Origin of the sequence: Rouxiella badensis (assembly GCF_026967515.2) — a bacterium.
Classification (GTDB): domain Bacteria; phylum Pseudomonadota; class Gammaproteobacteria; order Enterobacterales; family Enterobacteriaceae; genus Rouxiella; species Rouxiella badensis.
The window spans coordinates 2,061,462-2,292,147 of record NZ_CP114062.1; the positions used below are offsets into that span (position 1 = coordinate 2,061,462).

At 52.7% G+C, this 230,686-nt stretch carries 204 protein-coding genes, 1 tRNA gene, 2 pseudogenes and 1 other annotated feature (1 of these 208 running past the window's edge); of the genes and pseudogenes, 80 read left to right on the top strand and 127 right to left on the bottom strand.

Annotated features, from left to right (window positions below):
• From O1V65_RS09530 to O1V65_RS09555, 6 genes are all read right to left on the bottom strand, one after another.
• Nucleotides 1-727, bottom strand: partial view of a Dyp-type peroxidase gene (locus O1V65_RS09530; RefSeq protein WP_241528252.1) — the 5' portion only. 248 nt of this gene lie to the left of the window's left edge; the window shows 727 of its 975 coding nt (coding positions 1-727); its start codon is at nucleotides 725-727; its stop codon lies beyond the left edge, outside the window.
• Nucleotides 728-767: 40 nt separating this feature from the next.
• The gene (locus tag O1V65_RS09535) at nucleotides 768-1,742 is read right to left on the bottom strand and encodes a Csu type fimbrial protein (protein WP_026110562.1); all 975 of its coding nucleotides are present in this window, start codon (nucleotides 1,740-1,742) and stop codon (nucleotides 768-770) included.
• A gap of 27 nt (nucleotides 1,743-1,769) precedes the next feature.
• Nucleotides 1,770-4,142, bottom strand: coding sequence for a fimbria/pilus outer membrane usher protein (locus O1V65_RS09540; protein ID WP_269130456.1), 2,373 nt, complete (start codon nucleotides 4,140-4,142; stop codon nucleotides 1,770-1,772).
• Complete coding sequence (locus O1V65_RS09545) at nucleotides 4,114-4,836, bottom strand: fimbrial biogenesis chaperone (protein WP_017492170.1); 723 nt, start codon at nucleotides 4,834-4,836, stop codon at nucleotides 4,114-4,116. Before O1V65_RS09545 ends, O1V65_RS09540 begins: the two co-directional genes overlap by 29 nt.
• 28 nt (nucleotides 4,837-4,864) lie before the next feature.
• Nucleotides 4,865-5,395 (bottom strand): Csu type fimbrial protein, encoded by a 531-nt coding sequence (locus O1V65_RS09550; protein ID WP_017492171.1) that lies wholly within the window; start codon nucleotides 5,393-5,395, stop codon nucleotides 4,865-4,867.
• Nucleotides 5,396-5,801: 406 nt separating this feature from the next.
• The gene (locus O1V65_RS09555) at nucleotides 5,802-6,656 is read right to left on the bottom strand and encodes a LysR family transcriptional regulator (protein WP_269130457.1); all 855 of its coding nucleotides are present in this window, start codon (nucleotides 6,654-6,656) and stop codon (nucleotides 5,802-5,804) included.
• Nucleotides 6,657-6,769: 113 nt separating this feature from the next.
• Between O1V65_RS09555 and O1V65_RS09560 the strand changes: the two genes are divergently transcribed.
• Nucleotides 6,770-7,768, top strand: coding sequence for a nitrilase family protein (locus O1V65_RS09560; protein ID WP_084912942.1), 999 nt, complete (start codon nucleotides 6,770-6,772; stop codon nucleotides 7,766-7,768).
• Between the two features lie 8 nt (nucleotides 7,769-7,776).
• On the opposite strand, the gene O1V65_RS09565 is transcribed toward O1V65_RS09560, so the two are convergent.
• Entirely contained in the window at nucleotides 7,777-8,715 is a 939-nt protein-coding gene (locus O1V65_RS09565) for a 2-hydroxyacid dehydrogenase (protein WP_017492174.1), read from the bottom strand.
• 309 nt (nucleotides 8,716-9,024) lie between these two features.
• Between O1V65_RS09565 and O1V65_RS09570 the strand changes: the two genes are divergently transcribed.
• Entirely contained in the window at nucleotides 9,025-9,372 is a 348-nt protein-coding gene (locus O1V65_RS09570; protein ID WP_192503589.1) for a YebG family protein, read from the top strand.
• 262 nt (nucleotides 9,373-9,634) lie between these two features.
• On the top strand, nucleotides 9,635-11,254 hold the full coding sequence (locus tag O1V65_RS09575; RefSeq protein ID WP_192503588.1) for an ABC transporter substrate-binding protein: 1,620 nt from the start codon (nucleotides 9,635-9,637) through the stop codon (nucleotides 11,252-11,254).
• Nucleotides 11,255-11,339: 85 nt separating this feature from the next.
• On the opposite strand, the gene O1V65_RS09580 is transcribed toward O1V65_RS09575, so the two are convergent.
• Entirely contained in the window at nucleotides 11,340-12,533 is a 1,194-nt protein-coding gene (locus tag O1V65_RS09580; RefSeq protein ID WP_026110563.1) for an aminotransferase class I/II-fold pyridoxal phosphate-dependent enzyme, read from the bottom strand.
• A gap of 618 nt (nucleotides 12,534-13,151) precedes the next feature.
• Nucleotides 13,152-13,616 (bottom strand): annotated as a pseudogene (locus tag O1V65_RS23150) (iron-containing alcohol dehydrogenase); the annotation flags it as partial.
• A gap of 419 nt (nucleotides 13,617-14,035) precedes the next feature.
• Between O1V65_RS23150 and O1V65_RS09590 the strand changes: the two are divergent.
• On the top strand, nucleotides 14,036-15,118 hold the full coding sequence (locus O1V65_RS09590) for an Ldh family oxidoreductase (protein ID WP_017492178.1): 1,083 nt from the start codon (nucleotides 14,036-14,038) through the stop codon (nucleotides 15,116-15,118).
• A 10-nt stretch (nucleotides 15,119-15,128) separates the two neighbouring features.
• Here O1V65_RS09590 and O1V65_RS09595 read toward each other — a convergent pair whose 3' ends face one another.
• From O1V65_RS09595 to O1V65_RS09630, 8 genes are all read right to left on the bottom strand, one after another.
• Nucleotides 15,129-16,337 carry an MFS transporter gene (locus O1V65_RS09595; RefSeq protein ID WP_017492179.1) on the bottom strand — a complete coding sequence of 403 codons (1,209 nt, stop codon included), beginning with the start codon at nucleotides 16,335-16,337 and terminating at the stop codon, nucleotides 15,129-15,131.
• Nucleotides 16,330-17,535 carry a pyridoxal-phosphate-dependent aminotransferase family protein gene (locus O1V65_RS09600; RefSeq protein ID WP_192503587.1) on the bottom strand — a complete coding sequence of 402 codons (1,206 nt, stop codon included), beginning with the start codon at nucleotides 17,533-17,535 and terminating at the stop codon, nucleotides 16,330-16,332. The genes O1V65_RS09595 and O1V65_RS09600 overlap by 8 nt, the downstream gene beginning before the upstream one ends.
• Nucleotides 17,532-19,391 carry a phenylacetate--CoA ligase family protein gene (locus tag O1V65_RS09605; protein WP_269130458.1) on the bottom strand — a complete coding sequence of 620 codons (1,860 nt, stop codon included), beginning with the start codon at nucleotides 19,389-19,391 and terminating at the stop codon, nucleotides 17,532-17,534. Before O1V65_RS09605 ends, O1V65_RS09600 begins: the two co-directional genes overlap by 4 nt.
• A 48-nt stretch (nucleotides 19,392-19,439) precedes the next feature.
• Nucleotides 19,440-20,603 (bottom strand): ATP-grasp domain-containing protein, encoded by a 1,164-nt coding sequence (locus tag O1V65_RS09610; protein WP_269130459.1) that lies wholly within the window; start codon nucleotides 20,601-20,603, stop codon nucleotides 19,440-19,442.
• The gene (locus O1V65_RS09615; protein WP_017494387.1) at nucleotides 20,600-21,565 is read right to left on the bottom strand and encodes a 3-oxoacyl-ACP synthase III family protein; all 966 of its coding nucleotides are present in this window, start codon (nucleotides 21,563-21,565) and stop codon (nucleotides 20,600-20,602) included. The genes O1V65_RS09610 and O1V65_RS09615 overlap by 4 nt, the downstream gene beginning before the upstream one ends.
• Entirely contained in the window at nucleotides 21,565-22,398 is an 834-nt protein-coding gene (locus tag O1V65_RS09620; RefSeq protein ID WP_017494386.1) for a TauD/TfdA dioxygenase family protein, read from the bottom strand. The genes O1V65_RS09615 and O1V65_RS09620 overlap by 1 nt, the downstream gene beginning before the upstream one ends.
• Before the next feature lie 10 nt (nucleotides 22,399-22,408).
• Nucleotides 22,409-23,614, bottom strand: coding sequence for a 5-aminolevulinate synthase (gene hemA, locus O1V65_RS09625; RefSeq protein ID WP_165429603.1), 1,206 nt, complete (start codon nucleotides 23,612-23,614; stop codon nucleotides 22,409-22,411).
• Between the two features lie 210 nt (nucleotides 23,615-23,824).
• On the bottom strand, nucleotides 23,825-24,835 hold the full coding sequence (locus O1V65_RS09630) for an MDR family NADP-dependent oxidoreductase (protein WP_139802798.1): 1,011 nt from the start codon (nucleotides 24,833-24,835) through the stop codon (nucleotides 23,825-23,827).
• A gap of 313 nt (nucleotides 24,836-25,148) precedes the next feature.
• Between O1V65_RS09630 and lldR the strand changes: the two genes are divergently transcribed.
• The 3 genes from lldR to O1V65_RS09645 all read left to right on the top strand — a co-directional run bounded on the left by lldR (nucleotide 25,149) and on the right by O1V65_RS09645 (nucleotide 28,352).
• The gene (gene lldR, locus O1V65_RS09635) at nucleotides 25,149-25,910 is read left to right on the top strand and encodes a transcriptional regulator LldR (RefSeq protein WP_269130460.1); all 762 of its coding nucleotides are present in this window, start codon (nucleotides 25,149-25,151) and stop codon (nucleotides 25,908-25,910) included.
• Between the two features lie 23 nt (nucleotides 25,911-25,933).
• Entirely contained in the window at nucleotides 25,934-27,082 is a 1,149-nt protein-coding gene (gene lldD / locus O1V65_RS09640; RefSeq protein WP_017492861.1) for an FMN-dependent L-lactate dehydrogenase LldD, read from the top strand.
• Between the two features lie 238 nt (nucleotides 27,083-27,320).
• Entirely contained in the window at nucleotides 27,321-28,352 is a 1,032-nt protein-coding gene (locus tag O1V65_RS09645; RefSeq protein WP_017492860.1) for an isocitrate/isopropylmalate dehydrogenase family protein, read from the top strand.
• Nucleotides 28,353-28,503: 151 nt separating this feature from the next.
• Here O1V65_RS09645 and O1V65_RS09650 read toward each other — a convergent pair whose 3' ends face one another.
• Nucleotides 28,504-29,550 (bottom strand): NAD(P)-dependent alcohol dehydrogenase, encoded by a 1,047-nt coding sequence (locus O1V65_RS09650; RefSeq protein WP_017492859.1) that lies wholly within the window; start codon nucleotides 29,548-29,550, stop codon nucleotides 28,504-28,506.
• Between the two features lie 24 nt (nucleotides 29,551-29,574).
• Nucleotides 29,575-30,579, bottom strand: coding sequence for an aldo/keto reductase (locus tag O1V65_RS09655; protein ID WP_165429604.1), 1,005 nt, complete (start codon nucleotides 30,577-30,579; stop codon nucleotides 29,575-29,577).
• Between the two features lie 683 nt (nucleotides 30,580-31,262).
• Between O1V65_RS09655 and efeU the strand changes: the two genes are divergently transcribed.
• The 4 genes from efeU to O1V65_RS09675 all read left to right on the top strand — a co-directional run bounded on the left by efeU (nucleotide 31,263) and on the right by O1V65_RS09675 (nucleotide 36,364).
• Nucleotides 31,263-32,858 carry an iron uptake transporter permease EfeU gene (gene efeU / locus O1V65_RS09660; protein WP_165429605.1) on the top strand — a complete coding sequence of 532 codons (1,596 nt, stop codon included), beginning with the start codon at nucleotides 31,263-31,265 and terminating at the stop codon, nucleotides 32,856-32,858.
• A 60-nt stretch (nucleotides 32,859-32,918) separates the two neighbouring features.
• Nucleotides 32,919-34,145, top strand: a complete 1,227-nt coding sequence (efeO, locus tag O1V65_RS09665; RefSeq protein ID WP_084912400.1) for an iron uptake system protein EfeO — start codon at nucleotides 32,919-32,921, stop codon at nucleotides 34,143-34,145.
• Between the two features lie 3 nt (nucleotides 34,146-34,148).
• Nucleotides 34,149-35,417 carry an iron uptake transporter deferrochelatase/peroxidase subunit gene (efeB, locus tag O1V65_RS09670; protein WP_026110667.1) on the top strand — a complete coding sequence of 423 codons (1,269 nt, stop codon included), beginning with the start codon at nucleotides 34,149-34,151 and terminating at the stop codon, nucleotides 35,415-35,417.
• A 113-nt stretch (nucleotides 35,418-35,530) separates the two neighbouring features.
• On the top strand, nucleotides 35,531-36,364 hold the full coding sequence (locus O1V65_RS09675) for a helix-turn-helix domain-containing protein (protein WP_084912399.1): 834 nt from the start codon (nucleotides 35,531-35,533) through the stop codon (nucleotides 36,362-36,364).
• Between the two features lie 68 nt (nucleotides 36,365-36,432).
• Here the strand turns inward: O1V65_RS09675 and O1V65_RS09680 are convergent, their stop codons facing one another.
• Genes O1V65_RS09680 through O1V65_RS09690 form a run of 3 tightly spaced genes read right to left on the bottom strand, consistent with a single transcriptional unit; the run spans nucleotide 36,433 to nucleotide 39,387 of the window.
• Nucleotides 36,433-37,725 carry an NAD(P)/FAD-dependent oxidoreductase gene (locus tag O1V65_RS09680; protein WP_165429606.1) on the bottom strand — a complete coding sequence of 431 codons (1,293 nt, stop codon included), beginning with the start codon at nucleotides 37,723-37,725 and terminating at the stop codon, nucleotides 36,433-36,435.
• Nucleotides 37,726-37,779: 54 nt separating this feature from the next.
• Nucleotides 37,780-38,202, bottom strand: a complete 423-nt coding sequence (locus O1V65_RS09685) for a Rid family hydrolase (protein WP_269130461.1) — start codon at nucleotides 38,200-38,202, stop codon at nucleotides 37,780-37,782.
• Between the two features lie 45 nt (nucleotides 38,203-38,247).
• Entirely contained in the window at nucleotides 38,248-39,387 is a 1,140-nt protein-coding gene (locus O1V65_RS09690; protein WP_017492851.1) for an ornithine cyclodeaminase family protein, read from the bottom strand.
• A 289-nt stretch (nucleotides 39,388-39,676) separates the two neighbouring features.
• On the opposite strand from O1V65_RS09690, the gene O1V65_RS09695 reads away from it, so the two are divergent.
• Nucleotides 39,677-41,062, top strand: coding sequence for an APC family permease (locus tag O1V65_RS09695; protein ID WP_165429607.1), 1,386 nt, complete (start codon nucleotides 39,677-39,679; stop codon nucleotides 41,060-41,062).
• Nucleotide 41,063: 1 nt separating this feature from the next.
• Here the strand turns inward: O1V65_RS09695 and O1V65_RS09700 are convergent, their stop codons facing one another.
• On the bottom strand, nucleotides 41,064-42,518 hold the full coding sequence (locus O1V65_RS09700; protein WP_017492849.1) for an MFS transporter: 1,455 nt from the start codon (nucleotides 42,516-42,518) through the stop codon (nucleotides 41,064-41,066).
• 138 nt (nucleotides 42,519-42,656) lie between these two features.
• Between O1V65_RS09700 and O1V65_RS09705 the strand changes: the two genes are divergently transcribed.
• Entirely contained in the window at nucleotides 42,657-43,598 is a 942-nt protein-coding gene (locus O1V65_RS09705; protein ID WP_165429608.1) for a LysR family transcriptional regulator, read from the top strand.
• Nucleotides 43,599-43,656: 58 nt separating this feature from the next.
• Here O1V65_RS09705 and mqo read toward each other — a convergent pair whose 3' ends face one another.
• Nucleotides 43,657-45,309 (bottom strand): malate dehydrogenase (quinone), encoded by a 1,653-nt coding sequence (gene mqo, locus O1V65_RS09710; RefSeq protein ID WP_084912394.1) that lies wholly within the window; start codon nucleotides 45,307-45,309, stop codon nucleotides 43,657-43,659.
• 216 nt (nucleotides 45,310-45,525) lie between these two features.
• Between mqo and O1V65_RS09715 the strand changes: the two genes are divergently transcribed.
• Nucleotides 45,526-47,157: a sensor histidine kinase gene (locus O1V65_RS09715; RefSeq protein WP_017492847.1), complete on the top strand. Its 1,632-nt coding sequence runs from the start codon at nucleotides 45,526-45,528 to the stop codon at nucleotides 47,155-47,157.
• Nucleotides 47,154-47,870: a two-component system response regulator DcuR gene (gene dcuR / locus O1V65_RS09720; protein ID WP_017492846.1), complete on the top strand. Its 717-nt coding sequence runs from the start codon at nucleotides 47,154-47,156 to the stop codon at nucleotides 47,868-47,870. Before O1V65_RS09715 ends, dcuR begins: the two co-directional genes overlap by 4 nt.
• Here the strand turns inward: dcuR and O1V65_RS09725 are convergent.
• Complete coding sequence (locus O1V65_RS09725) at nucleotides 47,864-48,799, bottom strand: DMT family transporter (RefSeq protein WP_084912392.1); 936 nt, start codon at nucleotides 48,797-48,799, stop codon at nucleotides 47,864-47,866. The genes dcuR and O1V65_RS09725 overlap by 7 nt on opposite strands.
• A 149-nt stretch (nucleotides 48,800-48,948) precedes the next feature.
• Here O1V65_RS09725 and O1V65_RS09730 point away from each other — a divergent pair, with 149 nt between their 5' ends.
• Nucleotides 48,949-49,437, top strand: a complete 489-nt coding sequence (locus tag O1V65_RS09730) for an Lrp/AsnC family transcriptional regulator (RefSeq protein WP_017490380.1) — start codon at nucleotides 48,949-48,951, stop codon at nucleotides 49,435-49,437.
• 26 nt (nucleotides 49,438-49,463) lie between these two features.
• Here O1V65_RS09730 and O1V65_RS09735 read toward each other — a convergent pair whose 3' ends face one another.
• Both O1V65_RS09735 and O1V65_RS09740 read right to left on the bottom strand, forming a co-directional pair.
• The gene (locus O1V65_RS09735) at nucleotides 49,464-50,936 is read right to left on the bottom strand and encodes an amidase (protein ID WP_017490379.1); all 1,473 of its coding nucleotides are present in this window, start codon (nucleotides 50,934-50,936) and stop codon (nucleotides 49,464-49,466) included.
• Between the two features lie 54 nt (nucleotides 50,937-50,990).
• A complete protein-coding gene (locus O1V65_RS09740; protein ID WP_165429610.1) occupies nucleotides 50,991-52,307 on the bottom strand; it encodes an MFS transporter in 1,317 nt (438 codons plus the stop codon).
• A 447-nt stretch (nucleotides 52,308-52,754) separates the two neighbouring features.
• Here O1V65_RS09740 and O1V65_RS09745 point away from each other — a divergent pair, with 447 nt between their 5' ends.
• Nucleotides 52,755-53,654, top strand: coding sequence for a LysR family transcriptional regulator (locus O1V65_RS09745; RefSeq protein ID WP_017490377.1), 900 nt, complete (start codon nucleotides 52,755-52,757; stop codon nucleotides 53,652-53,654).
• A gap of 25 nt (nucleotides 53,655-53,679) precedes the next feature.
• Here O1V65_RS09745 and O1V65_RS09750 read toward each other — a convergent pair whose 3' ends face one another.
• On the bottom strand, nucleotides 53,680-53,874 hold the full coding sequence (locus O1V65_RS09750) for a hypothetical protein (RefSeq protein ID WP_017490376.1): 195 nt from the start codon (nucleotides 53,872-53,874) through the stop codon (nucleotides 53,680-53,682).
• Between the two features lie 136 nt (nucleotides 53,875-54,010).
• On the opposite strand from O1V65_RS09750, the gene O1V65_RS09755 reads away from it, so the two are divergent.
• Nucleotides 54,011-54,757: a DeoR/GlpR family DNA-binding transcription regulator gene (locus tag O1V65_RS09755; RefSeq protein ID WP_017490375.1), complete on the top strand. Its 747-nt coding sequence runs from the start codon at nucleotides 54,011-54,013 to the stop codon at nucleotides 54,755-54,757.
• 75 nt (nucleotides 54,758-54,832) lie between these two features.
• On the opposite strand, the gene O1V65_RS09760 is transcribed toward O1V65_RS09755, so the two are convergent.
• From O1V65_RS09760 to O1V65_RS09770, 3 genes are all read right to left on the bottom strand, one after another.
• Entirely contained in the window at nucleotides 54,833-56,098 is a 1,266-nt protein-coding gene (locus tag O1V65_RS09760; protein WP_017490374.1) for a DUF1479 domain-containing protein, read from the bottom strand.
• Between the two features lie 198 nt (nucleotides 56,099-56,296).
• Nucleotides 56,297-56,947, bottom strand: a complete 651-nt coding sequence (locus O1V65_RS09765) for a LysE family translocator (RefSeq protein WP_017490373.1) — start codon at nucleotides 56,945-56,947, stop codon at nucleotides 56,297-56,299.
• The gene (locus O1V65_RS09770; RefSeq protein ID WP_017490372.1) at nucleotides 56,944-57,729 is read right to left on the bottom strand and encodes a YqcI/YcgG family protein; all 786 of its coding nucleotides are present in this window, start codon (nucleotides 57,727-57,729) and stop codon (nucleotides 56,944-56,946) included. The genes O1V65_RS09765 and O1V65_RS09770 overlap by 4 nt, the downstream gene beginning before the upstream one ends.
• 116 nt (nucleotides 57,730-57,845) lie before the next feature.
• On the opposite strand from O1V65_RS09770, the gene O1V65_RS09775 reads away from it, so the two are divergent.
• On the top strand, nucleotides 57,846-58,754 hold the full coding sequence (locus tag O1V65_RS09775; RefSeq protein ID WP_017490371.1) for a LysR family transcriptional regulator: 909 nt from the start codon (nucleotides 57,846-57,848) through the stop codon (nucleotides 58,752-58,754).
• Nucleotides 58,755-58,844: 90 nt separating this feature from the next.
• On the opposite strand, the gene O1V65_RS09780 is transcribed toward O1V65_RS09775, so the two are convergent.
• The gene (locus tag O1V65_RS09780; RefSeq protein WP_017490370.1) at nucleotides 58,845-60,119 is read right to left on the bottom strand and encodes an MFS transporter; all 1,275 of its coding nucleotides are present in this window, start codon (nucleotides 60,117-60,119) and stop codon (nucleotides 58,845-58,847) included.
• 152 nt (nucleotides 60,120-60,271) lie between these two features.
• Nucleotides 60,272-61,165, bottom strand: a complete 894-nt coding sequence (locus O1V65_RS09785) for a LysR family transcriptional regulator (RefSeq protein WP_017490369.1) — start codon at nucleotides 61,163-61,165, stop codon at nucleotides 60,272-60,274.
• A 149-nt stretch (nucleotides 61,166-61,314) separates the two neighbouring features.
• Between O1V65_RS09785 and O1V65_RS09790 the strand changes: the two genes are divergently transcribed.
• Entirely contained in the window at nucleotides 61,315-61,764 is a 450-nt protein-coding gene (locus O1V65_RS09790; RefSeq protein ID WP_017490368.1) for a DUF4385 domain-containing protein, read from the top strand.
• Nucleotides 61,765-61,814: 50 nt separating this feature from the next.
• On the opposite strand, the gene O1V65_RS09795 is transcribed toward O1V65_RS09790, so the two are convergent.
• The 7 genes from O1V65_RS09795 to O1V65_RS09825 all read right to left on the bottom strand — a co-directional run bounded on the left by O1V65_RS09795 (nucleotide 61,815) and on the right by O1V65_RS09825 (nucleotide 67,863).
• Nucleotides 61,815-62,936 (bottom strand): nickel/cobalt efflux protein RcnA, encoded by a 1,122-nt coding sequence (locus O1V65_RS09795; protein ID WP_084912386.1) that lies wholly within the window; start codon nucleotides 62,934-62,936, stop codon nucleotides 61,815-61,817.
• A gap of 8 nt (nucleotides 62,937-62,944) precedes the next feature.
• On the bottom strand, nucleotides 62,945-63,211 hold the full coding sequence (locus tag O1V65_RS09800; protein ID WP_017490366.1) for a metal-sensing transcriptional repressor: 267 nt from the start codon (nucleotides 63,209-63,211) through the stop codon (nucleotides 62,945-62,947).
• 156 nt (nucleotides 63,212-63,367) lie between these two features.
• Complete coding sequence (locus tag O1V65_RS09805; RefSeq protein WP_017490365.1) at nucleotides 63,368-63,826, bottom strand: YbaK/EbsC family protein; 459 nt, start codon at nucleotides 63,824-63,826, stop codon at nucleotides 63,368-63,370.
• 83 nt (nucleotides 63,827-63,909) lie between these two features.
• Nucleotides 63,910-64,299: a VOC family protein gene (locus O1V65_RS09810; RefSeq protein ID WP_017490364.1), complete on the bottom strand. Its 390-nt coding sequence runs from the start codon at nucleotides 64,297-64,299 to the stop codon at nucleotides 63,910-63,912.
• A gap of 82 nt (nucleotides 64,300-64,381) precedes the next feature.
• Complete coding sequence (rfaD, locus tag O1V65_RS09815) at nucleotides 64,382-65,359, bottom strand: ADP-glyceromanno-heptose 6-epimerase (protein WP_084912384.1); 978 nt, start codon at nucleotides 65,357-65,359, stop codon at nucleotides 64,382-64,384.
• Nucleotides 65,360-65,681: 322 nt separating this feature from the next.
• Nucleotides 65,682-67,109 (bottom strand): coniferyl aldehyde dehydrogenase, encoded by a 1,428-nt coding sequence (locus tag O1V65_RS09820; RefSeq protein WP_084912383.1) that lies wholly within the window; start codon nucleotides 67,107-67,109, stop codon nucleotides 65,682-65,684.
• Between the two features lie 73 nt (nucleotides 67,110-67,182).
• Complete coding sequence (locus O1V65_RS09825) at nucleotides 67,183-67,863, bottom strand: type 1 glutamine amidotransferase domain-containing protein (protein ID WP_084912382.1); 681 nt, start codon at nucleotides 67,861-67,863, stop codon at nucleotides 67,183-67,185.
• Between the two features lie 254 nt (nucleotides 67,864-68,117).
• Here O1V65_RS09825 and O1V65_RS09830 point away from each other — a divergent pair, with 254 nt between their 5' ends.
• From O1V65_RS09830 to O1V65_RS09855, 6 genes are all read left to right on the top strand, one after another.
• Nucleotides 68,118-68,723 carry a TetR/AcrR family transcriptional regulator gene (locus tag O1V65_RS09830; RefSeq protein ID WP_026110323.1) on the top strand — a complete coding sequence of 202 codons (606 nt, stop codon included), beginning with the start codon at nucleotides 68,118-68,120 and terminating at the stop codon, nucleotides 68,721-68,723.
• 182 nt (nucleotides 68,724-68,905) lie between these two features.
• Nucleotides 68,906-70,687 carry a glycerol-3-phosphate dehydrogenase/oxidase gene (locus O1V65_RS09835; protein ID WP_084912381.1) on the top strand — a complete coding sequence of 594 codons (1,782 nt, stop codon included), beginning with the start codon at nucleotides 68,906-68,908 and terminating at the stop codon, nucleotides 70,685-70,687.
• The gene (locus O1V65_RS09840; RefSeq protein ID WP_192503570.1) at nucleotides 70,671-71,510 is read left to right on the top strand and encodes a class I fructose-bisphosphate aldolase; all 840 of its coding nucleotides are present in this window, start codon (nucleotides 70,671-70,673) and stop codon (nucleotides 71,508-71,510) included. The genes O1V65_RS09835 and O1V65_RS09840 overlap by 17 nt, the downstream gene beginning before the upstream one ends.
• A gap of 63 nt (nucleotides 71,511-71,573) precedes the next feature.
• Nucleotides 71,574-73,073, top strand: coding sequence for an FGGY-family carbohydrate kinase (locus tag O1V65_RS09845; protein WP_269130462.1), 1,500 nt, complete (start codon nucleotides 71,574-71,576; stop codon nucleotides 73,071-73,073).
• Nucleotides 73,074-73,302: 229 nt separating this feature from the next.
• On the top strand, nucleotides 73,303-73,779 hold the full coding sequence (locus O1V65_RS09850; RefSeq protein ID WP_017490357.1) for a cucumopine synthase-related protein: 477 nt from the start codon (nucleotides 73,303-73,305) through the stop codon (nucleotides 73,777-73,779).
• Nucleotides 73,780-73,809: 30 nt separating this feature from the next.
• Complete coding sequence (locus O1V65_RS09855; protein WP_017490356.1) at nucleotides 73,810-74,235, top strand: hypothetical protein; 426 nt, start codon at nucleotides 73,810-73,812, stop codon at nucleotides 74,233-74,235.
• Between the two features lie 32 nt (nucleotides 74,236-74,267).
• Here the strand turns inward: O1V65_RS09855 and O1V65_RS09860 are convergent, their stop codons facing one another.
• On the bottom strand, nucleotides 74,268-75,260 hold the full coding sequence (locus O1V65_RS09860; protein WP_227955633.1) for an alpha/beta fold hydrolase: 993 nt from the start codon (nucleotides 75,258-75,260) through the stop codon (nucleotides 74,268-74,270).
• A gap of 164 nt (nucleotides 75,261-75,424) precedes the next feature.
• Here O1V65_RS09860 and O1V65_RS09865 point away from each other — a divergent pair, with 164 nt between their 5' ends.
• Entirely contained in the window at nucleotides 75,425-76,066 is a 642-nt protein-coding gene (locus O1V65_RS09865) for a TetR/AcrR family transcriptional regulator (RefSeq protein WP_017490354.1), read from the top strand.
• Nucleotides 76,067-76,117: 51 nt separating this feature from the next.
• Here the strand turns inward: O1V65_RS09865 and glnT are convergent, their stop codons facing one another.
• The 9 genes from glnT to O1V65_RS09910 form a co-directional block, all read right to left on the bottom strand.
• Nucleotides 76,118-77,488 carry a type III glutamate--ammonia ligase gene (glnT, locus tag O1V65_RS09870; protein WP_165429619.1) on the bottom strand — a complete coding sequence of 457 codons (1,371 nt, stop codon included), beginning with the start codon at nucleotides 77,486-77,488 and terminating at the stop codon, nucleotides 76,118-76,120.
• 38 nt (nucleotides 77,489-77,526) lie between these two features.
• Nucleotides 77,527-78,513 (bottom strand): aldo/keto reductase, encoded by a 987-nt coding sequence (locus O1V65_RS09875; RefSeq protein WP_269130463.1) that lies wholly within the window; start codon nucleotides 78,511-78,513, stop codon nucleotides 77,527-77,529.
• Nucleotides 78,514-78,561: 48 nt separating this feature from the next.
• A complete protein-coding gene (locus O1V65_RS09880) occupies nucleotides 78,562-79,728 on the bottom strand; it encodes an aromatic ring-hydroxylating oxygenase subunit alpha (RefSeq protein WP_269130464.1) in 1,167 nt (388 codons plus the stop codon).
• 79 nt (nucleotides 79,729-79,807) lie between these two features.
• On the bottom strand, nucleotides 79,808-80,857 hold the full coding sequence (locus O1V65_RS09885; RefSeq protein ID WP_269130465.1) for an LLM class flavin-dependent oxidoreductase: 1,050 nt from the start codon (nucleotides 80,855-80,857) through the stop codon (nucleotides 79,808-79,810).
• 26 nt (nucleotides 80,858-80,883) lie between these two features.
• Entirely contained in the window at nucleotides 80,884-81,804 is a 921-nt protein-coding gene (locus O1V65_RS09890; protein WP_225741464.1) for an amino acid ABC transporter permease, read from the bottom strand.
• Between the two features lie 53 nt (nucleotides 81,805-81,857).
• Nucleotides 81,858-82,631, bottom strand: coding sequence for an amino acid ABC transporter ATP-binding protein (locus tag O1V65_RS09895; protein ID WP_017490349.1), 774 nt, complete (start codon nucleotides 82,629-82,631; stop codon nucleotides 81,858-81,860).
• Between the two features lie 15 nt (nucleotides 82,632-82,646).
• The gene (locus O1V65_RS09900) at nucleotides 82,647-83,411 is read right to left on the bottom strand and encodes an SDR family NAD(P)-dependent oxidoreductase (RefSeq protein ID WP_017490348.1); all 765 of its coding nucleotides are present in this window, start codon (nucleotides 83,409-83,411) and stop codon (nucleotides 82,647-82,649) included.
• Entirely contained in the window at nucleotides 83,408-85,081 is a 1,674-nt protein-coding gene (locus tag O1V65_RS09905) for an FAD-dependent oxidoreductase (protein WP_165429622.1), read from the bottom strand. The genes O1V65_RS09900 and O1V65_RS09905 overlap by 4 nt, the downstream gene beginning before the upstream one ends.
• A 15-nt stretch (nucleotides 85,082-85,096) precedes the next feature.
• Nucleotides 85,097-85,999, bottom strand: coding sequence for an ABC transporter substrate-binding protein (locus O1V65_RS09910; RefSeq protein ID WP_017490346.1), 903 nt, complete (start codon nucleotides 85,997-85,999; stop codon nucleotides 85,097-85,099).
• A 338-nt stretch (nucleotides 86,000-86,337) separates the two neighbouring features.
• Here O1V65_RS09910 and O1V65_RS09915 point away from each other — a divergent pair, with 338 nt between their 5' ends.
• From O1V65_RS09915 to O1V65_RS09935, 5 genes are all read left to right on the top strand, one after another.
• On the top strand, nucleotides 86,338-87,939 hold the full coding sequence (locus O1V65_RS09915; RefSeq protein ID WP_017490345.1) for a gamma-glutamyltransferase family protein: 1,602 nt from the start codon (nucleotides 86,338-86,340) through the stop codon (nucleotides 87,937-87,939).
• 129 nt (nucleotides 87,940-88,068) lie between these two features.
• A complete protein-coding gene (locus O1V65_RS09920; protein ID WP_165429623.1) occupies nucleotides 88,069-88,974 on the top strand; it encodes a dihydrodipicolinate synthase family protein in 906 nt (301 codons plus the stop codon).
• A 136-nt stretch (nucleotides 88,975-89,110) separates the two neighbouring features.
• On the top strand, nucleotides 89,111-89,866 hold the full coding sequence (gene fhuF, locus O1V65_RS09925) for a siderophore-iron reductase FhuF (RefSeq protein ID WP_017490343.1): 756 nt from the start codon (nucleotides 89,111-89,113) through the stop codon (nucleotides 89,864-89,866).
• Between the two features lie 127 nt (nucleotides 89,867-89,993).
• On the top strand, nucleotides 89,994-90,368 hold the full coding sequence (locus O1V65_RS09930) for a hypothetical protein (protein WP_017490342.1): 375 nt from the start codon (nucleotides 89,994-89,996) through the stop codon (nucleotides 90,366-90,368).
• Nucleotides 90,369-90,552: 184 nt separating this feature from the next.
• On the top strand, nucleotides 90,553-91,830 hold the full coding sequence (locus tag O1V65_RS09935; protein ID WP_017490341.1) for an MFS transporter: 1,278 nt from the start codon (nucleotides 90,553-90,555) through the stop codon (nucleotides 91,828-91,830).
• Between the two features lie 485 nt (nucleotides 91,831-92,315).
• On the opposite strand, the gene O1V65_RS09940 is transcribed toward O1V65_RS09935, so the two are convergent.
• Both O1V65_RS09940 and O1V65_RS09945 read right to left on the bottom strand, forming a co-directional pair.
• Nucleotides 92,316-93,404 carry an iron-containing alcohol dehydrogenase family protein gene (locus O1V65_RS09940; RefSeq protein WP_026110320.1) on the bottom strand — a complete coding sequence of 363 codons (1,089 nt, stop codon included), beginning with the start codon at nucleotides 93,402-93,404 and terminating at the stop codon, nucleotides 92,316-92,318.
• Between the two features lie 72 nt (nucleotides 93,405-93,476).
• The gene (locus O1V65_RS09945) at nucleotides 93,477-94,871 is read right to left on the bottom strand and encodes a NarK family nitrate/nitrite MFS transporter (RefSeq protein WP_192503565.1); all 1,395 of its coding nucleotides are present in this window, start codon (nucleotides 94,869-94,871) and stop codon (nucleotides 93,477-93,479) included.
• Between the two features lie 181 nt (nucleotides 94,872-95,052).
• Here O1V65_RS09945 and narX point away from each other — a divergent pair, with 181 nt between their 5' ends.
• Nucleotides 95,053-96,852, top strand: a complete 1,800-nt coding sequence (gene narX, locus O1V65_RS09950) for a nitrate/nitrite two-component system sensor histidine kinase NarX (protein ID WP_084912369.1) — start codon at nucleotides 95,053-95,055, stop codon at nucleotides 96,850-96,852.
• Entirely contained in the window at nucleotides 96,849-97,499 is a 651-nt protein-coding gene (narL, locus tag O1V65_RS09955) for a two-component system response regulator NarL (RefSeq protein ID WP_017490337.1), read from the top strand. Before narX ends, narL begins: the two co-directional genes overlap by 4 nt.
• Nucleotides 97,500-97,501: 2 nt before the next feature.
• Here the strand turns inward: narL and O1V65_RS09960 are convergent, their stop codons facing one another.
• Together O1V65_RS09960 and O1V65_RS09965 are read right to left on the bottom strand one after the other, a co-directional pair.
• Complete coding sequence (locus tag O1V65_RS09960; RefSeq protein ID WP_017490336.1) at nucleotides 97,502-99,025, bottom strand: YchO/YchP family invasin; 1,524 nt, start codon at nucleotides 99,023-99,025, stop codon at nucleotides 97,502-97,504.
• A 164-nt stretch (nucleotides 99,026-99,189) separates the two neighbouring features.
• Nucleotides 99,190-100,083, bottom strand: coding sequence for a LysR family transcriptional regulator (locus O1V65_RS09965; protein WP_165429626.1), 894 nt, complete (start codon nucleotides 100,081-100,083; stop codon nucleotides 99,190-99,192).
• 783 nt (nucleotides 100,084-100,866) lie between these two features.
• On the opposite strand from O1V65_RS09965, the gene O1V65_RS09970 reads away from it, so the two are divergent.
• Complete coding sequence (locus tag O1V65_RS09970; RefSeq protein ID WP_269130466.1) at nucleotides 100,867-101,949, top strand: type I restriction endonuclease; 1,083 nt, start codon at nucleotides 100,867-100,869, stop codon at nucleotides 101,947-101,949.
• A 52-nt stretch (nucleotides 101,950-102,001) separates the two neighbouring features.
• Here O1V65_RS09970 and O1V65_RS09975 read toward each other — a convergent pair whose 3' ends face one another.
• The 19 genes from O1V65_RS09975 to O1V65_RS10065 all read right to left on the bottom strand — a co-directional run bounded on the left by O1V65_RS09975 (nucleotide 102,002) and on the right by O1V65_RS10065 (nucleotide 128,642).
• Nucleotides 102,002-102,823: a M55 family metallopeptidase gene (locus O1V65_RS09975; protein ID WP_269130467.1), complete on the bottom strand. Its 822-nt coding sequence runs from the start codon at nucleotides 102,821-102,823 to the stop codon at nucleotides 102,002-102,004.
• 11 nt (nucleotides 102,824-102,834) lie between these two features.
• Nucleotides 102,835-103,896 (bottom strand): DmpA family aminopeptidase, encoded by a 1,062-nt coding sequence (locus O1V65_RS09980; RefSeq protein ID WP_017490333.1) that lies wholly within the window; start codon nucleotides 103,894-103,896, stop codon nucleotides 102,835-102,837.
• A 61-nt stretch (nucleotides 103,897-103,957) separates the two neighbouring features.
• Nucleotides 103,958-104,872: an ABC transporter permease subunit gene (locus O1V65_RS09985; RefSeq protein ID WP_017490332.1), complete on the bottom strand. Its 915-nt coding sequence runs from the start codon at nucleotides 104,870-104,872 to the stop codon at nucleotides 103,958-103,960.
• An 8-nt stretch (nucleotides 104,873-104,880) separates the two neighbouring features.
• On the bottom strand, nucleotides 104,881-105,801 hold the full coding sequence (locus O1V65_RS09990; RefSeq protein ID WP_017490331.1) for an ABC transporter permease: 921 nt from the start codon (nucleotides 105,799-105,801) through the stop codon (nucleotides 104,881-104,883).
• Between the two features lie 91 nt (nucleotides 105,802-105,892).
• On the bottom strand, nucleotides 105,893-107,437 hold the full coding sequence (locus O1V65_RS09995) for a glutathione ABC transporter substrate-binding protein (RefSeq protein WP_165429629.1): 1,545 nt from the start codon (nucleotides 107,435-107,437) through the stop codon (nucleotides 105,893-105,895).
• 111 nt (nucleotides 107,438-107,548) lie between these two features.
• A complete protein-coding gene (locus O1V65_RS10000; RefSeq protein WP_227989512.1) occupies nucleotides 107,549-109,465 on the bottom strand; it encodes an ABC transporter ATP-binding protein in 1,917 nt (638 codons plus the stop codon).
• 34 nt (nucleotides 109,466-109,499) lie between these two features.
• Nucleotides 109,500-110,465, bottom strand: coding sequence for an N-acetyl-D-Glu racemase DgcA (gene dgcA, locus O1V65_RS10005; RefSeq protein WP_269130468.1), 966 nt, complete (start codon nucleotides 110,463-110,465; stop codon nucleotides 109,500-109,502).
• Nucleotides 110,462-111,475: an N-acetyltransferase DgcN gene (dgcN, locus tag O1V65_RS10010; protein WP_269130469.1), complete on the bottom strand. Its 1,014-nt coding sequence runs from the start codon at nucleotides 111,473-111,475 to the stop codon at nucleotides 110,462-110,464. The genes dgcA and dgcN overlap by 4 nt, the downstream gene beginning before the upstream one ends.
• Before the next feature lie 265 nt (nucleotides 111,476-111,740).
• Entirely contained in the window at nucleotides 111,741-112,844 is a 1,104-nt protein-coding gene (locus O1V65_RS10015) for a porin OmpC (protein WP_017490326.1), read from the bottom strand.
• 740 nt (nucleotides 112,845-113,584) lie between these two features.
• The gene (gene narI, locus O1V65_RS10020) at nucleotides 113,585-114,262 is read right to left on the bottom strand and encodes a respiratory nitrate reductase subunit gamma (RefSeq protein ID WP_165429630.1); all 678 of its coding nucleotides are present in this window, start codon (nucleotides 114,260-114,262) and stop codon (nucleotides 113,585-113,587) included.
• Entirely contained in the window at nucleotides 114,259-114,993 is a 735-nt protein-coding gene (gene narJ / locus O1V65_RS10025; RefSeq protein WP_017490324.1) for a nitrate reductase molybdenum cofactor assembly chaperone, read from the bottom strand. Before narJ ends, narI begins: the two co-directional genes overlap by 4 nt.
• Complete coding sequence (gene narH / locus O1V65_RS10030) at nucleotides 114,990-116,531, bottom strand: nitrate reductase subunit beta (protein WP_084912365.1); 1,542 nt, start codon at nucleotides 116,529-116,531, stop codon at nucleotides 114,990-114,992. Before narH ends, narJ begins: the two co-directional genes overlap by 4 nt.
• On the bottom strand, nucleotides 116,528-120,277 hold the full coding sequence (locus O1V65_RS10035; RefSeq protein ID WP_084912364.1) for a nitrate reductase subunit alpha: 3,750 nt from the start codon (nucleotides 120,275-120,277) through the stop codon (nucleotides 116,528-116,530). The genes narH and O1V65_RS10035 overlap by 4 nt, the downstream gene beginning before the upstream one ends.
• Before the next feature lie 285 nt (nucleotides 120,278-120,562).
• Nucleotides 120,563-122,236, bottom strand: coding sequence for a chloride channel protein (locus O1V65_RS10040; RefSeq protein WP_227953359.1), 1,674 nt, complete (start codon nucleotides 122,234-122,236; stop codon nucleotides 120,563-120,565).
• A 234-nt stretch (nucleotides 122,237-122,470) separates the two neighbouring features.
• Nucleotides 122,471-123,451, bottom strand: coding sequence for a succinylglutamate desuccinylase (gene astE, locus O1V65_RS10045; protein WP_017490320.1), 981 nt, complete (start codon nucleotides 123,449-123,451; stop codon nucleotides 122,471-122,473).
• Nucleotides 123,452-123,476: 25 nt separating this feature from the next.
• The gene (gene astB, locus O1V65_RS10050) at nucleotides 123,477-124,823 is read right to left on the bottom strand and encodes an N-succinylarginine dihydrolase (RefSeq protein WP_017490319.1); all 1,347 of its coding nucleotides are present in this window, start codon (nucleotides 124,821-124,823) and stop codon (nucleotides 123,477-123,479) included.
• Between the two features lie 24 nt (nucleotides 124,824-124,847).
• Nucleotides 124,848-126,329 (bottom strand): succinylglutamate-semialdehyde dehydrogenase, encoded by a 1,482-nt coding sequence (gene astD, locus O1V65_RS10055; RefSeq protein ID WP_017490318.1) that lies wholly within the window; start codon nucleotides 126,327-126,329, stop codon nucleotides 124,848-124,850.
• Nucleotides 126,326-127,399, bottom strand: a complete 1,074-nt coding sequence (astA, locus tag O1V65_RS10060; RefSeq protein ID WP_026110317.1) for an arginine N-succinyltransferase — start codon at nucleotides 127,397-127,399, stop codon at nucleotides 126,326-126,328. The genes astD and astA overlap by 4 nt, the downstream gene beginning before the upstream one ends.
• Before the next feature lie 34 nt (nucleotides 127,400-127,433).
• Complete coding sequence (locus O1V65_RS10065) at nucleotides 127,434-128,642, bottom strand: aspartate aminotransferase family protein (RefSeq protein WP_017490316.1); 1,209 nt, start codon at nucleotides 128,640-128,642, stop codon at nucleotides 127,434-127,436.
• A gap of 836 nt (nucleotides 128,643-129,478) precedes the next feature.
• Between O1V65_RS10065 and O1V65_RS23155 the strand changes: the two genes are divergently transcribed.
• Nucleotides 129,479-130,018 (top strand): winged helix-turn-helix domain-containing protein, encoded by a 540-nt coding sequence (locus O1V65_RS23155; protein ID WP_084912363.1) that lies wholly within the window; start codon nucleotides 129,479-129,481, stop codon nucleotides 130,016-130,018.
• 26 nt (nucleotides 130,019-130,044) lie between these two features.
• Here the strand turns inward: O1V65_RS23155 and O1V65_RS10075 are convergent, their stop codons facing one another.
• The 16 genes from O1V65_RS10075 to O1V65_RS10150 form a co-directional block, all read right to left on the bottom strand.
• Nucleotides 130,045-131,061 carry an IpaD/SipD/SspD family type III secretion system needle tip protein gene (locus tag O1V65_RS10075; RefSeq protein WP_017494067.1) on the bottom strand — a complete coding sequence of 339 codons (1,017 nt, stop codon included), beginning with the start codon at nucleotides 131,059-131,061 and terminating at the stop codon, nucleotides 130,045-130,047.
• A gap of 28 nt (nucleotides 131,062-131,089) precedes the next feature.
• Entirely contained in the window at nucleotides 131,090-132,103 is a 1,014-nt protein-coding gene (locus O1V65_RS10080) for a hypothetical protein (protein ID WP_157388802.1), read from the bottom strand.
• Between the two features lie 18 nt (nucleotides 132,104-132,121).
• Complete coding sequence (gene sctE, locus O1V65_RS10085; protein ID WP_017494065.1) at nucleotides 132,122-133,897, bottom strand: type III secretion system translocon subunit SseC family protein; 1,776 nt, start codon at nucleotides 133,895-133,897, stop codon at nucleotides 132,122-132,124.
• A complete protein-coding gene (gene sicA / locus O1V65_RS10090; RefSeq protein WP_376783504.1) occupies nucleotides 133,890-134,375 on the bottom strand; it encodes a type III secretion system translocator chaperone SicA in 486 nt (161 codons plus the stop codon). The genes sctE and sicA overlap by 8 nt, the downstream gene beginning before the upstream one ends.
• Nucleotides 134,376-134,493: 118 nt before the next feature.
• Nucleotides 134,494-135,603: an EscU/YscU/HrcU family type III secretion system export apparatus switch protein gene (locus O1V65_RS10095; RefSeq protein WP_017494063.1), complete on the bottom strand. Its 1,110-nt coding sequence runs from the start codon at nucleotides 135,601-135,603 to the stop codon at nucleotides 134,494-134,496.
• A 7-nt stretch (nucleotides 135,604-135,610) separates the two neighbouring features.
• Complete coding sequence (gene sctT / locus O1V65_RS10100; RefSeq protein ID WP_038328422.1) at nucleotides 135,611-136,372, bottom strand: type III secretion system export apparatus subunit SctT; 762 nt, start codon at nucleotides 136,370-136,372, stop codon at nucleotides 135,611-135,613.
• A 13-nt stretch (nucleotides 136,373-136,385) separates the two neighbouring features.
• A complete protein-coding gene (locus O1V65_RS10105) occupies nucleotides 136,386-136,643 on the bottom strand; it encodes an EscS/YscS/HrcS family type III secretion system export apparatus protein (RefSeq protein ID WP_017494061.1) in 258 nt (85 codons plus the stop codon).
• A 9-nt stretch (nucleotides 136,644-136,652) separates the two neighbouring features.
• Nucleotides 136,653-137,318 carry an EscR/YscR/HrcR family type III secretion system export apparatus protein gene (locus O1V65_RS10110; RefSeq protein WP_084912360.1) on the bottom strand — a complete coding sequence of 222 codons (666 nt, stop codon included), beginning with the start codon at nucleotides 137,316-137,318 and terminating at the stop codon, nucleotides 136,653-136,655.
• Nucleotides 137,308-138,243 (bottom strand): FliM/FliN family flagellar motor switch protein, encoded by a 936-nt coding sequence (locus tag O1V65_RS10115; RefSeq protein WP_084912359.1) that lies wholly within the window; start codon nucleotides 138,241-138,243, stop codon nucleotides 137,308-137,310. Before O1V65_RS10115 ends, O1V65_RS10110 begins: the two co-directional genes overlap by 11 nt.
• Nucleotides 138,240-139,103 carry a SpaN/EivJ family type III secretion system needle length determinant gene (locus O1V65_RS10120; protein WP_269130470.1) on the bottom strand — a complete coding sequence of 288 codons (864 nt, stop codon included), beginning with the start codon at nucleotides 139,101-139,103 and terminating at the stop codon, nucleotides 138,240-138,242. The genes O1V65_RS10115 and O1V65_RS10120 overlap by 4 nt, the downstream gene beginning before the upstream one ends.
• A complete protein-coding gene (locus O1V65_RS10125) occupies nucleotides 139,091-139,537 on the bottom strand; it encodes a hypothetical protein (RefSeq protein WP_017493207.1) in 447 nt (148 codons plus the stop codon). Before O1V65_RS10125 ends, O1V65_RS10120 begins: the two co-directional genes overlap by 13 nt.
• Nucleotides 139,527-140,819 (bottom strand): type III secretion system ATPase SctN, encoded by a 1,293-nt coding sequence (sctN, locus tag O1V65_RS10130; protein WP_376783459.1) that lies wholly within the window; start codon nucleotides 140,817-140,819, stop codon nucleotides 139,527-139,529. The genes O1V65_RS10125 and sctN overlap by 11 nt, the downstream gene beginning before the upstream one ends.
• Before the next feature lie 12 nt (nucleotides 140,820-140,831).
• Nucleotides 140,832-142,883: an EscV/YscV/HrcV family type III secretion system export apparatus protein gene (locus O1V65_RS10135; protein ID WP_269130471.1), complete on the bottom strand. Its 2,052-nt coding sequence runs from the start codon at nucleotides 142,881-142,883 to the stop codon at nucleotides 140,832-140,834.
• Between the two features lie 17 nt (nucleotides 142,884-142,900).
• Nucleotides 142,901-144,046: a type III secretion system gatekeeper subunit SctW gene (gene sctW, locus O1V65_RS10140; protein WP_017493210.1), complete on the bottom strand. Its 1,146-nt coding sequence runs from the start codon at nucleotides 144,044-144,046 to the stop codon at nucleotides 142,901-142,903.
• Nucleotides 144,043-145,701 carry a type III secretion system outer membrane ring subunit SctC gene (sctC, locus tag O1V65_RS10145; RefSeq protein ID WP_269130472.1) on the bottom strand — a complete coding sequence of 553 codons (1,659 nt, stop codon included), beginning with the start codon at nucleotides 145,699-145,701 and terminating at the stop codon, nucleotides 144,043-144,045. Before sctC ends, sctW begins: the two co-directional genes overlap by 4 nt.
• Before the next feature lie 35 nt (nucleotides 145,702-145,736).
• Complete coding sequence (locus tag O1V65_RS10150; protein ID WP_269130473.1) at nucleotides 145,737-146,504, bottom strand: helix-turn-helix domain-containing protein; 768 nt, start codon at nucleotides 146,502-146,504, stop codon at nucleotides 145,737-145,739.
• Between the two features lie 138 nt (nucleotides 146,505-146,642).
• Here O1V65_RS10150 and O1V65_RS10155 point away from each other — a divergent pair, with 138 nt between their 5' ends.
• The 8 genes from O1V65_RS10155 to O1V65_RS10190 are packed head-to-tail and all read left to right on the top strand — an operon-like array spanning nucleotide 146,643 to nucleotide 150,926.
• Complete coding sequence (locus O1V65_RS10155; protein ID WP_084912354.1) at nucleotides 146,643-147,614, top strand: PrgH/EprH family type III secretion apparatus protein; 972 nt, start codon at nucleotides 146,643-146,645, stop codon at nucleotides 147,612-147,614.
• A gap of 14 nt (nucleotides 147,615-147,628) precedes the next feature.
• Nucleotides 147,629-147,907 carry a type III secretion system needle filament subunit SctF gene (gene sctF / locus O1V65_RS10160; RefSeq protein WP_017493215.1) on the top strand — a complete coding sequence of 93 codons (279 nt, stop codon included), beginning with the start codon at nucleotides 147,629-147,631 and terminating at the stop codon, nucleotides 147,905-147,907.
• Nucleotides 147,908-147,941: 34 nt separating this feature from the next.
• Complete coding sequence (gene sctI, locus O1V65_RS10165; RefSeq protein ID WP_269130474.1) at nucleotides 147,942-148,241, top strand: type III secretion system inner rod subunit SctI; 300 nt, start codon at nucleotides 147,942-147,944, stop codon at nucleotides 148,239-148,241.
• Complete coding sequence (gene sctJ, locus O1V65_RS10170; RefSeq protein WP_026110715.1) at nucleotides 148,238-148,960, top strand: type III secretion system inner membrane ring lipoprotein SctJ; 723 nt, start codon at nucleotides 148,238-148,240, stop codon at nucleotides 148,958-148,960. The genes sctI and sctJ overlap by 4 nt, the downstream gene beginning before the upstream one ends.
• Nucleotides 148,953-149,513 carry a hypothetical protein gene (locus tag O1V65_RS10175; protein WP_017493218.1) on the top strand — a complete coding sequence of 187 codons (561 nt, stop codon included), beginning with the start codon at nucleotides 148,953-148,955 and terminating at the stop codon, nucleotides 149,511-149,513. Before sctJ ends, O1V65_RS10175 begins: the two co-directional genes overlap by 8 nt.
• Nucleotides 149,488-150,162 (top strand): hypothetical protein, encoded by a 675-nt coding sequence (locus O1V65_RS10180; RefSeq protein ID WP_269130475.1) that lies wholly within the window; start codon nucleotides 149,488-149,490, stop codon nucleotides 150,160-150,162. The genes O1V65_RS10175 and O1V65_RS10180 overlap by 26 nt, the downstream gene beginning before the upstream one ends.
• 6 nt (nucleotides 150,163-150,168) lie before the next feature.
• Entirely contained in the window at nucleotides 150,169-150,408 is a 240-nt protein-coding gene (locus O1V65_RS10185) for a hypothetical protein (RefSeq protein WP_139802797.1), read from the top strand.
• Nucleotides 150,402-150,926, top strand: a complete 525-nt coding sequence (locus tag O1V65_RS10190) for a hypothetical protein (RefSeq protein WP_017493221.1) — start codon at nucleotides 150,402-150,404, stop codon at nucleotides 150,924-150,926. Before O1V65_RS10185 ends, O1V65_RS10190 begins: the two co-directional genes overlap by 7 nt.
• Here the strand turns inward: O1V65_RS10190 and O1V65_RS10195 are convergent, their stop codons facing one another.
• Together O1V65_RS10195 and O1V65_RS10200 are read right to left on the bottom strand one after the other, a co-directional pair.
• A complete protein-coding gene (locus O1V65_RS10195) occupies nucleotides 150,927-152,345 on the bottom strand; it encodes a hypothetical protein (protein ID WP_269130476.1) in 1,419 nt (472 codons plus the stop codon).
• Nucleotides 152,346-152,466: 121 nt separating this feature from the next.
• Entirely contained in the window at nucleotides 152,467-153,897 is a 1,431-nt protein-coding gene (locus tag O1V65_RS10200) for an aminotransferase-like domain-containing protein (protein ID WP_017493224.1), read from the bottom strand.
• A gap of 243 nt (nucleotides 153,898-154,140) precedes the next feature.
• Between O1V65_RS10200 and spy the strand changes: the two genes are divergently transcribed.
• From spy to O1V65_RS10220, 4 genes are all read left to right on the top strand, one after another.
• Nucleotides 154,141-154,641, top strand: coding sequence for an ATP-independent periplasmic protein-refolding chaperone Spy (gene spy / locus O1V65_RS10205; RefSeq protein WP_084913306.1), 501 nt, complete (start codon nucleotides 154,141-154,143; stop codon nucleotides 154,639-154,641).
• Nucleotides 154,642-154,958: 317 nt separating this feature from the next.
• Entirely contained in the window at nucleotides 154,959-157,025 is a 2,067-nt protein-coding gene (locus O1V65_RS10210) for a carbon starvation CstA family protein (RefSeq protein WP_269130477.1), read from the top strand.
• A complete protein-coding gene (locus O1V65_RS10215; RefSeq protein WP_084913304.1) occupies nucleotides 157,018-157,323 on the top strand; it encodes a YbdD/YjiX family protein in 306 nt (101 codons plus the stop codon). Before O1V65_RS10210 ends, O1V65_RS10215 begins: the two co-directional genes overlap by 8 nt.
• A 117-nt stretch (nucleotides 157,324-157,440) precedes the next feature.
• Entirely contained in the window at nucleotides 157,441-157,995 is a 555-nt protein-coding gene (locus O1V65_RS10220) for a GNAT family N-acetyltransferase (RefSeq protein WP_269130478.1), read from the top strand.
• Nucleotides 157,996-158,122: 127 nt separating this feature from the next.
• Here O1V65_RS10220 and kdgT read toward each other — a convergent pair whose 3' ends face one another.
• Together kdgT and araD are read right to left on the bottom strand one after the other, a co-directional pair.
• Nucleotides 158,123-159,118, bottom strand: a complete 996-nt coding sequence (kdgT, locus tag O1V65_RS10225; protein ID WP_269130479.1) for a 2-keto-3-deoxygluconate transporter — start codon at nucleotides 159,116-159,118, stop codon at nucleotides 158,123-158,125.
• A gap of 253 nt (nucleotides 159,119-159,371) precedes the next feature.
• On the bottom strand, nucleotides 159,372-160,067 hold the full coding sequence (gene araD / locus O1V65_RS10230) for an L-ribulose-5-phosphate 4-epimerase (protein ID WP_017493230.1): 696 nt from the start codon (nucleotides 160,065-160,067) through the stop codon (nucleotides 159,372-159,374).
• Nucleotides 160,068-160,362: 295 nt separating this feature from the next.
• Here araD and osmB point away from each other — a divergent pair, with 295 nt between their 5' ends.
• Nucleotides 160,363-160,578, top strand: a complete 216-nt coding sequence (osmB, locus tag O1V65_RS10235; RefSeq protein ID WP_081601468.1) for an osmotically-inducible lipoprotein OsmB — start codon at nucleotides 160,363-160,365, stop codon at nucleotides 160,576-160,578.
• A 238-nt stretch (nucleotides 160,579-160,816) separates the two neighbouring features.
• On the opposite strand, the gene yciH is transcribed toward osmB, so the two are convergent.
• Together yciH and pyrF are read right to left on the bottom strand one after the other, a co-directional pair.
• Nucleotides 160,817-161,146 carry a stress response translation initiation inhibitor YciH gene (gene yciH / locus O1V65_RS10240; protein ID WP_017493832.1) on the bottom strand — a complete coding sequence of 110 codons (330 nt, stop codon included), beginning with the start codon at nucleotides 161,144-161,146 and terminating at the stop codon, nucleotides 160,817-160,819.
• A gap of 13 nt (nucleotides 161,147-161,159) precedes the next feature.
• Complete coding sequence (gene pyrF, locus O1V65_RS10245; RefSeq protein ID WP_017493831.1) at nucleotides 161,160-161,888, bottom strand: orotidine-5'-phosphate decarboxylase; 729 nt, start codon at nucleotides 161,886-161,888, stop codon at nucleotides 161,160-161,162.
• 212 nt (nucleotides 161,889-162,100) lie between these two features.
• Here pyrF and O1V65_RS10250 point away from each other — a divergent pair, with 212 nt between their 5' ends.
• Complete coding sequence (locus tag O1V65_RS10250; RefSeq protein ID WP_017493830.1) at nucleotides 162,101-162,397, top strand: hypothetical protein; 297 nt, start codon at nucleotides 162,101-162,103, stop codon at nucleotides 162,395-162,397.
• Nucleotides 162,398-162,409: 12 nt separating this feature from the next.
• On the opposite strand, the gene lapB is transcribed toward O1V65_RS10250, so the two are convergent.
• The 3 genes from lapB to pgpB form a co-directional block, all read right to left on the bottom strand.
• Nucleotides 162,410-163,579 carry a lipopolysaccharide assembly protein LapB gene (gene lapB, locus O1V65_RS10255; protein WP_017493829.1) on the bottom strand — a complete coding sequence of 390 codons (1,170 nt, stop codon included), beginning with the start codon at nucleotides 163,577-163,579 and terminating at the stop codon, nucleotides 162,410-162,412.
• Nucleotides 163,580-163,585: 6 nt separating this feature from the next.
• Nucleotides 163,586-163,894 (bottom strand): LapA family protein, encoded by a 309-nt coding sequence (locus tag O1V65_RS10260; protein ID WP_017493828.1) that lies wholly within the window; start codon nucleotides 163,892-163,894, stop codon nucleotides 163,586-163,588.
• A 258-nt stretch (nucleotides 163,895-164,152) separates the two neighbouring features.
• Nucleotides 164,153-164,914: a phosphatidylglycerophosphatase B gene (pgpB, locus tag O1V65_RS10265; RefSeq protein WP_084913299.1), complete on the bottom strand. Its 762-nt coding sequence runs from the start codon at nucleotides 164,912-164,914 to the stop codon at nucleotides 164,153-164,155.
• 208 nt (nucleotides 164,915-165,122) lie between these two features.
• On the opposite strand from pgpB, the gene ribA reads away from it, so the two are divergent.
• Nucleotides 165,123-165,713 (top strand): GTP cyclohydrolase II, encoded by a 591-nt coding sequence (gene ribA, locus O1V65_RS10270; RefSeq protein ID WP_017493826.1) that lies wholly within the window; start codon nucleotides 165,123-165,125, stop codon nucleotides 165,711-165,713.
• A gap of 66 nt (nucleotides 165,714-165,779) precedes the next feature.
• On the opposite strand, the gene acnA is transcribed toward ribA, so the two are convergent.
• From acnA to topA, 3 genes are all read right to left on the bottom strand, one after another.
• On the bottom strand, nucleotides 165,780-168,455 hold the full coding sequence (gene acnA / locus O1V65_RS10275) for an aconitate hydratase AcnA (protein ID WP_017493825.1): 2,676 nt from the start codon (nucleotides 168,453-168,455) through the stop codon (nucleotides 165,780-165,782).
• A gap of 413 nt (nucleotides 168,456-168,868) precedes the next feature.
• A complete protein-coding gene (cysB, locus tag O1V65_RS10280; protein ID WP_017493824.1) occupies nucleotides 168,869-169,843 on the bottom strand; it encodes an HTH-type transcriptional regulator CysB in 975 nt (324 codons plus the stop codon).
• A gap of 357 nt (nucleotides 169,844-170,200) precedes the next feature.
• The gene (gene topA / locus O1V65_RS10285) at nucleotides 170,201-172,798 is read right to left on the bottom strand and encodes a type I DNA topoisomerase (RefSeq protein WP_269130480.1); all 2,598 of its coding nucleotides are present in this window, start codon (nucleotides 172,796-172,798) and stop codon (nucleotides 170,201-170,203) included.
• 437 nt (nucleotides 172,799-173,235) lie between these two features.
• Between topA and O1V65_RS10290 the strand changes: the two genes are divergently transcribed.
• Nucleotides 173,236-173,487, top strand: coding sequence for a YciN family protein (locus tag O1V65_RS10290; protein WP_084912638.1), 252 nt, complete (start codon nucleotides 173,236-173,238; stop codon nucleotides 173,485-173,487).
• Between the two features lie 114 nt (nucleotides 173,488-173,601).
• On the opposite strand, the gene sohB is transcribed toward O1V65_RS10290, so the two are convergent.
• Nucleotides 173,602-174,645 (bottom strand): protease SohB, encoded by a 1,044-nt coding sequence (gene sohB, locus O1V65_RS10295; RefSeq protein ID WP_269130481.1) that lies wholly within the window; start codon nucleotides 174,643-174,645, stop codon nucleotides 173,602-173,604.
• A gap of 366 nt (nucleotides 174,646-175,011) precedes the next feature.
• Here sohB and O1V65_RS10300 point away from each other — a divergent pair, with 366 nt between their 5' ends.
• Both O1V65_RS10300 and cobO read left to right on the top strand, forming a co-directional pair.
• On the top strand, nucleotides 175,012-175,773 hold the full coding sequence (locus tag O1V65_RS10300; protein ID WP_017494287.1) for a YciK family oxidoreductase: 762 nt from the start codon (nucleotides 175,012-175,014) through the stop codon (nucleotides 175,771-175,773).
• Between the two features lie 14 nt (nucleotides 175,774-175,787).
• Nucleotides 175,788-176,378, top strand: coding sequence for a cob(I)yrinic acid a,c-diamide adenosyltransferase (gene cobO, locus O1V65_RS10305; protein ID WP_017494286.1), 591 nt, complete (start codon nucleotides 175,788-175,790; stop codon nucleotides 176,376-176,378).
• Between the two features lie 69 nt (nucleotides 176,379-176,447).
• Here the strand turns inward: cobO and rluB are convergent, their stop codons facing one another.
• The 3 genes from rluB to rnm form a co-directional block, all read right to left on the bottom strand.
• Nucleotides 176,448-177,323, bottom strand: coding sequence for a 23S rRNA pseudouridine(2605) synthase RluB (gene rluB / locus O1V65_RS10310; RefSeq protein WP_026110845.1), 876 nt, complete (start codon nucleotides 177,321-177,323; stop codon nucleotides 176,448-176,450).
• Nucleotides 177,324-177,878: 555 nt separating this feature from the next.
• A complete protein-coding gene (locus O1V65_RS10315; RefSeq protein ID WP_017494284.1) occupies nucleotides 177,879-178,499 on the bottom strand; it encodes an L-threonylcarbamoyladenylate synthase in 621 nt (206 codons plus the stop codon).
• Nucleotides 178,500-178,598: 99 nt separating this feature from the next.
• A complete protein-coding gene (gene rnm / locus O1V65_RS10320) occupies nucleotides 178,599-179,474 on the bottom strand; it encodes an RNase RNM (RefSeq protein WP_084912640.1) in 876 nt (291 codons plus the stop codon).
• Between the two features lie 290 nt (nucleotides 179,475-179,764).
• Nucleotides 179,765-179,866 (top strand) — a sequence feature (Trp leader region).
• 21 nt (nucleotides 179,867-179,887) lie between these two features.
• Here rnm and O1V65_RS10325 point away from each other — a divergent pair.
• The 6 genes and pseudogenes from O1V65_RS10325 (at nucleotide 179,888) to O1V65_RS10350 (ending at nucleotide 186,996) form a co-directional block, all read left to right on the top strand.
• Nucleotides 179,888-181,450 (top strand): anthranilate synthase component 1, encoded by a 1,563-nt coding sequence (locus tag O1V65_RS10325; RefSeq protein ID WP_017493446.1) that lies wholly within the window; start codon nucleotides 179,888-179,890, stop codon nucleotides 181,448-181,450.
• A 1-nt stretch (nucleotide 181,451) separates the two neighbouring features.
• A pseudogene (gene trpD / locus O1V65_RS10330) lies at nucleotides 181,452-183,056 on the top strand (bifunctional anthranilate synthase glutamate amidotransferase component TrpG/anthranilate phosphoribosyltransferase TrpD).
• Nucleotides 183,057-183,059: 3 nt separating this feature from the next.
• Complete coding sequence (gene trpCF, locus O1V65_RS10335) at nucleotides 183,060-184,424, top strand: bifunctional indole-3-glycerol-phosphate synthase TrpC/phosphoribosylanthranilate isomerase TrpF (RefSeq protein ID WP_269130482.1); 1,365 nt, start codon at nucleotides 183,060-183,062, stop codon at nucleotides 184,422-184,424.
• Nucleotides 184,425-184,448: 24 nt separating this feature from the next.
• The gene (gene trpB / locus O1V65_RS10340; protein WP_269130483.1) at nucleotides 184,449-185,639 is read left to right on the top strand and encodes a tryptophan synthase subunit beta; all 1,191 of its coding nucleotides are present in this window, start codon (nucleotides 184,449-184,451) and stop codon (nucleotides 185,637-185,639) included.
• Nucleotides 185,639-186,445, top strand: coding sequence for a tryptophan synthase subunit alpha (gene trpA, locus O1V65_RS10345; RefSeq protein WP_017493451.1), 807 nt, complete (start codon nucleotides 185,639-185,641; stop codon nucleotides 186,443-186,445). The genes trpB and trpA overlap by 1 nt, the downstream gene beginning before the upstream one ends.
• A gap of 236 nt (nucleotides 186,446-186,681) precedes the next feature.
• Nucleotides 186,682-186,996, top strand: coding sequence for a BON domain-containing protein (locus O1V65_RS10350; protein WP_017493452.1), 315 nt, complete (start codon nucleotides 186,682-186,684; stop codon nucleotides 186,994-186,996).
• Between the two features lie 82 nt (nucleotides 186,997-187,078).
• Here O1V65_RS10350 and ompW read toward each other — a convergent pair whose 3' ends face one another.
• Nucleotides 187,079-187,714 (bottom strand): outer membrane protein OmpW, encoded by a 636-nt coding sequence (gene ompW, locus O1V65_RS10355; protein WP_017493453.1) that lies wholly within the window; start codon nucleotides 187,712-187,714, stop codon nucleotides 187,079-187,081.
• Between the two features lie 282 nt (nucleotides 187,715-187,996).
• On the opposite strand from ompW, the gene O1V65_RS10360 reads away from it, so the two are divergent.
• Nucleotides 187,997-188,365, top strand: a complete 369-nt coding sequence (locus O1V65_RS10360) for a YkgJ family cysteine cluster protein (RefSeq protein ID WP_017493454.1) — start codon at nucleotides 187,997-187,999, stop codon at nucleotides 188,363-188,365.
• A gap of 73 nt (nucleotides 188,366-188,438) precedes the next feature.
• Here the strand turns inward: O1V65_RS10360 and O1V65_RS10365 are convergent, their stop codons facing one another.
• Nucleotides 188,439-189,473 carry a glycosyltransferase family 9 protein gene (locus O1V65_RS10365; protein ID WP_084912643.1) on the bottom strand — a complete coding sequence of 345 codons (1,035 nt, stop codon included), beginning with the start codon at nucleotides 189,471-189,473 and terminating at the stop codon, nucleotides 188,439-188,441.
• Between the two features lie 316 nt (nucleotides 189,474-189,789).
• Here O1V65_RS10365 and O1V65_RS10370 point away from each other — a divergent pair, with 316 nt between their 5' ends.
• The 3 genes from O1V65_RS10370 (at nucleotide 189,790) to yciA (ending at nucleotide 191,866) form a co-directional block, all read left to right on the top strand.
• Nucleotides 189,790-190,542, top strand: coding sequence for a YciC family protein (locus O1V65_RS10370; RefSeq protein WP_084912644.1), 753 nt, complete (start codon nucleotides 189,790-189,792; stop codon nucleotides 190,540-190,542).
• Between the two features lie 256 nt (nucleotides 190,543-190,798).
• Nucleotides 190,799-191,347, top strand: a complete 549-nt coding sequence (locus tag O1V65_RS10375) for a septation protein A (protein ID WP_017493458.1) — start codon at nucleotides 190,799-190,801, stop codon at nucleotides 191,345-191,347.
• Nucleotides 191,348-191,425: 78 nt separating this feature from the next.
• Nucleotides 191,426-191,866 (top strand): acyl-CoA thioester hydrolase YciA, encoded by a 441-nt coding sequence (gene yciA, locus O1V65_RS10380; RefSeq protein WP_017493459.1) that lies wholly within the window; start codon nucleotides 191,426-191,428, stop codon nucleotides 191,864-191,866.
• A 68-nt stretch (nucleotides 191,867-191,934) separates the two neighbouring features.
• Here the strand turns inward: yciA and O1V65_RS10385 are convergent, their stop codons facing one another.
• Together O1V65_RS10385 and O1V65_RS10390 are read right to left on the bottom strand one after the other, a co-directional pair.
• The gene (locus tag O1V65_RS10385) at nucleotides 191,935-192,963 is read right to left on the bottom strand and encodes a YrzE family protein (RefSeq protein WP_017493460.1); all 1,029 of its coding nucleotides are present in this window, start codon (nucleotides 192,961-192,963) and stop codon (nucleotides 191,935-191,937) included.
• Nucleotides 192,964-193,277: 314 nt separating this feature from the next.
• Entirely contained in the window at nucleotides 193,278-194,042 is a 765-nt protein-coding gene (locus tag O1V65_RS10390; protein ID WP_017493461.1) for an energy transducer TonB, read from the bottom strand.
• A 242-nt stretch (nucleotides 194,043-194,284) separates the two neighbouring features.
• On the opposite strand from O1V65_RS10390, the gene O1V65_RS10395 reads away from it, so the two are divergent.
• Nucleotides 194,285-194,581: a YciI family protein gene (locus O1V65_RS10395; protein WP_017493462.1), complete on the top strand. Its 297-nt coding sequence runs from the start codon at nucleotides 194,285-194,287 to the stop codon at nucleotides 194,579-194,581.
• A 122-nt stretch (nucleotides 194,582-194,703) separates the two neighbouring features.
• The gene (locus O1V65_RS10400; RefSeq protein ID WP_017493463.1) at nucleotides 194,704-194,874 is read left to right on the top strand and encodes a YnfU family zinc-binding protein; all 171 of its coding nucleotides are present in this window, start codon (nucleotides 194,704-194,706) and stop codon (nucleotides 194,872-194,874) included.
• Between the two features lie 86 nt (nucleotides 194,875-194,960).
• Here the strand turns inward: O1V65_RS10400 and O1V65_RS10405 are convergent, their stop codons facing one another.
• The gene (locus tag O1V65_RS10405; RefSeq protein ID WP_086005828.1) at nucleotides 194,961-195,137 is read right to left on the bottom strand and encodes a YciY family protein; all 177 of its coding nucleotides are present in this window, start codon (nucleotides 195,135-195,137) and stop codon (nucleotides 194,961-194,963) included.
• A gap of 244 nt (nucleotides 195,138-195,381) precedes the next feature.
• On the opposite strand from O1V65_RS10405, the gene cls reads away from it, so the two are divergent.
• Together cls and O1V65_RS10415 are read left to right on the top strand one after the other, a co-directional pair.
• Nucleotides 195,382-196,842, top strand: coding sequence for a cardiolipin synthase (gene cls, locus O1V65_RS10410; protein WP_084912645.1), 1,461 nt, complete (start codon nucleotides 195,382-195,384; stop codon nucleotides 196,840-196,842).
• 113 nt (nucleotides 196,843-196,955) lie between these two features.
• The gene (locus O1V65_RS10415; RefSeq protein ID WP_017494372.1) at nucleotides 196,956-197,279 is read left to right on the top strand and encodes an HI1450 family dsDNA-mimic protein; all 324 of its coding nucleotides are present in this window, start codon (nucleotides 196,956-196,958) and stop codon (nucleotides 197,277-197,279) included.
• 71 nt (nucleotides 197,280-197,350) lie between these two features.
• Here O1V65_RS10415 and oppF read toward each other — a convergent pair whose 3' ends face one another.
• The 5 genes from oppF to oppA all read right to left on the bottom strand — a co-directional run bounded on the left by oppF (nucleotide 197,351) and on the right by oppA (nucleotide 203,004).
• Nucleotides 197,351-198,388 (bottom strand): murein tripeptide/oligopeptide ABC transporter ATP binding protein OppF, encoded by a 1,038-nt coding sequence (gene oppF / locus O1V65_RS10420; RefSeq protein WP_017494371.1) that lies wholly within the window; start codon nucleotides 198,386-198,388, stop codon nucleotides 197,351-197,353.
• On the bottom strand, nucleotides 198,385-199,407 hold the full coding sequence (gene oppD / locus O1V65_RS10425) for an ABC transporter ATP-binding protein (RefSeq protein WP_017494370.1): 1,023 nt from the start codon (nucleotides 199,405-199,407) through the stop codon (nucleotides 198,385-198,387). The genes oppF and oppD overlap by 4 nt, the downstream gene beginning before the upstream one ends.
• 11 nt (nucleotides 199,408-199,418) lie before the next feature.
• Nucleotides 199,419-200,327, bottom strand: coding sequence for an oligopeptide ABC transporter permease OppC (gene oppC / locus O1V65_RS10430; protein WP_026110860.1), 909 nt, complete (start codon nucleotides 200,325-200,327; stop codon nucleotides 199,419-199,421).
• 18 nt (nucleotides 200,328-200,345) lie between these two features.
• A complete protein-coding gene (gene oppB / locus O1V65_RS10435; RefSeq protein ID WP_084912646.1) occupies nucleotides 200,346-201,266 on the bottom strand; it encodes an oligopeptide ABC transporter permease OppB in 921 nt (306 codons plus the stop codon).
• A gap of 91 nt (nucleotides 201,267-201,357) precedes the next feature.
• Nucleotides 201,358-203,004: an oligopeptide ABC transporter substrate-binding protein OppA gene (gene oppA, locus O1V65_RS10440; RefSeq protein WP_017494432.1), complete on the bottom strand. Its 1,647-nt coding sequence runs from the start codon at nucleotides 203,002-203,004 to the stop codon at nucleotides 201,358-201,360.
• A gap of 1,325 nt (nucleotides 203,005-204,329) precedes the next feature.
• Between oppA and O1V65_RS10445 the strand changes: the two genes are divergently transcribed.
• Entirely contained in the window at nucleotides 204,330-207,041 is a 2,712-nt protein-coding gene (locus O1V65_RS10445) for an ATP-dependent Clp protease ATP-binding subunit (RefSeq protein ID WP_084912648.1), read from the top strand.
• Between the two features lie 89 nt (nucleotides 207,042-207,130).
• Here O1V65_RS10445 and O1V65_RS10450 read toward each other — a convergent pair whose 3' ends face one another.
• Nucleotides 207,131-207,775 (bottom strand): YchE family NAAT transporter, encoded by a 645-nt coding sequence (locus O1V65_RS10450; RefSeq protein WP_017493057.1) that lies wholly within the window; start codon nucleotides 207,773-207,775, stop codon nucleotides 207,131-207,133.
• 544 nt (nucleotides 207,776-208,319) lie between these two features.
• On the opposite strand from O1V65_RS10450, the gene adhE reads away from it, so the two are divergent.
• Entirely contained in the window at nucleotides 208,320-211,019 is a 2,700-nt protein-coding gene (gene adhE / locus O1V65_RS10455) for a bifunctional acetaldehyde-CoA/alcohol dehydrogenase (RefSeq protein ID WP_017493055.1), read from the top strand.
• A 179-nt stretch (nucleotides 211,020-211,198) separates the two neighbouring features.
• Here adhE and O1V65_RS10460 read toward each other — a convergent pair whose 3' ends face one another.
• A complete protein-coding gene (locus tag O1V65_RS10460; RefSeq protein ID WP_017493054.1) occupies nucleotides 211,199-211,777 on the bottom strand; it encodes a thymidine kinase in 579 nt (192 codons plus the stop codon).
• A 639-nt stretch (nucleotides 211,778-212,416) separates the two neighbouring features.
• On the opposite strand from O1V65_RS10460, the gene hns reads away from it, so the two are divergent.
• A complete protein-coding gene (gene hns, locus O1V65_RS10465) occupies nucleotides 212,417-212,824 on the top strand; it encodes a histone-like nucleoid-structuring protein H-NS (protein ID WP_017493053.1) in 408 nt (135 codons plus the stop codon).
• Between the two features lie 188 nt (nucleotides 212,825-213,012).
• On the opposite strand, the gene O1V65_RS10470 is transcribed toward hns, so the two are convergent.
• From O1V65_RS10470 to rssA, 4 genes are all read right to left on the bottom strand, one after another.
• Nucleotides 213,013-214,020, bottom strand: a complete 1,008-nt coding sequence (locus O1V65_RS10470; protein WP_017493052.1) for an NAD-dependent epimerase — start codon at nucleotides 214,018-214,020, stop codon at nucleotides 213,013-213,015.
• Nucleotides 214,021-214,029: 9 nt separating this feature from the next.
• A complete protein-coding gene (locus tag O1V65_RS10475; protein WP_165429650.1) occupies nucleotides 214,030-215,373 on the bottom strand; it encodes a UDP-glucose dehydrogenase family protein in 1,344 nt (447 codons plus the stop codon).
• Between the two features lie 256 nt (nucleotides 215,374-215,629).
• Nucleotides 215,630-216,643 carry a two-component system response regulator RssB gene (gene rssB / locus O1V65_RS10480; protein ID WP_017493050.1) on the bottom strand — a complete coding sequence of 338 codons (1,014 nt, stop codon included), beginning with the start codon at nucleotides 216,641-216,643 and terminating at the stop codon, nucleotides 215,630-215,632.
• A 97-nt stretch (nucleotides 216,644-216,740) separates the two neighbouring features.
• Nucleotides 216,741-217,652: a patatin-like phospholipase RssA gene (rssA, locus tag O1V65_RS10485; RefSeq protein WP_017493049.1), complete on the bottom strand. Its 912-nt coding sequence runs from the start codon at nucleotides 217,650-217,652 to the stop codon at nucleotides 216,741-216,743.
• Nucleotides 217,653-217,788: 136 nt separating this feature from the next.
• On the opposite strand from rssA, the gene O1V65_RS10490 reads away from it, so the two are divergent.
• The 3 genes from O1V65_RS10490 to O1V65_RS10500 all read left to right on the top strand — a co-directional run bounded on the left by O1V65_RS10490 (nucleotide 217,789) and on the right by O1V65_RS10500 (nucleotide 219,464).
• Nucleotides 217,789-218,253, top strand: coding sequence for a YchJ family protein (locus O1V65_RS10490; RefSeq protein WP_017493048.1), 465 nt, complete (start codon nucleotides 217,789-217,791; stop codon nucleotides 218,251-218,253).
• An 82-nt stretch (nucleotides 218,254-218,335) separates the two neighbouring features.
• Nucleotides 218,336-219,184, top strand: a complete 849-nt coding sequence (gene purU / locus O1V65_RS10495; RefSeq protein ID WP_017493047.1) for a formyltetrahydrofolate deformylase — start codon at nucleotides 218,336-218,338, stop codon at nucleotides 219,182-219,184.
• A gap of 195 nt (nucleotides 219,185-219,379) precedes the next feature.
• Nucleotides 219,380-219,464: transfer RNA gene (locus tag O1V65_RS10500), tRNA-Tyr, on the top strand.
• Nucleotides 219,465-219,610: 146 nt separating this feature from the next.
• On the opposite strand, the gene O1V65_RS10505 is transcribed toward O1V65_RS10500, so the two are convergent.
• The 6 genes from O1V65_RS10505 to pspA all read right to left on the bottom strand — a co-directional run bounded on the left by O1V65_RS10505 (nucleotide 219,611) and on the right by pspA (nucleotide 223,690).
• Nucleotides 219,611-220,669, bottom strand: a complete 1,059-nt coding sequence (locus O1V65_RS10505) for a YcjF family protein (protein ID WP_269130484.1) — start codon at nucleotides 220,667-220,669, stop codon at nucleotides 219,611-219,613.
• The gene (locus O1V65_RS10510; RefSeq protein WP_165429651.1) at nucleotides 220,666-222,063 is read right to left on the bottom strand and encodes a YcjX family GTP-binding protein; all 1,398 of its coding nucleotides are present in this window, start codon (nucleotides 222,061-222,063) and stop codon (nucleotides 220,666-220,668) included. The genes O1V65_RS10505 and O1V65_RS10510 overlap by 4 nt, the downstream gene beginning before the upstream one ends.
• Nucleotides 222,044-222,289, bottom strand: coding sequence for a phage shock protein PspD (locus O1V65_RS10515; protein WP_017493044.1), 246 nt, complete (start codon nucleotides 222,287-222,289; stop codon nucleotides 222,044-222,046). The genes O1V65_RS10510 and O1V65_RS10515 overlap by 20 nt, the downstream gene beginning before the upstream one ends.
• A gap of 50 nt (nucleotides 222,290-222,339) precedes the next feature.
• Nucleotides 222,340-222,699 (bottom strand): envelope stress response membrane protein PspC, encoded by a 360-nt coding sequence (gene pspC / locus O1V65_RS10520; RefSeq protein ID WP_017493043.1) that lies wholly within the window; start codon nucleotides 222,697-222,699, stop codon nucleotides 222,340-222,342.
• On the bottom strand, nucleotides 222,699-222,926 hold the full coding sequence (gene pspB, locus O1V65_RS10525; protein WP_017493042.1) for an envelope stress response membrane protein PspB: 228 nt from the start codon (nucleotides 222,924-222,926) through the stop codon (nucleotides 222,699-222,701). Before pspB ends, pspC begins: the two co-directional genes overlap by 1 nt.
• Nucleotides 222,927-223,018: 92 nt before the next feature.
• Nucleotides 223,019-223,690, bottom strand: a complete 672-nt coding sequence (gene pspA, locus O1V65_RS10530; protein WP_017493041.1) for a phage shock protein PspA — start codon at nucleotides 223,688-223,690, stop codon at nucleotides 223,019-223,021.
• 227 nt (nucleotides 223,691-223,917) lie between these two features.
• Here pspA and pspF point away from each other — a divergent pair, with 227 nt between their 5' ends.
• From pspF to sapF, 6 genes are all read left to right on the top strand, one after another.
• A complete protein-coding gene (gene pspF, locus O1V65_RS10535; protein WP_017493040.1) occupies nucleotides 223,918-224,928 on the top strand; it encodes a phage shock protein operon transcriptional activator in 1,011 nt (336 codons plus the stop codon).
• Between the two features lie 295 nt (nucleotides 224,929-225,223).
• Nucleotides 225,224-226,960, top strand: a complete 1,737-nt coding sequence (gene sapA / locus O1V65_RS10540; protein ID WP_273637181.1) for an ABC transporter substrate-binding protein SapA — start codon at nucleotides 225,224-225,226, stop codon at nucleotides 226,958-226,960.
• On the top strand, nucleotides 226,957-227,922 hold the full coding sequence (sapB, locus tag O1V65_RS10545) for a putrescine export ABC transporter permease SapB (protein WP_192503541.1): 966 nt from the start codon (nucleotides 226,957-226,959) through the stop codon (nucleotides 227,920-227,922). The genes sapA and sapB overlap by 4 nt, the downstream gene beginning before the upstream one ends.
• On the top strand, nucleotides 227,909-228,799 hold the full coding sequence (gene sapC, locus O1V65_RS10550; protein WP_017492955.1) for a putrescine export ABC transporter permease SapC: 891 nt from the start codon (nucleotides 227,909-227,911) through the stop codon (nucleotides 228,797-228,799). The genes sapB and sapC overlap by 14 nt, the downstream gene beginning before the upstream one ends.
• Nucleotides 228,799-229,791: a putrescine export ABC transporter ATP-binding protein SapD gene (gene sapD / locus O1V65_RS10555; protein WP_017492954.1), complete on the top strand. Its 993-nt coding sequence runs from the start codon at nucleotides 228,799-228,801 to the stop codon at nucleotides 229,789-229,791. Before sapC ends, sapD begins: the two co-directional genes overlap by 1 nt.
• Nucleotides 229,791-230,603, top strand: a complete 813-nt coding sequence (gene sapF / locus O1V65_RS10560) for a putrescine export ABC transporter ATP-binding protein SapF (protein WP_017492953.1) — start codon at nucleotides 229,791-229,793, stop codon at nucleotides 230,601-230,603. Before sapD ends, sapF begins: the two co-directional genes overlap by 1 nt.
• Nucleotides 230,604-230,686: the final 83 nt, after the last annotated feature.

Here is a 230,686-nt window from a genome sequence, read left to right on the forward strand (position 1 = left end):
CAATGGTGCACAGCGTCTTATGCGACTTTTGCCCTTCGGTTGCGTCCGGTAATTCGACATTGTCAAACTTGGTACGGCCGATGATGGCCTCCTGCGTTTCGACCTTCTGCGCGCGCCATGCCGCCATGTTATGCAGGTATTTCTGAATCACCACGTAGCTGCCACCTGCATAATCAGGATCCTCATCACCGACGATCGTCGCCTCGGGTAAAGCAAGGCCGACCGGATTGGCGGTTCCGTCTACAAATCCCAGCAGGTCTCGGCCGTTGAAATAGCGGAATCCGGCGACATCATCGAGGGCGGTCACGCTGTCGCCAAAGGCTTCCAGCAGCAGTTTTTCAAACTCGATAATAAGGTCAGCCGAGCCCGCGCGGATATGGTACAGCAGGTCGCCTTCGGTACTCACCGCGGTATGTTTAGCGCCCTTGATTTCCTTGAACGGCGCAAGCTCTTTAGGCATCGGTTTACCGCTCAGCGCGCTCCAGATGCGAGAGGAAATCCCGACATTGCAGGTAAATTGCACCTCGATAGTTCGCACCTGCACATCTTTAATCAGATCGTCGGTACTGCCGATGACCGAGCGAACGGTCGCGAGCGAATGACTGTCGTCCTTAACGGCGAGAATCAAAAAGGCAGCGGCAGAGGTCATCGGTGAATTAATATATTGAGGCTCGGTCTCAAGGGCGCGCCGCCCCATAGACTGCGGGGAAGAAGATGACTGGCTCACAAATACCTCCTGCAAGGCGTTGTTTTTATCATTATGACGTCTAATAGGTCACATTAACCGTCACCGTATCCGCATAGTTACCGGGCGTATAGTTGGCGCTGGGAACGGTGGCATAGACAGTATAGCTGGTTGCTGAACCGTTTCCTGTGCCCGCGACCTGGTTGGTTGAGGCGCTTCCCCACACCGTACCATTAGGCCCCGCCGTTGAACTGAGTTGATAAGGGACCTGGTCGCCGTTGCTCGGGCTGGTGACCATCACCCCACTCCCCGTGGTGCTGCTGTTTGATGGCACCAGTCCTACGGTATACGCCGTGCCGTTGCTACAGGCGACGCTTAACGTGTTGCTTGAGGTGGTATTGGTTGCCGTACTATTGACCGACCCCATACTGATGTTGCCATTAGGGGTAACCGTACACTGCTTGGCAACCGTCGCCAGGACGTTGAAGGCAAAGGTAGTTGCCACCGTCGTTCCACAACTTCCCGGTGGCACCAGAAGCCCGGTATTGCTGGTGACAATCGCAGTAGCGGAGGAATAGATATCCTGAAAACTGCCGGGGATGGCGGAAATTTGCGGCAGAGGCAACACCGCAGCCACGGTCAGACTGCCGGTTGAGGGAACGCCGACGACCAGCGAAGAGAGGTTGACCATCGCAGGCGTGGTGCCCGCCACAAATTGGCTCCCCCACACCGTGCCGCTCGACGTCCCCTGATAGAGCTGGTAACTCAGGGTATTGGAGGACGTGAGGGTATTCGCCATGGTGCGCGTCGTGACCTGCCCGCTGTTGGACGAGGCACCAATGTTAAAGCACAGAGTGACGGCGGTCAGCAGGCCGTCCAGAACCCCTCGAGTACAGCTGTAGCCAAAAGTCATGCTGGTGCTGCTACTGGAGGTCGAGAGCGGATTAACCGTGCCAAAATTGATGGACTGTACGTTGGTTACCGAACAGGCAAGCGCATAACTCATTGTTGGGCAAAGCCCCAATCCTGCCAGCAGCAACAGATTTCTACACCGCATCCTAATCACTCCTTGACCTCGCTGGCTTTACTTACAGGCCAGCGGGCCAATCTGTGGAATACCCTCGGTTTTCGCCGGATAATCGAATTGAACGGAACAGGTACCGGAATTGGTGGTCACCTGCAGCGTATTATGTTGTTTCAGCGTATCAAAATAGGCCATACCGTCGAAGCCCACCGGCACGGTCTGACTTTGGTCACCGTTGAGTCGAACCTGACTGCCTTCAGGGATAACCTTGCCGCGCGCGTCGGTCAGCACCACCTGGGCGGCACGAACCGACTCAATGGTAAAGTTCACCAGCGTTCCCGAACGGTCACCCGGCGTCGCGTTGGCCTCAATGCGAGTGATACGTGTGTTGGCCGGTAGACTCATCGGGTCGATACTCAACAGGTTCTTTTGATAGCTGTTCAGCGGCGTCACCAGCAGCAGTCCGCTGTTATTGGTGGTGCCAACCGGATTGTTTTGCAGTTTCACCGGGACATCAGGCACGCCGTCGGTGGAGACCACCGCAAACCCATTGGTGATTTCCCGTGCAGCAAACAGTCCGCCGCCCATCATCACCAAGGAACCACTGGCCCCAGCATAACCATAATGGTTATCCGGCATGTTGTTGAATCCGGTGTAGACATTACCGTAACGCCCCAGATAACCCACCTCACCCTGCCCGCTCTGCTGAGAATCCTGCTGGTCGGCGGCCACGTTCCAGCCCCAGCCTCCCTCAGACGGCTGCGACTGACTGGCGTTAACCTGATAGCCGGTCTGATTGTTGGTACGCTGCACGGTGGTGCTGGCGGTGATGCGATTATCCAGCGTTACGGAGACCATCAGATAGACGCTGCGGTCGCTCTTGTCATCCATATTTTGGCTATAACCGGCGCTGAGATAGACATTTTCTGCCACCGATTTGAACCAGTTGGCATTGGCGTAGCGAATGGCGCTTTCCTGCGGATAGCGAAACTGCAGGTAGCTTAGGCTGACGTTACCCAGGTAACCCGTGTCGTAACCCACCACGACGTTGCTGTTAAGTGCGGGAGGCGCAGTGCCATAATGCGTCGCCACGTCGTGATAATTGCCGGTGGTCGCCGTTGTACTGGCCCCAAAGCTGAAACAGGTTCCCGCCCAGCGGTAGCCCACGCTGTAAAGGGAACCGCTCTGCCCCCGATCGGTGCTGAAGGCCAGCGAGGTGGAAATTGTGCCGCTCTGCGAACCGGGGATCCAGTCGCTGCTCACGCCGCCGTTGGCCAGCCCGTCTGTCGCCTCGGAGTGTATTCCGGTGGTCAGGGTGTTGCTCACGCCGTAGCGCCAGGTGCCGCTCGCCGCCGGCGTGCTGCCATAGTCGTTGGACGCATAACCGTAGTTTTTACGCACCACGCCCACTTCCGCCGACCAGTCCTTGAGTCCTTCACGCAGCAGCTGCTGGTCGTTATAGAAAGAAAAATTCTGTGTCGTCGTTCTGCCCAGCGCGTCCGTCATCACCACCTGTGCGTTACCGGCGCCGCTGATATTCGGCATCGTATTGATGGCAAAATTACCCGACGGCACCTGTCCGTTATAGTACTTCATGCCATTAACAAACAGTTCGACGCTGGAGGGCAAGGTCGCCGAACCGAGGAACGTCGGCAGCGGTGCGGTGCGCAGATAGGGTTGCAGGCTGTAGTCGGTGCCAATCTGAATACCAGCAATGCGCGTGGGGCGAGACCAGGAGAGCGAACTGGTTAGGGTATCCCCGACGGTGACAGCCAGTAGTTTGTCGGGGAATGACGATCGCCAGCTGGTATCCAGTCGGCTAAACTCGTTGCCCTGAGAACCGCTGTTAGTCTGCTCGGAATAGCGGGTAAGCTGAGTCGAACTGAATACGCCCTCGGAGTTAAAGGCACGAAATTCAGTAAAACTGTTGGCCGTGGTGCCGTTTTGCTGCGCGGCATAAAGATCGTAGTTGAGCAGCATGCCGCGCGATTTGGCTGCCGCAGGACTTTGCATATTAAGCCCGTTGAGCTCGGTGGTCGCGGAATCCAGCTGGCTCAACGGCACGGTCATATTCAGCGTCTGTTGCTGAACGTCGTAATCTATCTTGAGTTGGTCAATATTATTTAGGCTAACGGCGTCGGTTGCCTCTTTAGGCAGCCGAAATCCCAGCTGCCGCAGGGTATTTGCGCTGGCGTATAATTTCCCATTGGCATCGCCAAAATGGGCTAACCCCAAATGATTGCCATTTAGGGTTACATCAAGATACAGGTCAATACCAGGAATACGCGCTGTGTCATTAATAATACCGTCAGGCTGACCGCCGGGAGTATTGACCTCCGCGATGGCCCCTGACGAGATTAATATTCCATGCAGTAAAAAAACCTTCACCAGATGGCGCGGGTTATTACAAATCCTGTAGCGTTTTTTCGCCATTTATTGACACTTCAATTTTGCTACCGCGATTAAGATACTCGTTAGAGACGGGTAGTATCCAGCGCATGGTCATTCCAGGAAGAACGTAACCTAATAATCCAGGGGTGATGACTTTGCGCGCACCATTAGGGCTTATATAGGTAATCGCGGATAGCTGAGCATGGCTATTTCCCTGATTATTAACTTCCAAAAAATCACTATTGCCGATATGTCTCAGCGTCCATTGCAATTTTACCGAAGTAGGAGGATTGCTTGCCGGTTGAATAAAAACGGGTAACGAATAATGCAGTACAAATTCCAATTTATTTTTTTGCAGCGTGGCAGGAGGAAGTTCATCAATAGCCAGCCGATAGGCGTCTTCGACATTATTTGGCGGTGCGCCCACGCGAATAATACGGATCAACTGTCGAGCGCCGGGTGCCAGTGTCAGCATAGGCGGACTCACTACCAGTCCCTGAGAAGAGGACAAGGTATCGGCAAAATTACTTTGGCTCCAGTGATAGACACGTACCTGCGCGTTAACAATATTATCTCCCTGATTGCTTAACCACAGGCCGCCGGCATTCTGGTTGCCTGTCAGTGTTAAACTTACCGGGGAAACCTGCAGGCCGCTGGCCGCAGCCTCGGTTCCCCAAACCGCCGTCCCTAGCAGGCATGCAAAAACAAACTGCCGCACAAGCAATTTCAACGTCATCTCCTTTCCTGGATTGAACCTTTTTGAATCAGTAATTCACGTTGACAGTGACGGTATCGGCGTAGCTGTCAGGGGCAAAGTTAGTGCTGGTTGCTGTCGCGTAGACGGTATAAGTTTGTGCAGCCCCGGTCCCTGTTCCGGCCACGCCATTACCGACATTCGTCGAGGTCGCTGTGTTACCCCAGACGGCACCCGTTGCGGAGGTCTGGTTCAACTGATAGGGCACTTTGTCGGTGTTGGTTGTTGAGTTAGCAACCGAGGACATAGAGCCAGAGCCGGTGGTTGTTCCGCCATTGGTACTGGAAGGTGCCAGACCGATGTAATAAGGCGTGGTTCTTGAGCAGTCCACAGAGATAGTGCTGTTGCCTGCGGCAGCCGTTGCCCCCGCATTGACTGAGCCAAGGTTAATGTTTGAGGATGCCCCTGCCGTTACGGAACAGGATTTGAGGATGGTAATCAGTACCTGAAATGTCCCGGTTGCGGTCGCTGCGTTTGCAGAGGGGATCATGGCCAGAGCCAAACAGGACAAAAGAATGCGTGGTGCCATTTTTAATTTCATATCTAACCCTCATGATGGAAAGCAATTTTTTTATGATATGGAGCGAATGAACACATTAGTAAAGATAATGTAAAATTATGTGTAATGCTAGATTGAATTTGCCTTAAGAGAAGGGGGAGATTGAAGTGACTCTCTGCTATTGGGATCGCAAGCACACTTTGAAAAAACAGGGCTGTTGCTACAATCTCCTCCCCTGTTCCAAAAATGGGACGCCACGCCTACTCTCACAAGGGTTAGCGATTAAAACTGTCGTATACCTTATCAATTAAGTCAGGCTTTATATTTTTTTGAGTCATCGCTTAAATAAGCGCAAATTAGCAGGACAAGCTCGCGCCGCACCGCCGACGCATTTAATTCTCCCCTTCTCGAGGCGTCGTGTATCACTTCCTCTAGGGCATTGTCGGGTTTACTGCAAAAATATTGTCGCAATAAAATTGTCGCGAATACGGTCCTCCGCCTGTCCGTCCCAGGCGATACCCACCTGCCAAGCGGTGGTTTCACCGCTAATCGGCACCATCGTAAATCCCGTCGGCGCAATATGGGCAACGCTTTGCGGCAGCAGCGCAACGCCAATGCCTGCAACCACCAGCGCGACGATAGTCTGGATGTCCTCTACCTGTTGGCTTGAAGACGGATGAAGCCGATTGGCCTGCAAAAACAGGTCAGTTTGCAGGTTCAGTCCACGGCCTCGTTCGGTGTAAAGCCTGAGTAACGGCAGTTTTGCCAGCCACTGTTCCACGTTTAATGCGCTTTCTTCCGGCACGGCGAGCACCAGCCTATCCTCGAACAGCGCGCGATACTCCAGCGGTGCTTTCGGCGGAACGCGAACAAAACCAACCTGCAGCACGCCGCTTTGCAGCATTTCTTCCTGCTGCGAAGACGGCAGATCCTCCAGCGAAACGTTTACCCCAGGGTAATGACGCCGAAAATGCGCAATGCACTGCGGCGCAAAGGTAAAGCTCGAGAGCCCAAACCCTACTGCCATCATGCCCTCTTCACCCTTCGCGACACCCTCGGCACGCTGCAAAAATAACCCCGCCTGTTTGAGCACCTTCTCAGCCTCGGGCAGCAGCCGTTTCCCGCCCGCAGTCAGTGAGGTGCCCTGCCTTCCGCGTGAGAAAAGAGCCACATTAATCGTCGACTCGAGCAGATTGATCTGTTTGGTCAACGCCGGTTGCGAGACCGCCAGCGTCTGCGCTGCGTCGGCGTAATTCCCCTTCTCTGCCAGAGTCACAAAGGCTTTGAGCAACCGCAGATTCATTTTTGCATTCCAATAAGTTATCAGGAGACGAAAAGCTTTCATTATAAAGTTATCAGCCGCCCTGCTCTACTACCGGTGTAAATAATCCCTCTCACTGCCTTTGGAGAACAGAAATGCGCGAATCAAAGTCTTTAAAAGCTGCCGTGGTACAGTTTCAGCATCAGGCGGGCAATAAAAAATACAACTTATTGATGATGGAGAAATTTATCGAACAGGCGGCGGTTCAGGGCGTGAAAATCCTGACCTTCCCCGAAATGTGCATCACGGGATACTGGCACGTGCCCAAACTGACGTCGGCGCAGGTCCACGCGCTGGCTGAACCTCTCGACACCGGCACCTCGGTGGCATTAATTCGCTCTCTGGCAATCAGGCATCAAATGCTGATTGGTGCCGGGCTGATTGAGCGCGCGGATGACGGGCGCCTTTATAATACCTACGTCGCCTGCCTGCCGGACGGTACTTTGCACGCCCACCGCAAGCTGCATGCTTTTGAGCACCCGGCCATCAGCAGCGGCGACAGCTTCACGGTTTTTGATACCCCATGGGGCGTGAAGGTGGGAATACTGATCTGCTGGGATAATAACCTGGTCGAAAACGTGCGCGCGACGGCGCTGTTGGGAGCAGATATCCTGTTAGCGCCTCATCAGACCGGTGGAACTCACTCGCGCAGCCCTCACGGTATGAAGCCTATTGCGGTCGCGCTGTGGGAGCAGCGAGAAAGCCGAAAAGAGGAGATTACCGCCGCCTTTAGAGGCGCGAACGGTCGGGAATGGCTGCTGCGCTGGTTACCGGCCCGTGCCCACGACAACGGACTGTTTATTTTATTCAGCAACGGCGTGGGGGCTGACGATGACGAAGTGCGTACCGGCAATGCGATGATTTTAGATCCTTACGGCCGCATTATTGACGAAACCTGCGCGGCAGCCGACGCGATGGTCTGCGCCAGCCTCGACCTGTCGTTAATGGCCATGAGCACCGGACGCCGCTGGATCCACGGCCGTCGTCCAGAGCTTTACCACATTTTGACCGAGCGACAAGGCTATGAGCGCGATGCCATTACCGCCCGGTTCTCCGAGGAAGTGCCGGAGCGGGGAGACAAGCCTGGCGAATAATCGCCTTTTTAGACCGGTGAAAGCACGCCGCTGCCGGTGAAATGCCCCTCAAGATTGGCGAGGAACAGACTCAGCTGCGCCTGCGTCGCCTCAGGTGACCAACCGGCGAGGTGCGGCGTAATCAACAGATTGTCGAGGTCCAGTAATGCCTCGGGGCGCTGGGGTTCGGTCTCATAGACGTCGATTCCCGCCCCCGCAATCACCCCGTCGCGCAGGGCCGCGGCGAGGAGAGACGTCTCGACCAAACTGCCGCGCCCGATATTAATCAGATAACCCTCTGGCCCGAGTTTTTCCAGCACCGCAGCATCAATGCTGTGTTTGGTTTCGGCACCGCCCGGGGCAGCGCAAACCAGAATGTCGCACCATGCAGCGAGGTCGAGCAGGTTATCAAAATAGCGATAGGCCGAGTCTGCCTTGGCGCGCCGATTGTGATAGCCAATCGCCATATCAAACCCCTGCGCGCGTCTGGCGATTTTCTCGCCGATGGTGCCCAATCCGTAAATTCCCATGCGTTTACCCGACACGTTGGTCGGCTGAGGAATGGAGGTCCGCCAGACGCCGTCACGGCAGAGTTTGTCGAGTCTGCGGAAATTACGCACGGTGGCAATGACCAGCCCCATCGCGTGGTCGGCCGCACAGTTATCATTCGTGCCACGCCCGTTGACGACCACGATGCCGCGCGCTCGGGCGGCCTCAATATCAATGCCTTCGTACCCCGCGCCCATGCAGCAAATAATCTCCAGCTTCGGCATGGCCTCCATCTCTTCACGCGTCAGGCCAAGCAGCCCAATGGTAAGCACGGCCCTAAATTCAGCGCCCTTCTCCCGAATAGCGGTAGCGCGCGATTCGTCGGTCTGCGCAAAGGTGGCGTCGCAGGCCTGCGCCACCCTCGCCTGATGTTCTTCAGTAAGGGTATTTAAAACCAGCAACGCAATCTGTGGGGTCATTAAATCCATTCCTTCGAGTCGCGCGGGCAAGGGCGCGAGATAGAGTGATTGTTATCGCAATAAACAATAATGTCTTTGTAATCAGAATGGAAACATCTGCCCTAAAAAGGCATAAAAAAGCCGGGCATCCGTTGAATGGCCGGTGAATCAGGCCAACATAATGCCAGAATGACGTTATTCCTTCTAACAACAACTCCCCGGCGAACCGTCGGCGAATTCCTTGCTCGCCTCACAAAAATTGCCATCAGAGGCTGCACTTTTCACGCGCGTCTGATACACTGTACATAATTACAGTATAAGGAGTAAACCATGGCTGTTGAAACAAAATTTGTTGTCGTTAGAAAAGGTGAAGAAAAAATGACTTTTGCCAGTAAAAAAGAAGCCGATGCCTATGACAAAATGCTCGACATGGCCGAAGCGTTCTCAGACTGGTTATTGCAGAGTAACCTTGAGCTAGACGAAACGCAGGCAGAAAGCATGGGGTTGTTCTTTGCAGAGCAGAAAGAGGCGGTTCAGCATATTCTGCGCACCAGCAAGGTTCCTGATGCTGATGCCAACGCAGAATCAGACAAAGCAGAAATCCAGCCCGCTGCCGAGCAGCCTGATGCTGAAAATGCCGTTAGCGAGAAGAAAATCCGTGCGGTAAAAGCCGCCTGATTGCTATCATCGTTGAAAATGAACACCCCCTTCCCTGGCGCTAAAGTATTTCCGGCGTCAGGGAATAAAACCTCTATTCCTCACCCTCAATAACGTAAACCTAAGCTTTTTATTTTCATTCCTAAGCAATTATTGTGATTTTACTCATAAAACCCGCTCATCAATAATAATCCGTCTCTTTGAATAAGCCGTAATTACCATGATTAGCTCTTCTTATTTATCACCCTCGGGAATAATTGCCTGATCTTTTGATGAGAACTTTATGAAATATTCAATAAGTGCAATTTCTTTACTCGTTATTTCCGCCCTCCATCCTCTTTATGCCGCCGATAATTCCCCGCAAACACCGCAACAGGGCGGAGATTTTATCTGGGGCATTGAAACCAACCCCACGACGCTGAATCCACAGTTTAACGGGCAGACCAAAGTGGAATTAGTTCAGCGAGCGGCGTTTGAATCGCTGTTGGCGCGTAAAGCCGACGGCAGCTATATTCCATGGCTGGCAACCGGCTATGAAATCAGTAAAGACCATAAAACCTATACCTTCCATTTACGCCAGGACGTGAAATTTTCGAACGGCGAGAAATTTAATGCCTCAGCGGTTGCCGAGAACTTTAAAAATCTTCAGAACCTGACCTATTGCGCCGGCTCAACAATGTGCGTGATAGGCTCGCGCATTGCCAATATTGCAACGCCGGACGATTATACCGTGGTGGTCACCCTCAAGGCGGTCTATAGCCCGTTCCTGTCTTATATTAGCTGGTTGAAACTTATTTCTCCGTCCTCGTGGAAGGCGGCAGATTTGAAGTCGGGCGGTACCGATATCGCGGGAACCGGGCCTTTTATCCTCAAGCGCTGGGACAAGAATCAGCAGATTGTCTTCGTACGTAACCCGGACTATCACTGGTCCTCCGGCAATGCTGCGCATCAGGGACCGGCTTACCTCAACAGCATCACCTACCGCATTCTGCCAGAGTCGTCGGTGCGTACCGGTGCACTGCTCTCCGGTCAGGTGGATGCCATCGAGGGTATCTCCGGTAACGACGCCGGAGAGTTCATTGACAACCCAGACTATAGCTATCAAAGTGCGCCGAATACCGGCACGCCTTACTCGCTGTTTTTGAACGTCAAAGATGGCCCAACGCAGGAGCTGAACGTGCGTCAGGCGCTGCTGCAAGGGCTTGACGTTGCAGGTATTCTGACGTCTATTTATCGCGGCCACCGCATTCACAGCTGGGGGATTACTTCGCCCATCGACCCGCTTTATGACAAAAGCATTGAAGGCAAATACGGCAACAATCCGCAGTTGGCGAACAAACTGCTCGATGAAGCAGGCTGGACGACCAAGGGCTCAGACGGCATTCGTACCAAAAACGGCGCACGTCTGAGCATTCTGGTTGTCCAGTCTCAGGTGACGGTGCGTGACCAGCGCGACGTGCTGCTGGAGGCGCTACAGGCGCAGGCCCGCCAGCGTCTAGGGATTGAGCTAAAGATCCGCTACGTCGATCCCGGCACCTACTTCCAGTACATCAAAAACGGTAACTACGGCTCCATCGCCAATTCCCACGACGATACCGACGGTCTGGACATCGAAAACCATTACCTGCCGATCAACGCCGGAGGAGCGATTAACTACAGCCGCACCGACGATCCCAAAGTCTCGGCATGGCTCAATGAAGCGGCACAAACGCTAGACGAGGCTAAACGTAAAGCCATTTACAGTCAGTTGCAGAACTATGCCCTCCTGCAACAGGCGCTGGTGATTCCACTCTATGCTCCGGACGACGAGATTGCCGCCGCGTCCTATGTACACGGCATTGGGTTCCGTACCTTCAGACAGATCCCTGAAAACGCCTACGACGTCTGGGTGAGCAAGCATTAACAAAAATGAGTGAGGCATCGCTGCCTCACTCATTAATCGGGGTTAACAATACACGCCGCACAGGAAGTGCGGCGCTTTTACGCGTTTATTTCAGCCGCTCAATAGCTGCCGTGATGCGCCGCCCTGCCTCTTCCACGGTGGCATTGTCGGTAGCAATCGACAGGCGGAAATAAGGCGATAATCCGTACGTGCTGCCGCCGACGCCTGAGACACCGTTCTCAAGAATATACTCGACCACGTCCGCCTCGCTGGCTAAAACTTTGCCGTCTGGACGTTGGCGACCGAGCAGCCCTTCACACTGGCAGAATACAAAGAACGCCCCCTGCGGCGACAGCAGCTTCAGGCCCTCAATTTTCGACAACGCGTCAACCAGCACGTCGCGACGGTACTGGTAGGCGGCGACCTGAGGCTTAAGGAAGTCAAGGCCGCTGTCAAAGGCCGCCACCGCCGCGGCCTGACTCACCGAGCTGGCGCCCGACGTCGTTTGCAGTTGCACCAGCGCCAACGCCTGCGCCAGCGCTTTCGGACCCGCAGCGTAGCCGATGCGCCAGCCGGTCATGGCATAGGTTTTAGAGACACCGCCGACTAATAGCGCACGCTCGCGCAGGTCAGGGGCAACGTTAAGCAGGCCGAGATGCTCGCGCTCGTCAAACAGCACGTGCTCATAGAGTTCGTCGAGCAATACCCAGACCTGCGGATGGCGGCGAATAACCTCCGCTAGCGCCGTCAGTTCGGTCCGATCATAGACCGCCCCACTCGGATTACTCGGGTTATTAAAAACAAGCCAACGCGTTTGCGGCGTTATCGCCTGTTCAAGCTGTGCGGGCGTCAGCTTGTATTCCTGCTCAACCGGGCAGGATAGCAATACCGGTGTCCCGCCGTTGAAACGCACGCTATCCGGGAAGCTGGGCCAGAACGGTACGGGAATTAATACCTCATCTCCCTTATTCAGCGTAGCGGCGAAAGTGTTAAAGATAATCTGCTTGGCCCCGTTGGCGATAACAATCTGGTCGATGTCGTACGCCAGATGGTTTTCGCGTTGAAGTTTGCGCTGCACCGCCTGACGCAAAGGCTTGATGCCTGACACCGCCGTGTATTTGGTTTCACCACGCTCGATGGCGGCATAGGCCGCCTGCTTGACGTGATTCGGGGTGTCGAAATCGGGTTCGCCCGTGGTCATATCCAAAATATCGACCCCCGCCTCCTTCAGGCTATCGGTAAGCTGTTTGGCCTTGGCAATCCCCGAAACCGTCACCCGTTGGATGCGTTCGGACAGGATAAGCGCGCTGGGAGCCGTATTTTCGGTTGCCTGCAACGCCTTCAACAGCGTGGCGGGCGATAAGACAAACGGCAACCGTGCAGCAACTTGAGCCGGGAATTCGACCTGTTCGGCAATCACACGCAGAGTCTCGGCACGATTACCGTGCAGCTCGGGAAGTTGCAGCGGGGCATCGAATTGCTTTAAAAGCGCGACCAGTTTTGCGTCGGCTTTTTCACTGCCGCTTTCAAGATATGACTGAACCAGCAGACCAAAGCCCACCTTTTCGCCATGCAGCCAGTCGTGCACCTCGGGCTGATGGGTCAGACGGTTATGAATGGCGTGCGCCACGCCCGGCGACGAGAATTCATCCCGCATGCTGTTGGCCATGCCCGCGGCGGCGATGTTGGCATCGATAACTTTAATCAACGCCGGCGTCACGCGGTGGTGCAGGTTGTCTTCTACCGCCTGCCGACCAAACTCGTCAAACACCTCGGCCGCATAGCGCGCCGCCTGCACCTTGAAGTTGAGCGCCAGGCTTTCTGCGCTTTTCTGCTGATACGGGCGGAACTCGTACCATTTAGCCAATGAGTCAACGATACCGGCCTTGAGATAACGAACGTCACTTTTAGCGATCACTTCGGTATCGACAAAAACGCGCTCCGGCATTCGGTGCAACGGCAGGCCGCCCACCTGCCCACCGGCTTCGTTGTACAACACGGTCACGGGTGACCAGGCTGCGCAGGTCGCGGCAATCGTCGGGAACGTGATGATGGCAACGTTGTCGAGCCGATTGCCTACCGCCTTCGCGGTGTCCAGCACTCTGCCTCCGCCAATGCCTAATACAACTCCGGCCCCCTGCGCTTTTACTTTGCCAGCATGTTCGGCAATCGCCGCTTCGGTACATTCACCTTTAAGAAATTCAACCTGATAGGCAATATTGTGCGACTGAAGGCTGTTTTCAAGCTCAGGATTAACCGACTTCCATGCCGTCTGGCTGGTAATAATCGCAATGTTCTTAGCCAGTGAAGAAATATATTCACCAACGTGGGCGCGTAAACCGGGTTGATGGAGATAAGTAAGGGGGGATTTAATAGCAAACACGTTGATAACCTATTCGATTAATTCGATATCACCCGGTGGAGAATGATTCAAATGATTAATAATTCTGTACCATTAATGATACAGCGTCAGTTTCAATAGCCGTGAGCCAGGATAATGGAGCTAATTCTCATGCTACGATAAAAAAACAGATAAGCAATGATTTCGTGCCCTATCGCTTTTCTAAAATTCACAAATAGATAGCCATTTTTTTAGTTTGGGAAATACGTGCAGTACCTACTAATGTCTAGGGGGGGTAAAGCCCAGCCCCTTGGTTGTTCACCGGCCACAGAAAAAATAAATAAACAATAACAAAAAATACGGCCCTGTATATTTCACTTAATTAAACACTAAAGAAAAAATAGAAAATAATTTCTTTCATTTATTATCACAAAAATTATATTCACACTGGAGAAATAACAATGCGTCAATTACCCACTTTTCAAGCTGAGGTTCTTAGAAAGCAGACTGAAATTATTCTGACCGGCTGGGGAATGCCCGATGATATTGCCGCTCAGACGGCTGAGCTTATCATTGAAACCGACCTATTAGGCATCGACTCACACGGTATTTCGATGCTGCCGCACTATCATCGTCTTCTTCAGGCGGGCAAGTGGCGACCAGCCGCACGAGCCAAAATTATCAACGAAACGCCGGCAACGGCGGTCATTGACGGCGGCCACTCTCTGGGCCACGCCACGTCGCTGCTGGCGATAAAAACGGCAGTAGAGAAAGCAAAAACCCTCGGCCTCGCCTCCGTGGTGGTACGTCACTCCAACCATTTTGGCGCAGCCGGTCTTTACGCCCGCTACGCCGCCTCACAGGGTTTGATAGGCCTGGTCACCAGCACCACCCGCGGTGCGATTTTGGTGCCGACCGGCGCAGCCTCAGCGGTGCTGGGCACCAATCCGATTGCTTTTTCGGCCCCGGCCGGAAAAAACGCCGATTTCGTGCTGGACATGGCCACCACCACTGTCGCGGCCAACAAGGTCAAGGTTTATGATTTCTATAGCAAACCTTTGCCGTCAGGCTGGGTTATTGATGAAAACGGTCAGCCGGTCACCGACAGCGCGCTGGCGGTAAATAACATCTTTCAGACCCCCAAAGGCGGCTTGACGCCGGTCGGTGGTGCAGAGGAAACCGGGGGTCACAAGGGGTATGGTTTAGCGATGCTGGCGCAGATACTCGCGGGTCCATTGGCCGGTGCAGCGTTTGGTGCCACCAACGACAAAGAAGGCATGCCGAACGTTGGCCATTTCTTCCTGGTGCTAGACCCCAAAGCCTTCCGCACGGAGAACGGTTTTAAGCAGGACCTCGACGAGATTATCGATACCCTGCACGCCACCTCGCCAAGCGATGTGCAACGCCCGGTGTTAGTGGCGGGCGATCCGGAGAATCGGCAGCACCGTGAACGCAGCAAAAACGGCGTTCCTCTGCCCACGGCGCTGCTCGGTCAGCTACAGCAGATATGCCTGCATGACAACTTTGAATTTATTTTAGGCTAAAAGCCTGAGGCTATGACTCATCCACCACGGCAACGGCCCGCTTTTGCCGGATGCCTATCAGATAAAGGGCACAGCCAAGCACCGCAAACACCATCAGGAAATAGAATATTGCCGCAGGTCGGGCGAGATGGCTATCCAGTAAATATCCAAACAGGATAGCGTTCGCCCCACCGCCCAGCATCGAGATATTTTGGACGCCAAAGTAGGCCCCTTTCATATCTTCCCGCGCGATGGCGTCGATAAACAGAAACTCGGACGGTACGATAATCACCTCTCCGAGTGAAAATAGCACGGTGGCAATAATCCAGAAAATGGTCAGCTCCGAGACCTGATAGAACAACAATCCACTGACTAACAACCCGCTGCCAATCATCACGCTAAACACCATATTTTTATGGGTTATCCTTTTGCCTATCACGTATTGCAGCAGAATAACGGTTGCGGCGTTAATACTCACGATAAGCGTAATCAGCCTCAGCGCCTCCGACTCACTGACCACATAACCCAGATACTGCGAAAGGTAGGTGGCAAAACGTGCATAAACCAGCGCACTAAACAATCCACCGAGGGTAAAAAGTTGCAGACGATTGTCGCTGGCTAAGACCTTAAAGGTCTGCCTGAGACCGGTTTTTTGCCCGCTTTGTGGACGCGTTATCCGTAGATGGGCGCGATAACGGCGATAAACGGCCAGCAGAATCAGCAAAGAAACTACGCTGAGCGCCCCCGAAAGCCACATCGGAGCGCGTATAGCGAAGTGACTGAGGGTGATACCCAGTATCGGCGCGCTGCAAAAAGCGATATTAATCAGCGTATAACTTATCGAGTAGGCCGCCCCCCGCTGCCCCGACGGCAATAATCCCGTCAACAGCGACTTCACCGACAGATGCATGGTGGTAAACGCCACCTCGATGATCACCAGCAGCAAGAACACCTGCGCAAACTGACGAGACGCCGGAAGCACGCTATACACCAGCACAGAAACCACGATGGCCAGCAGCAGTGAACGCAGTGGGGTAAAGCGGTCAATCAGAATCCCGCAATAGACCCCTACCAGCGTGGCGGTCACCAGACTTCCGCCCAGCGCATAGCCGGTCAGTAATGGATTAAAACCCAGGGTATGTGAAAGATAAATGGGGAAAAATGTAAACGTCAGCGCCCTGCTAAAATGCAGAATAAAATCCAGAATAAACAACGGCCATAAAAAAGAATTCCTAATCATATTGCAACAACTCCCTGTGGCCATACTGCGCCGATACGGTCTTTAAGGCGCCGACCAGGTCGACGGGATGCCCTAATGCATCAAGTGATTCACCCAGCGCAGTGACCAAACGAAGTACGTTTGCCGCCCGACACTGCTCGCCCATTTGACCGATGCGTAACAGCGGTGAACCGAATGAGGCTGAAATCTCGACCTGATGCTGTGACAACAGGTGATCAATCAACGCCACAGAGGATAACCAGACCGGCAGCTGAAATCCAACGACGGCGTCCAGCCGCGTTGGCAGCGGTGCCGCCAGCGTTAAACCAAATTGCAGAAGAACCTTCTGTACGCCTTGCGAACTCTGGCGATGACGCTGAATGCGCAGCGGCAATGTTTCTTCGTTCAGCAGGCGCAGCGCCTCGTGCAGAGCGAAAATACCATTGACCGGTGCGGTGTAATGATAACGGTGGTGATGCCAAAACTCCTTCGCCAGCAGGGCGTCATAGCACCACTGCGTTGGCGTAAAGGTGCGTTGAACGACGCGCTCCCACGCCTCGTTCGAGAAGGCAATCAACGACACGCCGGGAATGGACGACAGGCCCTTTTGCCCACCGCAAAACACCACGTCCAACTGCCAGTTGTCCATCAATACCTCGGTGGTTCCCAGCGTACAAACCGTATCGACCACCACCAGCGCCCGCTGTTTTTTACACAGCGCGGCAATCTCTGGCAAATCAGGGTTCAGCGTGGTTGACGACGTTTCGCCGTGGACCAGCGTAACCACGTCAAAAACCTGTTGCTCCAGCAACGCACGAAGCCGGTCCAGCGGAAAGGCCTCCCTGCCGTCGAATTCGAACAGCACCACCTTGGCCTGATGACGTCGCGCCATTTCGCACATCCTTAAGCCAAAATGCCCTGAGCTGATGGCCAAAACGCGCGAGCGGCGATGAACCAGATTACCGATGGCCATCTCTGCCGCCGCCGAACCCGGCCCTGACAGACCAAAAACCCAGGGGGTGGTGGTCTGAAACGCATAGCGTGCCATCGCCTTCAGTTGTTCAACCACCTCATTCATTCTCTGGCCCAGGTGGCTGGCAATGTGGGTATTCGCCTGCTTCACCGACGGTGGCTGAGGCACAGGCCCGGCCCCCATCAACAGTGTTTCCTGAGGAAAAAAGCTATTTCCCAGCGCCGGGAATGTATTGGCAGGGATCATGCGACCTCCCCGGAAGGTGAAAAACGCAGGTCCTCAACCAGCCGAATTTTGCCACTGACCGGATGACGAGCCAGTTTTTGCACCTGAACGACCCTGACGCGGAAATCCAGCAGCTCGATGGCCACGCCGTCACCCGGTCGCAGCGACGGCAGCGCCGCCTGCAATTTTTGCTCCAGCGCCTGCGCATCCACCGGATGTGCAGCCTCAACGCTGACCTGCAGCGTTTCCTGATGCCCCCGATGGCTAATGGTCAGCTGAATTTGCCCTATTCCTTCCTCCGACAGCACATCGGCAACTTGTTGATAGTAAAGTGCCTTACGGCCATTGAGAACAATCAGACCGTCGCCGCGCCCGAGAAACTCGAGCACGCGCTCACCGTTCACTTGTCGGTGAATGCGCCCAACGTCACCGATTTTGTAGCGAATTAGAGGATATTCAAACTTCTGCCAATTGGTCAGCAGAATATGCCCGCGCGCTCCCTCCGCGACCGGCTGCCCGTGGTCATCGACGATTTCAACATAGTTATAATCATCGACCAGATAATGATCGACGCCCTGTAAAGCCCCTGACTGATAGCCAATCTGCGCCCCGTCATTGGCCGCCAGAATGCTGTGAAACGTCTTGATCCCCAGCGTCTCGGTCAGCCACTGTTTGCGGTGCTCAGGCCATAGCGCCCCACCGTAAATCACCTTTTCGATGCTGAACTGAGGATTGATCTCTTTTGCCTGCGTGAGCAAGGTGTCGAGCAGGCTGGGAATGCCGATAACCGTATTGATGCCAAAGGTTTTTTGCAGGTTAACCAACTCTTGCGGGGTAATGTTTTGGCCCACGGTATACGACTCGACCGGCATCAGCGCCAGCTCCTGCGACGAGGTCAACATTCCACCGTACATGTGCCCGCCGTAAAGCGTGTTCACCACCCTGTCGCCCGCCGCCAGCCCGACGTCATACAGCGTCTGTACCGCCTCATGAATCATGCTTTGCCAGTCATCGCGCGAGTAGGGAATATAACGGGTCTTGCCGCCGCTGGACCCCGACACCAGCACTTCGCCGGACGGAAGTGCGTCCGACGCCATCCCCCGGCCATAAGGCGGCGACTCTTTCTCCAGGGCTTCTTTGGTTAACACCGGCAGCTGGTGCAGTTGGTCGAGGGTTTGCGGCTGCGGCGTCTGCTGGTAATGCGGGAGACGTCGAGTTTTGTAAAGCAGGAAACGCAGACGACTGTCGAGTCGCTGGCGACGTTCATCAACACTCAGCTGGCTGCGAGCCTCACTCAGTGAGACCCCCGCGTGGTGCACTTTAACAATCAGCGCTGCGCTCCACGCGTCGAGTAAATCTATCGACAGCGCATAGGCCGTTCGGCCTGCTGGAGTGACCTGATAGCGGCCGCCGACGTTTTGCAACGCCGCCTGCGCCGGGATAACAATCACCGTCGCCGGGTCTTTCGCCACCGCCTCCAGCCGAATGTTAAAGGGGGTAAACACCTTCAGGCGCGATGCCCTTGCCGTTAGCTGCTGCCAAAAGTGGGTAAACGGGCTGACCACAGTGACCTGATTGCCGGTGAGCCAGGCCAGTAGCACGCCGCGCACCTCGCCTTCCAGGCTCGCGCTCCTTAAAGTCACCGCCCCCATCGGCAACAGCTCGGTAACTTCATTGTTGGCGGGATAGTAGATCCAAGGAAGCGCATGCAGATTGCCCAACCTTATCTGCACCGCCTGCTCTAACGCTGTCGCATCCAGCAGCGCGTTAATCTGCTGCGCCTGTTGCGGTGTGAGCGTCTCTGCCCATTGCGTATTGTGCTGCAAATCGTCAAAGAGTGCCGCCAGGGTAATAATTCGATCGCTGATAAATTGCATAGTGTCGCTCCACCAAAGTGATTGGATGAGTGAATGTTTAGGGCTAATTCAGTGCGCAGAAATTTCCGTTAAACATCGCTGGAGGAAGAGTTGCAGTCGCTGTGGAGAGTCCGCACGAGCAATCAGTGACAGCGGGAGGAGATCTTCGTTGTAGGTAAGCGTTCCCGTCTGCCCGCCTCCGCGCTGAAAGCTGACCAGATGCGGGCTGCACAAAAGGCTTTCCGGTATGCTGAGCGTTTTGGCGTCCTGCGCCTGGTGAGCGGGATACAGCACGAAGCCAAAATACTGCGTTGAGTCAGGCTGATGACGCGGCGCGGGAAGCGCGAGATAGTCGCTTATCTCCACCGAGGGAAGATGCACGCCGGTTCTGAATTGATGCGTCTCAACGATACGCGCCCCGCCCAGCCGGTTGGCGGCCTCAAGAAAGATACACGCCCTGCCGTCGTAAAATGCCTCGATGTGGAAACAGCCACGGCGGATCTCCAGTGCGCCAATCACCTGGTCGATAAACGTTCGGAAAATGTCGTTGAGCGCCACCTGAAACGAGCCGACCGGTACTCCGGCAAGGTACTTCAGCGGAGAGTTGATATAGCGGCTGGCCAACAGGTGCTTGACCTCTCCGGCAACCACAACGCCGTCAAAGTGATAAAGCGGTGCCTCGATAAACTCTTCAAGCTCATAGTTGGCCCAGCCGGTTGTTGACTCAAGGTGCGCAACGGCCTGCGAAAAGCTGTCATGGAGGACGATACCCTGGCTGGAGGCCCCGTCGCGCGGCTTGCTGATGGTTTTTCCCGCCCAGCCGCCGCCTGCGACCTGTTCGGGCGTTTCGATGAAGCGGGGATAACGCAGCGTTCCCTGCTCGGCTATCCGCTGTTTCATTTTGACCTTGTCGCGAACCCGCTCGATTTGCTGATAGGACGGCCCCGGGATCCCCAGTTCGGCGCGAATCTGGCACGCCTCGAGAATGCCGTATTCCGACAGGGCCAACAGCGACGCATAGCCGTCGCTTGGGCTGACCCGCGCCAAAACCGCCGACACCAGAGCGTTTTCTGAACCGGGCGGCAGCACGATTTTTTGCAGGTGCAACGCCTCAGGCAAATCATTCAGATGTTGCTGTAGGCCAATGTAGGTAACCTGATGCTGTTGGTGATCGATAACCAGGTCATAGCGCATCTTCTTAAACGGTGCCTGATGCAAAATCAGTATCTTCATCGCGTTACCTCGAACAGCGAAATTCCCCAACTGAAGCCCATGGCGCTGGTGGCCAGCGCGAGTCTGTCACCCTTGTTCAACTTCCCCGCCGCCAGCAACTGGCGGAGGGCTATCCAGTTATCACCGCCCCCCAGATGACCGTTGGTGTGATAGTTGAAGACACTGCGCTCGGCGGGCAGCCCCAGCCGCGTAAGCAGAGCTTGATGAACGTTAATATCTCCCTGATTAATGAGCAAAAAACGCAGGTCATCGAGACGAGTAGCCGCTTTTGACAGGCTGCTGTCCAGCAGCTTGCTGAGCATATCGACGTACACCTGCAGCAGGCCTTTACGCACACTATTTTTACGCGCCAGTACCCGCCCTTCGCGGTATTCCCCCTGATACATATCGCACCAGGAAGGGTCTGTTTGCATATCGCAGGCGGTCAGCGTCAGCAGCGGCTGGTCAACGCCTATCAGCAGGGCCGTCGCACTGTCGCCAAAATTGAACAAGGCGCGTGACGCCGCGTCTGAATGGTCAATCAGACCGCTTAGCCTGTCGCAGATAACCACCAGCGCGACCTTCCCAGGATTGGCGTTGACCCTGTCGCTGGCAATGGCGATTCCCGTCGCCCCCGCGTTGCAAAAGTTGACCACTTCAAAGCAGTGCGCCTGATGGGCACCTAACTGCTCGGCCACCTTGGCGGCGGGTGACCAGAAGGGTTTATCCCATACCCCGGAGCCACAGTAGATAATCCACCCCAGCCGCGAGGCGGGCACTGCGCCCTGCTCCAGAGCTCGACTTGCCGCCTCAGTGGCATACTCCCAGTCGGCCTTATCCGCAGCAAATACCGAGAGCGCGGGGGCGGGAAGGATCTCCTCCAACTCTTTGGCTTCTACGCCTGAGAGCCGTGCAATATCCTGCCGGGACAGGCTGCCCGGCGGGATCACAGTTTCAAACGCGGTGATGCCTGCACGCGTCATTATTTCACCGCCACTCGGTGAACCGTGCGTGACTGGTTGTCTTCGACGTCAGTCACCGCATGGTAGGCCGTCTCGGTCTTCCACAGAAGAAGGTCACCTTGGGTCCATTTATGGCGGTAGCCGTGCGCGGGATCCGTCACTAACTCTTCGACCAGATTGAGAAACTCGTGGTTTTCATTGGCATCGAACCCAATCACGTAGTCCAGATAGTCCTTGGCACCGTACAAATAAGGCAGCTTGGTGTAGGGGTCGATTTTTACCAGCGGATGAGTCACGGGAGGATGAAGCTCGTCGGCCTTTTTCATCAATTCGGTAATCGAATAGCCGGCATGTTCAGGGCGGATTTTAAAGCGTTTTCTGACCGTATGAACCGCGTCACGTCCGGCTATTTTATCCTTCCAGTGTGTGGAAAGCCGGTCGTAAACGTTGCCCGCACTCGAGAATAATGTGTCACCACTCCACTCGGGAATATTAATGCCGTGCAACAGCGTATAGGTGGTCGGATTATCGGTATACGACGAGTCCTGATGCCAGAAATTGCCGACTCGCGGCACGCCGTAAGGTTTACCGTTCACGATTTCATTTGAGGAAATCATAATTTCAGGATGCTCAGGATGACGATACTGGCTCATCACAAACGGGACCGGCTCGCCAATAACCTGCGCCAGCTCAACCTGTTCCGCCGGTGAAATATCCAGTCCTTTGAAAATAAGCAGCTCATTCTCATGCAATGCATGCAATACGCGGTCACGAACCTCAGGAACACGAATATCGCGAATGGAAACATCATGAATTTCGGCGCCAATATGATCGCTAACTTTTTCAATTCTCATTGTGTATTCCTCAGGCAAGGTCGAGTGTATTTTTCAGGGCAGCGGCGAAACGTTCGATCTGTTCAATGGAATGATCGGGCGTCACGGTGACGCGAAAACGCTCCTGTCCGCGCGGTACGGAGGGATAATTAATAGGCTGCACATAAATCTTGAACTGCTTAAGCAGTTGGTCGGAGACGGCTTTAATTCTGGCCAGACCGGGGATAATAATCGGCAAGATATGGCTCTCGGCATCGATAAAATCGATGTTTTGCCGACGTAACGCGCCTTTCAGATGACGCACGTTCTGGAAGAGCCTGTTGCGACGTTCTGGACTGGCGACAACTTGATTAATACTGGTCAACGTCGCGTGCAATAAGGCTGGCGGTAACGAGGTAGTGAAAATAAAGCCCGGTGCCAGACTGCGGATGCAGTCAACCGCATCACGATCGCCGACGATAAAGCCTCCCGAGGTGCCAATCGCCTTGCCAAATCCGCCCTGAATAAAGTCAACGTCGCGGACGTGCAATGCTTCGACCAGGCCTAATCCCCGTTCCCCTAATACGCCGAAGGAGTGGGTTTCATCAATAAAGGTCAAGGCGTTGTATTTCTTGGCTAGACGGACTATTTCTTCAACCGGTGCCAGATCGCCATCCATCGAATAAATAGACTCAAACACAATGATTTTAGGACGTTCAAAGGGTTCCAGAGAAAGCCCTATTTCCAGATGCTTCAAGTCGTTGTGTTTGAATATATACTTCTCGACCTTGCTCTTTTTAAGCCCCTCAATAATAGAGCGATGATTTAACTCGTCGGAATAAACTTTAATGTTATCAAACAGCCCAATCAATACGCTCAGACTTTCTGTATTCGCCAGGTAGCCATTATTAAATACCAGCGCACTTTCACGCTGATAAAGATCGGCTAATCTCTTTTCTAACGCCACGTGGGCGGTGGTATTTCCCGAGATGTTTCTTGAGCCACCGGAGCCCGCGCCAAATCGGCTAATTGACGCCTTAAAATCATCGATAACCTGCTGGTTTTGCCCCATCCCCAGATAGTCATTACTGCACCAGACCTCAATCTTTTCATTCTGGTAATCTGCAAGAGGGAAATGGCCTGCGCTACGCGAAAACTCGAGAAAATGACGATAGGCTTCCGTTGATTTCAAATGCTGTAACGTATGAAAAAAAGTATCATTATAAATATCTTTACTCTCTACCTCTATTATCGACATGACTCACCTCTGTTATAAGAAACACCCGTTAATAAAGAACGTCATTTACCCTCGAAGATAACCACTAAGCCAAATTTTCTTAAATAGTTTTAATTGATAAACATTGTTGATTATGACAATACATAATATTTGAAGAAGAAATTAATTAATTTTAGACAAGCGGAAATAGCGCAATATAAATTGCGCTATTTAATCTCCTTAATGATAAATTTATTCGATACTGACTATCGCCTTGCCGATATTCCCCCCTTTTAACATCGAAAGAAATGCCTCGACGATATGATCAAAGCCATAGGTCACCGTATCCTGCGGCACGACTCTGCCACTTTGAATATGAGGAATAATAAATTCCTCCAGCTCTTCCTGTAGATGCTTATAGTCACGCACCAGAAAACCCTGCAACGTTAAGCTTTTGCCAACGACATCGAACAGGTTATAGGGGGCGGACGGTGGCGTTAAGGCACTGTATTGCGCGACCGCACCTATCAGCGCTGCACGCCCGTAATCTTTGAAGGCGGCGATAGCGGCCTCAAGCTGCTCACCGCCCACATTGTCCAGATACACGTCGATACCTTCGGGGATGATGTCACGCAACTGTGCGCTTACCTTGCCGGACTGATAAACAAAGGCGTCGGTATATCCGAGCCTGTCGGTCAGAGTCCTGGATTTTTCTGCATTACGCGTGCTGCCAACGATGCGCTTAGCCCCCAGCAGCGCGGCAAACTGGGCGGCTGCCGACCCCACGCCGCCTGCCGCCGAAGAGATATACACTGACTCGCCGGGCTGCAAACGGGCAATTTTGGTCAAGGCTACCCAGGCGGTCAGTCCCGTTCCCCCCAATACGCTCAGCCACGCCCGCAAAGGCACACCCGCGACCGGCGCCAGAACCCGCACTTCGTCTGCCTCAACCTGGGCGAAGGTGCGCCATCCTTTGCGGTGAAAGACCCAGTCGCCCGGCTGCAATGCCGGCGTATTAGAGCGGATTACCCGTCCAATCGTTCGCCCCTCTAATGGTTCGTTCAGCTCCCAGTCGCCGTCCATGCATTCGCGCATGTAAGGGTCGACTGAGAAATGGACATTCTCGACCCATGCGGCCCGTTCTCCCAAGGGTTCCAGCGGCCGTTGAACAAATTGAAAATGCTCGGCAAGGGGCTCTCCGTGGGGCCTGGAAACCTGATGAACAAAGATATTGTGCTGTTTTTTTACGTTATCACGACTCACATTCACTACCCTGTAGAATTATTAACCTGAAGGCTAAATGTAGTATTGGATTGATGAGGCGTTAAATGCCGATTAAGCAATTATTCTTAAGTTATTAGCATAAGCCTGATGTTGTCAGGGTCTTTGGCCCAATAATGAACTTTGGTCCTACCAATCATCTCAAATAGTCGATCCTGCTCGCAGATGACGCATCCTGTTGCCCGCCCTTCTTGCCACACTTCAACAATTCATTAACTATTTGAACCACAGAGCGCCACATAGCGCATTTTGGTCGGACCAAAATAAATACCGGCCTGAGAAATGAGAGACTACGATGCCCGCATCCTCCCCCCGCGTCGCCGACAGTCTGGTCGGCCGCTTGAAAGCCTTTATTGACCAGCAGCAGCTCGAGGGCGGCATGCGTCTGCCCGCCGAGCGTCATCTGGCCGCCGAGCTTGGTGTGTCACGCTCATCGCTGCGCGAGGCTATCCAGAAACTGATAGCCGCAGGCCTGCTGGTCAGCCGTCGGGGAGGGGGCACCTATTTACGCGAGTGGCAGGAGCCCTGGGCCGGATCCCGTATCGTCGCCCCGCTGCGCGAGCTCGTGATACGGGATCCGGACTATCGCTACGATATTCTTGAGGCACGGCACTCCATCGAGGCCAGCACCGCCTGGTACGCCGCCCTGCGCGCTACGGAGGCCGACAAGGAACAGTTGCAGTACGCCTTCGATGCCACGCTGATGCTCAACGAAAGCGAAAATCCTGACCTCGCAGCGCAGGCCGACGTGCGTTTTCACCTCGCCATCGCGGCCGCCTCGCACAACGTCGTGCTGCTGCAAACCATGCGCGGATTCTTTGAGCTGCTGCAATCTTCGGTGATGCAAAGCCGTCAGCGCATGTACAGCCAACAGACGATTTTCGCCAAACTCACCGAACAGCACCGCACACTGCTGAACGCCATTCTGCAAGGCGACGCCGAACAGGCGCGGCTGGCGGCAATGGAGCACATCGGTTTCGTTCACTCGACCATTAAAACGCAACACGAAGATGAAGCCAGACAGGCCCGCATCACGCGCCTGCCCGGACAGGAATAACCAGGAACTCAGGAGAATCACCCATGATTATTTCAGCCTCCAGCGACTATCGCCCTGCGGCAGAGCGCATACTGCCTCCGTTTTTGTTTCACTATATTGACGGCGGCTCCTATACCGAGACGACGTTAAAACGCAACGTCGAAGACCTGTCGCAGATAGCGCTACGCCAGCGCGTGCTGAAAAACATGTCAGCACTGAATCTTGAAACCAAATTGTTCAATGAGACGCTGTCGATGCCGGTGGCGCTGGGCCCGGTGGGCCTGTGCGGCATGTATGCCCGACGTGGCGAAGTGCAGGCGGCGCGAGCGGCGGCGCGCAAGGGTATTCCGTTTACGCTCTCGACCGTGTCGGTTTGCCCTATCGAAGAGGTGACACCGGCTATTGACCGCCCGATGTGGTTCCAGCTTTATGTGCTGCGCGACCGTGGGTTTATGCGCAATGCGCTTGAGCGAGCCAAAGCAGCGGGCTGCTCGACGCTGGTATTTACCGTTGATATGCCTACGCCGGGCGCGCGATACCGTGATGCCCATTCTGGCATGAGCGGCCCCAATGCGGCGATGCGCCGCTACTGGCAGGCCTGCACGCATCCGCAGTGGGCGTGGGACGTGGGCATCAATGGCCGCCCGCACGATCTCGGCAATATCTCGGCCTATCGCGGCTCGCCCACCGGATTAGAGGACTACATCGGCTGGCTGGCCAATAACTTTGACCCCTCCATTTCGTGGAAAGACCTCGAGTGGATCAGGGAGTTTTGGGACGGCCCGATGGTTATCAAAGGCATTCTTGACGCCGAAGACGCCCGCGACGCCGTGCGTTTCGGGGCGGACGGCATTGTGGTCTCCAACCACGGCGGTCGTCAGCTCGACGGCGTGCCTTCCACCGCCCGCGCCTTGCCGGCCATCGCCGAGGCAGTCAAAGGTGATATTACTATTTTGGCAGACGGCGGCGTGCGCAACGGGCTGGACGTGGTGCGCATGATTGCGTTGGGTGCCGACACCGTGCTGCTCGGTCGCGCGTACCTTTATGCCCTCGCCACCCACGGCGAACGCGGCGTCGAGGCGCTGTTAACGCTTATCGAAAAGGAGATGAAGGTCGCCATGACGCTGACCGGCGCAAAAACCATTGCCGAAATCACCTCGGACATGTTGGTGCGGGAAGGCGTCATTCGCTAACAACGAGCGGGAATTTAAGCAAATATTGCCGGGGATCGCGGCGGGGGGAGAAAGTTTAGTCGAATCTGGTAACATTTTTTGACTTTAGCATTGTCGGCTAACGTTTATGTGATACGTGTCAGATATGTTATAAAGATGTAGCAAAGCGCAGATTACTGTTGTCACCGTGTGAGAAGTGGCGTTAACCTGCCTAACTTGACGTAGTCCCCCCCTTTTATCAAATAAAGAGAAAGGTAATATGCACCAACTAGACAAGAAAATTCCCGCTACGCTGATTCCTGGCGATGGCATTGGGCCGGAAGTCGTTGAAGCCACCGTCAGGGTCCTGGATGCGCTAGGGCAACCGTTCGAATGGGATGTGCAACAGGCTGGCGTAGCTGGCGTCGAAGCTGAAGGGGATCCGCTGCCGGCGAAAACCCTGGCCAGTATCCGCGAACGTCGCCTGGCCCTTAAAGGTCCACTGGCAACGCCAATCGGTGGCGGCTTCCGCTCCTCAAACGTGCGTCTGCGCGAAGAGTTCGAGCTGTTTGCCAACGTGCGTCCTGCGAGCACCCTGATCCCGGGTCGTTTCGAAGATATCGATCTGGTGCTGTTCCGCGAAAACCTGGGGGGGTTCTACGTCTCTCACGAATATTACATTCCCATCGGTGACGACCCTAAAGCGGCAGCAGTTTCTACCGGCGTAAACACCAAAGAAGGCAGCAAACGCATTGCACGTTATGCCTTTGAATACGCGGTGAAAAACGGCCGTAAAAAAATCACCGTAGTGCACAAGGCTAACATCCTGAAAGCCCTGACCGGTATCTTCCTGGATGCCGTGCGTGAAGTGGCCAAAGAATACGAAGGCCGCGTTGAGCTGGACGACATGATTGTCGACGCCTGTGCGATGCAGCTGGTGATGAACCCATGGCGTTTCGACGTGCTGCTGTGTACCAACCTGTTTGGTGACATTCTTTCTGACCAAATCGCCGGTCTGGTCGGCGGTCTGGGTATGGCACCGGGTGCCAATATCGGTAAAGATGCCGCTATTTTCGAAGCCGTTCACGGCACAGCACCGGACATCGCGGGTAAAGGCCTTGCCAACCCGATCTCCCTGCTGCTGGCAGCTGGCATGATGCTGGATCACGTAGGCCTGCAGGACTCTGCAACCAAACTGCGTGCAGCAATCTATGCCACCCTGAACGAAGACAATATTCGCACCGGCGACCTGAAAGGCACTGCCACCACCCGCGAATTTACTGATGCGATTATCCGTCGTCTCGAGAAGTAATTTCCCGCCGTTCGGATAAAGCCAAGACAACGCCCCTGCCAACCGCAGGGGCGTTTTTCTATCCCGCCTTTCACTGAGTGCGCGAGGCGCTGCGCTGTGAGGAATAAAAAACGGCACTGATAGCTCAATGCCGTTTTAGAGGCGTGGTCGGTTAGGCCGATAACGAAGACATATCGATCACGAAGCGGTAACGCACGTCAGATTTCTCCATCCGTTCAAACGCGTGGTTGATCTCGTCGATGTTAATCACTTCGCACTCCGGCAGAATATTTTTTCTGCCGCAGAAATCGAGCAGCTCCTGCGTTTCCGCAATTCCACCAATCAGCGACCCGGCCAGACGGCGGCGACCAAACACTAATGGCATGGTCGGCTGTTCGTCGATTGGGCCAATCTGCCCCACCATCACCATCGTACCGTCAACGTCCAGCAGCGGCATATAGACAGAAACATCGTGCTGTACCGGAATGGTGTCGATGATGAAATCAAAGCGGCTCTGCGCTTTTTCCATCGCGCTGGCGTCGGTTGAAATCAGATAATCGTCAGCACCCAGCTCTTTAGCATCTGCGGCTTTGGCGGCAGAACGGCCAATCACCGTGACCGTCGCCCCCAGCCCTGCGGCGAGCTTAACGGCCATGTGACCGAGTCCGCCCAGACCGACCACCGCCACGCGGCTCTGTGGACCTACGCCCCAGGTGCGCAGCGGCGAATAAGTGGTGATACCGGCGCACAGCAAAGGCGCAACGCGGGAGTAGTCCAGTGTCTCGGGAACGCGCAGGATGAACTCCTCTCGCACCACCAGATGCTTCGAATAACCGCCCTGCGTAACCTCTTGGGTCAGACGATCCTGACCTGCATAAGTCGGCGTCATACCTTCGCGGCAGTACTGCTCTTCGCCGTGACGACACTGGTCACACTCCTGACAGGAGTCGACCATACAGCCGACAGCGACCACGTCACCGGCTTTGGTATTTTTTACCGCGCTCCCGACGGCGGTCACGCGCCCCACAATCTCGTGGCCCGGCACCATCGGGAAGAGTCCAAATCCCCAGTCGTTGCGCGCCTGATGCAAATCCGAGTGGCAAACGCCACAGTAGAGAACTTCCATCGCCACGTCGTTATCGCGTAATTCACGACGTTCGAATGAAAAGGGTGCCAGCTTGTCGCCGGCTTTGAGTGCAGCGTAGCCTTTCGTCAGCATTTACATTACCTTCAGTTTGAGTAGTTAACGTGTTCTGCGGCCTTCGACCGGATAACCTGGATCAGTATAGCCGTGGGTCGAGGCATGGCCCGGCGCAACTAAAGAATTGATGAAATCTTCATCTTCCTGGGTGATGGAAACGTCCAGACTCTGCATGTAGCTGTCCCAGTGAGCTTCGGTGCGGGGTCCCACGATAGCAGAAGAAATATTCTGATTATTCAATACCCAAGCGATAGCGAAGGCAATTGAGTTAGTGCCGCGTTCGGCGGCGTAAGCGGCAATCTTCTCGGCAATCGAAATAGATTCTTCACGCCATTCAGTCTGTTTGATGCGCATGTCACCGCGTCCTGCACGGCTGTCTGTCGGCGGGGCGGTCTTGGCATTATATTTGCCGGTCAATACGCCGCGTGCCAGCGGACTATAGGGCACCACGCCCAGTCCGTAATGCGCAGCAGAAGGGATCTGCTCAACCTCTGATTTACGGTCAACGATGTTATACAGCGGCTCACTGACCACCGGACGCTCTATCCCGAGCTGGTCGGCGATGCGACACATCTCGGCAATGCGCCAGCCAGAGAAGTTAGACACGCCGTAGTAGCGGATTTTACCCTGATTGATCAGTTCGCCCATCGCGCGAACGCTCTCTTCTAGCGGCAGGTCAAGCAGCGCACGGTGAAAATAAAGAATATCAAGGTAGTCAGTATCGAGGCGCTTCAGGCTGCCTTCGACCGTCTGGCGGATCCACTTTCTTGACTGCCCTACCTGATTTGGCCCCCCGGCAAACGGGAAGCCGAACTTGGTCGCGATAACCCAGTCATCACGGTTCGCCGCCACGGCCTTGCCGACCACTTCTTCGGATTTACCCGCGTGATAAACGTCGGCAGTATCGATAAAGTTTATCCCCTGCTCACCGGCTTTCGCGATGATACGTTTAGACGTTTCTAAATCAGTTTCACCACCAAACATCATGGCTCCCAGGCAAAGCGGGGAAACTTTCAGTCCGCTGCGGCCTAAATTCTTGTAGTTCATATTGACTCCGTTTATCGGTTTGACTTTCAACATCAGCCTGCGCCGGGCGTGTGTCATCAACGCTCAGCGCTGGCGTCGTCAGCTTTTTTTTAATAGTGGCATCCGTGGATTGATTGATAAATAGCTATTCTTGAATAGATTTATGAGCAAAATTCACTAATGGCGCATCATAAAAAGGAGGCGGGCCGGGAAAGAAATAAATAATCTCACGACCTCCCCTCAACGTCGTAAGGAATCGGGTATTTATTAAACGAAACTTATATATTGGCGATTATCAGGACTCTGCTTCGAGATTAATTACCTGACTTCAATGAAATGCTTTAATTGAACCTTAAAAAAACATTAAGAGAATGGTTAATTAAATTACCGTTATTTTTCGATAGCGTGGTTTTAACGGGATTTTTAGCGTTAATCATCCCCCTCTCCCGCCGGTGTTTTTCTCCGCAGGCTGCACCAAGGCTAGGATCCCCATGTGAATCAACGAGACTCCCTCCCCGCGACACGAGGCAGCGGATTTTTATTATTTTGCACCGGGAAATTCAAAGGAAATAATTTGATACAACTGGAAATGAAATAAAGATTTTTTACTTTTTATTTTTGGTCAGATCTTCCAACTAAATAACGATAGTGATATTAATAATAATTATCATTTAATGAATCATTTACGGTTCGGAGTTGCCCCAGTGTTAGCAACCTTTGTTATCGCGTTGCGTGAAGGACTTGAAGCTGCGCTGATCGTCAGTATCATCGCGGCCTTTCTAAGAAAAAATGGCAAAAGCCTGTCTGCAATGTGGGCAGGTGTGGCGTTGGCCGTCCTGCTTTCTATTATTGTCGGCGTCGGTCTGGACTTGACCGAGCGCGCCCTGCCGCAGGCAAGCCAGGAGTTTATGGAGTCCATCATCGGGCTGGTAGCGGTGTTCTTCGTGACCGGCATGGTAATGTGGATGAATACCAACGCCAAAAACATCAAGAAAGAGCTCGAGACCGAAGCGGCGCAAGCCATCAGTCAGTCTAGCGCATTCGCCCTTGCCAGCATGGCATTTCTGGCGGTACTCAAAGAAGGCTTCGAAACCAGCGTATTCCTGCTTGCCACCTTCTCCGTGGCTCAGTCAGCCATGTGGGCGGCGATAGGGGCAGTTGTCGGGCTCATTATGGCCGTGGTTATCGGCTGGGGACTCTATGTTGGCGGTATCCGCATCAATCTTGCGCGTTTCTTCCGCTTCACCGGCATGTTCCTGATTCTGGTTGCCGCAGGCCTTATCATCTCCTCTCTGCGCAGCGCACACGAGGCTGGCTGGCTAAACGTCGGTCAGGCGCGTTTCGTCGACCTCACCTGGCTTGTTCCTCCCGGCACCGTGCGCTCTGCGCTGATTACCGGCGTGCTGGGTATGCCTGCCGATCCACGTCAGATAGAGATAGTCGGCTGGCTGCTTTACATCGTCCTGGTCGCTGTAGTGCTTTACTGGCCTGCCAAACTGCGTCCATCGCCAAAAGCAGCGACCCGTTCGCTGTTTGCCTCTGCGGGCACACTCGCCGCCGCCGCCGTCGCCCTGTTCTGCCTCTATCCGCAGCCTCAGTTGAACGTTCCTGATGCTGCCCCGCTGGTCAATAACGATGCCAGGCCGCTGGGTCAGGCAAGCCTCACCAACGCCGATGGTTCCGGCTATCAGCTGCGCGTCGCGCTGACCGGCGGCAAGGTCGTTCAGGCCGACCTAAAGAGTGCTGACCAAAAAACCGATTCCTACCAGGGTGTTGCGGTGAAGGAATGGAATACTCAGAACAGCACCTCACCCGACGGCGCACCCGCTATCGTGACGCTGGACCAGGTCATGGCCTTCAACGGCAATCGTATTCCTATCGGACTCAATCCCGGCCAGCATCCGGGGCCTTATAACGCTAAATGGACGGTCAACTGCAACCTGACCACCAGGGTCGCACAGGGCACCCTGCTCTCGTCTACCGCTCAGGGCGAGACGCTGGTGACGCTAACAGGCAGCGGCCTACAGTCTCCGCGCACCCTGACCGTTCGCCGCAGTCAACTTGATACCGGCTGCGGCTGGCAGGTCAGCGCCGCGTACCAGCAGGACCTGATGACCCAATTGAAGGCCCAACAGTTGTCACTTCAGAGCTACGTTTTCTGGGCGCACATGCTGCCGGCCTTTTTAGCGGCGCTGGCCATCATTTTCCTGGTGATTGCCCAACGAAGCCTCAAGCGCCTTCGCCAGGCTCATGCTTTGCCGCAACAACAGATGTACCAGAAAAAACAGGGTCTCCAATAGCAGAACCTCTAGATCGACCTAACTCGTACTACCTTGCTGATAACAATAAAGGACAGCGTTATGTTTAAAAAAACTTTTAAGAGAAAAGAAGCTCTGACCACAGCCGGATGTCTGACTGCACTGCTGATGTTCTCTGTTGATGCTTACTCTCAGGATGCAGCACCTGCACCGGTTAAAAACGGAGCCGCACAGGTCAATATTACGATGACCAGCGCCGACGGCGGCTCATGCGTTATCGACCACAACACGGCAAAAGCAGGCCCAATCACCTTTAACGTGATTAACAAAACCGCGACCTCGCTGACCGAAATCGAACTGCTGAGCGACAACCGTATTCTGGGTGAAAAAGAGAATCTGGCTCCGGGCCTGCCGGCATCCAAATTCACCCTGACGCTGGACGGCGGCACCTATCAGCTGTATTGCCCGGGTGCAAAACAGGAACTGATCAACTTCACCGTCACCGGTAAGAGCGCCGCACAGCCGGTAGGCAGCGCAGGTACCCTGCTGGCCGACGGCACGAAAGGCTACTCCACCTACGTTAACGGCGTGGTCGATGCCATGGTCGTCGCGGTCGATCGTCTGAAAACCGACATCGACGCGGGTAATCTGACCAAAGCCAAAGAAGACTATGCAAAAGCGCGTCCTTTCTACGAGCGTATCGAATCTGACGTCAGCGGCTTCGTGCTGCCGGGCTTCAAGGCCACGGACAACGCGGGCAACCTCGATTACCTGATTGACATGCGCGCCTCCAACCTTGACCCTAAAGTGGGCTGGCACGGCTTCCACGCTATCGAACGCGATCTGTTCGGTAACGGGAAAATAACCCCAGAAACTAAACAGCTGGCCGCAGAATTGCAGAAAAACGTTCAGCAGCTCGACAAGCTGACCAAAGCATTAACCTATAAACCAGAAGATCTGGCAAACGGCGCAGCGGACCTGCTGGAAGAAGTGCAGAGCACTAAAATCAGCGGTGAAGAAGAAGCCTTCAGCCACATCGACCTGGTAGACTTTGCAGGCAACGTGGAAGGCGCACAGCAGTCCTTCGCTTACCTGCAACCGGGCCTCGAGAAGATCGATCCAGACTTGACCAAACGCGTTGCCGAGCAGTTTGATGCGGTTAACAAGCTTCTGGACACTTACCGTGACCCTAAAGTCCCAGGCGGCTTCAAATACTACACCGCCGAAATCAAAGCGGCTGACGGCGCCAAGCTGAGCCGTAGCGTTCAGGCGCTGCAAGAGCCGTTGTCTAAAATCGCTGAGAAAGTGGCCACCAGCGGAGGCAAATGATTAATGAGCAGTAAACAACATCCGGCCAGGGAGGCCGGAGTATTTTCACGTCGAAATTTATTAAAAGGAGCGGTGGCCAGCGCGCTGGCTATTCCGATGGTCGGGTCTGCACACAATAAAACCGTGGCGGACAACGACCCTGAAGATAAGGTGGATTTGTCGCAGGAACATGCGTTTTACGGTACTGCGGAGCAGGCGGGCATCGCCACGCCACCGCAGCGCTATATCATGTATATGACCTTCGATATGACTTCCACCAACCCGCGCGATTTGCAGGTGTTGCTGGCCCGCTGGTCTTCGGCAATTGCCCAGCTGATGAAGGGTGAAACCCTCGGTCAGGTTGAACCGATTCGCGACAGCGGCGTGGGCGCAGACACCGGCGAAGCGCTGGATCTCGGTCCGGCCTCGCTGACCGTCACCGTTGGCCTCGGTCCGCGTATTTTCACCGACGCCTTCGGTCTCGCGAAATACAAACCGGCGCTAATGCGTGAGCTGGTGCAGCTGCCAAGCGACAACCTGAAAGCAGAATTGACCGGTGGCGACCTGTCTTTGCAGGCCTGTGCCGACGATCCGCAGGTGGCTTATCACGCGATCCGCAACCTGGCGCGTATCGCAAAAGACACCGGCGCAGCGGAAACGCGCTGGTCAGTGTTGGGATTCGGACGCGCATCGGCGGGCAAAGGGCAATCGACGCCGCGTAACCTGTTCGGCTTTAAAGACGGCACGCGCAACATCACCGAAAAAGACGATATCGACAAGTTTGTCTGGATTGACGATGGCGGCCCGGCCTGGCAACAGCGCGGCAGCTATCAGGTGGTGCGCAAGATCATGATGCGCATGGAAAACTGGGATACCGACCGTGTTAGCGATCAGAATAATATCTTTGGTCGACACAAGGTTTCTGGGGCTCCGCTAAGCGGAACCAAGGAATTCGATACTCCAGATTTCACCAAAAAAGACGAGTCGGGTAATTTAGTCATTCCGGCTACGGCGCACATCAGTCTGGCTGCTCATGAGAATAATAACGGAATACGTATTCTGCGACGCTCATACAACTTTACTGACGGATTAAACAATGAAGGCATGCTGAGTGCAGGCTTACTGTTTATCAGCTATCAGAAAGATCCGGCGCACTTTGAAACGCTACAGGCCAAGCTTGGCGCATCTGACGCCATGAACGAATATATTTCTCATGTTGGTTCTGGAATATTTTTTGTCCCTCCTGCCCCGAAGGAAGGATCTTATATCGGTGCCGAGATGTTCGAGGCATAAATAATAATAAGCCTGTGACAATGACACAAAGTCGGCAATTGCCGGCTTTTTGTTTTTCTGGCGCGCGGATTGCATAGATCTGTGGCTTTCTTCAGCCGCCACAGGAATACGCCATGTCAGATGTTTTAACTCCGCGTCACGCGTTAACACTTCGCCCCGAGCAACCGTGGTTTGTGCTCAGCGCCGAGCAGCATTATTCGGTGATAGCCTCTGAGCATCCGGCGATTTCTCATTTCTACAGCTTCAACGTTGCACAGACGGCCAGTCAGACCATGGCGGTCCCGGACGGTTGTGTTGATATCCTCTTCGACTGCAATGCGTCTTCGCCGACCGGACGCGTCTGCGGCACGACGCTTGAGGCGCGCAGCGCAGAGCTGATAAGCGGCCATCACTATTTCGGCGTGCGTTTCGTCCCCGGCGTTATCCCGGATTTTCTCGATCTGATGGCGGAAGAAATCACTGACAGAGAGTTCAGCTTCCTCGACGTGATTCCCGGTTCGCGCCTCGCGCTCGAACAAATCGTTGAAACGCCGCTGTTCTCACGGAAAATCGAACTGTTTAACCGTAACTTTACGCCGCGACTGCTGCGTAAATCTTCCGCCAGCACGCCGGGGGTTATTCAGGCCATCCACCAGCAGCGCGGCAATATCAGGATGGAGCAGCTCGAGGCGTTGACCGGATACTCCTGCCGCACGCTCCAGCGCCAGTTCCGCCAGGACACCGGCATGTCACCGAAGGCCTTCAGCCGCATTATTCGCTGCCAGTCGGCCCTGAATACCCTGCATCAGCACGGCAGCATGACCTCGTCCGACCTGGCGTTCGACCTCGGCTTTAGCGATCAGTCGCACTTCCTGCGCGAATTCAAGAAACTGGTAAGTACGACGCCGCTGGACTATCAGCGACGCATCGCGCAGGAAATTTATGATGAGCGCATCCGCTATAACTAAAAGTAGGCCTCAGGCTGACCCCAGAGGGGGCAGCCTGAGCAAAGAGTGTCAGTGTAGGGTGCAGAAATTCAGAAACGTTCAAAACGATAAGGCGCAGGGTTAATGATGGGTGGAATCGCACAGAGCAGGTCAGCTGCCAGCTGCCCCGCTGCCGGCGAGGTGCCAAAACCGTGTCCCGAGAAGCCGGTCGCCACGGTCAAACCGGGCAGCGCGCTCACCGGCCCGATGACCGGATTCGAGTCCGGCGTCACGTCTATCGTGCCCGCCCACGCCTGCTCAATTTCTGCTTTTTCAAACGCTGGCCATGCGGCCATCAGGTTATTCATCGCCTCGCGGTTCAATGCCGGGTTAGCCGGCGGGTCGAGAGTGCGAACCTGCTCGAACGGCGAAGGCCGCGACAGGGGCCAACGGCGCGGCAGCGCCAAATCCTTTACGAATACCTTGCCCAGCGAGATGCGCAAAAAGTCACGCTGCGTTTTAAGCTGCGGCAGGTAACGATGCCCTAATAACAGATGATCCAGCGTCAGGCAGGCGTCGAGCGCGCCGCGCTGGGTGATGATAAACCCGCCGTCCTTGTGCTGGCGAAAAGAGAAATCAGGGCCGCCGATGGCAATATCCGTTGGCCCTTGCATCGGTTTTGTCTGCAGCACGGTGCAAATTAGCGGCAGCGTGGGCAGCGAAATGCCGTGGTTGCCGAGCAGACGCCTCGACCACAACCCGCCCGCCAGCAACGCCTGCTCACAGCGGATTTCACCGCGTTCGGTGACCACCCCGCTGACTCTGCCCGCAGAGGTCGCAAGCCCCCGCACCGCGCAATTCTCAACGATGACAGCCCCCTTGGCTAGCGCGGCTCTGGCGATAGCGCTGGCCGCGAGCGTCGGCTCTGCCCGTCCGTCCGAAGGCGTATACAGGCCACCGGCCCAGTGCCCTCGCCCGCCCGGTACCAGATTGGCAATCTCCCGCGCGCTCAGTAATCTTGAGTCGAGGGAGAGATGCGCCACCGACTTCAGCCATCCCTCGTGCATCGCCCTCTGCGCCTGCGTCCGCGCCAGAAACATGATTCCCGCCTGACGGTAGCCTACGTCGCTGCCCACCCGCGCGGACATATCGGCCCACAGCCGGTCTGCCGCCTGCGCCAAAGGAATATCCTCAGCGTGGCGGCTGGTTTTGCGCACCCAGCCCAGATTACGCGACGACTGTTCGCCCGCGATGCGCCCCTTCTCAAGCACCACCACGGGAATGTTGCGCTCGGCCAGCGTTAACGCCGCCGTCAGGCCGACAATACCGCCTCCGATAATCACCACCCCGGTGGCGGAGGGAAACTTCGGCGACGTTTGCACCGGACTTATTTCAGGAACCATAGCTTACCCTCTTGCGGGATAGTTGTTGCTGACGGCAGCGAGCCATCGGCATGATTAAAGCGAGACGGTTATCGCTTCTACCTCGGCACGCGAGGCGCCGCGATAGGCGGTCACCTCAATCTCCACCTTATAAACGGTTGAACCGAGGGGCGGACAGGTCACGGTGCTGGCCGGATTAATGCCGCGAAACTTCTGACCAATAAGCGGCATCACCACCGCGACGTCCTCAGGGTTCTGAATAAACACCCGCGAGCAAATAACATCGGCCAACGTGGCGTCAGCGGCGGCCAGAGCCGTCTCAATGTTGGCGAACACCTGTAGCGTTTGTTCGGTAACGTCGTGCGGAATTTCTTTGGTCTGTGGGTTGCGTCCGGCGGTATTCGAGACATAAATCCAGTTATCTACCGCCACCAGGCGTGAATAACTGGCCTGTTCTTCAAAGGCCGAGCCGGTTTTTACTTTTACAATGCGCGTCATGATGTTGTTCCCGATAGTTTGAATGGACAAGAAAAAGGCACAGCCTTAGCTCAGCACCGGGGTTTCCCACAGGTTGAGTTTTACGCCGATATCGTTTTTGACTGCGTTGCGATAAATCACCGTGCCCCAAGCCACGTCTTCTACCGGCATGCCGCCGACCGACATGATAATAATTTCCTCGTCATTTCGGCGGCCCGGGGCATCACCTGCGATGATTTTTCCGATGTCCTCCACCTCGTCTTCGGTGATTTTGCCCTCGGCTATCATGTCCATAAAGCGCACGCCGATCACCGGAATGGTGTGGTGCGCCGGTTTTGGCACCTCTTCAAACCAGGCTTTATACAGGCCAGTGTTGTCGAGCACCTTGCGCACGTCGCGCTGCTCCATGCCTTCGTCGATGTTGCACAACGCAGGCATCGCCAGAAAGGTTCCCGGCTTGACCCATTCGCGCTTCACCAGAGGATAAGTCTCGGGGTTGCCAACCTCTCCCGAGCTGCAATAGGTCACAATGTCTGAATCACGCACCACCTCTTCAAGCGTATCGACCACCTGCACGCGGGTGATTTGCGGGAAGGTCTGGCTCACCCAGGTGATAAAGTTATCAAGGTTTTTTTGTCCACGACCTTTGATTTTGAGGGTGTCAATCCGCGGGCAAACGGCCATAAAGGCGGCAACGGTCGTTTTACCCATTACGCCAGGGCCGAGCAGACCAATCACCCGCGAGTCTTTACGCGCCAGATGACGCGCGCCAACGCCTGGGATAGCCCCGGTGCGGTAGGCCGACAGTAAATTCGCCGACATATGTGCCAACGGTGCACCGGTGTCGGCATCGTTGAGCGTAAACATCAGAATCGAGCGCGGCAGGCCCTTCTCCCTGTTGGCGATATTGGAGCCGTACCACTTGACCCCGGCGGTACAGAAATTGCCGCCAAGATAGGCAGGCATCGCCATCAGGCGACGGTCGGCCGTGGGTTTTGGCATGGCAGGAAACGGGGAGTTTTCGGGAAAGGTGACCATCGCACCGTGCGAGTCATTGTTAGACCCCGCCATGCGGTAGTCGCCCCGATAAAGCAGGCCAAACATCTCTTCCATGGTATCAACACAGGCGGGCATATCGGTGACACCGGCGCGGATCATGTCCTGCTCGGACAGATAGATAAAATCGATTCTCGTCGCTTCAGACATTTTTAATCCCTCTCTCAACCTAACGTTAATAAGTCATACGCTTTGCCGTTAAATCAAAGTTCTGCGGCAGAGGTAGTCATAAATAACGTGGTCGGCAGAGGGTGTATTGAATATTTGCGACATGCTGAATGATTTTAAAAAGCACCAAAATAGTGCCTGCGATGCACCCCGGGCCTGTCCGATTTTTTCTATCTCTGCCCGCATGGCTGATGAATGATGCTTATCGATGTATGACGAAAAGAACCCCCATTCTTTTAATTCGTTTTCACTGTTAAATAAGGCGCTGGCGATGAGCAACACTCATTCATTAAGAAAAAATACGTTGGGCTTATTTTCACTGGTATTTTTTGTCGTGGCGGCCGCTTCGCCGCTGACCGGCGTGGTTGGCGGTCTGCCGGTGGCGATATTCTCCGGTAACGGCGGCGGTATTCCGGTCATTTATATCCTGGCCTGCATAATTTTAATGGTCTTTTCGGTCGGCTTTATCACCATGAGCCGCTACGTAAAAAGCTCTGGCGCTTTTTACAGTTATATTTCTAAAGGGCTGGGAGAAAGCTGGGGTGGATCGGCATCAATTTTAGCGCTGATGGCCTATTTCTCGGTGCAATTAGCCGTGGTGGCCATGCTGGGGTTCTTTAGCCAACAGTTTATTGAGCAGCACGTCGGAGCGCATATTCCGTGGTGGGCATGCAGTATGCTGTTTACCCTGATAGCCTGGATGCTGGGGGTAAAAAGAGTCGAGGTCGGCGGTAAGCTGCTGGGAATATTAATGATTGCCGAAGTCGCTATCGTACTGCTGATGGACGTGATGATCCTGATAAAAAAAACCGGCCCGCTAAATTTGGGATCTTTCGAACCTGCCGTTTTTCTGCACGGCAATCTCGGTATCGCCTTCGTGTTCGCAATAGCCTCTTTCATCGGCTTTGAGTCAACGGCTATCTACGCCGAAGAGTGCCGCAACCCCGAGAAGACGGTTCCACGTGCCACCGTATGCGCCCTGCTGCTGATAACCGCCTTCTTCTGCTTTACCAGCTGGTCGTTGGTTCAAGCCTACGGCTTCGACAAGATTGTGGCCATCGCGGCGAAAGATCCGGGCAACTTCGTGTTTAATATTACCCGGCAGTACGTCGGCCAGTGGGCGGTTGATACCATGACCGTGCTGCTGATTACCAGCCTGTTCGCTGCCACCCTCGCCTTTCACAACAATATTTCGCGCTATATTTTCAATATCAGCCGCGACGGGCTTATCTGGAAAGAGCTGTGCAAGACCCATCCGACCAACGGCACGCCACACAACGCCAGCCACCTGCACAGCATGATTTTATTGCTGTTGCTGGCAGGCCTCGGCAGCACTCATGTCGACCCTATCCTGCACATCTTTGCCTTCGGTTCGGCGATTGCCACCCTGTGCATTCTGGTGTTGCAGATTGGGGTCTCGGCGGCGGTTATGCTGTTCTTCCGCCGCGAAGGGGCCAGTAATCTCGGTGCATGGAAAGTTTTTTGGGCTCCTCTGCTGTCGATGGCAGGCATGCTCATCACCGTGATTCTGGTGGTGAACAACCTGCAAATCCTCAGCGGAAGTGACTCCAAAGCGGTACAGCTGGTGCCGTGGTTAATCGCCGCCTGTGCCATTGCCGGGTACATGATGTCGATAAAACGCCGGGTGCGCGCCTGATTTAGACGTGTGCCTCACCGCGTATCCGACGCAGACGGCTCACGCTGATGATAATCGCCAGCAGCGTGGCGACCACCGAGATCCACAGACAAAGCCGGACGGCCTGCGCTTCCTCCATCACACGTCCGGCAGCGTCGAGCGAAGGCTGGGCATAGGCCGAGAGGACAACGCCGACAAACGCAGCGCCCAGACACTGGCCGAAGGTGCGCATAATAGCCAGTACACCCGAGGCATAACCGCTGTTTTCACGCGAGGCGTTAGCCAGCATTTCACGGTTATTCGGGCTTTGGAAACACCCAAATCCCAGGCCACACACCAGACTCCTCAGACCGATGTCCCACGGCTGCGCATGCTCAGGAAGCTGGGCCAGCAAGAACAGTCCCACGGCAAACAGACAGAGTCCGGCGGTGGAAATCACCGCTGGACTGAACTTGTCGGCGAGGCGCCCGGCACGCGGCGCGGCGAGCATGATGCCAATCGGCCACGGGGTAAAGAGCAGCGCCGAAACGAACGCGCTGTAGCCATACACGCTCTGGAACAGAAACGGCAGCGCCACGAAGGTCATCCCCTGACTGACAAAGGAGGTCATTGAGGTCAGCGCCGCGAGTGAAAAACGCGAAGACGCGAAGATCTGCAACGGCAGCAGCGGCTCGGCCGCCCGGCGCTGACGCCAGACGAACGCCATTCCGGCAATCACCGCCGTCAAGCCATACGCGGCGGCGGTGGTCAGCGTCTCACGGGAAAGCCCACCGTGGTCGGTATGGGAAAAAGCATTCGCCGCCATGATAAGCGACCCCAGCAGTACGGCTGACAGCACCCCACCGGCGAAATCGAACGGCGCTGACTGACTTTCCTGCACCCGTTGGGTCGGGATAGTACGCCATGAGAGCGCCAACGCCACCGCCCCGAACGGAATATTAATCGCAAACAGCCACTGCCAGCTCAGGGTCGACAGCAGCGTGCCACCGAGGATCGGTGCAATCGCGGTGCTGACGGCGATAAGTAACGCATTCAGCCCGAGTATTCGCCCCAGCAAACGGGTCGGGAACACCGAGCGGTGAATGGCCGGGCTGATACTCAGCGTCGCCGCGCCACCGACGCCTTGCAGGATGCGCATCACCACCAACATGTCGAGCGAGGTCGACATGGCGCATCCCAGCGAGGCAAGCGTAAATACGCACAGGCCAAGCGTAAACAGCGTGCGAAATCCCATGCGCTTGGCCAGTGCGGCAAATATCGCCAGCGTCATGGCGGCCGCCAAAAGATAGCCGTTGGCGACCCAGACGGCGTCGCCGGTTGAAACATTGAGCTCGCGGGCAATCTGCGGCAGCGCGACGTTGACCATCGAACCGTCAAACACGGCCATCGCGGTGCAGGTCATCACCGCTATCATCGCTAAACAGCGCTGGCGGCCCGGCAGTCCGTCGTCCCCGGGTTGGTCAGAAAATAATTCCATCTTGGAAAAACCTCTATTGATCTTTGCTGGTAGAGGGTAAAACTATATCCCGACGCCAGATAAGGCGGAAGACGCAACGTTTGCACTTTATACCTGCATGAAACGCCACATCAGAACGCATGCCTCAAGGACAACAACATGAGCGATCCTGATTTTAACCTATTGATAGCGCTCGACGTGCTGCTCGACGAAGGGAGCGTGGCGGGCGCGGCGCGACGTCTTTCGCTCAGCGCCTCGGCCATGAGCCGTACCCTGAGCCGCCTGCGCGAGGCAACGAGTGACCCGTTGTTGGTCCGCGCCGGGCGTAATATGGTACTGACTCCCTACGCAGAAGAGATTCGAGAACGCACCCAGCGCGCCGTCATTGAGGTGCGGGCCGTACTGCGTCCTTCAACGACGGAGCTGAACCTGGCGACGCTGGAACGCACCTTTACCCTGCGTTCCAACGAAGGTTTTGTCGAAGCCTTTGGCGCGCAACTGATTGCCGCCGCGGCCGCCGCTGCCCCGCTAGTGCGGCTGCGCTTTGCTGCCAAGCCGGAGAAAACCTCGAAGCATTTGCGCGAGGGGATGGTCGATCTCGAGATTGGGGTATTGGGTGAAATGGGGCCGGAGATTCGCATACAGGCGCTGTTCCACGACCGATTTGTCGGCGTGGTGCGTAAAGGGCATCCACTCGAGACGCAGGGAGAAATTACCCCCGAGCGTTATGCGGCTTGCAGCCACGTCGTCGCGTCTCGCCGCGGGCTGACCACCGGTCCGGTAGACGAGGCGCTGGCGGTTCTGGGGCTGGAACGTCGTATCGCCTCAGTGGTGCCAAGCTTTCCCGCTGCGCTCGCCGTCGCCCTGGCCTCAGATCTGGTGGCGCTGGTTCCGGCCTCATTTTTGAATAATCAGCGGGTGATGTTGAATCAGTCGGCACAACTCCAGCAGAGCGCGTATACGCCGCTGTATCAGTTTGAACTGCCGGTAAAAACGCAGGGAATTACGATTTCGCAGATTTGGCATCCACGCGCTGAGGCGGACCTCGCTCACCGCTGGCTGCGGCAGTTGGTGCTTGACGTCTGCCGTCCCAGAGGATGAGAAGGCGCTACTTGGGTCGAGATAAATCCCGCGCCGCCGTGGCGGCGCGGGTTAACGCTTACAGTGCGATGTCGTGCTTAGGGGCTGGAGCCGCCGTTTCCTGCTCAGGAGCCTTGGCGTCGGCCGCTTTCTCGGTCATCTGAATGACCGGCGGTTTCACCAGTTGCAGGGTCGCAGCGGTTTCATCCCACACGCGCTGAGTCAACGCCGGATCGTCATTCAGCTTCTGGCCGAAGCTCGGAACGATTTGACGGATTTTGCTCTGCCATTCTGCGGACTTGAACTCTTCCGGGAACAGTTTCTGCATCACGTTCAGCGCAATCGGTGCAGCCGTTGACGCACCCGGAGAAGCCCCCAGCAGCGCAGCGACGGTTTTCTGCCGATCGGTCACGATTTCGGTACCCAGCTTCAGCACGCCGCCCTTGTCGGCATCTTTCTTGATTATCTGTACACGCTGACCGGCCTGAATCAGTTTCCAGTCCTCCTTCTTCGCGTCCGGATAGTACTCTTTCAGCGCCGCGAAACGATCGTCGTCACTCAGCATCACCTGACCTATCAGATATTTAACCAGGTCAAAGTTGTCCAGCCCGACGTGGGTCATTGGCATCACGTTATGGGTCGTGGTGGTCCCCAGCAGGTCAAACAGTGAGCCGTTTTTCAGGAACTTGGTCGAGAAGGTCGCGAACGGGCCAAACAGCACGACGCGCTTGCCGTCAAGATAACGCGCATCCAGATGCGGAACCGACATCGGCGGTGCGCCTACAGAAGCCTGACCGTAGACTTTTTCCTGATGACGGTTGGCAATCGCCGGGTTTTCGGTAACCAGGAACGAGCCCCCCACCGGGAAACCGGCATAATTTTCGGCTTCTGGAATACCGGTTTGCTGCAACAGCTTAAGTGCGCCGCCGCCTGCGCCAATGAAGACATATTTCGCATCTACGCTGCGCTCATCGCCGCTCTTCACGTCTTTGATAGTCACATGCCAGGAGTTGTCGGCGTTGCGCTTGAAGTCGGTCACCTCAGAAGAAGTTTCCAGCTTGAAGTTGCTGTTCTTCTTCAGGCTACCGATCAGCTGACGGGTAATTTCGCCGTAGTTGACGTCGGTTCCGACCGGCGTCCAGGTCGCAGCCACTTTCTGCTGCGGGTCACGCCCTTCCATAATCAGCGGTGCCCATTGCTGGATCTGCGCATGATCGGTTGAGAATTTCATGCCCTGGAACAGCACGGTTTTTTGCAGCGCCTGGTAGCGTTTGTTAAGATATTCGACGTTCTTATCGCCCCAAACGAAGCTCATGTGCGGCGTAGAGTTGATGAAAGAGTGCGGATCGTTCAGCACGCCGCTCTTCACCTGAGAGGTCCAGAACTGGCGCGAAATCATAAAGGCTTCGTTGATCTCAAGCGCCTTGCTGACGTCGATACTGCCGTCAGGACGTTCAGGGGTATAGTTAAGCTCCATGTTAGCAGAGTGCCCGGTACCAGCGTTGTTCCAGCCGTTAGACGACTCGAGCGCCACGCCGTCAAGCTTCTCGACCATCAGCTGTTTCCAGCTTGGTTGCAGTTCTTCAAGCCAGGTGCCGAGCGATGCACTCATGATACCGCCGCCTATCAGCAGTACGTCGGTTTTCTCTGGTGAGGTTTCAGCGTGAACCGCTGAGCAAATTAATAATGCCGACAGGGAAAGCGTCGGAAGTAGTTTTGTTGCTTTGTTCATTCCAGATCGTCACTTTGTTATTTATGGTCGTAAAAAAGTGCGGGGAATTTAAGATATTGTTATGGATAAGTTAAAGTAATTTTAGTTTTTTAACTAATAATACCGATTTCCTGTTTTTTTAGTTACAAAAGCGAGGCGGATCACTCTGCTCTCCATCCTGCCGCCCATCGGCGCTATACTGCGCGCCCGGCATAGCGTCTCGAAAGAATAATCACGATGAATCAACCACTGCCCCAGCCAGCGCGGCATAAACGCCCGTTAAAACTCAGCACTCTGGTGAGCCTGATGATAGGTGCGGTCATCATTACCGTGCTGTTGAGCGTGCATCTGCTGTACTACGTGCAGATTGAAAACTTTACCAAAATGCACATTAAAGATAAGGCGATAGCCGTAGCACGCACGCTAGCCTCCTCCCCCGAGATCCAGCGCGGGCTGACGCTGCCGCCTGACAGCGGCATTATTCAACCCATCGCCGTCGAGGTGCAAAAGCGCGACTGCCTGCTGTTTATCGTGGTGGTCAATATGCAGGGGATTCGCCTGTCCCACCCGAATCCCGACAACATCGGCAAGCATTTTGTCGGCGATGATTTCATTCCGGCGCTTAAGGGTGAGGAAAATGTTTCGGTAAACCACGGCGTGCTGGTCGAGGCGCTGCGGGCATTTACGCCGGTGTATAATGCACAACACCAACAGATTGGCGTGGTGGCGGTGGGGATCTCTCTCGACGACGTAACGCAACAGATAAATCAAAGCCGCTGGAACATCTTCTGGACGGTGATATTCGGCGCGCTGGTCGGCCTGCTGGGGATTCTGATTCTGGTGAGACGCCTGAAGCGCATTCTGTTCGGGTTGGAGCCGCACGAGATTTCCACCCTGTTTGAAGAGCGGCAGGCTATTCTCGAATCAATTAAAGAGGGCGTGATCGCTGTCGACGAACACTCGCGCGTGAGTCTGATTAATCAGGCCGCTCGGCAGCTGTTGAGCGAAACCTCTACGCAGGCGCCGTTGACCGGTGACGTGATTCCCGCGTCCTCAATCATGCTCAGCCATTTGCATGACGCCCTGCACCACGGCAGGGCCTGGCACGACGAAAAACTCAACGTTCGCGGCCGCACGCTTATCAGCAACACCGTGCCCGTGCGCAGCGGGCAGCGCATTATCGGCGCGGTTTGTACCTTCCGCGACAAGACCGAAATTAGCGAACTGATGCTGCGTCTGGACGGCATGGTAAACTATGTCGATACCCTGAGTGAGCGCTCTCACGAGTTTATGAACAAGCTGCACGTCATCCTTGGCCTGCTGCACATGAAAAATTACAGCCAGCTCGAAGCCTTTATCCTGAAAACCGCCAACGGTTATCAGACCGAAATTGGCTCGCTACTGCAAAAGATTAAGTCGCCGCTGATTGCCGGATTTTTACTGACCAAAATCAATCGCGCCTCGAGCAGTGGCCACCGGCTGATGCTCAGCGACGCCAGCGATTTGCCCAATAATGGGAGCGAAGAGCAGATTGCGGTGCTGATAACCGTGCTGGGAAATTTAATTGAGAACGCGCTTGAGGCTCTGGGGCAACAGTCACAGGGCGAAATCCACGTCTTGCTGCACTATCAGAATGGCTGGCTGGCGTGTGAAGTCAGCGACGACGGTCCGGGGATCCCGGCAGAACAGCTAACGACAATTTTTGAGAAAGGCGTGTCTTCTAAAGGCAGCGAGCGCGGCGTTGGGCTATTCCTGGTTCGCCAGCAAATAGACAGCCTCGGCGGCAATGTTACCGTCGAGTCGGAACCCGGCGTTTATACGCAATTTTTAGTCCAGCTTCCGTGGGGACGAGGAGTCAGTATCCAATGATCAACGTATTGGTAGTTGATGATGACGCGATGGTCGCCGAGCTCAACCGCTGTTATATCGGCCAAATCCCGGGCTTTAGCTGCTGTGGCGTCGCCTCGAACTTGCAGCAGGCAAAGGAACGGCTGGCGAATGGTCGTCCCCCGGTTGACCTTATTCTGTTGGATATCTATCTCCACCAGGAAAACGGGCTGAGTCTGCTGCCCGAACTGCGCAGCGCGGCACATCCGGTGGATGTCATCGTCATCTCCTCCGCCGCCGATGCACAGACTATCAAGACCTCGTTGAACTATGGCGTGGTCGATTACCTGATTAAGCCGTTTCAGTTCTCGCGCTTTGAAGAGGCGCTGTCAGGCTGGCGGCAGAAGAAATCGCTGATGGACAATCAGCCCTTCTATCAACAGGCGGACATCGACAGACTGCTGCACGGCACCCCCGCAGAAGAAGAGCAGAAACGCCTGCCCAAAGGGCTAACGCAGCAAACGCTGCGCACCTTATGCCAGTGGATTGACGCTCATCCCGCCAGCGAATTCTCAACCGATGAACTCGCCAGCGAGGTCAATATCTCGCGAGTGTCATGCCGTAAGTATCTGATTTGGCTGGCACAGATGAATATTTTGTTCACCAGTATTCACTATGGCGTGACCGGACGCCCGGTTTATCGCTATCAGCTACAGCCGGAGCAGCACGCACTGTTGAAACAGTACTGTCAGTGACGCGCTCGCCGGCCTGACAGCGCGGTCATTGAGACACCGAGGAACACCAGCAGCAGGCCGCCCATAAACAGTGTCGAAAGGTGGCTGCCGAGAATAACTACCGAGGCCGCGGCACCCACCAAGGGGACGCCGAGGGTAAAATTGGACATGGCGAAGACGCTGATCCGACGCCCGTGCTCGGTGGCAATCACGAAGCAGACCGAGGTCGCCACCGGCCCGATAAACAGCAGCAGCCACAGCAGGTGCGGGCTAAAAACAACGGTCGACGGCGAGCCGTCAATCAGCGCGGCGAGCAACGTCAGAGGAAGGGTCGCGAGCAGCATCTGCCACGGAGCCAGCGACAGCGGCGTACTGCTCCAGCGATGATGGCGCACGTGAACAATCACCAGCGACCAGGAAATTGCACCAATAATCAGCAGGCTACAGCCCATAATCGCCCCCGGGCGGCCCCAATCCATCTCGGCGGGTGAACAGATGAGCGCGATGCCAATCAGCCCGGTGACCAGCGCCACGATTTGTAGCCTCGACGGCGCTTTGCGCATCAACAGCCACGAGGTCAGAATCCCCCACAGCGGCGTGGTATAAGCCAATAATACCGCGTGACTGGTGTCGGTGTGCTGCATCGCTATCATGCCGAGGCCGGTAAACACCATCATCTGCAACAGCCCGACGCTGGCCACCACCGGCAGGTCGGCGCGTGAAGGCAGACGCAGGCTGCCGCGCAGGGCAACAAAAACAAACAGGCAAAAACAGGCGGATCCGAACCTTATTGCTGCCAGCCACAGCGGCGGTACGACATCGAGTGCAAGCTTGGTCGCGGGCCAGCTCAAGCCCCAGAGGACCACCATGACCACCAGCCAGACCACGGTCGCGGGCTGCGTGCGGTGACTGACAGAATTGTCGACTGGCTCATTGTTTACAGCACTCATTACCCGCTCCTGGCGTAGAAAATTGATAAATTATTTTATGGGAGCGGCTGAAGAAAAACTGTTCTCAATTTTCATACAAATGCTAAATTAAGAACAACTATTTCCTCATAAAACCAAATCAAGGTTTTTTATACCTCAAGAGACGCGTCATGCCTTTAGATAAAATCTCGCTGGATGAAACCAGCCTGCGGATCCTCGACGTTTTGCAACAAAACGCCGATATCAGTAACGCCGAGCTTGCTGAAATCGTTGGGCTGTCGGTGTCGCCATGCTGGCGCAGGGTGGCCGACATGCGCGAGAAAGGCATTATTCGCGGATCGGCGATGCTGGTCGATCCGTTGGCGCTGGGTTTAGCGGTCAACGTGTTTGTGCACGTCACCCTAAAGCAGCAGGACAGAGACTCTCTGAAGCGCTTTACCGATTCGGTAAGCGAGCGCCCGGAGGTGATGGAGTGTTACCTGATGACCGGCGAGTCTGATTTTATGCTGCGCGTGGTGGTCGAGAATCTGCAAAAATATCAGGCGCTGATGATGGACTGCCTGACGCAGATTGACGGCGTCGCCAGTATCCGCTCAAGCTTTGCGCTGAGTCAGGTAAAATACACCACCGCCCTACCGACCCAGCATCTGCGTGAATAACGGCCCACCCCGGCGGCTCTCAGGTTTCATCGCGTGACGTGCACCGACGGGCGGGTATTTTTATAGAAACTGCCGCCGAATGCGCGCTCAAGCTGTGCGGCCACCTGCAACAGCAGGCCGTCATTTGCCTGTCGGGTTTGCAGATGCATTCCCAGCGGCAGCCCTGACTGCTGCGTTGCCAGCGGAATCGATATCCCCGGCGTACCGGTCAGGCTGGCGAGCGGGGTGTAGGAGAAAATGTCCCACAGTTGGTAAAACCAGCTCAGCACGTCGGGATTATCGCTCAGCGTCAAATAACGCGTTTCGCCAATCAGCGGCGTCGGCCTGGAGAACGTCGGCGTGAGGATAAGATCCCACTGCTGATAAAAATTGCCCAAACGCCGTGAGGTGGTATTGAACACCTCCTGCATTTTCCAACGTTCGCTGTAAGACATATCAATCCCCTTTTGCCAGATTTTGATATTTATCGGCTCAACCCACTCGGGCGGCGGGCGGGTTAACCCTTTTTTCTCAAGCAGACGCGCAATAAACTGGGCAAAGTTGCTGATATAGCAGGCGGTTTGTGCGGCAAAGGCGGCCTCAAAATCGATATCGGGCGTAACCCACTCTACCTGATGCCCTAACTCCTCAAGCAGTCTGCCGGTGCGTTCCAGCTCGCTGACGAAGTGTGAATCCGACTGATAAGGCCCCCACTGATGTGAGAGGGCGATGCGCAAAGGCGCGGGGTCGCGCTTTATCAGTTCGGCGTAAGGCTCATCACTGTTCCAGTAAGGCATGAATTCGCCCGGCGCGGCCCCTCGGCAGCAGTCGACAAAAAAGGCCGTATCTCTGACCGTGCGGCTCACACAGCCCTGGGTCGAGACATAGCCGGTGATGTCCGACAGCGCCGGTGCAATCGAGAAAACGCCGCGCGAACTTTTGAGCCCGATAAGGCCATTGGCGCCCGCAGGAATACGTATCGAACCGCCGCCGTCGGTGGCGTGGGCAAGCGGCAAAATGCCAGCGGCCACCGAGGCCGAAGCTCCGGCCGACGATCCGAAGGGGGTATACGCGGTATTCCACGGGTTGCGCGTGATATAGACCTCTGGATTTTCGGCGGAACTGCATACGCCAAACTCGGGCGTCGCGCTGCGGCCAATGATATTCAGCCCGGCTTTTCTGAACTGCTGGGTAAGAAAGCTGTCTTCGCCTGGCCGGTTTCCTTGCAGGAATTTCGACCCCTGCTCCTGAAGCCGTCCTTTGACGCCAGGCCCAAGATCTTTGACCAGAAAAGGCACACCGCCGAACGGACCGGCCATATTTGTGCCGTCGGTGGTGGGTTCGCGAATCGCATCATCAAACAGTTCAACGACTGCGCTAATTTGTGGATTGACCCGTGCCGTTGCCTCAGCCGCCTGCGCCGCCAGTTCGGCAGGCAGCACCTCGCCTTTTTTCAACAGTTCGCTCATGCCAACCGCATCGCAGGCGGTCCATTCATCCCAGCTCATTACGTGGGTCATAGTTACTGATCCTTTTGATTTAAAAGTTAATATCCCATCGTTGAACAGCAGCGGTCAGCCGTTCCCGGCATTCATCGACAGCGCTATCGGGGCGCGTGAAGGTGCCTTGATCAACATCACAGAGACCAGGCAGAGGATATTGGCGGCAATCAGGTAATAGCCCGGTGAAACAGGGTTGTTAGTAAGTTTGATAAGCCATGAAAAGACGATTTGCGCCGTGCCGCCAAACAGCGTAATGCCGAAGGCGTAGGCAATAGAGAAACCGGTGGAACGGATGGCTTTTGGAAAGTTTTCGCAAAGTACCACCAGCACGCCGGAACCGCTGATGCACTGTAGCGCGGCCAAAACGGTAATAACACTGAAGAACACCGCATCACTGCGCCAGGTATTGATAATCTCCAGACCCGGAAGGAGTAACAGTAACAGCAGCAGCCTCGGTGCGATAATCGTGACCTTGCGGCCAAAGCGGTCGGCCATCCAACCACCAGTCAACGAGAAGACCACCACACAGACGCCAATCAGGATGGTCGACACCATGGCGGTGCTCGGCGCAAAATGCAGTTCATTAAGCGCATAGGTGGTCATGTAATTGAGAAAATATTGAGTAATGGTACTGCCCGAAAGCATAAAGATGCCGAGCAGCACCAGTCTGCCATGATTTTTGGCGACGTCGGTCAGCAGCGTTTTGGTGTTTTTACTGGCCGCCCGGTCCTCTTGAGTGAAATTTTCATGCAAATTGCGGCGCAGATAGAGGGCAATAGGCAGCACCAGAAGGCCAAAGGCGAACGGCACTCGCCATCCCCAGCTTGCCAGCTGGTCGTGGGTCAGAAAAACGGTAAGGGAATAACCGATTAGCCCGGCGGTAATACCGGCGATACCCTGTGCCACAATTTGCCAGCTGGTAAAGAACGCGCGTTTGCCTTTCGGCGCAGCCTCCATAATAAACGTCGTCGCTGGCCCGGCTTCGCCTCCCCATGCCAGCCCCTGAATCATACGAATAATCACCAGCAACACCGGGGCTGCCACGCCTATCGTTGCATAGCCCGGAAGAAAAACCAGTCCACCGGTGCCCAGCGTCATTAATACCATCGTCAACAGCATGGCGGGTTTACGGCCTGCCCTATCGGCATAGCTGCCGATAAATATTGCCCCCAGCGGACGCACAATAAAACCTATCCCAAATACCGAAACGGACAATAACAGACTCATAAACGGCGTATCGGAGGGAAAGAAGACGTTTCCTATCATCAAGGCAAAAGTCGCATAAGCGCTAAAATCAAAAAATTCTACGGCCGCCCCCAGCACCACAGCGACCACTTCCTTTCGCGTTGGGGCGGGTCTGATACGACCCAGGGTTATTTCATTCGACATTAAGGCGTTCCTCAATATTGTCAGGTGATATTACCGAGACGGGCATCGCTATTTAAGCTCTCTATTGAATAACAAAACGCGCTTAGCGCCACTATCACTAAATATCATGTTCAGCGTATAAAAAATGTGTGCACCCAATGCTGGACTTTGCTTTAAATAAACATTATCAATTAATATTACCCATTGATATTAATCGATAAAAATAAAATATTTTTTATCATGAATTTTACTGGCGCATTCTCTTTGCGCAGCAATGCACTCAAAATGTGCGCCCCGCGAATAATCGGCAAAACTATTTATTCCGGAAACACAAAGTATGACGATGATTGCCAATCGTTTTTTATAAAGACGCTGCTGTTCAATTAACGGCGTTTTAATTTAAATGCACGGAAAGTGATCTCTTTGCCTCTTTAAAGAGCAACGCTGCCGTTTAAAAAAGGGAATAATATGCAGCTGCGCGCATTACGATATTTCAGTCAGGTGGCAAAATCGAGCTCGCTGCGAGAGGCGGCAGACAAGCTTTTTGTTACTCCCACCGCCGTGACGCGGCAAATTGAAATACTCGAACACTTTTATGGCGCACCCTTGATTGAGCGCAGCCCGCGGGGAATAAAATTAACCCGTGAGGGGCAGTATCTGGCGCAGGCCGTGCAGGCAACGCTTCAGGAGCTGGATTCGGTGAAGGAAAAGATTTCGGCGTCGCAGAGCATCGTCTCCGGCACCGTCAGAGTCTGCGCCGCTGAGAGTCTCATTTCCTCGTTCATCGCCCCCGCCATTGAAGACTTTCGCAAACTGCATCCCAAAGTCACCTTTGAAATAGAAATTGGCAGCGCGCCGCACATTGCCGAGGTATTGGTTTCCGGAAAGGCTGACGTGGCACTGACCTTTTATATGCCGGTCAGCACTGAGGCGATGCAGACTCACGGCTGTAAACTACAGCATAAGGTGTTGATGTCGGTGCATCATCCCCTTGCGGGGCGCGGCTTTCTGACGTTAAGGGACGTGGCGGCGCATCCGATTTCGATTCCTCCCTCAAACTTCTCGGTTAGGCAGCTTTTAGAATCGGCGGCGAAACGGGAAGGACTCACCTTTGATATGCGATTTATCGTGAGCTCACTGGACGTACAAAAGAAGCTGGCCAGCCTGGGATTGGCGCTGATCATTCTGCCGCAACTCAACGTCGGTGATACCGTCGAGAATGAGAAACTGATGGCGATTCCGTTAGCCGACCCGTTGATGGGCGTAGTGAACGTCAGCCTGTGTTTGCCTCGCCAACGCACGCTCTCCATGGCGACGAAGCTGTTTCACGGCCTGCTGGCAGAGCGTATCGACCAGCAGAATACCTGAAGTAGCGCGCCTGCATAAACCTTGCTCACCACGGCTTCAGCCGCCAGAGAGCCAGCGCGGCGGTGATGAAGTCGAAGGAAATGGCGCAGCCGAAGAACACCAGGCCGGAAAGCAGCACAAACAGCGGGCTGTAGATGAACGCCATACAGATAAGCCCGAGGAGCAGCTGGCTCCATTTTGACTGACGTGATAGCGATACTGAGTCACTGATTGTCGTCATGATGTCGTCCCCCTGGTAGACCGATAAGGAGACAAAGCCTGTAGCGTGCCAATAAGACGGAATTCATTTCGGGAGTAACAGGCCATCTCGTTGTTGTGATAGAGTATTTTGGTACTCAGCAACCCGAATGAGAACTATGAACACACGCCAACAGCAAATTCTCGAAATCGTTAATCAGCGTAAAAGCGTCAGCGTCAGCGAGTTGGCGCAGCTTTGCAGCGTGTCTGAGGTTACCGTACGTCAGGATCTCAATGCGCTCGAGAGTCAGCACTACCTCAAGCGAGTCCACGGATCGGCGGTGTCGACCGAGAGCGATAATCTCGATCAACGCATGCAAACCAACTTCCTCACCAAGAAGCTTATCGCAGAGTTTGCCGCTTCGCTGGTGGAAGACGGAGAGTCGGTGTTTATCGAGGGGGGCAGCACCAATGCCCTGTTGGCGCGCACGCTGGCTGAACGTGGCAATGTCACTCTCATTACCGTGAGCTATTACATTGCCAATCTTTTGAAAGATACCGAGTGCGACGTCATCATTCTTGGCGGCTTTTATCAGAAAGGCAGTCAGTCGGTTGTCGGCCCGCTAACCCGCAGTGGCATTCAGCAGGTGCATTTCAGCAAGGCGTTTATCGGTATCGACGGATTCCACGACAGTACCGGTTTTACCGGGCGCGATATGATGCGCAGCGACGTGGTGAATGCGATTCTGGCTAAATCCACAGAGACTATCGTGCTGACCGACTCCTCAAAGTTCGGGTCTATTCAGCCCTATCCCCTTTCCGAACAATATCCCATAAGCAGGGTCATTACCGATGCTGAACTGCCTGCCGAGTATCAGCATAAACTCGAAGCCATGGGCATTGCGCTTAACATCGTTAATCCGTAAGACTTTCGAATGAAAGTAAAAGGCCCAAATCAATGATTTGGGCTCACACACGGGCTTTGGGGCTTTACGTCGTATTTAGCCGTTTAACGCCAGCGCCCTCTTGCCGATGGCGTTCAGGTCTTGAGGTTTAAAGCGGTTTTGCCACTCGGCCTCGTAATCCTCTTTCGGGAAATCGGCCGGAGAACCACCGCGCGCAAAGGCTTGGGCAACTTTTTTGGCGTATTCGACGTTTTTCTCGCACAGCGGCGCGGCGGGAATATACATCACATTCCCCCAGCCTTTCTGGTCTTCGACCGGGGCTACCGAGTGAATTACGTCGCAGTGCCACCACACGGAGTCCCCTGCCTCTAACGCCGGAATGCTGCTCAGCGCTTTGACTAACAGCGGATGCCATTTTTCAGAAATAGGCAATACTCTGCCGGGTGCGACGCCGCAAAGCTCGTCTTCCGGCACGTCATCCAGCAGCGGGCGCAGCAGGACGTACGCCATCGCTTCCGGGATAGGCACGACGTGCAGTAACCCTTGGTTCAGCGCCATATCCGACAGCGCCGTCCACCCCTGAAACGTCCGGAAAGCTGAACATTTGGTGGTGTTGCCTACCTCATATTCATTGACTTCGGTACGGTATGCCGCATCCCACGGATCGTATTCACTGAAACGTCCGGTGAAGATTTTACGAAACACTTTCTGATAAGCAGGCAGCAGCCAGCGCTCCAGTGCGCCAGAATCGGTGTGGGCGCCGAGGCCTTTGGAGGTCGTCCCCGGACGACGATGGCGGATACGGTCGGGATAGATAATGTTGATATCAGGATCAAACCAGCTTAGGCCGCCGGACTCAAACTTCCAGAGGCGGTTCATGAATGACTGCACGTTCGCCATGCGAGGATCTTGTCGGGCGTTCATCTGCGCCGGAGACCAATAGATTGGGAAAATTTCAGGCTTTGAAGCCTCCAGACTGCCAAAGAAATTGTCACCCGGACCGCGATACTGCTCGTCGAAGTTGTTGGAATCGAGATAATCAATCATCGATTTATCCCACGCCAGCGCCTGCTCCCGGGGGAAGTTTTGCCTGACTACCAGGCATCCGCGTTTCTTAATCTGGGCAAGGGTGTTCTGTGAAACTGTCCCTGCCTCAATCTCGGCGTAATCCACCACCGGCCACGCGGTTTGTCCCTGGGCCTTGACGGCACTGATTTCCTCTAACTCTTGCTCAATCTTGTTACAAACCTCCGCGAAAAGCGCTTCAACATCGCCAATCTGGCGACGAAGCTCTTTCTTCATTTGTACAATATTCTTTTTATGGTCTTCTGGTAGGGTCTGGCTGGTAAATGACTGTTCCATATTCTGCTCCACATAGGGGTTATCAACCTTCGAATGAAGAATTAAAACCTTCGAACATAAGAATAAGAAGTCATTAACGAAAAAGCAACCTCGTCATGTCGATCAATAACGCACATTTGAGGCGCAACGGTAAGTAAGGGTAAAAAAAAACGCGCTCTACATACCGTAGGCGCGCTTTTCCTCAAATCGGGGAGGAAGCTATACAGGTGCGTTAAGGCTGGAGATTATCTCACCTACGTTATAAATGACGCCGCAAAACGCAACGCCCAGCAGGAAAATTGAAGAGGCAAGCTCAAACTTCTTACTGTGTTTAGCAGGGACCCACCGTCTTACCGCCAGGATATAAAGGGTCAGAACGGAAAAGTCGAAGAAGATCCACACCAAGGATAAGGTCATGATACTGCTACCAAAATCACGTGTTACGGTAATGAACTGTGGAAAGAAAGAAACGAAGAACAGGATATCTTTAGGGTTAGAGATCCCGGTCATGAAGCCGCGAAAAAATCCGCCGCTGCTTTGTATCACGGGAGCAGGCAACTCATCGTCTATTGCCGTCTCCGTCTTGCTCAGGCCTATCAACCCCTGCACGGCCATGTAACCGATGAAGATTGAGCCGACGGTGCCGAGCACATACAGATAGATTGATTTCAGAGAGACCACGCCAGCAAGCATCAGCGCAGCAAAGGCAATCAGTACCAGAGAAGCCCCATTGGTCCCTACGACCGTGGCGAACGCCTTACGATAACCATGGCGCGCCGCCGTGCCTGTGACCAACGCCACCACGGGGCCGGGTGTAAGCAGCAGCATCAGCACTGAGAGAATATAGGCGCTCAGCAGTGTGAGATTCATGCTTTACCCCCTTTATTATGAATATGCAGCGGACACCGCGAGAAATCCGCACTGCCCGGCTCATTCATCTGATACTGCTTCCATTCCAGATTGTGCTCATCGCCGTAAAAGCCCAGCGCCTTCGGCAGATAGCCATTGTTGTAATTGCAGACGCGCCTGCGGATCTTCTCTCTCACTTTCACACCTTTTACATCTTTATGGCTGGCCACAATGTCAAAATGGGCCCGGGGATTAATAACAAAAACAACATGCTGTCCGAGATTCCGGCTTCGCAGCTGGAGATGACTCGGACAGCTGATGTTGATAAAAAGCTCTATGCCCCCAAAGCAAAATGACCATTCGCTGCTTTGTGGATCGGTCGGAATGGCATCCGGCCAACTCTGCGGGTCGCCGTCGTGCATTTCCTGAATGCGCTGCCAGGCAAACTCATGCTCCTGACGCAAATTCTGGAAACCGGTCTGCTCGAAGACCATCAGCAGGGGGCTATAAAGCCTGTCTTCCTCTTTGACTGTTTTTGTACGATGTACAAAGGCCTTTAACGCACTAATCACGTCCACCTGCGTGGAGCTCGTGCTGACAAAGGCAAAGTTAAGCGCTTCACTTTTCCATGCGTTACGGGCAAAAAGACAAGGAAACAAAGGATCGTTCATACACAGGCTGATATCGAAGAAGGCCTCGACTCGCCAGTCAATTTCGCCGGTGAATTTTCCAATATCATGGCCTATCATTCTTAAATCAGCCTGTTTAACCATTTCTCCATTAGCCAATAAACCGTTTTCCATCAACTTTCCTTATTAATTTTGGCTACGCTGACTGAGATTATTCCCAGAGAACGGGGTCTTGAAAAACGGATAAAACTACAGTTAACTGTGAGTAAAACTCACAATGAGCGCCAAGAATGAATCAGTCTCTTCCGCCGCTTTACGCACTGCGGGCCTTCGAAACTGCCGCACGCTACGGCTCTTTTAGCCAGGCTGCTGCGGCACTTAACGTCACGCCGGGTGCCGTAAGCCGACATATCCGCACATTAGAAGCCTGGTTTGAGTGTCAGCTGTTCACCCGTTGCGGCCCGCGCGTCGAGATTTCTGACGCCGGGCGTTTTCTTGCCGGACAGTTGCAGGAGGGATTTCAGAGTCTGGAAAATGCCTGCCGTGCTTTTCAAAGCAACAGTCACCAGCTTCGTTTGAAAGCGCCGTCGACGCTGACCATGCGCTGGCTGCTCGATGTGCTGAACGTCTTCAGGGAAGAAAACTCAACGCCGACCATCGAAATAACCAGCGTGTGGATGGACATCGATACCATTGATTTCAGTAAAGAACCTTATGATTGCGCCATTCTTTTGGGCAATGGAAAATTTGGTCCTAATACGGAAAGCACGTTGTTGTTCAAAGAATGGTTAATCCCGGTCTGTGCACCGAAGCTTTACCAAAAGGCGCGTGAAAATCTGCCAGACTGTGAGCTTATTCATCCGTCGACCGACCGCAGAGACTGGCGACGCTGGCTCAAGGGCAGTGGAAACCAGCATTCGCTGAATATTGCGCGAGGTAAGGTCTTTGATACCCTTGAACAGGGAAATCTGGCAGCGATCAGCGGCCACGGCGTCTCGGTTGGCGATCTGCTGCTGAGTCTGGAGGCCATCAACAGCGGCCTTTTGGCGTTGCCCTTCGAACAGGCGGTGAGCACGGGGGACGGTTATTACCTCGTCTGGTCGGCCAACAGTCAGCGGAAAAATAATATTGAGCAGCTCTGCACCTTTATGATGAGCCGCGTACCCCGGCATATTCCACAGGGAGTGAAACTGCTGTAATGGCTGGTTTCGGGCCATAGGGTAGCGCCACGCTGCTCAGAATAATGTAAACCTCTCAGAGTGGCATAGCGCGCAGGGTGACAGTTTCCGTTAACGGTAAACGGAAATTTTACGGTAGAACACAAACGTCATTACGCCAACGGCCGCAACCAGCCATGCCATGCCCGCCAGCGTCCAATGGGCATAACGATAAAGCGCCAAAACGATCAGTGGCAGCGTGCTCGAACAGAGCGAATAGGCCAGATTGTAGATTAAAGAAATCCCCGTCACCTTCACCTGCGGCGGGAAAAGCTGCACCATCACCGCCGGCACGGCGGCAATCACACCGCAACACAGCCCCAGGAAAAGGTAACAGCCCAGAACGGTCTTCACATTGCTGCCGAGAAACAGGGTCATCACCGTGACGCCAATGGCCAGCATGACGGAATAGACGGCAAAAATGTTCCAGGCGCCAAATCTGTCAACCAGACGACCCGCGATAATACAGCCAATATTGAGCATCAGAATGCCTAAACAGCTCACCTTGAAGGTGGTTGCAGCATCAAATTGCCAGCTTTTCTGCAGGATAATGGGTAACGCGACGACGGCAATAATAACCGCCGAGGTCAACACGGCGGTCAGCAGGGAAGCAGGGATGGCCGCCCTGCGGTGTTTGCGCAAAATGTCCATCAATGGAAGACGTTCGGAAAGAGACTTTTCCTTTTGCAGCGCGATAAACACCGGCGTTTCTTGCAACCAGCGGCGCAGCCACAGCGAGATGAAACCGAGCAGTCCCCCGACAATGAAAGGAATGCGCCACGCCCAGGCGTTAAGCTCATCGGCCGTGAAGTAGCTTGAGATAAAGGTGACGGTCAGCGCGGCCAGCATATAGCCAAACGTCAGGCCAGCCTGAAGCAGACCCAGCGCGAATCCCCGATGTTCAGTCGGCGTATGTTCGGCAACAAAGACCCAGGCATTGGGCACCTCGCCCCCTAGCGCGGCCCCCTGAATTATCCTCGCCACCAGCAGGAGCAGCGGTGCCCAATAGCCAATCTGCGCATAGACCGGCAACAACCCCATCGCCAGACAAGGCATCGCCATAAAAAGCACCGTGAAATTAAACATGTGCTTACGGCCATAGCGGTCAGAGAAATGGGCAATCAGCAGGCCGCCGAGCGGACGCGCCAGATAGCCGACGGAGAAGATAGTCATGCTTTCCAGTAAACGTATCCATTCTGGGGTATCGGCAGGGAAAAAGACGTTTGCGATGGTAGTGGAAAGAAACACAAAAATGATGAAATCGAAAACTTCTAACGCTCCGCCAAGGAGCGAAAGTGAAATGACTTTATAATCCTGGCGGGTCAATGTAGGGGCAATTGCGGTCATTGAGAATGTCTCTTCAGCGGTGCCAAATGAATCCGACGTACTCTAGGGGTTTGTGCCAGACGATACAAAGTAAAAAAAGACATACCCCCATCTAAAAAACTCAGAGGGGGGCGCAAAGTGAAACTATCAGTAACATCATGAAATGGAAGAGATCATGTGAATCCAAGGATCATCTCTTTAATTGCCACCACGGCGGGACTCGCCTGATCCTTCTCTTTAATGTTCATAAAATAGCTTTTGCCGCTGGCGACCTGATGCGCAAATGGGATGACCAAAGATTTATGTGCGATCCTCGAGGCGGCCATTCTGGGGTCAAGCAAGGCAACGCCCAGCGAGTCTGCGGCCGCCGACATGGCAATCTCTGAGGTGTCGAAAGTAATGGTTTTCTCGGTATTGGCCATTTCAAAACCGTTTTCGGCAAGCCAAAGGTTCCACAGTTTCATGTTCGGCAAGATACGTAACTTGCAGGCGGTGTTCACCACCTCTCGGTCGAGCAGTATTTGCTGATAAAGCGCGGGTGAACACATCAGCGTCAACGTTTCTGAAAACAGCTTATAGCTGGTATAGAACGGCAATCCGATACTGTCTCGGGTGATGATAATGCTGCTCACGTCGCCCAACTCGCCGGCCTGCCGCTGCTTGTCATCCGCAGAGGTATCGACCTTGATAATATAATCAGGCAATGCGCGCTGAATTTTATCGAGTTTCGGAAACAGCCACTGCATGGCAAAAGTTGAAGGGGCCTTGATAAGCACAACCTTGTTCATCGCCGATAAGTCGGTCTCTAACTGACTGACTTTGTCCAGTATTGCCTGCGCATTTTCAAGGAAGAAGCGCCCTTCCTTAGTCAGGGTAAGTCCGGTGGGCTCACGTTCGAACAGGTAGATACCGTACATTTCTTCCAGCTGTTTTATCTGCCTGCTGATGGCGCCCTGGCTTCGGTGTAAAAGTTGTGCGGCTTTACTGATGCTGTGCGTTTTTGCACACAGAACCAACGCCTGGAGTGCATTCAGGCTCGGCAGCCGGGTGTTGATTTCCTGGGACACAGGTCACCTGTCGCTTTAAAAGTTTTTCGGAGTTTACCACAGGCCTCGCTCAGGGCATGTCCTGCGTGCAGAATGAGAAACCCTGACACATAATTCAAAGGGGCGTGGCGCAATTTCGCCGCCCGAAACACTTTTCAAGGACGGATAAAATGGGCAAGTTTAATTACCAGCAGGATTTCGACAATATCGACTTTCGCCAGCACCCCGAGCTTTATCAGGTTGGACGCGGTGAACAGGGCGTGCTGATGGTTGAGCCTTATAAATCCGAGATTTTGCCCCACTGGCGCTTCAAAACCCCCGACGTTGCCAAGGCCTCAGCCGAAGCCATTATGACGCTGTTTGAACGCTATCGCGAACAGGATGATTTTGTTGGCATGGATATGGCGCGTAAATTTATCCAAATGGGTTACACCCGCGCCCGTCGTTATGCCAATTATCCCGGAGGAAAGAAATACGCCAAAGACCGCTCTGTTTTGCCGCGCGATATTGATGAAGAAAAAGCCGCCTCCGCCGCTATCTTCAAAACCTACTGGGACCGACTTCGCGCCGATGACGATTACCTTAAACGCAAGAAGGCCCACCAGCAGAAGCAGGGTTAAAAGAGAGTCTGAACAGAGCCTCTCCTGATCCTTCTTTAGTCTTTGCAGAGCTAGCGCATCACGCCAATCCAGCCGTGGATCCCCATATATAAACCGACTATTGCTATCAGCAAGCTCGAGAAATATGGTGCCCGCCGCGCCAGAGTGTTCAGACCGCTCCAGCGTTGGGTGGCCTTGCGCACGCTGTAGGCCGCAATAACCCCAACCGTGACCAGCGTAATGGCCAGTCCAATGCTGAAACAGAAAACCAGTGCGGCACCGAGCGTGAATGCCTTGACCTGGATACACAGCAACAGCACGGTGATGGCCGCTGGACAAGGAATTAGCCCTCCGGTCAGCCCGAAAAGAATAACCTGCCCCGTGGTCACGTCACGATTTGCGAAGCGTCGTTTAATGTCATTGGCGTGCGCCTTCTCATGCGCGTCCTGATACTCCTGAGAAGAAACGTCTAACCCTGCCAGTTCAGCGTGAGAACTTGGGTGCGAGCTTTCTGCAAATTCGACATCATAATCATGCGAATGCCCCGCGTGGCCCAGCGACAGGCGAGCCATAAACTGATGAGGTTCGGGAATAGCGCGGACTGACTGCAGAAAATCCCCCTTTTCTTCAAAATCGAAAATCTGCGCAAAACCTTTCTGACGCCGGGTGGTAACAGAAACAGACTTAGCGCTCCAGTGCTGGCCCGAGATACGCTTAATCCGCCAACGTGACTGCCCGCCCTCTTCAACAATCGAGAGTTGAATCTTTCCATGCCCGGTATCGACGAGCTTTGACTCATCGCTGTCCTGATGGACCTGCTGGTAACGCTGCTCGGCCTTCCACTGCTGCTCACCGCGCCAGGTGCGCCAGAACATCCAGGCCGCCGTGGCGACGATAATAAACGCAGAAATAAGCTGAAAGTACGGCTCGGTAGATTCGGCAGAAAACTTGTGGCTCAGCGCCATGCCCCCCATGGCAATCAGCCAGACGATGGCCGTATGTGAAATTGTCGCCGCCAGCCCAAGGTAAACCGCCTGACGAACGGTACCGCGTATCGCCACGATAAACGCGGCCATCATGGTCTTGGAATGCCCGGGTTCGAGGCCGTGCAGCGCGCCGAGCAAAATGGCGCTGGGAATAAAGAGCCAGGCATTACCCATACCCGACTGCAACAGTGCAGAAAAATCGGTCATGCTGATCCTTAGAGATACTTGGTAATTTCTTTGAAAGCGCGAATAACGTCGGCTGACACCTCGCCGTCCTGAATCGCGTGTTCAAGACAGTGGTCGAGATGGTCGTGGATCAACACTTTTTTGGCATTAATGACCGCCTTCTCAACCGCGTGCAGCTGCTGCGCAATATCGAGACAGCTTCTCTGGTCTTCAAGCATTTTGATGGTGCTGTTCAAATGGCCGGACGCGCGCTTGAGGCGCTTTATGATTTCAGGATGTGTTTCATGTGCGTGCATTTTACTATCCTATCGGGGGGGATAGGATAATGCTAAGCCATCCTGAAATAGGATGCACGATTTTTAGAGGCAGGAAGTCACCCAAGTCTGAAAGGCTCAAATAAAAAAAGCAGCCTTTTGGCCGCTCTTTGCAAACAGAGTGAGAAAACGCTTTCTTTAACGGGTCACGTCAATCCAGTCTGCACCGGTAATGCTCGCCAGTCTGGCCGGGGCAATGCGAACGCCGGAATTAACGCTGCCGCCCGCAGGCAGCACTTCGTCATAACTTTTTAGACTGTGGTCGCAATACACTTTGACCGCATCAGCGGCGGCGAACGGACAAACGCCACCCGGCGGATAACCGGTCAAAGTTTCGACTTCGTCAGACGCCAACATGCGCGCCTTGACGCCGAAAAGCTGCTTGTACTTTTTATTGTCGATCCGGGCCGTGCCCGCCATCACCAACAGTACAACCTCATCATTCACCCGAAACGACAGCGTTTTTGCTATCTGCCCGCTTTCAACCTCGAAGGCCTCTGCTGCCTCGGCAACCGTAGCGGTACTTTTTTCCAGCACCGTGACCGTTGCCTCAGGTGCATGCTCAGCAAGGAACTGCTGGACACGTTGAACGCTCATGCTCTCTCCTTAAATGCTCGGTTTTAGGAAAAACCCCGTTTTCGATAATAACCGCGCATCGCCGCCTGGGTAAAACCTTTATGTTATCCCCACGCCCTGTTCTGTAGCACCACTCTGTAACTGTCCGTGTCGATGAAGGTTTTACCTGCGACGTCCCAGTAAGGATTGAAAGATTCAACGGCAACGAATCCTGCCCTCAACATACGCTCACAGGAGGCCTGCCACTCGGAGGTCTCGGGGATGTACAGCACCAGCAAATCTTCGGTAGAGGGCTGAGGTTTGACAGGATGAGAATGGCAGACGGTAAATTCAAGGTGCCAGGCGAGGGAGTCATGGCCCAGCATAATGCCGCTGAAGCCGTCATGGTCAGCAAATTCGGCAATTTTGTTCAGGCCTAATCCATCATGGTAGAGCTGGAAACTGCGTGCTAAGTCGGTAACCGGGCGCGCAATGCGCATATGGCAGGGAAACATAGACAATCCTTTGGCTGAAGAGGTGAAATAAGGCTTTCACTCTATCGCAAAATGGCGCGGCGGGAAGTCTTGATAAGATCGTTTAACCGCCAACCTGCTTCAAGTATTCGATATATTTTGCCATCCCTTCACGCAGCGGGGTAAAGCTCGAAGTATAGCCTGCAGCTCTAATTTTGCTGATGTCAGCCTGAGTAAAGTATTGCGCCTTCTCTTTCAACACCTCGGGAAACGGGGCAAAATGGATGTTTTGCTTTCTTTGCGACAGGTCGAAGGCCGTTTTTGCAATAGTGAGAAACGAATTGGCCTCACCGGTGCCGACATTATAAATACCCGACTGAGGCTGGGTGACTAATAACCAGTTAATGACCTGAGTCACATCATCGATATAGATAAAGTCTCTCGACTGTTCGCCGTCATTAAACTCGGGAATTTCAGACTTAAATAATGTCACCGGTTTATCATTTAACACCGACTGACATATATTGCCTACCGAGCTCTTCATGTTGCCTTTGTGGTACTCTCCGGGACCGTAAACGTTAAATAGTTTAAGCCCGTACCAGTGCTTAGGCGTTTGAATATTTTTATTTTCAACGTCGCGAGCCACGCGTAAATCAAAAATATTCTTGCTCCAGCTATAAAGATTAAGCGGGGTCAGTTTATTCAGAAAGCGCGGGGACTGATGGTCTTTGAATCCTTCGGAGCCGTCGCCGTAGGTACAGGAGGAGGAAGCATAGATAAAGGTGACTTCGTTCTCTGCGCAGAATTTCCACAGGCGGACCGAGCGGGAGAAGTTGTTCTCGAGCACGTCATCGGCGTCAACCGCCGTGGTTTCAGATTTAGCCCCCAGGTGGATGATAGCCTCGATTTTTGGTTTCTTCTCTAACCAGGCATCGAGTTTTGACAGTGGGATGAAGTCACTGAATTCGCAATTGCTAATATTACGCCACTTTTCATCACAGCCCATTGCATCGCAAATAACCACATCCGTAATACCGGTTTTATTTAATGATGACAGCACATTAGAGCCGATGAATCCGGCCGCACCGGTTAATAAGATCATGATAAGTCCAGACGTTCTCTTGCGTTAAATTAACGACACGGGGAATTAAGTGTGAAAAATATAACATGAATATCACGAGCAAAAATATCAGTAATTTCTGATAGGCTTATCAAAAATAATAAATCACACAATTCCTTGATCTGACGCACTTTTAATATAACTCATTAATTTACATGGTGTTATTTTAATCAGAATAATTACGGGGATAGACGGAAAGGAAAAATATAACACTTAGTTACCCGAAAATAATATTCTCTGCGAATATTCTCATAAAACGAACCTGCATTGCACAGGTTCGTTGCGGCTATTTTATACGAATAAATTAATGAGACAGAATTTGTTCTAACTGTTCGAGCTTTTCACCATAAGGTGCCCGCAGTCTCAGGCTGGATTCACCGCTCGGACTTTGCTCAACCACAGCTTTGGCGTGGCTAAAACGCAGGAAGCCGTGAATGCCGTGATAGGCACCCATCCCTGACGGACCCACACCGCCAAACGGCAGGCTCTCGACCGAGGAGTGCGTCATGATGTCATTAATGACCAGGCCACCCGAGGTGGTCATATCGGCCATACGACGCTGATTTTCGGCATTATCACCAAAGTAGTAGGCAGCCAGGGGACGAGGATGCGCATTGATGTAAGCCACCGCTTCCTGCTCCTGCTGATAACTTTTCAGCGGCAGAACCGGACCAAACACCTCTTCTTGCATCACGCGCATATCATCGGTCGCGTTCAGCACCAGCACGGTGGCCATTTTACGGGTGGCAGCGTCATAGGCGACTTCACCTTCGGGTGCCAGCGACACAACGGTTGCGCCCTTGCTTTTCGCGTCTTCAAGCAGCGCAATTTGTCGCTCAAAGTGCGCGTCACACACCAGCGAGGTGTAATCCGCATTGCCTTGCAGGGTGGGAAACGCCTGCTGCATAAATTCGCGCGCATGGCGCACAAACTCATCCTGCGCCCCTTCCGGCAGCAGAACATAGTCGGGTGACATACAAATTTGCCCGGCGTTGAAGGTTTTGACTGTGAGCGTACGCTCGACCGCAGTACGCAAATTAGCGTCAGGCGCCACCAGCACCGGCGATTTTCCGCCCAACTCCAGCGTGACCGGCACCAGGTTTTCTGCCGCAGCGCGCATCACGTGGCGACCCACGGCCGTACTGCCGGTGAAGATCAGGTGGTCAAACTTCTGTGCACTGAACGCCGCGCCCACATCGGCCTCACCTAGCACGGTGGTCAGTTCGAGCGAGTCAAAATACTGGCTGACCAGCTGAGCCAGCAGCGCGGAGGTTTTCGGCGTCAGTTCGGAAGGCTTGAAAATTGCCCGGTTACCGGCGGCAAACACGCCAGCCAGCGGAGAGAACGCCAGATTCAGCGGGAAGTTCCACGGCACGATGATGCCGACAACGCCGAGCGGCTGAAACTCGATTCGCGCCTGCATGCCTGGCATTGGCTCGCTGTTTTCCTGCGTCTGCATCCACTGCGCCACGTTTTCCTGCGCATGTTGCAAAGATTTAATAGACATACCGACGTCGGCAGCCAGCGACTGATAGCGGCTACGATTGCCATAATCGGCGCAGATAGCCTCGGCCAGCGCCTGATGATTTTCCTTAAGCAGGCGCTCGGCGCGCTGTAGTCGGTCGAGTCGCAGCTCGAGGCTCGCCGGGCCCGCTTCAATGTGCGCCTGTTTCATGGTCGCGACAACGCCAGGAAGCTGGTCGATAGTGATATTTTTAAATTCGTTATTCACAATAATTCTCTTTTACTCATCCGCCGACCAAAGCGGTCGGCGGATTTAAGCGATTTTTAGAAAGGATAAAGACTTAGTGAGCCAGTTTTTTAATCAGTGCTTTAGCAACTGACGCCGAGCTGGCCGGGTTTTGACCGGTAACAAGCTGGCCGTCGACCACCACATAATCCTGCCAGTCGCCAATCTTCGAGTAGTCGGCACCGAGGCGGATAAATTCGTCTTCAACCAGGAAAGGCACGACGTCGGTTAGCCCCACGGCGGCCTCTTCAGAATTGGTGAAACCGGTAACCTTGCGACCCTTGACCAGCGCTGAGCCGTCGGCGGCCTTCACGTGGCGCAACACGCCCGGTGCATGACAGACGAAGCCGTGTGGCTTGTCGGCGTTGGCAAAAGCTTCTATTAAGGCAATCGAGTCTGCGCTCTCGGCCAGGTCCCACAGCGGGCCATGACCGCCCGGATAAAACACCGCATCAAAGTCTGCCGCATTGACGTCGGCAAGCAGCCCCGTGCTGGCCAGTTCCTGCTGGGCCTGCGGGTCCTGACGGAAGCGGTCAGTTTCGGCAGTTTGTGCTTCAGGGGTATCACTTTTTGGATCCAGCGGAGGTTGTCCGCCTGCCGGAGAGACCAGCGTGACTTCGGCACCGGCATCTTTAAAAGCGTAATAAGGCGCAGCGAACTCCTCCAGCCAGAAGCCTGTTTTACGTCCGGTGTTGCCCAGTTTGTCGTGAGAAGTCAGAACCATCAGAATTTTCATGTTGAACCCTTACGTGAGTGATTTGAACGGTGACACGCGGACTGCCATTGGTTTTCAAGCCTGATTTTGCAGAGCAAGCTCGAAGCTTAAAACAAATAACAGACCAGTCGTCTAGAAACTGAATGCAGTCTCTACCTCTCGATTTATGAAGTCAATGGTTTTTTTAAAACGCTTTTTTGGGCAGTTATAGAAAATCGTGCTTGTCGTCGGACGAAAACTAGACGACTGGTCTAGTGAGTGATATTATCGCTGCCATGAAACAAGCATACGATGATACTCGACAGCACATACTTGATACCGGCTACCGAATGATGGCAGTGAAGGGCTTTACCAGCGTAGGGCTCAACGAACTGCTGCAAACGGCCGGCGTGCCCAAGGGCTCGTTCTATCACTACTTCAAGTCCAAGGAACAATATGGCCAGGCTCTGCTGGAGGACTACTTCCGCACCTATCTTGCCGCCATGGACACCCGATTCTCCGCCGCCGACCTGACCGGCCGTGAGCGGCTAATGAGCTACTGGCAAAACTGGCACGACCGCTACTCCTACGACTGTAGCACTCAGGCCTGCGATGCGCTGGAGTGTCTGGTCGTTAAGCTTAGCGCCGAGGTCGCCGACCTTTCCGAGGCAATGCGCCTTACGCTGCGCGACGGTACCACGCAGGTGATTAACCTGATCAGCGCCTGTATACAACAGGGCCAGCAAGACGGCTCCCTGACAGTTATCGATGCCCGACAGACGGCGTCCGCGCTTTATCAACTGTGGCTCGGCGGCAGTCTTCTCAATAAACTGCACCGCGACGGCAAACCGCTGGCCCAATCGATGATTACCACTAAAGCCATTCTCGGTATCCAGGCTTAATCCCAGCCTGGTTTTCCCCTCTTTCTGCCCTCTTTTCGTCTGATTCACCGACGCCGATCACACTCCCGTCACTGTGAAGACGCTATTTTTTGCCCACACCCCGTTTTTCCCCTATACCTCTCATTAAAAACCTCTTCATTTATCGACATTATTTTTATCCCCCTCATGCGGAGCATTTACTGATGGAACACGATAACGCGTTACCGCCGTTCAGTTCTCCTCGCTCGGTTAAAATCGAAAAAATGCAGCAATTAACTGCGACGCCGGTGGTGATTATCGGTGGCGGTATCAACGGCATCAGCACCTTCCGTGAACTGGCGTTGCAGGGGATCCCGGTGATTATGGTCGAACAGGGAGACTGGTGTCAGGCTGCCAGCGGCGCGCTGTCGAGGATGATCCACGGCGGACTGCGCTATCTTGAAACCGGCGAGTTTTCGTTGGTCAAAGAATCGGTGCAGGAGCGCGACCGGTTGCTCAAGAATGCCCCACACTACGTTCACCCTCTACGGACTACGGTGCCTATCGACGGCTGGAGCGGCGGGTTGATTAACGCTGGAAAACGCTTTCTGCGCCTGAGTGAGCGTCCATCGCGACGCGGAGCCCTGATCATTAAAACCGGTCTGTCGATGTATGACCTTTACACCCGGCAATACGGCTCTATGCCGCGCCACGAGCTGAACGGCCAGAGCGCCACACGGCAGCGTTGGCCGGATTTTGCCCACTGGGTTAAATGCAGTGCGACCTATTACGATGCGTGGATTAGCGCACCGGAAAGGCTGGGAGTTGAACTGATTAACGACGCCGAACAGGCCAATCCTCAGGCTCTGGCGCTGAACTATGTGCAGCTGATTGGCAGCGACGGGGAAAATCTCACCCTGCTGGATACGCTCAGCGGTCAGCATTTTACGCTGCATCCTCACGTGGTGGTTAACGCCGCCGGTGCCTGGATTGATCGCCTCAATCGCACATTGATGCAAAATCATCCCGGCAAAAAACTGATCGGCGGTACCAAGGGTTCGCATCTGATTATCCGCCATCCGCAGCTGTTGGCCGAGCTTAACGGCGAGATGGTGTACTACGAAAATCAGGAAGGCCGGGTGTGCATTATGTTTCCGTGGTATGGCAACGTGCTGGTCGGCTCGACCGATATTCGCATCGACGACCCGGATAATGTGGTGTGCGAGGCGGAGGAACAGCGCTATATCCTCGAGTCGCTGCGCTTTGTCTTTCCGCATTTTACCGTCGATGACAAAGACGTGCTTTACACCTTCAGTGGCGTGCGTCCCCTGCCCGCGAGCGACAGCGAAGTGAACGGTCGCATTTCGCGTAACCACTCTCTGGTGCTGCTGCCACCGGAAGCCGGACGCGACTACACCACGCTGTGTCTGGTCGGCGGCAAGTGGACGACCTTCCGGAAATTTGGCCAACAGGCCGCCGATAAAGTGCTGAAGCTGATTGGCGAGCGGCGCAAGGTGAGCACGGGCGACATGGCGATTGGCGGCGGCAAAGACTACCCACAGCCCGAAAGAAAAGCCAAATGGATTCAGCAGGTCAGTCAACGGACGGGCGTGCCTATCGAACGCCTGAGCCAGCTTTTGGCGCGTTATGGCACTCTGGCGGCAAACATTGCGACCTTTATAAATCAACAGCCTGAGCCTGACGGCAATTTATCGCAGTTGCCGGACTACAGCCGCAACGAACTACGCTATCTCATTCAACGCGAACAGGTTGAGGCGCTGGAGGACCTGCTGGTGCGACGCACGCCGCTGGCAATCAGTGGCCAACTCACGCTGGCAAGGGTTAAGGAGCTCGCCGAACTGCTCGGTGACGAGCTGGGCTGGAGCACCGCGCGCACCGCCGAACATCTTGAAACCACCCTTTCACGCCTTGCCAGCCTGCACGGGCTGACCGGGCTTTATCCGCTGCACGCTTCAGAGGGAGTCAGTCATGTCAGCAACCCATAAGGTCAGGCTTAATCGACTGTTTAACAATGGAAAATGTCTCGATGTCGCTATCGATCACGGCATCGCCAACGAACCGGATTTTCTGATTGGGCTTGAAGATATCAGCGCCGTGATGAGCAGCCTCATCGCCGCGCAGCCCGATGCTATTCAGGTTAACTACGGTCAGGCTGACTTACTGCAACAGGTGGCGCAGAAAAAACCGGCGCTGGTGCTGCGTACCGACGTCGGCAACGCCTATAACGCCGCACGTCACCGTGAAATGTGGGCGGTGTTGCACAATCCCGAACAACCTATCCTCGCCGCCTTACAAATGGATGCCGCCGCAGTCGTGGTTAATCTCTACATGATCCCCGATGAACCGGGCATTTTCCGCCAATGCGTCGAAAATATTGGCCGTCTGCGCCACGCCTGCGAAAAATACGCCATGCCGCTGATGATTGAACCATTGGTGATGGCCCCCGCCGGTCAGGGCGCAGCCTACGGATCTTTGGGCGACGTCGACAAGATTGTGCCGCTGGTCCGACTGGCCCGCGAGCTGGGTGCCGATATTATCAAGGCCGACCCGACCGATAACGTTGAAGACTTTCATCGCGTGGTGGAAGCCGCACGCTGCCCGACGCTGGTACGAGGCGGCGGTAAGGGTGAACTGTCGGCAGTATTGGACAAGACCGCCGCACTGATGGCCCAGGGTGCCTCGGGGATGGTCTACGGCCGCAACGTATACCAGCACAGCAATCCGTCACAGGTGGTGAAGGCGCTGATGGCTATTATCCATCAGGGCGCAAGCGGCACGGATGCGCTGGAGATTTATCAGCGGTTCTGATGTGTATATTGCTTGAACTGGCGCTTAAGCGGTGCGCCGTAAACCCTAGATTGCGGGGTATTTATGAGTGAATGTCTGCTTGGGATTGACGCGGGTAACACCATGATCAAGGCGGTGCTGTTTAGTCTTAGTGGCACCGTCTTGTCCGTCGCAGAATGTGCCGGTGAAACGCATCAGCCGCAGCCGGGCTTTGCAGAGCGCCCGGTTGAGGACATCTATTTCGGCGTCACGCAGGCCATTCGCGATTGCCTGTTGCGCGCACCACAGCAAAATATGCGGGTCATTGCCGTCGGTGCCGCCGGACACGGCAACGGCCTGTATGCGCTCGACCCACAGCAGCGACCGCTGCTGGGTATTCAGTCTATCGATCATCGCGCTTTTGCCCGCGTGCATGAACTGGAACTCACGGGACTTGACCGCGCCATTTATACTCGTTCGCTGCAAAAACCCTGGCCTGCGGCCACGCCGGTGCTTATCAGCTGGCTAAAACGCCACCGCCAGGACGTTTATCGCCGCATCGGCCACCTGCTGCTTGCCAAGGACGTGATTGCCCATTTTCTCAGCGGCGAGGTTTCGGGCGACTATTCAGACGCCGCCGGGGCAGGTCTGCTCTATTACGCCAGCCGCAGCTATGACCCTGAACTGATGGCGCTTTACGATATTGAAGACGCGCTGCCGCTGCTGCCACCGCTGCATGAGTCCTGCGAAGTGGTGGGCAAGGTCACGCCACAGGCCGCGGCGTTGACCGGTCTACCCGCAGGTATTCCGGTGGTAGCCGGGATTTTTGACGTGGTGGCCTGCGCCGTCGGGTCAGGCGTGGTCAATGTCGGGGAGGCCTCTATTGTCGCCGGAACCTGGAGCATCAATCAGGTGGTGGTCGACAAGCCGGACTATCTGCGCCCGGTATTTATGAATTCGATGATAGAAGGTGACCGCTATATGGCAATTGAGGCCAGCGCCACCTCAGCGGCTAATCTTGACTGGTTTTTACGCGAGTTTGACGACGGACGAGCCGGTCAGGGCGCGGCGCGCAGCAGTGACATCGTCGCCAGCGTAACGCCGAACAATCAGCTGCCGCTCTACCATCCCTATCTCTATTCGGGGCGAAAAGAAGGCCCTGCGAAGGCCGGATTCTACGGCCTGGGCGGCTGGCACACGCGTGCAGATATGCTTTATGCGCTGTTCGAAGGCGTTACCTTTGCCCACCGGGCGCACATAGACAGGCTCCGTGCCGCGGGCATCAGGTTCGAAAAAGCCACGCTTTCCGGCGGTGCGGCGCGCAGCTGCATCTGGCCGCAGATGTTTGCCGACGTTTTAGGCATCCCAATTCGCGTCACCGAGTGCAAGGAGACCGGTGCGCTGGGTGCCGCTATCTGCGCAGGCGTCGGCGTCGGTATCTGGCCGAGCCTGTCGGCGGGCGTCCTGCAGGCGGTCAGCATCTTGCCACAGCCCTTTATGCCCAATCAGCAACAGTTTGCATTTCACCATCCGCGCTATCGGCTGTTTAAAAGACTCGAAACCCTAATGGCCGAGGTCTGGCACGAAGAAGAAGCGGCAGAGTAGAACTCGCCCTCACCTAAGCCAGCCTCCCCGGCTGGCCTTTTTGGTGCATTTTTGCACTGCGCTCGCCCCTCTCTCTCACCTTCTGGCTTATTCATCCTCGCTCAAAAATTCATCACACTGATTTTTATCGACTAAATATTGTTCACCCGTTTGGCATAACAGTTGCATTTAATTAGTTAATTAATTAACGCCGTTTTTTATTGCACCATTAACATCAGGAGAACAGGTCATGACGGTTGATGAAGTGATTGCGCGTTTCGAGCAGGAACGCGAAAAGATCTGGTTTGAACAGCCCGCTGAAATTGCCGACCTCGGTAAGGGTATCGTTCCGCGCGGCACCGGGGCACGCGGCCAGTACCTCAGCACCATCATCTTTGCCGAAGGTGAAGCGCGCACGCTGGCCGACGAGATGCTGTGGGGACTCATTCGTGTGGCCGAAGACAATCCCGAGGCCGATTTGAAAACTCTGCAACTGCTGATTAAAGAGATTATCGGTTACAAGGCAGACTTTTTCGATTTCGTCAGTCTGCCCGAAGCTGCAAAAATGGTTCATCTGTATGTGGCCACCGCCGAGCGTTGTGAAACGCTTGGCGAGCTGGCAAACCTCTCTCACGCCGCCCTGTCGTGGGCAAACCGTCTGCATATGTGGGTCGATTTCATTCTTCCCTGGGGTCTCGGCGACGGCTTCCGCCGCGTAAAAGCCTAATCATCTATTGCTGTTTAATCAGGGGGAACCATGAAATTACAAATGTCCGTCGCCGGTGAGGCCGTCTGCGTCATCGAAGTATGGGAAGATAAAGTGCCGAATCTGGCTAAAGAGCTGCGCGCCAAGCTGCCGATGACCAGCATCTTGCAGCACGGTAAACTGATTGGCGACATGGTGTTCTTTACCATGCCGATCGTTGCGCCGTGGGAAAACAAGTTTAAAACCGAAGAGGTCGGCAGGATGCGCCGTGAGAAGTACGGCGTTTGCACCGGCTCAGTGTGCTTCTACAGCCCACGTCAGCAGTTTTGCGTAGTCTACGGCGACGATACCGCCGAAGAACCGCTGCCAATTTCCTACATTGGGGAAGTGATTGAAGGCTCGCTGCAACTGCGGGTCACCGGATTAGAAACCTGGTTCGATCAGGGCCGTACCGTCGAGCTGGCGGTTATCGAGTAACGCCCGATAGGGCGGCAAACGCCGCCCTCAGTTCACGCACAACTTTCTCGCAGCAGTTCGCTGATAGCGCACTCTATCTCCGCCGTTTCGCGCGCAAAGCGCCCTGGCGCACCCGCACAGTGACCGTAGGGAGAGACCAACGGCCGCCACTCGCCGACGTTTGCAGGTAAACGGTCAAACTCTATTCTGGCCTCCTCTGGAGTAAAATAACGGTCCGTACTGCCCACCATCACACAGGTTTTAGCGCTCACACCAGCGATAGCGTCGAGGCTGACGTCGCCGCTCTGCCAGGTGGCCAGCATGGCCAACAGATTATTGGCGTCCCAGTTTTGATGGTCTTTTTCCCAACTCTGTAGCAGCTGTTCCAGCGTCTCAAACCCTAAATCACGATAGCGTGCCGCGCGGAAAAACTCGGCGCTGTAGGCCCATCCGGCGTAGACGCGTCCAAACGCCGCCAGCCCGGCCAGCGGCGAGGTGCGATAACGCCCGTGGTGATAAACCGGGTCAGCCTGCAACGCGCCTTTTATGCCTTCAAGGAAGACGTGATTCAACGGCCAGCAGCGCGCCGTGCCGCACACCGGCAATAGGGCCTTCACCTGCTGCGGAAAACTCACCGCCCATTGCCAGGCCTGCATAGCGCCCATCGACCACCCCGTCACCAGTGCAAAAGCGTTGATCCCCAGCGACCTGCTCAGCAGATGCTGGGCGTTAACGTTATCTTTAATGGAAACCGTGGGGAAATCTGCTCCGTGCTGCGCGCCGTCGTGGCTCGGCGAACTCGAGACGCCGTTGCCGAACATATTGGTCAGCACGATGAAATAACGCCTCGGGTCCAGCGCCCTGCCCGCTCCTATCAGCTTGAGATAGCTGCGGTGCGTGCCGGTATAATAGCTGGGGATCAGGATGGCGTTATCGCCCTGCGCGTTCAGCTCACCAAAAGTCGCGTAGGCAAGCTTCGCCTGACGTAATACCTCGCCGCTTTGCAGGACAAAATCCCCCAATGAAAACTGCTGATAGTCCTGCATTGTGCCTTTCCCTCTTGGCCCGCTAATTAATTAACTAGTTAACTTATTGAGATGCTGAGAGTTTTAAAAACACTCTATAAAATGCCTATAAATCATTTCATTAACCCGATTTGTCATGCGAAACTGATTGCTTAAACAATAGACTCTGAACGACAGGATGGCTAATGAAGGAACCCAACGTCACGGCGCGTGCCCCCGCAGCGGACAAGCCGGCCAAAAAGAATCAGAGCGACGTCGCCGCAAAATTGCTGGACTCGGCCTTTGACCTGTTTGCCCATCAAAACTACTCTTCGGTACGCATCAAGGACATCGCCAAGGCGACCGGCCTGAACTCGGCGCTCATTTACTACTATTTTGGCTCCAAGGAAGACCTGTTCCTGAAGGTTATTGAGGCCGCGGTAGAAAAGGCGTTCGTCCAGTTCGACACCATCACCGCCAACGCCGCCAGCCCGCGTCAGGTGCTTTTCTCATGGATTGAGGTGCACATTTTGCAGTTCACGCTGATGCAAAAACTGGCCAAAATCAGCCTCGACTATGCCAACACCCACGAGCATCTCACCAACATCGACAAAGCGATTAAAAAGTTCTACGAGAAAGAGTCGGTGGTGCTGAAAAATACCCTGAAGGAAGGCATTGCCGCCGGGGAGTTCCGCGAGGTGAATCCTGCCGATATGTCGATGTTTATCTCAACCTTTCTTGACGGCGTGCTGTTCCGCACGGTGATGTTCCCAAACTTTAAATACAAACACGCCATCAACTGCATGCGCGAGTTTGTGCTGGAACATCTAGAACCTGTCCAGGCCTGAGGCAACCCCTCATCGCCTCCTCCCCCCTAGCAAGGAAGGAGGCGTAATCCTTTAAAATATCGAACTGTATTTCTCAATCTCCCACTGACTTATGCTCAGGTGATACTGGTTCCACTCCTGCGTCTTATACTTCACAAATTCGTCCTTCAACGCCTTGCCAAGCGTCGCCTCAACGAACGGATCGCTGTCGAAAGCCTCGACCGCCTCCAGCAGATTTTGCGGCAGGAAGTCGATACCCCGTGCATTGCGTTCCGCCTCGGTCATGGCATACAGGTTGTCTTCATTTGGTCTGCGCGGGTCAATTTTCTCACGAATACCCTCAAGCCCGGCGGCCAGCGCCAGCGTGGCCGCCAGATACGGATTCACCGCGCCGTCGGCGTTGCGTGATTCACATCGACCACCGCCCGCAGGCACACGAACCGAGTTGGTGCGATTATTCGAGCCGTAGGAGTTGAACACCGGCGCCCAGGAGAAATAGCTCATCGCCCCCTGACGCACGAGACGTTTATAGCTGTTGACCGTCGGAGCGAAGGCGGCGCACAGCGCGCGGCCGTGGCGCAACAACCCGCCGATAAAGTAGTAGCCAAGCTCTGTCAGCCCCAGACCATAAGGGTCTTCGTCGCTGGCGTCATGGGTTTTAAACAGGTTACTGCCGGTTTTCAGGTCATAGAGCGACATATTGAAATGCGCGCCGGTTCCGGTTTTATCAGAGAACGGCTTCGGCATCATGGTCGCCACCAGCCCCAGCTCTTTGGCGTAATGCTTCGCCATAAAGCGGAAGAACACCATGCGGTCACAAGTGGTCAGCGCATCGGCATAGTTGAAGTCGAATTCGTACTGAGAATTGCCGTCTTCATGGTCCAGCGAATAGAGATCCCACCCCAGAGAGTTAATGCAGGTGGAAACCTTGTCCAGCCAGGCAAACTGGTCAACAAATCCCTGAATGTCGTAACAGGGTTTGTTTAGCTTGTTGTCCTTTTCCGGCACGGAAAGCGAGCCGTCCTGCTCGCGCTTAAGCAGATAAATCTCGCACTCGATGCCGAGATTAAAACCGAACCCCATCTCGTTGGCCTGCCTGATAACATTTTGCAGCGCAACGCGGGTGTTCAGGGCATAGGGTTCGCCCTGAAAGGCGTTATCCGCCGGCATCCAGGCAATTTTCGGCTCCCACGGCAGTTGAATGATGTGGTCAAGATCCGGCACCGAGGTCAGTTCGTCCTCGTGCGGCGACTGCCCCAGTCCGTCCAGTGCATAGCCGGTGTACCGTTCGGAGCCGCTCGCCATCTGCTTAAAGTGATTGATAGGCACCACTTTTCCCTTCGGAATGCCGTGAATATCGACATAGGCCCCGATACAGTACTCAACGCCTTTCTCCCTCAGCGACTGCTCGACTTCTGCGATTTGTTCTGCCGTCTTCTTCATTAAGGTTTCCGCCTGTTAAACAATCTCAATAGTGACCGCTAATCGTGCTCAGCGACGTTGTGTGGAATATAGGGTGCCTCCAGCGCGTGAATCTCCTCGCGGCTCAGTACCAGCTCGCTGGCGGCAACGGCATCTTCCAGATGCGAAAATTGGGTGGCACCGATGACCGGCGCGATCACCGATTTATGGCGGTACTGCCACGCCAGCGCCACCTGTGCCATTGGCACGCCGCGTGCGTCAGCGACCCTGGCAACCGCATCGATGACGCGCCTGTCGGCCTCAACCGTCGCGGAATACAAAGTTTCTGCATAGCTGTCGCGACCGGCGCGTGGACTGTCGGTCGGTTGCTGGCATGGCCGAGCCAGCAAACCACGCGCCAGCGGACTCCACGGCGTAACGCCGACGCCCTCGCTTTCACACAGGCCCATCATCTCGCGCTCTTCCTCGCGATAAAGCAGATTGAGGTGGTTCTGCATGCTGATAAACCGCGTCCAGCCGTTGTACTTTGCTACCTGCAACGCCTTGGAGAACTGCCAGGCAAACATCGAAGACGCGCCCAGATAACGCACCTTGCCGGCCTTGACCAGGTCATGCAGCGCCTCGAGCGTCTCTTCGAGCGGCGTGTCGTAGTCCCAACGATGAATCTGGTAGAGGTCGATGTAGTCGGTGCCTAGGCGGCGCAGGCTCGCGTCGCACTCGGTCATAATCGTCTTGCGCGAGAGCCCCTTGCTGTTCGGACCGCTGCGAATCGGGTTGTATAGCTTGGTGGCGATAACCACGTTATCGCGGTCGGCGAAATCACGGATTGCCCGCCCAAGAATCTCCTCGCTGGCACCCTTGGAATAAGAGTTGGCGGTGTCAAAAAAGTTAATCCCCAGCTCCAGCGCCTTACGGATAAACGGTCGGCTCTCGGGTTCACTGAGCGTCCAGGTGTAGCCGCTGGCCTCTTTCGGTGCATAGGTCAAACATCCCAGACAGACGGCCGACACTTCCAGGCCCGAGCGGCCTAATTTCAACGTTCTCATACTGCGTCCCTTAGTTGATTCGAATCATCGGTTATTGAAGTTGATGGATCATAAAATTTTGCGTTTCATATAATTGGCGAGATGCCAAACGGTTCTTTCCAAATGTCCCAGCCTGCCGGGCCTGGCCAACTGTGACCGGCTACCGCGCCGTTGCAGGCTGTTGATTTGCAAATCTTCGGCGATAATCGCCTTGCTGCCGGTTTTCATCGTTTCCGCCGTGGCAGCAAAACCTTCCTGAGCCATAGAGGCCTTCGAGACCAGCACCAACCGATGCCAGATCGTTAGGTCTTTATTGACAGGCAACAGCGTGCTGATGCTGATACGGTCAGGGTTAATGCCAATCAGGCAGAACGGATAAATCAGCATCAGATCGATGCGCCGGAGATCCTCTTCGCTCATGCCGTCGAACGGCAGCAGACCGGCGGTTAAGACTTCACTAATCTCGCCGTTTTTACGCAGCGGCTGATGGCAGAAGGTCCAGCCTGGGCCGTCCTCACCGATATAGCTCAGTCGGCCGGGGAAACTGTCTTCAAGCGTGGTGCGGTGCACTGCCGAATGGTGATAACACTCCATGAAAGTCTCGACCGCCATCTTCCAGTTAAACGGGCAGTCGTAGTCCAGCTCATAGGCAGTTTGCAGCTCGGCAAAATGATATTTTTCAAACAGCGGCAGGACGGGCTCAAGGCGGGCTAGCAGCGAATCGATGTCGGAGGAGAAGGTGATAAAAATCATCCCGGCGACGATTTCGCTGCGAATTTGCGGCAGCTCGCAGGATTTACGGTCAAAGTCGGCGGCCTGATTCATCAGCGGCGCACCCATCAGCTGTCCTTTGGTGTTATAGCTCCAGTTGTGGAACGGGCAAACGAACGCTTTTGCATTGCCGCTGCCTTCAATAATCGGCACCCAGCGATGCAGGCAAACGCGCGACATCACCCGAATGCCGTCGTCGCTGCGCGTGCACAACACCGGCTCGTCGATAATATCAAGGCTGAAATAATCTCCTACGTTGGCAACCTGCGAGACGTGGCCAATGAACAACCAGTCCTCACGAAAGATTTTCTGGTTTTCCAGCTGAAAGAACGCGTCGCTGTTGTAGGCCTGCGGCGGCAAGGTGCCTGCCAGCCCGGCGTCGGTGCTTTGCGCAGCGGTAATTTGCCTGGCGATGGCTTGGCCATCATCAAATACACAGTCAATTCTTTGAGACAGATCGAGCATGGTGTTGCCTCCATAAATTCAATTTATATAAGACATTGCATCGTGACGATGAATCTATTACCGATTCTTTACCTGACTCTCAGCTACGGACTCTGCCCAGCTCTCTTTCCAGCAGCGGGATGACCTCATTGCCAAAGCGCGTCAGGGAGCGCAGCGCGTGCTCTATGGGCATATCGCCAAACTGAAAAAAACAGTTGTAGTGCGTCGCACCGGTCTCCTTTGCCTCGAGAATGATTCTTTGCGCCACGCTTTGCGGGTCGCCAATCATCAGGTTGTGGCAGATTTCATCGGCGCCCGGCTCGTTGGCGAAAGGCGGCGCGCTGATAAATGCGCCCTCGGTGGCGGTTTTTTTCTCATGCAGCGCGGCAATCATGCGGGCGACGAACATCGCGCGCTCGGCGGCCTGATGTGCCTGAACCTGACTGTCGGTAACGTGGATATATTGCTGCACCGCAATCGGTCGATTTACGTCTATTCCAGCCTGTGCCCAGCCGTGGCGCGCATCGCTGACCATTTGGCGCAAACGCGGCGACCCGCGATAACCGGCGGTCACAAAAGGCGTCGGACTCCACGGCTCAAAAGCGCGCAGAATGTGCGGATTGGTCGAGGTCACAAACAGCGGCGGTAACGGCTGTTGCAGCGTATTGAGCAGAAAGTCAGTTTGCAGGGGTTCGCCGTTGTAGCCCGGCGACTGGGTCTTGCCCTCAGTCAACGCGCCGGAGATAATCGCCCAGCCGTCGAGCAACGCCTGATTGCGCTCCTCAACGTCGAGCCCATAGCGGTCGAACTCATAGGCCTGATAGCCACTGCCAATGCCCAGCACCAGACGCCCGTCGGTCAGCCTGTCCACCAGCGCGATTTCCTGCGCCAGGCGCATCGGGTGATACAGCGGCAGCACGATAACCGCCGTGCCGAGCTTGATGCGCCGCGTGTATCCGGCCATGTGCGCCACCATCATCAGCGGTGAAACGCTCAGCGAATAGTTGGTAAAATGGTGTTCGGCAAACCAGGCCGTCTCAAAGCCAATCTCCTCGGCCAGCGCCACCATTTTGCGCATATCTTTAATGACGCCCTGAATACCTCCAGGATTGTCTTTAAACGACATTAAATTAAATAATCCAAGTTTCATGATCCCCCCGGCGAAAACTGCATGAATTAACGACGTTTGCCTTTCTGGAAATAACGTTCAATCTTGCTCTGAATAGCGCTTAACCCGGTTGTCGCGACCAGATACCAAATGCAGGCGACGATCAGCAGCGGAATATTTTCATAGGTCCGGGAATAAATGGCCTGCGCCGAATAAAGCAGGTCCGAGAGTGAAATTACGCTGACCAGCGAGGTGCTTTTCAGCATGCCGATAACCTGATTACCGGTCGGCGGAATAATGAACGGCACCGCCTGTGGCAGAATAATGCGCTTCAGCCACTGTACTTTCTGCATCCCCAGGGCGCGAGCCGCCTCCTGCTGGCCTTCGTCTACCGAAGAGATACCGGCGCGGATAATCTCGGCCATATACGCCGCTTCATTTAATCCCAGCCCTAATATCGCCGCCGTCCAGGGCGTAATTAAGTCGTTCATGCTGCCGGAATAGAGCGTTGGCATAAAAGGCAGGCTGACACTGAAGGTTGGATATAACGCCGCCAGGTTGTACCAAAAGATTAACTGCACCAGCACCGGCGTACCGCGAAAGAACCAGATATAACCGCGGCTAAATCCGGCCAACAGCGGATTATGCGACAGCCGCATCACCGCCAGCGCAATGCTTAATACAATCGCCAGCGCCATAATCACCCCCGTTAGCCAAACGGTGACCCACAGCCCTTCGAGAATGGTCGGTGAGAAGAGATATTTGCCAACCGTTCCCCAGGCAAAATTGGGATTGGTTATCATCGAATGGGCCACCATTGCCACCAGCACAATAGCCACCAGCAGCGACACCCAGCGTCCGTAATAGCGCGGTGCGACCACGCTGAGCGGCGGCGGCACCGGCTGCGGCGCGCCCGAAGGCTGAGTGCGCGGCGGGACGTCTTTCTGCGCCAGACCGAGTCGCGGATGAGGCTGATTATCTGTCATCATTTCTCTCATTCTCTCAAACTGAAGGAAGGACTCCGGTTGCGTTGCTGGCAAACTCACAGCACGCGGTTTAAAAAGTCTCGTGTGCGGGCATGGGCCGGTGCGGTAAACAGGCTCTGCGGCGTGCCGGTTTCAATAATCGCGCCGTTGTCCATAAAGGCGACCTTCGTGCACACCTCGCGGGCGAAGGCCATTTCGTGCGTTACCACCACCATGGTCATGCCGTCTTGCGCCAGATTGCGCATCACGTCGAGCACCTCACCGACCAACTCCGGGTCAAGCGCGCTGGTCGGCTCGTCGAACAGCATGATCTCTGGCTTCATTGCCAGCGCGCGCGCAATCGCCACCCGCTGCTGCTGACCGCCCGAAAGCTCAGACGGATAGGCATCGTAGCGGTGGCTTAACCCAACGCGGTCGAGCAGCGCCTTTGCCTCTTCGATGGCCTGCCTGCGCGGGATTTTCTTGACCTGCATCGGTGCCTCAATCACGTTTTCCAGCGCCGTCATATGAGCGAACAAATTGAAGCGCTGAAACACCATGCCGATGCGCGCGCGTTTACGCACAATCTCCGACTCCTTGAGAATGTGCAGCTTGTCGCCCACCTGCCGATAGCCGATCCACTCGCCAAACACTTGCAATGACCCCCCGTCGATTTTTTCAAGATGATTAATGCAGCGCAGGAAGGTCGATTTTCCAGAGCCTGACGGGCCGATGAGGCACACGACTTCGCCGCTCTCGATACGTAAATCCACGCCTTTAAGGATCTCGACGCCGTTAAACAGCTTCACCACCTGACGCGCTTCTACGACCGCAATGCTGTCTAATGCCATGATGTTCTCCTGATTTCAGGGGGCCAGATACCAGGTGCAGACGCCACCGCCGTCGACAATCAGCATCTGGCCGGTGGTATAACCGGCGTCTTCACTGGCGAGATAGCACACCGCCTTCGCTACCTCACGCGGCGTGCCGGCGCGGCGCAGCGGCAGCCGGGTTACCTCTTCCGCCAACGCAGGTTCCTGCTGCTGCCAGCCGTCGTCGGCCTCACGAATCGGGCCAGGGCTGACGCCGTTGACCCGAATACCGTACTGTGCCCACTCCATCGCCATCTGAGTCGTGAGATTAACCACTGCCGCCTTGCTCGGTCCAAAAGCGCCTGCGCCGGGATAACAACGATGCGCCGATGCCCCGGCGATGCTGATAATGCTGCCGCCGCGTGCAAGCATGACTTTTGCCACCTCGGTGCTAGTGATAAAACAGCCGGTGGCGTTGGACTGCAAAACCTGTTGCCACTGGCTGTCGTTTAACTCGAGCAGGCTGGCCGGTGCACTGGCTCCGGCGTTATTGACCAGAATATCTATCGCGCCCCAGTCGGCGACGACCTGCGCCACTGCCCGGTTTACACTCTGTCGTTCGGTCAACTCCGCCTGGTAAAGGCCGACCTGTCCGCCCGCCAGTCGGATTTCTTGCGCCGTTTTTTCGGCACTCAGACCGTCGCGGCGATAAACCAATGCAATTTTGGCACCCCTTGCCGCCAGCTCGAGACAGATGGCGCGGCCAATGCCTTTGGCTCCGCCGGTTACCAGCGCAATTTTGTCGTTGAGGTCACTCATGACGCTTCTTCCATACGGTGGTGAAACTCGCCCGCCGCCTGTTGCACCAGCGTACGCCCGCAAATATATCCCCAGGTCAGGTTCGGACCGAGCGTCGTACCAGCCCCTACCGCCCTTGTCCCGATGGGATTAGCCATCGCGACGCCCGCGCAGAAAAGTCCCTGAATGATGCCGCCCTCGCGATGGCGCACGCGGCCAAATTCATCGGTGCGCGGTCCTCCCTTGGTGGCAAGAAAGGAGCGATTGAACGGCATCGCCAGAAACGGCGGCCTGACGATTTTCATCAGGCCACCATGGAAACGGGCATCCGCCTCGCCGTGGGCCGTGGACCGCTCGCGGTGGAAATCGTCGTCTCTGCCCCGTTCGCAAAACTGGTTGAATCGGGCGACGGTAGCCTCCAGGCTCCCCTCAGGCAGATTGAGCGCCGAGGCCAACTGCGCCAGCGTGTCGGCTCTAACCATCCACTGAGGATGGCGCAGCGCTATCAGCTTCAGCATCGGTGAACGGCGCAGCAGCTCTGCGTCGGCCACCAGCCAGGCGGGCAAATGCAGAGGATTGCCCTGAGCGTCACGCGCGTCCAGGCGCTCGCCAAGATTGAAGATAAATTCGTTGGTGAAGCGTTGACCCTGTGCATTGACCAGGATGGCATTCGGTTCGTAGTGAAAATAAACCGACAGCCCGTAAGGTTGCCCCTGATAACGCCACGGCAGCGCACCGCCGATGTTGGCCTGATCCATATGCGCCAGCTCGGCGCCTATCTCTTCCGCCATACGCTGCCCGTCGCCGGTGTTGGTGTCCGGGCTACAGACGTAATCCACAGGACCGGGAAAATGCGTTGCTCGGCGCTTCACGTCGCCTTCAAATCCCCCGCTGGCGATCACTACGCCCTGTGCCGCCCTGAGCTCAATCAGCCGTCCCCGATGACGATAGCGCACGCCTATCACCCGATGGCTGCCCTCGGTGAGCAGGCTGACTACCCGCGCCTGCGTTTGGATACCACAGCCAAGCGCCGCACAACCCGCCAGCAGACCGGTAATCATTGCGCCACCTTTGGTGCGCAGCCGCCGCCCCCAGCGCCACAGCAGTCTGGGCGAGAGTCGACAGGCAACTTCTAGCGGATGGTGCCAAATGTCCTCTTTAATCACCTCGTGATAGGTATAAAGCTGCGGCAATGGCGAGGGCCGCAGCCTCCATCCGCGATGGTCCAATAGGCTGGCGGCCAACGGTAAAGGGGCGAGCATGCGGCCTCGGGGCTTGGCACCGGCGAAACCCGCCAGCGGATCCGCCTCGTCGGTCAGGGCAAAACGCAGCGGCGAATACTGCTCCACAAAGGCCAGCATCTCAGAGGCAGAGGTGGCAAATGCACGCCACAGGGCGTCTTCCGTTGCGGCCCAGCCTTCGGGCGCCGTCGCGCGAAGATACTGCAACGCCTCCTCCGGCGAGTCCACCAGACCTGCCGCACGCGCATGATGATTGGCAGGCACCCAGGTCGCACCGCCGGACATCGCCGTGGTGCCGCCCAGCAGAGGGCTCTTCTCGAGGATAATCACCGACAGTCCCCCTTGCGCTGCCCGCAGCGCCGCACTTAGCGCAGCACCGCCTGAGCCGACAATCACCACGTCACAGGTCTCGACGTTTGCGATAGCGGCGTTATGCCCTGACTGACGCATAGTTCAGTCCTCGCTTCAGATTGGGTTGGTTTTCATCAGGTTGATGCCCGGCTTGGCAAGACGTACGTCCGAGAGTTCCCACCTGGCCATTATCTTGTCGTAGGTGCCGTTTTCATGCAGCACGTTGAGCGCTTTAAGCAACGCCTGCGACAGCGCGTCGTTTTCATGCGCGACCACCATGCCGAGATAGTATTTAGGCATCAGAGGCATCTGCACTGTCCGAATTGGCCGCGGGGCTTTTTTCTTGATTTCCCCCGCTGCGGCGGCATCGTTAAGCACAAAGTCGACGCGTCCGGCGTAGAGCGCCAGCAGTACTGCGTCCGCCGACGGCAGCGTAACGGTCTTGACCGCCGGTTTGCCCTGCTTAACGCAGTTCGGGGTATAAATCTCGTTGATGGCGTGCTCAAAGTCGGTGCCCGTCTGCACCCCGGCGTTTAATCCGCACAGGGTCAGCGGGTCTGCCTTGACGCGGGTGTTGGTGGCAAGGGTATAGACCTCGTTGGTGGCGTAAGCATAGTTAACGAAGGTCACCTGCTTTTCGCGCTCCAGGCTGTCGGAGATGCATTCGACGGCGACGTCATAGCGGCCGCTTTTCACGCCTGGGATGAGACCGGCAAAATCTATCGATACCGGCTTGACCTTCACGCCGAGTACCTGCCCCATCGCGTCCCACAGGTCCGGTTCGAATCCGACCATAGTTTTATTATCTTCAGCGAAAGACTCGCAGGGGGGATAGTGCGCGTCGGTCACCAGATTGATGACTTTGCTCTGACGAATTTTTTCAGGAAGCTGGGCATGCAGCTCGGCGTTCATAGCCAGAGGCGCTTCTGCCGCAAAGGCGGGTGCTGTCGCCGAAACACTGGCAAGGGTAACGCAAAGATACGACAAGGCAGACACAGCGATAGATTTCATTTTCATGCTTGTAAACCCCCGGTAGAAAGTTTGCCATCTCTAAAAAACCCAATTCCATTCTGCAACCATCATGCCAAATTTAACTAACCGATTAATTAACAGCCTGTATGCGGCTCGACAGTTTTGTACATTAAATAACCACCGCGAGCGCCGTAGGAACAATCCCCAACACGGTGCAAGGTGACAGGCATTTGCTATTCAGATGGGGCAAAAGGCCCGCAGGTAGGTGCTTAGCACATTTTGGTGTAATAAAAGCGCGGTCATTCAGGCAGCGAGTGTGATAGTTTTTTGGTCTGCGAGTTATTCTGATGCGTTTCAGGGGTTTACTTTTTACTGGAGTCATTATGTCTCAGTCTTACGATTTTAACGTTGCCTATCCGACCCGGCGCCCGAGCATGATCGGCGCCAATGCGGTTTCCGCCTCACAGCCGCTTGCGGCACAGGCCGGGATGCGTATGTTGATGCTGGGCGGTAACGCCGTCGATGCGGCGGTCGCAACCGCAATGGCGCTGACCGTGGTTGAGCCGAGCGGCTGCGGTGTGGGCAGCGACGCGTTTGCCATTGTGTGGGACGGCAAGGAAACGCACGCACTCAACGCCTCGGGCCGTTCGCCTGCCGCCTGGACGGCAGAATATTTTGCCGGTAAAGACGCGGTGCCGACCTACGGCTGGGACTCGGTCAGCGTGCCGGGCGCGGTATCGGCATGGGTTGAGCTGGCAAAAAAGTTTGGCAGCCTGCCGCTGACCACTCTGGCACAGCCTGCTATCGATTATGCACGCCAGGGTTTTCCCGTTTCGCCGCTGATTAGTCGACTGTGGAAGGCGGCGGTGAATAAGCTGCACGATCAGCCCGGCTTCAGTGAATGCTTTGCGCCGAACGGCGTCGCACCTGAAGTCGGCGAAATTTTCCGTAACCCGGCGCTGGCCGACACGCTGGAGCTTATCGCCAAAAGTGAAGGTGAAGCGTTCTATCGCGGCGAGCTGGCCGAGAAGATGATCGCTCACAGCCAGTCTTGCGGCGGTGCGATGACCCTTGGGGATCTGGCAAACCACAAGGTTGACTGGGTCGAGACCCTGAAACAGCCGTTTGCCGGTGGCACGGTGCATGAGCTGCCGCCAAACGGACAGGGTATCGCCACCCTGATTGCGCTCGGTATTCTCGAAAAGCTGGACTTTGGCTCGCAGCCGGTGGATTCAGTGCAGACGCTGCACCTGTCGATCGAGGCTATGAAGCTGGCACTCGCCGATCTCGACCAGCACATCGCCGACGTCGACCATATGCATTTCAGTCCCGAGCATCTGCTCAGCGACGACTATTTACAGCAGCGCGCCAGCCTGATTGACCCAAAACGCGCCAGTGACGTGACCTATGGCTCACCGAAGCCGGGTGGCACGGTGTATCTGACCACCGCCGACGCAAGCGGCATGATGGTATCGTTCATTCAGTCAAACTATATGGGCTTTGGCTCGGGCGTCGTGGTGCCAGGCACCGGGATCAGCATGCAGAATCGCGGCTGCGGTTTCGTGCTCGACCCCGCGCACGCCAACTGTGTGGCACCGAACAAGCGCCCTTTGAATACCATTATTCCGGCGTTTGCCACCGACGGTGACGGCAAACCGCTGATGTCGTTTGGCCTGATGGGCGGCCCAATGCAGGCTCAGGGGCATCTTCAGCTGGCGATTCGGGTGATGCTTTACGGTCAGAATCCTCAGGCGGCGATCGATGCACCGCGCTGGCGGGTGATTGAAGGGCGGCAGGTCGCTATCGAGTCCACGCTCGACACCAATACGCTCGCGGCGCTGCGTGCCATGGGGCATGAACTGCTGGTCGAGGATCCGTTACAGGGTCACAACTTCGGCGGCGCGCAGGTGATAGTCCGCCATCCACAGGGTCACTACCTCGCCGGAAGCGAATCACGCAAAGACGGTCAGGCGCTGGTGATGTAGCGACAAGATGTGACTCTGCTTCAACTTCTCCAATGAATGCGCTGTAATTTTCCCCCTGCGCTATATAAAAATGAAACATCGTTCTATAAAGGAGGGTGTTTCTTTTTTTATGCGCATGGAGAAAGCAAAATGACAACGTCCCTGTTTCACGGCGTGATCCCGCCGGTCCCGACTATCCTTGACGCGAACGAACAGCTCGATAAAGAAGGCATGAAACGTCTCATCGATTTCACTATTGCCGGTGGCGTAAATGGGCTGTTTTTCCTCGGCAGCGCCGGGGAGTTTGCCCATATGTCCGACGACCTGCGCCACGAGGTTGCACGCTTTTGCACCGCCTACGTCAATAAGCGCGTGCCGGTGCTGATTGGCGCCGCGCATCCGGGTACCGAGGCGACGCTGAGCTTCGCCCGTCATGCCAAAAGCGTCGGCGCTGACGGCGTTGTTGTGGTCAATCCCTACTACAATCCGCTGGCGGAAGAAAACATCACCCTGCACTACAGCTACCTGGCCGAAAACCTCGATCTGCCGATCGTTATTTATAACTTTCCGGCACTCACGGGCCAGTCGATCCCGGTCGACGTTGTCCGCAAACTGGCGCTGAATTACCCGAATATTGTGGGATTGAAAGATACGGTAGACAGCCTTAACCACATCCGTGAAACCCTTCAGGCCGTGTTACCGGTGCGCCCAGACTTTGCCGTGTTTGCAGGATATGACGAATACTTGTTTGGGACGCTGATTTTAGGCGGCGCGGGCTCAATCCCTGCCAGCGCCAACTTTGCCCCGCAGCTCACCTGCGGTATTTATCAGGCGTGGCGCGATAAAGATTTCCACAAGGCGGTCAAACTTCAGCAGCAACTTTCCTGGTTACCGCCACTCTATGCGCTGGATACGCCGTTCTACAACGTGATTAAGTATGCAATTCAGCTGGTTGGCGTGGATATTCCGGTTAACTCACTGCGCCCGGCTCAGCCGCTAAGCGATGAGAAGAAGGCGCAGGTCAAAGCCATTCTTGAGCACGCTAAGCTGCTCTAAAAAGGCAAATTTATGGCGCTTATTTGCGAGCCCTGTAACAGCCAATACAAACAGAAATAGAAATAATTATTATTTCTGTTGAGATTTAGATACTCTGCGTTATCTCTAAAGTATTGGCTGATTCATTTTTTTGATTATGCAGACACTCTTCGATAGCTTTCGCGATGGCCCAATACCCTGGGTTGCCGATCAATTCAAGTTTATGACCCCTGAGGTGGCGGACGCCCTGCCTCTGAGCCTGCTGACCAGCGAACAAGGCTGCACCAGACTGCTCGAACGCTATCTGGCCGTTCACGCCGAGGATGCGGGGCAAATCGACAAACGCCGTGCGCGCATCTCAATGTGGTCTCAGTGGTATTTCGCCAACCTACTGCCAAGCTGGGTCATTATTTCCCTGAGCCACAACTGGCAACTGCCCATCCATCCCGAAAAGCTGTTTATGAGTTTGCAGGAGGAGGGGTTGCCGAGTCAGATTTACCTGCAGGGAGAAGGTGAAGCCTTTACCCCGCGCGCCGAATCGCCGTTCCACCGCTTCGAAGAGATGATCGAACAACATTTGCGTCCGGTGTGTCAGGCTCTTGCCGACGCCTCCAGTCTCAAGCCTGGGATTTACTGGGGCAACGCGGCGGTTCGCGTCAATTGGGGCATTCAGCAAGCCGAATTAATTGCGGCCGACACTCGCGACGGCAATGCCTTAATGGATGCCCGCGAGCTGGCGGCAGGAAGGAAAAATCCACTGTTTCAACCGCTGCGCCCTGAAAATCCCAGGGATCCGCAAAGCCCGCTGTATCGCCGCCAGTGCTGCCTGCGCTATGAGCTGAGAGACGTCGCCATGTGCCCTTCCTGCCCGCTGTTGCTGGCCGAAAAACGCCGCCGTATCCCTACCGAATAAACGCTTAGCGGGCAATTTATCGCCCGTTTGCTTCCGTTTTGGATTAACTTAGTTGAAAAAATGATTGGATCTTAAGACCAGAAAAATATAGTAATTAGGTTATATACAGACCAACGAGGTATTGATCATGTCAACACATAAACCTGACGATCGTTCCGCCTGGTATTCAACCGCCGCGTTGAAAACCAGTTTGAGCGACCTGAACTCGCTGGCCTCAGGCGTGCTGAGCACACTGTCGCAACCGGTTAACCTGGTATGGAACCACATCACCGGCAAGCAACAGCCGCTCCGCGCCAAGGTGGTTCATCGCTATGCCGTACCCTCGTCGCGCACCATCAGCGTGGCGGAAGGCTTCTTTGGATTTATTCCCATCGAGTCTTATGAAAACGAAAAATACATTCTGGAAGTGGCCTACGGTGACCAGCAGTATCAGGTTGAAGTCCCACGCGCCTATTACCAGAAAAGCAACATCGGCGATGGCATCGATATCCATACGCTCTGACCGCTACACGCAAACTTTGCCCGCCAGGGATTGGCGGCAAAAAACCTCTCCGCTTCACGCCTTTGTTTTTCTCAAAACCTTGTGCTGCCTCCCTTAATACAATGAAATTCATTGACATTGTTTCGCCATCCCCTTAGAAAATCTGGGACGCTTATAATCAGACAATCACTTTTCAAGGGCGATGATGGCATACGATATTCCCGCAACATCCCTCACTGCCGGGCAGTCTCGCCGCGCATTGGTGGCAGGTTCGGTCGGTAATTTTATCGAATGGTACGAGTTTGGCGTTTACGGTTATCTGGCGACGGTGATTGCCGGTAACTTCTTCACCCTGGAGGGACAAAGCGGACTGACTGGGCTGATGTTGACCTACGCCTCCTTTGCGCTGGCGTTCTTCTGTCGCCCGATTGGCGCGATTGTTTTCGGCCGCATCGGTGACAGGATTGGCCGCAAACCGACGTTAATCGCCGTGGTGGTCTTGATGACGATTGCGACGGCCGCTATCGGTCTGTTACCGACCTATGCCTCGATTGGCGTGGCCGCGCCGCTGTTGTTGACCCTGATGCGTATGCTGCAAGGATTATTTGCCGGCGGCGAATTTGGCGGCGCGGTGTCGCTGATGACCGAATTTGCGCCGAAGGGCAAGCGCGGGCTTTATGGCGCATGGCAATCGTTCACCGTGTCTCTGGGCCTGTTGACCGGCGTGGGTCTTGTTGCTCTGCTCGCCCATTTACTGGCCCCCGAACAGTTAACTCAGTGGGGATGGCGCATTCCCTTCCTGCTGGCGCTGCCTATGGGGCTGGTTGCCCTATGGCTGCGGTTGAGCCTCGATGAAACGCCGGCATTTAAAGAGACGCAGGCCGAAGGTGCCGTACCGCTCAACGCCTCGTTTGGCGAAACGATAAAGGCTATCGCGCTGGGCATTGGCCGCATGATGGGCTGGTCGGCCGGTGGATATACCTTTTTGGTGGTGATGCCGTCGTATCTGCAAACCTCGCTGCATGCGACCTTTTTACAGGCGCTGGTGGCCACGGTGCTGGCTAACGTCGGCTTCGCGCTAGCCATTCTGCCAGCAGGTATGCTGAGTGATAAAATTGGCCGAGAAAGAGTGATGATGGCGGCGATGGGGGTCATTATTCTGCTGACTTTCCCGCTGCTGCATCTGCTGCAAGACGCGCAAAGCAGTCTGCTGCTTAAGGGTATTGCGGTGCTGATAGCCGGTGCCGCCATCGGGGTTGTCGCGGGCCCCGGCCCGGCGATGCTGGCAGAGATGTTCCCCACGCACACACGTTACACCGGCCTTGGGCTGTCATATTCGCTATCAAATGCGGTGTTTTCGGGCTGTGCTGGGCTGATTATCACCGGCCTCATCAAGGAGACTGGCAATCTCGATATTCCGGCTTATTACGTGGTTGCTACCTGTGTGGTGAGTTTATTGGCGTTAGGGGGGCGGAGGGCATAGCGGTCCTGATTCGCTTTTAGAGCTTTTGGGTCAAGGGCTTTTAGGTCAAGGGCACGTGCTTTGCACGCTGGGCGCAGTCACGAATCCGCAACCCGCTTCTAAACAAAAATCGGCAGCCTTGAGGTCAAGTCCATGCTCGGTCTAACGGCGGGATTTTTTTGTTTTTCTTTGTTGCCTCAACTGCTGTAAATATGATGTCTTTTCTGCGTCAGATTCACATTGGCGGGGAACGTGCGGCATCTCTAATGCCCACCGTCAGAAATCGCCCTTATTCTGGCAGGCAACGCCCAAAGGCTGAACACGGTTTTACCTAAGAGTTTATTGGCGGGTTCAGGACGGCGCGGAAAGGTAAATACCCCTTGAAGCTTTCAAACCGGAAAAACTCCTCGGAGTTAATTGACGTTGACCTTAAAAAGCAGGTCTAGGGCAGCAGCCCAGTAAGCGGTCGTTAGCAAGAGCCGGCGCGCAGCCAAAAACCTCATTTTTTAAGTTTTCACCAAACTTAACGTTTGAACTCGCGCTATCGCCTCGCGCATCTGCCGGTGCGTTATCTCAGTCGGCATGTTCGCCATGTCGGGCGCTCGCAGGCTTTGATCGATAATCAGACTGAGGTCGGCATCAGACAGGTCGGGAGATATTTCATTTAAATGTACTGGAATAGCACTGGCGCGGGCGAGCTCGAGGGCGACCAGAAGCTCTTCGTCGCTACGATTCTCCAGCGCCAGCAGGCACAGATTACCAAAGCCGACCAACAGGCCGTGAGCGATGTGGCGGGTTTTCTCGCAGGCGGTAAAACCGTCGTAAAGGGCGTGGGCTGCGCCGGTATGCGCTCCATTGCTCATAATTGAGGTCAACCCTGCATAGAGGAAAATCGCGTCAAGCACCTGTTCGAGCGCCAGGTTGGCCTGCCCTTTTCTTACCGCTTCGCAGGCGTCAGCAGCATAGTGCTTGATGAGCGTAAAACAGAGTTCGCTGTTGGTGCGCGCCACACCAGACAATCCGGTCAATTGACCGAGGTCACTAATGGCACGGTATTCATACCATTTAGCCAGCGTGTCGCCGAGTCCGGCGGAAAGCCAGTGCAGCGGTGATGTGGCCAGCAGGTCGGCGTCAATCACCACCGCGGCAGGCCCGTACGCCAGCGGGTACATATCACGAAACTGCCCATTGCTGTGATAACGAAACGCCAGCGGCGTAACGGCCGAGCAGGTTCCTGCGACGCTCGGCAGCGTGACAACGGGAATATTACACAGCACGCCCGCCGCCTTGGCGGTGTCGAGCGCCCTTCCTCCTCCGGTCGCCACAACCACCTCGACGCCCTGCAATTTTAGCCGGTCGGCGAGACGCTTAATCTCTTCCTCACAGCACTGTCCAGTGAGCATGTCATGCCCGAGATAGCTGACCATTTGCTGGTCAAGCTGTTCGGCCACCTGCTCCTCGACGCTGGCAATGCCGCGCTCCCCTCCCACCAGCAGCGCGCGCTGCCCGAGTCGGCCACACATGGCACCGAGATGCTTTATTGCGCCTCGTCCACGCAGGACGCTGGCTGGAAACACTAATCGATGAGTGAACATAACGCTCCAACGGAGAGAAATAACCATTCAAAGAGTATGGAAGAAGAACGCTAAACTTGCCCGTTAACGCCGCTATTTTGCGCCTTTACGCCCATAAACGTAAAAAGTGATCGCCGCACAGAGCACATAGAACAGCAGGAAGACTTTCATCGCTCCCGCCGGTGAGCCGGTCATCGCCAACGACATGCCGAAGGCCTGCGGGATAAAGAAGCCACCGATAGCACCTATTGAGGAAATAAAGCCCAGTGCCGCCGCCGTATCAGTCACCGCTTCGCGCTGTGCTACCTCGGCGGTTTTACCCTGCGCTAAAGCCCTTTCTGCCGTCGTTTTACGGAATATAACTGCAATCATCTGGTAAGTTGAGCCACTGCCCAACCCGGCCGTCAGGAACAGCGCCATAAATAGCGCAAAGAAGGCAACGAAATGACCACCCTGACCGTTGACCGGCAGCGTCAGGAACAGCAGCGCGGCAAAAACGGCCATCAAGACATAGTTAACCAGCGTCACTCTTACACCGCCGAGACGGTCAGACAGCATACCGCCGCATGACCGCGCCAGCGCGCCGATAAACGGCCCAAAGAAGGCGTAATGCATGATCTCGACCTCGGGAAACTGGGTCTTGGTCAGCACGGCAAAGCCTGCCGAAAAGCCGATAAAAGAGCCGAAGGCCGCCAGATAAAGCACGCTCATCACCCACAGGTGTCCGCGTTTTAACACTGGTAACTGTTGGCGGATTGACGCCTTCGAAGAGGCGATATCGTTCATACCAAACCAGGCTGCAAGCGTGGCGATGGCCAGAAACGGAACCCAGATCCAGGCAGCGTTTTGTAACCATAGCGTACTGCCGTTGGCGAGCGACTTACCTTCACTACCGAACAGGCCAAAGAGGGACACCGAAACGGCAATCGGCGCGACCAGCTGCATCACGCTAACGCCAAGGTTACCCAGCCCACCATTGATGCCGAGCGCACCGCCCTGCCTGGCTTTTGGAAAGAAGAAGCTAATGTTCGACATGCTGGAGGCAAAGTTCGCGCCACCAAAACCGCAAAGCAATGCGATAATCAGAAAGGTTGAAAAGGAGGTCTCTGGATTTTGCACCGCGAAGCCCAGCCACAGGCAGGGCAACAGCAGAAATACCGTGCTGATGGCGGTCCAGCGACGTCCGCCGAACAGAGGAACCATAAAGGAATAAGGGACGCGCAGGATTGCCCCTGAAACGGACGGTATCGCAGTCAGCAAAAACAGCTGTTCGGTAGTAAATGAGAAGCCGACCTTGTTGAGATTCACCGCGACGGCGCTGAACAGCATCCATACGCAGAATCCGAGCAGTAGACAGGGCACTGAAATCCACAGGTTACGGCGAGCAACGCGTTGCCCTTGCTGATTCCAGAACGCCTCCTCCTCCGGCCTCCAATCTTTAATTACTTTGGGCGTTTTTGCCGCGGGGTGTGATGTCGTGTCAGTCATTTGTGCCTCAACCTAAAAAAGTCGTACGATTGGCGTGCACATTAGGGAGTAGGACCTGCGCGGTTCTTGATATGTATCAACGGGACCACAGGTAATGGCCCAAGTAATACTTTATAGGTATAGGGTTCGCTCTAAAGATGGTAAAGAATGCGCCCAGCCCGAAACTGCGGGAAAGGAAACCATGATTAAATCTGCACTGACTCGCCTGTCGCTGGTCAAACAAATCCCCCTGTTCATGCTGCTTCTTGGCCTGTTTGGCATCACCGGAATGAGCATTGCCTCCTGGATGGCGCAAAGTATCCAGGGCAACGCCCATGCCATTAACAAGGCAGGCTCACTGCGCATGCAGGCCTATCGACTGCTGGCCGAATTACCGCTCACGCCCCAGAATGACGACGATATTCGCCAGATTGAGAATGACCAGAACAACGCCGAGCTTTCAAAGGTAGTTGCCTGCGAAGGACTGCAAAACCAATACGCTTCCATACTTGATTACTGGCAGCTGTATCTCAAGCCTGAGCTTCTGCAGGCGCATCAGCCCGAACAGGCGAAAGCTGCGGTGACGGAGTTCGTTCGTCGCATCGACGGACTGGTCGCCGACCTCGACCACAAGACGGAGCGTCACCTGATACTGATTACGGCGGTGCAAACCGTATTCATCATCCTGACGTTGCTGTTCCTGTTATTGACCATCTATTTTCTTCGTCAGCGTCTGAGTAAACCCTGGCAGCTGCTGTTCACGCAGGCCAATGCCATCACGCAGGGCGATTTCAGCCTGCGCTATCGTCGCCGTTCAAAGGGTGCCAGCGCGTTAAGAAACGAAATGGACGTGCTCGGGGAGTCGCTGAATAGCATGTCGCAGGCGCTTGCCGAAATGGTCGAAAATCTGGGCCAGCGCGTCGAGGAGAAAACCGCCAGCCTACAGCTGAAAAACCAGACGCTGGACTTCCTCTACCGCGTCAGTCAACGGCTGCATACCAATCAAAACCTTGAGCAAAAGCTGCCGCCGGTGTTACAGGAGCTGCAAAAACTGACGCCACTGCGTGCGATTCAGGTTCGCCTTTACGATAACAACAGCGCCGAGTTTTTCCACGAGATTGATAGCCAGAAATCACAACCTCAGCGGCTGGAATGGGGAGACCGAGAAGCAGGCTGCGGGCTGGAAGATTCCTATCCGCTCAGTTGGCGGCTGCGCGACGGTGACGTTAACTATGGTTTGCTGCTGGCCCAGCTTCCTCTAGACCAACAGCTGTCTCAGGATCAGCTACAGTTGATTGGCACCCTGCTCGAACAGCTCGCCAGCGCGCTTACGCTCGACAGACAAACCGATAATCAGCAGCAGCTAATGCTGATGGAAGAACGTTCGACCATCGCTCGCGAGCTGCACGATTCGCTGGCCCAGTCGCTCTCCTGTCTTAAAATTCAGATGGCCTGTTTGCAAATGCAAAATCTGCCGCTCAATGAAGATAGCCAGCTGCTTATCAAACAGATGCGCGAAGAGCTGAGCACCGCGTATCGGCAATTACGTGAGCTGCTGACCACCTTCCGGCTCAAGCTAGAAACCCCGGGGCTGCGATCGGCGCTGCAACATACGGTCGATGAATTCTCTAAAAAAATGGAACTGGCGATCACGTTTGATTATCAGCTTCCGCCGCAGCTGGTTCCGGCCAATCAGGGCGTGCACCTGCTGCACATTGCTCGCGAGGCGCTGAACAATATTTATAAGCATGCCCATGCCAGCGAGGTAACGCTTAGCCTGTGCTACAAAGAGGGCGCGGTGACCATGAAAATAACGGATAACGGCCTCGGCCTCCCTGCTATCGCCTCGCGGCAGAATCACTATGGCCTGATGATAATGCAGGACCGTGCAAGCAGCCTTCAGGGTGAATGCCACATCTATGCGCGCGACGGCGGCGGCACCACGGTGTGCGTAAACTTCTCCCCCGATCCCCTTCCCTTTACTCCACAGGAGCCACGATGAGTGACCCAACGCCTTCCACTATTTTGCTGATTGACGATCATCCGATGCTACGTAACGGCGTCAAACAGCTTATTGCCCTCGACAGCGACCTGCAGGTGGTTGGCGAAGCCAATAACGGCGAACAGGGCGTTGAACTGGCACGAACCCTCGATCCGGACCTGATCCTGCTGGATCTCAACATGCCGGGCATGAACGGACTTGATACGCTCGATAAAATGCGCGAAACCGATTTGTCGGGTCGTATTGTGGTCTTTAGCGTCTCGAATAATGAAGACGACGTAGTGACCGCGTTTAAACGCGGGGCCGATGGCTATCTGTTGAAAGATATGGAGCCTGAAGATTTGCTGATTGCACTGCGCCATGCGGCCGCGGGCAAGATGGTGCTGAGCGAGGCGTTAACGCCGGTACTGACCGCCAGCCTGCGCGAAAGACGCCCTAGCACCGAGCGCGATATTCAGTCACTCACGCCGCGAGAGCGCGACATCATCAAGCTTATCGCCGAGGGCTTGCCTAACAAGATGATAGCCAGACGCCTGAACATCACCGAAAGCACGGTTAAAGTTCACGTGAAGCATTTATTGAAGAAGATGAAGCTGAAATCGCGCGTCGAGGCCGCCGTCTGGGTCCTGCAAAGCAACCATATTTAGGCTCAGTCGTCGCCGTTATTGTCGTTGCTGAAACTCAGGGCCGGTTCCTGCGGATAAGCGCTAAGCGGCGGCGGTGCCACGGTCAAGGTTATCCAGTTTGACGTCACGTGCTGCTGTTTGCTGTCAACGGCGGTCACGGACAGATGATAGGTGTTATTCGCATTCGGACTGTCGTCCCACTTCGGCACGATCACCGTCCAGCCATCGGGGTCACTGTTGGTCTTGGCCGAGGTCAGGCTCAACGCCTGCGTATCGCCCTGCCAGCTTAGCGCCTGTATTTTGTTTGCCGCGTGGATCTCAAGCTTCAGCGGCAGGCTCTCGCCGGGCTGCAAGGTCCACGGAGGCGTGGCCAAAAATACCGACAGCGTTTTGCGTTGGCGGAACTCCAGCACCGGAATATTGTTTCTGTCGACTGTATCAAAACGGCTGCCGCGCAGCGAATGGCTGTCGGACACGTAGTCAGGGGAAAGCTGCTGACTCAGCGGCACGCCCAGCTTGTAAGTCAACGAGAGTTGCAGCAGATTTTGGTTATCGCCGCTCTGCCCTTCCTGACGTTCAGCGCTCAGGGTAAACAACGGCACAGGCGTATAGTTAACCCCCAACGAAAGCGCCGACGGGTTGCTTTGATAGGTACCATCGCCAAACAGGTCAACGTGGTCACCGCGATACTGCTGGTAGGTCAGCGTAGCGCCAATCTGGCGATAGAAAGGCAAATAGGCGCGGGTACGAATATCGTAACCGGCAGCCATACGGCGCAGGGTAGTCGCGTTCTCCGACTCGGGGCTGTACCCGGAAATCGGCTGATAATAGTTGGCCGAGAAGTGCAGGTAATCTGTCCAGGCCTCTGCGCCCACGCTGCCACGCTTGAGGTCGCTGACAAAATCATCGTCGATAAACGCGTTATAGCCCAACATCCACGCGCCGCGCGACCAACGCTGCCCCAGCCCGAAGTTGCCGATGTCCGCCCCGCTCACGTGCTGAATTCCTACCTGACTGTAGGTGAGTAACGACTTGCTGGAGTAAAGCGGACTTAACAAAGCCGCCGAGCTGCCGCTGAGATTACCGCCGCTGACGTCGATATTCATTGTCGTGGTGCCGAGAGGAGAAAGTAGGCTCGAAGTCTCTTGCTTCACCAGACGCGCGGCCTGCTGTAGGGCTAGGGTCTCGGCCCCCTCGCGCAGCGGATCGTCGCTGGTGCTGGTGGTCTCACCAAACTCTTTAAGGGTGGTCGCAACTTTGGTTTCGAAGACCTGCGTCTGCGAACTCTGGCCATTCTTCACCGAACTGCCCAAATCGGGCAAGGCATTGGGGTTTGAATCGGATGCTGCGCTGTTGAAGGGAGAATGACTGTCCGATGCAGGAGCCGCATAATCAACGTCAGGATTAAGCGTTAAGGCGGAATCAGTAATAAATGCCTGGGCACTGAACGACATCAAGGCACAGTTAAGCCCAATGCCGACGGCTAACGCCGAGAGGCAAAGCAAACGCTTATCAAAATGGAAAATTTTTGCTGTGACGTTCGTCATAGTCCACACATTTTGTCATTAAGGGGTTAGCTTACCGGACGAGGGCAGAAATTCAAGTCCAGACGCCTTTGGCGACCCGCATTTATCGGCAAAAAATGCCCCAAAATGTTGCAATCTATGTGGTTTTTATACTGTTGAAACAGACAGTTATTGTGGCTGGCTCATCAACCTAGCGGCTTATCGGAGAGCTCCCACAGCTTGTGGCGGATCAACTGCTGCAATGCCAGCCCAACCTGCGACTGCGGCTGATCACGGCGGCTCAGAAGGATAACCTCGAACGGCAATGAATCCACTACCGGCACAATCTTGAGCTGATGGAGATAGCGCTGGGCGGTGAAGGTGTCGACAACACCGACGCCCCCTCCGGCCAGTACCATGTCGGCAATAACGGAATAGGTTTTGATGTGCAGCGAGGCCTGCGGGGTAAGCCCCTGCTCACGGAGCACGCGATTGAGCACCTGCCCCAGCGGGTCCTGCTGTTGCAGCATTAACAAATTATTTTCGCTGAGCCACTCGAGCGTAACCGGCCCCTCAACCGAAAAGTCCAGCGGCAGCAGTGCGACCATATTCGCGGCATACAGCGTCTCGGATACCAGCTCGGCGGAGACCTGCTCGCCAAACGCCAGAGCAAAATCCATTTTATACTGTAGTAGGTCCTGACTGAGGGTATTGAAGTGTCCGGTCACCAGTTCGACGCTGCCAGCGGGCGTCTTGCGGTGAAAGTCCACCAGCACCGGCGCCATTACGCTATGCCCCAGCGCGTGCGCTGAGCCAATTCTAACGTGCTGCCCTTCTCCCTGCCGGAGTTGCTCCGCCAGAAAACCAATCGCCTGAATGTGGCTAAACAGCGCCTCAACCTCAGGCATCAGACGACGTCCTTCCGGTGTGATAACCAGCCCCTGCGGCGTGCGGTCAAAAAGATTGAAGCCTAGCTGCTGTTCGGCGTGGTTCAGCACACGACTGACGTTGGGCTGCGACACGTTGAGCAACCGCGCCGCACCGCTCACGCTACCGGCCTGCAAAACCGCCTGGAACACTTCAATATGACGCAAACGCATGCTGGCTTTTTCCTTTAAGGCTAAATGTCACCAATACACTGGCTTTTGCCGACTTTATCAAGCCTTAAAACAAAAATACCCCCCGGATGAAACTTGGCTGAACCTGAGATTTTATCTGTTTGCCTATATGGAGATGTTCAAGGGCCCTCACCGCAAGTCTAGGATAACAATGTATGAGCACAGAGAAGGTGTTTGCATCGAATAAATTAAGCACTGGCCGCTCTTCATCAATATGAACTTGCATGATTCTTAAGCCATCGTTTCGTCAAGTAATCATCTAACTTACCCGTTGAGGAGAGAAAAATAAGCCATAAGAGCCCTGAGCTATTAGAAGGCCTGATTGATGCGGGCTAGACTTAGCAAATGCAGAACAGATAAACATTAAGTGTTTTACTAGTTGGATAAAATCTTTTATTAAGAGTGCCCGTCTATAAACTACAAAAACGTCACAATAGGAAAAAAAGTAAGGTTATCTTTTAGATGTTAAATTTAAACCTTAAAGCCAAGCCGACCTGTAATAACCTCTCTATAACTTGAGTTCGTCCTCTATAAATGGACGAAATAGGTTGAGTCAGGTCAAAAAAAGACAAGCCTCCTCTGGATTGGATTGACAAATAAAAACATTTCATGGATATTTTTTAAGATGTTTAGTCTAGCGTTCTATACTGACTAAGCCGTAGTAAAACATTTTTTTAAAAAAAATTAAAAGTCATTCGCCCTAAAGTTTAATTCTAATCATAACCAGCATATTCCCCGAAGATAACCTGAAAATAATGGTGAACGATGGAAATTTTAGAAAAGTTAAACTCACTCTCAGACAAAGTAAAACAGCAGGCCTCTCTTATCCAGACTGAGGAGGCCACCAAAAGCGCTTTTGTGATGCCATTTATAAATCAAATATTGGGTTATGATGTGTTTGACCCTCTCGAAGTTATCCCTGAATTCATCTGTGACGTTGGAACTAAGAAGGGAGAAAAAATTGACTACGCAATAATAAAAAGCAATGAAATACAAATACTTATAGAGTGCAAGAAAATTGGTGAGCTGCTGAATGTTAATCATGCCTCACAGTTATTTAGGTATTTTCATGTTACAAGCGCAAGAATTTCCATTCTCACTAATGGTCAAGTCTATAAATTTTTTACAGACCTTGATGCTCCAAATAAAATGGATGAAAAACCCTTCTTAGAGCTGGACCTGCTCGATATTGATCATAACGTTGTCCCTGAACTGTTAAAGTTGACGAAAGGTGCATTTGACGTCGAGTCAATTGTTAATGCAGCTGGCGAATTAAAATATGTCAGTCAGATAAAGAAAATCATATCTTCTCAATTTCAAAACCCTGAAGATGAGTTCGTCAGACTCATAGCCTCGCGAGTATATGACGGAATTTTAACACAAAAAGTCCGAGAGCTTTTTTTAACGCTTACGAAAAAATCTCTCACGCAATGGCTAAATGACCAAGTCAATGAAAGGCTTAAATCGGCAATTAGTGCCAATGTTCAGGTAACCCCAAAAGAAGAAGCCTCTGTTGAAACAGCAGAAGATAAAGAGAGTGTTCATAAAGAAGAAAATGGCGTGGTCACGACACCAGAAGAGATCGAAGGCTATCATATTGTAAAATCAATAATTCGAACGGTAATTGCAGCAGAAAGAGTGACTTACCGTGATACCAAGAGTTATTTCGGCATTCTTATTGATGATAATAATAGAAAACCGGTTTGCAGGCTTCATTTAAACCGTAGCCAAATGTACATAGGCATTTTTGATTCTAATAAAATTGAAACACGTCATCCAATTAACTCCTTAGATGACATATACTTATTCAGTGAGCCTTTGACACAAACAGCGTCAGCTTATAAGTAGGAAAGTCCTTTTGCGTGATGGGCTCCAGTCATTTAGAGCCCAATATCTCACCTCACTTCTGCGTCGACGTGAGGTATGAAAATGCGGCAAGCAGGCTGATGATGGCGGCAACGGTTTTACTGGTGTAGCCGACGGTGATGGCGTCGAGACGCGTTACGCCAGGGACCAGGCAAAATAGGTCTGCGAGTACGGGTTTGGCGACCATGAGTTCGAGATGATACGGCGCGCAAAAACGTCTTTCGATGCGCTTTGACGCCGCGCGGACGCTGTCTGCCGCCTGTTGATGAATTTTGTTGCGGGCGAACTCGGGGCTTAGTGACTCGGCGGCGTTGGCTGAAATTGCGCGTTTTACGCAAACGTAGTCGGTCTCGGGATAGAGCCGGTTTACCCACTGCTCAAGCTGGTCGTCACCGGTTACCAGCCACAGTGGAACGTTAAGCTCAGCCCCCACGGCCGCGTAGAGGTCGGTCTCGCCCATGATACTGCCATTAATCCTGATACGATAAAACGCCCGGCCGTTGATGGTATGCGCCAGCACGCCCATCTCACCGGCGGCACTGTGAAAACCCACAAACATCATGCCGTCGAAGCCCTGCTGCTGGAGTCCCTCGAGCATTGAGAGTCCACGGGGTTTACCCTGAACCATTCGCGCCCGTGGGTCGATATTCGCGGCGCGCAGGTTCTGCATCATTGCGTGGCTGTCGGCAACAACCACGTCGACAGCACCTCCCTCGAACGCACCGGCAATGGCCGCGTTGACCTCTTGCTCCATCAGGCCACGGGCAGTTTCATATTCCACGTTGCCCGGGCTGCACTGCTCAGGGCGCATGACGCCCGCTATACCTTCAATATCGGCCGATATAAATACTTTCATGGGTTATCTCATCATCCCTTACGTGTCACAAGATAGTCTAAAACGGCGGTTAAACCGAGCCGAGCGTGCTGCTGGAATCCAACCACCGTGTCTGCGGCCAGCATGGCGTCGAGCACCGCTTGCTCGGTGGCGTCAGCGGCCATCGCCAGCAGCGGTTCGAGGTCATCGTCTTGCAGTAAGGTGCCTTCACGACGGGTAGAAAATGCCACCGCGATATCACCTGAGCCGTGCCCCCAGTAGCTCCCAAGTCGCCCGAGCCCCGCTCCCGCGCGGCGGGCGATGCGGGTCAGTTGACGGCTGTCGAGAGGACGGTCACAGGCCATGATAATAATGATTGAACCCGCATCGACCTGCGGCGCAAGATCCGGCAATATGCTTTCGATTTCACTGCCGATGCGCACGCCGTCAAGCGTCAGTTCGGACAAGACGCCAAAGTTGGCCAGCACCAGCACGCCGAGATGGGCATCGAGGGATTGATGATATCGCGAGGCCGTTCCCACGCCGCCCTTAAGGCCGAAGCAGCTCATACCTCGCCCTGCTCCTACGCTGCCGCGCGCAAACTCGGGCCTCGCGGACCGTAAGGCTTCGAGCACGTGCCGTTCATCGACCGCCATCGCCTGAATATCATTGAGAAAGGCATCGTTGCACTCGAGCACCAGCGGATTAATGGTCGCGCTGCCTCGGCCAATCTGCGGGAAGTCGACACAGCTCTGGCGCACCATCGCGTTGAACAACGTGCCCACGGAGAAGGTATTTCCCAGTAAAATCGGCGTTTGCAGCTCGCCGAGTTCCCTCACCTGCGTCAGCCCCATCGGCTTGGCAAAGCCGTTCAACACCGCCGCGCCGCAGGGTAACGGATGAGTATAAAGATTGCCGCCCGGCGGAACGATAGCAGTAACCCCCGTCTGAATATCCCCTTCGCTCAGGGTGCTATGACCCACGGTCACCCCGACCACGTCGCTGATGCGGTTGTTAGCCCCCGTAGGGAAACGCGGGGTAAAAATCTTCCGCTGCGCCCGCCATCTTGCCAGCAAGGCATCCACGCCCTGCTGGTTAAAATCATCCGCAAACATCTTATCTCCCTGTCAACACCCTCTTAGTCATGGCCGCCGTAGCGCCAGGAAAGACGGTGATTTATTTTTTGAGTTTCGGGTCAAGCGTATCGCGCAATGCGTCACCCAACAGGTTAAACGCCAACACGGTCAGAAAAATAGCCAGCCCCGGAAATACGCTCACGTTCCACTTTCCTGCCATCATCATGTTACGGCTCATGGCCAGAATGTTGCCCCACTCCGGCACGTCCGGCTCTGGGCCAAGGCCGATAAAACTCAGGCTGGCCGCCGTTAGAATACTGGTGCCGATACGCAGGGTGAAATAAACAATCACGTTCGACAGCGTACCCGGCAGAATATGGCGCAGCAGCACCACGCGGTCAGGCGCACCGACGCAGCGCACCGCTTCCACATAGGCACTCTGCTTGATAGACAACGTCGAGGCACGCACGATGCGGGCGAAAACCGGCACGCTGAACACCGCGACGGCAATGATCACGTTATTCAGGCCGGGGCCAAGAATGGCAACCACGGCAATCGCCAGCATCACGCCGGGAAAAGCAAACAGGACGTCGGAGCCGCGCATAATCAGCATGTCGAGCCATTTGCCGTAATAACCGGCGAGCAGGCCGAGGAAGACTCCGAGGATCATCCCCAGCGTCACCGACAAAAGACCGACGTAAAGTGAAATGCGTGCGCCGTAGATGATGCGGCTGAGCACGTCGCGACCGAGATCGTCCGTGCCGAACCAATGCGCAGCGGAAGGCCCGGCACCGAGAGCCATCCAGTCCGGCGTCTGTGGGTCATAAGGCGCGAGCCAGGGGGCAAAAATCGCCACCATCAGCAGTAAAAGAATAAAAATAGACGAGACGATCGCCATGGGATGACGAATGAAAGACTGGAAAAAATCCAGCCACGGCGAGCGGATATCATCGGCAGTGCGGTGTGGCGCCGGTGCCGGTTCCAGCTGCGGTAGGGTATTGGCGGGTTGTACCATTGTTGCTCCTAACTCAGTCGAATCGCCGGGTTCACTACCGCATAAAGCAGGTCAACCAGCGTGTTAATCACAATAAACTCGAAGACAAACAGCATCACCAGTGCCTGAATAACCGGCTGGTCTTGTGTTTGAATCGACTGAATAAGCAGCCAGCCCAGACCCGGCCAGCTGAACACGGCTTCGACGATAATCGAGCCACCGAGCAGAAAACCGAACTGTAGCCCGAGCATGGTTATCACCGGAATAAGCGCATTACGCATCACGTGCTTCCAGGTCACCAGCCGCGCCCGCAGGCCCTTGGCGTTGGCGGTGCGTACGTAATCTTCCTGCGCCACGTCCAGAAACGCCGAACGGGTAAAGCGCGCCATCACCGCCGCCACCGATGAACCCAGCGTGATAGCGGGTAAAATAATGTCACTTGGCTTGTTGAAGCCACTGACTGAAAAGATGCCAAACGGCATCGCAACAAACTGGATTAACAGCAGGCCAAGCCAGAAAGGGGGCATCGAAATTCCGCCGATGGCGAAACTCATCAGCGTCCAGTCCTGCCATTTCCCCCGCTTGAGCGCGGCCCAAACGCCGATAATCAGGCCAAGCACCACCGACCAGGCAAAGCCGGCCATGGCCAGATAAAGCGTTGGCATAAACCCGGCCTCAATCACGCTCAATACCGGCTGGCGCGTACGATAGGTGGTTCCCAAATCGCCGTGAAACACGCCGCTTATCCAGTGCCAATACTGCGCCGGAAGAGGATCGTTTAAACCAAGCAGTTGCCGCGCTGACTCGACCGCCGCCAGCGTTGCGTCCTGACCGGCATAAATACGCGCTGGGTCACCCGGCAGCAGCTTGATAAAACCAAATATCAATAATGACACCACCAGCAGAACCGGGATCATTTCCAGTATTCGTCGGATAAAATATGTCAGCATAAATCCTGTTCCTCAATAACCAATGACCACCAATCTGTCGCTAAAAACGCATTACGGGCGAAACATTTCGCCCGTAATTAAACTGCATCGATTATTTGAACTGCGCCTGATTAAACAGCAGCGTACCGTCTGCCAGCATAAATACGCCGGAGAGATCTTTGGTCTTACCGACCAGGTTGTCAGGAGAGCCTAAATAGGCAACCGGTGCGTCGGCCCACAGCAGTTTCTGCGCGTCGTCATAGGCGGCTTTACGCTTGTCCATGTCGGCGGTTTGCAGCGCAGCGCTGATGTCGGCATCCACGGCCTTGTTGCTGTAGTAGGAGACGTTGTAGCCTTTTGGAATAAAGGATTCGGTCGCAAACAGCGGACGTAGCGCCCAGTCGGCGTCACCCGTCGAGGTGGACCAGGCGCCGTAGTACATCTGCACCTTGGCGTCCGCCGGATTCGGCGTGCTCCAGAGTTTTTGCGTGATGCTGCCTGCGTCCATCGGGACCTGCTTAACGCGCACGCCAATCAGCCCCAGCTGCTGCTTGAGGAACTGGCCGGTACGAATACGGTCGGTTTTATTCGAACTCCACATTTCAACGTCGAAGCCGTTTGGATAACCGGCTTCCTTCAGCAGCTCTTTTGCCTTAGCGAGGTTATAGCTGTAATCCGGTGAGGTCTGTTTCTGGTAGAACTGTACGTGCGTTGGCAGCGGAGAGGTCGAAGGTTCACCCAGACCGGCAAAACCGACCTTCAGCCAAAGGTTGCGATCAATGGCGTAGTTAATCGCCTGACGGACGCGAGGGTCCTTAAACTCCTTGAGCTGGGTGTTAAACGCAATGTAATAAAGGTAGATACCGGGGTCACGCTGAATATCGAGCTTAGGGTCACTCTTCACGGTATCGACCAAGTCTGACGGCAGCGGATACACCGCCTGCACCGCGCCAGACTTCAGCTTCGCGACCTGCGTCGAGTCTTCCGGCGTTGGGTAGAAGGTCACCGAGTCCACCTTCGGCCAGCCTTTCTGCCAGTAGTTGTCATACTTCACCAGCTTGACGTCTTTGCCCTGCTGCCATTCAACGAACTTAAACGGCCCGGTGCCAACCGGATGCACGCTGAGGTCGGCCTCGTTCGGATAAGCCTTCAGCGACGCCGGGCTGTGCATCACCGCAGAAGGATGTGCCAGTGTGTTGATCATCGCACCGAAAGGTTTGTTGAGGAAGATTTTGACTTGATAAGGGCCGGTCACCTCAACATTTTTAATCATGCTGAACAAGGAATTACGCTTAAGGTGATTCGCAGGATTGGCCAGACGATCGAGGTTGACCTTGACCGCATCGGCATTAAACGGCGTACCGTCCTGGAAAGTGACGCCCTGACGCAGATTAATGGTGAACTCGGTCGCCGAATCGTTGCTGGTGTAGTCGGTCGCCAGCACCGGGATGACTTTCATGCTCTGGTCAAATTCAAACAGACGCTGGAAGATACCGGTCTGCACCGAATAGCTCAGCGTGTCGGTGGTATCGTGCGGGTCAAAGCCCGTCACGTCGGCATACATCGAGATACTGAGGTCCTTGGCAAACGCCGAGGTAGCGAAACAGAGCGTGAGACTGGCGGCCAGTAATGTCTTGCGATTTAACATCGAATGCATGAACTTCTCCTGTGTGTCCCGGAATGTAAAAACAATTAAAAATAAACAAATGCCCTTGTCATGAGCTCTACAGCAAGGCGGTGAGCGAACGAGCCCATCGCAGCGGCAGCGTCAAGGACGAGGGACATCTAGAGCAACCCAGTGGTGTGGTGAAACTTCCCGATACTTCACTTTCTCTATCTGTAATCCGACCGGGTGAACCGGTGATTTCACTTCGGTATCGTCAAAACTGCGCGAGGTTCGCTGCGTGGGATCGGCAATCGGCACCGAGTTAAGCAAACGTTGAGTGTAAGGATGCTGCGGATGGCTAAAAATGGCGTCGCGCGGGCCGATTTCGACTATCTGTCCGAGATACATCACCGCCACGCGGTTAGCGATGCGTTCGACCACCGCCATGTCATGAGAGATAAACAACCAGGCAACGCCGGTATCGCGCTGGAGATCCATCATCAGATTCACCACCTGCGCCTGAATTGAGACGTCCAGCGCCGAGACGGCCTCGTCGGCGATAATCACCTGCGGCTGTAGCGCCATCGCCCGCGCTATCGCGATACGCTGACGCTGTCCGCCGGAAAACTCATGCGGATAACGGCGGGCAACTGACGGCTCGAGGCCCACGCTTTTCAGCAGTTTATTGACCGTCGGCGTGGCCTCGGCGAGCGAGCGCGCCAGCCCGTGCAGCAGCAGCGGTTCAGCTATCGAAAAACCGACCGTCAGGCGCGGATTCAACGAGGCGTAGGGGTCCTGAAACACCATCTGAATCTGCCGCCGCACCGCCTGAAAAGGCTTGTCGCGCATCAGGGTAATTTCCTTCCCTTCGAGATGAATGCTTTCCGATTGGCTGCCCACCAGTCGCAGAATCGCGCGCCCGGTGGTGGATTTTCCGCAGCCGCTCTCGCCCACCAGCGCCAGCGTTTCGCCGGGCCAGATGGAGAAATCTATCTGTTCAACGGCGTGCACTTCTTGTGTAATACGCGAGAGAATGCCGGAACGAATGGGGTAGCTGACCCGAAGGCCACGGACATCGAGCAGGGGCGGTACGCTGTAATCGGCGGTCGTCTGCTCATCGAGTGCATCGAGGCCGGCCACATCAGCCAGCGCCGATTCGTCTTTTTTAATCAACGGAAAACGCCGTGGCCACTGCCGCCCACGCATATCGCCCAGTTTAGGCACCGCGGCCAGCAGCGCACGGGTATAAGGGTGTCGTGCGTGGGCAAAAATCTGCTCGACGCGGCCCTCCTCCACGACCTCACCGTGGTACATCACCACTACGCGGTCGGCAATTTCGGCGACCACGCCCATGTCATGAGTAATAAACAGCACCGCCATGTCTGAACCGCGCTGCAAATCACGCAAGATTTGCAGAATGCGCGCCTGCACGGTGACGTCGAGCGCGGTGGTGGGTTCGTCGGCAATCAACAGTGCGGGGTCGCAGGCCAGCGCCTGCGCAATCATCACGCGCTGACGCATACCGCCGGAAAGTTCGTGGGGATAACAGCTCAAAATGCGCTCAACGTCGGGGATGCGCACCTGTTTGAGCAACTGTCGCGCCTTGTTCAACGCATCGTTTTTATTACTGATGCCGTGGTCAATCAGGCCTTCGGTGAGCTGATCACCCACGCGCAGCACCGGGTTGAGCGAGGTCATAGGCTCCTGGAAAATCATCGACATTTCCTGACCGCGTAACCTACGCCGTGCCTCCGTCCCCATCTTGACCAGTGAATGTTTCGCGCCGCTACGGGTAGTAAAATCAATGCTTCCACCATCGATGGTTGCCGAGTCGGCCAGCAGCCCCATGATGCCCAGCGAGGTTACCGATTTACCCGAACCGCTCTCCCCCACCACCGCAACCACTTCACCTTTATTAATAGAAAAAGAGACGCCTTTGAGTGCCTGAGTCTTCCCCTGTCGGCCGCTAAAACTGACCGATAAATCCTTAACCTGAAGAATGGGCCTGATGGGACTTTCCGACACTGACAGGTCGGTTGGCTCGACGGCAGGCGCCTCACTCACGGGCATTTCAGTCATCAAAAGCGTGCTCCTCTGTTCATTTCAAGACGTTTTAAAGCCAGACTTCACCGTGCTCGTAGCGCAGCGCCGGTTGAGAGTCCTGAGCCAGCCAGATAGGACCATCGAGGTCCACGCGCTCGGCCTGCACGGCCACCGGCAGCGCGGCCTCCATCGCCAGCGAAGAGCCGAGCATGCAGCCCACCATCAGGCGCAGGCCAAGCGCCTTGGCCTCAGCGGCCATCGCTAGCGCTTCGGTCAGGCCGCCGCACTTGTCGAGCTTGATGTTAATCATCTCGTAACGGTCACGCAGCCCGGCGATATCCGAGCGCTGATGGCAGCTTTCATCAGCGCAGATAGGAATGGGATGCAAACAATGCACCAAGTCTTTATCTTTTCCGGCAGGTAAGGGCTGTTCAATCATCGCGATATTAAATTCGTGCAGCGCATGGAACAGACTTTCGAGATCGAGACCCAGCCAGGCCTCGTTCGCGTCGATCACCAGCGTGGTGTGCGGTGCAGCGTGACGAAGGGCGGCAACTTTCTCGATTATCTGCTCACGATCGAGTTTGATTTTCAGCAGTTTCGCCCCACGTGACACGGCGTTTGCAGCCGCTTTTGCCATATTGTCGAGCGTATCGAGACTCAGTGTTTCGGCGGTGACAACGCTTTGAGGGGCTTGCATATCAAGCAGTTGCCAGACCGTCTTGCCCTGTTTTGCAGCATCGAGACGCCACATTGCACAGTCGAGCGCATTACGCGCAGAGCCTACCGGCAGCGCCTGTTGCAGCGCTTCACGCGTTAAACCGGCTTCAACCTGTGGCTTTATGACGGCGAGCTGTTCGCAGACGCTTTCCGCCGACTCCTGATAATGGGCGGTCGGCGTACACTCGCCCATCGCGACAAGGCTGCCCTCGGTCAGGGTAACGCGCACTACGGTCACCGCCGTGCGCACACCGCGAGAGATGGCAAAAGGTCGCGCCAAAGGCAGCTCCAGCGTCCTGAATTCCATGCTAATCATAAGCCACGGTCCTTGATTGACTGTGCCAGCTCACTGATGCCGAAACGCACCGGGTCAGTGGCAGGCACACCAAATTCACGGCTGATTTCGGCAAGCGCGGCTTTGGCTTCGGCTTCATCTACGCCGGAGGTATTGAGCGAGAAACCGGCCAGTTGAACGTCTGGATTGGTCAGGCTGGCGGCGGCGAGGTTGGTATCAACACACTGTTTTAGGGTTGGCATAAACTGATGCGGCAGGTGGCGCATGTGTTTGCGGCCAAGCTCGTGGCACATCACCAGAAGATGCGGCTGCGCCCCGTGGATAAGGCCCATGCTGACCCCGGCGAACGACGGATGATAAAGCGATCCCTGCCCTTCGATGATGTCCCAGTGGTCGTCGTCGTTGGCCGGGGAAAGTGACTCCACCGCACCAGAAATGAAGTCGGCAATCACCGCGTCGATGGCAATGCCCGCACCGGCGACCAGCACCCCGGTCTGTCCGGTCGCACGAAAATCGGCCTTCATGCCAATCTCGCGCATCGCCGATTCGAGCGCCAATGAGGTATACATTTTGCCGACGGAGCAGTCGGTTCCCACGGTCAGAATGCGCTTACCGCTGCGCTTCTTGCCGCTGCCGACGTCCAGTTCAGGGCGCATGTGGCGCACGTCAAACAGTTGCACGTTGTGTTCGGCGGCAAGTTCAACCAGTTCAGGAATATCGTTCAACCCCTGATGCAGACCGTTGGCGACGTTCATGCCGGCGCGGATGGCCGTTTTAATCGAATCAATCCAGTGGCCTGGCAGCTTACCGCCGGCGTTGGCGGTGCCCAGCACCATCGTTTTCGCGCCGCGCGCTTTAGCGGTCGCGATGTCCAGCTCCTCGAGTCCCAGTGACACGGAATCGGTCGCCAGACGAATCTGGCCCACGCAGGACTCGGGACGCCAGACGTGAATGCCGCGCGCCGTTTTCGCCGCCAGCGGGTCCATCACGTCACCTAAGAACAGCAGATACGGCATAGGGATTTGTTGCATGAGTTTCTCTCGTCAATAGTTGTAGGATTGGGCAACCTCGATTGCCTGACCTCACGACTATTTCACGCGCGCCGCCCCACGGCGAATACTTGTTTAGTCAGAGGGTATAACCTGAGGTTATGGGGAGAGAAAAACAGCAGATAGTTGAATGGGAAGGTTTTTTTCAGCATAAAAAAAGGCAGAGCCAGACGGCCCTGCCTTTGAGATTACCTTTTCAGACACAGATAAGGGTAATACGGGGGTGATAACGCGTCGTTTCTGAAGCTTAGAAACGGTAGGTCAGGCTGACGGTGGTCACGTCTTTCTTGTTGCCGCCCAGTTTGCTGCTGTCGCTATCGCTCAGGTTGTTGATTTTGTAGTCAACGTAGGTGTACATGTTTTTGTTGAAGTAGTAGTAAGCACCAACAGAAACGTATTTGTACAGGTACGCATCGCCCACGCCTTCGACGTCTTTCGCTTTGTTAGACACGTAAGCGAGTGAAGGACGGAAGCCGTTCAGGAACTGGTACTGTGCAACGGCTTCAAAGATCTGCGTCTTGTTGGCAAAACCGGCTACACCGTTTGCGGTGATGTTGGTTTGCTTGTGAGTTTCTTCAACCATGGTCGCCAGGTAGAACTGGTTAGCGTCATATTTAACCGCCGCAGACCAGGCTGAAGCCGTGTCGCCGCCGCCGATTTTTGCTTCAGACTGAGCAGTCGTACGGTCAGAACGAGAACCGGCCAATGCGACACCGATACCGGTGCCGCCGATGTCTTCATAGGTCAGAGACGCGCCAGCACCGTCGCCGTTAGAGCGGCTGGTAGGACGTGAGGTGCTTGATACGCTGGTCGCTTCGTTTTTGCCCTGGTACTGTAATGCCAGATTCAGACCATCAACCAAGCCGAAGAAGTTTCTGTTACGGTAGGTTGCGAGACCGGTAGAACGGCCCACCATGAAGTTGTCGGTGTAACCGGAGTCGCCGCCGTATTCTGGCAGCATGTCGGTGTAGCCAATTGCGTCATACACTACGCCGTAGTTACGGCCGTAATCCAATGAGCCAAACTTGGCGAATTTCAGACCGGCGAAGCCAAGACGGGTTTTGTTACCGTTCAGCGCGTCTGAACCTTCGGAGTTGCTCAGGCTGTTTTGATATTCCCACTGGCCGTAGCCGGTCAGAGTATCGCTAATTTTGGTCTGGCCTTTAAAGCCAAAACGCATATAAGAACCATCGCCATTATTGCTGGTGCTGTCACTGAAATAATGTTTACCGTTAACGCGGCCATACAGATCCAACTGGTTGCCATCTTTGTTATAAATCTCTACGGCATTTGCACCAGTGGTTACAACAATTAAAGAGACCGCTACGGCCAAAACACTGCGCTTCATCATTATTTAAGTTCCTAGAATTTTATATATAGGTTTCCCCGTGCCAAATTTTAAATATCAGGCTGCGAGTTTCTTAATATTTATAATTGCTGCTATCTGTAAATCGAATCGAACATTAGCACTAAGCACGAAAAGTTAAAATGAAAAAGTTCGGCGCTATTGGTTAAATTATCGAAATGATGTGTAACAAAATGATTCAAAATCAGGTTTGTAACCCCCTGATTTTATGCATATTTTGCATAACAGGTTGCACCAAAATAGTGCATGCGCGTTTTTTGGTGCAAACTTCTTAAAGAATTGTCTTTTTACTGTGCTATAGAGCACGTTTTTCAAAGCATTTTTATGTGTTAACAATCATTAAAAAAATTAAATGAGAAATAGATCACTTGCCTTTAAAAAGTGCATAGCAGAGTAAGCGTTTTTTATTATTCCTCTGCTATATCGAAAATCCAGTTAAGCAAATACCGCATTTGACTATCGACTTAATATTTATTATTCCCACCGAGAGGATTATTTAAGTCAAATTACAAATCACGTAAGAGGATCATAATTACCTTGGTTATTAATTTGAACAATACTCCGTATTGATAATGACTGTTTTGCACAAATAACAAACAAGGCCAGGAAAGGGATATTAATAACGAGCGCAGAGAATGAGAGGGTAATCGCGCTCTTCTCCCCTTCTCGCTGACAATATTCAGCAGAGTGGGAGAAGAGCATCAGGAGGTTAACGGTAGCGAGAATTAACGGCGGTTACGCACCAGCTGGTAACGACGAGTGAGGTATTCCACCGGCGCACTCCAGATATGCACCAGACGACAGAACGGAAACAGCAGGAACAGCGTCATGCCAAGGACCATATGCAGCCTGAAGATAAGCGCAACGCCATCAAGATGTGCCGATGCGCCGCCCTGGAAGGTGACAATGGCCTGTGCCCAGCCGACCAGCTTTATCATTTCGCTGCCGTCCAGATGCTGCGCCGAGAAAGGAATGGTGCCCAGCCCTAGACAAACCTGCACCACCAGCAGCGCGATTATCATGATATCGCCAACGCTTGAGGTCGCGCGCACCCGCACATTGGTTAAGCGGCGCTTAAACAACATCGCACCACCGACCAGCGTCATCAGCCCAAAAATGCCTCCCGCGACCATCGCCAACTGCTGTTTCGCGGCAATAGAGAGGAAAGGTTCGTAAACCCAGTGCGGGGTTAACATGCCGACCAGGTGGCCGAAAAAGATGCCAAGAATACCGACGTGAAACAGCGGCGAGGCAATGCGTAAGCCTTTTTTATCCAGCAGCTGGCTGGAACCTGCACGCCAGCTGTATTGGCCATAGTCATAGCGCAGCCAGCTGCCGGCCAGAAAAATCGTCCCCGCAATATACGGATAAATATCAAAAAAGAAGCTGCTGAGGAAATTCATGGACGTTTCTCCTCACGGGAGACGCCGGGGTGTCCGGCATCGAGTTGAATGTACTGCGCGGCTACCGCGCCTGCAAAACGTTGGCCGCGTGCCTTTTCTTCTTCACTCAGGCAACCTTGCTCACCGAGGAATTTGATTTGCTCGTCTTCCCACACCGCATCAAGCGCCTGAGGCGTATCGTCACGGCTCTCGTGCTGCAGTTTTTCCGCCACGCTGTCGGCGGTCAGTGTGGCACCCGACAGGCTCAGCAACAGGTTGAACAACAGCGCATAGTGGTTTTCACGCTGGGTCAGGCGCGCACTCAGCAGCGCCAGAATTGGGGCAATGTCCAGCAAACCGGCTTGGGCCTCTTCCGCTGCAAGCATAGCGAGATACTCGAGGTACAGCGGCAGATAGTCCGGTAACTCCTTGCTGTCTATCTCCAGATTCGCGGCGCGGTATTGATCCAAAAGATCGACCATCGCCTGCCCGCGATCCCGCGATTCACCGTGCACGTGTTCAAACAGCAGCAAAGAAGTGGCGCGGCCGCGATCGAACAGGCTACAGTATTCGGCCTGTCTGTCGAGCAGGTCGGCGGCACAAAACTGTCGAATGAAATCGGCCAGCTGCTGCGTTTCTTCAAGGCTCAGCAGTGGGGATTCCGTCAACGCCAGCAGCAGGTCCTGCTTATGCGCCCACAGCGCGTCGTCGGGATAGTCCAGCAGACGAGAGATAATGCGTAAGGCGATCATTTTTCAGCTCCGAACGAGGTTTTAGGGCTCACGTCGATGGCGTCGATACGCTTGCTGTTAAACAGATTAAATTTTCCGTCGCTGCCGTGGCAGCCATCGCCGAAACTGAAGCCGCAGCTTTTACTTTCAGGGAAGGCTTCGCGCGCCAGCTCGCGATGGCTCGACGGCACCACAAAGCGGTCTTCGTAGTTGGCAATCGCCAGATAGCGGTACATCTCTTGTGCCTGCCGTTCGCTCAGGCCAACCTGATCCAGCGCGGTAGTATCGACCACGCCGTCAACCGACTCGGCGCGCTTGAAGTGACGCATTGCCAGCATACGTTTCAGGGCCAGCAGCACCGGCTGGGTGTCGCCTGCGGTTAACAGATTGGCCAGATACTGGACGGGAATGCGCAGACTTTCGACGTCCGGCAGCACGCCGGTGTGCGGTATCGCGCCCGCATCGGCCGCCGACTGAATCGGCGACAGCGGCGGCACGTACCACACCATCGGCAAGGTGCGGTATTCAGGATGCAGCGGCAGCGCCAGCTTCCACTCCATCGCCATCTTGTAGACCGGCGACCGCTGTGCGGCATCAAGAACCGACTGCGGGATCCCCTGCTTTATCGCCTCGGCGACCACCTGCGGATCGTTGGGGTCCAGGAATATTTCCATCTGACTCTGGTAGAGATTCTGCTCGTTCTCGACGCTGGCGGCCTGCTTGATACGGTCTGCGTCATACAGCAGCACGCCCAGGTAGCGAATACGTCCAACGCAGGTTTCAGAGCACACCGTTGGCTGCCCCGCCTCGATGCGCGGATAGCAGAAGATGCACTTCTCGGACTTGCCGCTTTTCCAGTTGAAGTAGATTTTCTTGTAAGGACAGCCGGTCAGGCACATGCGCCAGCCGCGGCATTTGTCTTGATCGATAAGCACGATGCCGTCTTCGTCACGTTTGTAGATGGCACCGCTCGGACAGGTCGCCACGCACGCCGGATTCAGGCAGTGCTCGCAAAGGCGCGGCAGATACATCATGAAAGTGTTTTCAAACTCGCCGTAGATTTCTTTTTGTATGTTGGCGAAATTGCTGTCGGCGGAACGGGTTGAGAACTCGCCGCCTAAATCGTCTTCCCAGTTTGGGCCGCTGACAATTTTGTCCATCCGCAGGCCGGTCAACAGCGAACGTGGACGCGCAATCGGCTGATGTTTCCCCTCTTTGGCGGTGTGCAGATGCTGATAGTCGAAATCAAAAGGCTCGTAGTAGTCGTCGATTTCCGGCATATAAGGATTAGCAAAAATCTTACCCAACAGCTGCAGACGGTTGCCCATACGCGGCTGGAGCCTGCCGCTGATTTTACGGATCCAGCCGCCCTTCCATTTCTGCTGATTTTCCCAGTCGTTCGGGAAGCCAATACCCGGCTTGGTTTCAACATTATTAAACCAGCCATATTCGACGCCTTCGCGACTGGTCCAGACGTTTTTGCAGGTCACCGAACAGGTGTGACAGCCGATGCATTTGTCGAGATTTAGCACCATGCCGATCTGTGAACGAATTTTCATTTAACTTTCTCCTGCACGGTGTCGTGACCTTCGCCGTCTAACCAGTCAATGCGATTCATTTTCCGCACCACGACAAAGTCATCGCGGTTGGAGCCTACGGTGCCGTAATAGTTGAAACCGTAAGACTGATGGGCATAACCGCCGATCATGTGCGTTGGTTTAGGCGTAACGCGGGTTACCGAGTTGTGGATCCCGCCGCGCTGTTGGGTGATTTCAGAGCCGGGAATATTCACCAGCCTTTCCTGCGCGTGGTACATCATGGTCATGCCCGCCGGAACGCGCTGACTGACCACCGCCCTCGCAGTCAAGGAACCGTTGGCGTTGAAAGCCTCTATCCAGTCGTTGTCCGTGACGCCAAGCTGGCGCGCATCGTCTTCACTCAGCCAGACAATCGGCCCGCCGCGCGACAAGGTCAGCATCAGCAGGTTGTCACTGTAGGTGGAGTGAATGCCCCACTTCTGGTGCGGGGTGATGAAGTTCAGCGCCCTCTCTGGATTACCGTTAGGCCGCGTATTCAGGAACGGCTGAGACGCGCGGGTGTCAATCGGCGGACGGTAAACCAGCAGGCTTTCACCGAACGCACGCATCCACTCGTGATCCTGATAAATTTGTTGGCGGCCGGTCAGCGTGCGCCAAGGAATAAGCTCGTGCACGTTGGTGTAACAGGCGTTATAGGAGACGTGTTCATCTTCGAGACCCGACCAGGTCGGGCTGGAGATAATCTTGCGCGGCTGTGCCTGAATATCGCGAAAGCGGATTTTCTCGTCTTCTTTATTCAGCGCCAGATGGCGATGGTCAATGCCGGTAAATTCCCCCAGCGCTTTCCAGGCTTTAACCGCCACCTGACCATTGGTTTCAGGCGCCAGCGTCAGGATGATTTCTGCCGCATCGATCGCCGTTTCAATCTTCGGACGACCGGCCGCTGCACCATCAGGCTGGGTGTCATTGAGTTTCTTCAGCAGCGCAATTTCGCTGTCGGTATTCCAGTTGATGCCTTTGCCACCGTTACCGAGCTTGTCGAGCAGCGGCCCCAGCGCGCTGAAGCGGGCATAGGTATTCGGATAGTCGCGTTCGACCGGCACCAGATGCGGCGCGGTCACGCCCGGAATAAGTTCGCAGTCGCCCTTTTTCCAGTCCTCCACGCCCAGTGGCTGAGCCAACTCGGCGGCGGAGTCGTGCTGAATCGGCAGCGTGACCAGGTCAGTCTCTACGCCCAGATGCCCGACACAGACACGAGAAAACTCCTTCGCCAGCCCTTTGTAGATATCCCAGTCGCTTTTAGATTCCCAGGCGGGATCGACGGCGGCAGACAGCGGATGAATAAACGGGTGCATGTCCGAAGTATTCATGTCGTCTTTCTCGTACCAGGTGGCGGTCGGCAGCACGATATCGGAGTACAGACAGGTGCTCGACAGCCGGAAGTCGAGCGTCACCACCAGATCCAGCTTGCCTTCGCCGCCCTGGTCTTGCCATTCCACCTCTTCCGGCAGGATTCCACCCTGAATCCCCAAATCTTTCCCCTGAATGCCGTTTTCGGTGCCGAGCAGATATTTCAGCAGGTATTCATGGCCCTTACCCGACGAACCGAGCAGGTTTGAGCGCCAAACAAACAGGTTGCGTGGGTAGTTTTGCGGGTCATCCGGCTGCTCGGCGGCGAAGCGTACGCTGCCGTCCTTTAGGCTGTCGACGGTGTATTGCTGTACATTTTTCCCCGCCGTTTTAGCCATCGCGGCCAGATTCAGCGGATTCACGTTGAGCTGCGGCGCAGAAGGCAGCCAGCCCATACGCTCGGCGCGTACGTTGAAGTCAATTAGGCTACCGCTAAAGCGTGAGCCGTCGGCCAGCGGAGAAAGCAGCGACTGTGGCGTAACGCTTTCATAGCGCCACTGGCTCGAATGATTGTAGAAAAATGAGGTGCCGTTCATCTGGCGAGGCGGACGCTGCCAGTCGAGACCAAAGGCCAGCGGCTGCCAGCCGGTCTGCGGACGCAGTTTTTCCTGGCCGACGTAGTGCGCCCAACCGCCGCCGCTCTGTCCCACACAGCCACAGAAAATCAGCATGTTGATCAGGCCACGGTAGTTCATGTCCATGTGATACCAGTGGTTCAGGCCCGCACCGACGATGATCATCGAACGGCCGTGGGTCTTGTCGGCGGTGTCGGCAAACTCGGTGGCAATGCGGATAATATTTTGCTGTGAAACGCCGGTAATCTGTTCAGCCCACGCCGGACTGTAGGCTTTGATCTGGTCAAAACTCTGCGCGCAGTTGGCGTCATTGAGACCGCGTTCGATACCGTAGTTGGCGAGCGTCAAATCATAGACGCTGGCAACGCACGCTTCACTTCCGTCGGCGAGAAGAATCCGCTTCACCGGCAGTTTGTGCAGCAGGATCTCTTCCAGCGCAACGCTGTTGAAATGCTCGTGAGTGATGCCGCCGAAATACGGGAAACCGACCTCAACGACGTCGTCATGTTGGTCCAGCAGGCTCAGCGCCAGTTTGACGTCCTGCTGATTTTTGCCTTCACGCGCTTCGAGATTCCACTGCCCTTTTTCGCCCCAGCGATAGCCGATGGAGCCGAGCGGGGAAACCAGTTCTCCGCTCTGTTCGTCCAGTGCGATAGTTTTCCACTGCGGATTATTTTCCTGCCCGAGGTTATCGACCAGATCCGAGGCGCGCAGCATGCGGCCTGCGGCGAAGTGTCCCCCTTCGCGCGGTTCGAGCAATACCAGCATCGGCATGTCGGTATAGCGGCGAACATAGTCGATGAAGTAGCGGCTCGGGTTATCCAGATGGAAGGATTTAAGGATCACGTGGCCCATCGCCAGCGCCAGCGCGCTGTCTGTTCCCTGCTTCGGTGCCAGCCAGTGGTCGCAGAGTTTAGCAACTTCGGCATAATCGGGGGTGATCGCCACCGTTTTCGTGCCTTTGTAGCGTACTTCGCTGAAGAAGTGCGCGTCCGGCGTGCGCGTCTGCGGCAGGTTAGAGCCCCAGGCGATAATATAGGAAGAGTTATACCAGTCGGCCGATTCCGGCACGTCGGTCTGCTCACCCCAGGTCATTGGCGAGGCCGGAGGCAGGTCGCAGTACCAGTCATAGAAGCTCAGACACACGCCACCAATCAGGGAGAGATAGCGGGCGCCCGAGGCGTAAGACACCATCGACATCGCCGGAATAGGTGAAAAACCGATGATGCGGTCTGGCCCAAAGGTTTTGGCGGTGTAAACGTTGGAGGCGGCGATCAGTTCGTTGACCTCCTGCCAGCTGGAGCGCACAAAGCCGCCGCGCCCACGCACGACTTTATAGCTTTTGGATTTTTCAGGATTGCTGACGATTGAGCCCCATGCATCGACAGGATCGGCATGCTGCTGCTTCGCCTCGCGCCACAGCTGGATAAGCTTTTTGCGCATCAGAGGATACTTCAGACGGTTGGCGCTGTAGAGATACCAAGAGTAGCTGGCTCCGCGCGGGCAGCCGCGTGGCTCGTGATTCGGCAGGTCTGGGCGCGTGCGCGGGTAGTCGGTCTGCTGAGTTTCCCAGGTAACGAGGCCGCTTTTGACGTAGATTTTCCAGCTACAGGAGCCAGTACAGTTGACGCCATGAGTGGATCGCACAACTTTATCGTGCTGCCAACGGCTGCGATAACCCTCTTCCCAGTCGCGATTGGCGTTTAGCGTCTGACCGTGATCGTCGGCAAAGGGTTCGGCCAGCTGCTTAAAATAGCGAAACCGGTCTAGAAACTTGCTCATCCAGGAACCTCCTGAGGCGTTCTGTCTTTATTTGGGTAGCGTTGCAGGCAAAAATCAACGCAATGACATTGCTTAAATTGGCGCTAGGGTAGTCGCGGGTGTGAACAGACGCGTTGATGACGATCAATCGATTCAGGAAGGAAATAGTTACGGCGACGAAACATACCCCCTAGGGGGTATAAACTTAAAATTCTTAACCTATTGTAAAATATAAAAATAGTGCTCGTGATTGAGCGCTATTTAAGAATTGGAGTTGTGGTCAGCTATTTGGGAGTAGGAAAAGGATTACAAAAAATCTTTCGCCTTGCTTAGCAGCGCAGCCTTGGTTATGACGCCGAGCAGGCGACGCGTCTCGGCATTTTCCAGCACCGGCAGACGTTCGAGCGGTGATGAACTGAACACGGCCCACGCCTCTTCATAGCTCGACTGCTGATAGAGCACGGTAAATTCATGCTCGATATAGGGGTCGATGGGCGCCTCTTTATCCAGGCTGCCGTCAATGATGCCGGTTGCCAGCACATTGGTCGCGACCACGCCAACGAAGCGCTCTTCCCTGTCGATAACATAGACGTAACGTGTGCGCTGTTTGAGGCCCTCACTGACTAACTCGACCAGCGTGGCATCGAGGTACATTTTTGAACAGGGACACATCAACGCGGCGACGGTCCCGTTCTCAAAATCACTCTTGGCGGCGAACCGCGCGTTGAGCCGGGTCAACACTGGGTAGGTACCGCTGGCCTTGAAGCGCGACGCCACAACGTAGGAAATGGCCGTCGCCAGCATCAACGGGAACAGCAGCGAACTGTTGAGGGTCATTTCAAACGCCATCATGATCGACATCAGCGGCGCGTGACTGGTTGCCGCGAGCAAAGCACTCATGCCGATGGCGGCATACAGGCCCATCGGCCCCGGATCAAAGCCCAGCCATTGCAGGCAGGTACAGACCAGTGCGCCGCTGGCGGCTCCGATCAGCAGCGAAGGCGTGAACAGGCCGCCGACCGCGCCAGACCCTACGGTGATAGCGGTGGCAACAATCTTGAGCAGCAGCAGCAGCCCCAGCGAGGTATGCAGGTCGCGGTTATTCAGGATAAGGTCGATAACCTCGAACCCATTGCCCAGCACCAGCGGCGAGACCATCGCCACCACGCCTACCGCCAGTCCTCCGAGGCCAAGGCGCAGCGCCGGATGGGATATCGGCTGCATCGCCCTGCGCACCTTATCAATTGAGGCAATAAACATCGGCCCGAGAATACCGGTCGCCGCGCCAATCGCCAGTACGGTAAAGATAGCGCCGGGCGTTGGGCTGAATACGGCGGAAGAATAGAGGTACAGCGGCGCATAGTGGGTAACGGAGCGCACAGTCAGCACCGCAACCGAGGCGGAAATAAACAGTGGGATAAGCCGCTGTACGGCGGTAACACCAAAGGCAATCTCGGCGACAAACAGCGCGCCGGCAAACGGCGCGTGATACACCGCAGCCAGCCCGCCTGCGGCCGCCATCGCCACCACGTCTGACTGGTGAAGAGAGGTAAAACGTGTAAAGCGGCCCAGCAGGCTGCCGCTCAGTGCAGAAAGCTGCACCATCGCGCCTTCGCGACCAATGGAACTGCCGCTCGCGATGCTGGCAAGTGAAGAGAGCGATCTCAGCAGCGTGCTGACCACAGGAATACCCGGTAAGCGTTTATCGATGACGTCGAGATAGTCCGGCATCTTGCCGTTGCGCGACTCGTAGCGGAGCGCCCAGTGGAGAATAAAGCCCGCCACCACGCCACCCACGGCGGTGATAATCGGCCAGACAATCAGAGGGTATTCGTTAAACGCGCGGGTTATGTCGCTGCCGTCTTTAAACATCAAGCCATCAATGCCGCCGATCGCCAGCCGAAATCCTATCGTCACAAGCGCAGCAATAATCCCGGCGGGAATGGCTATCAACAAGTTTACCCAATCAGATTTTTGCAACGCTTTAAAGCCCATTATTTCCCAAACCGGTTGTCGAATCTAAAGGATTTCCTTAGACGAAATCATAGCATCCCTCAACGATTTAGAAATAAGGAAGTTAGCGCCGAGAGGATCATTGACGAGATTTCATTCGACCAAAGTGCTGAACCGCTTAGCTTGGCACATCACCGGTTCAGCACGCACAATTTTGTTTATGTGAATGAAATCAGGCAGTCAGGTCTTTGAATAACAAATCTAAGACATTTCAACCAGCATCAAACCGGCACGCAGTCCCAGTGCAACGTTCGGGTTCGGGAATAACACCACTTCTTCGGGGTGCTCGACCCGATACGTTTTACCGCTCTGCTCGGCCAGCACGTAGCCCTGCGGATAAGCGGTAAAATTCAGCGCATCGGCGGGCACGTGCAGTTGGAAGTCCGGCTGTTCGCGCAAAATATCCTGCACCACCTGAAAGTGCTTCATCGGCTCACCCTGACGTGCGGGCGCAGGTAAATCACTCACCAGTGCCTGCAACGCCAGCTTTATCTGGATGAACTGCTTAAGGTCATTCTCGCCAAACGGCAGCGCCTTGCCGAGCTCTAGGGTGCAACTTTCGGCATCGAAAACCTCACTGCTAAAGTGCGTAAACGTCCCGCCGGGGGAGCGATGATAGACCAGCGCGTCTAACCCGGCCTGCTCAAGCCAGGCCAGCATTTCGGGCGAGTGCGGGCGCAGCTGGAAAGGCAACAGGCCAAAACGCAGGTACAGCGAGCCGCGAATCGCGGTATGCAGATCATAATGGAAACGCTGCCTGGCGCCGGCCGCACTGGCGCTGCGATAAAACTGCGCCAGCAGTTGCTCAAGCTGCTGCGCACGCCGTGTTTCATCACTTGGGGTGAATCGCACATGGCGACCGCCAAACATACGATTCATGTCCGCCACGAGATAGCGCTTGTTGGCACGCATCGACGGTGGATTGCCCAGCACCACCAGCAAACGCACCCTCAGCGGGCGCGTACCGGCAAGCAGCTCGGCCACCAGTTGATTCAGCAGCTCGATAGGTGCCGTTTCGTTGCCGTGAACCCCCGCCGACAGCACCACCGCCTTTTTACAGGCGTGACGCGGCGACAGCTCAAGCACGCCTTCGGCCAACCACTGCCAGTCAAGATGCGGCAGTTGACCGGAGGGGAGAACAGGCGGCGTTCCGTCCAAAGTAAGCGTTAATACATCAAACATGACACGCGTTCCTTAATCACTTTCTTCAGGCCTGCTGGAAAGGATAGATACTTCCCAGACGCAGGATCTGCGTTAGCTCGTCCAGCGCGCGGCGGACTTCCAGCAGCAGCTGCGGATCGGCTAAATCTTCCTGCTGCATCCGGTCGCGATAGTGGCTGTCAACCCAATCATTGAGGCGAGCAAACAGAGTATCGTCAATCAGTGAACCCTGATTAACCGCCGACAGCTCGGTAGCATTTAATGCCACGCGCAGCCTCAGGCAGGCCGGACCGCCGCCGTTGCGCATACTCTCACGCAAATCGAAGACCTGGATATCGTCAATCGGGCCGCCGCTGGCGCGCAGATCCGACAGATAGTCCCATACCGCGGCGTGCTGGCGAGATTCCTCTGGCACGACGATAGTCATTTTACCGTCGGCCCTGCTCAGCAGTTGGCTGTTGAACAAGTAGGTGGCCACGGCATCATCGAGAGAAACGCGCGACTTAGGCACTTCAATCGGTTTAAAGTCCGCCTCAACGCTGGCCATCTTGCGGCGAATTTCGTCGAATGCCGCCTGCTGATTCACAAATGCCTGCTCATGGTGGAACAGCACCTGGCGATTGCTGACCGAAATCACATCGTTGTGGAATACGCCGCGATCGATAGCCTCGGGATTCTGCTGAACGAACGCCGTGCGCACTGGGTCAAGCTGATGTAAACGGGCAATTGCCTCGCTCGCCAGCAGCGTTTGCCTTGCCGGATAGCGTACCGGTTCGTTATCACCGGTCACCAGTCCGTTACGGCCATAAACAAACACCTGCACGCCCTGCCTGTCATACTCGCCGCACAGTCGATTATGGTTAGCCGCGCCTTCATCGCCGAGATTTGCGACCTGAGGAAGCGCAGCATGGTGCGCGAAGTGCTCGCGATGATTAAAGGTGGCGCGCAGGATAGCCGAGGTGGTGTCGGCTTCAATCGCACGGTGAAACTTGTTATTCAGGTTTGCCACGGTGAAATGCACCCGCCCGTCGGCGCTGTCGGCCGATGGCGATACCGTGGCGGCGTTGGCGACCCACATCGCCGATGCGGAACTTAGCGACGAGAGCAGGCGCGGCGAATAGGCATTGGCTTTGGCCAGCACCTGCGCATCACTCCCCTCAAATCCCATCTGGCGCAGCGTGCTAAGATGCGGCCTTTCATGCGGCGGCAGTACGCCCTGTTTGAAGCCAAGGTCAGCCAAGGCCTTCATTTTCAACAGTCCCTGCTTCGCCGCCAGCTTCGGATTGGCAATTGCGCTTTGGTTGCGCGTCGAGGCTTCGTTACCAAACGACAGCCCCGCATAGTGGTGGGTGAGTCCTACCAGACCATCAAAATTGACTTCATATCCAGACATCATGCTCTCCAGTGACAGCCAGGGTTACCCTTGCTGACCAAAATCGATTCCCGGCGACAGCGCGGAAGGAAGTTCCAGACGGTCGGTTTCCAGCGAGGCCATCGGCCAGGCGCAGTAATCCGCGGCATAGTAGGCGCTCGGACGATGATTGCCCGAGGCACCAATCCCACCAAAGGGGGCATTGCTGGAGGCACCGGTCAACGGCTTGTTCCAGTTGACGATACCGGCACGGGCCTCGAGCAGAAGCTGATCGAACTGTGCACGCTGCGCCGAAATCAGCCCGGTGGCCAGGCCAAAGCGCGTCTGGTTGGCAAGACGGATTGCCTCATCAAACTCGCGGTAGCGAATAACGCTCAGCAACGGGCCGAAATACTCTTCATCCGGCACACCGGCCACGTCGGTCAGCTCGATGATACCCGGCGTCAATAAGGTGCTGTCGGGACGCAGGCGGCTCATCGTCAACAGCGACTTGCCGCCGAGCTCGACCAGTTTGTCCTGTGCGCTCAGCATATTGCGCGCAGCGGTATCGGAAATAACCCCGCCGATGAACGGCTGCGGCTCGTCATTCCATGCGCCAACGCGCAGCGAGGACGTAACCTCAATCAGGCGCTTGAGGAAGGCATCCCCCGCCTGACCTTGTTTGACCAACAGACGACGCGCGCAGGTGCAGCGCTGCCCGGCAGAGATAAACGCCGATTGAATGGTCAGATTGACCGCGGCGTCGATGTCTTCAACCGGCTCAACGATCAGCGCATTGTTACCGCCCATCTCCAGCGCCAGAATTTTTTCCGGCTGCCCGGCCAGCTGACGATGCAGCTGATAACCGGTGCCCGCGCTGCCGGTAAACAGCAGACCGTCAATCTGCGATGAAGCGGCCAGCGCCTCACCGGTAGAACGTCCACCCTGCACCAGATTGATCACGCCGGCAGGAAGTCCCGCTTGCTGCCACAGCTTGAGCGTCTCTTCGGCGGTCACCGGCGTGAGTTCGCTCGGTTTGAACACCAGCGTGTTACCGGCCAGAAGCGCGGGTACGATGTGACCGTTTGGCAGATGCCCTGGGAAATTGTAGGGGCCAAATACCGCCAGCACCCCGTGTGGACGATGACGCAGTACCGCTTCACCGTCCGGCATTGGCGTATGTTTCTCGCCGGTACGCTGTTGATTGGCTTCCAGCGAAATCGCCACCTTGCCTATCATTGCCTGCACTTCGGTGAGTGTCTCCCAGCGCGGTTTACTGGTTTCAAGGCTGATGATTTCGGCCAGTCTGGTTTTGTTTTCAGTCAGCAGCGCGGCAAATTTCTGAATGACTTCGCCACGCTGGGCCAGCGTCAGGCGCGCCCACGCCGGGAAAGCCTCACGTGCGGCAAGGCAGGCCGACTCGACGTCTTCACTGCTTGCGCTCATGGCCGACCAGAGCTTTTCACCGCTCACCGGGTTAGACTTTTCCAGCAGCGTGCCTTGCCCGCTGCGCCACTGTCCCTGAATAAATAGTGCTGGATGGGTCATAGTTCACTCGCTTGTGATAATTGTCGGGTTGAGGTCGCTGTCGCCGCGTCGGGGAACAGCGGCACAACGCGCAAGGGGGTGCCATGGGTGACGCACAGCGCCTCAGCGGTACGCTCGTCGAGCGTTAACCGGCTGATATCTGCGGGCCCCGTGACCAAAGTCGCGCGAAAATTTGCGTAATTTTCGTTGGCGACCAGGTAGAAAGTTTCATCTTCGAACGACGTGGCGGTAGTGATTCTTGCCGGCAATAATTGGCTTTCTTTCACCGCACGCAGGTTGTCTACCTCGCCTTCAAGCGTCGGACCCGCGTCGAAGATGTCCACGTACCCCTGATAGCGCAGGCCTTCTTTTTCAAGCAATGCACGCGCTGGGGCAGTTTGAGGATGAACCTCGCCCAGCACCGCACGCGCCTGCGGGCTTAACAACTCGGTGTAGAGAGGGTGTTTCGGCATCAGCTCGGCAATAAAGGACTTCTGTCCCATCCCGGTCAGACGGTCTGCTTCGGCAAATTCCATGGCGAAGAAATGCTGCCCGACGCTGTCCCAGAAAGGCGAGTGGCCGTTGTCGTCTGATACACCGCGCATCTCGGCAATCACCTTCGGCGCAAAGCGCTCGCGGAAAGCGGCCATAAACAGGAAGCGCACTTTTGACAGCAGCTGTCCGTTGCGGCTATGACGATAGTCCGGATCGAGGAACAGCGTGCAGAGCTCGCTGTAACCGGTGTGATCGTTACTTAAAAACAGGGTCGGGACCGGTTTGTAGATGTTCAGGCTCTTCGACGCATGGATAAGCGTACCGAGTCGGAAGTTGTACCAAGGCTCGCTGAGCCCCACGGCCACCTCGAGCGCGCTGACGCCAACGACTTTCTGCTGGCTCAGGTCTTCGAGCACGAACAGATAGCCCTGCTCGGCTTTGTCCAGCTGACCTTTCCAGGTTGCCACAGAGCGCTCAATTCGCGTTCGCAGGTGGGCCTCATCCTTAGGCAGAGACGTTAAACCGATGCCGGTTTTCCCTGACAACTGCAGGATATCGGCGATATCGCCGAGCCGCACAGGACGAATCAACATCATGATAATTACCTCATTCAAAGAGATGACGCGGTTTTCAGGAACAAAGCCGCGCGATGGCACGCTCAAGACGGTTCAGACCTTCCTCGACGTCAGCCTGCGGAATAATCAGGGATGGCGCGAATCGCAGCACGTTAGGACCTGCGATTAAGCCAATCAACCCTTCTTCTGCCGCCAGCTGGTTCAGCTGTTTAGCCTGTCCGTTATAGCGTTCGTGCATTACCGCCCCGAGCAGCAGGCCCATGCCGCGAATCTCAGAAAATACGTGATACTGATGATTAATCAGGTTAAGACGCTCGGTGAACCACAGATGGCGCAGCGCGACGCCGCCCAAGACTTCAGGCGTATTAATCAGCTCAAACACCTTACCGGCGACTGCGGTGGCCAGCGGGTTACCGCCGTAAGTGGTGCCGTGGGTGCCGGGTTGGAAATGCGCGGCCAGACTGTCGACGGTAAGCATGGCGCCGATAGGGAAACCACCGCCGAGCGCTTTCGCGGTAGTCAGGATGTCGGGGACAACGTCATAGGCCTGATAGGCATAGAGTTCGCCGGTTCTGCCCACGCCGGTTTGCACTTCGTCAAAGATAAGCACGGCATCATGCTGGTCGCACAGCGCGCGCAGGCCATGGAGGAACTCAGGATCAGCAGGCACTACGCCACCTTCACCTTGTACGGGTTCAACAATGACGGCGCAGGTACGAGAGGAAATATGGTTCGCTACCGCCGATAAATCGTTGAACGGCAAATGCGTGATGGCAGGCGGTAACGGGGCGAAGTCCTGGGAATACTTAGGCTGTCCGCCTGCGCTAACGGTGAAAAGAGTCCGGCCGTGGAAGGCATTTTTAAAGGCGATAATCTCGTTTTTATGGTCGGCGTTTTTAGAGTGTCCGACCAGACGCGCAAGTTTAAGGGCCGCTTCGTTTGCTTCTGCACCTGAGTTACAGAAGAACGCCTTGTCGGCGAAGGTCGCATCCACCAGCTGTTTCGCAAGCTTCAGTACTGGCTCATTGGTATAACCATTTCCTAAATGCCAGACTTTTTGTGCTTGCTCGGTTAACGCACTTAATACCTCTGGATGGCGATGCCCCAGCGCATTGACCGCAATTCCGCCGGCAAAATCGACATAGTCTTTACCAGACTGGTCCCACAGCCATGAGCCTTCCCCACGTACAGGGATAAAATCAGCCGGGGCATAGACCGGGACCATGTATTCATCAAACGCTTTGCGGGTTACACGCTGTTCCATATCAACCTCATCGTTATTTGCTTATGCCATCGTCTCTCGGCCTTAGTGCAAGCCATTGATAAGACGGTTGACGTTAATTTTTGAGAACGCATTTCCTAAATTAAGGGTGCAGACTCCCTTTCCCTCTTAAAGAGAAGGAAAATTTTTAATGAGTCATCTTTTCTACAAATTGTCGCTGCACGCATAACGAGCAGCTCTTTTAGGGTAAAATCAACTTAACTGTCTGTAAGCGTCTTAGAGTTAAGGGATTTAAAATTTTGTCCCTGATGAATTGATAATAGTGTGCAGACATCGTGCCAGCAACGAAAAAAAGTGAATAAAAAAGGTCGAGACACCAAAAAACAAGGAGTTAAACCCTAACCCTATTCACTTTAACTGCATAAAAAGTGAATATTTATGAAAAACCCCTTTACGGGTCATACTTTAAGAGAATGAGTATGCAACGAAAAATAACTAAAAATATCTGCCGTATTTGTGATCTGTTACACAGGGAAGGCGCAGACTAAGAAAATAAATGCCTCTTTTTAGAGCGAAATCCTCACCAAAATGGTGCACATAGCCATTATTTATTGGCCTTCACAAAGGCCAATAAGAGCTTTCTATTATTAAGTCACTGGATTATCTATTGATAAGAAATTAAAATACATTAATGCCGATAGATTAAATTAATTAAATTAATAAATCCCAAATTTAAGCTGTAACTAGCTTCATATTAAACATTTATGAATTAAATCTAAAAAATCAGAATATATATCGACAGTCGGCATATTTATTATTGTAAATAAAATTCAAGTCGGACATGATCTTACCCGTTAACTAAAAATCAAGGGAATAATATGCGTCATCAGCAAAGGACTCAAGGTATAGGTTATAGATTTTTTGATTTCACTCTGACTCAAGACAATCAGTTGATGAGGAAAAGTACTTTTATCAGGACCGGAGCAAAAGAGCTTGCCGTATTGAGAGTGCTCATAGAGTCTGCAGGACAGCTCGTTGAGAAAAATGATTTGCTCGATAAGGTTTGGGGATCGGCTATTGTTTCAGAGGAGTCTCTTGCACGCTGCATTTATGTATTAAGGAAGATATTCCGGCAAGACAAAGAAAAGGTTTATATCCAAACAATTTACTCAAAAGGGTATGTTTTCGTTGCTGAAGTCTGTGAGTTTATTCCTGTACCCTATGAAATAAGCCCCGACCCCGTGTCTGTGCCCACGCCCATACCCGCGCCCGAGGCCGTCGATTATGAAGAGATTTTACAAAAGATCTTCGGTATGGATATTACCTATATCGAAATATCCGGAAAAAAACACATGGCTATCGGCGTTAAAATTTTATTACCAACAAACGAATTAACAGATAAAAAGAGAAAGTGCTAACCATGCTGTAACCCAAATACGGTAAATTATATTGAAAAATAGCGCCTGGACATTTCGGCCAATGTGCCGATCGTGCTTGATAAGACTTTAACCATGTTATCATAAACCGAATTAGCGTTCGCAAAACGCCCGGTTAAAGATTGAAGCGTCGTTTTTATTTGATCTTCCTGGGCGTTAAAACCCGTCACCCAAGATTCATACTGGGTATTGAGTAATTCGTAGTCATTTGAAGTACTAGAGATAAGATTATCCTTCATCTGTTTTAACGGGGTTAAATCAATCGCAACATAGTACCAATCTCCACCATATTGGGATTGTAATACGCTGCCTGATGGTAATCCCATGTCCTTAGCCCATTTTTCAGCCTCGACCTTGGATACATTATCTTTAGGATCTTTAGGGTAAAGTTGAGACAGCTTGTAACCGTCATCTGCCTTCTTATTGTATTTATCATAAAGATTATCAAGCTTTCCTTGCAGCGTTTTAAAGTCGTACTTTAGATAGCCTTCTTTATCACTTTTTTTAATGAGCTTACCCATTTCAGACATAATGTTACTAAGTTCTTTATAAAAATTAATATATTTAGCTAAAGCCCCCTCAAAGATATCATAATACCCCTCTTTAACCTCGCCTATTATTTCACCAATCTGGTCAGAGATGTTTGAATCATTGTCAGAAAGATAGGCGACCGCTGAACTCTTTACCGACAATTTATCCTGCATCTGTTGTTTTAGATTTTTGAACTCAGCGACAAAGACTAGATTATCCTGAGCCTTGACAAGGGTTAACTTACTTTCATATTCCCTAAGGTTTTTAAGCATCAACTGCGTCATGAAGGGGGCATCGGATTTATCCTTGGCAAGTAACGCCTTTTCAAAAGCATTAAGCGACTGCACAAGCTCGCTGTTTTTTTCCGTGACCGATGAATTAACGTTTTCCTCCGTATCAACCCATAACGCCTTAGGGTTAGGTAATACAGGAGCTTGCTGTGCGTCGTATCTAACACTAGAAGTAGAGAGTTGTAATCCAATGCTGGTAGTCATTTTATTATCCTTGGTGATTTAGGGAGCACTAGCATTTTCTCGCGATCTCACCTATGGTGTTTGAAATATTCTCCAGTATTCGATTCATACTGTTAATCAGCTCAGAGGCCGTATTTTTATAGTTATTGCTGCGCTCACGGTTATTATCGGTAACTTTATTTTCAACCGAGGAGCTCATCTCAGCCAATGAGGACTTGGCACGCTCCTCTGAGGCGCCGATAGAAACAGAAGAGGAAATCATATTACCCATTGAATGCGATAGCTGACCTAATGTACGGTATTTTTCAACATTAAGACTGGCATTCATATATCTTTTTTTATCATCGTTAGACAGGGCGTTTCTCTGATTTTCTAACTTTGCCTTTTCTAGTTCGAAATTTGCATTTTCATTTTTAATGTGACCATCTCTCTCTTCACGGATTGGACGTGAAAGAGCACCTCCATACTCATTATCGATTTTAGGATGGATTTCATCCAATTGAGGTTTATACTTTTCATTGATGTCGGCAATGTTTTTATCTCTTTTAGCGCCAATCTGCGAGATGCCGTCTTGCTTTATTTTTTCAGCAGCACCATCAATACCCTTCTGCTTTCTTAACGAGTGCGCTGAGAGTACATAGCTGGCGCCCATGACCGCAATTTGAGTAATTCCCCCAGCGACTGCTGCTGAACAGTTATATATCCCTTCCTGCCGAATTGAGGTCGCCTTACTGTTCACGGAAGATTGCGCATTAATCATGCCATCGGCACTCTGTTTGAGAGCAATTTGGTCCAGTTTTTTAAGCAAGAAAATTAAATCTGTAATCGACAGGCTAAAATCACTCGCCGTGCCTCTTGACCTGGTATTTAGGACTGGGGAACTCGAGGAAGGAGGACGTGACTCCAGCGTTATCTCTTCCGTAATAACCCGACTCAGGTTGATTTGTAATGCCGCAGAAGCAGGCTCTTTATCAGCAAGAGGGCTGACATTGCGGTCACCTTCAGAGCCCTTAGTGGGAATAAATATTGGAATATGTCGTAGATTTATATAATTCGTGGTCATGCTTCTCTCCCAAAGCGCTTATATGCGCTGTAAATTAACAATCGATAAATTAGTTTGCTGCCTTGCAAGATTAATAGAACTCACCGTTTCGATAATATTTAACTTAGCCCTATTATCTGCATCAATTATTTCGATCATCTGCTTGAGATATTTACTAATGAATTTAACATCTGCCATAGCGACTATAATATCCGCTTCTTTATCGGCGACTTTTTTAGTTGAAATGCCTAACTGGATACTGTTCGCGGTCTCTACGGTAGATTTAGAAACCTCGGCACCCATAACGGCATAGTCTATATTACGCCCATAACTTCTTAAAGAAACCACATCATTTTTAAATCCTAGCTGTTCACCTAACCGCGCTACAGATTTACTCATAGAGGTCGAAACTTTACTGGCTGTCCTTCTCACTGCCGCAGGTACCGTTTTTTGGATCACCTTATTGATGACTTTACTCATTATGGGGACGATTCTTTTAAGCAATGCACTTGCCACATTTTTAGCGACCACACCGACGGCAATCATGATTACCGCAACAGTGATGGCAGCAGTAACGGTAGAAATAATATTGGCAATTCCGTCTTTCACCCCTAAATCATTCAAAAAAGATTTAATTTTTTCCGCAACAAATTTCATTATTGGCTGGATCACATGTTCCAGGACTGGCGCCATCACCCTGTCGGTAATACTTTTTCCAGTTACTTTGGCAACAATCGGGTCGGCGATAAGCAATGCCATGCCTACTGCGGCCAGCGCCAGGCTAGCCCCCCCGGTGAAAACGGCTCCGACAATGCTTACTGCCATGATTATTCCGCCTAAAATCTTACCAACACAGCCCATGATCTTATTGAGATGTTCTGCCTTACGGATCTCCTCGGCCTGCTCTTTGGCTTTTGACTCCATTTCTTTTTGCCGTGCTTCCTGCAACTGTCTTGAGAGTTTAGCGCTGGCCTGAAGTTTTTTGTCTGCATTGTCTCCAATCAGATTGGATAGCGTGCCGAGCAACAGAGTCATTGCGGCCAAGCCGGTGAGATGCTGTTCGTTGGTCGTTTTGAGTACGACTCTATCTACATTCGGCTGCTTCTGAAGTTTGTCCCAAAGGCCATCAACGATAAGCATCTTCTCGGTGGCGAGACTAGCTGAAGCTATCGATTTATCTTTTGCTATACCCAGCGCCGTTGAAGCAAGACTGAGTTTTCCCGTTGCCTTATTGAGTGAGTCCTGAGCCTTCCCGTAATCAATATCTGAAGGATTCATCCCTGCCAGTTTATCTTTTGCAGCCTCATAGTCAGATTTAGCACCTTCGTAATGCTTGTTCGCCGTGACAAGCGCATCACCGTCAGCCGTTGCCTCTTGAATTGCCTGGGCGCTCTCAGCGTTTGCCTGGATGTACTCATTTAAAAGCGCAAGGCCACTTGCCGTCTTGGCCAAGCTCAGCGCATTAATCTGGCTAAGTCGATTCTGTAATTTATGGGTGTTTCCGTCAGCAAAAATTTGCATTAACCCTGCCACTAAAGCTGAGAGGCCGGCAGGTTGCTTGGCTTCAACATTTAATGGCGTGGTAGGAAGAGCAAGTCGAGGGATATCCGCTTTAAGCGAAGCCGCCAGTGTCAGATTCGCGGTTTCACTTAATCCAATCACCATCATTTTGACCGCAGTCTGCTGCGCGGCAGCCTGGATATTACTCATTTCAACGCTTTGAGGAGGTTCCTGGGACAAGTCGGCAGCTTTCGGTTTTAAAGTTTCAGGTACCGATAAGGGGGGCCCTTTTTGCAGAATAACCGTTTCACTCATTGCATTTCTCCGGCTGAGTTTTAAACGCATCAGACTTAACGTTCATGGCATCTTCAGAGCAGGGTTTCATATTTATGGTATAAGCTTCAGCCCGCTGAACCAGTTCAACATCATGACTTTGCTCGCAAACCAGCTCAAAACATCTTCTGGCCTTCAGCATTTCTTTCATCATTAGCTGACACTGTCCGGCATGAAATACGCTTCTATAATCATTGCCGTTCATTGCAAAAACCACCGCGTAAAGATCGGCGGCTTTTTGATACTGTTTTTTTAATTGATAGACCGCGGCAAGACCCATAAAATAATCTGTATTATAAAAATCATACATGCATAAAAATTGAAAAAAAGTCTCAGCGTTATCGAGCTTACCCTGCTGATAAAATTGATAAGCATAGGCATAAAGACTGTTCATCATATCATCAGGAATATTGTGAATATCCTTTAATGTTGCCTGTTCATTCAAACACCCAAGCAACATATCTGCAATTTTATCATCGTTAATCGTGTCAGTTCGTTCCATGAATACTCCTTAACTACGCAGACCAAAGTGGGAACTGTTTAATGCTGGAATTACATCATCGATATTTATATGAATCTTATAAAGATCGCTCATTCTCACCATTTTTATTATTAACCTCATCAGAGGCTTCAGAAATTAAAGACGATTGATCTTCTTGCCACGCATTGTCGACCTGTTCAAGCCAAACGAGGATTTGTAAAACGGCATCTAATTCATCAACGCTGATAAATGAATATTTTGAGTGTGACTTATAAATCCGCCTTGCCAGGGCAATGTCTTCCAATACCGGAACGCCCATTTTTTTTGCATATCGCCTTACTGACAAGGCGCACTGATTCGTTTCGAGCACTGAAATGAAAGGGATGGGAACAATATCGGCATTGAAATAAATACCTATAGCAATATGGGTAGGATTAGCAATAATAACTTTTGAGTTTGTGATATCGAGTTTTGTCTGCTCGTCAAGAATTTCAGAATGCAAACTTCGTCTCGTTGATTTAATGAGCGGATTACCATCCTGATCTATACGCTCTCTTTTAACCTCCTGCTTGTCCATCTTGAGATCTTTGATATATAAAAAGTATTCTGCAATCGCATCTAACAACATGATAATAATCATGCCAAGCAAACATGTAGTTACCATTCGCTGAATAAGGTGCCCCCAAATAACCAGCGTTTGTTGAGGCGTACCGTATCTTTGAAGCAGGAAGAGAATTTTGTTCTCGCTCCAGAGATTCATAAAAATAATGATAAAGACCAAAAGATAAAGTACTGCTTTCACAGTATCCTTAACCGTTCGTAAACTAAACAACTTCTTGGTCCCGTTGATCGGATTCAACGCACCAAAGTTGAGTTTAAATATTTTGGTTGCCAAAACAAATCCGGTTTGCAGCAGTGAAGGCAGCGTGGTGCAGAAAACGCAAAGCAATAAAAAAGGTATGATTATCTTTAGTGCGAGGATAAAGACTGACGAAGCATAGTCTGCTATATTCTGTTTAAAGCCGTCTTCAATTATCATCCCCCAGACGCCGGCCATCTGTTTGATAAAATCTAAAGTAATAATATAATTGACGCCTGCCAATATTAAACAGGTAATAACCAAATCCTTACTCTTAAAGGATTGGCCTTTTTTAACGGCATCACTAATCTTCTTTTGAGTGGGTTTCTCTGTCTTGCTTAATGACATGAGTGATTTACTTCCATAACTGTAGTTTTTCGGTTGTAAAAATAAGGGGTAGGATACTGTCTGAAAAAATTGGATGAAAATAAATGATTAATAGCAAAAAGCCCAGAAAACTCTTAACCGTCAACGCCAATGAAAATGCGTTCATCTGAGGAGCATAACGTGAAAGCAACCCGAGCGTTGCCTCAGTCAATAAAAAAAGAGCAATTAATGGGCTGGCAACCATTATTGAACGAGAAATAACTTCAGTGATTAAATTGAGCAAGGGGATCATATTCGGCAAGGTAAAAGTCAAAGGTTCGAAAAGGTCGTAGCTTTCTTTTATTACCTCTAGTGTCAATATCAACCCTCCTGATTGTAAAAATATTGCAGCGCAAAATATATTAAAAAAATTGGCTAACTCTGAAGTATCAACACCGCTCACGGGGTCAATACTGCTGCTTATCGTCGCTCCGCGCTGATTGTCGATGATACATCCCGCAGCGTGAAGAACCCAGAAAGGTAGGCTAATTAAGCATCCCAATAAGAGCCCAATCATAGACTCTTTAACTAAGAGACCGAAATACATCTCCGCCTGAAAATCAAATTTTACCCCTGCTGTTTTGGGCCAAAGAGAAAGCCCAAGCAACATTGCAACGGGCACACGAATTGAATTATTAAGAGTATTGCTGTTCAGGAATGGGAGCATAATAAATATTGGCAATATCCTCGCCGAAGAGAATGCCATGACGCCCAACCAATGGTAAAACAATTCATTATATTCAGTTAACATGATTGGCCATAAGTTAGCGACTCAAAGCCAGTCTGACGACCTCTCGCCCATAGGCTAAAAGGATTTCTCCGTACCAACCGGACAGTAAAAACAGGCAAAGCGTGACACTTAACAGTTTAATGCCAAAAGGAAGCGTCTGTTCCTGAAGCTGAGTTACCGTCTGAATAAGTCCAACCAGCAATCCTACTACGGTAGCAACAAAAATAGGACCCGCCGATAAAATGAGCACTAGATACAGGACTTTGTTACCAGCATAAAGCATGTCATTCATAGTATTTTCCTAAGCCGGTAAGTCCATATATTGAAGCACCAGACCTTTGGACAAAATGGTCCAACCGTCCATGACAACAAAAAGTACCAGCTTAATCGGTACCGATATGGTCACGGGGCTCATCATCATCATGCCTAACGCAAGCAATATGCATGAAATCAATAGGTCAATGACGACAAAAGGCAGATAAAGGTAAAAACCAATTTTGAACGCATTTTTAATTTCACTTAACGCGTAAGCGGGCAGCAGTGATAAAATTGACAGCTTCTGTGGTTCATCTTGTTCACCATTTTCAGTCGCCTCCCTTCCGGACTGGATCTTTTCAAAAAAGTCGCTTAAGTCAGGATCAGAATAACGCGTCAGGTAATTACGATAAGGGTCAATCCCATTATCGATATAGTCGATCAGTGATGACATTTGCGTAATATCTGTCTTACTTTCTTGATAATTGGTATAGCCACTTTTGATTATCGGACTCATCACAAACATCGCCAGAAGTAACGCGACGCCATTCAGCGTCATGTTTGAGGGAATTTGTTGTAATCCCAGAGCGTTACGGACCATGACAAAAACTATCGAGAATTTGATATAGCAGGTTCCGCAGGCAATCAAAAAGGGGAGGATCGTTGCCAGAGCAAGAACAACAATAAGAGGAATATCATTGTTAACTGGCATGATCGGCTTCCAGACCGGTGACAAGGACGGCCATACAATCGTCAATAACCACAAGCTCTCCGTGGGCGATGGTTAATCCGTTTGCCTGGATTATAATTTTTTTTTCAAAGTCTGGATTGCAGGGGATTGATTGCCCATTATATATACCCTCCAGTTCACCGAGCGTAATAACGTCTTGCTGCAAGATGAAAGATAGCTTTAATGGAATTTTTTTAATGGACTGCGTGTTTTTTGTTTCCAAAAAAGCATCCTCCCCCACGGTCTTTTGAATTGATAGAGTCGTTATATTATTCGTTTCGATATTCATAAGGCGTTCCTTTTGTTCGTAATTCCCTATCTTCAAATTATTAATCAGTACATCATGCAGCATATTTTGGATGAGAAGTGCATCGCCTTTTTTCATGCTGGAGAGCAGCGACAAAGAAATTCGACTTTCCCCCATCGAAAAATCCAGCCTTAGGGGCATATTCTTTCTTCGTGCTACGCTGCCAAGTGAAAGAGAAATATGATTAACCGCTTTAGGTAACTGACTAAGCCATAGCGTGCCCTGCGGGGTGCAAATTTCCGGCATGTCTTTAACGGGAAAATTTTTAACGATAGAGCGGCGGCAAGCTGTTAAACGAACGTAATGCAACTCATCTTCGGTAATATCCAGCGGGCGCGAACAGCCAAAAAAGAGTGCCGTGAGCTGTTCATCATCCCAGCTTTCTTTCGACAACCGGCTGCTGTCCGGGAAGACCATGGCGAACCAGTGATGTAAATCGATTGTGCCACGCCATTTACCTTCGGCACTGAAGGACAAGAGTGCTCCACCCTTTGCAGGGGCCGAAAATATGATTTCTTTACCTTTGGCTTTCCATTGCTGGACCCATTGGTTTTCATTTAGCGAATCAGGGGTGACTCGGCGAAGGTAGTTAGCAATCACTGTTGATTATCACTTTTATCGTCCCTTTCCTGCGAGAATTCAGGGGATAATGACCATTCTGTCGCAATTTCTCGCAGTCCTTTCTTCTGCAATAACAGATTCTGTACAAGGTTTGAGGAAGGATGTAATGACAGTTGCCCTTGAACAACCGTGTTAATTTTTACGCTCTGATTTCCGGGTAAGTGCTGAAAGTGATAGGTAAACGATTCCGATGAGAATGCCGAGCTGTCTGGTTGAACCTCTCGGGGCTGTGGTATTAGTGCTGCGCTCTTCTTCTCGCTCAAAATCGGTGCACCAGGATGATTGGCAACAAATGAAGCACGCCCCATCAGGGACTGAAGTGAATGAGCGTCCGGAGTTTTACGCGAAAACTCATCATCAACATCGGCATTTTCAACGGGTGGTTTAGGCTGAAAGGTGTCGACTAAAGGAGTATTTTTACTCGAGATGCCAGTTGGAGGAGTATTGTCACTCAATGTGTCGGCGGGACGAGTATTTTCATTCGAAGCGAGGGTGGTTCGCTTTGCAACATCGACAGGTGCGCTCTCGACTCTCGTTGCAGGCAAGGTGGTACCTGATTGCCCCTGCTCTTCCCTGTTAAACAAAGAAGTGACGTGTAAAGGTTCAGCAAGGCCGGTTTTTGAAGAAGCGGAACCGTTTTCGTCCTTCTGCTTAATAACGATCAGGCGATAATGTTCAAGCATTCGGAAAGGTAAAATTAATGCATAGGGTTCTGCTTTCAGGAGCTTCTTTTGGCCCAGTTTTTTTCTCATTGCTCTTTCAGCTAAAGAAACATTTTCCGTAGGATCACTTTGCGGCCTTGATATACCCGCGGCCGGTTTCGAAGTTACTTTTTCCATAAAATCATCTCTTCCATTTCTGATTCATCCTGCCGACTTTGGGTTTGCCTTTTTTTACTCAAGGCGCCTTGCAGCAGATGTTTGTACTTTTCTGAACGATACATTCCCGTTAGCATGAGTACCCGGTGTTGAATAATCTCACGCTTGATATCATCTAATTTTTCATCAATCTCTTGAACTTGCTGAATAATGGCAAAGAGCTGTCTTCTCAAAACTGCTAACTTACGCTGTTCTGCAAATAAATCTGCCCGAGTCGAAACCCCGGCGAAACTGTGATGTTTGATTAAATTACGCAGTGTTTCGACCTGGGTTGCCTGCGTTTGCTTTTCGCTACTTAACCGTTGCTGACGGCTCTCTAATTCCATTAGTAGCCAATGAAGACGCCGAAGCCGCATCTCGTTACGCTGCAGAAGTGCCGCATATTTATGATGCAAGCTTACTCATCTCACTCAGCATTTCTTTGTGGTCGACAATCTCATCGCAGGACTGACAGAGCCATTGATTTAGTGCATCTCGTTGCTTGACTACTCGATCGTTCTCCTGGTTTTCACCAAATTTATATTCCCCCATATCGATAAACATTTTGAGTTCTTCAATCTTCGCCAATTTCCGCCTTACCGCCGCCGCATCGTTAAGATGATCAGACTTGCAGACCTGAGTCGCCACGCGGCTGAGACTGTTTAAAATATCGATTGCGGGATAGTGATTCTGGGCTGCCAATTCTCGGCTGAGATAAATATGTCCATCGAGAATTGATCGGATCTCGTTGGCGATAGGATCCCCTTCATCATCACTTTCAAGCAAAATGGTGTAAAAGGCGGTAATACTCCCTCCTTCTACATTCCCCGCTCGTTCGAGAATCTTCGGTAGATTGTCAAATACCGAGGCCGGATATCCTCTTCTGGCAGGAGACTCTCCTGCCGACAGGGCAAGGTCACGCAAGGCGCGCGCGTATCGAGTAATAGAATCAATAAACAGTACAACGTTCTTTCCACTGTCACGAAAATACTCGGCAATCGTCGTAGCAACCAATACGGCGTTACAACGGTCCATGGACGAATTGTCCGAGGTTGCGCAGACCATCACACAATCTTTTCGCCGCCCGGATTTGCGAAGGATATCCATAAACTCGGTGACTTCCCTGCCCCTTTCGCCTATCAGGCCAATGACGAAAATGTCAGTTTCAATGTGCTCAATGAGCATATGCATCAACGTTGTCTTGCCGCAGCCCGCGGATGAAAATATCCCGACGCGCTGCCCAACACCGCAGGTCATCAGACCATCCAGCGCCTTCACTCCCGTCAAGAGTGGCAGATAGATCCCCCGACGATGCTGCCAGCCAGGCGCGTTGGCTTGAATGGAACACAAATGGCTTAGTTGCGTTTCTGGTGTTTCTGTAAAACGCTCAGTAATGTTTCCCGCGGGATCGATCACGCATCCACACAAAAAATCACCGACAGGAATAACCAGCTCTTTACCCGTAGGGTGCAAAACGCACTCACGTGATAAACCATTGGCATTTCCAAGCAGGCTCAGCACAGTTGTATGTTGGTTGAATCCAATGACCTGCGCTCGAGCAATAACCTTAGGACTGTAAACACTGCCGCGAATCTCGCATATTTCCCCAATTTTGACGCCTTTAAGCTCAGCTTCAATAATGCTGGAACGTAAAATCAACGGGTGTACCTGCTTCACCATCAGTTCGGAATATTTCACCTGCCCACCTGCTTAAATGGTCTGTATGACGTCAACGTTGACGTGTTGAGATAATTCTCCAAAGGACATAACGGCGATATCTTTGAATCGAGTCTCAATAAACTTCTTAATGAACCTTCGCACATCTACCGATGAAATAATGACAATGTCCTTAAACTCTGAGTCATAATTTAGCAACACTACCGAAAAGGTATCCATTAGATTTTCTGCTACTGCTGGCTCAATATTTAAAAATAAACCACCAGATGTTGATCTTATTCCTTTGCGAAAGACATCCTCCGTCTCTGCCGTCACCATAATGACACGAAGCTGATTATGAATTGAGAACTTGTCACAGATATAGCGTGCTAATGCACCGCGCACATGCTCGACTAGTAAAATAACGTCTTTTTCTTTGGGTGCCCACAGAGCCAAAGCCTCCATGATCATCTTCATATTACGAATGGAGATCCTTTCACATAACAGACGTTGCAATATTTCTGATATTTTTTGCATGGTCATGTGGCGTAATACTTCTTTGATAAGCTCAGGGCAGGAGTGTTCCAGCCGATCTGACATGCCTTTCGCCTCCTGCACACCAAAGAACTCATTGATATGATGCGACAACTGCATAGACAGGCAAGAATAAAGTTCATCGACAGGCATTCTCAGCAAATATCCCAGCGACTCTAGACTCTCTCTGTCTTTACTCTCTACCCAGATGCCGCTGCTATCTTTTATCGTCTCGATAGCTAACATCTCGATTTCATCTAATTTATTAATGACGCGAAGCTTATCAAAATAGAGTGTAAACTCCGCCGCTTTAATTTCATTAATATGCAAGGTGACTTTATTTGTTTTATCGACTATAGCGCTATGCAATATTATTTCCGGGAGCCGTATACCATAATCGATAAAGAACTGGCTGCGAATATGTTCCGAAAGAGCCTGATCCTTTAACTTTTGAAATTGCTCAATGGGTAAAACAAGAATCAAAGGCACAGCCTCTGCATTGACACTCTCAAAATGGTCTATCATTTTCATCGAGCTTTCGAGGCCCGTGTCTGCCGCCTGATTGTGAGAACTCTCACCCTGAGAAATTTTATTAGTGCTATCCTTGCCTTCCCTAAGCGCCTTTTGCTTATACCAATAGGTTCCTGCAAGTAGTAACGACAGGGTCAGAAATACCATGATCGGGAACCCAGGCAGTAATCCGACGGCAAGGGTTAATATGGCGGCCAAGGCGATAACATAAGGATGATTAATTAACTGAGAAAGGATTTTTTTCCCCATATTGTCACCTTCGCCATTGACGCGGGTAACAATAAATCCGGCGCTGACTGCGATTAACAATGAGGGTATTTGTGCAACCAATCCATCGCCGATTGTCAACATGGTGTAGGTGTGCAAGGCCTGAGACATCGACATGTTATGCTGATTCATACCGACGCTGATCCCGCCTATGAAGTTCACAAAAATGATGATAATCCCAGCAATTGCATCACCTTTGATAAACTTCATTGCACCATCAAAGGATCCGTAAAGCTGACTTTCTCTTTCAAGAATATTTCTACGGCTTTTAGCCTGATCGGCGTCTAGGGTCCCCGCCTTGACGTCAGCGTCAATGCTCATCTGCTTGCCAGGCATGGCATCGAGTGAGAAACGTGCCGCAACTTCGGCAACGCGTTCAGCTCCTTTAGTGATGACCATAAACTGTGTAATGGTGACAATGAAAAAAATCACAAATCCGACAATGAGGTTGTCGCCAATGACAAAAAGACCAAAGGTCTCAATAATCTCCCCCGCATCCGCGTCGTTCAATATTAGCCGACTGGTGCTGATAGATAATGAAAGTCGAAAAAGTGTTGTTATCAACAACACGGCTGGAAAAGTTGAAAAGCTTAATATTCCATCGATATAAAATGAGGACAGAAAAACGAGCATAGAGATAACAATATTCAAACCAATAAGAAAATCCACCAGATAAGTTGGTAGAGGGACAATGAGCATTGATATTATTGTCACCATCAATAATAAGATGATAAGTTCTGGGTGCTCTCTAACGTTTTTCAAAATCTTGTTCATTTATTTTCCATAAAACTCTAATGATTAAGCTTTTTAAATTTGATGATTTCATTTTCGAAATGGAAGGAAATAGAGTCTTTCAAATGCTCTTCAAGCCAAGACTTATCTTCAGACACATCAAAAAATTCGACAGGAATTTTACTGCATTCAATATATAAGGCCTGTACAAAACGAACACAGCCACTAGGCTCCCCTGCCATTAAAAATTCCCCGGCAACTTCGTTCAGATACTCCTCAAGATTTCTCGCGTCCTGCAAGACACAAAAAAAGAATAACAACCAAGCCTCTTCACTCTCATTAACGTTGAAGATATTTTCATTCAATAACAGATTTCCGATGAAATCTCCGTCGACGGTTCTTAATCTTTTTAATTGATTCAATTTTAATAATACATTACCAAATTCCGTCAATGAACAACTTGGATCTAATGCATCGATGTCTGTTAACAAAAACTCTTCAATAAGCTCTAAAATTGTTTTTCTTTTCTTATAGCCAAAAATAGAGATCCAATTTTTATAGATGACCGTCTCTGCATCATCTGACTCAATAAAATACCGGTAAGCGCTTCTCAATAGCTGAGGATTAATATCTAAAAATTGACCAAACAGGCGTGCTTTTACCGCGATGTTTAATCCAGCCTGCAATCTACGTGGGTCGGCAGCCTGAAGCGTATTTTCGAGCAATGTGCTGATGTTCTTTCGTGTTGTTTCATCGAGGTTTTTTCGCTTTAACAACTTACGTAATATCAGTACGCGATCGCTCTCATCTGGGAACAATTTCAGAAATCTGAAGTGCATATCCTGAATACTATTTCCCTGAACACCAGAAACCATTTTTAACAGTAGCGCTATTTTAGGGAGTGTGTTGTCATCCAGGATTGAATCAAAGTTATTTTCAGCATCCGCTCCGCTTTTCAGCGTGAGATCTCGGCGTGATCTAAACTGCGATAACGCAATTAAACTCTCATCGACATTCTGGGAGGCGCGAGCGATGAGATCTGCCGAGGAGTCGTCCTCCGTAAGTGAAAGCGCCGCACTGTCAAGCTCCCCCTCATCCATCACCTTTTCGTTTGACGACTCTTTCTCGGCCTGGGCTTTTGCTCGCTGCTGCTCGCGAACGCGAAGCAACGGACTATGCGAATAATCCCTGTTAATCGAACTCATAACAGACTCATTGAAAAATTCTGTTTCCAGTCCCTTAACGGGGTAGAAGTGAACATTTCAGGAGATAAGGTATTAGCCTCGGAGGCATTTTCTGAGCTTATCTCCCTGGGTTGTATGAGAAAAATACGTACTGTCTTACTGTTTTGGGTAATGCGATGGCGAAATAGTCCCCCAATGAGAGGGATACTGCCGAGAAAAGGGATCTTCACGGTATCGTTTCTATCTTCATCACGCGTATAACCGCCAATCAGTAAGCTCTTGCCTCGCGGAACTCTGGCCACAGTACTGATATTTGTCCTGATCACTAACGGCAGGGGCGAGACCAGATTTTCACTTTCTGACGTCGATCCTGCAGAGTTACCGTCTTCAACATTAAGCATCATTTCTATTTCATTATTTTGAGTGAAACGCGGCAATACGCTAATAGAGGTACCAAAGGTTATCTTCTGAAGTTCAACGTTGTGTTCACCGAGAAGCTTTGTATAGAGGCTATGGCTATTGTCAAAAATAGCGGGAATATTTTCCTGGGTTAAAATGACAGGACGAGAAATTATATTCGCCAGATTGTTTTGGCTTAAGGCGTTAATTTCAGCGATAAACCGTCCTCCGTCTAACGTACTAGAGAGGTTACCGCCCGTGGAAGAAGCGGAAGCGCCCTGATTCAAAGAAAAACCAAGACGGTCACCAATGGTAAAATTCCCCTTCCAGTTTGCCCCAAGTTGTTCCAGCGCTTTCTTTTGTACGTCAACTATCCATACAGAGAGTTCGATGTGTCTACGCGGTTTATCCATCGCGGCAATAATATTTTTGGCCAGCGCAATCTGCTCCTCGCTACCTTTTATAAGCAGACTGTTATTGCTTGGGTTAGAAATAATCTGCACGGCTGAAGATGTATTGACTATCGCTTGCGTTGCTCTATCAAACGGTTCGATGTCATCAACAGTCGGGAGTGAAGGCGGTGGTAACCTTACCTTTGTTATCTCGGTTGTAGATGTTCTGATATCGCTATAAACAGCGCCCGGAGTTGAGAATAACTTTCTGATCACCGTCGCCAGGCCAGGAATAACAATCACTTTATCCTGATAGGTATAGGAACGGTCTTCGGCAAAAGTATTGCTTAAGTAAAACATGGAGACGGCATCTATGTCGCGTCGACTGGTATCCTGTTCGTCAAGCGTTGCGGCTAACTGAGCAATTGTTTCGACATATATCGGTGGACCAGAGATAAAGAATGTCTTGTTACCCTCTTCTCCCCTTAACGGGTAGCGGTTATCTAGTAACTGTACCTTACCGAGATATTGAGTAAAGTATGAATAAGAAATATTTCTCATCGTAACAATGCGGCTAACTATTTCTGATGAGTCATAAATATAAAGTGTTGCATTATTGCTATACCAAATTAGCCCCAGACGATTGCATACCGTATCTAATTGCAGTCGAGGATTAACTAAAGAGATCTCTCCGCTGATTTTTTTTCGTGCCGCTAGTTTACTCAGAATTACCGGCTTATTAACTTGCGAAGAAAAAGCATTAAAAAAGCCACTGATACTCTCATTATTCGAGACATAGCCCGCGCTGGATAGACTTAAATCTTCGCTTTTTATTTTCTCAGCCTTAACCGGCAAAATAATCATTAAGCTCAACGCTGCAATCATTAAATTTTTCATTGTTATTGATAAGAGTCTATTTATCATTTCATTGCTATATCAAGAATTGACTTTCTTAATGCACGAGGGGTCATGCCCAGCATTTTTTTGACGTCATTTGAAAAATGGGATAACGACGAGTATCCGTGTGCAAAAGCAATGTCGGTCATGTTTTTTGGATCATTAATAAACGCCAGAATCGCTTTCGTCATGCGCCATTCACGAAGCGTAACTTTTGTTGTATGGCCTAGCGCATGTCTTGTAAGGCGACGAAAATGCGCAGCTGACAGGCCATAACGAACGCAGAGCGTTTGCAGACATTGATTATTATCATCAGTTTCTGATAATAAGAAATGCACCAAATTATAGCATTCGGTGTGACGAAGAAAGGCAACAATAGAGTCTACTTTATCCCCCGTCTGCATTGCTTGCTGCAGAAGCCAATACTCCATGTCTTCCGGTTGTATTAATTTTATTTCTTTTGAAAATGAGAGCCAATTACTCTCATTAGAACTGCCCACTTCGATATTCCCGTTAGAATAATCGATAAAGACTTGTAGTTTAACTAGCCTCATTAAATCCATATCAAAAAAACGCAGTCTACCTTTTGATACTTTGAACTGCATAACGTCTAATGCAATTAAACCACGCCAGTTACTCTGGAGTGAAAAAGAGTTTTCTTCATTATTTCTTACAGTGTAAAGAACTTCACAAGGCTCAGAATCAAGGGCTTCAATCAAACACAGTTTTTTCTCTGTAACTTTGATTGTTTCCCCTTCCTTGATAATATACGGAATTGTTTCAAAGCGCATAAAGTCTATTTCCCGTAGATATAGATTAATTTGATGAGTTTGATTGTAGCTACAGGCACTATCCCCATCTTGATGGGAATATGATACTGAAAAATCGAAATAATCTGACACACTCCCGTTATCTCAACGCTGTGCCTAATGAAAATCATCATAATTGATCATAATGAAATCAAGATCTCTAAAGGTGATTTTATTAGCCTGTGCTCCACTGATTTATCATCACCAGGAATTATCGTTAAGATGAAGAATGACAAGGATGCAGTCTTATCATCCTCTTCGAGAAAAAAACTGACGATACGTTTACTTAACGGCCCACTTAGTGGTTGTGAGTTTGAGCTAACGAAAGAAAGTACGTTATTTATTGTCGCTCCAGAAAAAATTCTTGAACAAGGAACACACATTCTGGCGAATGCCTTTATCATTCCTCTTGAAGAAGGCGGAGTGAATTTTCAAGTTATCAATGATGGCTCAGTTGATAATGGCATTAAGATACGTGAACAGCGTCCAGAGGGACAAACCACCACTACGGTTAAATTTCATACCACTATTAATATTGGCCTTCTCAAGGTGGTAATTAAAACGGCTAATGAAGCATGGTTGCCAGAGATTAACCAGCCGATTGCTTTTCGCAGGAGGCGGTTCTCTCTCGGCATTAAGAAGAAGATTTTGACGTTGATGAGCCTATTTTTATTGCTCTTCACTTTTTGTATCTGGTTAAAAGGTGGCGCTGCTGCAACATTAGAGTCGAAAATTAAATTTCAACCTATTGTGACACCCCTTCTACCGCAAAAATTAATTCATTCATTACCAGAAGCTCCGTCACTCTCTAACGTTATTCTCACGGCAGATGATGCGGAGAACGCGCTGCGAGGGATGTCTTTAACCTATACTCGTTCCAATAATAATAATAATGTTAACTTTATTATTAGCGGTCTTATTAATGATGAGTCGTTACAGCAATTAAAATTATTGGTAGTGAGTTATAAAGACCAACCTGTTAACTTCACCGTGAACTTACAGGATGATTACAGGGCTAACAAGTCGTTTAAATTTGGAAATCAAGGTTACATAAAAATATCATCTGAACATTGGTTAATAAACAAACTATAACGTGGAGAGTCACCATGGTTAATATAAGTAAATCCGTCGACCCAGAATTTATCATTGATATGTCCCATAAGTTTAACAAAGGTGCCACCGATCTAAATAAAAAATTGAAAGATGCCCTGGATAAAATTAGAGGTGAGGGTCCTGACGGTAACCCCAGCAACACATCGGATCCTATTGCGCTGGCTGAGTATCAGGCTGCCCTTTCTGCTTATACACTTTTTTGCAATGCGCAATCAAGTACCATAAAGGCCTATAAAGACATCGCGTCTGCCACTATTTCCAACTTTAGATAACATTTAATCTTTATCATTACCCGCAGGAGAAATTATGCTGTATGCACCTGACGTCACGACGACGCTATCTAAAAATATCATTTCTGAGTCTCCCGACGTTAGTTTTACAACGCTCGATCAGAAACTGATTTCGACTCTGGCCAACAGCATCGAAAAATATGTTATGCAAAAGCAGCAAGTCTTGAGAAAAATCAACAATGCTGACTCCGTTACCTCGCCGCAGGCGCTATTTGAAATTCAGCAAAAAACCGCCGACTACAATATTGAAGTTTCATTGATCAGTGCACTAACCAGAAAAGCGACCAGTGCCGTTGAGACATTGTTACGTGCATGAAAATTTTATACTCACTCCTTTTCGCCGCAACATTGTTATTGACGGGCTGTAAGCAACAGGAATTATTGAAGGGTTTAGAGCAACGTCAGGCCAATGAAGTGATTTCTCTTCTGCTGAGAAATAATATTGCGTCCAATAAAAAAGATACGGCAAAAGAAGGCTATCAGATATTTGTTGATCTGAAAGATTTCAGTTCTGCGGTCGAACTGCTGCGTATTTATAACCTGCCTTCCAAGCCGCGAATGGAAATCGCGGCAATGTTTCCTGCTGATTCTCTGATTTCTTCCCCCTTAGCGGAGACGGCCAGACTCTATTCGGCTATCGAACAACGGCTAGAGCAATCACTGCTTGCTCTAGAGGGAGTGACATCGGCACAGGTTCACGTGAGTTATCGCATAGATACCTCCGGAAACAGTCGGAAGAACGAACAAGAGCATGTCGCCGCGTTGATTAGCTACGATCGTACTCAGGATTCGTCATTAATGATCAGTGATATTAAGAGGTTTATAAAAAATAGCTTCAATAACCTCAATTACGATGATATTTCGGTGGTTCTGACGCGCTCTCCAACGCCGTCTCCGCCAGCGGAAACGCCGGTTGTGCAGTCAACCTCGCTGATTCGATTCTGGTGGGTCGCCTTATTACCTCTATTCCTGGGGCTTGCCGCTGGCTATCTCTATTGGGTTAAACGCAGTGTCAGGAGCGTTTCTGATGTATGAAATGACCGCTCTGGAAGATATTTTGTTCAATCCCTGTCAGTGGATCCATCCGAAACAACTCAGGATACCGGAGATGTTTGACTCGGCCGACTGTCGGAAAGTACTGAATCAGATTTTGATAAAACATTTCCAACTGTCAGTAACCTGTCAGGATGCGGTGCCGGGAACGTTTGCCGCTGAGGTCGTCGATAACTGGCGACTACTGCCTCATACAGCCTATCTTCTCGCCTGCCGCCACTATCGTGCAGCGCTGGTTTATCAGGGTGATTTCGAAAAATTGCCGCAGCATGCTCAGCAATTCAGTGAGTTATCGGTGTCCTTCAGACAGCCCGTCCGATTCGGTTATCCCGTTGATATCGAAGAACTGGAGCACGGCGGGCTGCAAATCCTCGAGGGATTGACCAGACAGCTTCCCCTGGCTCTGTCACAGAGAATACCCCTGCTGTTTAGCGCCAGCGCGAGGCCCGCATTCTGCACCAACGATTTGCCAGAGATTGCAGAAATAGACCTCAAACGAGCCATAGAATATGCCAAAAACCGCCCTATTTTCTGAGAAAACGACAGCAATTGAAGGAGTACTTATCCCGGCCTCTTCCCTTGCACAAAGCAAGCGGATTCAAAGCTTGCTGCAACAGGCACAGCATCATGCGGCAAAAATAATCAAGCAGGCGAATGCCGATGCGGTGCTGTTGCGAGATTCGGCTCGCTCGGCCGGCTATCAGGCCGGCTTGATGATATCGATTAAATCCGTTGCAGAATATCTCGATAATAATCAGTCAATTTATCAAAGTTTTTGCAACAAGGCGCATGAAAGCGTGGTGGCCAACCTTCGGCAGGCACTCGGTAAACCGGAGATTTTCCCGCAGCTGCTTCAGGAATGGATAGCGGAAACTTCGCCTGTAGATGCTATTAGCCCGTTATTTGTACTCATACCCGAGACTTCCCACCGTGAGAAAATAGGTCTGCTGTCTTTCATTCAATCGATCTGGAAGGGTGCGGTGATTATTGAGCAACATCGTGAAAACCGCTTTGTGGTGAAATATGGAAATAGCCTTGCCGAATTCTCACCCGAGGTATGGATTGCTCAACAGAAAATAGATACCAGCTTTACACAGCAGTTGGAAAGGGACTGTGAAAGTCTTTCCCAACAGGCTAAACAGCAACTGCTCAATGAATTATCCAAAAGATTAGTTAAAACCTAAGGAATCATGATGCAAAACATAATGATCGCACGCCCAGGCTTAGTAACCACTCAAAATGCAGCGACGTCTGCCCCACTGTCACTTGAAGAGAGAATGAAAAGGCTCAGCAATCCGCAGAAAGAGACTCAAGCTACAGAGGAAGAGAAAGCGGAAGCACGAGCTGGTTTTTTAAAATTCATCATGACGCAGATTAATAACGACTTTGAACAGCGTATGAACGAACTGAAGGAACCTGTTCAGTGGTAGAAAAGATAAAATATTTTAGCCATAAGCGGAGTATTCTTGCAGCGAAGGCTATTTTCCTGATGTCACTGACTGGCTGTACCTCGACCTCTTCCTCTGTATTTTTGCCGCCCGTGGTTGAAGGGTGCGTAACTGACAGCATAAATTTCGACAGCAGGCCCGAAGTTCTATATCAGCAGATGACCCAGTGCATTAAGGACGGAAACACTCAGCAAGCCACGGTTCTCTATGCCGAAGCAGGCACGATGACCTGGTATTATTCTCTGGTAGAGAGTTCCGAAGCGAATAGGATCCGTCACAATGGGTTATTAGCTGAATCACTTGGTGCGTTAAATAAGTCCCAAAAGTCCAGGCTGTCAACCAGCCTGGAACAGAACTTAAATAATTCGGATGCTAAAGCCAGACTCTGTGCCCAAATAATCATTCCTCTAATCCAAACGACAAGAAATGATGCGCCAATACATCAGCAATTTTGGGACATGGCAAAAGAGGGTTATTTGCACTGCAATAAACAGAACTGACTAGATACGTATCACATCTTCCGCAAACGCCGAGGTTATTTTCAACGGCGTAGCGGTTTTTCGATATCTTAACTGCATGTCTTTTTCCTGAAACGGATTTTTGAGATTATCATTTTCAGGATGCTTTTTCTTGTCCAGGACATCATGCACCATTGCCGTAGCACCGTTATATCGCAACATCAGCATCGGGTTTAACGCCCCAAGATAAGCGATATCAACTGGGGTAGTCACCGCGATATCAAAGCCAATGGTCGCTGTTTCTATGATATCAACGACCCTGTCTGGTTTAAAACGTCCACTCATATCAACCAATATTCCCGCCACGTTAATGCCAAAGATAGCGGCATCTTTTATGGAAAAACTATCGACGCCGAGTGTTAATGCGGACGCGCCAAAAAACCCAGCGCCCAGTGCCCTTAACGCTAAATGAGAGATAAATTTAGCCGTATGTTCCGTGCTGTTACAGGGAAAAATCAGCTGTCGCACGGTATCACTCCCTACTTTGGGCTGTCCGGCAAGATTTATCGGCCCGACATCAGCACCGAAACTAGCGTTTCCCTCTACCCGATGGACCGTTTCGATAATGTATTCAAGGTTACCCACACTCCAGGCTTCGTTCTGTATGTTAATCTGCACGCAAAGGCCGAAGTGATTAACCCGCAACCCCGTCAGAACCCCTTTAACGCTGACCGGTAGGTCGATATAATCGCCCAGATTCAGTTCTCCACTCACGCCACCTTCAAGATGTAAAAAAGCTTGTAAATACACCTCACCGACTGATTGATTTTCGGCACCAAATAATTTCCTGAGAACCTCGGTTGAAGAGATAACAACTTGCATCTGAATACCGGCTTTTGAATAGCAAAATGGGAGTGCCGGAATTGGCGTTGAAAAAGCCCCCTGAAAAAGCATTAAAGGTATTCTTAAGCTGGCTCCTTCTGTCAGGATCTGCATTATCGCTCGTGATTTACTAATATGGGGCATCGAATTTATTATTTTTTTTATTTCGGCGCTGAAAGTTTCATCATTATTTATTTGCTTATTATCATATAACTCACTTAGCTTAATCATCTCCCGCTTAGTGAGAACTTTTGCTAACTCACTCTTCGCAACCATCAAAGTATTTTCAAAATTACGAACGGCTTCCAGGATACTTTCTTGATAACTTTTCTTAATATTTTCAGTACCTTTTTCACAAATATGATAAATCATGTCATAAGGTTTTAACAGCATGCCAATCAATGATCGTTGCTCAGAAGATATAGATTCAAGGATACTTTCTGCGGGAGCGTCAGGATCGGTAAGGTCAATAGTGAAGACCCCATCGGGCGATTCACCGAGCGCGATAGGTGTATTTCCTGGAGTCAGTACGTTGGTGTTTTCTAATTGGATAGCAGATGCGCTATTACCTACTTTCATTATTTCCTCACTTTTATTTAATTATATTCCATTAAATATCACAAGGCCTTTAATGAATTTATATTAAAACGCTCAATTCCCTCTATACTCAAGGATGAAAAAGGCGTTTATTAGCGCTACATCATGTTTTGTTTCTCTCAATCTCACCGAACACAATGTCTGCCAGCGTTTTTATGGCGTCTTCGGCACGCGTATTCCATTCGAACGAGCTGTTCAGCCGCAAGGAGTGGCGGTAACGATCGTCGACGGCAAACATGGTTCCCGGCGCAACGCTTATACCTCGAGCTAGCGCCTGCTGATAAACCCTTGTCGCATCGACCTTGTCCCCCAAATAAACCCAAAGGAAGTAGCCCCCGCTGGGCTGACTCACGCGCACCTGGGGCGGGAAAGCCTTGAGTATTTTGTTACGCATCGCGTTTTGGCGGAGTTCGAGTTGGCGACGCAGGCGACGTAAATGCGCGTCATATGCGCCTTGGTGAAGAAAATCGGCCAGCCCGAGCTGCACCGGCACACTCGCCGACAGTGTACTCATAAGCTGCAGGCGCTGTATGCGCGAGGCATACGCACCCGCCGCGACCCATCCCACGCGAAAGCCCGGCGCCAGACACTTTGAGAAAGAAGAACAATGGAGGATCTGCTGACGGTAGGAAGACACCTTCAGCGGCATCGGGCGTTCGCCGTTGAAATAGAGTTCACCATAGACGTCATCTTCGATGATAGCGACATGATGGGCCTCAAGAATCTCCACCAGCCGCTGTTTCTTCTCTGCTGACATTGAGCAACCAAGAGGATTTTGAAAATTCGACATCAGCCAGCATGCCTTGATGGGGTAGGTTGCCAGCGCCTGCTCGAGAGCCTGCAAATCCATGCCCTGCTGCACATCCATCGGGATTGCGACGGCCTTGAGCTTACGCCGCTCAATGGCTTGCAACACGCCATAAAATGCCGGTGATTCTATCGCCACCCAGTCACCGGGCTGCGTCACCACCTGAAGGCTGAGTCCCAGCGACTCCAAAGCACCAGAGGTGATAACAATTTCGTCCGGCGTCACTTCTATTCCCTGCTGGGCGTAACGCTGTGCAATGTTGCGCCGTAACTCCTCGTTGCCCGGCGGAAGATTGGCGATGGCGCTATGCGGCGACATGCGTCTGACGGCGCTGGCCAAAGAACGAGCCAGCCGCGGCTGAGGAAACAACGTCGGGTCCGGGAACGCCGAGCCAAAGGGGACGATGTCAGGATCCTGTCCAGCTTTAAGAATATTGAAAATAGCATCATTGACGTCAATGTCCTCGGCAGCATGCAGATTACTTTGCGCATGATGCACTACGGGAACGTGCTGGCGCGGCGCAACGTAATACCCCGATTGGGGACGTGAAACAATCACCCCCTGACTTTCAAGTAATTGATAAGCCTGTAACACCGTCATCAGGCTGAGCCCTGACTGTTTGCAACTCTCACGTAACGAAGGCAGTTTTTCACCAGGTAGCCAAACCTGCGCGTCAATTTGGCGACGTAGTGTTTGCGCAAGCTGCTGATAACGCATCACGGTCATAGTTTTATCACTTACTTTTTGAGTTGGATGATTGAAAACCTTACGAATTCTAAACACATTCTCCACGATTGCAGAGTTTGTGACACGCCTGCTTTCAGACATTTACAGTACCTAGCACTACTATTCATTTCGCGCGTTAGACTGTATTTCGTCAAGACAGCACGGTGAACCCCCTGCTGAACGTACGCAACAAAACTAGCTGGTACAGAATCTGGCTAAAACAGAACAATGAGGAATTGAATTATGCGCAAACTTACCGCAATGGTTGTGGCTTCAACTCTGGCTCTGAGCTCGGCTTCTTTCGCCTTCGCCGCAGAAACCACCCCGGCGACGGGCGCACCGGCTCAAACTCAGGGCGCTATGGAACACCATAAAGGACCGCGTCACTATAATCCATTTGCCGGTCTTAACCTGACCGAGCAGCAGCGCACACAAATGAAAGCGCTGTGGAAAGAATCTGGACCGCGCCACGATCGCGGTGACATGAAAAAACAGATGGATACTCTGCACGGCCTGGTGGCATCCGATACCTTTGATCAGGCTAAAGTGAAGGCCGAAATCGACAAAATTAGCCAGGAGCAGTCTGCCCGTATGTTGGAGCGCGCTACCATGGAGAACAAGATGTATAATCTGCTGACTCCAGCGCAGAAAAAACAGTTTAACGAAAACTATCAGAAACGTGCAGAAAAAATGGCTGAGCATCATCGTGAGCACAAAGCCGATGCCGACAAACCTGCGGCCTGATAACTACGCATTAATTTAGCGTTGTAAGACCTGATGAACCGGCCCCTGAGGCCGGTTTTTTTATTGCCAAAACTGTGCGCCAAAGCGCTGTAATAATCGCCCTCACCCTACTTGTTCACATAAAGCGTTTACTGCATCACACTTCTGATTTTATGTTTAATTTATCAGCTGTGAAACTGCATTTTTTGCGCTGTAATCTTCAATGTCTGCAATAAGTTACCTATGACAGAACCGGGTATTCTCCTTTCTGCGCCCGTCTGTTTAAACGAAGAATAGCGGCCATACATTAAGGTCGCACATTGAAGGAGTTGTTGATCATGACAAACGTCAAGTCCGGAATTCTCTGGCTGATGGTGGCGTTGGTGGGAGCCTTTTCTTTTGGCATGCTGGCGCTAAGTCGCGGCGAACACGTTAACGCCGTCTGGCTGGTCGTCGCCGCTATCGCCTGCTACAGCATTGCCTATCGCTTCTACAGCCTTTTTATCGCTAAAAAGGTTTTTGGTCTGGATGACCGCCGTATCACCCCGGCACTCAGGAAAAATGACGGCCTCGATTACGTACCAACCAACAAGTGGGTGCTGTTCGGCCACCATTTTGCTGCTATTGCCGGTGCAGGCCCGCTGGTAGGGCCGATACTGGCCGCGCAGATGGGCTTTTTGCCAGGCACCATCTGGATCCTGGTCGGTGTTATGCTGGCCGGTGCGGTGCAGGACTTCCTCATTCTGTTTATTTCCACCCGCCGCGATGGCCGCTCTCTCGGCGAGATGGCCAAGCAGGAGCTGGGTGAATTCGCCGGTGTGGTCACCATGCTCGGCGCGTTAGGCGTGATGATCATCATCCTGTCAGCGCTCGCCCTGGTGGTGGTCAAAGCACTGGCTGACAGCCCGTGGGGCCTGTTCACCATCGCAGCAACTATTCCTATCGCACTGTTTATGGGCGTTTACATGCGTTTCCTGCGCCCCGGAAAAATTGCCGAAGTCTCTATCATTGGTTTTGTGCTGATGATGCTGGCGATTATTTATGGTGGAAATGTCGCTCAACACCCTTACTGGGGGCCTTTCTTTACCCTTCACGGCACGACACTCACCTGGGTGCTGGTGATTTATGGCTTTATTGCTTCAGTTCTGCCGGTCTGGCTGTTACTGGCCCCCCGCGATTATTTATCAACTTTCCTGAAAATCGGGGTTATTCTCGGACTGGCGGTGGGCATTATTTTCGCGATGCCGGAAATGAAAATGCCAGCGGTCACCCGGTTCATTGACGGTAGCGGCCCGGTATTCTCCGGTGGCCTGTTCCCGTTCCTGTTTATTACTATTGCCTGCGGCTCGATTTCAGGTTTCCACGCGCTGGTCGCAAGCGGCACAACGCCGAAACTCATTGAAAAAGAAAGCCATATTCGCTTTATCGGCTACGGCGCGATGTTGATGGAGTCCTTCGTTGCCATCATGGCGCTTATTTGTGCGTCGGTTATCGACCCTGGCGTGTATTTTGCCATGAACTCCCCCGCCGCCCTCATTGGCACGACGGTCGAGAGCGCCTCCCAGGTTATCAACGGCTGGGGATTTGTCGTCACCCCGGAAATGCTGACCGTTATTGCTCGCGACGTGGGTGAACAGTCTATCCTTTCGCGTGCCGGAGGCGCACCGACCTTCGCGGTAGGCATGTCCCATATCATCAGCGACGTATTCAACAGCCGCGTAATGATGGCCTTCTGGTATCACTTTGCTATTCTTTTCGAAGCCTTGTTCATTTTAACCGCGGTGGATGCGGGTACCCGCGCCTGCAGATTCATGGTGCAGGACCTGGTCGGCGTAGCGGTGCCTTCCCTTGCCAATAACCGCTCCTGGATTGGCACAATCGCAGGCACCACGGTTTCCGTGGCAGGTTGGGGATTCTTTGTCTATCAAGGCGTAGTTGATCCGCTGGGAGGGATTAACACTCTGTGGCCGCTGTTTGGGATTGGTAACCAGATGCTGGCCTCGATGGCGCTTATCCTCGGCACCGTTGTGTTATTCAAAATGAAGAAACAACGCTATGCCTGGGTCACTATTCTGCCAACGGTATGGCTGTTTATCACCTCTATGACGGCAGGATGGCAGAAAATCTTCCACCAGAGTCCGTCGATTGGCTTCCTCGCACAGGCGAACAAATTCTCTGCCGGCATCGATAACGACATCATTATCAAACCGGCAAAAACTATCGCCGATATGCACACTATCGTACTCAATAACCAGATTAACGCCGCACTCTGTGGGTTCTTTATGCTGGTTGCCGTCACTATGCTGGTTTCTGCCTTCTTCGTGATACGCAGGGCCCTGAAATCGCCACAGCCGACGGTGCACGAAACCAGCCCGCTTGCTAGTCGGGAGGCTCGTCATGTCTGAATATGGTTTACCTTATCGCGCTCAGCCAAGAGCCTTGCTGACGATTACTCGCTGTCAGCCCATGGTGGCACGTCCTCCTCGCCCTGAAAACTTGCGCCAGTGGGTTAAATTTATTGGTAAGGGGATAGCGCAAAGTTTTCGTCTGATGGTTGGCGTACAGGACTATCCTAATTACGTGCGCCATATGCAGGTCCATCACCCTGAGAAAACACCGATGACGGAAAAAGAGTTTCATCGCTACTGTCTCAACGCGCGCTTTCCGAGTGAGGCAGGCAAGCTGGGTAAATGTCCTTGTTAAGGATTTAAGAAATAATCTAAGTCTGAGTAATTTGTGATTTAAGGAATGATAATACGCCTGAGCCTTTTTACAGGCGTATTATTGCCTTACTCTTGTCCGTAATTTGATGAAGCCCCCATGAAAACTGACTCTCCCGTAATTCGACCTGCCACCGCAGACGACGCAGAACAGGTTATCGAGCTCATTAGCTTTGCCGATGAAAATGCGCTGCTTTACCTCACCGGAAAAAGCGATTTACAGGAGGCGAAAGCGGTTTATCGGCGAGGATTTTGCCGCGAGGACGTTTACTACAGTTATCTGTTCACCCAGGCTTGCTTCATCGAGGGACATCTCGCGGGCTGTATTCTCGCTTTCCCCGGCTATCTGGAACCCACTTTTATCGCGGAGACAGACTCAACACTTCCTCTGGTAAGAGAAGCTGAAGACGACGAGCTGTATATCGATTCTCTGTCGGTTTACCCTGCTTTTCGCGGGCAAGGACTCTCAAGGTATCTGATTGACGCAACCAAAACGCAGGCTCTGCGCTATCAGCTCAGCAAACTTTCTCTTTTAGCCGATGACACCAAGCCGCATCTTGAAAAAATGTACGCTCGCTACGGTTTCATAACGGAAAAAGAAATCACGCTGAACGGCGTAGTACATAAGAAAATGGCCCTTTGCGTCAGAGGATAAATAATCAATTTATTAATCCTCTAAAGATTAAAAGCGGAACTCAATGAATTCCCCCTCATCGACCTAAGCCAGTGAAAGGGGGAGTGAAGGAAGATTAGGCGCTGGCCGTTTTAAAGATAACGAGGTTTTATTTGATGCGAGCCATCTGTTCTTCGATAACTTTTCCCTTAACGGCTCGATTTTTGATTCTGCGTGACCACATCGCGGTTAACACGGGTACTAATACGGAAGTGACGATCACCGAGGTGGCCACCAGCGCCGTTGCGGCCGGTGCTGTCTCTTTAAACTGAGGGACCATTTCGGCTATTAGCACTGGCGTGGCTACGGCCGCCCCCGCCGAGCTAGACGCGGCGATACCTGCGGTTCCATCCCCGCCTCCGATAAATTTATCGGCCAGCATCAGCGGAATGCCGGTGATAATAATGACTGATATCCCCAGTAGCACGCCAAGCAGGCCGGTTTGCGCGATCACGCTCAGATTGATAGTGTTACCCAGTGCGAAGGCAAAGAACGGGATCAGCGTCTGCACCGCCTTGCCAAAAAACTCCCTCAGTTCAGAGTCCAGATTTCCCAGAGCAAAACCTATCAGGAACGGCAGGACTGCACCGACAAATACGTGAGGTTCGAAGGAGGCAATACCTGCCGTTCCCAGAATCACCATCGTCATCAGCGGGCCAGACTCCAGCGACATCAATACAAATGCGCCCGCCTCCTCTTTGGTTCCGTATTGCTGCATGATAGAGGCATAAAGTCCGCCGTTGGTCATGTCCATCGAGGCCACCAGCGCCAGCGTTGATAGCCCGGCGAAAAAGCCGATTTCCACGCCATGTTCCGGGATAAATTTTGAGGCAACGGCCGCAACAATCCAGGCTATCGCGATTTTGGTGACCACCAGCGTGCCGGATTTACGCAATACCGTCCCAGTGGCACTGAGTTTGATTGAAGCACCCATACAAAAAAACCAGACCGCTAAAATGGGCACTGTGCCGGTCATCAGTCCATTGGAGAATGACCCCAAATATTTGCCTGAATCCGGCGCTAGCGTATGGCAGATTGCGCCAATGAACAGCGGCACCAGCATCATTCCGCCAGGGATTTTTTCGATTGCACGTTTAATTCGCATGTTATTCCCACCGGGTCAGTTAAGCAGTCATTGCGGTTAACGAGCTGGCGCTACGGCTGGAAAGCGACAGTAAACTCGCCGATGGGTGCTAAATTAGCCATTTATTGAACAAATAAAAGTGATCGCAACCATAAAAATGAAACAGTGTTTCTATTTTTAAGATCAGTTGTTTCTATTTTGTGAGGCCAACAAAAAAAACCCACATCGGGGAGGATGCGGGCGCGAGTCTCTTGGAAGTGCAAAGGCGGTGATTTTATTGCCCGTAGTAGGCATTCTTACCGTGTTTGCGCAGATAGTGTTTGTCGAGCAGCGATGCCTGCATCACCTCCAGCCGCGGCGTCAGCTGTTGCGAGAAGATCCCCATATAAGCGACTTCCTCGAGGACCACCGCATTATGTACCGCATTATCGGCGTCTGTTCCCCAGGCAAAGGGGCCGTGCGAATGAACCAACACGGCGGGCACGTCTTTTGACGACAGGCCGCGCTCGGCAAAGGTTTCAACAATAACCTCGCCGGTCTGCCATTCATATTTGTCGGCAATCTCATCGTCGGTCATCTTGCGTGTACAGGGGACTGCGCCATAGAAATAGTCGGCGTGCGTCGTGCCCCAGGCTGGAATATCCAGCCCGGCCTGCGCCCAGATAGTCGCGTGACGTGAGTGGGTATGCACAATGCCGCCTATCTCGTTAAATCGCATATAGAGAACACGGTGAGTATCGGTGTCAGACGACGGTTTTTTACTGCCTTCAACGACTCTGCCACTTTCAACCTCAACCACCACCATGTCATCCAGCGTCATATGCTCATACTCCACACCGGAAGGTTTAATCACCATCAGCCCCTGCTGTCTGTCAATTGCACTGACGTTGCCCCAGGTAAAGGTCACCAGATGATGTCTGGGCAGCGCAAGATTGGCTTCGAGAACCTGTTCTTTCAATTGTTTAAGCATCGGAATGTCCTTTATCTGCCCTTTTACTTATTCTCGGAGCAGGAGGCTTTTAGGGGTATGGTGAAAATAGCTAAAGAGTGCGTGCTGTTCTGCTGCGATGAAAAAACTGACTGCCTTACGGCGTTTTCAAAAGGTGACGCTTTGTGCTGTTAAAAAGAATGAAATTTTAATTAAGACTATTTACCTGTTTTCCCAATGCGGTTATGAGTAATTTACGCTAATCCCGCGGAGATGATTTTTTTTAACTATACTTATTAACGAAATGCTAGTGATATCCTTTCTTAGGAGAACGACAATGTTCTTAAATAAACGTATTGCCACTATTGGTATGGTACTTGCTGTTGTAATGTCTGTGAGCGCATGTGGAAACATGTCACACCGTGGTCGTAATACTGCCATTGGTGCCGGTGTCGGTGCTCTGGGTGGCGCCGTACTGACCAACGGTAGTGCTCTGGGTACGATTGGTGGCGCGGCAGTAGGTGGTGTTGTAGGTCATCAGGTTAACCGATAAGTAAAGGCCTTAAAACTAAGCGAAATAAACCACGTTAAGTTAAAGTAAATTAATTACGGTTTATTTATACTTAATGGCTTAAATATTCAGTTATTAAATCTCTGAGGAATCGGCGACTGTTTTAAAAAAGTTTTAAAGAAACAAAACGGTTGTTTTCTGAAAAGACGTAAGAATTTTATTTATGACCAATCTGCTGCCTTCAAAAGCAGCAGATTGCTATTTAAAGAGAGTTCAGGCTTTACCCACCTGCGAGTTTGACCTTAAAGTTTTTTGCCTCTAACAGCTGCTTTAGCAAATCCCTTTTGTCTCCCTGAATCTCAATCACGCCGTCTTTGACTGCCCCACCGCAGCCACACTTCTTTTTCAACTCGGCCGCAAGCTTGTCTAATGCGGCATCATCGAGGTCAACGCCGGTAATCAGACAGACGCCTTTGCCTTTACGCCCGCTGGTCTGGCGTTGAATGCGAACTACGCCATCGCCCTTCGGTCTTTCGATTTTGGCCTTCGGCTCGTCAATCCTGCCGCTCTCAGTGGAATAAACCAGCCGGCTGTTATCGTCATTTTTCATTAACCCTGTCCTTTTATGCCAGAGAGGTGCGAATATCACGCAGCGTCTGTGCCGGGTCGGCAGACTGCGTAATTGGACGGCCAATGACCATGTAATCTACCCCTGCCAGCTGTGCATCGCGCGGCGTCATCACGCGGCGCTGATCGTCGGCGGCGCTACCCGCGGGACGAATGCCCGGAGTCACCAGCTTAAATGCCTGACCCAGCTGCGATTTGAAGGCCACCGCTTCCTGTGCAGAACACACAACGCCATCAAGGCCACAGTCACGAGTCAGTGTAGCCAGTCGCAGCGCATAGTCCGCCGGGCTAAGGTTGATACCCAAATCGGCTAAATCGCTGGCTTCCATGCTGGTGAGCACGGTAACAGCTATCAGCAAAGGTGCGTCCTGACCAAATGGCTGTAGCGCATTTTTCGCAGCAGCCATCATACGTGCACCACCGCTGGCGTGAACGTTAACCATCCACACGCCGAGATCGGCCGCAGCCGCGATAGCGTGCGCCACGGTGTTAGGAATGTCGTGAAATTTCAGATCGAGAAAGACGTCAAAGTCGCGGGCATGCAGATCTTTCACCAGCTGCGGTCCAAACAGCGTAAACATCTCTTTGCCGATTTTCAGGCGACAGTCGCGAGGGTCAATACGGTCAACAAAATCTAACGCCGCTGACTTATTTGCGTAATCAAGGGCGACTACAATTGGTGATGATTTCAAGTCGTTGTTATTAGGGTTATTTTCGGACTTCATTTCTTCAACCTCTTGTAAGTTTTGAACAAAAATAGTGTACGACAAAATTGTGACGCCCGCATTCTACATGGCATGACCGATAAATCCCAGCCAATCGTTTTCACGACAAATGAACGATGCTTTTGTTACAGTTTTATGAATTTTTTGTGAACGCGTGGACAGCCTGCCTCAGCTGACATACTTTGGTGTTTTATATTTAGGAAAGCTTAAATATGAGTGAGATATCAACGTTAACTATTAAAATCCCTTTGGCGCTGAAAGAGCAAATCCGTGAAGCGGCGTTACAGGGTGAACATTCTCTCAGTGCCGAAGTCTGTGCACGACTCGAAGAAAGTTTTATTGCAGCAGAAGACAAGAAAAGCAGGAAGGTCGCGAAAGTAGAAGAACCAGAGATTGATAATCAGCACTTGGGTGAAAATACCGAACCGGCACTCACCCAAAAAGAACTCAAAAAACTGCGCCAACTGATCAACAAAGCCCCGACTAAAACTCACAGCAAAAAGAAATAACGCCCTTCTTTTTTATTGTCCGTCGAGACCACGAATCGGTTTCACCGTCGCCCAGGCTCGGCATGACGGGCAATGCCAATACAGCGAATGTGCCGTAAAACCACACTTATGGCAGCGATAACGCGGCTTGGTGCGGATCTGTTCACCGACCATGTCACGCAGCAGCACCAGGCTCTCTTTCGCACGCCCCTCCTCGGCATCCGCCAGGTGATAATCCATCAAATGGTGGAATACGCGCATGGTCGGGTGACGCTGAAGCTGGCGGTTGATGTAGAGCTGCGCCACCTCACGCCCTTCTTCCTGTTGCAGGATTTCAGCCAGCATCAGTTCAGCCGTGGCACCGGTATTTTCATCCACACAGCGTTTCAGAAACTCGGCCCACTCCAGACGATTGTCTAAATGCTGATAGCACTCTTGCAGCATGGGCAGCGTTTCACTGACCACTTCTTTATCTTGTTCGAGCACGCGCTTGAGGGCCTCGGCGGCTTTGCCGTATTCCGCCTGCGCCAGCAGAATTCTGCCCTGCATGATGGATACTCGGGCACAGAGCTTATCGGCAGAGGCGGCTTTTTTCAGCAGTCCGCTGGCCTTGTCGAGGTCATCGCTGGACATGGCCTGCAACGCCAGCTCGCAGTAGAAATGCGCGATCTCCTGACGTTTGTTGGTTTTTCCAAGCTTAATGAGCTTCTCGGCAACCTCGATAGCACTTTGCCAGTCGCTGGTTGCCTGATGAATAATCAGCAGCTGTTGCAGGGCAAAGAGCTGGAAGTCTTCCTCTTTCACCAGCTGATTGAACATGTCTTCGGCGCGGTCATAGAAACCCGCGGCCATATAGTCACGCCCAAGCTGCTGCACGGCGAGCAGACGCTGTTCGAAGGTCAGCGACGCGCTCTCCATCAGCGACTGGTGGATACGGATGGCCCGATCGACCTCGCCGCGTGAACGGAAGAGGTTCCCCAGCGTCAGATGCGCCTCAACGGTGTTGCTGTCCTCTTTCAACATATCGAGAAACAGGTCTACCGCTTTATCTTGCTGATTGGAGAGTAAAAAGTTTACGCCTGCCACATACTCGCGAGATAAACGGTTGGCATTCTGCTGTTTGTCCTGTTGTGAGCTTCTGCGCCCCATGTACCAGCCGTAAGCGGCGGCGACGGGCAATAACAGAAACAGCAGTTCTAACATAAAAGGTTATTCCTTACTGACCGGGTGCTGCGGCACGGCAGGTTCGGTCGTGACCGGTGCAATTTGCTGCTCTAGACGTTTAATTTTACGCTGTGCACGGCTGAGAGATAGACGTATGCGCAAATAAAACAGACCGCAGATTATCCATCCCAACACAAAGCCGGTCGCAAACAGCACGGCTAACAGCGTTGATACGCGATAATCGCCCTGCGCCAGTAAATAATTAAAAGTCACTACCTGATCGTTGTGGGCACCCAGAGTGATAGAAATCACGACGATGACCAGCACGAACAAAAAAATCAGCAAATATTTCACATTCATTCCTGTAATGCCGGAGAGTCCGGATAAATTATGCCAAAAACTGACGTCCTGACCTAATAAGTTAGCATTTCCTTCCGCAGCTGGGAAACTTTGAGGCCGGATAATGCCGGCATTGCAGAAAGTTCATACAGTCAGGCGATTATGCAACCCGTTATGTGTAACCCTACGGTCACAATACGTTTTCCCGACCGTTTATTTTGTCACCACAATAAATATATGGGGCTAGCGAGCAAAAATTAAAGGTCAGCGCGATTATTCAGGTTCACGCTCGGTTATCTCCTGCTGCTCCTGCGGTGGTGGCGCGAAGGATCCGCACACTTTTTGTGCTATCCAGCAGGCCAGGGTAATGAGTACCCAGCTGATACCCACCGACGCCATCAGGTCTCTCGGCCAGTGCATGCCCAGCAGCAGGCGGCTGCCCATCACTAACGCGGCCCACACCATCAGCACCGCAACGGTCTTATAATGACGACGTGGCCACAGCAGACCCACACCAAGCAGCGCCCAACTGGCGGCAAACATCGTATGTCCCGAGGGGAACGAGAAGCCGGTGTCCGCCTGCCAACTTTTGGCCAGCCAGCGCGGGATTTGCGCGTTATTTTCTAATTCCTGCTTTACCTGCTGGCCGCGGGCTTTGCTTTTCTGCTGGTAGAAGGCAGTCACGTCCATGTCCTGTGTTTTACCCAGCCACTGCACGTAAGGGCGCGGTTCCTGCACTTGCTGCTTAACGTAGGTCTTGATCCCCTGCCCGATAAGCACCGCCGCGCTCAGCAGCACAATCAAAACAATCGCCGGCTTAATGCGGTAGCGTAAACACCACAGAAACCAAACGCAGAGCAAAATGTTGGTCAATGTGCCCCACGGCGCACTAACCGTCTCTGTTATCCCGTAAAAGGGGCGTAAGATGAGGTCACTCATACCTGGGGCCCACTGCCAACCGCTCATCCACACTAGTACGGGCATCAGTAATAGAAGCAGAGCTGCACCGGTGGTCCTTATAGCGATTTGAAACATTGTATGGCCCTAATATCTAAAGATTCATGAAAATGAAATGTATAATGCGCATTCTACGCAGCGGCCTGCAACGCAGTCCAGCCGGGAATGATATACTTGTGAGTAAGGCTATGTTCGGGGCGCGGCTGATTTTTTCTGGTCAACCCGTTCATCTCTACGTAGGATGCGCCACAAGAATTAAGAATATTTGCAGGTTTTGGAGAGTAACATGCAGCTGAAACGGGTGGCAGAAGCCAAACTGCCAACACCTTGGGGCGATTTCCTGATGGTGGGTTTTGAAGAATTGGCAACCGGACACGATCACCTGGCGCTGGTTTTCGGGGACATTAACGGCGATACGCCGGTGCTCGCACGAGTGCATTCCGAATGTCTGACGGGCGATGCCCTGTTCAGCCTGCGCTGTGACTGCGGCTTCCAACTCGAGGCAGCGTTGAATCACATCGCCGAAGAGGGGCGCGGTATTCTGATGTATCACCGCCAGGAAGGGCGCAACATCGGCCTGCTGAATAAAATTCGCGCGTATGCCCTGCAGGATAAAGGCTACGACACCGTCGAAGCCAACCACCAGCTCGGCTTTGCAGCAGATGAACGCGACTTCACCCTGTGCGCAGATATGTTCAAGCTGCTCGGAGTTGATGCCGTTCGCCTGTTGACCAACAACCCGAAAAAGGTCGAAATTCTGACCGAGGCCGGGATCAACATCGTCGAACGTGTGCCGTTAATCGTCGGTCGCAACCCGAAGAACGAACACTATCTGGCGACCAAGGCCGCGAAAATGGGCCATCTTTTGGACAAGTAATGTTTACTGTGTCCAACAAAAAAGCACCGAAGATTCGGTGCTTTTTTTATGCCTGAATGACCGCTATCAGAGCATTTTACGGATAACATAATGCAGGATGCCGCCGTTCTCGAAGTAGGTTAACTCGTTGCCGGTATCGATACGGCTGCGTGCGTTAATCACCTCTTTTTTACCGTCGGCGTAGGTAATATGCACCGGCACGTCCTGACCCGGCTTGAGCGACTGCATACCGCTTACGCTAATGGTTTCATCGCCCTTGAGGTTCAGCGTTTTGCGCGTCACGCCCTGTGGGAACTCCAGCGGCAGGATCCCCATCCCTATCAGGTTTGAACGGTGAATACGTTCGAAGGATTCAGCAATCACCACGCGTACGCCGAGCAGTCTTGGCCCTTTCGCTGCCCAGTCACGGCTGGAGCCGGAACCATACTCTTTGCCCGCGATCACCGCCAGCGGCACGCCCTCTTTTTCATAACGCATCGCCGCATCGTAAATCGCCAGTTGGTCACCGGAAGGAATGTGTCGCGTCACGCCGCCTTCGACACCGGGCACCATTTCGTTACGAATACGAATATTGGCGAACGTACCGCGCATCATGACTTCATGGTTACCACGGCGCGAACCGTAGGAGTTGAAGTCACCGGGTTTAACGCCATGCTCGCTGAGGTAGCGGCCTGCCGGACTCTCGAGTTTGATGTTACCGGCCGGAGAAATGTGGTCGGTGGTCACCGAGTCAGCCAGAATCGCCAGAATACGGGCATCCTTGATGTCCTGAACGGGATCAGGTTCAGCCTTCATGGTGCTGAAGAACGGCGGATGACGAATGTAGGTCGAATCTTCCTGCCAGGCATAGGTCGGCGTGCCTTCGACCTGGATGTTCTGCCAGTCCTTGTCACCATTAAACACTTCGGCATACTCTTTATGGAACATCTCCGTCGTAACCTGCTCAACGGCCTTGGCAATTTCATTCGATGATGGCCAGATGTCACGCAGATAAACCGGATTGCCGTGGCTGTCTTCACCCAGCGAATCATGGGTCAAGTCGACCGACATATTGCCCGCCAGCGCATAGGCCACCACCAGCGGGGGTGACGCAAGCCAGTTGGTTTTAATGAGCGGATGAATACGACCCTCGAAGTTACGGTTGCCCGAAAGCACGGCACCGACGGTCAAATCAGCCTGCTTTATTGCAGCTTCGATAGGGTCTGGCAGCGGACCCGAGTTACCGATACAGGTGGTACACCCGTAACCCACCAGATTAAAGCCCAGTTTTTCCAGCTCAGGCATCAGGCCTGCGGCTTTAAGATAATCGGTCACCACTTTAGAACCCGGTGCCAATGACGTTTTCACCCAAGGTTTACTTTTCAGCCCTTTGGCGACGGCGTTCTTGGCCAGCAGGCCCGCGGCCATCAACACGCTCGGGTTGGAGGTGTTGGTGCAGGAGGTGATAGCCGCTATCACGACGGCACCGGTCTTCAGCTGTAGCGACTGGTTTTTATAGCTAAAATCCACGCTGTCGCGGTGCTGGGTTTTGCTGTTGCTAAATTCGAGTTCAGTCGCGGCCTTAAACGCCTGCGGCACATTCGGCAGCGCGACGCGGTCCTGAGGACGCTTTGGCCCTGCCAGACTGGACTCGACCTGCGCCATATCGAGATGGAGCGTGCTGGTAAAAATAGGCTCATCGCCTTTTTCGCGCCACAACCCCTGCGCCTTGCTGTACGCCTGTACCAGCGCAATCTGTTCGTCGCTGCGTCCGCTGAGTTTCATGTAGCTCAACGTAACTTCATCCACCGGGAAGAAGCCGCAGGTAGCACCAAATTCTGGGGACATATTGGCGATGGTCGCACGATCGGCCAGCGGCAGATCCGCCAGACCGTCACCGTAAAATTCGACGAACTTACCGACCACGCCGTGTTTACGCAGCATCTGCGTCACGGTCAATACCAGATCGGTCGCCGTGATGCCCTCACCCAGCTTGCCGGTCAGTTTAAATCCGACGACGTCAGGGATAAGCATCGATACCGGTTGTCCGAGCATCGCCGCTTCGGCCTCAATCCCCCCACAGCCCCAACCCAAAACGCCGAGGCCGTTTATCATGGTGGTATGGGAGTCGGTGCCGACCAGCGTATCAGGATAGGCCACTTCACGGCCGTCCTGCTGTTCATGCCATACGGTCTGGCCGAGATATTCGAGGTTAACCTGGTGGCAAATCCCGGTACCCGGCGGCACGACGCGGAAACGGTTAAAGGCTTTTTGGCCCCAGCGCAGGAAGATATAGCGCTCGTGATTACGCTCCATTTCCAGTTTGACGTTCTCGCCGAAGGCGGCACGGTCGCCGAACTCATCCACGGTAACGGAGTGGTCAATCACCAGATCAACCGGAGACAGAGGATTAACCTGATTGACGTTGCCGCCCAGGCGCTCAACGGCCTCGCGCATAGCGGCCAGGTCAACAACGGCGGGGACCCCAGTGAAGTCCTGCATCAGGACACGGGCCGGGCGATAGGCAATTTCCCTGTCGGCGTGGCCCGTTTTTTGCCAGTCGACAATCGCCTGCAGATCGTCTTCGGTGACGGTATCGCCTTCAACGTTACGCAGCAGATTTTCGAGCAAAACTTTCATAGACTTAGGCAATCGGTCGATATTGCCTAGTGTGGCGGCGGCTTTGGGTAAGCTGTAAAAGTGATATTCCTTATCGAGGTTTGCCAGCTTATCCTGACTATTCTTGCGAAGATCGGACGACATAGCTTCTCCTTTTAACGCGCTTTTTTTGTTTATGGCATAAACATTCTAGTTCAGCTGATGAGAAAGACCCGTCAGACAGTAAGTGCTCTAATAAAGATAACACAAATTATCATTAACATTTTGATAACAACACGAAAGGCTAATTTCCGAAGTGGCAACCTGCTGTGCCAAACCCCCCGCCCGTTCCCCCTATCAAACTGAATAAGTCCATCAAATCCCTCGCCTTGTTATCCCTTTCCACGCTTGAGAGAGTCGTGCCATGGCGTAGACCTTGAGACACCTACCAGACGGATGATGAGATGTTTGAACTTGGCGTATAGACATTGGGTGATTTGCGGCGGTGAGAAAGGCGTTAGGACAGGCGTAAAACGACCCAGGCCACACTCTCGGCGGCCTGGGTTAAGGAAGCAGGATTACTTGTGCGGCAGTTTGATGTCTTTAAACAGCGCTTCAATATCCTCGTTAGAGCGCAGTGCGATGGCACTGTCGACCACGTCACGCGTGAGGTGCGGCGCGAAACGCTGGATAAAATCGTACATGTAGCTGCGCAGGAAGGTGCTGCGACGAAAGCCGATTTTGGTGGTGCTATGGGTGAAGATATCGCTGGCATCGACGGTCACCAGGTCTGGATCCTGTACCGGATCGACCGCCATGCTGGCGATAACGCCGACCCCTAGCCCTAAACGCACGTAAGTCTTGATAACGTCGGCGTCGGTCGCGGTAAAGACGATGCGAGGGGTTAATCCGGCACGGTTGAACGCCGTATCCAGCTCTGAACGTCCGGTAAATCCGAAGGTATAAGTCACGATAGGATAGGACGCCAGCTCTTCAATGCTGACTTTTTCTTTGCCCGCCAATGGGTGATCCGGTTGAACTACTACCGCACGGTTCCAGTGATAGCAAGGCAGCATGATCAGGTCATCGTAAAGGTGCAGCGCTTCGGTTGCGATGGCAAAATCAGCATTCCCCTTCGATACCGCCTCGGCTATTTGCGTGGGTGACCCTTGATGCATGTGCAAAGAAACTCGCGGATAGCGTTCAATAAAGCCCTTGATAACGTTAGGCAAGGCGTAGCGCGCCTGAGTATGCGTCGTGGCAACATAAAGCGACCCCTTATCAGGATAGGTATGCTCTCCAGCTACGGCTTTAATCGCATCAACTTTCGACAGCACTTCGCGGGCGATACGGATAATTTCCTGCCCCGCAGGCGTAACCTGAGTGAGATGTTTACCGCTGCGGGCAAAAATCTGGATCCCGAGTTCATCTTCCAGCATGCGCACTTGCTTGCTGATGCCTGGCTGTGAGGTGTAGAGGCCTTCTGCCGTCGAAGAGACGTTCAGATTGTGATTAACAACTTCTACGATGTAACGCAGTTGCTGCAATTTCATATCTTATACCATCCTAGTGTTAAACCCTGCCCGAAAGCTCCCGTGGTCATTGCTGACGAACGTATTACTGGTCAAAATTTTGCGCGCCAGCCCGCCGACAGCAAGAAAGGGGTGTTCTGTTGTGTGTAAGCCAACTCATTCTAATAATGCATAAAAACAGTATTTTATATAACAACAATATCATTTATCAATTGATTTTGTCTCGCACCTGATTATAAAAAACTCAAGATTTCTTTATGATGCTGAGTGCAATGCCGCTTCGGCAATAAAGTCTAACGGTGATTGGCCTTATTACAATAAAAAAACCAGCCATTAAGGCTGGTTTTTATGATTCGCAGGTCAGAAAGCCGTTAAGACTTACTTTTTGCCTTCCACCCACTTGCCGTCAACGAAGAACGCCGTCCAGCCTGTCGCTTTACCGTCTTTCTCAGAAGACACGTATTGCTGCTTAGTCTTCCGGCTGAAGCGCACCATCGACTTATTACCTTCTGGGTCGGCGACCGGCGCATCGGCCAGGTAGCTCAGTTTTTCAGGCAAACGGTCTTTGAAGCGCAGCAACTCTTCGACTAAAGGCGCACGCGTTTCGCGCGATTTAGGGAAGGTATTGGCCGCCAGGAACACGCCGGCAGCACCGTCACGCAGAACGAAATACGCATCGGATTTTTCACAAGGCAGTTCTGGCAGAGGCACCGGATCTTCCTTCGGCGGTGCAACATCACCGTTACGCAGGATCTTGCGAGTGTTCTTACAGGTCTCGTTGGTACAGCCCATGTATTTACCGAAACGGCCCATTTTCAGGTGCATTTCGGAACCACACTTGTCGCACTCGACAACCGGACCGTCGTAACCCTTGATGCGGAACTCGCCTTCTTCGATTTCGTAACCATCGCAGGCCGGGTTGTTACCGCATACGTGCAGCTTGCGATTGGTATCAATCAGGTAGCTGTCCATCGCAGTACCACACTTGGTGCAGCGGCGGCGGGCGCGCAGGGCGTTGGTTTCTGCGTCGTCCCCTTCGAGAACGTTGAGAACTTCAGATTCCGGCACCAGGTTAATGGTGGTCTTACAGCGCTCTTTCGGCGGCAACGCATAGCCGGAACAGCCGAGGAACACGCCAGTGGTCGCGGTACGGATGCCCATCGGACGGCCACAGGTCGGGCAGTCGATGCTGGTTATCACCATCTGGTTCGGGCGCATTCCGCCCTCTTCCGGATCTTTTTCGGCGATTTCAAGCTGCTGGCTGAACTGGGTGAAGAAGTCATCCAGTACGCCTTTCCACTCGGCCTTATTGTTGGCGACCTCATCAAGACCGTCTTCCATGCGCGCGGTGAAGTCATAGTTCATCAGTTCGCGGAAGTTATCTTCCAGACGATCGGTAACTATCTCACCCATTTTCTCGGCATAGAAACGGCGATTCTCGACGTGCACATAGCCCCTGTCCTGAATGGTCGAAATGATCGACGCATAGGTGGACGGACGGCCAATACCGCGTTTTTCTAACTCTTTAACCAGCGACGCTTCGCTGAAACGCGCTGGCGGCTTGGTGAAGTGTTGCGTTGGCAGCAGCTGTTGCAGCTCAAGCGTACTTCCGACTTCGATAGGCGGCAGCGTGCGGTCTTCATCGCCCTTGCGTAGCGCAGGCATCACGTGGGTCCAGCCGTCAAAGCGCAAGGTACGACCTTTAGCACGCAGCGAATAGTCGCCGGCTTTCACGGTCAGCGTGGTGGAGTCATACTGTGCTGGCACCATCTGACAGGCGACGAACTGACGCCAGATCAGCTGATACAAACGCTGGGCGTCCGCTTCCATGTCTTTCAACTGCTCGGAAACCACGTTGACGTCGGAAGGACGAATCGCTTCGTGTGCTTCCTGAGAATTTTCTTTGTTGCTGTATTGGTTAGCAGTTTTCGGCAGGTATTTCTCACCGAAATTATCGTTGATGTAGCCGCGCACCATTTCTACTGCATCCTGACTCAGGTTGGTGGAGTCGGTACGCATGTAGGTAATATGACCGGCTTCATACAGACGCTGGGCCATCATCATGGTTTTCTTCACGCCAAAGCTCAGACGGGTGCTCGCCGCCTGTTGCAGCGTAGAAGTAATAAAAGGTGCACCCGGCTTACTGCTGGTCGGTTTATCTTCGCGGTCAACGACGTCGTAGCGCGCTTTTTCGAGCAGTGCGACGGCGGCGTGAGTCTGCTCACGGTTAACCGGCTTAAACGCTTTCTCGAGGTGATGCGTCACCTCCATCTGCAGAGCGATATTCTCTTTCGACTGCAGATCGGCGTGCAGCTCCCAATACTCTTCGGGAACAAAGGCTTTGATCTCTTTTTCACGTTCGACCACCAGACGTACGGCAACGGACTGAACGCGCCCAGCCGAGAGCCCACGGGCAATCTTTTTCCACAGCAGCGGAGAAACCATGTAACCCACAACGCGGTCCATGAAACGACGCGCCTGCTGGGCATTAACGCGGGCAATATTTAGCTCACCCGGCTGTTCGAATGCCTGTTGAATGGCATTCTTGGTTATTTCATTAAAAACAACGCGGCTAAAGCGTTTATCGTCACCCCCAATCACTTCCCGCAGGTGCCATGCAATGGCTTCCCCTTCGCGGTCAAGGTCGGTTGCGAGATAGATGTGGTCGGCTTTTTCTGCGAGAGATTTTAACTCAGCGACAACCTTTTCTTTACCTGGCAATATTTCATACTGCGCAGCCCATCCGTGATACGGATCGACGCCCATACGATTAACCAGCGCGGTTTTCTCATCCTTTTTTACTTTTTTCTTTGTTTTTTCTTCGGTTGAGTCAGCGCTTTTTTTACTCGCAGAGCCACTGGTTGGTAAATCGCGGATATGACCCACGCTGGACTTAACCACGTAGTCATTTCCTAAATATTTATTAATCGTTTTGGCTTTTGCCGGGGACTCAACTATTACGAGAGCTTTGCCCATAATTACCTTTTACCTAAATTATTCTTCTCGGAAAGAAGATTTTGTCTTGTTTATGCCGCGGCACATTTAATGTCTTTTTTTATATTGCGGCAGTGAGTCAGGAGATCAACTATTTTTTCTCTCAGCCTATCCAATCGTCCTCCAGAGGGGCAATCTCATGAATTTTAATGAGTTAAGAGCCCGAACGATGGTAAGGAAACCGCAATCATGGTCTAAAACAACCTTCGAGCGTAAACAAATCATTCCACCCGATGCCAGAAAATCCCACACTCTACCTGATAAAATTTGCCACGCAACCTAATTAGCACGTAAATGCGCTTTCTGCCAAGCTGAACATTATATGTTCAACGCTGAGTGAAGATGTCCACACACCGATTGCGGTCTTGTCCGCTGCGGGATTACAATTACGCCAATGATTATAGTGGGGAACACTTTTTATGCACACGAGCACAGCGGCAATAACTTCTGAAGCACTACTTATAGAAGCAAATAAAGCAATCCGCCAGCATGAACATTATCTACCGGGAATGATAGCAACAGAAGTCGAACAAAAAGGCGATGTGTTGGTTTTTAGCGGAGAATTCTTCCTCGACGAACAAGGATTACCGACCGCTAAAACCCCCGCAGTGTTTAATATGTTTAAACATTTGGCCCATCTTTTTTCAGATAAATACCACCTGGTAAAATAGTTTCTTTTTTAGGCGAAAAGATGCGGTTATTAATTAAAAAGAGTTAGACCGTGAGTTAATAGAAAAACGAATTTTTTGAGATTAAAAAAGGGACCGAAGTCCCTTTTAGAAAATTTACAACAGCGGCTTTTCGCTTCGCTGCAACCAGCGTAAAAATAGACGATCGGCGCTCTCTGCTGCACTGCCGGTGAACCTGTCCATCATACGTTTACGACGTGCGTAACGTACTGAGATAACCTCGTGGTTCTGCATTTCGGCAATCAGCAGATCGTCGCTGGTACCCACCGCGTCAATCAGGCCTTTTTCACGAGCCTGCGTACCGAACCAGTGCTCACCGGTTGCCACAGAATCGATGTCCAGAGAGGGACGATTCTCGTGCACGAACTCTTTAAACAACACGTGCGTTTCGTTTAAATCTTCGCGGAACTTTTCACGCCCTTCATCGGTGTTTTCACCAAACAGCGTTAAGGTGCGCTTATATTGACCGGCAGTGTGTAGCTCAACGTCGATATCGTTTTTCTTCAGCAAACGGCTGAAGTTAGGGATCTGTGCCACGACGCCAATCGAGCCGATGATGGCGAACGGTGCTGCCACGATACGGTCAGCGACGCAGGCCATCATGTAACCGCCGCTGGCTGCGACTTTGTCGACCGCAACGGTCAGGCGAATCCCCGCCTGACGCAGACGAACAAGCTGAGATGCCGCCAGACCATAACCGTGCACCACGCCGCCCGGACTTTCGAGGCGCAATAAGACTTCATCCTGCGGAGTTGCCACCGCCAGTACCGCCGAGATCTCTTCACGCAGAGAGGTGACTTCATGTGCGCCCATGCTTCCTTTAAAATCAAGGACATACAAACAGGGTTTGCTGGACGTAGTACCGGTTTTTGCCTGCTGCTTTTTCGCTTTAGCGTCGGCTTTTTCCTGCTTTTTAAACGCTTTAAGGCTAAGTTTTTGTTCTGCCGGACTCAGGCGGGCGGTGCGCATTTCGCGCTGCATTTCGCGATATTCTTCACCCAGGTCGGTCAGGCGTAGCTCCCCCTTACCCGACGATTTACGGTGACGCAGCCCAATGACCAGCACAATCAGTGCGCCAATGGCCACCACGACGGTGACTATCTTGGCTAAAAACAGCCCATACAGAGAAAGTAAATCCACAAATACCGCCTTTTCACATTCTGATAAGATACGACGCCCATTCTAGACAATCGCCGTCGATGAGTCTTGTGCCAAACCGTGCTCGAAACAAAGAGACACCGCTTTTATCCCAATAATGCGTTAAATTTTCTAAACATGGTGCGGCTGGAGTTCATTTTTGTTACAAATGATCTGCGCAATCTTGGGTTAATCATTGAAAGTCATGTCCATTTAAGGCATATAACTGCAATTATTCACCCATTTTCAAAATCTATTCTGTCAATTCGTTTGGTCACGGTTGAGGTTATTGCTCCCGGCAAACGAGTTGGTTCGATGCGTTGATGGCCTCTGCCACCGCATCCTGACGCCACTTTGAGGACAAATTCAGTGCATTATCATCCTAAATCCGACCTGCTTCGCCAACGTATTATTCTGGTTACCGGTGCAGGCGATGGTATCGGCCGTGAAGCCGCACTCACCTACGCCCGCTTCGGTGCGCAGGTTATTTTGCTTGGCCGTACCGAAAGCAAACTGGTTAGCGTTCAGCAAGAGATTGCCCAACAGGGTTGGCACCCTGCCGAGTACCTCACGCTCGACCTGCTGCATGCTTCGCAGGAAGACTGCCAGCGCGTGGCCGACCGTATCGCAGAATGGGTTCCCCGCCTCGACGGCGTGCTGCACAACGCCGGTTTGTTGAGTGAAATTGTTCCGGTCAGCGACATCAAACTGCAAGACTGGCACGACGTGATGCAGGTAAACGTCAACGCAGCCTTTATGCTGACCCAGAGCCTGTTGCCTCTATTATTGAAATCTGCCAGCTCATCGCTGGTCTTTACCAGCTCAAGCGTGGGCCGCGAAGGCCGCAGCGGTTGGGGCGCCTATTCCGTCTCCAAGTTCGCTACCGAGGGGCTTATGCAGGTGCTAGCAGACGAGTACAAACATACCAACCTGCGGGTTAACTGCATCAATCCGGGCGGAACACGCACCAGTATGCGGGCATCTGCATTCCCGGATGAAAACAGCCAAAAACTGAAAACACCTGCCGATATCATGCCACTTTACTTGTATCTGATGGGTGACGACAGCCGCCGGAAAACCGGCACCAGTTTCGACGCACAGCCCGGCCGTAAAGCCGGCCCTGCGGAATAATTCAGGCGAAAACAATGAGCGCAGACAGACACCAGCAGCGACAACAAAAGCTTAAAGAACAGGTCGATGCACGTATTGAGGCGGCAAAAGAAACGCGCGGCATTCTTATCGTGCTGACGGGGAACGGCAAAGGTAAAACGACCGGCGCTTTCGGGACCGTTACCCGCGCCGTAGGCCATGGGTTGCGCGCGGGTGTCATCCAGTTTATCAAAGGTGAATGGCCGAACGGCGAGCGAAATCTGCTTGAGCCGCACGGCGTCGAATTTCAGGTGATGGCCACCGGTTTTACCTGGGAAACTCAGAATAAAGAGACGGACACGCTGGCGTGTCAGGCCGTCTGGCAGCACGGTAAACGCATGCTGGCCGATAGCTCGCTTGATTTAGTCGTGCTTGACGAACTGACCTACATGCTGAGTTTTGGCTATCTGGATTTACAAGAAGTCATTGATGCGCTAAATGCACGCCCTGCCCACCAGACGGTTATCATCACCGGCCGTGGATGCCATCGCGACCTGCTTGAACTGGCCGATACCGTGAGCGAACTACGCCCCGTCAAACACGCCTTCGACGCAGGCATCATGGCCCAACAGGGTATCGACTGGTAGACCGGGCCTGATTATCGAAACAAAAAAAACCGCAGCACAATGGCTGCGGTTTTTTTTGGCTGACGTCGATCAGCGCTTGCCTGGACCGCTGCTGCGACGAGCAGGAGCAACCTGAGTATGGCGTTTTACCGCACGGCGAATCTGATTCGCCTTCACGCGGCGGCGATCGCGCTCAACCGGCATCTTGCTCACGGTTTCTTCGGTCATGTCTACCAGCTGACGCAGGTAGTTGATGTCCGGCAGATCCAGCTCTTTATAGCCGCCGCGAGGCAGGCCTTTAGGCAGGTTAAGATCGCCGTAGCGAACGCGGATAAGACGGCTAACCTGTACGCCAACGGCTTCCCACAGACGACGTACTTCGCGGTTACGCCCTTCGGTCAGAGTCACGTTGTACCACTGATTCAGGCCTTCACCGCCCTGATATTTGATGGTGCGGAAAGCGGCAGGACCGTCTTCCAGCTGTACGCCACGGCTCAGCTGTTTGATTTTCTCATCGTCAATCTGGCCAAACACGCGCACAGCGTATTCGCGCTCAACTTCGCGGCTTGGGTGCATCAGGCGGTTAGCCAGCTCACCGTCGGTGGTGAACAGCAGTAAACCTGAAGTGTTGACGTCAAGACGACCCACGGCAACCCAGCGCGAACCGCGCATTTTTGGCAGCCTGTCGAACACGGTCGGACGACCTTCAGGATCACTGCGGGTACAGAGTTCGCCTTCTGGTTTGTAGTACGCCAGCACGCGGCAGACAGTGTCTTCCGCTTCAAGAATCGACAGCACGTGGCCATCGAGACGGATTTTGGTGCCTGCGGTCAGTTCAACGCGATCGCCGAGGGTGGAAATCTTACCGTCAACGCTGACGCGGCCAGCCTGAATCATCGCTTCAACTTCACGACGAGAGCCGTGACCTGCACGGGCTAATACCTTTTGCAGCTTTTCGCTCTGCAGGCCATCGCCATCGTCACGTGCGTTTTTAGGCTTTTCGTACTTTGGCGCTTCTTCTGCTTCGTCATCACTGACTTTTTTCACCACCAGGGACTCGTTACGCGGCTTATTGCTGCGCGGTTTGTCGCCCTGTGGTTTACCGTTACGTGGTTTGTCACCGCGTGGCTTATCGGTTCGACCTTTATCGGCACCGGATTTATCCGCGGCAGGCTTGCCACCACGAACGGTTTCAATACGGGATTTATCCGCACCCGGCTTTTTGCCGCGCGGCTTATCCGACTCGCTGCGCTGAGAACGCGGCTTGTCAGACGAATATTTTTCGTTTTTTTGCTTACTGGAATTAAACTTCTCGCTCATTGAGCAGCCTCTTTTGTCGCCTTCACAGGCGTCGGGGGGAGCGGATGGCGCGATGAATAACATCACCCACCCACTAGAATACAGTGACTTAGCATTAGTAAAAAGTCAGCCGACTATTATACACATTTATTAGTCGAGTGTACTTATGATTGTCTAACAAATCGGCTAACTTTCACGCATCTTTGCGTTGGCTTCGATAACTCAGCGGAACGGTACAGGATCGCCTGCCCCTTCGCGTACCACTTCTGGCACAGAGTCTGTCAGGTCAATAACGGTGGTTGGCTGCTGGCCAATCGAACCGCCGTCTAGAATGAGGTCCACCAGCTTGCCGATGTTGTCCTTGATCTCTTCCGGGTCCGACTCGGCGAAGTCATTACCCGGCAGCATCAGGGTGGTCGACATCAACGGTTCTCCAAGCACGTCAAGCAACGCCAGCGCAATTGGATTGGAGGGTACGCGCAGCCCGATAGTCTTGCGCTTGTCGTTCATCAGACGGCGTGGCACTTCTTTGGTCGCCTTGAGAATGAACGTGTAATTGCCGGGGGTATTATTTTTGATCAACCGGAAAGCCGTGTTGTCGACATAGGCATAGGTTGACAGTTCGGACAAGTCGCGGCAGACCAGCGTAAAGTTGTGCGTGCCGTCAAGTTGACGAATACGGCAAATGCGTTCCATAGACGCCTTGTCTTCCAGACGGCAGCCCAGCGCATAGCCTGAGTCGGTCGGATAAACAATCACGCAGCCTTTACGCAGCATGTCGACGGCCTGGTTAACCAATCGCGGCTGCGGGTTCTCAGGGTGAACGTAAAAATATTGACTCATAGCAAATCCTCTTCACTTAATAAGGCGCCGGGCTATCAATCCCATGTCATTTGAGCTGCAACAAGGCGGTTATAGAGTACAGCCAATGCAGTTGCAGCCTCAAGGACGAAGGACGGGCCAGTCTTTCCAGACGGCCTCGACGTTGGCCGGTAACCAAAGCTTGCGGCCCAGCTCAATCCACGAGCAGGGCTGATGGAAATCAGACCCCTGCGACGCCAATAAATGATAATCTCGGGAAAAAGCGGCGTGCTGCGCTCGCTCATGAGGCGCTTGCTGACACTGCGCGACTTCCATCGCGTCGCCGCCCTGCTCGGCAAAGTAGGCAAGCAGGCGCTTTAACCACTTGGTTGACAGGTCGTAACGTCCTGGATGTGCCACGACCGCCTGTCCACCAGATTGATGAATAACATCAATAGCTTCTTTTATTGTACACCACTGTGGCGGAACGTAACCGGTATTGCCCTTGGCGAGGTATTTTTTAAACACCTTAGCGATGTTCTCGGCAGCACCGACTTCAACCAGATAACGCGCAAAGTGAGCTCGCGTAACCGCCCCGCCCTGTGCATGACGTAGTGCGCCTTCCCATGCACCTTCGATGCGTGCCTTGGCCAGCCGGCGACCTATCTCTTGTGCACGCTCGACGCGCAACCGCGCCTGATTCTCAAGCAACGCAATCATCGCCGGATGCTCAGGGTCGATGCGCAAACCAACAATATGGATCTCGTGATTTTCCCATAGCGTGGAAATTTCAACGCCGTTGATCAGTTGAAGCGGCAGATTGTGCGCCTCGATGGCCGCCGCTGCACGAGCCAGCCCTTCGGTGCTGTCGTGATCGGTAATAGCTAAAACGCCGACGCGCATGTCGACCGCACGCTTGACCAGTTCTTCGGGCGTCAGGTAGCCGTCTGAGGCGGTGGTGTGGCTGTGCAGGTCATAAAGGGTGAATGCAGGATTGTCGGATAAACTGGATGTCATAATAATTACAGAAAGACCGGTTATAAAAAACTGTCCCTATCATAACGCGGATGCCTTTGTGGAGTTACCGCTATCTCGATTATTGGCCTGAACAGCATGGTTTTTGAGCAACTCCGCCCCAGATTTGCGCACAACCTCCTTTTTGCCTAAAGAATGTCAAAAAGGAGGTTGACTTTACATCAATGAACTAGTTAACTAGTACGCAAGTTCACAGCACGCTGTGACAACCGAATTCAGGCAAGCACAACTTACTAGAGTGACTGATGATGAAAACCAACATGACTTCTTCTAACAGCTGGTGGCGCGCCTCCCCAACGCGGGCGGTGTAATCGCGCATAGCTGTCATCAGACGCTGCAGATACCCGAAGCCCGCTCATTGCGGGTTTTTTTGTGGATAAATTTTAGGAAAAATCATGAGTAATCAACGATATAAATTAGAATTACTGACATCACAAGGAAGTCACCGTGGCGATCCTACGGCAATTTTCCACCAGCTGTGCGGCGCTCGCCCTGCAACGCTGCTGCTCGAGAGTGCTGAAATCAATACCAAGCAGAGCCTGAAGAGCCTGCTTATCGTCGACAGCGCGCTGCGCATCACCGCACTGGGTCGCGTCGTCAATATCCAGGCGCTGACGACCAACGGTGCATCCCTGCTGCCGCTGCTCGATGCGTCTCTGCCTGCCGATGTGCAGAACGTGGCGCGTCCAAACGGTCGCGAGCTGACCTTCCCGGTCATCGACACTCTTCAGGATGAAGATGCCCGCCTGCGTTCTCAGTCAGTGTTCGACGCACTGCGCAACGTGCTCAATTTGGTGGAGTCACCGGAAGATGAGCGCGAGGCGATGTTCCTCGGTGGCCTCTTCGCCTACGATCTGGTGGCCGGTTTCGAAGATCTTCCGCAGCTTCGTGCCGATCAGCGCTGTCCGGACTTCTGCTTCTATTTGGCCGAAACCCTGCTGGTTCTCGACCATCAGAAGCGCACTAGCCGTTTGCAGGCCAGCCTGTTTACGCCTGACCAGGAAGAGAAACAGCGCCTGACCGAACGTCTTGAGCAGCTGCAACATCAACTGCAACAGCCGCCACACACTATTCCGCACCAGACCGTGAACGACATGCAGCTCAGCTGCAATCAGAGCGATGAAGTGTTCGGTGGCGTGGTCGAGCAGATGAAAGAGGCGATTCGTGCCGGTGAAATCTTCCAGGTTGTGCCTTCACGCCGCTTCTCACTGCCTTGCCCTGCACCGCTGGCAGCCTATGAAACGCTGAAAAACAGCAACCCAAGTCCTTATATGTTCTTCATGCAGGACAACGATTTCACCCTGTTCGGTGCGTCTCCTGAGAGCGCGCTGAAATATGACGCGACCAACCGTCAGATTGAAATTTATCCGATTGCAGGCACCCGTCCTCGTGGCCGCCGTGCCGATGGTTCGCTTGATGCAGACCTCGACAGCCGTATCGAGCTGGAAATGCGTACCGACCACAAAGAGTTGGCCGAACACCTGATGCTAGTTGACCTGGCACGCAACGATCTGGCGCGCATCTGTGAACCAGGCAGCCGCTACGTCGCCGACCTGACCAAGGTTGACCGTTACTCCGTCGTGATGCATCTGGTCTCTCGCGTTGTCGGCACACTGCGTGCCGATCTCGACGTACTGCACGCCTATCAGGCGGTAATGAATATGGGCACGTTGACCGGTGCACCAAAAGTACGCGCCATGCAGCTGATTGCAGAGTCTGAAGGCACTCGCCGCGGCAGCTACGGCGGCGCGGTGGGCTACTTCACCGCTCACGGCGACCTTGATACCTGTATCGTCATTCGTTCTGCCTACGTTGAAGACGGCGTTGCCACCGTACAGGCAGGCGGCGGCGTCGTGCTCGACTCCGTTCCGCAGGCAGAAGCCGACGAAACCCGTAATAAAGCCCGTGCCGTGCTGCGTGCCATCGCCACAGCTCATCATGTTAAAGAGGTGTTTTAAGATGGCCGATATTTTACTTCTCGACAACGTAGACTCCTTTACCTACAACCTGGTAGACCAGCTGCGCTCAAGCGGCCACAACGTGGTGATTTACCGTAACCATATTCCGGCCGAGATCATCATCGAAAAGCTTAGTCAGTTGGAAAAGCCTGTTCTGCTGCTGTCACCGGGTCCTGGTTCGCCATCAGAGGCGGGCTGCATGCCTGAACTGCTGCGCCGTCTGCGCGGTCAGCTGCCGATTATCGGCATCTGCCTTGGCCATCAGGCGATTGTTGAAACCTACGGCGGTCACGTTGGGCAAGCAGGCGAAATCCTGCACGGTAAAGCCTCTTCGATTACCCACGACAATGAAGGGATGTTTGCAGGCATGAACAACCCGCTGCCAGTAGCGCGCTATCACTCATTGGTCGGGAGCCAAATTCCCGATGGGCTGACGGTCAACGCCCGCTTCGGTGACATGGTGATGGCCGTTCGCCATGAAGAAGACCGCGTGTGCGGCTTCCAATTCCACCCGGAATCAATTCTAACTTCTCAGGGCGCCCGTCTGCTGGAACAGACATTGGCCTGGGCTTTGGCGTAACAAGGAGTCGTCATGGAAACGCAAAAAATTGCAGGTATTCTGGAAAACCTTTACCAGGCACAGCCGATGACTCAGGAAGAGAGCCAAACGTTGTTCAGCGCCATTGTTAAGGGCGAGCTCGAGCCTGCGCAGCTGGCCGCTGCACTGATCAGCATGAAAGTGCGCGGCGAGCAGCCGGCTGAAATCGCCGGGGCTGCCCAGGCGTTACTGGCCGATGCCGAGCCATTTCCGCGTCCAGACTATGCGTTTGCCGATATCGTCGGAACCGGTGGTGACGGCACTAACAGCATTAATATCTCGACCGCCAGCGCCTTCGTCGCCGCTGCCTGCGGCGCTCGCGTCGCCAAGCACGGCAACCGCAGCGTCTCAAGTCGCTCGGGTTCTTCCGATCTGCTGGCGGCGTTCGGTATTCGTCTTGATATGCCCGCCGCCGAGTCCCGCGCGGCGCTGGACGACCTTGGCGTGTGCTTCCTGTTCGCGCCGCAGTATCACACCGGTTTTCGCCACGCGATGCCGGTCCGTAAGGCGCTGAAGACCCGCACGCTGTTTAACGTTTTGGGCCCATTGATTAACCCGGCCAGACCGCCTCTGGCGCTGATTGGCGTCTACAGCCCAGAGCTGGTCCGCCCGATCGCCGAAACACTGCGCACGCTGGGCTATGAGCGTGCAGCCGTGGTACACGGTGGCGGCATGGATGAGGTAGCCATCCACGCACCGACTCAGGTTGCCGAACTAAAAAACGGTGAAATCGAGACCTATGAACTGACGCCACAGGACTTTGGTTTGGAAAATTATCCGATAACCGCCCTGCTCGGCGGCGAGCCAGAAGAAAACCGTGACATTCTGGCACGCTTGTTACAAGGTAAAGGTGACCCTGCCCACGAGGCGGCCGTGGCCGCCAATGTCGCCATGTTATTGCGACTTTTCGGGCAGGAAGATTTAAAACAAAACGCACAAAAAGCTTTGGCAGTAATGCGCAGCGGGGAACCCTTCCGACGCGTTACCGCATTGGCAGCAAGAGGATAAGTGATGCAGCAGGAAACCGTGCTCCACAAGATTGTCCGCGATAAAGAAGTTTGGGTCGCGGCACGTAAAGAACAGCAACCCCTGGCCAGTTTTCAGAACGAAATCAAACCAAGCCAGCGCAGCTTCTATCACGCGCTACAGGGTGCCAGAACCGCTTTTATTCTTGAATGCAAAAAAGCCTCTCCGTCGAAAGGCACCCTCCGCGATAATTTTGATCCGGTTGAAATTGCAGGAGTTTACAAGAATTTCGCCTCCGCCATTTCTGTCCTGACCGACGAGAAATACTTTCAGGGCAGCTTTGATTTTCTGCCGCTGGTGAGCGCCGAAGTGACTCAGCCGGTGCTGTGCAAAGACTTTATCATCGACCCTTATCAGATCCATCTGGCGCGTTTCTATCAGGCAGATGCCATCCTGCTGATGCTGTCGGTTCTGGACGACGAGCAATATGTCCAGCTCGCCGCCGTGGCCCACAGCCTGAACATGGGGGTTCTGACCGAAGCGAGTAATGAAGAAGAACTTGAACGCGCGGTGCAGCTGAAGGCCAAGGTCGTTGGCATCAACAACCGCGACCTGCGCGACCTGTCTATCGATTTGAACCGTACCCGCGAGCTGGCACCCCGCGTGCCGCACGGCGTGACGGTGATCAGTGAGTCTGGCATCAAGGACTACGCGCAAATTCGTGAGTTAAGCCGTTTCGCCAATGGCTTCCTGATTGGCAGCGCGCTGATGTCCGAAGCAAACCTGAACAGCGCGGTACGCCGCGTGCTGCTCGGCGAAAATAAAGTCTGTGGACTGACTCGCCCCCAGGACGCCAACGTCGCCTATCAGGCCGGTGCCATCTACGGTGGACTGATTTTCGTTGCAGCCTCTCCGCGCTTTGTAGACAGCGCGCAGGCTCGACAAGTTCAGAGCGGAGCGCCGCTGAAATACGTGGGTGTGTTCCGCGATGCGGAGAAAGCCGAGGTGGCAGAGAAAGCCAAGACGCTGAATCTGTTTGCCGTACAGCTGCACGGTGATGAAGATCAGACTTACATCAATCATCTGCGTGAAATTCTGCCGCACAATTGTCAAATCTGGAAAGCGCTGAGCGTCAAAGATTCTATTCCGGCCCGCAACCTCGAACACGTTGAACGCTACGTGCTCGACAACGGCAAAGGCGGCACCGGCCAGCGTTTTGACTGGAGCAAGCTGGCGGGTGAAAAGCTCGATAACGTGCTGCTGGCCGGTGGCCTGGGCGCGGACAACTGCGTAGAGGCAGCCCAACTTGGCTGCGCCGGACTGGATTTCAATTCAGGTGTTGAAAGCGAACCTGGCATCAAAGATGCGGACAAAATTACTGCCGTATTCCAGACGCTACGCGCTTACTAAATGAGTGTTATAGGAAGAGACAACATGACTTTACTTAATCCCTACTTCGGCGAATTTGGCGGCATGTATGTGCCGCAAATTCTGATGCCAGCGCTTATCCAACTGGAAGAAGCCTTTGTTAACGCACAGCGCGACCCCGAGTTTCAGGCAGAATTTATCGACCTGCTGAAGAACTATGCTGGCCGTCCGACCGCATTGACGCTGTGCAAAAACCTGACCGAAGGTACTAGTACCAAGCTGTATCTGAAGCGCGAAGACCTGCTGCACGGCGGCGCGCATAAAACCAACCAGGTGCTGGGTCAGGCCCTGCTGGCAAAACGCATGGGCAAAACCGAAATTATCGCCGAAACCGGTGCCGGTCAACACGGCGTAGCGTCTGCACTGGCCTGCGCCCTGCTTGGCCTGAAATGCCGCATCTATATGGGCGCTAAAGACGTCGAACGTCAGTCTCCGAACGTGTTCCGTATGCGTTTGATGGGTGCCGAAGTCATCCCTGTGCACAGCGGCTCCGCAACGCTGAAAGATGCGTGCAACGAGGCACTGCGCGACTGGTCTGGCAGCTATGAGAAATCACACTACATGCTGGGCACCGCCGCAGGCCCGCACCCTTACCCCACTATCGTGCGTGAATTCCAGCGCATGATCAGTGAAGAAACCAAGGCGCAGATGCAGGAGCGCGAAGGTTGTCTGCCTGACGCCGTTATTGCCTGTGTGGGCGGAGGTTCCAACGCTATCGGTATGTTTGCCGACTTTATTGACGACACCGCCGTGAAGCTGATTGGCGTCGAGCCTGCGGGGCTGGGTATTGAAACCGGCCACCACGGTGCACCACTCAAGCATGCGCCGGTCGGCATCTACTTCGGTATGAAAGCCCCGATGATGCAAACCGATGAAGGCCAGATTGAGGAATCTTACTCCATTTCTGCCGGTCTGGACTTCCCGTCCGTTGGACCGCAGCACGCCTATCTCAACAGCATTGGCCGCGCCGAATATGTGTCGATTACCGACGACGAAGCGCTGGAGGCCTTCAAGGCGCTGTCGCGCCACGAAGGGATTATTCCTGCGCTTGAGTCTTCTCACGCGCTGGCTTATGCATTGAAACTGATTAAACAAGACCCGCAGAAAGAACAGATCCTGGTGGTGAGCCTTTCTGGCCGCGGTGATAAAGACATCTTTACCGTTCACGACATCCTGACTGCCCGGGGAGAAATCTGATGGAACGCTATCAACAACTTTTCAAGCGTTTAGAAAGCCAAAACGAAGGCGCGTTTGTTCCCTTCGTGACGCTGGGTGACCCGAATCCCGAACTGTCTCTGGCGATTGTCGATACCTTGATTGAAGCCGGTGCCGACGCGCTGGAGCTGGGGATTCCGTTCTCTGACCCGCTGGCCGACGGCCCGACCATTCAGAATGCCAACCTGCGCGCTTTCGCGTCGGGCGTAACGCCTACGATTTGCTTTGACATGCTGGCTAAAATTCGCGAAAAGCATGCGGATATTCCGATGGGCCTGCTGATGTACGCCAACCTGGTGTTCCATAACGGCATCGACGAGTTTTATGCCAAATGCGCCAAGGCAGGCGTGGACTCTGTGCTGGTCGCAGACGTGCCGCTTGAAGAGTCTGCGCCGTTCCGAGCCGCTGCGATGCGTCACGGCGTGGCACCTATCTTCATCTGCCCACCCAATGCGAGCGATAACCTGCTGCGTGAGATTGCCTCACACGGCCGTGGATATACCTATCTGCTTTCCCGCGCTGGCGTAACCGGCACGGAGAAGCGCGCAATTACGCCTCTCAATCATCTGGTAGACAAGCTGCGTGAATACAATGCGGCACCGCCACTACAGGGTTTCGGTATTTCCGAACCTTCACAGGTGAAAGAGACGCTGGCTGCCGGTGCGGCAGGAGCTATTTCAGGCTCAGCGACCGTGCGCATCATCGAAAACAATCAGGATAATCCTGCCGAGATGCTCGCTCAGCTGTCCCGCTTCGTCTCAGAGATGAAGGCCGCCACCCGCCGCTAAGCACAAGCATTAGCGTTAAAAAGCCCCGTTCATGCTGTGATCGGGGCTTTATTTTTTTCAAAGTTTTTAACTTTTTTACCTGCTGAAATTGTCTATCCCGCACTTTTCAACCACACTTATTTGACTGATTGTTTATTATGCTTAATCAGGTACTTGTCGGTTTATAAGAAAAATCGCGCGTATTTATTACGGTGAGTTTATTAGTTTCTGATAACACATGCATGGAGAGTAAAATTATGAAGCTATTAAAAAGTCTTTCAGCAATTTGCATGGCAGCCGTCGTGGTCACCGCATTGGCAGCCTGTGCACCTACGGCAAAACAGGAAGGCACCGGCGGATATATCGATGACACCGTGGTAACCACCAAGGTTAAATCAGCCCTGCTGGCCGATAAAAACATCAAGTCGCGTGAAATCAGCGTTGAGACCTTCAAGGGTCGCGTTCAGCTGAGCGGATTTGTCACCTCTGCGTCTGAAGCTCAAAGAGCCGTTGTCGTGACGGAGGGCGTTGCTGGCGTGCGTTCCGTTGAGAACGATACCCAAATTAAATAATGCGTTAATACAGTAAGACGAAAGGCGTCTCTTTAGACGCCTTTTCTGTTTTAGCTTGCCGAGTCCGTGCTAAAAATCGTGCTTAGAACTTGTAACCCACGGCGAACATGAACACCCATGGATTGAGCTGCGTACTCACCGACTGTTGCTCGCCACCCGCCTTGAAGCGTGCGGTGGTGTCGATGTCCATCCACCAGACCGAGGCATTCAGCAGCCAGTTGCGATTGATGTTGTAGTCGACCCCCGCCTGACCCGCCCAACCCCACGAATGTTTCATGCTCAGATCAGACAGTCCGGCATTGGAGCCGGTTTCGTTAAAGCGCGCATGATAGAAGGTGGTGTAGTTAACGCCGACGCCGACATACGGACGCAGTGTGTCTTCTTTATCACCAAAGTAATACTGCGCCATCAGCGTTGGCGGCAGTTGACGCACGGTGGCGATATCGCCCATTCCATTGAGGCCGATTTTATGCCTGAAAGGGGTTGCGGCCAGCAGTTCGGTACCGATGTTATCAGTCCACATGTAACCTAAAGTCAGGCCCATCTGGGTGTTGTTGCTGGCATTAAACGATCCCAGCGAACCCAGTACGCTCGGCGAATTTGCCGAAGGTCTTACCGTTGCGGTACCGACGCGAACAATTACATCCCCGGCCTGATTGGCACTGGCTACCGTTGGCAAAACGGCTGCGGCGAGCAGTGCCCAATGTGCTGCTTTCATTATCCATTCCCTCGTTGTGGTTATTTACGGGTATTTAGCCATACTCCGCAAAGTTTTAGCCGTATCGAGGTCAGGTTTTTATATGAAAACTGATGTAAATGCACATTGTTAAATTGATTCTAACTTACTAATAACAAAGGCATTGATCTGGATCAAAAAATGCTTTTTTTAATCTTTACGACTGGCAATGAAATATCAGTTGTGGAAAAAATCGGGAGCGCGTAATTTGCTTTCTCACAGTTTGTTTTTGGTTTTACGTTTCCGTTTTCGGTAGCTTCCAAGATGAGCGATATTGATAATCCCTGCGTGTCCTGCGGCGCATGTTGCGCCTATTTCCGTGTATCTTTTTACTGGGCTGAATCTGAAGAGGCAGGCGGCGTCGTTCCGCAAGCGTTAACAGAGCAAGTCACCCCTTTCCTGAGCTGTATGCAAGGCACCAATGTTCCCAAGTCGCCGCGATGTGTGGCGCTTGACGGTGAAATTGGCAAATCGGTTTCCTGTTCCATCTATCTGAACCGTCCAACGCCTTGCCGTGAGTTTGACCAGTCTGGTCTCAACGACGTTGCCAACGAAGCCTGCGATCGCGCACGTGCACGCTATGGTTTACCGCCATTAATGCAGGCCGTCTCGCTGGCGACACTTGCCGTTTAGTCAGAGGTCAGAAAGAGATGACAAAAAAAAACGCCGGAAATTTCCGGCGTTTTAATGAGATGCGATAATCGCTTCAGGCGGTGAGCAGTACACGCTCTTCAGCAGGCGCTAGCACCCTCGCGCGCAGCGCGGTGAAGTGGCTATAAACGCTGTCAACGTCTAACAGACCGACGTCCTCAGACGGCGCATTGATAACCGCACACGGCACCTTCCACGGCCCCCAGTAGACAGCGTCGCTGTTACCGAACATCGCTACCACCGGTTTTTGTACGCCAGCAGCAATATGCAGTGCGCCACCGTCGCTGGTGATTATTTGGTCGCAAAGCGACATCGCCGCCATTAACTCACGAATGCTGCGCGTTGGCAGTGCAATCAGGTTGATGTCTGCGCAAGCATCAATAATCCGCTGCGCTTTGCTATCATCGCCAGGATGCTCAGGGTTGTCCTCTGCGCCCGGAGACCAGAACAACACTATCTGGCAGTCTTCACGCGCCGACAGTCGGCGGGTGAACTCGATAAACTTCTCGACCTGCCAACGTTGCTGAGGTTTACGCGCGCTAATTTGCACGCCATAGACCGGCTTATCACGTTTAATGCCATACTTTTCTGCCATCTTGGCAATTTCAGGCTCGGAGACGTAGAGTTCGAGCGGCCCCGGTAGTTGGTCAATACCTAGAGGTTGAGACAGCTTATTCAGTGATTCGACAATATGCTGTCCTTTCACTGAAGGAATTTTATCCGTCACGCAGTCAGGCCAGTGATCGCCGATGGCAATAATGCGCTTCGCGCCCGACATTTTGGCCCATTTTAGCGCCCGCTTGTCGGAACTGCCCACGATGGCCACGTCATAACGTGCAAAACGCACCGAAAAGATGGTTTTTAGTCGAGCGAGATAGACTCCAAGCAAGGTTTGCCCGAGTTTACGGTGATGTGATTTGCAGTAGAGGTGGACTTTACCGATGTGCGGGTTCCCCTCCAGAACATCTTTATTATAGGTATTAACCAGCAAATCAAGCTTGTTCGTTTTTTGCCCTGCAAGCGTGGCAATCAGCGGCGTTGTTAAAATAAGATCGCCAATATTGTCACGTCTAATCAAAAGAATTTTCATATTCGCTGCTAAGGTAGATAAACTCATTGCATCCTAGTTTTGCTAAAAAAAACAATCAAGACTCTTTACGCAAAAAGAGCGAATTTTCATTTATTTATCTTGAAAGTGAATTTATTTTCGAATTAATTGTCTTCCAATTTAATCCTTATAAATCCGCTTTTTAATCCCAAATTCCTGAAAAAAATGCGCGTACATTAAACCAGCAAAAGTAAGAGTTCGTAAGAAGCGTCACTCAAGCGATTGCCGGGGTGCCAGCAAGACCATTACAAGGTACAATCGCGGTTCGGAAAAATTATAGATACCCTTAGGAGCCTTCATGCCTATCACGGCCAGTTCGTTGTACCGTGACAGTTTCAATTTTTTGCGTAATCAACTCGGCAGCATCTTGCTGCTGGCGCTGTTGACCGCATTTATTACCGTCATTTTGAATCACGCTTTTACACCGGACAGCGATCAACTCAGCCTGCTCACCAGCGGTAGCGACTCGCTCTCGGACACGGCAGGGATGAGCATTCAGGAAATCATTCAGCAGATGACCCCTGAGCAACAGATGGTGCTGCTAAAAGTATCTGCTGCAGCCACCTTCTCGGCATTGGTCGGTAACGTGCTGTTGGTTGGCGGTCTGATGACGCTCATCCAGCAGGTTTCGTCAGGCGTGCGCACCAGCGCGCTGCGCTCTATCGGTGCCTCAGCCCCTATGCTGCCGCGCGTGCTGCTGCTGATGTTCCTGTGTACCCTGATTGTGCAGCTTGGCTTGACGCTTTTCATCGTCCCCGGTCTGATTATTGCGGTCGCAGTTTCATTCGCGCCGATTATTGTGGCGACGGAGAAGGTAGGCGTTTTCAAGTCGATTAAATTGAGCGCCAAACTGGCCTTTGCCAACAGCCGCCTGATTGTTCCTGCCATCATGCTGTGGTTGGCAGCAAAAATGCTGGTATTACTGGCCGTCAGCCATTTGAAGTTCTTGGGTCCTGAAGTGGCTACCGTAGTGCTCAGCGCGGTGAGCAACCTCATTTCGGCCTATCTGCTGATTTATCTGTTCCGCCTTTACACCAAACTGCGCGCCTGACGCCAGGCGAGACAGATTGTCGAAAGAGTCAAAAGGGGCGAAAAACGCCCCTTTATTTCGTCTTCAGCGAATAAAAAACCCGATTTCGCTCAGGATAATGTAACGAACTGAAAACAAACGCCTCATTTGAATAACAACTGTGGCAAAGTCACCAAATTCGACAATGCTCTACTGTACGGGATGAAAAACGGGCCGCATTTTGAAGGCAGAAAAGGATCCGGTATAGTCAGGGCTTACCTAAAATATGGAATGAAGTATGAAGCAGCTCCTTGATTTTCTTCCCCTGATTGTATTCTTTGTTTTTTATAAGCTTTACGACATCTATGTGGCATCGGGTGCTCTGATTGCCGCCACTGCGCTGGCTTTGATTATTACCTGGATCAAATACCGCAAAGTGGAAAAAATGACACTTATTACCTTTGTTATGGTCGCCGTTTTCGGTACGTTAACGTTGGTATTCCATGATGACCTGTTCATTAAATGGAAAGTGACGGTGATTTATGTGCTGTTCTCAGGCGCATTGCTCGTTAGCCAATTGGTTTTGAAGAAACCGCTGATTCAGCGGATGCTGGGTAAAGAGCTGACGTTGCCCGATGCGGTTTGGGGCAAGCTGAACGTCGCATGGGCTATTTTCTTCCTGCTCTGCGGTCTGGCGAATATTTACGTCGCCTTCTGGTTGCCCGAAAACGTGTGGGTTAACTTCAAAGTATTCGGACTTACCGTTCTGACCCTGGTATTCACGCTGTTAAGCGGCATATATATCTTCAGACATATGCCTGAAGAAGAAAAAGAAGAAAAAAAATAGACGTAAACCTGCCGTAGGTCCCTTTCCTCTTCGGTTAGGGACTTAAACTTTAGATTTCTCAATGTGAAGCCCATCGATATGAACGATAAACATAAGTTACCCAATGGCGAAATGGTGTTACGCACATTGGCTATGCCTGCAGACACCAATGCAAACGGCGATATTTTCGGCGGCTGGTTAATGTCGCAGATGGATATGGGCGGCGCAATTCAGGCTAAGGAAATCGCCAAAGGACGTGTGGTTACCGTGCGCGTTGACGGCATGACTTTCCTAAAACCGGTGGCCGTAGGTGATGTGGTTTGTTGTTATGCCCGCTGTATTAAAACCGGCAATAGCTCTATTACTATCAATGTCGAGGTATGGGTCAAGAAAGTCTCTTCTGAGCCTATCGGCCAGCGCTATATTGCGACCGAAGCGGTATTTACCTACGTTGCCGTAGACGATCAGGGGAAATCCCGTCAATTGCCGGAAGGTCGCAGCAACTTCAGCGTAGAAACCGCAGGTTCGCTGGACGACTAACCGCCATTTGTTCTCAACTCTTTTAATGAACGTCGCGGCCAGCCGTGTGGCCGCGACGTATTTCTACGTTACGGCTTCACGTTATGATTCACGCGCGCTCTGTCTTCATGCGCCACGTGATGCAGCTGGGTACGAAAACCCCATACTCCTGCAAAACCGGCAATAACCCCACCGATCACCAGTAAGACGAAGGCGAACCAGCTGGCTTTTGAAAGCTGAGCCGCGGCCTTGTCAGCCACTTCACGAGCTTTCTGCTCGGCGTCTGCCTTTAACTGCTGATATTTCTGATAGGCCTGCGTATACGCCTGCTGCGCTTTATCGACGATTTGGTCAGCTTCCTGATCCGACTTACCCGTTCTCGCCTTAATGATATTTTTCAGTGCGTCGCGGTCCGCCGCCTGCAGCGTGCTGTCACCGCGCGAGATAACGCCGCTTAGCCATTGTTTAATATCCTGGTCCGGTGCCTGCGAACTGCCCGCCTGCTGCATAGCCTGATCCGCTGCACCCTGTGCCTGGCCCTTCAGATTTTCAGGCTGAAGCTCTGGTTTGCCCGTCTGGCGCAGCGTCGTTGTCAGTTCATTCTGCAGGTCATCGAGATTGATATTAGCCTGCTGGAGCTGATTCTTGACCAAGCTTCCCGCCTGTGGCACCGCGCTAGCAATGCCGCTGCCAACCGCTTTCAGGCCTTCGCCGGCGACGTTCATTGCGCCACCGAGTGCGCTACCGAACAGCGTGGCAATAATATAAGCAGAAATTAGAGTCACGACGCCCCACGACAGCACACCGTGCAATGCCCCTTCTCTTCTTGCCAAATACCCCGCGAAATAACCACCAACCGCATAGGAAAGTAGCACGTTGACCAGCGTCCAGATGAGTGCACCGGTGCCCAGTCCATCCAGCGGATTGGACTCCTTGAGTGGATCAATTGTCGATGCACCAATGGCGGTGCCTAGCATCGAGAGCAGCAAATAGGTCACGATGGAGAGAATAACGCCGGCAAATACCGCCCCCCATGAAATCCGCCGAATATTGAGACGATAGGCCTCGGTAGTTATTCCATCATGTGATGAATAAAGCGTGGGATCATTATGCGTCATAATTATTTCCTCTATAAATTAATGACATGAAGTGATAGATGGCAACAGAAGTCCCCTCGATGACCCACCTGGGTCACGAAAATATGCGACAACCAATTATCATTCATATGAAAGCACTGGCTTTGATAAGGGTATATTCTTATTTAATTTAAATAATAAGAACAAATTACCGCTAACCCTTTAGAGGATAGACAATAAAACAGGAGTGTGTTCGAAAAAACAGCGTTTAAAAATAGGGGCGATCGCAGAAATAATAAAAAAGGGATAAAACCGGCGTTTTATCCCTTCCTTTAGCAGCAGACTGTGGTGAGAAATTATTCCTCGAGGCCACCGCCGCCGTTCATTTTAAATACCAGCGTGACGGTCAGGTTTTTGGCCTGTTTAGGCTCATAGCGCCATTTGTTCATCGCCATTTTCACCTCACGCTCAAACATATTACGCGGCTCGGCAGACAAGATTCTGATGTTGTCCACGCGACCGTCGCTGTCTACATCGAATTGCACCTTGACCCGCCCTTCGATGCGCAGCGCGAAGGCGCGCGCAGGATACTGCGGCTTACCCCGCTCAAGCGGACGCGGACCACTGCTCGCGCCATTGGTTTGCGCTGCCGGTTTTGGCGCCTGTGCCACAGGCGCTTTTGAGGCAGCAAAAGGCGAAGACTCGGCTTTGGCGACTTCCTGCGTTTTCTCGACCGGTTTCTGCTGAGGCTGCGGATGCGGCTTTGGCTTCGGTTTTTCGAGCGGCTTTTTGACCGGTTTTGGCGGCTTCGGCTTTGGCTTCGGCTTGGGTTCTGGCAACGGCACAGCAACGGGTTGCGTCACCACCGGATCGGGTTTGACCTCCGGCTCCGGCTCAGGGTCGGGCTGCGGCTGTACCTCAGGCTGTGGCGTTGGCGGCGGAGCGAAGGTCTCTGGATTAACCATGGTGACGCTCATCACGTGCTCTTCCTGCCTGGGCATCTTAACGGCATCGGTGAGGGTCACGTAGAGTAAGGCCGCAATAAGCGCGGCATGGATGCCGATAGAGAGCAGGGCCGGCAATGTTACTCTGCGAATGATTGACTGATTTTTTAACGGCATGGCATTAGTTAAAGACATCGCTCTTGGCTGCATAATGATTCAATTTCCCCGTGAATCCGCAAGTTTAAATGCAAATAGCAATCATATTCAATAAGGAGATGAAAACTATTCTCAAATACTGCACTTTTGATTCATCCATCCCTCTTTCCCTGAGGACAGGGTTTCGCTATGGTAACTCACCCTAATGAAACGAACGCATTAGGATGTATTCGATATTTTGACAACAAATGACAAGGTGAACCATGCTTTACATGATCTATTCTGAAGATGTTGCCAATTCTCTGGAAAAAAGACGCATCGCGCGCCCTGCGCATATCGATCGTCTGCAAAAGCTGAAAGATCAGGGCCGAGTTCTGGTGGGCGGACCACTTCCGGCTATCGACAGCGAAGAGCCTGGCGATGCGGGCATGACGGGTTCACTGGTGATTGCTGAGTTTGAAAGCCTGGAAGCCGCTAAAAGCTGGGCCGAAGTTGACCCTTATATGCTGGCAGGCGTGTACCACAAGACGACCGTTAAACCTTTTAAGAAAACCATCTAAGCCGTCATTTTGGCCGGGTTTCACAGAAGCAGGGGTACCCTGCTTCTTTCATTCTGAAGTGCCAAGCTAACCTCAGGCTTACGTGGTAGACTGATTCCCCCAACCTGTGAGGTTACCCCATTATGTCATTCTTCGACGGATTGAAGTTTCTGACCAGTAAAACGAGCAAGGTAGTGTGCCCAGAATGCAAGGCAGCGACCGAGCAGTTAAGTGCCAAAGTGCGTAAAAACGCGACGCTGGTTTGCCCGAGATGCGGCGCCCTTTTTCGCGTGGGCGACAACGGACAGGCGTAAAAAAAGGCGCTCTACGCGCCCAATATTCTTTCATCACACGTTGATGACCTATTATTGTCACCTGACGAGAAAGCCCTATTGCCTCATCACCAGACGTGGATGACTCTAAACAGGCTGACACGCTGTTGCTGTAGACAATGGATCGCTCGAATACGGTAAATATGCCGATAGCGTCGAGATTGTCCTTCAAGCCAGCGGCTTTTTCTTCTCTGAGACTGACGCTGCATACGCCAACGGGCCACTTCATTTCTACTGCGTTTCATACAACAAATATTCCTTTAATAAGGGTCTCTGTTTAAATAGCGCGAACATTATAGATCATCTAGACCTTATCATTGAGAGTTTTAGCTACGCTTAATTACATGCTTCGTTGGATTATTACCTTTGTCGACAACTCAATCAGAGCTAGCCGATTGAAGCAGCAGATAAAATTTTATAAAAGGTTTAACCTTTAGCGCACTCTGCGTACACTCACCAAATTGCTCGCGAACAGGATTTTTCGCCCTTATGACAACATTTTATACAGTAATCAGTTGGCTTATGGTCTTCGGTTATTGGTTATTAATTGCCGGCGTTACGCTGCGCATTTTAATGAAGCGCCGTGCCGTACCTTCGGCCATGGCCTGGTTATTGATTATCTTTATTATTCCGTTGGTTGGAATCATTGCCTATCTTTCTTTTGGTGAGCTGCATTTAGGCAAACGGCGGGCGGAACGCGCCAAGGCAATGTGGCCCTCAACCGCGCATTGGCTGAACGATCTCAAAGGTTGTCATCGAATTTTTGCTACCGAAAACAGCGATGTAGCAAAATCGCTGTTCCAGCTTTGCGAACGTCGCCAGGGAATTGGTGGCGTAAAAGGCAATCAGCTGCAACTGCTCACCACCAGCGACGACACGCTAAAATCTATCATGCGTGATATCGAACTGGCGCGGCACAACATCGAGATGGTGTTCTATATCTGGCAACCCGGCGGCCTGGTAGATCAGGTCGCCGAGTCACTGATGGCCGCCGCGCGGCGTGGGGTGCACTGTCGACTGATGCTTGACTCCGCCGGTAGCCTGCAGTTTTTCCGCAGCCCTTACCCGGCAATGATGCGTAACGCCGGTATCGAAGTTGTTGAAGCGCTCAAGGTAAGCCTGTTCCGCGTGTTTCTACGTCGTATGGATCTGCGCCAACACCGCAAGGTGGTGCTTATCGATAACTACGTCGCCTACAGCGGCAGCATGAATATGGTCGATCCGCGCCTGTTCAAGCAGGATGCCGGCGTGGGCCAGTGGGTTGATCTGATGGCGCGTATGGAAGGCCCAGTGGCAACCACGATGGGTATCGTCTACTCCTGCGATTGGGAGATAGAGACCGGTAAGCGTATTCTGCCGCCGGAGCCTGAGGTCAATCAAATGCCGTTCGAGCAGGAGAGCGGGCATACTATTCAGGTTATCGCCTCGGGTCCGGGATTCCCTGAAGACATGATCCATCAGGCGCTTTTGACCGCCTCGTATTCAGCGCGAGAACAGCTGGTCATGACCACGCCTTATTTCGTGCCGAGTGACGACTTATTACACGCAATTTGCACCGCCGCACAGCGTGGAGTCGACGTCAGCATTATTATGCCAATGAAAAACGATTCAGTGATGGTCGGCTGGGCGAGCCGGGCATTTTATAACGAGCTGCTTGAGGCTGGCGTCAAGATTTACCAGTTTGAGGGCGGCCTGTTGCATACCAAAAGCATTCTGGTCGACGGGCAGTTGAGTCTGGTCGGCACGGTAAATCTGGATATGCGCAGCCTGTGGTTGAACTTTGAGATTACGCTGGTCATTGATGACGCCGGTTTTGGTGCCGACCTAGCCGTGGTGCAGGAAGATTATCTCGCGCGCTCTCGCCTCCTCGACCCGAAGGTCTGGCTCAAGCGACCTTTCTGGCATCGTATCGTTGAGCGCCTGTTCTACTTTTTCAGTCCGTTACTGTAAAAGCAGCGGCGAGAATGTTCTAATAGGTCATGTCATAAGGAGTCGGCCACGAGGCGCAGTCGCTGCATCCTGCCGATGGCTTATCACACCACAAACTATTGAATGAGAAGAATATGGATCTGAATAATCGCCTGACCGAAGACGAAACCCTTGAGCAAGCCTACGACATCTTCCTCGAACTGGCTGGAGATAACTTGGATCCTGCGGATATCCTGATCTTTAACCTGCAGTTTGAGGAGCGCGGTGGCGCAGAACTGTATGACCCTGCCGAAGACTGGGCCGAGCACGTTGATTTTGACCTTAACCCCGACTTCTTCGCTGAAGTCGTTATTGGTCTAGCCGACGCAGACGGTGAGCCCATCAACGACGTCTTTGCTCGCGTGCTGCTATGCCGTGAAAAAGACCATAAGCTTTGCCATATTCTGTGGAAAGAGTGATGCGTTAACGCGCGTACCACAAAAGAAAAACCCCGCCACTGTGCGGGGTTTTTTGTCTTTGCGCCGGCAGATTATAACGGATCGACCTTCAAACAAGACACGGCGTGGCGGAAGCTTCCCTCAAGCAGAGGGCGCGTATTGGCGCATTCCGGCCCGGCAATCGGACAGCGGGTACGGAACACGCATCCCGACGGCGGGTTAATCGGCGACGGCAACTCTCCCTCCAGCAGCTGAATGGTCTTGTTACGCTCCTTGTCCGGGTCCGGTACAGGTACCGCCGACATCAGCGCACGCGTGTATGGGTGCAGCGGATTATGATAGACCTCGTCATAGGTCCCCAGCTCCACGGCGTGGCCAAGATACATCACCAGCACGCGGTCGGAGATGTGCTTAACCACCGCCAAATCATGGGCGATAAAGATAAGCGACAGGCCCATCTCACGCTGCAACTGTTGCAGCAGGTTGACGACCTGGGCCTGAATCGAGACGTCCAGTGCCGAGACCGGCTCGTCACAAATCACCAGCTTGGGTTCAAGGATAAGCGCACGTGCGATACCGATACGCTGACACTGACCGCCGGAAAACTCGTGCGGATAGCGGTTGATCAGGTTGGGCAGCAGGCCAACCTTCAGCATCATCGCCTTAACCTTCTCCTTAACCTGCTGTTTCGGCATTTTTGGATTATAGGTGCGCAGCGGCTCGGCGATTATCTCACCTATCGTCATACGCGGGTTAAGCGAGGCCAGCGGATCCTGGAAGATCATCTGGATATCGCTGCGCGTATTGCGCCATTCGGCAGCAGACATATTCAGCAGGTCTTTACCCAACCAGGCTACGCGGCCGTCGGTGGCCTTAACCAGCCCAATCAGCGCACGAGCAAAGGTCGATTTACCACAGCCCGACTCACCTACCACGCCGAGCGTTTCGCCTTCATACAGGCGCAGACTAACGCCATCGACCGCCTTCAGAGTTTTTGAGGGTTGCCAGAACCACTGCTTGCCGTCTTTGATGTCGAAATGCACCTTCAGGTCGGCGACCTCAAGCAGCACTTTTCTCTGGTCCACGGGAGAGGTATCCGGCGCCGGAGTTATACTAATCACTTCGCTCATACTAGTTCCTCCACGGGCTTGAAGCAGGCACGCAGGCGACCATCGCCAAAGCGCTCTAACGCAGGGGCCGTCGCACAGATTTCGGTGGCGTACGGACAGCGAGGTTGGAATGGACACCCCTTCGGCAGGCGCAGCAGGTTAGGCGGATTGCCCGGGATGGTCAGCAAAGACTCACCCTCAGCGTCGAGGCGCGGCACTGCATTCAGCAGACCCACAGAATAAGGATGGCTCGGGGTGTAAAACACGTCGCGCGCCTGACCGTATTCCATAGTCCGCCCTGCATACATCACCAGCACCTTGTCACAGATGCCCGCAACGACGCCGAGATCGTGGGTAATCATGATGATCGCGGTATTAAACTCGTGCTTCAGTTCGTTCAGCAGGGTCATGATTTGCGCCTGCACGGTCACGTCCAGCGCGGTTGTTGGCTCATCGGCAATCAGCAGTTTTGGACTGCACAGCAGCGCCATCGCTATCATCACGCGTTGACGCATCCCGCCTGAAAATTCGTGTGGATACATCTTCATACGCTTGCGGGCTTCGGGCATCTTGACCGCGTCGAGCATGCGAATCGATCCTTCAAACGCCTCGGAACGGCTCATGTGCTTATGCAGCATCAGCACTTCCATCAGCTGCTCACCCACCTTCATGTAAGGATTTAGTGAAGTCATTGGGTCCTGGAAAATCATCGAAATCTGCTCGGCACGCAGTTTATTCAACTGCTTTTGCGGAAGATTAAGAATCTCACGGCCGTTGAATTTTGCCGATCCGCCGATGCGCCCGTTGCTTGCCAGCAGACCCATAAGCGCAAACGCGGTCTGCGATTTACCGGAGCCAGACTCACCGACGATGCCCAGTGTCTCTCCGGCGCGCAGGTCGAAATTAAGATCGTTAACCGCGGTCACGTCACCGTCGGGCGTGCCAAAAGTTACACGCAGGTCTTTCACGTCCAGCAGAACCGGTGGCGCATCGACCTCGATGGCCTGTGGAGTGCGGGGGGTATGTTCAATGGTGCTCATCATCGCACTCCTTAACGATCTTTCGGATCGAGCGCATCACGCAGCCCGTCGCCGATAAAGTTGAAACAAAACAGCGTCACGACCAAGAAGCCAGCCGGGAAGAACAGCAGCCAGGGTGACACTTCCATCGAGTTAGCGCCGTCGCTCAGCAGCGCGCCCCAGCTGCTTAATGGCTCTTGTGTTCCCAACCCGAGGAAGCTCAGGAAGGACTCAAACAGGATCATGCTCGGCACCAGCAAAGAGGCGTAAACCACCACCACACCCAGTACGTTGGGGACGATATGGCGCAGTACGATATTCCACGTCGAGACGCCGCTGACCAGCGCGGCCTCAATAAACTCTTTACGTTTCAGGCTCAGCGTTTGCCCACGGACGATACGCGCCATGTCCAGCCATGACACCATGCCGATGGCAACGAAAATCAGGAAGATGTTCTGTCCGAAGAACGTCACCAGCAGGATGACGAAGAACATGAACGGGAAGGAGTTGAGGATTTCCAGCAAACGCATCATTGCGGAGTCGATTTTACCGCCCAGATAGCCCGAAACGGAACCGTAAAGCGTGCCGAGCACCACGGCTACCAGCGCGGCAGATACGCCAACCAGCAGCGAAATGCGGCCGCCGATAGCAACGCGCACCAGCAGGTCGCGGCCCGACGAGTCGGTGCCAAAATAGTGACCGGAGGCAATATCAGGCGCGGCCGACATCATGTTCCAGTCGGTATCGTCGTAGCGGAAATGCGCCAGCATCGGGGCAAAGGTCACGAACAAGGCGATAACCGCCAGTACGACCAGGCTAGTCACCGCTGCTCGGTTATGAATAAAGCGGCGACGGGCGTCCTGCCACAGACTGCGCCCTTCTATCTCCAGCTTCTCTGTAAATTGCTCCAGAGCCTCGCTGTTTTTCTTCTTGGTTAACATCATTGGCGTGCTCCAGTATTAATAACGGATTTTCGGATCGATCACGGCGTACAGCACGTCAACGATCGCGTTAAACAGGATAGTCAGGGCACCGACCAAAATGGTCAGGCTCAATACCAGCGAGTAGTCACGGTTTAATGCACCGTTAACAAACAGCTGACCGATACCCGGAAGTCCGTAAATACTTTCGATAACCATTGAACCGGTGATAATACCGACGAAGGCAGGCCCCATGTAGGAGATAACCGGCAACAAGGCAGGTTTCAGCGCGTGACGGAAGATGATGCGACGCATCGGCAGGCCTTTGGCGCGCGCGGTGCGAATAAAGTTGGAGTGCAACACTTCAATCATCGAACCACGGGTAATACGCGCGATGCTGGCGATATAGGCCAGAGAAAGCGCCACCATCGGCAGCACCATATATTTGAAGCCACCGTTATGCCAGCCGCCGCCAGGGAGCCACTTGAGCATGATGGAGAAGATCAAAACCAATAAGGGCGCGACCACAAAACTGGGTATTACCACCCCGGTCATGGCAAAGCCCATCACCGTGTAGTCCCACTTGGTATTTTGATTCAGCGCGGCGATGACGCCGGCAGTAACGCCGAGAACGATGGCCAGAATAAAGGCAGCAAGACCTAATTTCGCCGAAACCGGGAACGACGTGGCGACCAAATCGTTGACGCTATAGTCTTTATATTTGAACGAAGGACCAAAATCACCGTGGGCCAATTGTTCTAAATAATGGAAATACTGTTTGTACATCGGATCATTGAGGTGATATTTCGCCTCAATGTTGGCCATCACTTCTGGCGGCAGATTACGCTCGCCGGTAAACGGACTACCGGGGGCAAGGCGCATCATAAAAAACGAAATCGTGATCAGAATGAAAAGCGTCGGAATAGCTTCCAGACAGCGGCGTAAAATAAACTTTAACATTGCTCGTACCTGCTTTGCTCAGCCAGTTGCTGAAGTCTCAATCAAACACAAAAGCAGAGCGGCTCGGGTAACCGCCCTGCTTCCTCATTATTTAGTGCTTGATGATGTAGAGATCTTTGTCGTAAACGTTATCCTGCGGATCTTTACCACTGTAACCCCCCACGTATTGCTTAACCATACGGGCGTTCACATAGTAATAAACCGGCACGATCGGCGAGTCTTTATCCAGCTGCTGTTCCGCTTTCTGATAGAAATCGGCGCGCTCTTCGTCTGTTTTCGCCTTCAGTGCATCAGCAATAATTGTGTCGAACGCCGGGCTCTTATAGTGCGCGGTGTTGTTGCTGCTGTCGGAAAGCATGATGTTCAGGAAAGAGGTCGGCTCGTTATAGTCGGAGCACCAACCGGCACGGGCGACGTCAAAGTTGCCCTGATGACGAGTTTCGAGGAAGGTTTTCCATTCCTGGTTTTCGAGTTTTACGTCTACGCCGAGGTTTTTCTTCCAGATAGCAGCGGCGGCGATAGCCAGTTTCTTGTGCAGGTCGGAAGAGTTGTAAAGCAGGTTGAAAGTCAGAGGCTTATCGGCGGTATAACCGGCTTCGGCCAACAGTTTTCGACCTTCCGCGTTACGCTGTTCTTGAGTTTCTTTAAACCATGCTGGCGGCGTCAGCTTGCCATAGGTTCCGTCGGTGTATGGCGGAGTGAAACCGTAAGCCGGCAGGTCGCCCTGGGCTTTAACCTTGTTGACGATAATGTCGCGATCCAACCCCAGCTTGAGGGCGGTACGAACACGGTTATCGTTGAACGGCGCTTTCTGGTTGTTAATCTCGTAATAGTAGGTACACAGATACGGGTCAGCGTGCAGCTCTTTCGGGCTGTCTTTCTTCAGCATCTGGAACAACTCGATCGGCAAGTTGTTGTAGGTCATGTCGATTTCACCGCTGCGGTAGCGGTTAACGTCAGAAACCTCGGAAGAGATTGGCAGGAAGGTCACCTGATTCAGCACGGTTTTCGCGTTGTCCCAGTAGTCCGGGTTACGTACCAGCACGATACGTTCGTTAACGGTCCAGGTTTTCAGTTTGAACGCGCCATTGCCAACATAGTTTTCAGGCAGAGTCCATTTGTCGCCAAACTTCTCGACCGCAGGCTTGTACACCGGCTTCATGGCGGTGTGGGAAAGCATTTTCACAAAATAAGGCACCGGCTCGCTCAAGGTGACTTCCAGAGTGTGGTCATCGATGGCTTTGACACCGAGCGTGTCCGGGCTTTTCTTACCGGCGATGATATCGTCGATATTCACAATGTGGCCGTATTGTAGGTAGCTTTCATACGGAGAGGCGGTTTTCGGGTCAGCCAGGCGTTCCCAGCTGTAAACGAAATCAGCGGCGGTTACCGGCTGGCCATTTGACCATTTGGCGTCTTTGCGCAGATGGAAGGTCCAGACTTTAAAGTCTTTGTTTTCCCAGCTTTCAGCTACGCCCGGTACCACGCTACCGTCTTTGACGTTGGTGTCTACCAGACCTTCGAGCAGGTCACGAATAACGTTGGACTCAGGCACGCCCTCAACCTTGTGCGGGTCAAGCGACTGAACTTCATCGCCGTTGTTACGAACCAGCTCTTGCTTGGCGGCCAATTGAACGCCAGCCGGAACGACGGCGGCGAAGCTGCTGGTGGAGGTTACTGCACCAAATGCAGCCAGGATACCGGCGGCGAGAAGGTGTTTTTTTGTGATGTTGGTCATTAATATCAACTCCAATTGTTATTATTTGCCTGTAAACAGGCCAACCCCTTCCGGGTTTAGTTTCGCGATGAGCAGGAACGAATTACTCACGTAGAAACGGTAAGTAGTCAGTTAATCGCGCTGGATTAACACCCCTATTGCATTACCTTCACTGCGTTATTACCTCACAGGAATAAAGTTACCTTTACCTCGTGAAGCGCTTGTTGACTAAGGCTTTTATTCACAATCCATTGCAGGAAATGTGCAAAGCGTCCCCTTCGATTAATTAAAGTCGTGGGTGAAGTTATTTATATTTTCGAAAAGCAGAGAGAATTGATTTTCAATGTCAGAGTAAAGGCGCGTTGTCGTATCCAGCTGCTTTGAATTTGAGGAATCGCCTTGTATAACGGGCGCTGCAGCTTGATGGGTACATTTTTTGTTCAACCGCGCTCTCTCCTGAAAAAGTGAAAAAGAAGTCTTTAAGCTCTTGGCTGGTAAAGCTCTAGCAAGATCCGTTCTCACTTTGGCGATATGCCGAAACATTTTCCATTTGGGAATGTGGCCGAAAATTATCAGATGAAAAATTTTCGCGCCAATAAATTTTACGGAAATGTTAACCAATTCTCTTTTATCCGACCCTGCAGGTAGACGGACCAGTGAGTTCCAGGCAACAAAAATCAACTTAATATCTTGTTATTAAAATATTTTTTAAAATTTTAGCACTAAAATTAAGTCAGCTTTATGATTAAAAATTGCACTGACACATTACGTTAACATAAGCTTACTTTTAAGAATAAACCCCTGTTAAGTGCGAGGTAAACACTAATAACATCTCGTCACGGCATGTACAAGTGCTACAGAATGATGTGATTAATTTAACGTCAAAACGGGCAATAAAAGTCGAAAAAAGTGCCTGAAATGGCAAAGAAAAGGGTAATAAATAGGAGTCTTAAGGACGATAGAGGGCAAGAGGCAATTTTATGCCACATTTGGGTGCAGCAGCACATTTTAGAGTCATTAGATGCACTATTATAATGCGCCACATTATTAGATTTGGTAATAATTGTTCAATTGTGTGATCGCCATCGGTTTTAATAATCTGATTTCGAATTTAAACACCCTGCACCTATCTTTATAATCCCGCGGCAATAATTCCCCTCCGTTATATCTTATTTAATGTTTAGCGCGGTATTTTACTTGATGGGTACCGCTATAAAACAGAAATGCGCATAAAGTACCACCCTCCACTCTTAGCCCCCTCGGCTATGCTTAAGGTGAATTATCGACTCGTTCAGGGGATGCATGACGTACTGAACCTATAACCTGAAAACAACAGGAGATGTTCAATGCCAACTTTATGCGATATCTGTAACGCCAGGCCTGCTTCAGGCAGAGTCACCATCGTGCAAAACGGTCAGCGCAAGACGATAGCAATCTGTGATTATGATTACCGCCAGCTGATGCGGCACCAAAATGTGCTTAACCCTTTCGACTCCCTGTTAGGTGGAATGGGGGGACGCGATGGGTTATCCGGTTTCTTCAATAATTTCACTCAGGGCAGATCAAACGACGAGAGCACGTTTGGGGAGGTGCCCCGCGAGTCCGTTGACACCACAGAAGCGTTTAGCAAACAGTCGCTCGAGCTTTTGCAGAAAGCAGCCGAAAAGGCCCACGCGCTAAATCGGAGCGAGCTTGATACCGAACACCTTCTTTACGTTCTTGCCGATACCGACGTCTGCACCACCCTGTTCAAAGAATTCAAAATCTCCCCTGAGGATATAAAAAATTATATCGATCAGAATGCCTATTCCGGCGCCACAGAGACCGGGGCATCGATGGATGATATGAGCGTTTCGCCCCGCCTGAAAAAGGCTTTTATGTTTGCATTCCAGGCTTCTCGCGAGTTGGGGCACTCCTACGTCGGCCCCGAGCATCTGCTGATTGGTCTCAGTGAAGTCACCGACAGCGTCGCCGGTTCTTTGCTTAAAAAATACGGCATCTCACCTGAAGCGATTCGCCAGAAAGTGGTAAAAATCGTTGGCAAAGGCGCTGAAGACGGCCGCGTCGATACGCCTACCGGCACCCCGAATCTGGATAAGTTTGGTCGTGACCTCACCGAGATGGCGCGAGCGGGCAAGCTCGATCCGGTTCTCGGCCGAGCCCAGGAAATTGAGAACACGATAGAGGTTTTGGCACGCCGCAAGAAAAACAATCCGGTGCTGATAGGTGAACCCGGCGTCGGTAAAACCGCCATTATTGAAGGGTTAGCACAGCGCATCGTTAAGGGCGACGTGCCTGAGGTGCTGCGCGGTAAGCGATTGGTTGAGGTCAACATCAACTCAATGGTCGCTGGCGCGAAATATCGCGGTGAGTTTGAAGAGCGCGCCAAACAGCTTATCGATGAAGTCACGGCCAAAAAAGGCGAGCTGATCCTGTTTATCGATGAACTTCACACCATTGTTGGCGCGGGTCAAGGCGGTGGCGAAGGCGGATTAGATATTGCCAACGTGCTCAAGCCTGCCCTCGCCCGCGGTGAACTCAGCCTGATTGGTGCCACTACGCTTAACGAATATCAGAAGCACATTGAGAAAGACGCGGCTCTGGAAAGGCGTTTCCAGCCGGTGCTGGTGCCAGAACCGACCGTCGACCAGACCATCATGATCCTTCGCGGGCTGCGCGACACGCTTGAAGCGCACCACCAGGTCACCTTTTCCGACGAAGCCTTTGTCGCTGCCGCCGAGCTCTCGGACCGCTACATTACCTCGCGCTTCCTGCCGGACAAAGCTATCGACCTGATTGACCAGGCGGCGGCACGCGTCAGGATTGGCTCGACCTCTCGCCCGGCGGAGGTGCAGGAGCTCGAGGCACAGATTTCTCACGTCAAACGCGAACGGGACTATTCCTCCAGCCGCAAACAGTTTGATGACGTGAAGAAATTTGAGAAAGATATTGAGGATAAACAGAAACGCCTCGATGAACTGACCGAGGCGTGGAATAACAAAACCGGGTCAGAAACCCTTGAGGTTACCGTCGCGTCGGTCGCCGAAGTAGTTTCCCGCCTGACGGGGATCCCGGTCTCTGATTTGACGCAGGAAGAGCGTAAAAAACTGCTTAACATGGAAGAGAAACTGCGTGAACGCGTAGTGGGCCAGGAAGACGCTGTGACCGCCGTAAGCGATGCAGTGCGGTTGTCTCGTGCCGGTTTGGGTCAGGCGCACCGCCCGATTGCCACTTTCCTGTTCCTCGGCCCAACCGGTGTAGGTAAAACCGAGTTGGCGAAGGCCATCGCAGAAGCGGTGTTTGGCGATGAGCAGTCCATTATTCGCATCGATATGTCGGAATATATGGAAAGACATACGGTCGCACGCCTGATTGGCGCGCCTCCGGGATATGTCGGCTATGACGAAGGTGGTCAGTTAACGGAACGGGTCAGACGCCGTCCCTACAGCGTTATCCTGCTCGATGAAATAGAAAAAGCGCATCCAGACGTTTATAACGTGTTGCTCCAGGTGTTTGATGACGGCCGCCTGACCGATGGCAAAGGTCGCGTGGTTGATTTCAGTAATACTACGATTATCGCCACCAGCAATTTGGGGTCGGCGATTATTATGGCCAATTCATCGCTACCGGAAAATGAACGCAGGCCGGATAAAGAAATTCGCGATGAACTGATGCAAGTCCTCAAAGGCCACTTCAGGCCAGAATTCCTCAACCGTATTGACGAGATAATCGTATTTAACTCGCTGTCGTCAGAAAATATCCGCCTGATTGTTCAAATTCAGCTGGACCGGCTAACCCGCACTGCGGCGGCGCAGGATATCACCCTCACTGTTGCCGAAAGCCTGGTTAACCATTTAACCGAAGTGGGCTATCAACCTGATTTTGGAGCACGCGAGCTTAAACGCAAAATACGTCAGGAGGTAGAAACTAAACTCGCGAAGGAAATACTGGGCGACAAACTTAAATCAGGGGATTCGGTCGAGATAGGATTCGATGAAGAGAGTGACAAGGTGGTGTTTGATATCCATTCTTCACCTGCCTCATCTTCTGCAACGTAACCACAGGAGATAAGAGAAAAGTTTCATCGATCTTTATTAAGCAAGGGCGTCAACGCCCTTGCTTAATTATTTTTCATGCCGGATTTTCTTTACAGCAGGCCGGGAAACGTGGCTTTAAGACCGGTAACAATAAACTCGATACCTAAGGCCATCAATAACAATCCCATAATACGTGTAATAACGTTAATACCGGTTTGCCCTAAAAGTTTCATCACCAACGGTGCGGCGCGGAACAGCAACCAGCAGCAGAAGGAGAAGATAACGATCGCGAGCGTAAATCCAAGTAGGTTTTCCCAGCTGTGATAGCGCGAACTCCAGACGATGGTGGAACTGATTGCCCCCGGACCGGCCATTAAAGGCAGCGCAAGCGGCACAACGCCTACGTTTTCACGGATTGCGGTCTCCGACTTCTCCTGTTTGTTCTGTTTGTCCTCACCCAGCTTACCGCTAATCATCGACATCGCAATGGTAACCACCAGAATACCACCGGCAATACGGAAGGAATCTATTGAGATGCCAAACAGATGCAGGATGGCGTCACCGAGGAACAGCGAGGTGCATAAAATAATCGCGACCGAAAGATTGGCCGTCATATTGGTTTTATTGCGTCCTGCTGCTGCCTGATAGCTGGTCATACTAATAAATACCGGCAGGATCCCCACCGGGTTGACCAGCGCAAACAGGCCGACAAAAAACTTGATATAACCCGAGAAATCCAAAATTGTCTGACTCACGCAGTACTCCGCATAAGAGGTAAAAAAGGGGGGTGATTAATGGGCGCTAATGTACTGGAATCGCCGCCCATACGCCACGAAGTTATTCAGCATATACCTCTAGATTTTCAGAACAAAGCAGTGAATAACACCAGCATTAAATTGCTGAAAAAACGCTCATTAACGGCAGCGGTCAACGACTAACAATTTTGCTTCAATTAATCGATTCAATTAACAAACAGAGAGCTGAAAGGAGTCAGCTTTAGATTTTAACTTGATCTGGATCATATTCAGCCTACTCATTAGTCGGTAAGCTTATTCCACGGCAACAAAAGCGGCTCGTTTTACCAACAGAACAAATGATGGAGTCGCGATAATTTTAACAATTTATGTCCTGCGCCATCAGAATTGATTAGAAACCTTTTTAGAAAATAGAAAAACAGACCACGCATTCCCTTGATAAATAGTGAGTTTTAAATGTTCCGGCAGCATTGTTGGGCACGACTATACTTGGAGCCTGGCCCGGCTATTTTCTAAAAAAGTTTAACATTCTCAGGAGAACACCATGGCAGTCACAAACGTCGCTGAACTGAACGAGCTTGTTGCTCGTGTAAAAAAAGCACAACGTGAGTATGCAGAGTTCACACAAGAACAGGTTGATAAAATCTTCCGGGCCGCCGCACTTGCCGCCGCTGACGCACGTATTCCTCTTGCCAAATTAGCCGTTGAAGAATCTGGTATGGGTATTATCGAAGACAAAGTGATTAAAAACCACTTCGCTTCAGAATATATCTACAACGCTTATAAAGATGAAAAGACCTGTGGCGTCGTCGCAGAAGACGAAACCTACGGCACCATTACCATTGCTGAACCTATCGGCATTATCTGCGGGATAGTCCCCACCACCAACCCAACTTCTACCGCAATTTTCAAAGCCCTTATTAGCCTCAAAACCCGCAACGCGATTATCTTCTCGCCACACCCACGTGCGGCTAAAGCAACCATCAAAGCCGCGAATATCGTGCTGCAGGCAGCGATTAAGGCCGGTGCACCCAAAGACATTATCGGCTGGATTGACGCACCAAGTGTGCCGTTGTCCAACGAACTCATGCATCACCCTGACCTTAACCTGATTCTCGCCACCGGCGGTCCTGGCATGGTTAAAGCCGCCTACAGCTCAGGTAAACCGGCCATCGGCGTCGGTGCCGGTAATACCCCGGTCGTGGTGGATGAAACTGCTGATATCAAACGCGTTGTCGCATCCATTCTGATGTCCAAAACCTTCGACAATGGCGTAATTTGCGCCTCAGAACAGTCCGTTATCGTCGTGGATTCCGCCTATGAGGCAGTCAGAGAACGCTTCAAATCACACGGCGGCTATATGCTGGCCGGGAAAGAGCTGAAGGCGGTTCAGGACGTTATTCTTAAAAATGGCGGCCTCAATGCCGACATCGTCGGCCAGCCTGCAACCAAGATTGCTGCCATGGCCGGTATCACCGTACCTGCCAATACCAAAGTGCTAATCGGTGAAGTTTCCAAGGTTGACGAGTCGGAACCTTTCGCACACGAAAAACTTTCACCGACGCTTGCGATGTATCGCGCTAAAAACTTCGAAGATGCGGTCGATAAAGCCGAGAAACTGGTGACCATGGGCGGCATCGGCCACACCTCTTGTCTCTATACCGACCAGGACAACCAGCCAGAGCGCGTTCGCTACTTCGGCGACAAGATGAAAACCGCACGAATTCTCATCAATACGCCCGCTTCTCAGGGGGGTATCGGTGACCTCTACAACTTCAAACTTGCGCCTTCACTAACGCTGGGTTGTGGTTCATGGGGCGGTAACTCCATTTCTGAAAACGTCGGACCAAAACATCTTATCAACAAGAAGACTGTTGCGAAGCGAGCAGAAAATATGCTGTGGCACAAACTTCCGAAATCCATTTACTTCCGCCGCGGCTCACTGCCTATCGCACTTGAAGAAGTGGCAACAGACGGTGCAAAACGTGCGTTCATCGTCACCGACCGTTACCTGTTCAACAACGGTTATGCAGACCAGGTGACCCGTGTTCTGAAAAGCCACGGTATTGAAACCGAAGTGTTCTTTGAAGTAGAGGCCGACCCAACGCTGAGTATCGTGCGTAAAGGCGCTGAGCAGATGAATTCCTTTAAACCGGACGTCATTATCGCGCTCGGCGGGGGCTCACCGATGGACGCCGCGAAAATCATGTGGGTGCTGTACGAACATCCCGAAACGCATTTCGAAGACTTGGCGCTGCGCTTTATGGATATCCGTAAACGTATCTACAAGTTCCCCAAAATGGGGGTGAAAGCGAAGATGATTGCTATCACTACCACCTCAGGGACAGGCTCTGAAGTGACGCCTTTCGCGGTCGTTACCGACGATGCGACCGGGCAGAAATATCCGCTGGCTGACTATGCACTGACTCCGGACATGGCGATTGTCGACGCCAATCTGGTGATGAACATGCCGAAATCGCTCTGTGCCTTCGGCGGTCTTGATGCGGTAACGCACGCTCTCGAAGCCTACGTTTCCGTTCTTGCCAACGAGTTTTCCGATGGACAGGCTTTGCAAGCGCTCAAACTGCTGAAAGAGTTCCTGCCAGCTAGCTATAAAGAAGGCGCGAAGAATCCGGTTGCCCGTGAACGCGTGCACAACGCCGCAACCATCGCCGGTATCGCGTTTGCCAACGCCTTCCTCGGGGTTTGTCACTCAATGGCGCATAAACTCGGCTCCGAGTTCCACATTCCACACGGCCTTGCCAACGCGATGCTTATTTCGAACGTGATTCGCTACAACGCGAATGACAACCCGACCAAGCAAACCGCCTTTAGCCAGTACGATCGTCCACAGGCGCGCCGTCGCTACGCCGAGATTGCCGACCATTTAGGCCTCAGCGCTGCGGGTGACCGTACCGCGCAGAAGATTGAGAAACTGCTGGCCTGGTTAGACGAAATCAAGGCTGAATTGGGGATACCTACCTCCATTCGTGAAGCAGGCGTACAGGAAGCCGACTTCCTGTCTAAAGTCGATAAACTGTCAGAAGACGCGTTCGACGACCAGTGTACCGGCGCTAATCCGCGTTATCCGCTGATTTCAGAACTTAAACAAATTCTGATTGATACCTACTACGGCAATAAATTCAGTGAAGAATTGCCGCTGAGTGTGGTAACCAAACAGGAACCCGTGACTATCGTGGCAGACGCAGCGAAGGCTCCAGGAATTAAAAAAGCCAAAAAGTAATCGTCAGTCACACGCGTTAAAAAAGAAACCCGCCATATGGCGGGTTTCTTTTTATGCCTTAAGAATGTGCTGAAACATTAAGTGTATTAATGGTTTTTGCTTATTATCACCAATACAAATAATAGAATCGTAAGACTAATGTAAACGAAAGGTTATCATTGCGACCCTTTCAGGCTTTTTCATTCAGCCATGGCTTCTTTATAATGCTTGCGGCAAACGGAGACATACTGCTCATTCCCCCCAATAACGACCTGAGCGCCATCGTGAAGGGCTTTTCCATTCTCGTCGAGCCTGAGGGTTTGATTCGCCTTACGACCGCAGTGGCATATGGTTTTAAGCTCGACCAGTTTATCGGCCCATGCCAGCAAATACTGACTGCCGCTAAATAACTCGCCACGAAAGTCTGTACGCAGGCCATAGCACAGCACGGGGATATCGAGCCTGTCGACAACCTCGGTTAATTGTTCCACCTGCCCGCGCGTCAGGAACTGGCTTTCGTCTATTAACACGCAGTGCAAGGTTTGCGCCTCATGAGCTTCGCCAATAAGCGCCAGCAAATCGGTATCTTGATTATAAAGTTCAGCGGGTGAAGATAATCCTATACGCGAGCTGACCTTCCCTTCCCCGAAACGGTTATCTATTGCCGCAGTCAGCACTAACGTGCGCATGCCGCGTTCCTGATAGTTATAGGAAGATTGTAACAAAGATGTAGATTTTCCTGCATTCATCGCAGAATAATAAAAATAAAGTTGAGCCATGAGCCCTTAACTCCAACAGTATAATGAATTCCGAAACGCCTCTTGCTTTCAATTGTAACACACCGCCAGAAGCTATAGGCATTGACTATGCCTGCCTGTAACCGGTCCCATAGACAATAAAGCAGCAGGTTGATTACAGAGTTTTACAATCAGATATTGTGATTACTCTTCTTCCTAATTAGTTAACCTAACAGGGAGATTCCCGATAAGATCTCTGGAAAGTGCCCGTATAAATCAATTATTAAGCAATACTCTATTCCAGTAAGGTTATAAATTCGGACCCTTCCTTAGCGGGTTAATCGATCGCTGGAGGGCACATATAGCTAAAATGCTTGAGGGATTTCTCAAGGCTAATGTTGTCAGTTATACGTAAGGTCTATTGATATTTGTAACCTGTCCGCCAAGGTTATAAAAGAGACGATTAAAAGCTGTGGCTTACCGCACAAAAGGACAATCAATTTGCCTTATAGTGCGAACTTTAATACAGAGTTAATCGGGTTTATATTTCTCACAGTGAAAAACAATATTGCTTATAAATGGTAAATTCCCGTCAACATAACAAATTGGCTATTGCAGAATACAGAAGAGCATTCTATTATTACCGAAACGCCCCCCACTAATTAAATTGAGACTTGTATAATGAGCGAAGCATTAAAAATTCTGAACAACATCCGTACTCTGCGTGCACAGGCTCGCGAATGTACCCTGGAAACTCTCGAAGAAATGCTAGAGAAATTAGAAGTTGTTGTTAATGAGCGCCGTGAAGAAGATTCTGCAGCCGCTGCGGAAATTGAAGAGCGTACTCGTAAACTGCAGCAATATCGCGAAATGCTGATCGCTGACGGCATCGATCCAAATGAATTGCTGTCTACTATGGCGGCAACTAAAGCAACCGGCAAAACTAAGCGTGCTGCCCGTCCTGCTAAATACAAATACGTTGACGAGAACGGCGAAAGCAAAACCTGGACTGGCCAGGGTCGTACTCCAGCGGTAATCAAGAAAGCTATCGAAGAAGAAGGCAAACAGCTGGACGATTTCCTGCTGTAAGTTTTTTTTGGCTGTACCCCAGTCTCAAGATAATGTTTTCACAAAACCACCGTTAACGCGGTGGTTTTTTATTTTTTAAGTCAGACGCTGGGCAATAATCCATCAGAGCGCCTTCAGGCTCTCTGAAGTGGACATAAAAAAGGCTGCCATGGCAGCCTGTTGTTATTCGCGCAGCTTCTGCTTTGTGATTAGCAGTGATAATAATCTTTATACCAGCTGACAAAGTTCTTCACCCCTTCGTATACCGAAGTTTGCGGTTTGAAACCTGTAGCGTTATATAACGGCGTACTGTCAGAGCTGGTTTCATGCACGTCACCCGGCTGCATTGGCATCATGTTCTTCTTCGCTTCAACGCCCAGCGCGCTCTCGAGTGCCTCTATATAGGTCATCAGCTTAATCGGGTTGCTATTGCCAATATTATAGAGGATGTAAGGTGCAGAGCTCTTGGAGCCGTCACCCGTCTCGACCGTCCAGTCAGGCTGTGGCTGAGGAATAATATCCTGCAGGCGCATGATGGATTCTGTTACATCATCGATATAGGTAAAGTCGCGGCGCATTTCGCCGTGGTTATAAACATCGATGCTCTGGTCCGCAATAATAGCTTTGGTAAACTTGAACAACGCCATATCTGGACGCCCCCAAGGACCGTACACCGTGAAGAAGCGCATTCCGGTTGTCGGCAAACCATACAGGTGCGAATAAGTATGCGCCATCAACTCATTGGCCTTTTTCGTGGCCGCATAAAGCGAGATAGGATGGTCTACGTTATCTTCTGTATCAAACGGCTGCTTGCGGTTCATTCCATAAACAGAGCTTGAAGACGCATAAAGCAGATGTTTAACTTTATTATGGCGGCAGCCTTCAAGTACGTTGGCAAAACCCACGACATTAGCATCAACGTACGCCAGTGGATTTTCGATCGAATAGCGAACCCCCGCCTGCGCTGCTAAATGAATTACGCGGTCAAACTTATTCACGGCAAAAAGCTCGGCCATCCCTGCACGATCGGCAAGATCCAACTTGGCGAACTTGAAAGCGGGTTTGGCTTCAAGCTGGGCCAGACGCGCCAATTTCAAACTGACGTCATAGTAATCATTTAGATTATCAAGACCGGTTACCTGATGCCCTTCTTCCAACAACCGCAGGGTAACAAAATAACCGATGAAACCTGCTGCACCTGTTACTAAATAATTCATGCCTTCTCCTTACAATACCGGATTCACTGATGCACCGCGGCCAATCCCATAATAGGTAAAACCACGTTTTTCGAGTCGATCCGGATCAAACAAATTACGGCCATCAAAAATAACCGGGCTCTTTAAAGAGCTTTTCATCAAATCAAAATCGGGGGCGCGGAAATTCTGCCACTCTGTACAAATAACCAACGCATCGGCACCTTGTAATGCCGCTTCTTTGGTTCCCATCAGTTCTAAATCGCTGCGGTGACCATAAATACGTTGAGTTTCATTCATTGCCTCAGGATCGTAGGCTTTAATTTTTGCGCCCGCCGCCCAAAGTTGTTCCATTAGCACTCGGCTCGATGCTTCACGCATATCGTCGGTGTTCGGCTTAAATGACAGCCCCCAAAGTGCAAAGGTTTTTCCTGCTAGATTTTTACCGAAATGACGTTCAACAAACGTCGGCAGTTTATATTTCTGCTGAGCATTAACCTGTTCCACTGCCTGAAGCAGTTTTGGCTGATAGCCAATTTGTTCTGAGGTGCGGATCAATGCCTGCACATCTTTCGGGAAACAGGAGCCGCCATATCCACAGCCTGGATAAATAAAGTGATAGCCGATACGTGAATCGGAACCAATCCCCTGTCGGACTTTCTCGATATCTGCCCCCAATAACTCGGCCAGATTCGACATTTCATTCATGAAGCTGATTTTGGTGGCCAACATGCAGTTAGCCGCATATTTCGTCAACTCTGCGCTGCGAATGTCCATCACGATCATTCTGTCGTGATTGCGGTTAAAAGGCTCGTACAGCTCGCGAATCGGCTCGATAGCGTCTGGATTATCGGTACCAATTACGATGCGCTCAGGTCGCATGCAGTCAGCCACCGCAGCCCCCTCTTTCAGAAACTCAGGATTCGAAATAACGTCAAATGAGAGCTTAATACCGCGCTGTTGAAGAGTCTGTCCCATAACCTGACGCACTTTGTCCGCCGTTCCAACCGGCACGGTAGACTTGTCGATAACAATCTTTGGCGAGGTCATATACTGGGCAATGGTGCGCGCCACGGCGGTTACGTATTTCAGGTCAGCCGATCCATCTTCATCAGGCGGCGTGCCGACGGCAATAAACTGCACCTGAGCATGCGCAACCCCCTCTTCAGCATCAATGCTGAATTTGAGGCGGCCTGATTCGTAGTTTTGCTTAACCAATGGAGTCAAACCCGGTTCGAAAATCGGTATTTGTCCGTTCTTCAAGTTCTCAACCTTTTTGGCATCCACGTCAATGCACAGCACTTCGTGCCCAACTTCTGCCAACACCGCCGCCTGAACCAAGCCAACATAACCTATTCCAAATACGGTGACTTTCATGAGCAACTCCCCAATATTGAAAACTCGCAAGACGATTAAGTAATACGCAAGCGCGGGCTTTTTCCGGATCCTTTGGAATCGCTGCGACGAATATTGGGCGGCAGTATAACAGTTTCAAAGGGCTTCGCGACGTCCAACGTGCGTTGGACAAGGAACAAGACCCAAGATTACTCTTGGAAAATAATCCATAAAATCTGAGGGATAAAGCGGGTTAAGCGGAGTTCTACCCGTTAAAAATCGGCGCTTCGATGAGGGTTTATTCAGCAGAAAGCATTAATCTGAGGCGACCACCTGCCCCCCAAACCTGACATTGCCATGCTTCACAACGCTGACTTACCTGATTGGAGTAAGACGAACCAAGGGTGCCGAGGGGCACTCCGTTACTCAGCTGAATCTGATTTGTGCCGGTATTTATGTTGGCATGTAATCCTGCAGAAACCAGAATTAGATTTTTTTGTTCTGCGTTGTAATAACCCATCAACATCGGGAATTGCCCCTCTAAATGGGCCTGCTTAAACAAATGATTAACCTGTTTCAGCAGCGCAGACATTTGTGGCAGTCGCTGATTTTGATTACTGAGGTGCTCGCGCAGCAGTCCATTGAAGATCGCGCGCAATAATAAAGCGGCCAATACGCCGTTTTCACTGGCACGGGTCACATCGAGGCAATAAAAGCCCAGATCTTTCGCAGAAAGAGCCGCAATGTCCAGCACCAGACCGGCGTTTTGCGCCATAGTCAGTTGGCGGTAGTTAATGCGGCAGTGAGCGAGGGTTTGCTGAACAGGCGGTTGCAACTCTTGCAACAGTCTCGCAGCCTCATGCGGGTTGCGGCACAGCGCTTCCCAGTCTTGCATCAAATCGCTTTTTTCTAGCGCCTGAGAGGAAAACAGTTTGGGATAAAGGCTGGTTAATAGCGCCTCACGAAGGCGATTGAGGTCGTTAACAGGTTTGAGCAGCACGTCTTCTACGCCCAAACGGAGCATAGTCGCGACGTCGGTCATTTTATCCGTGGCGGAGATAACCAGAACGGGGATCTTGCTCCCCTGCAGGCGGAGGCTTTCAACAAACTCGATGCCGCCCATTTCAGGCATTGCCAAATCACAGAGGATTAAATCAGGGGGAAACTCCTCAACCAGAGACAAGGCTTCAAGCCCGTTTGCCGCTTCGGTAAAGGTTGCCCCCAACGAACTCACATAGCCTGCCAGTACCGATCTGAAAACGGCTTCGTCTTCGACGATCAGGATGTGCTTGCTTGTAAGTGGCTTGTCCATCAGGGTCTCCCAGAAATTCTTCCCCCTAATAGTGGCCTATAAAGCGTAATTTTGCCCGTCAGAATTATCAGATAACGCTGGAATGTTGCTAAACCGTTCAGAAATGATTGTTTTTAACCAATGGCAGCAGCTGGTCCATCTGCTTCTCAACCGCCAGTCGCCCCGCCTCAATAGCCTCTTCAGCACGGTGGAAATCAAGGGTAGAAATTTGTGGGCAAAACGGCTGAAGGACCACGTCCGGCGGATCACCCGCCATACGATAGCGCTTAAGACGATTTTCGAGCACCTGAATAGACGTCGACATGATTTCCATCGCGGTTGGGGTTTGGCTGTTCTGTCTGACCACTGGCCGGGCAAGCTTCTGACGAATTTTGTCGCGCCAGTTGAGCTCTTTGACGTCGTCAATGTTGTCGGGATTTGCCTGTACCGACAGCAGATCTTGCTGCATTAAATGTGCCTCATGCTGTAGATCAACGGCGATAACGATATCCGCCCCCATCGCGCGGGTCAGCGAAACCGGCACCGGATTGACCACCGCACCATCAACCAGCCAGTAGCCGTTAAACCACACCGGTGCCAGCAGGCCCGGCATACTGCAGGACGCACGCACTGCCTGATGCAGATCGCCTTTAGTGAGCCAAAGCTCTCTCCCCGTACTGAGGTTGGTGGCCACCGCACCAAATTTTCGATTACATTGCTCAAAGTCTTCGATGCGCAGCAGCTGAGAGACGGCGTTAAAAATCCTCTCGCCGCGCAGCAGACCGCCGCGTCGCCATGAGAAGTCCATCAGCCTTAATACGTCCCAATAGCTAAACGACCTTACCCAGCCTTCCATCGCCGGGAGACGCCCACTGACGTAGGCCGCACCGACCAATGATCCCACCGAGCATCCCGCCACGATATCGACTTCAATTCCCATCTCATGCAGCGCATTGATCACACCAATATGAGCCCAACCTTTTGCTGCCCCTGAGCCCAGAGCCAGACCAATTTTCAGCTGTCGTGCCATTATTTTTCCTATCTCTGCCTGATGACGGAGTATTTGCCGCCGCTTGTGCGTTGTCACTCGGTGACAATGTTAGGTAACATAACGCCCTTTAGCATTCAATAGCACGCACTGCGCGCTGCCAGTTACCGGAGTTAATGTGAACAGTTTATGCCCTTGCGGCAGCGAGTCCGAGTTTGAACAATGTTGCCAACCGGCAATCACCGGCGTGCGCCCTGCGGCGACCCCCGAAGCACTGATGCGTTCACGTTACAGCGCTTACGTGACCGAAAATGCAGACTACCTGATTGCAAGCTGGCACCCTGACTGCCGCGTTCCCGAACTGCGGGCTGCCCTGCTCGAAGGGTTTGGCTCTACTCACTGGTTGGGGCTGAACGTCGTTGCCACCGCAAAGGGTAAAAGCGCCGATGAAGGTTTCGTTGAGTTCGCTGCACGCTATCAGGAAGAGGGCAATCCAGATACCGTGCTAATCCACGAACGTTCACGCTTTCTTCGAGTAAATAAACACTGGTATTATGTCGATGGAATTAAGCCGCAGGTAGGGAGAAACGATCCTTGCACCTGCGGTTCTGGCAAAAAATATAAGAAGTGCTGCGCAAAATAACGCGGCATAATGCCCCAACGCGATAGACGCATAATTAACATATTCCCTCAATAATAATGAGGGGGACAGGATTTAGACTCTGATGTCACATCACAACGTTCAAACCAAAGTTTTACGCACTATTTGTCCTGATGCTAAAGGGCTGATCGCCAAGATCACCAATATTTGTTACAAGCACGAGCTGAATATCGTGCAGAACAATGAATATGTCGATCATCGCACCGGCCGCTTCTTCATGCGCACCGAGCTGGAAGGCATCTTTAACGACAACACCTTGTTAGCCGATCTCGACAGCGCGCTGCCGAAAGGTTCCATCCGTGAGCTACAAAGCACCGACCGTCGTCGTATCGTCATTTTGGTGACCAAAGAGGCGCATTGCCTGGGCGATCTGCTGATGAAATCCGTCTACGGCGGCCTGGACGTCGAGATTGCGGCCGTTATCGGTAACCACGACACCCTGCAAACGCTGGTTGAGCGCTTCGATATTCCTTTCCATCTGGTTAGCCACGAAGGTCTGACCCGCGAGCAGCACGACAGCGCGATGATGGCGCAGATTGACCAATACCAGCCTGACTATGTGGTACTGGCGAAATATATGCGCGTGTTAACGCCGGGCTTTGTACAGCACTATCCGAACCAGGTTATCAATATTCACCACTCTTTCCTGCCGGCGTTTATCGGCGCGCGCCCTTACCATCAGGCCTATGAGCGTGGCGTGAAGATCATCGGTGCAACGGCGCACTACGTTAATGACAATCTGGATGAAGGCCCAATCATCATGCAGGACGTTATTAATGTCGATCACACTTACACCGCTGACGATATGATGCGTGCCGGCCGCGACGTTGAAAAGAACGTGCTGAGTCGCGCAATTTATAAAGTTCTTCAGCAGCGCGTATTTGTTTACGGCAACCGTACGGTCATTCTTTAAGCCTACCGCGGGCGTTTTTGGTTAGTAAAACGCCCGCACGTGCAAAAAATCGGCATTCGAACCTGTTTTAACTATTTTCTGCGTTTCAAGGCTTTACAGCTGCGTTTCATTTGATATGATGCGCCCCGCTTACCGCGACAAGCCACGCGGCAGGTACTGAAGTAAAGAGTAAAACAAGAAATCCACGAATTTCGTGGTGGGGTTCCCGAGCGGCCAAAGGGAGCAGACTGTAAATCTGCCGTCATCGACTTCGAAGGTTCGAATCCTTCCCCCACCACCATCGCGTTGCCCTCTACAGGTTGTAAAATTCCTTCAAAGTTTGTCTAAAACACTCGACAGCACATTACGACTTCCCTGTTCTGCAATACCTTAAGCCTGTTAGCTATTCTAGCGGCGATCCTGTTTCACAGAACCTCCGCCATGCCACTATTTTGCTTTATCGCTTTTGTTCATTGTCGCCTTTAACTTGCCGACGAGTTCACTGCGAAAATCGCCAAGGCGCGGTTTATCCCCTTCGAGCCACGGCAGCGGACGGCAAAGCTCCATCGTTTTGACGCCCAGACGCGCGGTCAGCAAGCCAGCGCCAATACCCTGTGCCGCACGCGCCGAAAGACGGGCCGCTAAGTCTTGCGAGATCCAGTCCATACCAATCTCCCTTACCAGCTCGGTGGCTCCCGCGAACGCAATATTGAGCAATACCAAACGGAACAGCCGGATCCGGCTGTAATAGCCCAGCTCTATGCCGTACAAACTGGCAATACGATTAACCAAACGCAGATTTCGCCAGGCGATAAACCCCATATCGACCAACGCTAACGGGCTAACGGCAATCATTAGCGCTGATTCTGCGGCTGACTGACTTATCTCGCGACGCGCCTGTCCGTCAAGCACCGGCTGAACCAGACGCGCATAAAGCTCAACGACTTCACGGTCACTGTGTGTTTCGTGCAGCGAAGCCTGCCAGCGCTGAAGCGCCGGATGACTTTGGTCCAACGCTGCCTGACGGGCAAGTTTTTCACAAAATGCGCGTCCCTGACCAAGCGCGTGGCTGTGCAACAGGTCGGTCGCGACGTCGCGCTCATCGGCTCGCTGGCGCAGACGATAAAGGCGTCGCCACTCGGTCAGTACCGACCCGACACCGGCCACAACAATCAATCCCCCAGCAGTACAGGCACCGAGCGCAATCCAGTCCTGTTGATTCCACGACTGATGCACCCACTGAACGCCCTGTCCCACTAAGCTTGCAGCAAATACCACCACGCCGAGCCGAACCATTTTACTCCACAAACTGCGGCGCGGTTTCAACGCTCGGCTGACCACCGCCTCGGCCTGTCCTTCCTGCGCAAGCAACGGGTCAGTATCAGGCACGGCCAGGAAATTCTCGGCCTGCGCACCGTCGAAACTTTGTGCCGCCCGGAGCTTATGTTCTTCAGGAGGCTGAATGTTCTGTTCGAAATGAATACGCGGTTTCAGTGGCTCGTTCATCGCATTTTATCTCCCAGTAAAAACTCCATCACAGAATCCATTCTGATATGCGGCAACGGCACATCAATGTTCATCTGGCGTGGGCGGAAGTCGTCAAAGTGAAAACCCTGCTGCTCCCAGAAAGCGTTGCCCGGCAAACGTGAAGGCACCTCACCGGGATAAACCGTCAACGCCTGACCGTCTTCAAGACGGTGCCCTTTGACCGCCGGGATAGACTGGCCCTGATACTCTACCAGTCCGCTCTCGGTAGCCTGCACAGAAGCAAGCCCGGCGCAGTCCATGCTGATACCTTCGAAGGCGGCGTTTTGCCATGCTTCTTGCACCAACTGCTGCAACAGAGAAACCAGATTGGCGTGCTGATCGCCGGTGATATGATCGGCCTTGGTGGCGGCAAACATCAGTTTATCGATGCAGGGGGCAAACAGGCGGCGAAATAGCGTGCGTTTTCCATAGTGAAAACTTTGCATTAGCTGTGTCAGCGCGAGGCGCATGTCGTTAAACGCCTGGGGACCGCTATTTAGGGGTTGCAGGCAGTCAACCAGCACTATCTGCCGGTCAAAGCGGACAAAGTGTTCCTTATAGAAGCCTTTAACAATGTTCGAACAGTAGTAGTCGAAGCGCTGGCGCAGCATGCCCAGATTGCTGTGTTTATCAGCCTGCGCCAACTGGCTGTCGCTAAACTGATGCAGTTCAGGCCATGGGAAAAACTGTAGTGCCGGTGCACCGGCCAGATCGCCCGGTAACACAAAACGCCCAGGCTGAATAAAATGCAGACCTTCGTCTTTGCAGCGCAGCAGATAAGCCGTGTAGGCCTGTGCGATGGCCGCCAGCTGATTTTCATCGGCCGGCGCCAGTGGGTCGCACTGGCGGCACAGTGCAAGCCAGGGTGCCGCCCAATCGGCGCGCTGCCCCTGTAACAGGCCAGCCATCTGCCGTGACCAGCTCAAATAGTCCTGCTCGAGCATCGGTAAATCCAGCAGCCACTCGCCGGGATAATCGACTATCTCGAGATACAGCGTCGAGGTGTCTTTAAAGTGGCGCAGGAGAGAGTCATTAGAGCGAAAACGCAGCGCAAGACGGATTTCACTCACGCCTCGCGTTGGGGTTGGCCATGCGGGCGGCGTGCCATAAAGCTGGGCAATGCCTTCGTCGTAGGTAAAACGTGACACGCCAAGGTCACGCTGGGGTACGCGTTTGACTCCCAGCAACCGCTCTTCGCGCACAGCAGAAAACAGCGGCAATCTTGAGCCGCTGTGAACGTGTAATAACTGATTGACCAATGAGGTAATGAAGGCCGTCTTACCGCTGCGGCTAAGGCCGGTAACGGCAAGCCGTAGGTGGCGGTCTACCCCACGGTTGACCATAGAAGTGAATTCATTTTGAAGTCTTTTCATTGCTCTCCCTGGCATAACGCCCGAATACGGCGGTTAACAACCTTCTGACTAAAGGCTCAAGAAACAGAGCCAGCACATAGCGCAGCGGACCTTTACCCAGCAGGCCGAGCACGCGGGCAGCAACGCCCGCCGGTGCGAAGGTCAAGACGACCATAATGATAAATTTAAAGGCCTTCTTCAACAGGCCACTGTTTGCTGATACCGCGGCGGCGGATGCATAACGCATAAACTGTCCTCCTGAAAAAGCGCCAAATCGAAAGTGAAAAAGTGATTGGCTTAGAGATCCTTGAAGCGGCTGCGTACCCCAAAGGTTTCAGAGGTGACATACCGCTCTACCTGCCTCAATCGTTGCTCACTGGCGTTAAGTTCGCGGTCGGCTTCGACCAGCAGGTCATGAGCCGTCACCGGCTGCTCGTCGCCGAAAATTTCCGACGGAACCGGCTCTAGGAGCCAAGCCAACAGGAAATAGGCCACGACGGTGAACATAAACAGGCCTAAGAACAGCGACAGCACCACAATCAGACGCAGCAGTTTGACCGGTACGCCGAGATAGTGCGAGAGCCCGGCGCAGACGCCTTTAAAGACGCCCTCTTCCGGCACACGGTATAGCTTCCTTTGTGACAGCGTGGTTGACATTAAGATTGCCTCCAACCCGGATGCTCGGCATCAAGGATTTCTTCCAGCGCCTGGATTCTTTCGCGCATGCGGCGTGCTTCGCCGGCAAGTTGCTGTAAATTTTGGTACTCGTTCTGGCTTAACTGACCGCCGTTCTGTGACCGGTTGCTGTAGTGTAGCCACAGCCAAATCGGCGCGACAAATAACACAAATATTGTCAGTGGAATGGCTAAAAATAGGACGCTCATGTCTACTCCTTTAGGTCCTCTAGGACTTTTTGTTTTGAATGCAGCTCGTTTTTAAGAAAGCGCATTCGCCAACGCGCAATGAACCGCGAACGTTAGGCGTCTTTGTTGGCCTGCATTTTAGCCTTCAGCGCCTCAATCTGAGCGCTGATTTCGTCATCGGCCTTCAGCTCGGCAAACTGCTGGTCGAGACTTTTCTTTTTGCCAATACTCATCGACTCCGCTTCGGCTTCCATGCTGTCGATACGGCGCTCGAAGTGTTCAAAACGCGCCATCGCTTCATCAATCTTGCCGCTGTCCAACTGGCGACGAACGTCGCGCGAGGAAGAGGCCGCCTGATGACGCAAAGTCAGTGCCTGCTGGCGCGCACGCGTTTCAGTCAGCTTGCTTTCCAACTCGCCAATTTCAGACTTCATGCGGTCCAGCGTTTCTTCAACCGTGATGACTTCATGTTTAAGCGTAGCCACCAGCTCGACGAGTTTTTGTTTCTCAATCAGAGCCGCACGCGCCAAATCGTCTTTCTCTTTACGCAGCGCCAGTTCGGCTTTGTCTTGCCACTCTTTCTGTTGCGCTTCGCCCTGTTCGATGCGGCGGTTCAGCTGTTTCTTCTCGGCCAGCGCACGAGCAGACGTTGAGCGCACCTCCACCAGCGTATCTTCCATTTCCTGAATCATCAGGCGCACCAACTTCTGCGGATCTTCTGCTTTATCAAGCAGGTTATTAATGTTGGCGTTTACGATGTCAGCAAAGCGAGAAAAAATACCCATAATCAACGTTCCTCTTTGACTTTTCATTTAACGGCCAGCTGGCCGACAGTATCGAGACAATCGCCGAGTCGGCGGCCATTGCTGTTAATCCTGCATCAGGTATTACAAGACGCGTGCCAACTTTTAAAATTTATTATCCGACTGAATAAAAACAGTTTTTTTATTTCAGCTTCTGCTAGGCTTACGTCAATGATGATTAAATTAACTAAAGGTTGGTAAATTTCACCATGACAGCGACTATTGATAATCTGCTCGGCGAAGCCAACTCCTTTATTGAAGTTCTGGAACAGGTCTCACAGCTTGCAGCCTTAAACAAGCCCGTGTTGGTGACCGGTGAACGCGGAACGGGTAAGGAACTGATAGCTCACCGTTTACACTATTTGTCCGGCCGCTGGCAGGGGCCTTTTATTTCACTAAACTGCGCCGCGCTGAATGAGAACCTGCTCGACTCTGAGCTGTTCGGACACGAAGCGGGCGCGTTTACCGGCGCACAGAAGCGTCATCTTGGGCGCTTCGAACGCGCCGACGGCGGCACGCTGTTCCTCGACGAATTAGCGACCGCGCCGATGCTGGTGCAGGAAAAACTGCTGCGGGTGATCGAATACGGCCACCTTGAACGCGTAGGAGGAAGCCAGCCGCTCCAGGTCGATGTGCGTCTGGTGTGCGCAACCAACGATGACCTCCCCGCCCTTGCCGCCGCCGGAAAGTTTCGCGCCGACCTGCTCGACAGGCTGGCCTTCGACGTTATTCAACTGCCGCCGCTGCGCGAGCGTCAGCAAGACATCATGCTGCTGGCAGAACATTTCGCCATTCAGATGTGCCGCGAACTTTCGCTGCCGCTGTTCCCTGGGTTTACCGAAGAAGCCAAAGATACGCTGCTCGATTACCGCTGGCCGGGCAACGTGCGGGAGCTTAAAAACGTGGTTGAACGCTCGATGTATCGCCATGGCAACAGTGATACGCCGCTGGACAACATCGTTATCAATCCTTTTAGCCAACAAAAAGAAAAGCAGGCTCCACGTGCGCAGGACGAGGACGCCCCTTTCGCCCTGCCTACGCTGCCGGTAGACAGTAAAAGCTGGCTAAATACGGTGGAGGCGAACTTGATTGAGCAGGCGCTTCGACAGGCAAAATTCAACCAGCGGCGTGCAGCGGATTTGCTAGGCCTGACCTATCACCAGCTCAGAGGAATGTTGAAAAAACACGGGATGCAGGTCAATGCACAGGAAGAAAACTGAGGTAAAGCATTAAATTGCAGGCAAAAAAAAGCCAGCACCCGAGCTGGCTAAGTCATACTGGAAGCAATGTGAGCAATGTCGTATCAACTGAATAACGTCCCGGACGGGTCGTGTCCCAGTCGATGAGAAGATGATAATAGTTATCAGTACACTCTGTAAAGGGGTTTGTTGAGAATTTTTCTCATTACCATACAGAATCTGCGGCTACTCTTGGTGCGAATGTTTGCGCAATGATTGGGGTGTCTGGCAGAGTGCGGTACACTTAGCAGATTGCTTACTTACATTTGAAGCCCTTATGCGTCGTTTAACCCTTTGGATGCGGTCCCTTGCCGGTTTGTCTTCGGCATGTTTTGCTGCCGTTACGCTGGCGGCAGCAACGCCTGCTGCCAATCATGATAGCGTAAAAACGCATCCAGCCTCGTCGTCGATGGCGACCCACGATGTCCGTCAAAGCGGATTCGTCTACTGCGTCAACGGTATGGTGAACACCTTTAATCCGCAGAAAGCCAGCAGCGGGGTCATTATCGACACCCTGGCCGCGCAGCTCTATGACCGTCTGCTGGACGTCGACCCGTACACCTATCGCCTGATCCCACAGCTTGCGCAAAGCTGGGAAGTGCTTGATAACGGCGCGACCTACCGTTTCCATTTGCGTAAAGACGTGCCTTTCCAAACCACGCCCTGGTTTACCCCGACGCGCATGATGAACGCCGATGACGTGGTGTTCAGCATTGAGCGGGTGATTGACGACAATAATCACTACCACAACGTTAACGGCAGCGATTACCCCTATTTTGACAGTTTGCAGTTTGCCAAGACGGTCAAGAGCGTGCGTAAAATCGACGACTATACCGTTGAATTTAAATTGAATAACCCGGATGCCTCCTTCCTGTGGCATCTCGCCACGCACTATGCGCCAGTGCTGTCGGCTGAATACGCCGACAAACTGCAAAAAAGTGGCAATGAAGAGCAAATCGATCGCCAGCCGGTCGGTACCGGCCCCTTCCAGCTTTCCGGCTTCCGCGCGGGCCAGTACGTGCGCCTCGCCCGTAACGGCAAATACTGGAAGGGCGTGCCGCGTATGCAGCAGGTGGTTATCGATATGGGCGTCGGCGGCACGGGACGTTTGTCCAAGCTGCTCACCGGCGAATGCGACGTGTTGGCCTATCCGGCCGCCAGTCAGCTGTCTATTCTGCGCGATGACCCGCGCCTGCGCCTGACGCTGCGCCCCGGCATGAATGTGGCTTATCTGGCGTTTAACACCGGTAAGCCGCCGCTGGACGATGCGCGCGTGCGCGAAGCTATCGCGCTGGCTATCAACAATCAGCGCCTGATGCAGTCGATTTATTACGGCACCGCAGAGACCGCAGCGTCGGTGTTACCGCGCGCCTCCTGGGCCTACGACAGCAACGCCAAAGTCACTGAATATAATCCGGCCAAGGCGCGACAAATCCTCCACAGCCTCGGCAAAAAAGATCTCGTGTTGCATCTGTGGGTGCCGATTATTTCGCAGTCCTATAATCCTAGCCCGCTCAAAACCGCCGAGCTTATCCAGGCCGACCTGGCGCAGGTGGGCATTAAAGTGATTATCGTGCCGGTCGAGGGGCGTTTTCAGGAAGCGCGGCTGATGGAGATGAATCATGACCTGACGCTGTCCGGCTGGTCCACCGACAGTAATGACCCCGACAGCTTCTTCCGTCCTGTGCTGAGCTGCGCGGCAATTCGCTCGCAGACCAACTATGCTCACTGGTGCAGCCCCGAATTTGACGCGCTGCTTCATCAGGCATTGCTCTCGCAGCAGCTGTCCCAGCGCATCGACTATTATCAGCAGGCGCAGGCCATTCTTGAGAAACAGCTGCCGGTGTTGCCGCTGGCTTCCTCACTGCGTTTGCAGGCCTATCGATATGATATTAAAGGGTTGGTGCTCAGTCCGTTTGGCAACTCCTCCTTCGCTGGCGTTTATCGAGATTCGAACGGTATCAACAATGATGCCAGCGACGAAGGTCCTGTAGTGGTGGAGAAGAAACCGTGATTATCTTTATTTTACGCCGCATGCTGCTGCTGGTGATTACGCTGTTTCTGCTCAGCCTGGTGGCGTTTAGCCTGAGCTATTTCACGCCCCATGCCCCTTTACAGGGCGCTTCACTGTGGGATGCCTACCGTTTCTTCTTTATTGGCGTTTGCCAATTTGATTTTGGCGTGTCGAGCATCAACGGTGAGCCGATTGGCGAGCAGTTACTTAGCGTGTTCCCGGCCACCATGGAACTGTGCGTTCTGGCGTTTTTCCTCGCCCTGCTGGTAGGCATTCCTCTCGGCATTACTGCGGGTGTCATGCGAGGAAAATGGCCGGACGTGGCTATCAGCACTCTCGCCCTGCTCGGCTTCTCGATTCCTATCTTCTGGCTCGCGCTGCTGTTGATGCTGTTCTTTTCGCTCCAGCTCGGCTGGCTGCCGGTTTCAGGCCGTATCGACCTGCTGTATCAGCTCAAAACGGTCACCGGCTTTGCGCTGATTGACGCCTGGCTGTCTCACTCGCCCTACCGCCATGAGATGATTGTCAGTGCGATTAAGCACATGATCCTGCCCATTGCTGCACTGGCGGTCGCGCCGACCACGGAGGTTATTCGCCTGATGCGCATCAGCACCGACGACGTGCTGTCGAAAAACTACATTAAGGCGGCGGCAACGCGTGGCCTGTCTCGCTTTACCATTATTCGCCGCCACGTGCTGCACAACGCACTGCCGCCAATTATCCCGCAGCTCGGCCTGCAATTCTCGACCATGCTGACGCTGGCGATGATAACCGAGGTGGTCTTTAACTGGCCGGGACTGGGCCGCTGGCTGGTTAACGCGATTCGCCAGCAGGACTACGCGGCGATTTCAGCCGGTGTCATGGTGGCGGGAACCTTGGTCATTCTGGTCAACGTACTTTCCGACATTCTAGGCGCGATGCTGAACCCATTGAAACATAAGGAATGGTATGCCTTTAGATAACGTATACCGTGAAAAACAGGCGCCCAGCACCCTGCGCTACACCTGGCGTATTTTTTATCGTGACAGCCTGTCGATGATTGGCTTTTACGGCGTGATTGGGCTGCTGTTCCTGTGTATTTTTGGCAGCCTGCTCGCACCTTACCAGCTCGATCAGCAGTTTCTGGGGTATCAACTGCTGCCGCCTTCGTGGTCACGCTATGGTGATGTTTCGTTCTTTCTCGGGACCGACGATTTAGGGCGAGACCTGCTGAGCCGCATTCTGAGCGGTGCAGCGCCAACGATTGGCGGTGCCTTCCTGGTCACGCTGGCCGCGTCCGTGTGTGCCATCATCATTGGCGTATTGGCGGGGATTACCCGCGGTATCCGCTCGGCGGTGCTGAACCACATTCTCGATACGCTGCTGTCTATCCCTTCTCTGCTGCTGGCCATTGTGGTGGTTGCGTTTATCGGGCCTAAGCTCGAACACGCCTATCTTGCCGTCTGGCTCGCGCTGCTGCCGCGCATGGCGCGCACGCTTTACGTTGCCGTGCATGACGAGATGGAGAAAGAGTATGTGGTCGCGGTGCGTCTCGACGGCGCAACCACGCTGCAAATTCTGCGCTATGCGGTACTGCCAAACATCGTCGCCGTGCTGGTGACCGAGTTCACCCGTTCCGTGTCGATGGCGATTATGGACATTGCCGCGCTCGGCTTCCTCGACCTCGGCGCACAGCTTCCGTCTCCGGAATGGGGTGCCATGCTGGGGGACTCGCTGGAGCTGGTTTACGTCGCGCCCTGGACCGTGATGCTGCCCGGTGCGGCAATCCTGATTAGCGTGTTATTAATCAATCTGTTGGGCGATGGCGTGCGTCGCGCGATTATTGCAGGGGTGAAATAATGCCGTTACTGGATATTCGCAATCTGACTATCGAATTCATGACCTCGGACGGCCCGGTGAAGGCCGTCGATCGCGTCAGCATCACGCTGACCGCGGGAGAGGTTCGCGGACTGGTTGGGGAATCTGGCTCAGGCAAAAGCCTGATTGCCAAGGCAATTTGTGGCGTAACCAAAGACAACTGGCGCGTTACCGCCGACCGTATGCGCTTCGACGACATCGACCTGCTCCAGCTCAGCCCGCGTGAACGCCGCAAGCTGATTGGTCATAACATCTCGATGATTTTCCAGGAGCCACAGTCGTGCCTTGACCCTTCCGAGAGTATCGGTCGTCAGTTGATTCAGGCTATTCCGGGCTGGACCTATAAAGGTCTTTGGTATCAGCGTTTTATGTGGCGTAAACGTCGCGCTATCGAACTGCTGCACCGCGTGGGGATCAAGGACCATAAAGACATCATGGCCAGCTTCCCCTACGAGCTCACCGAGGGTGAATGCCAGAAGGTGATGATTGCTATCGCGCTTGCCAACCAGCCGCGACTGCTGATTGCCGATGAGCCAACCAACGCGATGGAGCCGACCACGCAGGCACAGATTTTCCGTCTACTGGCGCGACTCAACCAGAACAACAACACCACCATTCTGCTGATCAGCCATGACTTGCAGATGATGAGCAAGTGGGCCAACCGGGTTAACGTGCTTTACTGCGGGCAAACGGTGGAAAGCGCGATGTGCGAGGACTTGCTCGCGGCGCCGCATCACCCTTATACCCAGGCGCTTATCCGCGCGATGCCGGACTTTGGCCACTCTCTGCCGCACAAGAGCCGCCTTAACACGCTGCCCGGCGCTATTCCCTCGCTTGAGCATCTTCCCATCGGTTGCCGCCTAGGGCCACGCTGCCCTTACGCACAGAAGAAATGCATTGAGACGCCGCGCCTGCGCCTGGCCAAGACTCACGCCTATGCCTGCCACTTCCCGCTCAATATGGAGGAGCAATAATGGCTGAGACACTGCTCGAGGTCAGAAACCTGTGCAAAACTTTCCGCTATCGTACGGGACTGTTTCGCAAGATGAATTTGCAGGCGGTCAAGCCGGTAAACTTCACGCTGCGTGCAAAACAAACGCTGGCGATCATCGGTGAAAACGGCTCCGGTAAATCCACGCTGGCAAAAATGCTGGCGGGCATGATTGAGCCGACCGACGGTGAGATCCTGGTTGAAGACAAGAGCCTGAAGTTTGGTGATTATCGCCAGCGCAGTCAGACTATCCGCATGATTTTTCAGGATCCGACGACGTCGTTGAACCCACGTCAGCGGATCGGACAAATTCTTGAAGCGCCGCTGCGCCTGACGAGCAGTATGGAAGCGCACGATCGTGAAGTGCGCATTAACCAAACGCTGCGTCAGGTCGGTTTGCTGCCGGACCACGCCAATTATTATCCGCATATGCTGGCCTCCGGGCAGGTGCAGCGCGTGGCGTTGGCGCGTGCACTGATTCTGCAACCCAAGGTCATCGTTGCCGACGAAGCGCTGGCGTCGCTGGACATGTCGATGCGTTCGCAAATCATCAACATGATGCTGGAATTGCAGGAAAAGCACGAAATTTCATACATTTATGTCACACAACATCTTGGCATGATGAAACACATTAGCGATCAGGTGCTGGTGATGCACAATGGCGAAGTGGTGGAACGGGGGATTACTGAGGAAGTATTGGCCTCGCCGCAGCATGACCTCACCCGCAGACTGGTGGCCAGCCACTTTGGTGAGTCGCTCAACGCGGATGCATCGCGTCGGGACGGTAAAGCGTAGTTGAAACAAAGGCGAGCTAGAGCCGACGAGGCATAGTCGGTTTTATCTGCCTTTTTTTATTTTACTATTCCTTTTAGCTATGA

What these genes read in the sequence shown, in the direction of transcription:
- O1V65_RS10370 (WP_084912644.1), top strand. Translation starts at nt 189,790, where the DNA reads ATGCCTATCACGGCCAGTTCGTTGTACCGTGACAGTTTCAATTTTTTG.
- lldD (WP_017492861.1), top strand. Translation starts at nt 25,934, where the DNA reads ATGATTATTTCAGCCTCCAGCGACTATCGCCCTGCGGCAGAGCGCATA.
- cobO (WP_017494286.1), top strand. Translation starts at nt 175,788, where the DNA reads ATGAGCGCAGACAGACACCAGCAGCGACAACAAAAGCTTAAAGAACAG.
- astB (WP_017490319.1), bottom strand. Translation starts at nt 124,823, where the DNA reads ATGTCTGGATATGAAGTCAATTTTGATGGTCTGGTAGGACTCACCCAC.
- efeO (WP_084912400.1), top strand. Translation starts at nt 32,919, where the DNA reads ATGTTTAAAAAAACTTTTAAGAGAAAAGAAGCTCTGACCACAGCCGGA.
- dgcA (WP_269130468.1), bottom strand. Translation starts at nt 110,465, where the DNA reads ATGATTAGCATGGAATTCAGGACGCTGGAGCTGCCTTTGGCGCGACCT.
- O1V65_RS09645 (WP_017492860.1), top strand. Translation starts at nt 27,321, where the DNA reads ATGCACCAACTAGACAAGAAAATTCCCGCTACGCTGATTCCTGGCGAT.
- kdgT (WP_269130479.1), bottom strand. Translation starts at nt 159,118, where the DNA reads ATGCGAATTAAACGTGCAATCGAAAAAATCCCTGGCGGAATGATGCTG.
- O1V65_RS09755 (WP_017490375.1), top strand. Translation starts at nt 54,011, where the DNA reads ATGAACACACGCCAACAGCAAATTCTCGAAATCGTTAATCAGCGTAAA.
- O1V65_RS09675 (WP_084912399.1), top strand. Translation starts at nt 35,531, where the DNA reads ATGTCAGATGTTTTAACTCCGCGTCACGCGTTAACACTTCGCCCCGAG.
- O1V65_RS09875 (WP_269130463.1), bottom strand. Translation starts at nt 78,513, where the DNA reads ATGAGAACGTTGAAATTAGGCCGCTCGGGCCTGGAAGTGTCGGCCGTC.
- narJ (WP_017490324.1), bottom strand. Translation starts at nt 114,993, where the DNA reads ATGATCGCCTTACGCATTATCTCTCGTCTGCTGGACTATCCCGACGAC.
- O1V65_RS09725 (WP_084912392.1), bottom strand. Translation starts at nt 48,799, where the DNA reads ATGAGTGCTGTAAACAATGAGCCAGTCGACAATTCTGTCAGTCACCGC.
- O1V65_RS09830 (WP_026110323.1), top strand. Translation starts at nt 68,118, where the DNA reads ATGAAACAAGCATACGATGATACTCGACAGCACATACTTGATACCGGC.
- O1V65_RS10210 (WP_269130477.1), top strand. Translation starts at nt 154,959, where the DNA reads ATGACAAACGTCAAGTCCGGAATTCTCTGGCTGATGGTGGCGTTGGTG.
- O1V65_RS09965 (WP_165429626.1), bottom strand. Translation starts at nt 100,083, where the DNA reads ATGCGTTTGCGTCATATTGAAGTGTTCCAGGCGGTTTTGCAGGCCGGT.
- O1V65_RS09595 (WP_017492179.1), bottom strand. Translation starts at nt 16,337, where the DNA reads ATGATTAGGAATTCTTTTTTATGGCCGTTGTTTATTCTGGATTTTATT.
- O1V65_RS10215 (WP_084913304.1), top strand. Translation starts at nt 157,018, where the DNA reads ATGTCTGAATATGGTTTACCTTATCGCGCTCAGCCAAGAGCCTTGCTG.
- O1V65_RS10475 (WP_165429650.1), bottom strand. Translation starts at nt 215,373, where the DNA reads ATGAAAGTCACCGTATTTGGAATAGGTTATGTTGGCTTGGTTCAGGCG.
- O1V65_RS10470 (WP_017493052.1), bottom strand. Translation starts at nt 214,020, where the DNA reads ATGAATTATTTAGTAACAGGTGCAGCAGGTTTCATCGGTTATTTTGTT.
- O1V65_RS10065 (WP_017490316.1), bottom strand. Translation starts at nt 128,642, where the DNA reads ATGGAACAGCGTGTAACCCGCAAAGCGTTTGATGAATACATGGTCCCG.
- sctJ (WP_026110715.1), top strand. Translation starts at nt 148,238, where the DNA reads ATGAAAATTTTATACTCACTCCTTTTCGCCGCAACATTGTTATTGACG.
- lapB (WP_017493829.1), bottom strand. Translation starts at nt 163,579, where the DNA reads ATGTTAGAACTGCTGTTTCTGTTATTGCCCGTCGCCGCCGCTTACGGC.
- O1V65_RS09740 (WP_165429610.1), bottom strand. Translation starts at nt 52,307, where the DNA reads ATGTCGAATGAAATAACCCTGGGTCGTATCAGACCCGCCCCAACGCGA.
- O1V65_RS09570 (WP_192503589.1), top strand. Translation starts at nt 9,025, where the DNA reads ATGGCTGTTGAAACAAAATTTGTTGTCGTTAGAAAAGGTGAAGAAAAA.
- astA (WP_026110317.1), bottom strand. Translation starts at nt 127,399, where the DNA reads ATGATGTTGATTCGTCCTGTGCGGCTCGGCGATATCGCCGATATCCTG.
- O1V65_RS09745 (WP_017490377.1), top strand. Translation starts at nt 52,755, where the DNA reads ATGCAGCTGCGCGCATTACGATATTTCAGTCAGGTGGCAAAATCGAGC.
- O1V65_RS10175 (WP_017493218.1), top strand. Translation starts at nt 148,953, where the DNA reads ATGTATGAAATGACCGCTCTGGAAGATATTTTGTTCAATCCCTGTCAG.
- narH (WP_084912365.1), bottom strand. Translation starts at nt 116,531, where the DNA reads ATGAAAATTCGTTCACAGATCGGCATGGTGCTAAATCTCGACAAATGC.
- O1V65_RS10195 (WP_269130476.1), bottom strand. Translation starts at nt 152,345, where the DNA reads ATGAAAGTAGGTAATAGCGCATCTGCTATCCAATTAGAAAACACCAAC.
- O1V65_RS09985 (WP_017490332.1), bottom strand. Translation starts at nt 104,872, where the DNA reads ATGGTACAACCCGCCAATACCCTACCGCAGCTGGAACCGGCACCGGCG.
- sapC (WP_017492955.1), top strand. Translation starts at nt 227,909, where the DNA reads ATGCCTTTAGATAACGTATACCGTGAAAAACAGGCGCCCAGCACCCTG.
- O1V65_RS10505 (WP_269130484.1), bottom strand. Translation starts at nt 220,669, where the DNA reads ATGAACGAGCCACTGAAACCGCGTATTCATTTCGAACAGAACATTCAG.
- O1V65_RS10000 (WP_227989512.1), bottom strand. Translation starts at nt 109,465, where the DNA reads ATGACTGAAATGCCCGTGAGTGAGGCGCCTGCCGTCGAGCCAACCGAC.
- O1V65_RS10385 (WP_017493460.1), bottom strand. Translation starts at nt 192,963, where the DNA reads ATGACGCATAATGATCCCACGCTTTATTCATCACATGATGGAATAACT.
- O1V65_RS10390 (WP_017493461.1), bottom strand. Translation starts at nt 194,042, where the DNA reads ATGCCGTTAAAAAATCAGTCAATCATTCGCAGAGTAACATTGCCGGCC.
- O1V65_RS09610 (WP_269130459.1), bottom strand. Translation starts at nt 20,603, where the DNA reads ATGAAGATACTGATTTTGCATCAGGCACCGTTTAAGAAGATGCGCTAT.
- ribA (WP_017493826.1), top strand. Translation starts at nt 165,123, where the DNA reads ATGCAGCTGAAACGGGTGGCAGAAGCCAAACTGCCAACACCTTGGGGC.
- sicA (WP_376783504.1), bottom strand. Translation starts at nt 134,375, where the DNA reads ATGTTGCTTGGGTGTTTGAATGAACAGGCAACATTAAAGGATATTCAC.
- rfaD (WP_084912384.1), bottom strand. Translation starts at nt 65,359, where the DNA reads ATGATCTTATTAACCGGTGCGGCCGGATTCATCGGCTCTAATGTGCTG.
- O1V65_RS10400 (WP_017493463.1), top strand. Translation starts at nt 194,704, where the DNA reads ATGTCATTCTTCGACGGATTGAAGTTTCTGACCAGTAAAACGAGCAAG.
- O1V65_RS09730 (WP_017490380.1), top strand. Translation starts at nt 48,949, where the DNA reads ATGCCTTTAGATAAAATCTCGCTGGATGAAACCAGCCTGCGGATCCTC.
- purU (WP_017493047.1), top strand. Translation starts at nt 218,336, where the DNA reads ATGTCACATCACAACGTTCAAACCAAAGTTTTACGCACTATTTGTCCT.
- O1V65_RS09680 (WP_165429606.1), bottom strand. Translation starts at nt 37,725, where the DNA reads ATGGTTCCTGAAATAAGTCCGGTGCAAACGTCGCCGAAGTTTCCCTCC.
- O1V65_RS10405 (WP_086005828.1), bottom strand. Translation starts at nt 195,137, where the DNA reads ATGAAACGCAGTAGAAATGAAGTGGCCCGTTGGCGTATGCAGCGTCAG.
- pspC (WP_017493043.1), bottom strand. Translation starts at nt 222,699, where the DNA reads ATGTCAACCACGCTGTCACAAAGGAAGCTATACCGTGTGCCGGAAGAG.
- O1V65_RS09565 (WP_017492174.1), bottom strand. Translation starts at nt 8,715, where the DNA reads ATGACCCCACAGATTGCGTTGCTGGTTTTAAATACCCTTACTGAAGAA.
- spy (WP_084913306.1), top strand. Translation starts at nt 154,141, where the DNA reads ATGCGCAAACTTACCGCAATGGTTGTGGCTTCAACTCTGGCTCTGAGC.
- O1V65_RS09910 (WP_017490346.1), bottom strand. Translation starts at nt 85,999, where the DNA reads ATGAAAATGAAATCTATCGCTGTGTCTGCCTTGTCGTATCTTTGCGTT.
- O1V65_RS10155 (WP_084912354.1), top strand. Translation starts at nt 146,643, where the DNA reads ATGAAAATCATCATAATTGATCATAATGAAATCAAGATCTCTAAAGGT.
- cls (WP_084912645.1), top strand. Translation starts at nt 195,382, where the DNA reads ATGACAACATTTTATACAGTAATCAGTTGGCTTATGGTCTTCGGTTAT.
- O1V65_RS09545 (WP_017492170.1), bottom strand. Translation starts at nt 4,836, where the DNA reads ATGACGTTGAAATTGCTTGTGCGGCAGTTTGTTTTTGCATGCCTGCTA.
- rnm (WP_084912640.1), bottom strand. Translation starts at nt 179,474, where the DNA reads ATGACATCCAGTTTATCCGACAATCCTGCATTCACCCTTTATGACCTG.
- O1V65_RS10200 (WP_017493224.1), bottom strand. Translation starts at nt 153,897, where the DNA reads ATGACCGTGATGCGTTATCAGCAGCTTGCGCAAACACTACGTCGCCAA.
- O1V65_RS09690 (WP_017492851.1), bottom strand. Translation starts at nt 39,387, where the DNA reads ATGTCTGAAGCGACGAGAATCGATTTTATCTATCTGTCCGAGCAGGAC.
- sctW (WP_017493210.1), bottom strand. Translation starts at nt 144,046, where the DNA reads ATGAGTTCGATTAACAGGGATTATTCGCATAGTCCGTTGCTTCGCGTT.
- O1V65_RS09765 (WP_017490373.1), bottom strand. Translation starts at nt 56,947, where the DNA reads ATGAATCTCACACTGCTGAGCGCCTATATTCTCTCAGTGCTGATGCTG.
- O1V65_RS10365 (WP_084912643.1), bottom strand. Translation starts at nt 189,473, where the DNA reads ATGAAAATTCTTTTGATTAGACGTGACAATATTGGCGATCTTATTTTA.
- O1V65_RS09845 (WP_269130462.1), top strand. Translation starts at nt 71,574, where the DNA reads ATGAGTGAATGTCTGCTTGGGATTGACGCGGGTAACACCATGATCAAG.
- O1V65_RS10180 (WP_269130475.1), top strand. Translation starts at nt 149,488, where the DNA reads ATGCCAAAAACCGCCCTATTTTCTGAGAAAACGACAGCAATTGAAGGA.
- O1V65_RS09990 (WP_017490331.1), bottom strand. Translation starts at nt 105,801, where the DNA reads ATGCTGACATATTTTATCCGACGAATACTGGAAATGATCCCGGTTCTG.
- O1V65_RS10350 (WP_017493452.1), top strand. Translation starts at nt 186,682, where the DNA reads ATGAAGCTATTAAAAAGTCTTTCAGCAATTTGCATGGCAGCCGTCGTG.
- trpB (WP_269130483.1), top strand. Translation starts at nt 184,449, where the DNA reads ATGACTTTACTTAATCCCTACTTCGGCGAATTTGGCGGCATGTATGTG.
- O1V65_RS09620 (WP_017494386.1), bottom strand. Translation starts at nt 22,398, where the DNA reads ATGAGAATTGAAAAAGTTAGCGATCATATTGGCGCCGAAATTCATGAT.
- O1V65_RS09900 (WP_017490348.1), bottom strand. Translation starts at nt 83,411, where the DNA reads ATGAGTGACCTCAACGACAAAATTGCGCTGGTAACCGGCGGAGCCAAA.
- O1V65_RS09560 (WP_084912942.1), top strand. Translation starts at nt 6,770, where the DNA reads ATGCGCGAATCAAAGTCTTTAAAAGCTGCCGTGGTACAGTTTCAGCAT.
- topA (WP_269130480.1), bottom strand. Translation starts at nt 172,798, where the DNA reads ATGGGCAAAGCTCTCGTAATAGTTGAGTCCCCGGCAAAAGCCAAAACG.
- O1V65_RS09945 (WP_192503565.1), bottom strand. Translation starts at nt 94,871, where the DNA reads ATGACTGACACGACATCACACCCCGCGGCAAAAACGCCCAAAGTAATT.
- rssB (WP_017493050.1), bottom strand. Translation starts at nt 216,643, where the DNA reads ATGGACAAGCCACTTACAAGCAAGCACATCCTGATCGTCGAAGACGAA.
- O1V65_RS09930 (WP_017490342.1), top strand. Translation starts at nt 89,994, where the DNA reads ATGTCAACACATAAACCTGACGATCGTTCCGCCTGGTATTCAACCGCC.
- pspA (WP_017493041.1), bottom strand. Translation starts at nt 223,690, where the DNA reads ATGGGTATTTTTTCTCGCTTTGCTGACATCGTAAACGCCAACATTAAT.
- O1V65_RS09935 (WP_017490341.1), top strand. Translation starts at nt 90,553, where the DNA reads ATGGCATACGATATTCCCGCAACATCCCTCACTGCCGGGCAGTCTCGC.
- O1V65_RS10095 (WP_017494063.1), bottom strand. Translation starts at nt 135,603, where the DNA reads ATGTCATTAAGCAAGACAGAGAAACCCACTCAAAAGAAGATTAGTGAT.
- O1V65_RS09850 (WP_017490357.1), top strand. Translation starts at nt 73,303, where the DNA reads ATGACGGTTGATGAAGTGATTGCGCGTTTCGAGCAGGAACGCGAAAAG.
- O1V65_RS10375 (WP_017493458.1), top strand. Translation starts at nt 190,799, where the DNA reads ATGAAGCAGCTCCTTGATTTTCTTCCCCTGATTGTATTCTTTGTTTTT.
- ompW (WP_017493453.1), bottom strand. Translation starts at nt 187,714, where the DNA reads ATGAAAGCAGCACATTGGGCACTGCTCGCCGCAGCCGTTTTGCCAACG.
- glnT (WP_165429619.1), bottom strand. Translation starts at nt 77,488, where the DNA reads ATGAAGAAGACGGCAGAACAAATCGCAGAAGTCGAGCAGTCGCTGAGG.
- astE (WP_017490320.1), bottom strand. Translation starts at nt 123,451, where the DNA reads ATGTTTGATGTATTAACGCTTACTTTGGACGGAACGCCGCCTGTTCTC.
- O1V65_RS10120 (WP_269130470.1), bottom strand. Translation starts at nt 139,103, where the DNA reads ATGGAAAAAGTAACTTCGAAACCGGCCGCGGGTATATCAAGGCCGCAA.
- O1V65_RS10315 (WP_017494284.1), bottom strand. Translation starts at nt 178,499, where the DNA reads ATGAGTCAATATTTTTACGTTCACCCTGAGAACCCGCAGCCGCGATTG.
- adhE (WP_017493055.1), top strand. Translation starts at nt 208,320, where the DNA reads ATGGCAGTCACAAACGTCGCTGAACTGAACGAGCTTGTTGCTCGTGTA.
- O1V65_RS09705 (WP_165429608.1), top strand. Translation starts at nt 42,657, where the DNA reads ATGAGCGATCCTGATTTTAACCTATTGATAGCGCTCGACGTGCTGCTC.
- O1V65_RS10360 (WP_017493454.1), top strand. Translation starts at nt 187,997, where the DNA reads ATGAGCGATATTGATAATCCCTGCGTGTCCTGCGGCGCATGTTGCGCC.
- sctI (WP_269130474.1), top strand. Translation starts at nt 147,942, where the DNA reads ATGCTGTATGCACCTGACGTCACGACGACGCTATCTAAAAATATCATT.
- O1V65_RS09800 (WP_017490366.1), bottom strand. Translation starts at nt 63,211, where the DNA reads ATGCACGCACATGAAACACATCCTGAAATCATAAAGCGCCTCAAGCGC.
- O1V65_RS09890 (WP_225741464.1), bottom strand. Translation starts at nt 81,804, where the DNA reads ATGATGACAGATAATCAGCCTCATCCGCGACTCGGTCTGGCGCAGAAA.
- O1V65_RS09735 (WP_017490379.1), bottom strand. Translation starts at nt 50,936, where the DNA reads ATGACCCACGTAATGAGCTGGGATGAATGGACCGCCTGCGATGCGGTT.
- O1V65_RS09810 (WP_017490364.1), bottom strand. Translation starts at nt 64,299, where the DNA reads ATGTTTCCCTGCCATATGCGCATTGCGCGCCCGGTTACCGACTTAGCA.
- O1V65_RS10135 (WP_269130471.1), bottom strand. Translation starts at nt 142,883, where the DNA reads ATGAACAAGATTTTGAAAAACGTTAGAGAGCACCCAGAACTTATCATC.
- O1V65_RS09775 (WP_017490371.1), top strand. Translation starts at nt 57,846, where the DNA reads ATGAATCAGTCTCTTCCGCCGCTTTACGCACTGCGGGCCTTCGAAACT.
- O1V65_RS09590 (WP_017492178.1), top strand. Translation starts at nt 14,036, where the DNA reads ATGCGTCAATTACCCACTTTTCAAGCTGAGGTTCTTAGAAAGCAGACT.
- narL (WP_017490337.1), top strand. Translation starts at nt 96,849, where the DNA reads ATGAGTGACCCAACGCCTTCCACTATTTTGCTGATTGACGATCATCCG.
- fhuF (WP_017490343.1), top strand. Translation starts at nt 89,111, where the DNA reads ATGCAGACACTCTTCGATAGCTTTCGCGATGGCCCAATACCCTGGGTT.
- O1V65_RS10185 (WP_139802797.1), top strand. Translation starts at nt 150,169, where the DNA reads ATGATGCAAAACATAATGATCGCACGCCCAGGCTTAGTAACCACTCAA.
- O1V65_RS09575 (WP_192503588.1), top strand. Translation starts at nt 9,635, where the DNA reads ATGAAATATTCAATAAGTGCAATTTCTTTACTCGTTATTTCCGCCCTC.
- trpCF (WP_269130482.1), top strand. Translation starts at nt 183,060, where the DNA reads ATGCAGCAGGAAACCGTGCTCCACAAGATTGTCCGCGATAAAGAAGTT.
- O1V65_RS09840 (WP_192503570.1), top strand. Translation starts at nt 70,671, where the DNA reads ATGTCAGCAACCCATAAGGTCAGGCTTAATCGACTGTTTAACAATGGA.
- O1V65_RS09790 (WP_017490368.1), top strand. Translation starts at nt 61,315, where the DNA reads ATGGGCAAGTTTAATTACCAGCAGGATTTCGACAATATCGACTTTCGC.
- sapA (WP_273637181.1), top strand. Translation starts at nt 225,224, where the DNA reads ATGCGTCGTTTAACCCTTTGGATGCGGTCCCTTGCCGGTTTGTCTTCG.
- sctE (WP_017494065.1), bottom strand. Translation starts at nt 133,897, where the DNA reads ATGAGTGAAACGGTTATTCTGCAAAAAGGGCCCCCCTTATCGGTACCT.
- O1V65_RS09555 (WP_269130457.1), bottom strand. Translation starts at nt 6,656, where the DNA reads ATGAATCTGCGGTTGCTCAAAGCCTTTGTGACTCTGGCAGAGAAGGGG.
- O1V65_RS09695 (WP_165429607.1), top strand. Translation starts at nt 39,677, where the DNA reads ATGAGCAACACTCATTCATTAAGAAAAAATACGTTGGGCTTATTTTCA.
- araD (WP_017493230.1), bottom strand. Translation starts at nt 160,067, where the DNA reads ATGCTTAAACAATTGAAAGAACAGGTTCTCGAAGCCAATCTTGCGCTG.
- hns (WP_017493053.1), top strand. Translation starts at nt 212,417, where the DNA reads ATGAGCGAAGCATTAAAAATTCTGAACAACATCCGTACTCTGCGTGCA.
- sapF (WP_017492953.1), top strand. Translation starts at nt 229,791, where the DNA reads ATGGCTGAGACACTGCTCGAGGTCAGAAACCTGTGCAAAACTTTCCGC.
- acnA (WP_017493825.1), bottom strand. Translation starts at nt 168,455, where the DNA reads ATGTCGTCCGATCTTCGCAAGAATAGTCAGGATAAGCTGGCAAACCTC.
- O1V65_RS09885 (WP_269130465.1), bottom strand. Translation starts at nt 80,857, where the DNA reads ATGAAACTTGGATTATTTAATTTAATGTCGTTTAAAGACAATCCTGGA.
- pspB (WP_017493042.1), bottom strand. Translation starts at nt 222,926, where the DNA reads ATGAGCGTCCTATTTTTAGCCATTCCACTGACAATATTTGTGTTATTT.
- efeB (WP_026110667.1), top strand. Translation starts at nt 34,149, where the DNA reads ATGAGCAGTAAACAACATCCGGCCAGGGAGGCCGGAGTATTTTCACGT.
- hemA (WP_165429603.1), bottom strand. Translation starts at nt 23,614, where the DNA reads ATGTCGATAATAGAGGTAGAGAGTAAAGATATTTATAATGATACTTTT.
- O1V65_RS09940 (WP_026110320.1), bottom strand. Translation starts at nt 93,404, where the DNA reads ATGTTCACTCATCGATTAGTGTTTCCAGCCAGCGTCCTGCGTGGACGA.
- rssA (WP_017493049.1), bottom strand. Translation starts at nt 217,652, where the DNA reads ATGGCACGACAGCTGAAAATTGGTCTGGCTCTGGGCTCAGGGGCAGCA.
- O1V65_RS09770 (WP_017490372.1), bottom strand. Translation starts at nt 57,729, where the DNA reads ATGGAAAACGGTTTATTGGCTAATGGAGAAATGGTTAAACAGGCTGAT.
- sapD (WP_017492954.1), top strand. Translation starts at nt 228,799, where the DNA reads ATGCCGTTACTGGATATTCGCAATCTGACTATCGAATTCATGACCTCG.
- lldR (WP_269130460.1), top strand. Translation starts at nt 25,149, where the DNA reads ATGCCCGCATCCTCCCCCCGCGTCGCCGACAGTCTGGTCGGCCGCTTG.
- O1V65_RS09615 (WP_017494387.1), bottom strand. Translation starts at nt 21,565, where the DNA reads ATGACGCGTGCAGGCATCACCGCGTTTGAAACTGTGATCCCGCCGGGC.
- yciH (WP_017493832.1), bottom strand. Translation starts at nt 161,146, where the DNA reads ATGAAAAATGACGATAACAGCCGGCTGGTTTATTCCACTGAGAGCGGC.
- cysB (WP_017493824.1), bottom strand. Translation starts at nt 169,843, where the DNA reads ATGAAATTGCAGCAACTGCGTTACATCGTAGAAGTTGTTAATCACAAT.
- O1V65_RS10460 (WP_017493054.1), bottom strand. Translation starts at nt 211,777, where the DNA reads ATGGCTCAACTTTATTTTTATTATTCTGCGATGAATGCAGGAAAATCT.
- narI (WP_165429630.1), bottom strand. Translation starts at nt 114,262, where the DNA reads ATGAATTTCCTCAGCAGCTTCTTTTTTGATATTTATCCGTATATTGCG.
- O1V65_RS09835 (WP_084912381.1), top strand. Translation starts at nt 68,906, where the DNA reads ATGGAACACGATAACGCGTTACCGCCGTTCAGTTCTCCTCGCTCGGTT.
- O1V65_RS10290 (WP_084912638.1), top strand. Translation starts at nt 173,236, where the DNA reads ATGCACACGAGCACAGCGGCAATAACTTCTGAAGCACTACTTATAGAA.
- O1V65_RS23155 (WP_084912363.1), top strand. Translation starts at nt 129,479, where the DNA reads ATGCGTCATCAGCAAAGGACTCAAGGTATAGGTTATAGATTTTTTGAT.
- O1V65_RS09995 (WP_165429629.1), bottom strand. Translation starts at nt 107,437, where the DNA reads ATGCATTCGATGTTAAATCGCAAGACATTACTGGCCGCCAGTCTCACG.
- O1V65_RS09895 (WP_017490349.1), bottom strand. Translation starts at nt 82,631, where the DNA reads ATGGCATTAGACAGCATTGCGGTCGTAGAAGCGCGTCAGGTGGTGAAG.
- O1V65_RS09805 (WP_017490365.1), bottom strand. Translation starts at nt 63,826, where the DNA reads ATGAGCGTTCAACGTGTCCAGCAGTTCCTTGCTGAGCATGCACCTGAG.
- O1V65_RS09905 (WP_165429622.1), bottom strand. Translation starts at nt 85,081, where the DNA reads ATGCGTCAGTCAGGGCATAACGCCGCTATCGCAAACGTCGAGACCTGT.
- O1V65_RS09715 (WP_017492847.1), top strand. Translation starts at nt 45,526, where the DNA reads ATGAATCAACCACTGCCCCAGCCAGCGCGGCATAAACGCCCGTTAAAA.
- O1V65_RS09685 (WP_269130461.1), bottom strand. Translation starts at nt 38,202, where the DNA reads ATGACGCGCATTGTAAAAGTAAAAACCGGCTCGGCCTTTGAAGAACAG.
- O1V65_RS10220 (WP_269130478.1), top strand. Translation starts at nt 157,441, where the DNA reads ATGAAAACTGACTCTCCCGTAATTCGACCTGCCACCGCAGACGACGCA.
- O1V65_RS09550 (WP_017492171.1), bottom strand. Translation starts at nt 5,395, where the DNA reads ATGAAATTAAAAATGGCACCACGCATTCTTTTGTCCTGTTTGGCTCTG.
- O1V65_RS09750 (WP_017490376.1), bottom strand. Translation starts at nt 53,874, where the DNA reads ATGACGACAATCAGTGACTCAGTATCGCTATCACGTCAGTCAAAATGG.
- O1V65_RS09600 (WP_192503587.1), bottom strand. Translation starts at nt 17,535, where the DNA reads ATGATCCCTGCCAATACATTCCCGGCGCTGGGAAATAGCTTTTTTCCT.
- O1V65_RS09865 (WP_017490354.1), top strand. Translation starts at nt 75,425, where the DNA reads ATGAAGGAACCCAACGTCACGGCGCGTGCCCCCGCAGCGGACAAGCCG.
- O1V65_RS10510 (WP_165429651.1), bottom strand. Translation starts at nt 222,063, where the DNA reads ATGAAAAGACTTCAAAATGAATTCACTTCTATGGTCAACCGTGGGGTA.
- narX (WP_084912369.1), top strand. Translation starts at nt 95,053, where the DNA reads ATGATTAAATCTGCACTGACTCGCCTGTCGCTGGTCAAACAAATCCCC.
- sctT (WP_038328422.1), bottom strand. Translation starts at nt 136,372, where the DNA reads ATGTTAACTGAATATAATGAATTGTTTTACCATTGGTTGGGCGTCATG.
- O1V65_RS09920 (WP_165429623.1), top strand. Translation starts at nt 88,069, where the DNA reads ATGACAACGTCCCTGTTTCACGGCGTGATCCCGCCGGTCCCGACTATC.
- O1V65_RS10080 (WP_157388802.1), bottom strand. Translation starts at nt 132,103, where the DNA reads ATGACCACGAATTATATAAATCTACGACATATTCCAATATTTATTCCC.
- O1V65_RS09825 (WP_084912382.1), bottom strand. Translation starts at nt 67,863, where the DNA reads ATGAAAATTCTGATGGTTCTGACTTCTCACGACAAACTGGGCAACACC.
- O1V65_RS09975 (WP_269130467.1), bottom strand. Translation starts at nt 102,823, where the DNA reads ATGAAAGTATTTATATCGGCCGATATTGAAGGTATAGCGGGCGTCATG.
- oppA (WP_017494432.1), bottom strand. Translation starts at nt 203,004, where the DNA reads ATGACCAACATCACAAAAAAACACCTTCTCGCCGCCGGTATCCTGGCT.
- sctF (WP_017493215.1), top strand. Translation starts at nt 147,629, where the DNA reads ATGGTTAATATAAGTAAATCCGTCGACCCAGAATTTATCATTGATATG.
- O1V65_RS10515 (WP_017493044.1), bottom strand. Translation starts at nt 222,289, where the DNA reads ATGCGTTATGCATCCGCCGCCGCGGTATCAGCAAACAGTGGCCTGTTG.
- O1V65_RS10415 (WP_017494372.1), top strand. Translation starts at nt 196,956, where the DNA reads ATGGATCTGAATAATCGCCTGACCGAAGACGAAACCCTTGAGCAAGCC.
- O1V65_RS10035 (WP_084912364.1), bottom strand. Translation starts at nt 120,277, where the DNA reads ATGAGCAAGTTTCTAGACCGGTTTCGCTATTTTAAGCAGCTGGCCGAA.
- dgcN (WP_269130469.1), bottom strand. Translation starts at nt 111,475, where the DNA reads ATGCAACAAATCCCTATGCCGTATCTGCTGTTCTTAGGTGACGTGATG.
- oppD (WP_017494370.1), bottom strand. Translation starts at nt 199,407, where the DNA reads ATGAGCACCATTGAACATACCCCCCGCACTCCACAGGCCATCGAGGTC.
- mqo (WP_084912394.1), bottom strand. Translation starts at nt 45,309, where the DNA reads ATGAACAAAGCAACAAAACTACTTCCGACGCTTTCCCTGTCGGCATTA.
- O1V65_RS09540 (WP_269130456.1), bottom strand. Translation starts at nt 4,142, where the DNA reads ATGGCGAAAAAACGCTACAGGATTTGTAATAACCCGCGCCATCTGGTG.
- O1V65_RS10150 (WP_269130473.1), bottom strand. Translation starts at nt 146,504, where the DNA reads ATGCGCTTTGAAACAATTCCGTATATTATCAAGGAAGGGGAAACAATC.
- O1V65_RS09760 (WP_017490374.1), bottom strand. Translation starts at nt 56,098, where the DNA reads ATGGAACAGTCATTTACCAGCCAGACCCTACCAGAAGACCATAAAAAG.
- O1V65_RS09860 (WP_227955633.1), bottom strand. Translation starts at nt 75,260, where the DNA reads ATGCAGGACTATCAGCAGTTTTCATTGGGGGATTTTGTCCTGCAAAGC.
- oppF (WP_017494371.1), bottom strand. Translation starts at nt 198,388, where the DNA reads ATGAGCGAAGTGATTAGTATAACTCCGGCGCCGGATACCTCTCCCGTG.
- trpA (WP_017493451.1), top strand. Translation starts at nt 185,639, where the DNA reads ATGGAACGCTATCAACAACTTTTCAAGCGTTTAGAAAGCCAAAACGAA.
- sctC (WP_269130472.1), bottom strand. Translation starts at nt 145,701, where the DNA reads ATGATTGCAGCGTTGAGCTTAATGATTATTTTGCCGGTTAAGGCTGAG.
- O1V65_RS09605 (WP_269130458.1), bottom strand. Translation starts at nt 19,391, where the DNA reads ATGCAATTTATCAGCGATCGAATTATTACCCTGGCGGCACTCTTTGAC.
- pyrF (WP_017493831.1), bottom strand. Translation starts at nt 161,888, where the DNA reads ATGAAGTCCGAAAATAACCCTAATAACAACGACTTGAAATCATCACCA.
- yciA (WP_017493459.1), top strand. Translation starts at nt 191,426, where the DNA reads ATGAACGATAAACATAAGTTACCCAATGGCGAAATGGTGTTACGCACA.
- O1V65_RS10105 (WP_017494061.1), bottom strand. Translation starts at nt 136,643, where the DNA reads ATGAATGACATGCTTTATGCTGGTAACAAAGTCCTGTATCTAGTGCTC.
- pgpB (WP_084913299.1), bottom strand. Translation starts at nt 164,914, where the DNA reads ATGTTTCAAATCGCTATAAGGACCACCGGTGCAGCTCTGCTTCTATTA.
- O1V65_RS10075 (WP_017494067.1), bottom strand. Translation starts at nt 131,061, where the DNA reads ATGACTACCAGCATTGGATTACAACTCTCTACTTCTAGTGTTAGATAC.
- O1V65_RS09780 (WP_017490370.1), bottom strand. Translation starts at nt 60,119, where the DNA reads ATGACCGCAATTGCCCCTACATTGACCCGCCAGGATTATAAAGTCATT.
- O1V65_RS10110 (WP_084912360.1), bottom strand. Translation starts at nt 137,318, where the DNA reads ATGCCAGTTAACAATGATATTCCTCTTATTGTTGTTCTTGCTCTGGCA.
- O1V65_RS09915 (WP_017490345.1), top strand. Translation starts at nt 86,338, where the DNA reads ATGTCTCAGTCTTACGATTTTAACGTTGCCTATCCGACCCGGCGCCCG.
- O1V65_RS10445 (WP_084912648.1), top strand. Translation starts at nt 204,330, where the DNA reads ATGCCAACTTTATGCGATATCTGTAACGCCAGGCCTGCTTCAGGCAGA.
- O1V65_RS09650 (WP_017492859.1), bottom strand. Translation starts at nt 29,550, where the DNA reads ATGCTGACGAAAGGCTACGCTGCACTCAAAGCCGGCGACAAGCTGGCA.
- O1V65_RS10325 (WP_017493446.1), top strand. Translation starts at nt 179,888, where the DNA reads ATGAGTAATCAACGATATAAATTAGAATTACTGACATCACAAGGAAGT.
- O1V65_RS09795 (WP_084912386.1), bottom strand. Translation starts at nt 62,936, where the DNA reads ATGACCGATTTTTCTGCACTGTTGCAGTCGGGTATGGGTAATGCCTGG.
- O1V65_RS09980 (WP_017490333.1), bottom strand. Translation starts at nt 103,896, where the DNA reads ATGTTTGCGGATGATTTTAACCAGCAGGGCGTGGATGCCTTGCTGGCA.
- O1V65_RS09880 (WP_269130464.1), bottom strand. Translation starts at nt 79,728, where the DNA reads ATGCTCGATCTGTCTCAAAGAATTGACTGTGTATTTGATGATGGCCAA.
- pspF (WP_017493040.1), top strand. Translation starts at nt 223,918, where the DNA reads ATGACAGCGACTATTGATAATCTGCTCGGCGAAGCCAACTCCTTTATT.
- O1V65_RS09970 (WP_269130466.1), top strand. Translation starts at nt 100,867, where the DNA reads ATGGAAATTTTAGAAAAGTTAAACTCACTCTCAGACAAAGTAAAACAG.
- astD (WP_017490318.1), bottom strand. Translation starts at nt 126,329, where the DNA reads ATGACCCATCCAGCACTATTTATTCAGGGACAGTGGCGCAGCGGGCAA.
- O1V65_RS09960 (WP_017490336.1), bottom strand. Translation starts at nt 99,025, where the DNA reads ATGACGAACGTCACAGCAAAAATTTTCCATTTTGATAAGCGTTTGCTT.
- O1V65_RS09700 (WP_017492849.1), bottom strand. Translation starts at nt 42,518, where the DNA reads ATGGAATTATTTTCTGACCAACCCGGGGACGACGGACTGCCGGGCCGC.
- O1V65_RS09535 (WP_026110562.1), bottom strand. Translation starts at nt 1,742, where the DNA reads ATGCGGTGTAGAAATCTGTTGCTGCTGGCAGGATTGGGGCTTTGCCCA.
- dcuR (WP_017492846.1), top strand. Translation starts at nt 47,154, where the DNA reads ATGATCAACGTATTGGTAGTTGATGATGACGCGATGGTCGCCGAGCTC.
- O1V65_RS09655 (WP_165429604.1), bottom strand. Translation starts at nt 30,579, where the DNA reads ATGAACTACAAGAATTTAGGCCGCAGCGGACTGAAAGTTTCCCCGCTT.
- O1V65_RS10395 (WP_017493462.1), top strand. Translation starts at nt 194,285, where the DNA reads ATGCTTTACATGATCTATTCTGAAGATGTTGCCAATTCTCTGGAAAAA.
- O1V65_RS10015 (WP_017490326.1), bottom strand. Translation starts at nt 112,844, where the DNA reads ATGATGAAGCGCAGTGTTTTGGCCGTAGCGGTCTCTTTAATTGTTGTA.
- oppC (WP_026110860.1), bottom strand. Translation starts at nt 200,327, where the DNA reads ATGTTAACCAAGAAGAAAAACAGCGAGGCTCTGGAGCAATTTACAGAG.
- oppB (WP_084912646.1), bottom strand. Translation starts at nt 201,266, where the DNA reads ATGTTAAAGTTTATTTTACGCCGCTGTCTGGAAGCTATTCCGACGCTT.
- O1V65_RS10250 (WP_017493830.1), top strand. Translation starts at nt 162,101, where the DNA reads ATGAGTGAGATATCAACGTTAACTATTAAAATCCCTTTGGCGCTGAAA.
- osmB (WP_081601468.1), top strand. Translation starts at nt 160,363, where the DNA reads ATGTTCTTAAATAAACGTATTGCCACTATTGGTATGGTACTTGCTGTT.
- O1V65_RS09855 (WP_017490356.1), top strand. Translation starts at nt 73,810, where the DNA reads ATGAAATTACAAATGTCCGTCGCCGGTGAGGCCGTCTGCGTCATCGAA.